The sequence below is a fragment of the Streptomyces coffeae genome (assembly GCF_016741875.1).
GTDB classification, from domain to species: Bacteria; Actinomycetota; Actinomycetes; order Streptomycetales; family Streptomycetaceae; genus Streptomyces; species Streptomyces coffeae.
Genome location: NZ_JAERRF010000001.1, coordinates 227469 through 458154, shown reverse-complemented (window position 1 = coordinate 458154; position 230686 = coordinate 227469). Strand labels below are relative to the sequence as shown.

Annotated in this window: 199 protein-coding genes, 1 tRNA gene, 4 pseudogenes and 2 riboswitches (2 of these 206 only partly in view); of the genes and pseudogenes, 79 read left to right on the top strand and 125 right to left on the bottom strand. The window is 71.5% G+C overall.

The features are described 5' to 3' along the window. The 3 genes from JK363_RS02035 to pdxR all read right to left on the bottom strand — a co-directional run. Positions 1–879, bottom strand: partial view of a glutathionylspermidine synthase family protein gene (locus JK363_RS02035; protein WP_201870737.1) — the 5' portion only. 306 nt of this gene lie to the left of the window's left edge; only the first 879 of its 1185 coding nucleotides appear in the window; its start codon is at positions 877–879; its stop codon lies off the left edge, out of view. Positions 880–882: 3 nt separating this feature from the next. Further along, a complete protein-coding gene (locus JK363_RS02030; protein ID WP_201870736.1) occupies positions 883–1215 on the bottom strand; it encodes a hypothetical protein in 333 nt (110 codons plus the stop codon). Between the two features lie 72 nt (positions 1216–1287). Beyond that, on the bottom strand, positions 1288–2697 hold the full coding sequence (pdxR, locus tag JK363_RS02025) for a MocR-like pyridoxine biosynthesis transcription factor PdxR (protein ID WP_201870735.1): 1410 nt from the start codon (positions 2695–2697) through the stop codon (positions 1288–1290). 81 nt (positions 2698–2778) lie between these two features. On the opposite strand from pdxR, the gene JK363_RS02020 reads away from it, so the two are divergent. Further along, a complete protein-coding gene (locus JK363_RS02020) occupies positions 2779–3501 on the top strand; it encodes an isocitrate lyase/PEP mutase family protein (protein ID WP_201870734.1) in 723 nt (240 codons plus the stop codon). Between the two features lie 97 nt (positions 3502–3598). On the opposite strand, the gene JK363_RS02015 is transcribed toward JK363_RS02020, so the two are convergent. From JK363_RS02015 to purN, 15 genes are all read right to left on the bottom strand, one after another. Beyond that, positions 3599–4555: an ABC transporter substrate-binding protein gene (locus tag JK363_RS02015; protein WP_201870935.1), complete on the bottom strand. Its 957-nt coding sequence runs from the start codon at positions 4553–4555 to the stop codon at positions 3599–3601. A gap of 74 nt (positions 4556–4629) precedes the next feature. Beyond that, positions 4630–6660, bottom strand: coding sequence for an ABC transporter permease subunit (locus JK363_RS02010; protein ID WP_201870733.1), 2031 nt, complete (start codon positions 6658–6660; stop codon positions 4630–4632). After that, positions 6657–7751, bottom strand: coding sequence for a quaternary amine ABC transporter ATP-binding protein (locus JK363_RS02005; protein ID WP_201870732.1), 1095 nt, complete (start codon positions 7749–7751; stop codon positions 6657–6659). The genes JK363_RS02010 and JK363_RS02005 overlap by 4 nt, the downstream gene beginning before the upstream one ends. Then, positions 7751–9325 (bottom strand): GMC family oxidoreductase, encoded by a 1575-nt coding sequence (locus JK363_RS02000; RefSeq protein WP_201870731.1) that lies wholly within the window; start codon positions 9323–9325, stop codon positions 7751–7753. Before JK363_RS02000 ends, JK363_RS02005 begins: the two co-directional genes overlap by 1 nt. 187 nt (positions 9326–9512) lie before the next feature. Further along, on the bottom strand, positions 9513–11015 hold the full coding sequence (locus JK363_RS01995; RefSeq protein WP_201870730.1) for an aldehyde dehydrogenase family protein: 1503 nt from the start codon (positions 11013–11015) through the stop codon (positions 9513–9515). Positions 11016–11152: 137 nt separating this feature from the next. Next, the gene (locus tag JK363_RS01990; protein WP_236075478.1) at positions 11153–12064 is read right to left on the bottom strand and encodes a serine/threonine kinase C-terminal domain-containing protein; all 912 of its coding nucleotides are present in this window, start codon (positions 12062–12064) and stop codon (positions 11153–11155) included. 159 nt (positions 12065–12223) lie between these two features. Further along, a complete protein-coding gene (locus JK363_RS01985) occupies positions 12224–13051 on the bottom strand; it encodes a serine/threonine kinase C-terminal domain-containing protein (protein WP_215910395.1) in 828 nt (275 codons plus the stop codon). A 1-nt stretch (position 13052) separates the two neighbouring features. Further along, positions 13053–13514 carry a hypothetical protein gene (locus JK363_RS01980; RefSeq protein WP_236075477.1) on the bottom strand — a complete coding sequence of 154 codons (462 nt, stop codon included), beginning with the start codon at positions 13512–13514 and terminating at the stop codon, positions 13053–13055. Next, positions 13501–15285 (bottom strand): AbeC-like domain-containing protein, encoded by a 1785-nt coding sequence (locus JK363_RS01975; RefSeq protein ID WP_201870729.1) that lies wholly within the window; start codon positions 15283–15285, stop codon positions 13501–13503. Before JK363_RS01975 ends, JK363_RS01980 begins: the two co-directional genes overlap by 14 nt. Before the next feature lie 152 nt (positions 15286–15437). After that, positions 15438–16427: a malate dehydrogenase gene (locus JK363_RS01970; RefSeq protein ID WP_201870728.1), complete on the bottom strand. Its 990-nt coding sequence runs from the start codon at positions 16425–16427 to the stop codon at positions 15438–15440. A 269-nt stretch (positions 16428–16696) separates the two neighbouring features. Further along, on the bottom strand, positions 16697–17773 hold the full coding sequence (locus tag JK363_RS01965; RefSeq protein ID WP_201870727.1) for a helix-turn-helix domain-containing protein: 1077 nt from the start codon (positions 17771–17773) through the stop codon (positions 16697–16699). A 432-nt stretch (positions 17774–18205) separates the two neighbouring features. After that, positions 18206–18649 (bottom strand): DUF3017 domain-containing protein, encoded by a 444-nt coding sequence (locus JK363_RS01960; protein WP_201870726.1) that lies wholly within the window; start codon positions 18647–18649, stop codon positions 18206–18208. Continuing rightward, positions 18639–19526, bottom strand: a complete 888-nt coding sequence (locus JK363_RS01955) for a bifunctional methylenetetrahydrofolate dehydrogenase/methenyltetrahydrofolate cyclohydrolase (protein ID WP_201870725.1) — start codon at positions 19524–19526, stop codon at positions 18639–18641. The genes JK363_RS01960 and JK363_RS01955 overlap by 11 nt, the downstream gene beginning before the upstream one ends. Positions 19527–19636: 110 nt before the next feature. Next, positions 19637–21199, bottom strand: coding sequence for a bifunctional phosphoribosylaminoimidazolecarboxamide formyltransferase/IMP cyclohydrolase (gene purH, locus JK363_RS01950; RefSeq protein ID WP_201870724.1), 1563 nt, complete (start codon positions 21197–21199; stop codon positions 19637–19639). After that, a complete protein-coding gene (gene purN / locus JK363_RS01945; RefSeq protein WP_201870723.1) occupies positions 21196–21876 on the bottom strand; it encodes a phosphoribosylglycinamide formyltransferase in 681 nt (226 codons plus the stop codon). The genes purH and purN overlap by 4 nt, the downstream gene beginning before the upstream one ends. A gap of 356 nt (positions 21877–22232) precedes the next feature. On the opposite strand from purN, the gene JK363_RS01940 reads away from it, so the two are divergent. Next, entirely contained in the window at positions 22233–23129 is an 897-nt protein-coding gene (locus JK363_RS01940; RefSeq protein WP_307821545.1) for a hypothetical protein, read from the top strand. Positions 23130–23192: 63 nt separating this feature from the next. Here JK363_RS01940 and JK363_RS01935 read toward each other — a convergent pair whose 3' ends face one another. The 8 genes from JK363_RS01935 to JK363_RS01900 all read right to left on the bottom strand — a co-directional run bounded on the left by JK363_RS01935 (position 23193) and on the right by JK363_RS01900 (position 35570). Further along, on the bottom strand, positions 23193–25253 hold the full coding sequence (locus JK363_RS01935) for a cell division protein PerM (protein ID WP_201870721.1): 2061 nt from the start codon (positions 25251–25253) through the stop codon (positions 23193–23195). A 235-nt stretch (positions 25254–25488) separates the two neighbouring features. After that, complete coding sequence (gene sucD, locus JK363_RS01930) at positions 25489–26373, bottom strand: succinate--CoA ligase subunit alpha (protein WP_201870720.1); 885 nt, start codon at positions 26371–26373, stop codon at positions 25489–25491. Positions 26374–26394: 21 nt separating this feature from the next. Continuing rightward, the gene (sucC, locus tag JK363_RS01925) at positions 26395–27567 is read right to left on the bottom strand and encodes an ADP-forming succinate--CoA ligase subunit beta (protein ID WP_201870719.1); all 1173 of its coding nucleotides are present in this window, start codon (positions 27565–27567) and stop codon (positions 26395–26397) included. Positions 27568–27995: 428 nt separating this feature from the next. Continuing rightward, positions 27996–29444, bottom strand: a complete 1449-nt coding sequence (locus tag JK363_RS01920; protein ID WP_201870718.1) for a hypothetical protein — start codon at positions 29442–29444, stop codon at positions 27996–27998. A gap of 99 nt (positions 29445–29543) precedes the next feature. Then, entirely contained in the window at positions 29544–30413 is an 870-nt protein-coding gene (locus tag JK363_RS01915) for a hypothetical protein (protein WP_201870717.1), read from the bottom strand. A 158-nt stretch (positions 30414–30571) separates the two neighbouring features. Then, complete coding sequence (locus JK363_RS01910) at positions 30572–31801, bottom strand: VWA domain-containing protein (RefSeq protein ID WP_201870716.1); 1230 nt, start codon at positions 31799–31801, stop codon at positions 30572–30574. Further along, positions 31798–34479: a DUF5682 family protein gene (locus JK363_RS01905; protein ID WP_201870715.1), complete on the bottom strand. Its 2682-nt coding sequence runs from the start codon at positions 34477–34479 to the stop codon at positions 31798–31800. Before JK363_RS01905 ends, JK363_RS01910 begins: the two co-directional genes overlap by 4 nt. Continuing rightward, on the bottom strand, positions 34476–35570 hold the full coding sequence (locus JK363_RS01900; protein ID WP_307821559.1) for an ATP-binding protein: 1095 nt from the start codon (positions 35568–35570) through the stop codon (positions 34476–34478). The genes JK363_RS01905 and JK363_RS01900 overlap by 4 nt, the downstream gene beginning before the upstream one ends. A 222-nt stretch (positions 35571–35792) precedes the next feature. Here JK363_RS01900 and JK363_RS01895 point away from each other — a divergent pair, with 222 nt between their 5' ends. Both JK363_RS01895 and JK363_RS01890 read left to right on the top strand, forming a co-directional pair. Continuing rightward, positions 35793–37232, top strand: coding sequence for an SWIM zinc finger family protein (locus JK363_RS01895; RefSeq protein ID WP_201870713.1), 1440 nt, complete (start codon positions 35793–35795; stop codon positions 37230–37232). Continuing rightward, positions 37229–38905, top strand: coding sequence for a DUF5691 domain-containing protein (locus JK363_RS01890; protein ID WP_215910394.1), 1677 nt, complete (start codon positions 37229–37231; stop codon positions 38903–38905). Before JK363_RS01895 ends, JK363_RS01890 begins: the two co-directional genes overlap by 4 nt. A 518-nt stretch (positions 38906–39423) precedes the next feature. On the opposite strand, the gene icmB is transcribed toward JK363_RS01890, so the two are convergent. Beyond that, positions 39424–39834, bottom strand: coding sequence for a coenzyme B12-dependent isobutyryl CoA mutase small subunit (icmB, locus tag JK363_RS01885; RefSeq protein WP_201870712.1), 411 nt, complete (start codon positions 39832–39834; stop codon positions 39424–39426). Positions 39835–40255: 421 nt separating this feature from the next. On the opposite strand from icmB, the gene JK363_RS01880 reads away from it, so the two are divergent. Both JK363_RS01880 and JK363_RS01875 read left to right on the top strand, forming a co-directional pair. Beyond that, a complete protein-coding gene (locus JK363_RS01880) occupies positions 40256–41041 on the top strand; it encodes an esterase/lipase family protein (RefSeq protein ID WP_201870711.1) in 786 nt (261 codons plus the stop codon). 240 nt (positions 41042–41281) lie between these two features. Next, complete coding sequence (locus JK363_RS01875) at positions 41282–42964, top strand: M23 family metallopeptidase (protein WP_201870710.1); 1683 nt, start codon at positions 41282–41284, stop codon at positions 42962–42964. A gap of 61 nt (positions 42965–43025) precedes the next feature. Here the strand turns inward: JK363_RS01875 and pcrA are convergent, their stop codons facing one another. Next, positions 43026–45527 carry a DNA helicase PcrA gene (gene pcrA / locus JK363_RS01870; RefSeq protein WP_201870709.1) on the bottom strand — a complete coding sequence of 834 codons (2502 nt, stop codon included), beginning with the start codon at positions 45525–45527 and terminating at the stop codon, positions 43026–43028. 157 nt (positions 45528–45684) lie between these two features. Then, positions 45685–45862, top strand: a riboswitch (cyclic di-AMP (ydaO/yuaA leader). 8 nt (positions 45863–45870) lie between these two features. Between pcrA and JK363_RS01865 the strand changes: the two genes are divergently transcribed. Continuing rightward, positions 45871–47052, top strand: coding sequence for a C40 family peptidase (locus tag JK363_RS01865; RefSeq protein ID WP_201870708.1), 1182 nt, complete (start codon positions 45871–45873; stop codon positions 47050–47052). A 288-nt stretch (positions 47053–47340) separates the two neighbouring features. Here JK363_RS01865 and JK363_RS01860 read toward each other — a convergent pair whose 3' ends face one another. Together JK363_RS01860 and JK363_RS01855 are read right to left on the bottom strand one after the other, a co-directional pair. Beyond that, on the bottom strand, positions 47341–47988 hold the full coding sequence (locus JK363_RS01860; protein ID WP_201870707.1) for a L,D-transpeptidase: 648 nt from the start codon (positions 47986–47988) through the stop codon (positions 47341–47343). 234 nt (positions 47989–48222) lie between these two features. Continuing rightward, positions 48223–48576, bottom strand: a complete 354-nt coding sequence (locus JK363_RS01855; RefSeq protein ID WP_201870706.1) for a hypothetical protein — start codon at positions 48574–48576, stop codon at positions 48223–48225. A 348-nt stretch (positions 48577–48924) separates the two neighbouring features. On the opposite strand from JK363_RS01855, the gene JK363_RS01850 reads away from it, so the two are divergent. Further along, positions 48925–49977, top strand: a complete 1053-nt coding sequence (locus JK363_RS01850; RefSeq protein WP_201870705.1) for a C40 family peptidase — start codon at positions 48925–48927, stop codon at positions 49975–49977. A gap of 37 nt (positions 49978–50014) precedes the next feature. On the opposite strand, the gene JK363_RS01845 is transcribed toward JK363_RS01850, so the two are convergent. Next, positions 50015–50209, bottom strand: coding sequence for a hypothetical protein (locus JK363_RS01845; RefSeq protein ID WP_201870704.1), 195 nt, complete (start codon positions 50207–50209; stop codon positions 50015–50017). Positions 50210–50236: 27 nt separating this feature from the next. Here JK363_RS01845 and JK363_RS01840 point away from each other — a divergent pair, with 27 nt between their 5' ends. Next, positions 50237–51205, top strand: coding sequence for a homoserine dehydrogenase (locus JK363_RS01840; RefSeq protein WP_236075475.1), 969 nt, complete (start codon positions 50237–50239; stop codon positions 51203–51205). Between the two features lie 126 nt (positions 51206–51331). Further along, on the top strand, positions 51332–52180 hold the full coding sequence (locus JK363_RS01835) for an SAM-dependent methyltransferase (RefSeq protein WP_201870702.1): 849 nt from the start codon (positions 51332–51334) through the stop codon (positions 52178–52180). Here JK363_RS01835 and JK363_RS01830 read toward each other — a convergent pair. Then, the gene (locus tag JK363_RS01830) at positions 52167–52400 is read right to left on the bottom strand and encodes a DUF397 domain-containing protein (RefSeq protein ID WP_201870926.1); all 234 of its coding nucleotides are present in this window, start codon (positions 52398–52400) and stop codon (positions 52167–52169) included. The genes JK363_RS01835 and JK363_RS01830 overlap by 14 nt on opposite strands. On the opposite strand from JK363_RS01830, the gene JK363_RS01825 reads away from it, so the two are divergent. Next, positions 52360–52560: an ATP-binding protein gene (locus JK363_RS01825; protein WP_236075474.1), complete on the top strand. Its 201-nt coding sequence runs from the start codon at positions 52360–52362 to the stop codon at positions 52558–52560. The two genes, JK363_RS01830 and JK363_RS01825, sit on opposite strands and share 41 nt — an antisense overlap. On the opposite strand, the gene JK363_RS01820 is transcribed toward JK363_RS01825, so the two are convergent. Beyond that, on the bottom strand, positions 52538–53188 hold the full coding sequence (locus JK363_RS01820; protein WP_201870701.1) for a TetR/AcrR family transcriptional regulator: 651 nt from the start codon (positions 53186–53188) through the stop codon (positions 52538–52540). The two genes, JK363_RS01825 and JK363_RS01820, sit on opposite strands and share 23 nt — an antisense overlap. 86 nt (positions 53189–53274) lie before the next feature. On the opposite strand from JK363_RS01820, the gene JK363_RS01815 reads away from it, so the two are divergent. Both JK363_RS01815 and JK363_RS01810 read left to right on the top strand, forming a co-directional pair. After that, a complete protein-coding gene (locus tag JK363_RS01815; protein ID WP_201870700.1) occupies positions 53275–54780 on the top strand; it encodes an FAD-dependent oxidoreductase in 1506 nt (501 codons plus the stop codon). A gap of 80 nt (positions 54781–54860) precedes the next feature. Next, complete coding sequence (locus JK363_RS01810) at positions 54861–55484, top strand: lipoprotein (RefSeq protein ID WP_201870699.1); 624 nt, start codon at positions 54861–54863, stop codon at positions 55482–55484. A 23-nt stretch (positions 55485–55507) separates the two neighbouring features. Here the strand turns inward: JK363_RS01810 and JK363_RS01805 are convergent, their stop codons facing one another. The 3 genes from JK363_RS01805 to JK363_RS01795 form a co-directional block, all read right to left on the bottom strand. Then, a complete protein-coding gene (locus JK363_RS01805; protein ID WP_201870698.1) occupies positions 55508–56254 on the bottom strand; it encodes a LuxR C-terminal-related transcriptional regulator in 747 nt (248 codons plus the stop codon). Next, positions 56251–57528, bottom strand: a complete 1278-nt coding sequence (locus JK363_RS01800; RefSeq protein ID WP_201870697.1) for an ATP-binding protein — start codon at positions 57526–57528, stop codon at positions 56251–56253. Before JK363_RS01800 ends, JK363_RS01805 begins: the two co-directional genes overlap by 4 nt. Before the next feature lie 80 nt (positions 57529–57608). Continuing rightward, entirely contained in the window at positions 57609–59501 is a 1893-nt protein-coding gene (locus tag JK363_RS01795) for a protein kinase domain-containing protein (protein ID WP_201870696.1), read from the bottom strand. A 106-nt stretch (positions 59502–59607) separates the two neighbouring features. Between JK363_RS01795 and JK363_RS01790 the strand changes: the two genes are divergently transcribed. Both JK363_RS01790 and JK363_RS01785 read left to right on the top strand, forming a co-directional pair. Beyond that, entirely contained in the window at positions 59608–60924 is a 1317-nt protein-coding gene (locus JK363_RS01790; RefSeq protein WP_236075473.1) for a PspC domain-containing protein, read from the top strand. After that, the gene (locus tag JK363_RS01785) at positions 60921–61142 is read left to right on the top strand and encodes a hypothetical protein (protein ID WP_201870694.1); all 222 of its coding nucleotides are present in this window, start codon (positions 60921–60923) and stop codon (positions 61140–61142) included. Before JK363_RS01790 ends, JK363_RS01785 begins: the two co-directional genes overlap by 4 nt. A 265-nt stretch (positions 61143–61407) precedes the next feature. On the opposite strand, the gene JK363_RS01780 is transcribed toward JK363_RS01785, so the two are convergent. The 5 genes from JK363_RS01780 to guaA all read right to left on the bottom strand — a co-directional run bounded on the left by JK363_RS01780 (position 61408) and on the right by guaA (position 66787). Beyond that, positions 61408–62013 (bottom strand): DoxX family protein, encoded by a 606-nt coding sequence (locus JK363_RS01780; RefSeq protein ID WP_201870924.1) that lies wholly within the window; start codon positions 62011–62013, stop codon positions 61408–61410. Positions 62014–62193: 180 nt separating this feature from the next. Further along, positions 62194–63480 (bottom strand): hypothetical protein, encoded by a 1287-nt coding sequence (locus JK363_RS01775; RefSeq protein WP_372444691.1) that lies wholly within the window; start codon positions 63478–63480, stop codon positions 62194–62196. 118 nt (positions 63481–63598) lie between these two features. Next, on the bottom strand, positions 63599–64390 hold the full coding sequence (locus JK363_RS01770; RefSeq protein ID WP_201870920.1) for a class II aldolase/adducin family protein: 792 nt from the start codon (positions 64388–64390) through the stop codon (positions 63599–63601). Between the two features lie 102 nt (positions 64391–64492). Continuing rightward, positions 64493–65083: a Uma2 family endonuclease gene (locus JK363_RS01765; RefSeq protein ID WP_236075472.1), complete on the bottom strand. Its 591-nt coding sequence runs from the start codon at positions 65081–65083 to the stop codon at positions 64493–64495. Between the two features lie 117 nt (positions 65084–65200). After that, positions 65201–66787: a glutamine-hydrolyzing GMP synthase gene (gene guaA, locus JK363_RS01760; RefSeq protein WP_201870692.1), complete on the bottom strand. Its 1587-nt coding sequence runs from the start codon at positions 66785–66787 to the stop codon at positions 65201–65203. Positions 66788–67116: 329 nt separating this feature from the next. Here guaA and JK363_RS01755 point away from each other — a divergent pair, with 329 nt between their 5' ends. Together JK363_RS01755 and JK363_RS01750 are read left to right on the top strand one after the other, a co-directional pair. Further along, on the top strand, positions 67117–67398 hold the full coding sequence (locus JK363_RS01755; RefSeq protein ID WP_201870691.1) for a chorismate mutase: 282 nt from the start codon (positions 67117–67119) through the stop codon (positions 67396–67398). Between the two features lie 774 nt (positions 67399–68172). Beyond that, positions 68173–69183, top strand: a complete 1011-nt coding sequence (locus JK363_RS01750; RefSeq protein ID WP_201870690.1) for an LAETG motif-containing sortase-dependent surface protein — start codon at positions 68173–68175, stop codon at positions 69181–69183. An 84-nt stretch (positions 69184–69267) separates the two neighbouring features. On the opposite strand, the gene JK363_RS01745 is transcribed toward JK363_RS01750, so the two are convergent. The 4 genes from JK363_RS01745 to JK363_RS01730 all read right to left on the bottom strand — a co-directional run bounded on the left by JK363_RS01745 (position 69268) and on the right by JK363_RS01730 (position 76487). Next, positions 69268–71130: a GMC oxidoreductase gene (locus JK363_RS01745; protein ID WP_201870689.1), complete on the bottom strand. Its 1863-nt coding sequence runs from the start codon at positions 71128–71130 to the stop codon at positions 69268–69270. A gap of 27 nt (positions 71131–71157) precedes the next feature. Further along, complete coding sequence (locus JK363_RS01740) at positions 71158–72795, bottom strand: succinic semialdehyde dehydrogenase (protein ID WP_201870688.1); 1638 nt, start codon at positions 72793–72795, stop codon at positions 71158–71160. A 121-nt stretch (positions 72796–72916) separates the two neighbouring features. Continuing rightward, complete coding sequence (locus JK363_RS01735; RefSeq protein WP_201870687.1) at positions 72917–74668, bottom strand: serine/threonine-protein kinase; 1752 nt, start codon at positions 74666–74668, stop codon at positions 72917–72919. A gap of 88 nt (positions 74669–74756) precedes the next feature. Continuing rightward, on the bottom strand, positions 74757–76487 hold the full coding sequence (locus JK363_RS01730) for a serine/threonine-protein kinase (protein WP_201870686.1): 1731 nt from the start codon (positions 76485–76487) through the stop codon (positions 74757–74759). Positions 76488–76598: 111 nt separating this feature from the next. On the opposite strand from JK363_RS01730, the gene JK363_RS01725 reads away from it, so the two are divergent. Beyond that, positions 76599–77777, top strand: coding sequence for a winged helix DNA-binding domain-containing protein (locus JK363_RS01725; RefSeq protein WP_201870685.1), 1179 nt, complete (start codon positions 76599–76601; stop codon positions 77775–77777). Between the two features lie 416 nt (positions 77778–78193). Here JK363_RS01725 and JK363_RS01720 read toward each other — a convergent pair whose 3' ends face one another. Together JK363_RS01720 and JK363_RS01715 are read right to left on the bottom strand one after the other, a co-directional pair. Then, positions 78194–79558 (bottom strand): M64 family metallopeptidase, encoded by a 1365-nt coding sequence (locus tag JK363_RS01720; RefSeq protein ID WP_201870684.1) that lies wholly within the window; start codon positions 79556–79558, stop codon positions 78194–78196. A 164-nt stretch (positions 79559–79722) separates the two neighbouring features. Further along, a complete protein-coding gene (locus tag JK363_RS01715) occupies positions 79723–81078 on the bottom strand; it encodes an alpha/beta fold hydrolase (protein WP_201870683.1) in 1356 nt (451 codons plus the stop codon). A 66-nt stretch (positions 81079–81144) separates the two neighbouring features. Here JK363_RS01715 and JK363_RS01710 point away from each other — a divergent pair, with 66 nt between their 5' ends. The 3 genes from JK363_RS01710 to JK363_RS01700 all read left to right on the top strand — a co-directional run bounded on the left by JK363_RS01710 (position 81145) and on the right by JK363_RS01700 (position 85074). Next, on the top strand, positions 81145–82572 hold the full coding sequence (locus JK363_RS01710; protein WP_307821542.1) for a helix-turn-helix domain-containing protein: 1428 nt from the start codon (positions 81145–81147) through the stop codon (positions 82570–82572). A gap of 607 nt (positions 82573–83179) precedes the next feature. After that, positions 83180–83848, top strand: coding sequence for a response regulator (locus JK363_RS01705; protein WP_201870918.1), 669 nt, complete (start codon positions 83180–83182; stop codon positions 83846–83848). A 44-nt stretch (positions 83849–83892) separates the two neighbouring features. After that, a complete protein-coding gene (locus JK363_RS01700) occupies positions 83893–85074 on the top strand; it encodes a sensor histidine kinase (RefSeq protein WP_236075508.1) in 1182 nt (393 codons plus the stop codon). A gap of 33 nt (positions 85075–85107) precedes the next feature. Here JK363_RS01700 and JK363_RS01695 read toward each other — a convergent pair whose 3' ends face one another. Next, the gene (locus JK363_RS01695) at positions 85108–85485 is read right to left on the bottom strand and encodes an STAS domain-containing protein (RefSeq protein ID WP_201870680.1); all 378 of its coding nucleotides are present in this window, start codon (positions 85483–85485) and stop codon (positions 85108–85110) included. A 313-nt stretch (positions 85486–85798) separates the two neighbouring features. On the opposite strand from JK363_RS01695, the gene JK363_RS01690 reads away from it, so the two are divergent. Together JK363_RS01690 and JK363_RS01685 are read left to right on the top strand one after the other, a co-directional pair. After that, positions 85799–86377 (top strand): sigma-70 family RNA polymerase sigma factor, encoded by a 579-nt coding sequence (locus JK363_RS01690; protein ID WP_201870679.1) that lies wholly within the window; start codon positions 85799–85801, stop codon positions 86375–86377. Continuing rightward, positions 86374–87966, top strand: coding sequence for a zf-HC2 domain-containing protein (locus JK363_RS01685; RefSeq protein WP_372444690.1), 1593 nt, complete (start codon positions 86374–86376; stop codon positions 87964–87966). Before JK363_RS01690 ends, JK363_RS01685 begins: the two co-directional genes overlap by 4 nt. A gap of 191 nt (positions 87967–88157) precedes the next feature. Here JK363_RS01685 and purU read toward each other — a convergent pair whose 3' ends face one another. Next, a complete protein-coding gene (gene purU, locus JK363_RS01680) occupies positions 88158–89054 on the bottom strand; it encodes a formyltetrahydrofolate deformylase (RefSeq protein WP_201870678.1) in 897 nt (298 codons plus the stop codon). Between the two features lie 32 nt (positions 89055–89086). After that, positions 89087–89587, bottom strand: a complete 501-nt coding sequence (locus tag JK363_RS01675; protein ID WP_201870677.1) for an SCO4402 family protein — start codon at positions 89585–89587, stop codon at positions 89087–89089. A 118-nt stretch (positions 89588–89705) separates the two neighbouring features. On the opposite strand from JK363_RS01675, the gene JK363_RS01670 reads away from it, so the two are divergent. Beyond that, a complete protein-coding gene (locus tag JK363_RS01670) occupies positions 89706–91010 on the top strand; it encodes an ABC transporter substrate-binding protein (protein WP_201870676.1) in 1305 nt (434 codons plus the stop codon). A gap of 60 nt (positions 91011–91070) precedes the next feature. Here the strand turns inward: JK363_RS01670 and JK363_RS01665 are convergent, their stop codons facing one another. Both JK363_RS01665 and JK363_RS01660 read right to left on the bottom strand, forming a co-directional pair. Further along, a complete protein-coding gene (locus JK363_RS01665; protein WP_307821540.1) occupies positions 91071–92798 on the bottom strand; it encodes a hypothetical protein in 1728 nt (575 codons plus the stop codon). A 292-nt stretch (positions 92799–93090) separates the two neighbouring features. Continuing rightward, positions 93091–94482 carry an NsdA family TPR-like regulatory protein gene (locus tag JK363_RS01660; RefSeq protein WP_201870675.1) on the bottom strand — a complete coding sequence of 464 codons (1392 nt, stop codon included), beginning with the start codon at positions 94480–94482 and terminating at the stop codon, positions 93091–93093. 390 nt (positions 94483–94872) lie between these two features. Here JK363_RS01660 and JK363_RS01655 point away from each other — a divergent pair, with 390 nt between their 5' ends. The 3 genes from JK363_RS01655 (at position 94873) to JK363_RS01645 (ending at position 98082) form a co-directional block, all read left to right on the top strand. Further along, a complete protein-coding gene (locus JK363_RS01655; RefSeq protein ID WP_201870674.1) occupies positions 94873–95529 on the top strand; it encodes a bifunctional DNA primase/polymerase in 657 nt (218 codons plus the stop codon). Positions 95530–95629: 100 nt separating this feature from the next. Continuing rightward, positions 95630–96433 (top strand): ABC transporter ATP-binding protein, encoded by an 804-nt coding sequence (locus JK363_RS01650; RefSeq protein WP_307821539.1) that lies wholly within the window; start codon positions 95630–95632, stop codon positions 96431–96433. Next, positions 96430–98082, top strand: coding sequence for a transporter (locus tag JK363_RS01645; protein ID WP_201870673.1), 1653 nt, complete (start codon positions 96430–96432; stop codon positions 98080–98082). The genes JK363_RS01650 and JK363_RS01645 overlap by 4 nt, the downstream gene beginning before the upstream one ends. Before the next feature lie 58 nt (positions 98083–98140). Here JK363_RS01645 and JK363_RS01640 read toward each other — a convergent pair whose 3' ends face one another. Both JK363_RS01640 and JK363_RS01635 read right to left on the bottom strand, forming a co-directional pair. Further along, positions 98141–98485 (bottom strand): SH3 domain-containing protein, encoded by a 345-nt coding sequence (locus JK363_RS01640; protein WP_201870672.1) that lies wholly within the window; start codon positions 98483–98485, stop codon positions 98141–98143. A gap of 141 nt (positions 98486–98626) precedes the next feature. After that, a complete protein-coding gene (locus JK363_RS01635; protein WP_201870671.1) occupies positions 98627–99814 on the bottom strand; it encodes a lactate 2-monooxygenase in 1188 nt (395 codons plus the stop codon). Between the two features lie 326 nt (positions 99815–100140). On the opposite strand from JK363_RS01635, the gene JK363_RS01630 reads away from it, so the two are divergent. Together JK363_RS01630 and JK363_RS01625 are read left to right on the top strand one after the other, a co-directional pair. After that, entirely contained in the window at positions 100141–100773 is a 633-nt protein-coding gene (locus JK363_RS01630; RefSeq protein ID WP_201870670.1) for a hypothetical protein, read from the top strand. Further along, the gene (locus JK363_RS01625) at positions 100770–101684 is read left to right on the top strand and encodes a hypothetical protein (RefSeq protein ID WP_201870669.1); all 915 of its coding nucleotides are present in this window, start codon (positions 100770–100772) and stop codon (positions 101682–101684) included. Before JK363_RS01630 ends, JK363_RS01625 begins: the two co-directional genes overlap by 4 nt. A gap of 33 nt (positions 101685–101717) precedes the next feature. Here JK363_RS01625 and JK363_RS01620 read toward each other — a convergent pair whose 3' ends face one another. Then, a complete protein-coding gene (locus tag JK363_RS01620) occupies positions 101718–102584 on the bottom strand; it encodes an alpha/beta fold hydrolase (protein ID WP_201870668.1) in 867 nt (288 codons plus the stop codon). 531 nt (positions 102585–103115) lie between these two features. Continuing rightward, positions 103116–103808 (bottom strand): iron-dependent transcriptional repressor DtxR, encoded by a 693-nt coding sequence (locus JK363_RS01615; RefSeq protein WP_176182365.1) that lies wholly within the window; start codon positions 103806–103808, stop codon positions 103116–103118. 160 nt (positions 103809–103968) lie between these two features. Here JK363_RS01615 and JK363_RS01610 point away from each other — a divergent pair, with 160 nt between their 5' ends. After that, entirely contained in the window at positions 103969–104724 is a 756-nt protein-coding gene (locus JK363_RS01610) for an SIS domain-containing protein (RefSeq protein WP_201870667.1), read from the top strand. A 273-nt stretch (positions 104725–104997) separates the two neighbouring features. On the opposite strand, the gene JK363_RS01605 is transcribed toward JK363_RS01610, so the two are convergent. After that, positions 104998–106464 carry a PAS domain-containing protein gene (locus tag JK363_RS01605; RefSeq protein WP_307821537.1) on the bottom strand — a complete coding sequence of 489 codons (1467 nt, stop codon included), beginning with the start codon at positions 106462–106464 and terminating at the stop codon, positions 104998–105000. A 670-nt stretch (positions 106465–107134) separates the two neighbouring features. Continuing rightward, a complete protein-coding gene (pdxH, locus tag JK363_RS01600) occupies positions 107135–107806 on the bottom strand; it encodes a pyridoxamine 5'-phosphate oxidase (protein WP_236075471.1) in 672 nt (223 codons plus the stop codon). 421 nt (positions 107807–108227) lie between these two features. Here pdxH and JK363_RS01595 point away from each other — a divergent pair, with 421 nt between their 5' ends. Further along, on the top strand, positions 108228–109328 hold the full coding sequence (locus JK363_RS01595; RefSeq protein WP_201870664.1) for a citrate synthase 2: 1101 nt from the start codon (positions 108228–108230) through the stop codon (positions 109326–109328). Here the strand turns inward: JK363_RS01595 and JK363_RS01590 are convergent. The 8 genes from JK363_RS01590 to JK363_RS01555 form a co-directional block, all read right to left on the bottom strand. Next, positions 109307–109957, bottom strand: coding sequence for a TetR/AcrR family transcriptional regulator (locus JK363_RS01590; protein ID WP_307821535.1), 651 nt, complete (start codon positions 109955–109957; stop codon positions 109307–109309). The genes JK363_RS01595 and JK363_RS01590 overlap by 22 nt on opposite strands. Continuing rightward, positions 109954–110787 carry an enoyl-CoA hydratase family protein gene (locus JK363_RS01585; protein WP_201870662.1) on the bottom strand — a complete coding sequence of 278 codons (834 nt, stop codon included), beginning with the start codon at positions 110785–110787 and terminating at the stop codon, positions 109954–109956. Before JK363_RS01585 ends, JK363_RS01590 begins: the two co-directional genes overlap by 4 nt. After that, complete coding sequence (locus JK363_RS01580) at positions 110784–112367, bottom strand: AMP-binding protein (RefSeq protein WP_201870661.1); 1584 nt, start codon at positions 112365–112367, stop codon at positions 110784–110786. The genes JK363_RS01585 and JK363_RS01580 overlap by 4 nt, the downstream gene beginning before the upstream one ends. A 76-nt stretch (positions 112368–112443) precedes the next feature. Continuing rightward, positions 112444–113589, bottom strand: coding sequence for an acyl-CoA dehydrogenase family protein (locus tag JK363_RS01575; protein WP_201870660.1), 1146 nt, complete (start codon positions 113587–113589; stop codon positions 112444–112446). Between the two features lie 188 nt (positions 113590–113777). Continuing rightward, positions 113778–115886 carry an acetyl/propionyl/methylcrotonyl-CoA carboxylase subunit alpha gene (locus JK363_RS01570; RefSeq protein ID WP_201870659.1) on the bottom strand — a complete coding sequence of 703 codons (2109 nt, stop codon included), beginning with the start codon at positions 115884–115886 and terminating at the stop codon, positions 113778–113780. A gap of 5 nt (positions 115887–115891) precedes the next feature. Beyond that, a complete protein-coding gene (locus tag JK363_RS01565) occupies positions 115892–117487 on the bottom strand; it encodes an acyl-CoA carboxylase subunit beta (RefSeq protein WP_201870658.1) in 1596 nt (531 codons plus the stop codon). Then, positions 117484–119181 (bottom strand): acyclic terpene utilization AtuA family protein, encoded by a 1698-nt coding sequence (locus tag JK363_RS01560; RefSeq protein WP_201870657.1) that lies wholly within the window; start codon positions 119179–119181, stop codon positions 117484–117486. Before JK363_RS01560 ends, JK363_RS01565 begins: the two co-directional genes overlap by 4 nt. Next, positions 119178–119972 carry a TIGR03084 family metal-binding protein gene (locus tag JK363_RS01555; RefSeq protein WP_201870656.1) on the bottom strand — a complete coding sequence of 265 codons (795 nt, stop codon included), beginning with the start codon at positions 119970–119972 and terminating at the stop codon, positions 119178–119180. Before JK363_RS01555 ends, JK363_RS01560 begins: the two co-directional genes overlap by 4 nt. 307 nt (positions 119973–120279) lie before the next feature. Between JK363_RS01555 and JK363_RS01550 the strand changes: the two genes are divergently transcribed. Continuing rightward, the gene (locus tag JK363_RS01550) at positions 120280–120966 is read left to right on the top strand and encodes a pentapeptide repeat-containing protein (RefSeq protein ID WP_201870655.1); all 687 of its coding nucleotides are present in this window, start codon (positions 120280–120282) and stop codon (positions 120964–120966) included. 140 nt (positions 120967–121106) lie between these two features. Here JK363_RS01550 and JK363_RS01545 read toward each other — a convergent pair whose 3' ends face one another. The 4 genes from JK363_RS01545 to JK363_RS01530 all read right to left on the bottom strand — a co-directional run bounded on the left by JK363_RS01545 (position 121107) and on the right by JK363_RS01530 (position 124190). Then, positions 121107–121673 carry a GNAT family N-acetyltransferase gene (locus JK363_RS01545; RefSeq protein WP_201870654.1) on the bottom strand — a complete coding sequence of 189 codons (567 nt, stop codon included), beginning with the start codon at positions 121671–121673 and terminating at the stop codon, positions 121107–121109. Beyond that, positions 121670–122083 carry a lasso peptide biosynthesis B2 protein gene (locus JK363_RS42060; RefSeq protein WP_236075505.1) on the bottom strand — a complete coding sequence of 138 codons (414 nt, stop codon included), beginning with the start codon at positions 122081–122083 and terminating at the stop codon, positions 121670–121672. The genes JK363_RS01545 and JK363_RS42060 overlap by 4 nt, the downstream gene beginning before the upstream one ends. 209 nt (positions 122084–122292) lie before the next feature. Then, on the bottom strand, positions 122293–123969 hold the full coding sequence (locus JK363_RS01535; RefSeq protein ID WP_201870652.1) for an albusnodin/ikarugamycin family macrolactam cyclase: 1677 nt from the start codon (positions 123967–123969) through the stop codon (positions 122293–122295). A gap of 74 nt (positions 123970–124043) precedes the next feature. Next, entirely contained in the window at positions 124044–124190 is a 147-nt protein-coding gene (locus JK363_RS01530) for an albusnodin family lasso peptide (protein ID WP_201870651.1), read from the bottom strand. Between the two features lie 491 nt (positions 124191–124681). Here JK363_RS01530 and JK363_RS01525 point away from each other — a divergent pair, with 491 nt between their 5' ends. Further along, a complete protein-coding gene (locus JK363_RS01525) occupies positions 124682–124936 on the top strand; it encodes a hypothetical protein (protein WP_201870650.1) in 255 nt (84 codons plus the stop codon). A gap of 334 nt (positions 124937–125270) precedes the next feature. Here JK363_RS01525 and JK363_RS01520 read toward each other — a convergent pair whose 3' ends face one another. The 3 genes from JK363_RS01520 to JK363_RS01510 all read right to left on the bottom strand — a co-directional run bounded on the left by JK363_RS01520 (position 125271) and on the right by JK363_RS01510 (position 129961). After that, a complete protein-coding gene (locus JK363_RS01520; protein WP_201870649.1) occupies positions 125271–125480 on the bottom strand; it encodes a hypothetical protein in 210 nt (69 codons plus the stop codon). Between the two features lie 228 nt (positions 125481–125708). Then, a complete protein-coding gene (locus JK363_RS01515) occupies positions 125709–126926 on the bottom strand; it encodes a helix-turn-helix domain-containing protein (protein WP_201870648.1) in 1218 nt (405 codons plus the stop codon). Between the two features lie 209 nt (positions 126927–127135). Further along, positions 127136–129961, bottom strand: a complete 2826-nt coding sequence (locus JK363_RS01510) for an FAD-binding and (Fe-S)-binding domain-containing protein (RefSeq protein ID WP_201870647.1) — start codon at positions 129959–129961, stop codon at positions 127136–127138. Positions 129962–130184: 223 nt separating this feature from the next. On the opposite strand from JK363_RS01510, the gene serC reads away from it, so the two are divergent. Then, positions 130185–131303 (top strand): phosphoserine transaminase, encoded by a 1119-nt coding sequence (gene serC, locus JK363_RS01505; RefSeq protein ID WP_201870646.1) that lies wholly within the window; start codon positions 130185–130187, stop codon positions 131301–131303. A 79-nt stretch (positions 131304–131382) separates the two neighbouring features. Here the strand turns inward: serC and JK363_RS01500 are convergent, their stop codons facing one another. Then, complete coding sequence (locus JK363_RS01500) at positions 131383–132381, bottom strand: SdiA-regulated/phytase-like domain-containing protein (RefSeq protein ID WP_201870645.1); 999 nt, start codon at positions 132379–132381, stop codon at positions 131383–131385. 285 nt (positions 132382–132666) lie between these two features. Between JK363_RS01500 and JK363_RS01495 the strand changes: the two genes are divergently transcribed. Together JK363_RS01495 and JK363_RS01490 are read left to right on the top strand one after the other, a co-directional pair. Next, the gene (locus JK363_RS01495) at positions 132667–133212 is read left to right on the top strand and encodes a hypothetical protein (protein WP_201870644.1); all 546 of its coding nucleotides are present in this window, start codon (positions 132667–132669) and stop codon (positions 133210–133212) included. Between the two features lie 213 nt (positions 133213–133425). After that, positions 133426–134421 (top strand): aldo/keto reductase, encoded by a 996-nt coding sequence (locus JK363_RS01490; RefSeq protein ID WP_201870643.1) that lies wholly within the window; start codon positions 133426–133428, stop codon positions 134419–134421. A 169-nt stretch (positions 134422–134590) separates the two neighbouring features. Here the strand turns inward: JK363_RS01490 and thpR are convergent, their stop codons facing one another. Genes thpR through JK363_RS01475 form a run of 3 tightly spaced genes read right to left on the bottom strand, consistent with a single transcriptional unit; the run spans position 134591 to position 137078 of the window. Then, complete coding sequence (thpR, locus tag JK363_RS01485) at positions 134591–135154, bottom strand: RNA 2',3'-cyclic phosphodiesterase (RefSeq protein WP_201870642.1); 564 nt, start codon at positions 135152–135154, stop codon at positions 134591–134593. Positions 135155–135212: 58 nt separating this feature from the next. Next, positions 135213–136586 carry an MFS transporter gene (locus JK363_RS01480; protein ID WP_201870641.1) on the bottom strand — a complete coding sequence of 458 codons (1374 nt, stop codon included), beginning with the start codon at positions 136584–136586 and terminating at the stop codon, positions 135213–135215. Between the two features lie 30 nt (positions 136587–136616). Beyond that, the gene (locus tag JK363_RS01475) at positions 136617–137078 is read right to left on the bottom strand and encodes a MarR family winged helix-turn-helix transcriptional regulator (RefSeq protein WP_201870640.1); all 462 of its coding nucleotides are present in this window, start codon (positions 137076–137078) and stop codon (positions 136617–136619) included. A gap of 133 nt (positions 137079–137211) precedes the next feature. Between JK363_RS01475 and JK363_RS01470 the strand changes: the two genes are divergently transcribed. Beyond that, positions 137212–137397 carry a ribbon-helix-helix protein, CopG family gene (locus tag JK363_RS01470; RefSeq protein WP_201870639.1) on the top strand — a complete coding sequence of 62 codons (186 nt, stop codon included), beginning with the start codon at positions 137212–137214 and terminating at the stop codon, positions 137395–137397. Between the two features lie 51 nt (positions 137398–137448). Here the strand turns inward: JK363_RS01470 and JK363_RS01465 are convergent, their stop codons facing one another. Further along, complete coding sequence (locus tag JK363_RS01465; protein ID WP_201870638.1) at positions 137449–138915, bottom strand: NCS2 family permease; 1467 nt, start codon at positions 138913–138915, stop codon at positions 137449–137451. Between the two features lie 191 nt (positions 138916–139106). Here JK363_RS01465 and JK363_RS01460 point away from each other — a divergent pair, with 191 nt between their 5' ends. From JK363_RS01460 to JK363_RS01450, 3 genes are all read left to right on the top strand, one after another. After that, positions 139107–139355 (top strand): DUF2530 domain-containing protein, encoded by a 249-nt coding sequence (locus JK363_RS01460; RefSeq protein WP_201870637.1) that lies wholly within the window; start codon positions 139107–139109, stop codon positions 139353–139355. A 74-nt stretch (positions 139356–139429) separates the two neighbouring features. Then, complete coding sequence (locus JK363_RS01455) at positions 139430–141835, top strand: HAD-IC family P-type ATPase (RefSeq protein ID WP_201870636.1); 2406 nt, start codon at positions 139430–139432, stop codon at positions 141833–141835. A gap of 344 nt (positions 141836–142179) precedes the next feature. After that, positions 142180–142998: an SAM-dependent methyltransferase gene (locus JK363_RS01450; RefSeq protein WP_201870635.1), complete on the top strand. Its 819-nt coding sequence runs from the start codon at positions 142180–142182 to the stop codon at positions 142996–142998. 105 nt (positions 142999–143103) lie between these two features. On the opposite strand, the gene JK363_RS01445 is transcribed toward JK363_RS01450, so the two are convergent. From JK363_RS01445 to JK363_RS01435, 3 genes are all read right to left on the bottom strand, one after another. Then, the gene (locus JK363_RS01445; RefSeq protein ID WP_201870634.1) at positions 143104–143433 is read right to left on the bottom strand and encodes a hypothetical protein; all 330 of its coding nucleotides are present in this window, start codon (positions 143431–143433) and stop codon (positions 143104–143106) included. Between the two features lie 210 nt (positions 143434–143643). After that, the gene (locus tag JK363_RS01440; RefSeq protein ID WP_201870906.1) at positions 143644–147000 is read right to left on the bottom strand and encodes a sacsin N-terminal ATP-binding-like domain-containing protein; all 3357 of its coding nucleotides are present in this window, start codon (positions 146998–147000) and stop codon (positions 143644–143646) included. 747 nt (positions 147001–147747) lie between these two features. Further along, positions 147748–148653 (bottom strand): DUF3027 domain-containing protein, encoded by a 906-nt coding sequence (locus JK363_RS01435; RefSeq protein ID WP_201870633.1) that lies wholly within the window; start codon positions 148651–148653, stop codon positions 147748–147750. Positions 148654–149074: 421 nt separating this feature from the next. On the opposite strand from JK363_RS01435, the gene JK363_RS01430 reads away from it, so the two are divergent. The 4 genes from JK363_RS01430 to JK363_RS01415 all read left to right on the top strand — a co-directional run bounded on the left by JK363_RS01430 (position 149075) and on the right by JK363_RS01415 (position 152939). Continuing rightward, positions 149075–150625, top strand: coding sequence for an MFS transporter (locus JK363_RS01430; RefSeq protein WP_201870904.1), 1551 nt, complete (start codon positions 149075–149077; stop codon positions 150623–150625). Between the two features lie 127 nt (positions 150626–150752). Next, the gene (locus JK363_RS01425) at positions 150753–151268 is read left to right on the top strand and encodes a hypothetical protein (protein WP_201870632.1); all 516 of its coding nucleotides are present in this window, start codon (positions 150753–150755) and stop codon (positions 151266–151268) included. A 16-nt stretch (positions 151269–151284) separates the two neighbouring features. Continuing rightward, positions 151285–152091, top strand: coding sequence for a futalosine hydrolase (locus tag JK363_RS01420; protein ID WP_201870631.1), 807 nt, complete (start codon positions 151285–151287; stop codon positions 152089–152091). Continuing rightward, positions 152088–152939 (top strand): 1,4-dihydroxy-6-naphtoate synthase, encoded by an 852-nt coding sequence (locus tag JK363_RS01415; protein WP_201870630.1) that lies wholly within the window; start codon positions 152088–152090, stop codon positions 152937–152939. Before JK363_RS01420 ends, JK363_RS01415 begins: the two co-directional genes overlap by 4 nt. Before the next feature lie 177 nt (positions 152940–153116). Here the strand turns inward: JK363_RS01415 and JK363_RS44115 are convergent, their stop codons facing one another. Continuing rightward, the gene (locus JK363_RS44115) at positions 153117–153500 is read right to left on the bottom strand and encodes a cold-shock protein (protein ID WP_201870629.1); all 384 of its coding nucleotides are present in this window, start codon (positions 153498–153500) and stop codon (positions 153117–153119) included. Positions 153501–153679: 179 nt separating this feature from the next. Between JK363_RS44115 and JK363_RS01405 the strand changes: the two genes are divergently transcribed. Beyond that, the gene (locus JK363_RS01405) at positions 153680–153964 is read left to right on the top strand and encodes a hypothetical protein (RefSeq protein ID WP_201870628.1); all 285 of its coding nucleotides are present in this window, start codon (positions 153680–153682) and stop codon (positions 153962–153964) included. Between the two features lie 7 nt (positions 153965–153971). Here JK363_RS01405 and JK363_RS01400 read toward each other — a convergent pair whose 3' ends face one another. Then, positions 153972–154604 carry an HAD family hydrolase gene (locus tag JK363_RS01400; RefSeq protein ID WP_201870627.1) on the bottom strand — a complete coding sequence of 211 codons (633 nt, stop codon included), beginning with the start codon at positions 154602–154604 and terminating at the stop codon, positions 153972–153974. An 81-nt stretch (positions 154605–154685) separates the two neighbouring features. Further along, on the bottom strand, positions 154686–155972 hold the full coding sequence (locus JK363_RS01395) for a hypothetical protein (protein ID WP_201870626.1): 1287 nt from the start codon (positions 155970–155972) through the stop codon (positions 154686–154688). Positions 155973–156087: 115 nt separating this feature from the next. Here JK363_RS01395 and JK363_RS01390 point away from each other — a divergent pair, with 115 nt between their 5' ends. Continuing rightward, complete coding sequence (locus tag JK363_RS01390) at positions 156088–158844, top strand: helicase C-terminal domain-containing protein (protein ID WP_201870625.1); 2757 nt, start codon at positions 156088–156090, stop codon at positions 158842–158844. 1 nt (position 158845) lies between these two features. On the opposite strand, the gene JK363_RS44110 is transcribed toward JK363_RS01390, so the two are convergent. Further along, positions 158846–159655 carry a VanZ family protein gene (locus JK363_RS44110; RefSeq protein WP_307821534.1) on the bottom strand — a complete coding sequence of 270 codons (810 nt, stop codon included), beginning with the start codon at positions 159653–159655 and terminating at the stop codon, positions 158846–158848. 238 nt (positions 159656–159893) lie between these two features. On the opposite strand from JK363_RS44110, the gene JK363_RS01380 reads away from it, so the two are divergent. Next, on the top strand, positions 159894–161543 hold the full coding sequence (locus JK363_RS01380; protein WP_201870624.1) for a DNA repair helicase XPB: 1650 nt from the start codon (positions 159894–159896) through the stop codon (positions 161541–161543). A gap of 54 nt (positions 161544–161597) precedes the next feature. Here the strand turns inward: JK363_RS01380 and JK363_RS01375 are convergent, their stop codons facing one another. Next, on the bottom strand, positions 161598–161789 hold the full coding sequence (locus JK363_RS01375) for a hypothetical protein (protein WP_201870623.1): 192 nt from the start codon (positions 161787–161789) through the stop codon (positions 161598–161600). 334 nt (positions 161790–162123) lie between these two features. On the opposite strand from JK363_RS01375, the gene JK363_RS01370 reads away from it, so the two are divergent. Continuing rightward, the gene (locus tag JK363_RS01370; RefSeq protein ID WP_201870622.1) at positions 162124–164247 is read left to right on the top strand and encodes a HelD family protein; all 2124 of its coding nucleotides are present in this window, start codon (positions 162124–162126) and stop codon (positions 164245–164247) included. A gap of 192 nt (positions 164248–164439) precedes the next feature. On the opposite strand, the gene JK363_RS01365 is transcribed toward JK363_RS01370, so the two are convergent. Further along, entirely contained in the window at positions 164440–165168 is a 729-nt protein-coding gene (locus tag JK363_RS01365) for a copper homeostasis protein CutC (RefSeq protein ID WP_201870621.1), read from the bottom strand. 56 nt (positions 165169–165224) lie between these two features. Here JK363_RS01365 and JK363_RS01360 point away from each other — a divergent pair, with 56 nt between their 5' ends. Next, on the top strand, positions 165225–165890 hold the full coding sequence (locus JK363_RS01360; RefSeq protein WP_201870620.1) for an HD domain-containing protein: 666 nt from the start codon (positions 165225–165227) through the stop codon (positions 165888–165890). Between the two features lie 131 nt (positions 165891–166021). Here JK363_RS01360 and JK363_RS01355 read toward each other — a convergent pair whose 3' ends face one another. Both JK363_RS01355 and JK363_RS01350 read right to left on the bottom strand, forming a co-directional pair. Further along, complete coding sequence (locus JK363_RS01355; protein ID WP_201870619.1) at positions 166022–166246, bottom strand: DUF397 domain-containing protein; 225 nt, start codon at positions 166244–166246, stop codon at positions 166022–166024. Next, positions 166243–167073, bottom strand: coding sequence for a helix-turn-helix domain-containing protein (locus tag JK363_RS01350; RefSeq protein WP_201870618.1), 831 nt, complete (start codon positions 167071–167073; stop codon positions 166243–166245). The genes JK363_RS01355 and JK363_RS01350 overlap by 4 nt, the downstream gene beginning before the upstream one ends. A gap of 226 nt (positions 167074–167299) precedes the next feature. On the opposite strand from JK363_RS01350, the gene JK363_RS01345 reads away from it, so the two are divergent. The 3 genes and pseudogenes from JK363_RS01345 (at position 167300) to JK363_RS01335 (ending at position 169262) form a co-directional block, all read left to right on the top strand. Next, complete coding sequence (locus JK363_RS01345) at positions 167300–167614, top strand: hypothetical protein (RefSeq protein WP_372444688.1); 315 nt, start codon at positions 167300–167302, stop codon at positions 167612–167614. Positions 167615–167745: 131 nt separating this feature from the next. After that, a pseudogene (locus JK363_RS01340) lies at positions 167746–167952 on the top strand (XRE family transcriptional regulator); the annotation flags it as partial. 89 nt (positions 167953–168041) lie between these two features. Continuing rightward, a complete protein-coding gene (locus JK363_RS01335) occupies positions 168042–169262 on the top strand; it encodes a Cmx/CmrA family chloramphenicol efflux MFS transporter (RefSeq protein ID WP_201870900.1) in 1221 nt (406 codons plus the stop codon). 151 nt (positions 169263–169413) lie between these two features. On the opposite strand, the gene JK363_RS01330 is transcribed toward JK363_RS01335, so the two are convergent. Both JK363_RS01330 and JK363_RS01325 read right to left on the bottom strand, forming a co-directional pair. Further along, positions 169414–169689: a DUF4031 domain-containing protein gene (locus JK363_RS01330; RefSeq protein WP_201870617.1), complete on the bottom strand. Its 276-nt coding sequence runs from the start codon at positions 169687–169689 to the stop codon at positions 169414–169416. After that, entirely contained in the window at positions 169689–170045 is a 357-nt protein-coding gene (locus JK363_RS01325) for a DUF8819 family protein (protein ID WP_201870616.1), read from the bottom strand. The genes JK363_RS01330 and JK363_RS01325 overlap by 1 nt, the downstream gene beginning before the upstream one ends. A 134-nt stretch (positions 170046–170179) precedes the next feature. Here JK363_RS01325 and JK363_RS01320 point away from each other — a divergent pair, with 134 nt between their 5' ends. Together JK363_RS01320 and murQ are read left to right on the top strand one after the other, a co-directional pair. Beyond that, complete coding sequence (locus JK363_RS01320; RefSeq protein WP_201870615.1) at positions 170180–171109, top strand: MurR/RpiR family transcriptional regulator; 930 nt, start codon at positions 170180–170182, stop codon at positions 171107–171109. A 40-nt stretch (positions 171110–171149) separates the two neighbouring features. Then, positions 171150–172106: an N-acetylmuramic acid 6-phosphate etherase gene (gene murQ, locus JK363_RS01315; protein ID WP_201870614.1), complete on the top strand. Its 957-nt coding sequence runs from the start codon at positions 171150–171152 to the stop codon at positions 172104–172106. Between the two features lie 264 nt (positions 172107–172370). On the opposite strand, the gene groL is transcribed toward murQ, so the two are convergent. The 4 genes from groL to thrC all read right to left on the bottom strand — a co-directional run bounded on the left by groL (position 172371) and on the right by thrC (position 176651). Next, a complete protein-coding gene (gene groL / locus JK363_RS01310) occupies positions 172371–173996 on the bottom strand; it encodes a chaperonin GroEL (protein ID WP_201870613.1) in 1626 nt (541 codons plus the stop codon). A 448-nt stretch (positions 173997–174444) separates the two neighbouring features. Then, entirely contained in the window at positions 174445–174651 is a 207-nt protein-coding gene (locus JK363_RS01305) for a cold-shock protein (protein ID WP_009716982.1), read from the bottom strand. A gap of 408 nt (positions 174652–175059) precedes the next feature. Beyond that, on the bottom strand, positions 175060–175338 hold the full coding sequence (locus JK363_RS01300; protein WP_201870612.1) for a MoaD/ThiS family protein: 279 nt from the start codon (positions 175336–175338) through the stop codon (positions 175060–175062). Beyond that, complete coding sequence (thrC, locus tag JK363_RS01295) at positions 175335–176651, bottom strand: threonine synthase (RefSeq protein ID WP_201870611.1); 1317 nt, start codon at positions 176649–176651, stop codon at positions 175335–175337. The genes JK363_RS01300 and thrC overlap by 4 nt, the downstream gene beginning before the upstream one ends. Positions 176652–176668: 17 nt before the next feature. Then, a riboswitch (SAM riboswitch) is annotated at positions 176669–176809 on the bottom strand. Between the two features lie 196 nt (positions 176810–177005). Here thrC and JK363_RS01290 point away from each other — a divergent pair. After that, positions 177006–177953, top strand: a complete 948-nt coding sequence (locus JK363_RS01290) for a glucosyl-3-phosphoglycerate synthase (protein WP_201870610.1) — start codon at positions 177006–177008, stop codon at positions 177951–177953. 262 nt (positions 177954–178215) lie between these two features. After that, complete coding sequence (locus tag JK363_RS01285; RefSeq protein WP_201870609.1) at positions 178216–179676, top strand: alpha,alpha-trehalose-phosphate synthase (UDP-forming); 1461 nt, start codon at positions 178216–178218, stop codon at positions 179674–179676. Positions 179677–179908: 232 nt separating this feature from the next. Here JK363_RS01285 and otsB read toward each other — a convergent pair whose 3' ends face one another. The 3 genes from otsB to JK363_RS01270 are packed head-to-tail and all read right to left on the bottom strand — an operon-like array spanning position 179909 to position 182382. Then, positions 179909–180754 (bottom strand): trehalose-phosphatase, encoded by an 846-nt coding sequence (gene otsB, locus JK363_RS01280; RefSeq protein WP_201870608.1) that lies wholly within the window; start codon positions 180752–180754, stop codon positions 179909–179911. Positions 180755–180784: 30 nt separating this feature from the next. Further along, entirely contained in the window at positions 180785–181105 is a 321-nt protein-coding gene (locus JK363_RS01275; protein ID WP_201870607.1) for a DUF3263 domain-containing protein, read from the bottom strand. After that, positions 181102–182382: an extracellular solute-binding protein gene (locus JK363_RS01270; protein ID WP_201870606.1), complete on the bottom strand. Its 1281-nt coding sequence runs from the start codon at positions 182380–182382 to the stop codon at positions 181102–181104. The genes JK363_RS01275 and JK363_RS01270 overlap by 4 nt, the downstream gene beginning before the upstream one ends. Before the next feature lie 352 nt (positions 182383–182734). Between JK363_RS01270 and JK363_RS01265 the strand changes: the two genes are divergently transcribed. The 3 genes from JK363_RS01265 to JK363_RS01255 all read left to right on the top strand — a co-directional run bounded on the left by JK363_RS01265 (position 182735) and on the right by JK363_RS01255 (position 186001). After that, positions 182735–183667: an ROK family protein gene (locus tag JK363_RS01265; protein ID WP_201870605.1), complete on the top strand. Its 933-nt coding sequence runs from the start codon at positions 182735–182737 to the stop codon at positions 183665–183667. Beyond that, complete coding sequence (gene nagA, locus JK363_RS01260; protein WP_201870604.1) at positions 183667–184851, top strand: N-acetylglucosamine-6-phosphate deacetylase; 1185 nt, start codon at positions 183667–183669, stop codon at positions 184849–184851. Before JK363_RS01265 ends, nagA begins: the two co-directional genes overlap by 1 nt. A 181-nt stretch (positions 184852–185032) precedes the next feature. Continuing rightward, positions 185033–186001: a 1-phosphofructokinase family hexose kinase gene (locus tag JK363_RS01255; RefSeq protein ID WP_201870603.1), complete on the top strand. Its 969-nt coding sequence runs from the start codon at positions 185033–185035 to the stop codon at positions 185999–186001. A gap of 36 nt (positions 186002–186037) precedes the next feature. On the opposite strand, the gene JK363_RS01250 is transcribed toward JK363_RS01255, so the two are convergent. Both JK363_RS01250 and cdgB read right to left on the bottom strand, forming a co-directional pair. Beyond that, entirely contained in the window at positions 186038–187030 is a 993-nt protein-coding gene (locus tag JK363_RS01250) for a carbohydrate-binding protein (protein WP_201870602.1), read from the bottom strand. 229 nt (positions 187031–187259) lie between these two features. Next, positions 187260–188927 carry a diguanylate cyclase CdgB gene (cdgB, locus tag JK363_RS01245; RefSeq protein ID WP_201870601.1) on the bottom strand — a complete coding sequence of 556 codons (1668 nt, stop codon included), beginning with the start codon at positions 188925–188927 and terminating at the stop codon, positions 187260–187262. Between the two features lie 334 nt (positions 188928–189261). On the opposite strand from cdgB, the gene JK363_RS01240 reads away from it, so the two are divergent. After that, complete coding sequence (locus JK363_RS01240; RefSeq protein WP_201870600.1) at positions 189262–189834, top strand: flavin reductase family protein; 573 nt, start codon at positions 189262–189264, stop codon at positions 189832–189834. Between the two features lie 374 nt (positions 189835–190208). Here the strand turns inward: JK363_RS01240 and arfB are convergent, their stop codons facing one another. Next, positions 190209–190637, bottom strand: coding sequence for an alternative ribosome rescue aminoacyl-tRNA hydrolase ArfB (arfB, locus tag JK363_RS01235; protein ID WP_201870599.1), 429 nt, complete (start codon positions 190635–190637; stop codon positions 190209–190211). Positions 190638–190856: 219 nt separating this feature from the next. Here arfB and JK363_RS01230 point away from each other — a divergent pair, with 219 nt between their 5' ends. Next, positions 190857–191432, top strand: a complete 576-nt coding sequence (locus JK363_RS01230) for a TerD family protein (protein ID WP_009716966.1) — start codon at positions 190857–190859, stop codon at positions 191430–191432. 197 nt (positions 191433–191629) lie between these two features. Here JK363_RS01230 and JK363_RS01225 read toward each other — a convergent pair whose 3' ends face one another. Both JK363_RS01225 and JK363_RS01220 read right to left on the bottom strand, forming a co-directional pair. After that, the gene (locus JK363_RS01225; protein ID WP_201870598.1) at positions 191630–192649 is read right to left on the bottom strand and encodes an AraC-like ligand-binding domain-containing protein; all 1020 of its coding nucleotides are present in this window, start codon (positions 192647–192649) and stop codon (positions 191630–191632) included. A 395-nt stretch (positions 192650–193044) separates the two neighbouring features. After that, positions 193045–194385 (bottom strand): NsdA family TPR-like regulatory protein, encoded by a 1341-nt coding sequence (locus JK363_RS01220; protein ID WP_201870597.1) that lies wholly within the window; start codon positions 194383–194385, stop codon positions 193045–193047. 165 nt (positions 194386–194550) lie between these two features. Between JK363_RS01220 and JK363_RS01215 the strand changes: the two genes are divergently transcribed. The 6 genes from JK363_RS01215 to JK363_RS01190 all read left to right on the top strand — a co-directional run bounded on the left by JK363_RS01215 (position 194551) and on the right by JK363_RS01190 (position 200792). Next, positions 194551–194826: a hypothetical protein gene (locus tag JK363_RS01215; RefSeq protein ID WP_201870596.1), complete on the top strand. Its 276-nt coding sequence runs from the start codon at positions 194551–194553 to the stop codon at positions 194824–194826. Positions 194827–195611: 785 nt separating this feature from the next. Next, entirely contained in the window at positions 195612–197249 is a 1638-nt protein-coding gene (locus JK363_RS01210; protein ID WP_201870595.1) for a M4 family metallopeptidase, read from the top strand. Positions 197250–197358: 109 nt separating this feature from the next. After that, positions 197359–198444 carry an S-(hydroxymethyl)mycothiol dehydrogenase gene (locus JK363_RS01205; protein WP_201870594.1) on the top strand — a complete coding sequence of 362 codons (1086 nt, stop codon included), beginning with the start codon at positions 197359–197361 and terminating at the stop codon, positions 198442–198444. Next, positions 198444–199082 carry an MBL fold metallo-hydrolase gene (locus JK363_RS01200; RefSeq protein ID WP_201870593.1) on the top strand — a complete coding sequence of 213 codons (639 nt, stop codon included), beginning with the start codon at positions 198444–198446 and terminating at the stop codon, positions 199080–199082. The genes JK363_RS01205 and JK363_RS01200 overlap by 1 nt, the downstream gene beginning before the upstream one ends. Positions 199083–199182: 100 nt before the next feature. After that, a complete protein-coding gene (locus JK363_RS01195) occupies positions 199183–199680 on the top strand; it encodes a hypothetical protein (RefSeq protein ID WP_201870592.1) in 498 nt (165 codons plus the stop codon). A gap of 107 nt (positions 199681–199787) precedes the next feature. Continuing rightward, on the top strand, positions 199788–200792 hold the full coding sequence (locus tag JK363_RS01190) for a zinc-binding dehydrogenase (RefSeq protein ID WP_201870591.1): 1005 nt from the start codon (positions 199788–199790) through the stop codon (positions 200790–200792). 81 nt (positions 200793–200873) lie between these two features. Here JK363_RS01190 and JK363_RS01185 read toward each other — a convergent pair whose 3' ends face one another. Next, positions 200874–201656 (bottom strand): IclR family transcriptional regulator, encoded by a 783-nt coding sequence (locus tag JK363_RS01185; protein ID WP_236075467.1) that lies wholly within the window; start codon positions 201654–201656, stop codon positions 200874–200876. An 11-nt stretch (positions 201657–201667) separates the two neighbouring features. Beyond that, positions 201668–202423: a thioesterase II family protein gene (locus tag JK363_RS01180; RefSeq protein WP_201870590.1), complete on the bottom strand. Its 756-nt coding sequence runs from the start codon at positions 202421–202423 to the stop codon at positions 201668–201670. A 531-nt stretch (positions 202424–202954) separates the two neighbouring features. Between JK363_RS01180 and JK363_RS01175 the strand changes: the two genes are divergently transcribed. Both JK363_RS01175 and JK363_RS44105 read left to right on the top strand, forming a co-directional pair. Further along, a complete protein-coding gene (locus JK363_RS01175; protein ID WP_201870589.1) occupies positions 202955–204112 on the top strand; it encodes a Cmx/CmrA family chloramphenicol efflux MFS transporter in 1158 nt (385 codons plus the stop codon). Between the two features lie 109 nt (positions 204113–204221). After that, on the top strand, positions 204222–205508 hold the full coding sequence (locus JK363_RS44105; protein WP_201870588.1) for a sensor histidine kinase: 1287 nt from the start codon (positions 204222–204224) through the stop codon (positions 205506–205508). On the opposite strand, the gene JK363_RS01165 is transcribed toward JK363_RS44105, so the two are convergent. After that, positions 205426–206031: a hypothetical protein gene (locus tag JK363_RS01165; protein ID WP_236075466.1), complete on the bottom strand. Its 606-nt coding sequence runs from the start codon at positions 206029–206031 to the stop codon at positions 205426–205428. The genes JK363_RS44105 and JK363_RS01165 overlap by 83 nt on opposite strands. Positions 206032–206217: 186 nt before the next feature. Between JK363_RS01165 and JK363_RS01160 the strand changes: the two genes are divergently transcribed. Then, the gene (locus JK363_RS01160; RefSeq protein WP_201870587.1) at positions 206218–206868 is read left to right on the top strand and encodes a response regulator; all 651 of its coding nucleotides are present in this window, start codon (positions 206218–206220) and stop codon (positions 206866–206868) included. 97 nt (positions 206869–206965) lie between these two features. On the opposite strand, the gene JK363_RS01155 is transcribed toward JK363_RS01160, so the two are convergent. The 3 genes from JK363_RS01155 to JK363_RS01145 form a co-directional block, all read right to left on the bottom strand. Beyond that, a complete protein-coding gene (locus JK363_RS01155) occupies positions 206966–207658 on the bottom strand; it encodes a DUF4142 domain-containing protein (protein WP_201870586.1) in 693 nt (230 codons plus the stop codon). Between the two features lie 213 nt (positions 207659–207871). After that, positions 207872–208384 (bottom strand): MarR family winged helix-turn-helix transcriptional regulator, encoded by a 513-nt coding sequence (locus tag JK363_RS01150; protein ID WP_201870585.1) that lies wholly within the window; start codon positions 208382–208384, stop codon positions 207872–207874. A 208-nt stretch (positions 208385–208592) separates the two neighbouring features. Next, positions 208593–208787, bottom strand: a complete 195-nt coding sequence (locus tag JK363_RS01145; RefSeq protein ID WP_201870584.1) for a hypothetical protein — start codon at positions 208785–208787, stop codon at positions 208593–208595. Between the two features lie 30 nt (positions 208788–208817). Here JK363_RS01145 and JK363_RS01140 point away from each other — a divergent pair, with 30 nt between their 5' ends. Both JK363_RS01140 and JK363_RS01135 read left to right on the top strand, forming a co-directional pair. Further along, positions 208818–209657, top strand: a complete 840-nt coding sequence (locus JK363_RS01140) for an alpha/beta fold hydrolase (RefSeq protein ID WP_201870583.1) — start codon at positions 208818–208820, stop codon at positions 209655–209657. Between the two features lie 58 nt (positions 209658–209715). Beyond that, positions 209716–210555 carry an aldo/keto reductase gene (locus JK363_RS01135; protein WP_201870582.1) on the top strand — a complete coding sequence of 280 codons (840 nt, stop codon included), beginning with the start codon at positions 209716–209718 and terminating at the stop codon, positions 210553–210555. A 119-nt stretch (positions 210556–210674) separates the two neighbouring features. Here JK363_RS01135 and JK363_RS01130 read toward each other — a convergent pair whose 3' ends face one another. From JK363_RS01130 to JK363_RS42045, 5 genes and pseudogenes are all read right to left on the bottom strand, one after another. Beyond that, the gene (locus JK363_RS01130; RefSeq protein ID WP_268980999.1) at positions 210675–211601 is read right to left on the bottom strand and encodes an erythromycin esterase family protein; all 927 of its coding nucleotides are present in this window, start codon (positions 211599–211601) and stop codon (positions 210675–210677) included. A 389-nt stretch (positions 211602–211990) separates the two neighbouring features. Next, a complete protein-coding gene (locus tag JK363_RS01125; protein ID WP_201870581.1) occupies positions 211991–212539 on the bottom strand; it encodes a GNAT family N-acetyltransferase in 549 nt (182 codons plus the stop codon). Positions 212540–212743: 204 nt separating this feature from the next. Further along, entirely contained in the window at positions 212744–213751 is a 1008-nt protein-coding gene (locus JK363_RS01120) for an AraC-like ligand-binding domain-containing protein (protein ID WP_201870580.1), read from the bottom strand. 570 nt (positions 213752–214321) lie between these two features. Continuing rightward, positions 214322–214471, bottom strand: a pseudogene (locus tag JK363_RS01115) (NUDIX domain-containing protein); the annotation flags it as partial. Between the two features lie 2 nt (positions 214472–214473). Continuing rightward, a pseudogene (locus JK363_RS42045) lies at positions 214474–214721 on the bottom strand (KH domain-containing protein); the annotation flags it as partial. A gap of 116 nt (positions 214722–214837) precedes the next feature. Between JK363_RS42045 and JK363_RS45150 the strand changes: the two are divergent. Then, positions 214838–214948: pseudogene (locus tag JK363_RS45150) on the top strand (integrase); the annotation flags it as partial. A gap of 76 nt (positions 214949–215024) precedes the next feature. Here the strand turns inward: JK363_RS45150 and JK363_RS01110 are convergent. Next, positions 215025–215097: transfer RNA gene (locus JK363_RS01110), tRNA-Thr, on the bottom strand. A gap of 174 nt (positions 215098–215271) precedes the next feature. On the opposite strand from JK363_RS01110, the gene JK363_RS01105 reads away from it, so the two are divergent. The 3 genes from JK363_RS01105 (at position 215272) to JK363_RS01095 (ending at position 217979) form a co-directional block, all read left to right on the top strand. After that, the gene (locus JK363_RS01105; RefSeq protein WP_201870579.1) at positions 215272–216408 is read left to right on the top strand and encodes an ABC transporter ATP-binding protein; all 1137 of its coding nucleotides are present in this window, start codon (positions 215272–215274) and stop codon (positions 216406–216408) included. A 288-nt stretch (positions 216409–216696) separates the two neighbouring features. Next, positions 216697–217116, top strand: a complete 420-nt coding sequence (locus JK363_RS01100; protein WP_201870894.1) for a hypothetical protein — start codon at positions 216697–216699, stop codon at positions 217114–217116. 59 nt (positions 217117–217175) lie between these two features. Beyond that, positions 217176–217979: a nucleotidyltransferase family protein gene (locus tag JK363_RS01095; RefSeq protein ID WP_201870578.1), complete on the top strand. Its 804-nt coding sequence runs from the start codon at positions 217176–217178 to the stop codon at positions 217977–217979. 111 nt (positions 217980–218090) lie between these two features. On the opposite strand, the gene JK363_RS01090 is transcribed toward JK363_RS01095, so the two are convergent. The 8 genes from JK363_RS01090 to JK363_RS01055 all read right to left on the bottom strand — a co-directional run bounded on the left by JK363_RS01090 (position 218091) and on the right by JK363_RS01055 (position 226257). Further along, on the bottom strand, positions 218091–218693 hold the full coding sequence (locus tag JK363_RS01090; RefSeq protein ID WP_201870577.1) for a TetR/AcrR family transcriptional regulator: 603 nt from the start codon (positions 218691–218693) through the stop codon (positions 218091–218093). Positions 218694–218836: 143 nt separating this feature from the next. Beyond that, positions 218837–220456, bottom strand: coding sequence for a DoxX family protein (locus JK363_RS01085; RefSeq protein WP_201870887.1), 1620 nt, complete (start codon positions 220454–220456; stop codon positions 218837–218839). 394 nt (positions 220457–220850) lie between these two features. Beyond that, positions 220851–221804 (bottom strand): 23S rRNA (guanosine(2251)-2'-O)-methyltransferase RlmB, encoded by a 954-nt coding sequence (rlmB, locus tag JK363_RS01080; protein ID WP_201870576.1) that lies wholly within the window; start codon positions 221802–221804, stop codon positions 220851–220853. A 151-nt stretch (positions 221805–221955) separates the two neighbouring features. Beyond that, positions 221956–223356 carry a cysteine--tRNA ligase gene (gene cysS / locus JK363_RS01075; RefSeq protein WP_201870575.1) on the bottom strand — a complete coding sequence of 467 codons (1401 nt, stop codon included), beginning with the start codon at positions 223354–223356 and terminating at the stop codon, positions 221956–221958. A gap of 172 nt (positions 223357–223528) precedes the next feature. Continuing rightward, positions 223529–223933: a PPOX class F420-dependent oxidoreductase gene (locus JK363_RS01070; protein ID WP_201870574.1), complete on the bottom strand. Its 405-nt coding sequence runs from the start codon at positions 223931–223933 to the stop codon at positions 223529–223531. Between the two features lie 154 nt (positions 223934–224087). Next, complete coding sequence (gene ispF / locus JK363_RS01065; protein WP_201870573.1) at positions 224088–224633, bottom strand: 2-C-methyl-D-erythritol 2,4-cyclodiphosphate synthase; 546 nt, start codon at positions 224631–224633, stop codon at positions 224088–224090. Beyond that, positions 224623–225408 carry a 2-C-methyl-D-erythritol 4-phosphate cytidylyltransferase gene (gene ispD / locus JK363_RS01060; RefSeq protein WP_201870572.1) on the bottom strand — a complete coding sequence of 262 codons (786 nt, stop codon included), beginning with the start codon at positions 225406–225408 and terminating at the stop codon, positions 224623–224625. Before ispD ends, ispF begins: the two co-directional genes overlap by 11 nt. Positions 225409–225774: 366 nt before the next feature. Then, positions 225775–226257, bottom strand: coding sequence for a CarD family transcriptional regulator (locus tag JK363_RS01055; protein WP_009716930.1), 483 nt, complete (start codon positions 226255–226257; stop codon positions 225775–225777). 534 nt (positions 226258–226791) lie between these two features. Here JK363_RS01055 and JK363_RS01050 point away from each other — a divergent pair. After that, positions 226792–227514 carry a DUF461 domain-containing protein gene (locus JK363_RS01050; protein WP_201870571.1) on the top strand — a complete coding sequence of 241 codons (723 nt, stop codon included), beginning with the start codon at positions 226792–226794 and terminating at the stop codon, positions 227512–227514. A 79-nt stretch (positions 227515–227593) separates the two neighbouring features. Here the strand turns inward: JK363_RS01050 and phoP are convergent, their stop codons facing one another. Then, positions 227594–228274, bottom strand: a complete 681-nt coding sequence (phoP, locus tag JK363_RS01045) for a two-component system response regulator PhoP (RefSeq protein ID WP_176182212.1) — start codon at positions 228272–228274, stop codon at positions 227594–227596. After that, positions 228271–229557 (bottom strand): two-component system sensor histidine kinase PhoR, encoded by a 1287-nt coding sequence (phoR, locus tag JK363_RS01040; protein ID WP_201870570.1) that lies wholly within the window; start codon positions 229555–229557, stop codon positions 228271–228273. Before phoR ends, phoP begins: the two co-directional genes overlap by 4 nt. Positions 229558–229882: 325 nt before the next feature. Between phoR and phoU the strand changes: the two genes are divergently transcribed. Next, positions 229883–230563, top strand: a complete 681-nt coding sequence (gene phoU / locus JK363_RS01035; RefSeq protein ID WP_201870569.1) for a phosphate signaling complex protein PhoU — start codon at positions 229883–229885, stop codon at positions 230561–230563. Positions 230564–230667: 104 nt separating this feature from the next. Next, on the top strand, positions 230668–230686 hold the 5' end (the start) of the coding sequence (locus tag JK363_RS01030; RefSeq protein WP_201870568.1) for a hypothetical protein. It continues 146 nt past the right edge of the window; only the first 19 of its 165 coding nucleotides appear in the window; the start codon lies at positions 230668–230670; its stop codon lies off the right edge, out of view.

Genomic DNA, 230686 nt, shown 5'->3' with positions numbered 1-230686 from the left:
ATGACCGGGGTAGAGCTCCCAGACCACCGCCAGCAGCGCCTTGTTGGACAGCAGCATCTTCCAGGCGGGTTCGATCCACAGGGTGGATCCGGTGCCTCCGCCGTTGTCGAGGGTGTCCAGTACATGCGGGCCGAAGCGGTCGGTGACCAGCCACTCCCAGGGGTAGAGCTTGAAACAGGCGCGGATGAAGCCGAGTTTGCGGTCCACGAAGCGCCCGGAGAGCCGCTGCCAGCCGATGTCCTCCATGGAGATCGCCTCGGTGGCCAGCCCCGCCTGTTCGGCCGTCTCGCGCAGGTAGGCCACCGTCATCAGATCCTCGCCCAGTTCGTCCCCGGCCGAGTGCGCGAAGTACAGGGGTGTGCCCGGCGGCAGCAGCGCGGCCTGTTTCCGCCAGGCGTCCACCAGCCGCTCATGCAGGGAGTTCCACTGGTCGGCGCCGGGGAACCGGTCCTCCATCCAGAACCACTGGGCGCTGGCCGCCTCCACCAGCGAGGTGGGGGTGTCGGCGTTGTACTCCAGCAGTTTCGGGCCCGAGGCACCGTCGTAGCGGAGGTCGAACCGGCCGTAGACGCTGGGCTGTTCGGCCCGGCGGTGCCAGGATTCGGCGATCAGCCCGGCCAGCCGGGGATCGTCGATGCCCAGTTCCTTGAAACGCTCCCGCTCCACGATGTGCTCGGCGGCCGCCAGACACATCCCGTGCAGTTCCTCCACCACCTCCTCCAGCGCCTCGACCTCGGGCAGCGAGAAGGAGTAGTAGGCGCTCTCGTCCCAGTAGGGGCGCAGCGAGCCGTCCGGGTAGCGGGTCAGCGGATAGATGACCCCCTGTTCCTCGACCGTGGACTGCCAGCCGGGGCGGGGGTCGATCGTATGGCGCTCCATGGATCAGCCGCCGCCCGAACCGGAGCAGCCGAAGCCGCCCCGGTCGGCGGCCTGGCTCTTGTCGAAGGTGCCGTAGTCGGCCCAGCGGCCGCTCACATCGGCGTCGTAGTACCAGTCGCCGTCCATGCTCTTCTTGCCGCGCTTCTTGGCGGTCGAGGAGCCCGAGCAGGCGCTGGAGTCCACCACCCGATAGCCCTTCAGCGCGTCGTAACTGTCGCGGTCCACACAGCGCTTGTCCGGCTCGGACCCACAGGACGTCAGGGCCGCCGCCAGCGCGCCCATGCTGCCCAGGATCACCGTGCTCGACCGCAGCCGACGTGGAATTCTGCGCTCCATCGATGTGCCTCCCCCGTGGTGTGGACCGCCCACCCTAAAGGGGGCGGTCGCACATCCGTCCGGCGGGGTCGCTCAGGGCAGGACGCGGCACAGTGCCTCGACCGCGCCGGAGAAGGCGTGGTCGGGCGGTGTCCCGTAGGCGAACACCACCGCGTCCCGCCGCTCCTGATCGGCGTCCGGATGCCGGTAGCGGGCCAGGCCGTGCAGGGCCAGCCCCTGCCAGGCCGCGCCCTGGACGACCGACCGCTCGGTGCCGGGCGGGAGTTCGAGCACCGCATGCAGCCCCGCCGCGATCCCGGTGACCTTCACCGCCGGGGCGCGTTCCGCCAGCGCCGCCACCAACTGGTCGCGGCGGCGCCGGTAGCGCAGCCGCATCCCGCGCACATGGCGGTCGTAGGCACCGGAGTCCATGAACTCCGCGAGCGTCAGCTGATCCAGCGCGCCCGACTGCCACTCCCCCGTCCCCTTCAGCGCCAGCAGCGCGTCCATGAGATGGTCCGGCACCACCATCCAGGCGATCCGCAGACCGGGGGCCAGGCTCTTGCTCGCCGTCCCCAGATAGACCACCCGCTCCGGGGCGAGCCCCTGGAGCGCCCCGACCGGCTGGCGGTCATAGCGGAACTCCCCGTCGTAGTCGTCCTCCAGCACCAGCCCACCGGTCCGCGAGGCCCAGTGCACCACCGCGGCCCGCCGGTCGGGGTCCAGCGAGACCCCGGTGGGGAACTGATGCGCCGGGGTCAGCAGCGCGGCCCGCACCCCGCCCAGCCGGTCCAGCTTTGCCACACCCGCACCACGGCCGTCCACCGGCAGTGGCACGGTGCCCAGTTGGGCCCGGCGCAGCACGTTCCAGTGGATGTCCAGCCCGTACGACTCGACGGCCACCTCCCGGTGTCCGGCCTGCCGCAGCACCCGGCCGAGCACCGCGAGCGCCTGGGGGAATCCCGCGCAGACAACCATCCGTTCAGGTGCGGCCCGCACCCCGCGGGCGCGCGCCAGATAGTCGGCCAGCACCCGGCGCAGCTCCGCCCGGCCGCCCGGCCGCCCATAGCCGAACGCCTCGTTGGGCGCGGCGGTCAGCGCACGCCGCGCGGCGGAGAGCCAGGCCGACCGGGGAAAGGAGGAGACATCGGGCGACCCGGGCGTCAGATCGTAAAGAGGCCGAGCGGCGGCCTCGGGCCTCCGCGGCGGCGCGGGCACCGGCGCTACCACCCGCCGGGCCACCCGGGTGCCCGAGCCCTGGCGGGCGGTGAGCCAGCCCTCGGCCACCAGCTCCCCATACGCGTCGGCCACCGTATTGCGGGCGATACCGAGGTCCACCGCGAGCGAGCGGGAGGAGGGCAGCCGGGTGCCGGGCGCGAGCCGTCCCTCACGTACGGCATCGCGCAGCGAGCGCATCAGCGCCGCCCGCACCCCCGTCCCGCCGCCCCGGGGCAGGTCCAGATGCAGATCCGCCCCCATCGCATTGGCCCAGGATTCCGCCATGGAAATGGACCATACCCGTGGGCTACCGGAGCTCTAGCGTGGAGCCCATGACGACGCACCGCAGCGGCCCCCGGTAAGGCCATGGAATTCCGCGCACTCCACCACCAGGCGACCACCGACGCGCCGCTGATCCTCCCGGGCCCGTGGGACGCCGGCTCGGCCCGCGTCTTCGCCGACGCGGGATTCCCCGCCCTGGCGACGCCGAGCGCGGGGGTTTCGGCGTCCCTGGGCTACGAGGACGGTCACACCCCACCGCAGGAGATGTTCGCCGCGGTGGCCCGTATCGTCCGCGCCGTGGACGTCCCGGTGTCGGCGGACATCGAGAGCGGCTACGGACTCGCCCCACCCGAACTGCTCGAACGCCTCCTGGAGACAGGCGCCGTCGGCTGCAACCTGGAGGACTCCGAGTCCGACCAGCTCATGGACCCGATCCACCAGGCGCACCGGCTGGCGGAGTTGAGGAACGCGGCAGGCCCGGAGCTGTTCATCAACGCCCGCGTCGACACCTTTGTGCACGGCGGAGGGGACCTCGACGACGCGATCGCCCGCGCCCGGCTCTATGTCGAGGCGGGCGCGGACGGCATCTACCCGATCATGGCGCCACCGGAACTGCTGCCGCGTCTGGCCGCCGCGGTCGATGTGCCGCTCAACGCGGGGGCGTTCCGTCCGGACGGCCCCTCCCCCCGGGAGCTCGGCCAACTCGGCGCGACCCGCATCACGTTCGGCCCCCGCCTCTTCCGGGAGACGATGGCCGCGGGGCGGGACCTCGTACAACGGCTGGGCCCCGCCGCGTCCTCCGGGTGAGTACAACGGCTGGGCCCCGCTGCGTCCTCCGGGTGAGGGGGACGCAACGGGGCCCGGCCGGGAGTGCCCCAGGGGGTGAGCCCGGTGCAGAGACCGCCTACGGCAGCCACTTCTTCCAGACGGGCTTGTTCTCCTCGACCCACTTCTTCGCGGCCGCGTCCGCGGACATCTTGTCCCCGGCGATCATTCCCGCGACCTCGTTCTGCTGCTCGGTGGTCCACTTGAAGTTCTTCAGGAACTTCGCTGCCTTGCCGCCGTTCTTGGCGAAGTCGGCGTTGAAGTACTTCTGGAGCGGAGTCTTCGGGTACGCGCAGGTGATCTTCTTCGGGTCCGCGTCACACCCCGTCTTGTACGCCGGCAGCTTCACCTCGACCATGTCCACCTGGTTGTTCAGCCACTGCGGCGTCCACCAGTAGGTGAGGAACGGCGTCTTGTTCTTCACGTTCTGCTTGATCTGGGTGATCTGCGAGGCCTCATTGCCCGCGTAGACCGTCTTCAGGTTCAGCTTCAGGTTCTTGATGATGGCGTCGTCATTGGTGACGTAGTCAGGCGAACCCTCGAGCAGCTGGCCCTTGCCGCCGCTCTCGGAAGTCTTGAAGTCCTTCGCGTACTTGTTGAGGTTCTTCCAGTCGGTGACATCGGGGTGCTTGTCCGCGAAGTACTTCGGCACATACCACCCGATGTGGCCGGTGACGCCGAGGTCGCCGCCCTTCACCACGGTCTTCTGGTCCTTGAGGTACTGCTTCTCCTGCTTGGGATGGCCCCAGTCCTCGAGGATGCCGTCGATGTCTCCCTTGCCCAGCGCATCCCAGGCAAGAACCTCGCCCATCTGCTTGGTGTGGACCTTGTAGCCGAGCTCCTTCTCCAGGATGTACTTGGCTACGGCAACGTTCGCCTCCGCGCCGACCCAGGAGGGAACCGTCAGCGTCACGGCCTTGTCGCCGCCGACTTCGTCCTTCTTGCCCGTGTCGGCCGCACCGCACGCGCTCAGCGCGACCAAGCCGACGGCTCCGGTGGTGGCGACGAGAGTTCTGCGAACCCGCTTGCTGTTCATCATGGCGAATATGTTCCTTTTCTTCGGGGGTGTGGCACGGGGGGTGACAGCATCGGCCGTCATGTCACGGGACCTCAGCTCTCCTTGCGGGTAGCGGCGGTGGGCTGCGTGACCCGGTCGAGTACCAGGCCGAGGCAGACGATGGCCGCACCAGCCACCAGACCCACTCCGAGTTCTCCGCGCGCGAGGCCGAAGACCACGTCGTATCCGAGAGCCCCACCGCCGACCAGACCACCGACGACGACCACGGCGAGGACCAGCACCACGCCCTGGTTGACGGCGACGAGCAGCGCGGGCCGGGCCAGTGGCAGCTGCACCTGGCGCAGTTGCTGGGCTCCGCTGGCTCCCATGGAGCGGGCGGCCTCGAGGGCCGCCGAGTCGACCTCCTTGATTCCCTGGGTGGTGATACGGACGACGGCAGGCAGCGCGTAGGCCACCGCCGCGGTGATCGCCGCGACGCGGCCGACGCCCATCAGCGCCACGACCGGGATGAGATAGACGAACTGCGGCAGTGTCTGCAGCACATCGAGCACCAGCCGCAGCCGGCGTTCCACCCATCCGACCCGGGCCGCGAGAATGCCGATCGCGAAGCCCAGCACGAGGGTCAGCGCGAGGCCCACGAGCACCTGCGACAGCGTGTCCAGCGTCTTCGGCCAGACGCCCAGCACGCCGACGGCCGACATGGCCAGGACGGCGGTGAGCGCGGTGCCCCAGGTGCCGACCAGCAGTGCGAGAACAGCGACCAGCAACAGCAACAGCCACCACGGGGCGTTCAGCAGCCCGTCACGGAGCGGGTTGAGCATCCACTCGGTGATGTGGTCGGCCCAGACCTTGGTGCCGCCCAGGACGGGCACGTCCTGGTAGAGGTTGTTGGTGATCCAGTCCTGGAACTTGTTGACAGGCGTGGAGATCTCGTACACCCAGGCTTCCGGCCACAGCGTCGCCCCGGCCAGCCGGCCGGCCACGGTCGCCACCACCGCGCCGGCCGTCACCAGCGCCCAGGCCCTCCAGCCGTGCAGCAGCCGCCGGGCCCCGGTCGCTTCGGCCGCCGAGGTCGCGCCGAACCGTTCACCCGCAACCCCGGTCGTACGGTCCAGCCAGACGGCGATCAGGACGATCGGCAGGCCCGCGGCGAGTGCCTTGCCGACATCCGTCGTCGACAGCGCGGTGAACACCTCCTCGCCCAGACCGCCCGCACCGACGATGGACGCGATGACCACCATCGACAGCGCCATCATGATCGTCTGGTTGAGCCCGAGGAGCATCTGCTGACGGGCCAGCGGCAGTTGAGCGGTCCGCAGCCGCTGCCAGAAGCTCGCCCCCAGCGAGGACGACGCCTCCAGTACGGCCGGGTCGGCGCCGCGCAGACCGAGCGCCGTGAGCCGGGTCATCGGCGGCGCGGCGTAGATGACCGTCGAGAACAGCGCGGCCGGTGTGCCGGTACCGAAGATCAGCACCATGGGCAGCAGGTAGGAGAAGGCCGGCATCACCTGCATGGTGTCGAGCACCGGCCGCAGCATCCGGTTGAAGCGCTCGGACAGACCGGCGGCGAGCCCGAGCAGCGCGCCGAGGAGAGCCGAAACGGCGACCGCCACCACCATCAGCGCGAGGGTGATCATGGTGGGGTCCCACATCCCGAGCAGCCCGCAGACGGCGAACGCTCCGAGCGTGATGCCCGCGACCTTCAGACCGGCCCGGCCGAGGCCCCCGGCCCGCCAGGCGAAGAGAACGGCGGTGGCGGTGACCCCGATCCAGCCCAGCGCGTCCAGCACGTTGTAGACCGAGTCGACCGCGTCCGTGGCCGCGTTGCTGAAGTACAGCAGGAAGTACAGGAACAGCGGGTGGGTGTCACGATTGTCGATGATCCACTGGTTCAAGGAGTCCAGCGGCCCCTTGACATCGTGACTGAGCGCAGTGGGCCAGGCACCGCTGCCCCACAGCCCCGCGGCGATGGGTATCAGCACCGCGGCGAGGACAGTGAGAGGCACGAGCTTGCGCCCGAGAGGGTGGGTCAGCAGCGCCTTGAGCCCTCCGGCCCGCTCGGGCGCGCCGTCCGGCGCTCTCTTCTCGAGGGACGTCTTGTCGGGGGCGGTGGTCACGCTCATGCCGGCACCACCCCGGCCTCCACCCCCGCGACCACGGCGAGCAGCCGCTGGTGGTCGACGACGCCGATGCACTGGCTGCCCTCGACCACCCGGACCGGGCCACCGCTGCGGGCGGCCACCTCGATCGCCTCGGCCACGGTGACACCGGGGGCCACGGAGGCACCGTCGGTGGCCTCGTCGCCCTCCGCGGGCCGCATCGCCTTGCGCACGGTGATGACCTGCTCACGCGGCACATCACGGACGAAGTCCCGTACGTAGTCGTCGGCCGGGGAGTCGACGATCTCCTCGGGGGTGCCGAGCTGGACGATCCCACCGTCGCGCATCAGCGCGATCCGGTCGCCGAGCCGCAGCGCCTCACTGAGGTCGTGGGTGATGAAGATCATCGTGCGGCCCTCCTCGCGGTGCAGCCGGATGACCTCTTCCTGCATATCGCGCCGGATGAGCGGGTCCAGCGCGCTGAACGGCTCGTCGAACAGCAGCACCTCGGGGTCGACCGCGAGGGCGCGGGCGAGTCCGACACGCTGCTGCTGACCGCCGGAGAGCTGGCCGGGGCGGCGCCGCTCCAGTCCGGTGAGGCCGACCTTCTCCACCACTTCGGCGGCCTTGGCGCGGCGCTCGGCCTTGCCCACGCCCTGGATCTCCAGACCGTAGGCGACGTTGTCCAGCACCGAGCGGTGCGGCAGCAGCCCGAAGTGCTGGAAGACCATGGCGGCCCGGTGGCGGCGCAGATTGCGCAGCCGGTTCTTGTCCATGCCGAGCACATCCTCGCCGTCGATGCTCAGCTCACCGGCGGTGGGCTCGATCAGCCGGGTCAGACAGCGCACCAGCGTGGACTTGCCGGAGCCGGACAGCCCCATGACCACGAAGACCTCGCCCGGCTGGACGTCGAAGGAGACATCGCGGACGGCGGCGGTACAGCCGGTGCGGGAACGCAGTTCCTCCGCCGAGAGCTCGGCCTCGGCGGAGCCGGGTATGCGGTCGGCCTTCGGTCCGAAGACCTTCCACAGGCCACGGACGGAGAACACGGGTGCCGTGCCGTTCTCGGACTTCTCAGGGGAATCGGGGGTCTTGGAGACCATAGTCGCGGACATCAGGCGTCACCTCCGGGAGCGGGTTGCGGGGCTCGGTCCCGGGATCGGTGTTGGTCCTGGGTGAGCAGTTCGGCGCACTTCTCGCCCACCATCAGAACGCCGATCATCGGGTTCACCGCGGGCATGGTGGGGAACACGGACGCGTCGGCGATGCGTACGCCGTCCAGTCCGCGAATCCTCAGGTCGGGGCCGACCACGGCGAGTTCGTCCGTGGTGGCGCCCATACGGCAGGTGCCCGCCGGGTGGTAGACGGTGTGCGCGACCTTACGGGCGTACTCGCTGATCTCCTCGTCCGAGGTGATCTCCGGCCCGGGGCACACTTCGCGCTTCAGCCAGCCCGCCAGCGGCTCGGCCTTGGCGATCTCACGGGCGATCCGGATGCCGTCGACCAGGGTGCGGCCGTCGTAGTCCTCCTCGTCCGTGAAGTAGCGGAAGTCCAGGGCGGGCTTCACCTCCGGGTCGGCGCTGGTGAGGTAGAGCCGACCGCGGCTGCGCGGCTTGGGGATGTTGGGAGTCATCGACACCCCGTGCTCGGGCTTCTCGTAGCCCAGCCGCTCGGGGTTGTCGGTGAACGGGATCTGGTAGAAGTGGAACATCAGGTCCGGGCCCCGGGATTCGGGGTCGCGCCGGATGAACAGACCCGCGTCGGAGTCCATCGCGGAGTTGTCCGGGATCGGGCCGTCCGTCTCCCACACGATCACCGACTCGGGGTGGTCGAGCAGGTTCTCACCGACGCCCGGAAGGTCGTGGACCACCGGGATGCCCAGCGCCTCCAGATCGGCCTTGGGGCCGATACCGGAGTGCATCAGCAGCCGCGGGGTGTCCACCGCGCCCGCGCAGACCAGCACCTCGCGCGCGGCCTCGACGAGGATCTCCGCGCCGTCCTTGGTGCGCACCCGCACCCCGGTGGCGCGGCCGGTCTCGTCCAGCTCCAGCCGGTACGCCCAGGTCTCCAGCATCAGATGGAGGTTGGGCCGGTCCAGGAAGGGGTGCAGATAGGCGACCGACGCCGATGAGCGCTTGTTGTTCTCGGGGTGGTAGGCGAGGTCGAAGAAGCCCACGCCCTCGTGGAACGGCTTCTTGTTGAAGCCCTCCACCCGCGGCACCCCGGCGGCGGCCTGGGCGGCCTCGACGAAGTCACGCGCGATGGCGTTCCGGTCCTTCTCGTCGACCGCCACGATGTTGTTGCGCAGCCGGTCGAAGTACGGGTCCATGGACGCGGCGTCCCAGCCCTCGGCACCGGCCTCGGCCCATTCGTCCCAGTCGCCGGGCAGCGGCTTGAAGGAGATCAGGGTGTTGTGCGAGGAGCATCCGCCGAGCACCCGCGCCCGGCTGTGCCGGATGTGGGAGTTGCCGCGCGGCTGCTCGGTGGTGGGGTAGTCGTAGTCCAGGTCGCCGCCGAGCAGACCGAGCCAGCGGCGCAGGGTGAGCACATCGGGGCGGTCGATGTCGGTGGGGCCGCCCTCGATGACGGCGACGCGGATGTCCGGGTCCTCCGTGAGCCGGGAGGCGATCACCGATCCCGCGGTGCCGCCGCCGATGACGACGTAGTCGTAAGCCTCAGGTACGGGCATGGTGGGGATTACTCCTCGCGGTCTTGCTCAGGGGCCCGCGACAGCGCGGGCCATGGGCTTGACGCCCCTTGGGGGTGGTGTTTCTCGTTATGGAACCGCCGGGCGCCCTCACCGGGCGCGGCCAGGTCCTGGCCCGGGTGGCGGGCCGGGCCCGGCGGTGCCCGGAAGGCGCGCCGGCGGTGGGGTGTCAGCCGCCGAACCAGCGCACCGGGCTGGGCCGCAAGTTCTCGTAGACATGCTTGGACTCCCGGTATTCGGCCAGCCCGGACGGGCCGAGCTCACGCCCGACCCCGGACTTGCCGAACCCACCCCATTCGGCCTGCGGGAGGTAGGGGTGGTAGTCGTTGATCCACACGGTGCCGTGCCGCAGCCGTGCGGCGACGCGGCGGGCCCGTGCGGTGTCGGCGGACCAGACGGCGCCGGCGAGTCCGTACTCCGTGTCATTGGCGAGTGTGACGGCCTCGTCCTCGGTCTGGAAAGACTCGACCGTCAAAATAGGCCCAAACGTTTCCTCGCGCACCACGCGCATCTCGCGATGGCACTGGTCGAGGATGGTCGGCAGATAGAAGTAGCCGGTGGCGGGACGGACCGAGGACGCCTCGGGCTGCTTGCCGCCGCAGCGCAGCAGCGCGCCCTCCTCCAGGGCGGAGGCGACATACGCCTCGGTCTTGTCCAGCTGCTGGGCGGAGACCAGGGGGCCGCATTCGACGCCCTCCTCGGTGCCGCGGCCCAGCTTGATCTTCTCCGCGCGGCGGGCCAGCTCGGCCACGAAGCGCTCCCGCACCGACTCCTCGATGATCAGCCGGGCACCGGCGGAGCAGACCTGGCCGCTGTGGATGAACGCGGCGTTCAGCGCCTGGTCGACGGCGGTGTCAAAGCCCTCGGCGGTGGAGCAGGCGTCGGCGAAGACCACATTGGGGTTCTTGCCACCGAGCTCGAGGGCGACCTTCTTCACCGTCGGCGCGGCGGCCTGGGCCACCTTGGTGCCGCTGACCAGACCACCGGTGAAGGACACCAGGTCCACATCCGGGTGCTCGGACATCCGGGCACCCACCGGGTCGCCCGCACCGGTCACCAGATTGGCCACTCCGCTCGGAAGCCCGGCCTCGACCAGCAGCTTCACCAGATGAACGGTGGACAGCGGGGTCACTTCGCTGGGCTTGATCACAAACGTGTTGCCCGCCGCCAGCGCGGGGGCGATCTTCCAGCTGGCCTGGAGCAGCGGATAGTTCCAGGGGGTGATCATCGCGCAGACGCCGACCGGCTCATGGACCACGACGCTGTGCACATCGGGGGTACCGGCGTCCACCACGCGTCCGGCGGACTCGCCCACGACCAGCTCGGCGAAGTAGCGGAAGGCGTTGGTCACGTCGTCGACGTCGACCCGGCCCTCCTCCAGGGTCTTACCGGTGTCCTGGCTCTCGATGAGCGCGATGGCCTCCCGGTCGCGCTGGAGCAGATCGGCCACGCGCCGCAGCAGCGCGGCTCGCTCGGCCACCGGGGTACCGGGCCAGGGGCCCTCGTCGAAGGCCCGCCGCGCGGCGGCGATGGCCGCGTCGGTGTCTTCGGCGCCACCCTCGGCGACCACGGCGAGGGTTTTGGCGTCCGCGGGGTCGAGGACCTCCCGCTGCGCGCCGGATGCGGCCGCCCGCCACACCCCGTCCACATGAATGGTCTCGACTGCCGACACGTCGTTCTGCCTTCCGGTTCTGCGATCTTTCCCACTGGTCACACCAGCAACTTGGACCCCTAACCCAAAGGCCCGAACGTATGCGCACTTCATCAGGGAAAGTGGCCGGGGTCACGTCACATGAGGTTGCGATCCGGTCACGGCGCAATGCAGGAGGCCGTGGGGCAGAAGGTGTCCAGGGCCGCCCGGTGGATCTCCTGCTCGCTCGCCCGGTCTCCGGAAGGGCCGATGACCAGCACCGCGTACATCGTGCCGCTGGGCGCGGCGAAGCGGCGGTCCATGATCCGGCGGTGGCCGTCGCTCGTGCTGTCGTAGGTGTACTCCAGCTGCACCGGGTCCATGGCCGCGGTGCCGAGCGGAGCCAGGGTGACCTGCTCATAGCCGCGGTGGCGGGAGGCCAGCCGCTCGGCCTCCCGCGCCGACTCGTACGGGGTGGCCTCGGGGCCGTGCAACTCAAAGATCTGGATCATGGTGCTGTCGTCGGGCGAGGTGTAGAAGACGCTGGGGCCCTCGACGGTGCGCAGCCAGCCGTCCGGGACGGCGAGGTGGAACCCGGCCGGGTCGCTCTGGGTGCTGTAGCCCGCGGGCGGATCACCGCCGGTCAGCGCCGGTGACGACGGGGTCCCGAACGGGGTGGCCGACGGGGACGGCAGCCCCGGCAGATCCGTCGGCACATCCGTGGGCGCCGAGCTGGGCCCATCGGTCTCGGGGCCGGGTGTGGGCAGGTCATCGGGCGAGGGCACATCCGGGGCCGACGTCGGCGAAGGGCTTTCATCCAGCCCCGGCAGCGGAGCGGCCCGGTATCGGGTGTCCCCGTCACCGCCAAAGGCCACCCAGCCGGAGAACGCGACCCCGACGGCCAGGAAGATCGCCACGGCCAGCGCCTGGAAGACCCGACGGGTCTCGGCACCCGGCGGCGGTGGTGGCGGTGGCGGTGCCCACTGCGGCGCACCGGCCGCGAGGGTGTCCTCCCACTGCCATGCGGCTTCCCGCCGCTGCCCCTCACCGTCCGGCCACTGCTGCCGGTCGCCCGGCCCCCCGTGCTCCATGAACGCCCCCCATAGCGGAACTCTTGTGCCGATAAGGCGAGTTAGCCGACATACGGAGAACCCAGTATGAGGGACACCGCCCCATCTGCCACCGTCTCGATACCGGATACTTCGCCGGATGCGCGGCGGTTCCCGCGCGCTGTGCTGTGCCGCGCTGCCCTAAGGCTCCGACCCCGCCGGGCAGTACGCGGTGGGACAGAAGGCGTCGAGCACGATCGTCTGCCGCTTCCGCTGCTCCGGCCAGTCCTCGGCCGGGCCCGCCACCAGCACCGCGTACTGCACTCCGTTCTCCCCGGAGAAGGCGCGGTCGAGAATGCGGCGCGGGCCGTACTTCTCGCTGCGGTAGCCGTATTCGAGCTCCGCGTCCGCCCCGTCACCGGGGCCGAGCCGCTCCAGCCGGTAGCGGTGGTAGCCGGGGGTCTTCTTCCGCAGCCCCGACTCCGCCTGCCGCAGCGCCTCGTACGGGGTGATCTCCGGCTCGGTCAGCGCGAAGACCTGGATCAGACTGCCGGCGTCGGACGACTCGTAGAACACGCCCGTATCGCGCTTGACGCGCTGCCAGCCCATCGGGACATCGAGGGTGAATCCCTCCGGATCCCTGGTGCGCACATATCCCGCCGGTGCTCCGCCGCCCGCGTCCGAGGAGACCGACGGCGATGCGGACGATGGCGATGCGGACGACGGTGCCGACGGCAGCGCGGATGACGGGGATGCCGACGGAGACGGCACACCGTCCGCCCCGGGCCATCCCGCGCTCGGCGTGGAATCACTCCGGGCCCGGTCGTCGCCGCCGTCCCCCTCCAGCAACTTCCAGACGCCGACGCCGATTCCACCGACCAGCAGCACGGCGAACACCGACAGCAGCACCACACCCTGATACGGCCAAGGAGGTCTGCGGCCCGGAGCCGGAGGCTCCGCACCCGCGCCCACCCAGCGCTGTGTCTCCTCATCCCAGCGGGGGCCATGCCCGCCGCCCGGCGTGGTCATCTCAGCCGCCCAGCAGCACGCCGACCGCCTGCCCCACGGCGACCCCCGACGCGAGCATGCCGATGCTGGCGCTGGCGTCCTGGAGCAGGGCGCGCATCCGGGCCAGCCGCCCGACCCCGGCCCGGCCGGTGCGCTGGATCTCGTCCTGAGCGCTGGCCAGTTCATTGGACAGCGCCTGGACCTCCGGACCGGGCACCACCCGCTCCAGGTCGGCGGCGAGCTGCCGGACCGCCTCCAGCAACTCCTCGTACGCCGGGTCGCACGACGCCTCGCCCCGCGGTGCGTTCACGATGTGGTGGTGGTCGCCGAAGCCGACCGCGCTGCCGCGCACACTGCCGATGCGGATGTCCCCGAACGTCCGCCCGCCGCCACCGGTGCCCGTGGCGCTGCCCGCCGTGCCACCGGTGCCCGTGGCCCCGCCGTCCGTCGCGCTGTGCTCGCCGTCCGTGTCAGCCGTCGTCATGGCCGCCTCCCGCTCCATTGCGTGGGGTGTTGCTGATCGTGTTGTGGTCGCCGAAGCCGAAGGCGCTGTTCTCGGCGGACTCGATGAAGATCCCGCCGCCGCTCACATTGATGACCTTCTGCTCGAACTCACCGGTCTCCCAACCGGCTTCGGCCAGCGCCTGCCGGACCCCGTTGGCGACCCGGTCCTCGACGCTCTTCAGATAACGGCTGACATCCATCTCCTGGAACAGCGAGGCGCCGGTGTCACTGCCCAGCTCACGCACCGACGCCCAGGGGCCGTCGGGGATCGCGGCGTCATAACCGCCCGCGTACATCCGCCAGAGGAAGGCGGCCGACTGGAAGAGCTGGATCAGCGCCCGGCCCGCCGCCGTGGGCGTACGCCCCAGCGCCCATAACGCCTTGCCCGGCAGCCCGCCCCGGCGGTGGGAGTCGGAGATCCGGTCGACCGCGCGGAAGGACGGGCGGATCGGACGCAGCACATGGGGCGCGAACTCCAGCATCAGCATGCCGCCTTGGGTGTGCACCCGCACGAAGACGGTGACCACGACCTCCTCGCGCCATGCGCCGACCCGGACCCGCAGGAAGTGGCGCCGGATCTCGCCGCCCTCCTCGACGGCCTCAGCCCGCTCCCGGGCGAAGTCCGCCTCGCCGTAAGGCACAGAGGACCGGTTGCGTAATCCGGTGACCTTGAGGAACACGCACTCGTCCAGCTCCAGACCGCGCAGCCGGTCGCGGACCCGGTCACCGTAGGCGCCGGGCGGCTGGGCGGGGAGCCGGGCGGCGCCCTCGGACACGCCCCCGGCGGACGGGGTGCGCAGCGCCTCCACCAGCGGCCGGATCCGCTCCAGGATCACGCGGTTGTCGAGCGGCAAGGCGGTGGCGCCCTCGCGCGGGCGGAGCTCCACGGCGAGGGTCCAGGTGGCATGGGCGGTGCCCGCGCCGAGGAAGGGGTGCTGATCGTGGTAGAGGATCACCGGGGCGTGCTGCTCCCGCCGGATCAGGGCGTGCACCCGCTGGAACCGGGTGCCCTCGAACCGCTCGGCCGGATCCGCGCCGGGGTCGGCGAAGGCGACCGGATCCAGCTCGGTGGCCAGCACCCGGGCCACATGCTCCCGGTGCAGGGCGACCGCACCGGCCATCGCGGCGGGGATCAGCAGCGCGAACCAGGCGGCGGTGGGATCCGCCCCGGCCGGCAGTACCGACGGCAGCCCGCCGGTCAGCACGCCCGGATCAGGATCGTCCGCGAGGGCCAGCTCGAGTGCGCCGGCCACATAGGAGATCAGCGTCAGCCATCCGGCCAGCCGCAGCACCGCGGCTGCCCGCCGCCGGTAGACCCCGACCCGGTCGGCCCCCGGATAGTCGGCGCGGAAGGGGCCGGACGCGCCGCCCCTGGCCCAGGAGGCCAGCAGCAGCAGTCCGCTGGACAGCAGAAAGGCGAAGAAGAAGCTTCGGGCGAGCAGGAAGTGCAGCAGCCATAACGCCGCCAGCAGCGCCGTCCAGCCCGCCTCCAGACGGCGGGCGCGCAGCGCATGGGCGAGCACCCGGGCCGCGTCGATCCCGAGGGACGGCGCCACGGAGCGCTCCTCGTGGACATACAGCTCGTCCACGACGGCATCCCGGAAGTCGTCGTCGAGATAGGTGCCCGCGCACAGCAGCCGGGTCGCCTCACCCCTGGTGTGGGGTGAGGGCGATAAGGGGACGGGGCGCGCGGGCTCCGGCCGCAAGCGCGGCTGACGTACGGCATGATCGGCGCGACTGTCCCTGGCCATGCTCTCCCCCCGAGGCCGGCGTCAACTCCTCTCACGGTAGGGGAGGATGAGCCGTCATCACAGGGAATGGCCGAAGGGTCACTCTCCGGAGTGAATACCGGAGTGTGACCCTTCGGATGGCTGCCCGACGGAGAACGGGCGGGGACCAGGCGTCAGATGAGGCCCAGACCGCGCACGGCCTCGCGCTCCTCCTCGAGCTCCTGGACCGAGGTGTCGATCCGGGTGCGCGAGAACTCGTTGATGTCCAGGCCCTGGACGATCTCGAACCTGCCGTCCTTCGCGGTGACCGGGAAGGACGAGATCAGGCCCTCCGGCACACCGTAGGAGCCGTCGGAGACCACACCGGCGGAGGTCCAGTCACCGGTGTCGGTGCCGTTCACCCAGGTGTGGACGTGGTCGATGGCCGCGTTGGCGGCGGAGGCGGCCGAGGACGCGCCGCGCGCCTCGATGATCGCCGCACCGCGCTTGGCGACGGTCGGGATGAAGGTGTCGGCCAGCCACTGCTCGTCGTTGACGACCTCGGCGGCGTTCTTGCCCGCGACCTCGGCGTGGAAGACGTCCGGGTACTGGGTGGCGGAGTGGTTGCCCCAGATCGTCAGCTTCTTGATCTCGGAGACCTGGACACCGGTCTTCTTCGCCAGCTGCGACAGGGCGCGGTTGTGGTCCAGGCGGGTCATCGCGGTGAAGCGCTCGGCCGGTACGTCCGGGGCGGCGGCCTGCGCGATGAGCGCGTTGGTGTTGGCCGGGTTGCCGACCACGAGGACCTTGATGTCGTCCGCGGCGTGGTCGTTGATGGCCTTGCCCTGCGGCTTGAAGATGCCGCCGTTGGCCTCGAGCAGGTCGCCCCGCTCCATGCCCTTGGTGCGCGGACGGGCACCGACGAGCAGCGCCACGTTGGCGCCCTCGAAGGCCACGTTCGGGTCGTCGGAGATGTCGATGCCGCGCAGCAGCGGGAAGGCGCAGTCGTCGAGCTCCATCGCGGTGCCCTCGGCGGCCTTCAGCCCCTGTGGGATCTCCAAGAGACGCAGCGCGACCGGCACATCCGGGCCGAGCAGCTGACCGGAGGCGATACGGAAGAGCAGCGCGTAGCCGATCTGGCCTGCCGCGCCGGTGACGGTGACATTGACGGGAGTGCGGGTCATGGCGGTCTCCTGCGCTGTGTTTTCTGTCAAGATCTCTTGGTGTCGAGATACCTGCGTCAGGCTATCCGACGCCGTCGCGGGCCCGGTCTCCCGGGCCACTGTGTCACTGCTCACCGCACACACACGCTTGGGCGGCCGCCTGCCAGAAGGGGGAGTGCAGGCGGCCGCCCATGGCCGCACCCGTGGGGGGTCCGCCTGCGTCTGCCCCGATTCCACGGGGTCATTCCCAACGAATCCAAAATCGTCCGGACGAGTTCCGAACGCCCCCGTCACCCGTTCGCGGTACGGTCCGTACAGCCGCGTGCTCCGCTGGTCAGCGTGGCGCAGGCGGTGGCCTGCGCAATGGTCTTCACCGAAACCATCCGGGTGTACGCCTCCCCGCCGGTGTTGACCTCACCGCTCCGGCTGACCGACGCTCCGCCGCCCCCACCCGGGGCGCTGACGCGTATCTGATCGCCGGGGGCTGCCCGGGTGATCCGGGCCCAGGCCGCGCCGCAGATCTCGCTGTAGCGGACCTCGACATAGGCGGTGCCCACGGTGAGGTTGGCGGAGGTGATCGCCTTCGCGCCACCGCAGCCCATGGCCTCCGGGTCCTTGCCGGTACAGCCCTTCCCCGCGCACTTCACCCCGCGGGGCAGGCTGGGCGCGGTGGTGGCCGGGGCGGTCTTCGGGGCCGCGACCGGCTTCCCGTCGTCGCCGTCGCCCGTGCCGACCAGGAACACGGCCCCGGCGACGAGCAGCAGCGAACCCACGGCGGCCCCGGCGAACAGCGCCATCCGCCGGCGCCCGCCCCGCCCTTCCTCGGAGGAGTCAGGGGCGGCAGGCACGCCGGGAGCCGAGGGGGCGGCGCCCGGGTACGGCGCCGTCGGCGGGGCGGTGGCCGCCGCGGTGGGCATCCGCGGCCGCTCCGGTCCGGGCGGGGCCGCTGCACGGTCGGCCTCGGCGGCCTCGGCGCCCTTGACGGCCTTCTCCGAGGGGTGGCCGTTCCTCTTCCCCTGCTCCGGAGCGAACTCCTCGATGGCCGCCCGCGCCTGGGCGACGCTGATGGCCTCCATCGTCACGTCGTGCCGGTTCTCCGACCGGCTCCAGGCCCGCTCCGCCAACTCCCACAGCGTGATGAGGTGATGGGCTCCGGCGCCGGTCGCCTCGGCCAGCGCCTCCACCGCGCGCTGCGGTGGCAGCAGACGCCCGTTGAGGTAGCGCTCCCATGAGCTCTTGCTGTAGCCGGTGCGGTCGGCGACGGCCACCACGCTCATCCCGCTGCGCTCGACGATCCTGCGCAGCTGACCGGTGAACTCCCGCACCTGCGGATCGAGTTCTTCCGGCAGCTCCCTCCAGCGAGGCATTGCCTCCCCCTGTTCCCCCCGTGTGGATCCGGTGAATCTCCTGTGCTGGTACCGCGATTGGCACCCCAAGGATCCGAACTCCCTCTCCACGGGATGCCGTGGCCCAGGATGTCAGTTCCCCCACCGGGGGCGCATTGCGGCTCTCGATATACGCCGAAAGCGCCCTCGCGCCCCAGCTCATCGTTGCGCAGCCGAGAACTCGTACCGGAATGGTCACTTCCGCGCCACAGGCCGCCCACGTCCATTGATCGCGCACAGCCGACGCACAACCCTGATGACCGGACGGTCCGTCCTTCTTCGGGGGAGAGGGCGGACCGTCGCCGGGTCGAGGAGACCCACCACAGACGACGGCGGCCCGTCCTCCCACGGGGGAGAGGACGGGCCGCCGTATCTCAGGGCCGCCGTACGCCCCGGCTGGGTCGTACGCCCTGGCTAGCGCACGGTGAAGTGCACCAGATCCTCCAGGAACGGAATCGTCACTTTGGGATTCGGCTGGGCCATCAGGGACAGCAGCACGATCGCCGCGCCCAGCAGCCCGTACGTCAGCATGTCGGTGAACCGCGACCGCACCGCGAGCATGCCGACCTCCGGCAGCGCCCACCGCAGCGCCGCGCCCGCCAGCAGCGAGAGCCCGATCACCACGGTGCCCGGCCGGAACGCGTCCAGGGCGACGATCAGCAGCCCCAGCCCCACACCGCCCATCACCGTGAGCAGCGGCCACTGGCGCACGGGTGCCGGAGCGCCGCCGGGAGCCGCCCGGCCACCGCCCTCCGGGCGCGCGGTGTCCCGGGTGATCAGCGGAAAGCGTCGCGATGTGCGGGCGGGCCGCCCGGTCTGCGGCTCCCCGGCCGCCGGTTCGCTCGCCTCAGCCGTCATGACCGGCACCGCCGCCGTCGGCCGCCTCCGCCGTGTGCTCGGCCGCCTCCACCACATTGACCAGCAGCTGGGCGCGGGTCATCGGACCGACCCCGCCGGGGTTCGGCGAGATCCAGGCCGCGACGTCGGCCACCCCGGGGTGCACATCCCCGGCGATCTTGCCGTGCTCGTCCCGGCTGACGCCCACGTCGAGCACCGCGGCGCCCTGCTTGACGTCCTCCGGCTTGATCAGGTGCCGCACCCCGGCCGCCGCCACGATGATGTCGGCCTGGCGCAGCACCGAGGGCAGATCACGGGTGCCGGTGTGGCACAGGGTGACCGTGGCGTTCTCGGAACGGCGGGTCAGCAGCAGCCCGATCGAGCGGCCGACGGTGATCCCGCGGCCGACGACCACCACATGCGCGCCCTTGATCTCCACACCGTGGTGGCGCAGCAGCTGGATGACGCCCTGCGGGGTGCACGGCAGCGGGCCGGACTCGTTCAGGACCAGCCGCCCGAGGTTCATCGGGTGCAGTCCGTCGGCGTCCTTGGCGGGGTCCATCAGCTCCAGCACGCGGTTGGTGTCGATGCCCTTGGGCAGCGGCAGCTGAACGATGTACCCGGTGCACTCCGGGTCCTCGTTGAGCTCCCGGACCACCGCCTCGATCTCCTCCTGGGTGGCGGTCTCCGGCAGATCGCGCCGGATGGAGGCGATGCCCACCTCGGCGCAGTCGCGGTGCTTGCCCGCCACGTACCACTTGCTGCCGGGGTCCTCGCCGACCAGCACCGTCCCGAGACCGGGGTGGATGCCCTGCGCCTTCAGCGCCTCCACACGCTTGACGAGGTCGGACTTGATCGCGGCTGCTGTTGCCTTGCCATCGAGAATCTGGGCGGTCATGTCTTTATCCTCCCGGATGCGGGGACGTCGGATCCAATCAGGTGCGGTCTGTATCGCGCAAAGGCCGCACCCCCGGGGCTCGGGAGTGCGGCCTTGCGAGGCTCACCCGCTCAGTGGAAGAAGTGGCGCGTACCGGTGAAGTACATGGTCACGCCCGCCTTCTGCGCGGCCTCCACGACCTGCTCGTCACGGACCGAGCCGCCCGGCTGCACCACGGCCCTGACCCCGGCGCGGGCCAGCACCTCGAAGCCGTCCGGGAAGGGGAAGAAGGCGTCGGAGGCGGCGTACGAACCGCTCGCCCGCTCCTCGCCCGCCCGCTCCACGGCCAGCTTCGCCGAGTCGACGCGGTTGACCTGGCCCATGCCGACGCCGACCGTGGCGCCGTCCTTGGCCAGCAGGATCGCGTTGGACTTCACCGCGCGGCAGGCGCGCCAGGCGAAGGACAGCTCGGCGAGGCCGTCGGCGTCCAGCGCCTCCCCGGTGGCCAGGGTCCAGTTCGCCGGGTCGTCGCCCTCGGCCTGGAACCGGTCCTTGGCCTGGACCAGCGCACCGCCCTCGACCGGGCGCTCCTCGACGGTCGCCTCGGGGGCGTCGGCGCAGCGCAGCACACGGATGTTCTTCTTGCGGGCGAGCACCTCGACCGCGCCGTCCTCGTAGTCCGGCGCCACGATGACCTCGGTGAAGATCTCGGCGACCTGCTCGGCCATGGCGACCGTCACCGGGCGGTTGACGGCGATGACCCCGCCGAAGGCCGACAGCGGGTCACAGGCGTGCGCCTTCCGGTGCGCCTCGGCGACATCGGCGCCGACCGCGATCCCGCAGGGGTTGGCGTGCTTGATGATCGCGACGCAGGGAGCGGCGTGGTCGTAGGCGGCGCGGCGGGCGGCCTCGGTGTCGACGTAGTTGTTGTACGACATCTCCTTGCCGTGCAGCTGCTCCGCGTGCGCCAGGCCCTTGCCCGAGCCGTCGGAGTAGAGCGCGGCGGCCTGGTGCGGGTTCTCGCCGTAGCGCAGCACCTGGGCGCGGGTGACGGTTGCGCCCAGGAACTCGGGGAAGCCGGAGTCGGCCGCGGCATAGTCCCGGGCGAACCAGTTGGCCACCGCCACGTCGTACGCCGCGGTGTGCTGGAACGCCTCGGCCGCCAGCCGCTTGCGCCCCTGAAGGTCGAAACCGCCGTCGGCGACGGCCTTCAGCACCTCGTCGTAACGCCCGGGGTTGACGACCACGGCCACGGACGGGTGATTCTTGGCGGCGGCGCGCACCATGGACGGCCCGCCGATGTCGATCTGCTCGACGCACTCGTCGGGCGAGGCGCCCGAGGCGACGGTCTCCCGGAACGGGTAGAGGTTGACGATCACCAGCTCGAACGGCTCGACGCCCAGCTCGGCCAGCTGGTCGCGGTGTGCCTCCAGCCGCTGGTCGGCGAGGATGCCCGCGTGGACCCGCGGATGCAGGGTCTTGACGCGGCCGTCGAGACACTCCGGGAAGCCGGTCAGCTCCTCGACCTTGGTGACCGGGACACCCGCGGCGGCGATCTTCGCGGCCGTCGAGCCGGTGGAGACGAGCTGGACACCCGCCGTGTGCAGCCCGCGGGCCAGCTCCTCGAGCCCCGTCTTGTCGTAGACGCTGACCAGCGCGCGGCGGATGGGCCGCTTCGTACCTTCGGCGGTCACGGGATCCTTACCTTTCGTCCCTCAATGCGGTAGCCGTGACGCGCCAGACGCCCCACGACCTCGACGAGCAGCGAACGCTCGACTTCCTTGATCCGCTCGTGCAGAGCGGACTCGTCGTCCTCGTCCCGGACCTCGACCACGCCCTGGGCGATGATCGGGCCGGTGTCGACGCCGTCGTCGACGAAGTGGACAGTGCAGCCGGTCACCCGCACACCGTGCGCGAGCGCGTCGCGCACACCGTGGGCACCGGGAAAGCTGGGCAGCAGCGCGGGGTGGGTGTTGACGCAGCGGCCGCCGAAGCGGGCGAGGAACTCGTCGCCCAGGATCTTCATGAATCCGGCCGAGACAACGAGGTCGGGCTCGTATCCCGCGGTCGCCTCGGCCAGCGCGGCATCCCACTCGGCCCGGCTGCCGTGGTCCTTGACCCGGCACACGAAGGTGGGGATTCCGGCGCGCTCGGCGCGCTCCAGCCCCTCGATACCCTCCCGGTCGGCGCCGACGGCCACCACCTCGGCGCCGTAGGAGTCCACGCCCTCCGCGGCGATGGCGTCGAGCAGCGCCTGGAGGTTGGTACCGGAGCCGGAGACGAGAACGACGAGGCGGGCGGGGCGCCCGGGGCGGGCGGAGGAAGGCGGGGAGGCCACGGCGGGGTTCTTTCTCGCGGGCGGTGCTGCCATTTGTATGGTCGTACAAGGCCGTGGACTCGAGAATTCCGGGGAACTCTACGAAGCCGCCGACCGTCAGCAACGATACCGGCACACCAAGCGGCCCCCGGGGGACGGGGGCGGGCACGGGAGGTAGCGTCGGGACTGCGAATCCAACTGAAGCCGTGGGAACGACCGTCGCGCCCACACCGCCGAGCCGCCCGGCACCAGCCGACCGCGGGCCCGGTGTGCAGGGCGACGACACAAGGGGAAGACACACTCCAGATGCCGGACCGACGCCGCCGCGCGGCTCATCGCCTCACTCCGACTCCCGCCTCGACCGGGGGGCGGCGATGAGGTATGCCCGCACGTCGCGTACGGCGCCGCTGATGCATGAGCAGCAGTCGCCGTCCTCCTCGCCCCCGCCGTCCTCCCCCGGCACGTCGGAGGGCGCTCCCGGGGCCTCCCCGGGCGGCTCCCCCGGAACCCCATCCGGCGGTCCGGGCGGCAGCAGGCCGGAGGACAATCCGTTCGCCCCGCCGCCGGCGGACAGGCCGGACCAGCCCTGGCAGCCGCGCCATCGCCCGGACGGCGACAGCGGCCCGAACGGCCCCGAGGGGCAGAACGGCCAGAGCGGACACAACGACCAGGGCGGCCAGGACGGCCAGAACGGTCAGAACGGCGGCCAGGACGGACAGCAGCAGCCCCCGGCGTGGGGCAGCCAGTGGAGCAGCCGCCAGCCCGGCCGCCAGAGCGGCGGCTTCGGCAACCTCCCCGGCGCCAACCGCCCCAGCGGCCCCACCGGCCAGAGCGGCCCGCGCTGGGACCCCACCGACCCGGCCCAGCGCCGCGCGCGGTACGCCCTGCTCTCGGGCATGTGGGGGTTCTTCTTCGCGCTGTTCAGCCTGCCGCAGATCGCGCTGCTGCTCGGTGCGCTGGCCCTGTACTGGGGCATCAGCGCGCTGCGGGCCAAGCCGCGGCTTCCGGCGCCGCCCCCGGCCCCCGCGCAGGCAGCGCTGAACGCACCACCTCCGCCGCCCGGGGCCACTCCGGCCCGGCTGCCGGCGCCCGGCTCCGCCGGGTCGAAGCCGCAGTCCACGGCGGCGATCAGCGGTCTGGTGACGGGCGCGCTCGCGCTCGCCATCGTGGCCGCGACCTTCAGCCTCCAGTTCGTCTACAAGGACTACTACACCTGTGTGGACGACGCCCTGACCCAGACCTCCCGCCATCAGTGCGAGCGGCTGCTGCCCGAGCAGCTGCGGCCGCTGCTCAGCACCGAGGACTGACCGCACACCACGGCCCGGCAGGCGCGCTGTCCGCCTGCCGGGCCGTGGTGTGTGTCCGGCGCCTTACGTGTCCCGGCCGCAGGGCGGCCTTCCGGGGGCGCTGTCCTCCGTGGGCATCACGGGGCGCGCGTCGCCGCTGGACGAGGGCTCCGCGCTCTCGCCCCCAGGGGTGCCGGACGCTCCCGACTCGGCCGGTGCGGTGGACGGCTCGGCCGCCACGGACGCGGTGAGCTTGCGCCAGGAGGTCAGCCGACGGCGCGGGTGCGGCGCCGTGCCGAGGGCGGGCTGCGCGGCCTCCGTGCCGCCGTCCCCACTGGTCACACCGGTCACACCGGTCACACCGGTCACAGTGGGAGCGCCGTTCGTACCGTTCAGGCCGACGCGGCCGCCGTCGCCGTTCGTCCCCCCGATCACACCGTTCACCGGCTCGGCCGTGACAGTGTCCTGGAGGGCGTACGCGCCCGTGGCCACGCCCGCGCCCCGGCGGCGCGCCCCGCGCTTCCGCTTCCCGCCCGCCGCGCGGTGCCTACGCGGCCGCAGCCACTGCCACCACGGCTCGGACATCGCCTTGCGCAGATCGATGTCGTCCATGGGCGACGGCAGCTTCGGCTGTGCCGCCGCCTTCGCCACCGCCTCCGCGTGCACGGCCTCCCGCTCGGCCTCCCGCTCGGCCTTCCGGGCGGCCCGCTCCGAGGCGCGCGCCTGCCGCTTCCGCGCACGCAACTCCGCGCTCGCCACCCGGGCCGCCTTCCACTCGTCCCAGGTCGAAGGCGTCGGGACGTACAGCCGGACCCAGCGCACCAGCACCGCTCCCGGCACCCCGATCAGCGCCGTCCAGCCGAGTGTGGCCCCGCCCGTACGCCACCAGTTGGGGCCCAGGTCGGAGAGGATGCCGATACCCAGCGGGCCGCCGGAGACGGCGGCCAGCAGTGCCATCGCGGCCGCGCAGCCCAGCGCGGCCAGCCCGGCCAGCACCGTGGTCTCGGTCAGGGTCCAGGAGGGGCGGTCACCGCGGCCCAGCCGCCGTGCCGCCGCGATCCCGATGAAGAGGGCCAGCGACAGTCCCGCGGCGATACCCGTCAGCCAGATCAGCGGCACTCCCGTCCCGGCGCCGGGCAGTGCGGCGGCCAGGGGGAAGTCCGGCAGCTTGGGGGTCGAGGTGACACCGAGCGGGGCGATCACACTGCCCCCGCCGACCGCAAATCCGGCGCCGACCCCGTACGCGGCGCCCCAGACGATCGCGTTCGGCAGCATCGCCAGGCTCACCAGCAGCACCGCGAACCGCCCCGACCACACATCGCTGAGCTGGAGAAACGCCAGCTGGACCGCGCCGGAGTGACTGAGCATCGAACCGGCGGTGAGCAGCGCCCCACAGCCCAGCAGCACCACCAGGGAACTCGCCCCGGCCCGGAGGGCGGCCATCAGCGGACGGCGTCGGCACCAGCTGCGGCCGCGCACCCACACCAGGACGCGTACGGCCGTCTCGGCACCCCGGATCCGGCGGAGCGGGCCCTTCAGCCGGGCCGGGATCCGCACCGGGAACCGCCCGTCGGCCACCCACACCCCGAGGGCCGCGACGGCTCCGACGACCACCGGCAGATGCAGCAGGGCGCTGACCGCGTTGACGTGCAGCGGTCCGGACGAGGCGTAGAGCACGGTCGCCACACCCACCAGCAGATAGCCGCCGGTCACCCATCCGAAGGCGGTGCGCGGATCCCCGGCGGACTCCTCGGGCACCCACTGCCCGTCGCCCTCGGTGCTCTCCTGCTGGTAGACGGCGTGCTGTGCGGCCCGGTAGAGCAGCCAGCACGGCAGCAGGCCGACCACCAGCGGAATCAGTCCGACGGGCATCGAGTGCCCGGAGAGCGATTCGGTGCGGACGAGTTCCGAGCCATGGCCGAGCAGCCACAGGTCGGCGGCGACGTGCAGGGCCCCGTCGGGGCTCCTCACCGGGGAGGGAGAGGTGATCCACAACAGGAGTACGGCGACGGAGAGCACGCCCAGGCCGAGCCCCGCGGCGACCACACCGCCGAGGAACCCTTCCCGGGCGGCGGCGGAGGGACGCTGGAGCGCGGCACGGCCGCGTGAGGACAACGTCGGGCTGCGATCGGTCGTCTGGGTCACGACGACCATGCTGCCAATAACAGCCGTTTCATCCCTACATCAAGCGATTAGTCGCCGTGTCGCGGTTAGTCCGTTTATGCGTCTTTTATTCGCTCAGGGCCGGATGGGTGACACCGGCCCGTGGCCGAGTCGGCGGAAGACCCCACCGAGGACGATGAAAAGGCGCGGGGCCCGCACCACCGATGAGTGATGCGGGCCCGCGCCCGTGAGCCGTGAAACCGGCGCTACGACGGCGTCAGCCGGCCAGCGCGGCGCGCGCGAGGCGGGCGGTCTCGGACGGCGTCTTGCCGACCTTCACGCCCGCGGCCTCCAGGGCCTCCTTCTTCGCCTGCGCGGTGCCGGAGGAACCGGACACGATCGCACCCGCGTGGCCCATGGTCTTGCCCTCGGGGGCGGTGAAACCCGCCACATAGCCGACGACCGGCTTGGTGACGTTGGCCTTGATGAAGTCCGCGGCCCGCTCCTCGGCGTCGCCGCCGATCTCACCGATCATCACGATCAGGTCGGTGTCGGGGTCGGCCTCGAAGGCGGCCAGGGCGTCGATGTGGGTGGTGCCGATGATCGGGTCACCGCCGATGCCGACACAGGACGAGAAGCCGATGTCCCGCAGCTCGTACATCATCTGGTAGGTCAGCGTGCCGGACTTCGACACCAGACCGATACGGCCGGGCTTGGTGATGTCGGACGGGATGATGCCCGCGTTCGACTGACCCGGCGTGATCAGACCCGGGCAGTTCGGGCCGATGATGCGGGTCTTGTTGCCCTTCTTGCCCGCGTAGGCCCAGAAGTTGGCCGAGTCGTGGACGGCGATGCCCTCGGTGATCACGACGGCGAGCGGGATCTCGGCGTCGATCGCCTCGTTGACCGCGTCCTTGGTGAACTTCTCCGGGACGAAGATGACCGTGACATCGGCGCCGGTGGCGTCGATGGCCTCCTTGACGGAGCCGAAGACCGGGACCTCGGTGCCGTCGAAGTCAACGGTGGTGCCGGCCTTGCGCGGGTTCACGCCGCCGACGATGTTGGTGCCCGAGGCAAGCATCCGACGGGTGTGCTTCTGGCCCTCGGACCCGGTCATCCCCTGGACGATGACCTTGCTTTCCTTGGTGAGGAAGATAGCCATGGTTTCTGGTGACCTCGTCCCTTACTTCGCAGCCAGCTCGGCGGCACGCTCAGCCGCGCCGTCCATGGTGTCCACCTGCTGCACCAGCGGGTGGTTGGCGTCGGTGAGGATCTTGCGACCCAGCTCCGCGTTGTTGCCGTCGAGGCGCACGACCAGCGGCTTGGTGACGTCCTCGCCCTTGGACTTCAGCAGCTCCAGGGCCTGGACGATGCCGTTGGCCACCGCGTCACAGGCGGTGATGCCACCAAAGACGTTGACGAAGACCGACTTGACGTCCGGGTCGCCGAGGATGATCTCGAGACCGTTGGCCATCACCTCGGCGGAGGCGCCACCACCGATGTCGAGGAAGTTGGCGGGCTTCACACCGCCATGGTCCTCACCGGCGTACGCGACCACGTCGAGGGTCGACATGACCAGACCCGCGCCGTTGCCGATGATGCCGACCTCGCCGTCGAGCTTGACGTAGTTGAGGCCCTTGGCCTTGGCCGCGGCCTCCAGCGGGTTGGCGGCGTCCTTGTCCTCGAGCGCCTCGTGCTCCGGCTGACGGAACTCGGCGTTGGCGTCCAGGGAGACCTTGCCGTCCAGCGCGATGATCTGGCCGTCGCCGGTCTTGACCAGCGGGTTCACCTCGACGAGCAGGGCGTCTTCCTTGATGAAGACGGTCCACAGCTTCTGGAGGACCTCCGTGACCTGGCCCGCGATCTCGGCCGGGAACTTCGCGGCGGCGACGATCTCGGCGGCCTTCTCGGCGGTCACACCCTCGATGGCGTCCACCGGGATCTTGGCGAGCGCCTCGGGGTTCTGCTCCGCGACGACCTCGATCTCCACGCCGCCCTCGACGGAGGCCATGGCGAGGAAGGTCCGGTTGGTGCGGTCCAGCAGGAAGGAGACGTAGTACTCCTCCTTGATGTCCGCGGTCTGGGCGAGCATCACCTTGTGGACCGTGTGGCCCTTGATGTCCATACCCAGGATCTGGGTCGCCTTCTCCACGGCGTCGGCCGGGTCGGAGGCCAGCTTGACGCCGCCGGCCTTACCGCGGCCGCCGGTCTTGACCTGCGCCTTGACGACCGCGCGGCCGCCCAGTCGCTCGGTCACCTCGCGCGCCGCCTCAGGCGTGTCGATGACTTCACCGGCCAGCACCGGTACACCGTGCTTGGCGAAGAGGTCCCTCGCCTGGTACTCGAACAGGTCCACGCGCGTCCGTCCCTTTTCCTGGATATCGCGGTCGTTGTCTGCGCGGGCGTGCCGCGGTGGCAGCGTGAGGACGCGATCTTTGACGAGGGCGGCACACGTGCGCCGGGTACGCGGCATGTCCGCATCGCAGGTTATCCCTGTGAACCGGATGACCCTAAATCGCAGGTCACACTCGAGCGGTGATTACGGTCACAGATCGCTGCCATGGGTATCTATTTCGATGGTGCCTCGCCCGACGGTGTTGTGTGGCCGTGGCGGCGGCGTTGCGCCGGCGTTGTTCCGGCGTTGTTCCGGCGTTGTTCCGGTGGAAACGCCGCGACCGGGCAGCCCCCTCCCCAAAGAGAGCCGCCCGGTCAGCGACAGTCCCCTCCCCAAAGAGGACTGCCGTCAGGTACAGCGATCCGTACGGCCGGAAGGCCGCGCGGGTGTCAGACGGCCGGCAGCTCGGCCGGAACCGCCGGGAGGTCCGCCGGGACCGTGGGCAGCTCGGCCGGAACGGTCGGCAGGCCAGCCGGAACCGTCGGGACGTCCGCCGGAAGCGTGGGCAGCTCGGCCGGAACGGTCGGCAGGCCAGCCGGAACCGCCGGGAGGTCCGCCGGAACCGTCGGGAGCTCGGCCGGAACGGTCGGCAGCTCGGCCGGGACCGTCGGCAGGCCAGCCGGAACCGTCGGCAGCTCAGCCGGGACCGTCGGCAGGCCAGCCGGAACCGTCGGGACGTCCGCCGGGACGGCGGGCAGAACCGGGAGCGCCGGGATGTTCGCGGCGTCGGTCAGGTCGGTCGGCACCGCCGGGAGCAGGCTCTTCGCGCCGTCCCTGGCGTTACCCGCCGTGACCTGGGCGTCGGCGACCGCGGAGGTGCCGAGGTCCTGGGCGAACGGCACCGTGCTGGTGGCCAGCTCCTGCGCGAACGGCACGGTGGTGACCACCACGCTCCGGGCCACCGGAACAGCACCGGCGGCGGTGTCCTGCGCGAACGGAACGACGTTGGACGCGGTGCCGAGCGCGTGGCCCTGGGCGCTGCCGGTCACGTAGCCCGCGTACGGGGTCGCGTGGTCCACCGCGTCACCGGCCAGCACACCGGCGTCACCGGCGGCGCGCTGCGCGACCGGGACGACCTTGACCACGGTGCGCTGCGCGGCGGGCGGCAGCACGTCGGAGGCGGCGCCGTCGACGGTCGGCCGGGCGGCGTCCACGGCGGCCTGCGCCTTGCCGGTCAGCTGCTCGGGACGGACACCCGCGCCGGAGAGGGCGCCCAGCAGCTCGTCGGCCGAGCCGGGGACGGCGGGCAGCTTCGGGGTGGCGGGGAGCTTGGCCGGGACGGCGCCGTCGACGGACGGCACGGAGCCCGCGGCGGGCAGCGCGGAGGTGTCGGGAACGGTCGGCAGCGAGCCGAGGGCCGGGATCTCCGGCGCCACGCCGGGAACCTCACCGGTGGGCAGGTCGACGTCGGTGGCCCGCTTGACCTTCTTCACGGCCTTGCCGGCCTTCTTGGCGACCTTGCCCGGGGTGGCGTGACCGGTCACACCGCCCACGGTCTTGGAGACGTCCGGCACGCGCGGCAGACCGTCGGTGGCGGGCACGCCGCCCTTGACGGTGTCGGTGACCGTCGAGGTCGCGCCGTCCACGGTCTTCTTCGCGGTGTCGGTGACCTCGGAGGTGTCGGTGAGGCCGCCGGTCGCGCCCTTGACGGTGTCGGTGACCTGGTCGGTCGAGGCGGTGTCCCGGGCGGTGTTGCTGACGCCGTCCACCGTGCTGGTGACGCTGTCGGAGGAGGGAACGGCGGGCAGCTCGTCGGCGCTGGCCGCGGCGGTGCCCAGGGCCCAGATGCCGGTGGCAGCGGCGGCGACGAGGATGGAACGACGGATGGTGTTGCGCATGGCGTGGAAGTCCTTCGAATTCACAAGGGGGTTGTCGGACGGGCAGACCTGACCCGCCCCCGCGCGGCAGGTCTTGTGCAGACGGGGGTGAGGTCTGCCCTAGCCGGGGAATTCGAGGACTTCGTTGAACCGCTCGCGCGTCGGCGCCGAGCTCTCCGCGCGGATCGCACCGGGCCGCAGCCCGAAGCGGTCCGCGTCGGACGGCGGCAGAGCGGCATGGGTGTCCCCGCCACGGGGAGTGCCGCTGTCGCCGGTGTACTGGGAGACGGTCCCGAAGGGGGACCGCGGAAGGGGCAGCGGCGCCGGGGCGCCACCGTCCTGGGCCGCAGCCGCGGCCGCCCGGACGACGGGACCGTGCCCGGCATCGTCGGCCGTGCCCGACGGGAAGGTGACGGCCGATGCCGCCAGGGGGCCCGCCGGGGCCGTGGTGTGCGCGGACGAGTGGGTGCGCGGGGCGGAATCACCCTGCGCGGCACGGTCCGTGCCCGGGCCGTGGCCCGGTGCGGAACCGCCGGAGCCCGCGCCGCCGGTGCTGCCGACACCGAGGTCGGGCAGGTCCACGGGCAGGCTGTCGCCGGTGTCGCGCACCAGGTCACCGACCGGGTCGGTGACCTGGTGCGCCTGGCGCTCGACCGGCTCCCGGACGCGTGCGGCCTCGGCGACCGCGTCCCCGGTGGCGTCGGCCGCCTCGGCGGCCTGGTCCCGGGTGTGCTTCCCGGCCCGCTCGGCGTGGTGCCGGGCGGTATCGGCCTTGGCCTCGGAGGGGTCGAGCAGCCCGGAGGCGCTGGAGCTCTTGGCCTGATGGACCGGCGCGACCGGCTGTGCCTGCTCGGCGGCGTGAGCGGTACCGCCGAAGAGGAACGCCAGGGCCAGGAAGCCCCCGAGGAAGAACGCCGCCATCAGCGCTCGCCGTGCGGCCACGGTGCGCGGCAGGCGCACAGCGGCAGGCAGGGCGAACACAGCGGACAAGAGCGGGCCTTCCCTGGGAGATGAGGACGCGTTGGCTGGAGCCTAGGAGCGCACAGCCACACAGACAGGACGAACGTGCCAACCAGACGGTCGGATTCACGTCCTGGGCGACGTGGATGATCCTTGCACGACCGACTGGGGGCGGCGCAAGCCCCTGGTCACTGATGCATCGCCATGTCCGGTATCGGCAGTTGGCGCCGCTCGATCGCCGCGGCCATCACCTCCGGGAAGAGATCGGGGGTGCAGGCGAAGGCGGGTGCGCCGAGCGCGGCGAGTGCCGCCGCGTGCTCGCGGTCGTAACTCGGAGCCCCCTCGTCGGACAGCGCGAGCAGTGTCAGGAACTGCACCCCGGACGCCTTCATCCCCGCGACCCGCCCCAGCATCTCGTCGCGGATACCGCCCTCGTAGAGATCGCTGATGAGCACGACCACGGTGTCGGCGGGCCGGGTGATCTGCGACTGGCAGTACGCCAGCGCCCGGTTGATGTCGGTGCCGCCGCCGAGCCGGGTGCCGAACAGGACGTCCACCGGGTCGTCGAGCTGCTCGGTGAGGTCCACGACGGAGGTGTCGAAGACGACCAGGCGGGTGGCGAGCGAGCGCATCGAGGCGAGCACGGCGCCGAAGACGGAGGCGTAGACGACGGAGGCGGCCATCGACCCGGACTGGTCGATACAGAGCACCACGTCCTTCTTCACCCCGCGCGCCGCGCGGCCGTGACCGATCAGCCGCTCGGGGACGACCGTGCGGTGCTCGGGGAGGTAATGGGCGAGGTTGGCCCGGATGGTGCGGTCCCAGTCGATGTCCCGGTGGCGCGGACGGCTGATCCGCGCGGAGCGGTCGAGGGCGCCGGTGAGCGTGGCGCGGGTGCGCGTCGCGAGCCGCTTCTCCAGATCCTCGACGACCTTGCGGACGACGGCCCGCGCGGTGTTCTTCGTGGTCTCCGGCATCGCCTTGTTGAGGGTGAGCAGGGTGCCCACGAGATGGACGTCCGCCTCCACCGCCTCCAGCATCTCGGGCTCCAGCAGCAGCGCCGAAAGACCGAGACGGTCGATGGCGTCGCGCTGCATGACCTGGACCACCGAGGTGGGGAAGTACCGGCGGATGTCGCCGAGCCAGCGCGCCACTTGGGGCGCGGAGCCGCCGAGCCCGGCGGAGCGCGGCCCGGCCGCGGCGGCCCCGCCGCCGCGCGCGGTGACGCCGGGGGAGCCGCCGGTGGGGCCGGGGCCATCGCCGCCCCGGGCCCCGTAGAGCGCTTCGAGGGTGCGGTCCATGGCGGCATCGGCCCCGCTGAGCGAACAGCCGGTGCCGTCGGCCCCCTGCCCGCCCAGCACCAGCCGCCACCGCCGCAGCCGCTCGTGGTGGTCGGTGGCAGGTGTGTGGGTGGTCATCCGGCTGCCTCCAGCGCGTGGTGGTCGTCAGGAGTGGGGGCGGGGGCGGAGCCCAGGCCCAGCAGGAGCCGCACCGTCGGCTCGGCGGCCGCCGCGCGGCCCGCGTCCAGCCCTGGCCCGAACCCTGGCGCCGCGGGGGCGGCTTGACCGCGCGGTCCGCCGCCGACGCTCTCGTCCGCCCCGGACGGGCCGCGGCGCACCAGCTCGCCGAGGGTGCGGCGGACGCCCGCGTCGTACGCGGAGAAGGTGCGCCGCAGCAGCGGCAGCACATCGGTGAAGGCGTCGGCGGGCACGCCCGTCAGCCAGCGGTCGACGAGGCCGAGCAGCCGCTCATCGTGGACCAGCAGCATTCCGCCGCCCGCCTCGCCGCCGAGGAACCCCTCGATCCAGGCGGCGGCTTCGGTCGGCGCGGTGCCGGACGAGAGGGCGAGCCCCATCAGCCGGGCCGCCTCGTCCTCCGCGAGCCGCCCGTCGTCCAGCAGCAACCGGGCGGCCCGCCCCCGGATCACCCCTGGGACACCGGGCCCCCCGTCCCGCCCGGCAACCCCCCGCAACACCCCGGCCCACCGCCCTCGCAGCCCAACGTCGCGGTCCGCGACGCCAAGCGCGCCCGCCCGCCCCTCGGCGGCGAGGGATTCCCGCTCCCGTACTTCTGCCGGTGCCGGGACCGACGCGCCCTGAGCCGCATCCGGTTCCGAGACCTCTCCCGGCCCCGAGCCGGACGCGGGCGGCGATGTCGGCTCGCCCGCCGGTCCCGCCGCCGCAATACCGCCCGCCGCCGAGGCCGGTGCCGGAGCGGACGCCGACGCCGGTGCGTCCACCGGTCCTGGCCCGGCCGCAACGGTCGGCGCCGACGTCCGCGACGTCTCCGTCAGGAGGCCGATCGCGCGATGGACGGCTTCCATATGGGCGCGCATCTCGGACGCGCCGTCGGGGTCGAGGCCGACGCAGGCGGGTGGCAGGCCGACGAGGATGCGCTCGGCGAGACCCGCGGCGACCTCGGTGAGGGCGGCGGTGTCGGTGGCGCGCACATCGCCGTAGCGCACCGACCGCACCAACGAGGGCAGTGCCTGGGCGAGATGGCCGACGTCGGTGTCGAGCGCCGCGCGGTCGGCGAGCGCGCGCATCACGACGGGCAGGGCGCCGGGGAGCGCGGCGAGCAGACAGCGCTCGGCCAGCTCGGTGACCTCGGCGAGCGTCGTCGCGCCGACGGCCCCCGACTCCGCCTTGGCGGTGGCCGCGGACAGCACGGTGGTGCCCCAGACACCCGCCTCCGCCACCCGCACCGCCAACTCCGGCTCCCAGCACAGCCGCCATGTCTCGCGGAAGGTGCCGGTGCTGCCGCGGGAGGCGGCCGGGGTGCCCCACTCGACGCCGAGCAGCCGCAGCCGGTGCAGCAGACGGCTGCGCGCGGCGTCGTTCTCCTTGCGCAGGTCCAGCTCCAGTTCGCGGTCCTGGGCCTCCGGCTTGAGGCGCAGCGAGCGCTGTGTCCGCGTCAGGTCGCGCTGAAGCGGTACGGCCGGTGCCGAGTCGGGCACCTCTCCGAGGACGTCCCCGACGATCAGCCGGTCCCGCACCAGCGCGAGCGGCACCTCCGAGCCCTCGCACATCACCGCCCGCACGGCGTCCATGGTCTCCGCGAGCCCCGGGAGCGGGCGGCCGCGCAGGGCCGCGAGGGTCTCGGCGAGCCGCACCGCCTCGATGACATGGGCCGACGAGACGGCCACGTCCTCGTCCCGGAACAGCCGGGCGACCTTCGTCAGCCATCGCTCCAACGGCCGGTCGGGGGCGTGGAAGAGATGGCTGTACCAGCCGGGGGAGGCGATCCCGGCGCCGTAGCCGCTGTGCCGGGCCAGCCGGCGGTGGGTCCACGGCACCCAGCTGATCTCGGCCTTGACCTTCGGCAGCCCCCTGAGGAGCGTACGGTCGGCGGTCACCGTGGACCGCCGGGCGAGCGCGGGCACATGCCAGGCCCCGCAGACCACCGCGACCTCGGCACCGAACTCCCGCCGCGCGTCCCTCAGCCGAAGCCGCATATGGGCCTCCCGCGCGGCGTCGTCCTCATGGCCGCCGTCGCCGTGCTCGGCCCGGAGCGCGGCCATGGCCTCGCCCACGGCGGCGAACGGCGCGGCGGAGGCGGTGGGCCCCGGGCCGGGACCGGGGCCCCGGTGCTCCACGACGTCCTCCCACCAGCGCTCCGGATCGTCGTACCCGGCCGCCCCGGCGAGGGCCGCGAGCGGGTCGAGACGTACCCGCGCGGCCTGTCCGGCCCCCTCGGACGGTTCATCCGGTCCCGCATCCGCCTCCGGCACCGGCCGCTCCTCGGCCGCCATGGCCAGGGTGTTCGCCGCCGGGAGGTCGATGAACCGGACGGGGACATCGCGGGCCAGCGCCCACTGGATCGCCGCCCATTCCGGCGAGAACCCGGCCAGCGGCCAGAAGCCCGCGCGCCCGGGGTCGTCCGCGGCGTGGGCGAGCAGGGCGACGGGCGGGCGCATGCCTTCGTCGGCGGCGAGCCGGACGATCGCGTCCGCCTCCGGGGGACCCTCGATGAGCACCGCACCGGGCTCGTACGCGTCGAGCGCCGCCCGGACCGCACGCGCCGAGCCGGGCCCGTGGTGCCGCACCCCGAGCAGCAGCGGCCACACCGCGTCCCCACCGGCACCGCTCGCCGTCACGCGCTCACCTCACGGCAGGCGCGGTAGAAGTCCTTCCAGCCGTCCCGCTCGCGGACGACCGCCTCCAGATACTCCTGCCAGATGACCCGGTCGGCCGCCGGGTCGCGGACGACCGCGCCCAGGATGCCCGCCGCCACATCACCGGCGCGCAGCACACCGTCACCGAAGTGGGCGGCGAGAGCGAGACCGTTGGTGACGACGGAGATGGCCTCGGCCGTGGACAGCGTGCCCGAGGGCGGCTTGACCTTCGTACGGCCGTCGGCCGTCACCCCCTGCCGCAGCTCACGGAAGACCGTGACCACCCGGCGGATCTCGTCGATGCCCTCCGGGACCTCGGGGAGGTCCAGCGAGCGGCCGATCTGGGCGACGCGCCGCGCCACGATGTCGACCTCGTCCTCCGGGGTCGCGGGCAGCGGCAGCACCACTGTGTTGAAGCGGCGGCGCAGGGCGCTGGACAGCTCATTGACCCCGCGGTCGCGGTCGTTGGCGGTGGCGATGAGGTTGAAGCCGCGGACCGCCTGGACCTCCTCCCCCAGCTCCGGGACCGGCAGCGTCTTCTCCGACAGGACGGTGATCAGCGTGTCCTGCACATCGGCCGGAATACGGGTCAGCTCCTCCACCCGCGCGGTCATGCCGTCCGCCATCGCCCGCATCACCGGGCTGGGCACCAGAGCGTCCCGGCTGGGGCCGTGGGCCAGCAGCTGGGCGTAGTTCCAGCCGTAGCGGATGGCCTCCTCGGGCGTGCCCGCGGTGCCCTGGACCAGCAGGGTGGAATCCCCGCTGACGGCCGCCGCCAGATGCTCCGAGACCCAGGTCTTGGCGGTGCCGGGCACACCGAGCAGGAGCAACGCGCGATCGGTGGCGAGCGTGGTGACGGCGACCTCGACGATACGGCGCGGGCCCACGTACTTGGGTGTGATCACGGTGCCGTCCGGCAGGGTGCCGCCGAGGAGATAGGTGGCCACCGCCCATGGGGACAGCCGCCAACGCGCCGGGCGGGGACGGTCGTCGGCGGCGGCAAGCGCGCTCAGCTCGTCCGCGAAGGTGTGCTCCGCATGCGGACGAAGGACCTCCGCGGCTCCCCCCGCCACCCTGTCGGACTCGGCGGATTGGGTTGATTCGGTGGATTCGGTGGATTCGGTCCCGGACACAGTGACGGTCACAGCTCCCCCACAGACTCGTTCCTCGCTCCGTCTCCGGACGCGTGTTCCGGACGCTGAATCCACCCTGCACCACCCCACTGACATTCCCTCGGGGCCCAACAAAGCCGCAGTTCACGGCAGTTGTCAGTGGGTGCTCGTACGGTCGTGGACATGAATCCGCAGGGGGAACGCTGGACGGCGGAGCAGGTGCTCGCGCTGGCTCCGGACGCCGCTTCGCGCACGGCGGGCGGCAAGCTGGCCGCGGCCGGTCCGTGGTCGGGTACGGGGGCGCGCGGCCCGGGCATATGGGGGGTGTGCGCGGGCAGTGGCAGCATGCCGTACCGGACGGTGGTGGATCTCGGCAGGCCGGGATACCGGTGCAGTTGTCCGAGCCGGAAGTTCCCGTGCAAGCACGCCCTGGGGCTGTTGCTGCTGTGGGCGTCGGGCGGCGGGGTGCCGGAGGGCGACGAGCCCCCGGAGTGGGCCGAGGGCTGGCTGAGCGAGCGGCGCGAGCGCGCGGCGGACCAGGCGGCGGGGCGGCGTGACGATGCCGGATCGGGGGCCGGCGGGGGCGCGGGCGCCGGGGATCAGCGGCCCGGCGGGAGCGCGGGCGGCACCGCCGACCCGGAAGCGGCCCGGCGCCGCGCCGAGCGGCGCGCCCAGCGCATCGCCGCGGGCGCCTCGGAGTTGGAGCGGCGCCTCGCCGATCTGCTGCGCGGCGGGCTCGCCGCCATCGACCGCGCGGAATACGGGGTGTGGGACGAGACGGCGGCGAGGATGGTCGACGCCCAGGCCCCGGGCCTGGAGGCGCGGGTGCGGGAGCTGGCCGCCATCCCGTCCTCCGGAGCGGGCTGGCCCGCGCGGCTGCTGGAGGAATGCGCGCTGGCCCACCTCCTCAACCAAGGCTTCCTCCATATCGACCAGCTCCCGGAGGAACTGGCCGCCACCACCCGCGCGCGGATCGGGGTCACCCTGCCGGTGGCCGAGCTGCTGGCCTGCGCCGAGCCGGTCCGGGACCGGTGGCTGGTCCTGGGCCGCCAGGACAGTTCCGACGGACGGCTGACCACCCGCCGCGTCTGGCTCCGCGGGGAACGCACGGGCCGGATGGCGCTGCTGCTGTCCTTCGACACGGGCGACCGGTCCCCGGAGCCCACCCTGCCCACGGGGCTGCTGCTGGACGCCGACCTGGTGTACTACCCGTCCACCCGCCCTCTCCGCGCGGCTCTCGCCGAGCGCCACCCCACACCGCCGAAAGCCGACAGCGAGCGGACGGTGCCGCCCGGCGGCGATGTGGCGGCGGCCCTCGCCGTGTACGGCGAGGCGTTGGGGCAGGATCCCTGGCTGGAGGGCTGGCCGGTGGTGCTGTCCGGGGTCACCCCGGTCCCGGGGGACGAGGGCTGGCAGCTGGCGGACCCGACGACCGGGCTCGCACTGCCCGTCGATCCGCGCTGCGCGGGACGCACCGACCTGTGGCAGCTGCTGGCGATCGCGGGCGGCCGCCCGATCACCGTCTTCGGGGAGTGCGGCCACCGCGGTTTCGCGCCGATCACCGCCTGGGACCCGGAGCCGGTCCCGCTCACCGCCACCCCAGCGCGAGGAGGCCGACGTTGACGACCCACACCACAACCCCAGCCGTGCCCTCCGACGCCTCCTGGGACGACCTCGTGGCCGCCGCGCTGCTCGGCACCGGGCGCCGGACGCCGCCCGTCACCCCGCTGCCGGGGCAGGACACCGCCGCCGCGCTGCTGGACGCCGCCGCGCTCAGCACCGTGCGGCGGCGGGCCGGGCTGCGGCCCGCAGCCGCGCGGCCCGTACCCACGCCCGCGCCGCCCGACCCCCGCCCGGCCCTGCCGTCGGCCGCCCGCGCCCGGCTTGCGATGCTGCTCGCCGACCGTTCGGCGGCCGGGCGCGGCAGCCCGCGTTCGGCGCCCGACCTCGCCGAACTGCTCCCGCAGTGGCTCACCCTGGCCAACCACCACGGCTACCGGGCGCCGGACGCACTGCTTCCGGCGCTGCTCGACGCGGCTCGGGCCCGTACCGATCTACGGCCCGAGGCACTGACCCTCGGCGGGCCGCGCGCGCTGTGGCTGGCCCGGCTCAACGCGGAGTGGAAGTTCGCGCTGCGCGGCGGGGTGGGCCGGGCCACAATGCCCCCGGAGGGGGCCGTCCCCGCTGTACCGCCCGCCGACCCCTCCCCCGCGGCGGGACCGGACACCGACGGCCGCTCCGACGGCCGGCGGCTGTGGGAGGAGGGGCTGTTCGCCGAGCGGGTGTCCTTGCTCTCGGCGGCCCGCCACCACGATCCGGCGGCCGGGCTCGCGCTGCTCAGCGGCACCTGGGCCACGGAGCGGGCCGAGGACCGGCTGATGTTCCTGGACTCGCTGCGTGACGATCTCTGCCCCTCCGACGAGCCGTTCCTCGAACAGGCCCTCTCCGACCGCAGCCGGAACGTCCGGGCGACCGCCGCTGAGCTGCTCTCCGCCCTGCCCGCCTCGGCGCTGGCCGCGCGCATGGCCGAGCGGGCCCGGGGCTGTGTGTCCCTGACCGCCACCGGACGGATCGCTGTCGAGGCCCCGGCCGCATGCGACAGCGGAATGCAGCGCGACGGCATCGTGCCCAAGCCGCCCTCGGGGCGCGGCGAGCGCTCCTGGTGGCTGGGCCAGCTGGTGGAGGCGACCCCGCTGGACCGCTGGACCGAGTGGTTCGGCGGGCTCGGCGCCGCGGAGATCGTGGCACTGCCGGTGGTGGACAGCTGGCAGGCGGATCTGCACGCCGCCTGGTGCCGGGCCGCCGTGCGGCAGCGCAGCGCGGAGTGGTCCCGCGCCCTGCTGGGCGCCCCGGCCCTGCCGCCCTCCTCGGGCGACGCCGCCCCCGCCGTCTGGCGCGACCCGGCGAAGCTGCTGTCCGCGCTGCCGCCGGGGGAACGAGCCGGATGGGTCGCCGAGTTCATCGCCTCCCACGGCCTGTCCGACGCGTTCCGGCTGCTCGGGGTCTGCGCGGTGCCCTGGGCCGAGCCGCTCGGCCGGGCCGTGGTGGACGCGCTCGACATCGCTCGGGACGCGGGCAGCTACCCATGGAGCTTCAGCGGGGTCATGGGCTTGGCCGAGCGCTGTCTGGACCCGGGCCAGGCGGACCGCCTGGAGGTGCTCACGGCGATACCCGACGAGGGTGAGGACGCGGCTCCGGGAGCGGGTGGCTACTGGTCGGAGGCGTTCCAGCGGCTGGTGGGCACGCTACGGCTGAGGGAAGCCATCCGCGCCGAACTCACCCCGCCCATGGGATGAACACGCCCGCGCGCCAGGTGCGTTACCGGGCCCGGAGGCCCGGCGGATGCGTACGCCCGCGGCGTCGCGGCCGCCCGTACGGCCCGGAGGCTCGATGCAAACGCCCGGGAAGCCGGTGGCCGCGCGGTGTGAACCGCCGTACGGAACGGCCGACCACGCGGGGGGCCCGCGGCCCGGCCGCACGGCGGCACACGGCGCGGTGAGCGACCGCCGGGCACCGGGGCCGCGGGCACCCGGGTCCTACGACGGTGTGGGGAGACGGCGCGGCGCCGAGCCATGCGGTTCCGCCGCGCGGCGAAGTGCCCGCGGCCGGACTCCGGGCCGCGGCACACACCGACAGGGCTGGAGGGAGAAACGGGGCGGCACCGAGCGGTGCGGCTCCACACGCAACGATGTGGCCCCGGGCGGCCGGACACGGGGCCGTTGGCTGATACACACGCCGTCACACGGCGCGCGGACCGCCGGGCCGCACAGCCGCGGCGGGGCCCCGGGGCGCGGCCCCGGGATGAGGCTCAGGCTCAGGCGGCCACCGGGCGGACGTTCTTCTGGACCCACTCCACGATGGACCCCGTCGTGGCGCCCGGCGTGAAGATCTCCGCGACGCCCTGCTCCTTCAGCGGGGCGATGTCGTCCTCGGGAATGATGCCGCCGCCGAAGACCTTGATGTCCTCCGCCTCGCGCTCCCGCAGCAGCTCCAACACCTTGGCGAAGAGTGTCATATGGGCACCGGAGAGGATCGAGAGCCCGATCGCGTCGGCGTCCTCCTGGATCGCGGTGTCGACGATCTGCTCGGGGGTCTGGTGGAGCCCGGTGTAGATGACCTCCATACCCGCGTCGCGCAGCGCCCGCGCGATCACCTTCGCCCCGCGGTCATGGCCGTCCAGCCCCGGCTTGGCCACCACCACACGGATCGGACCGGTCACACCCATCACAGCCTCCAAGACCTAGCATGCGTCCGCGATCTGGCGCGCGCTCCCAGGAACGCCGAACGCACCCATGTGAACGAACGTTATCTCCAGCATCCCCTACCCGGCAGTTTCGCGGCGCGCAGCGAGGGGGAAATCACACGTGGGACACGTTCACTGAAGGCCGTACCCGCATCCGCGATCGCATCAGCCGCAGAGACTTCGGACGCCGGGCCGGCCACACAAGGGGAGCCGCAGCGGGGACCGCCGCACCGCGCAGCGCCGCTCATCGCCATCGGCAGTTATGGGCATGGGCATGGCGCAGCACGGTGCGGCGGTGCGGTCATATCGCCATGACGTTCACCATGGCCATGACCTCACCCATGGCCATGCTCATGGCCACGTCCACGGCTGCCCGTGCGGGCACACCGGGAGGTCGGCCGCCATGGGCCTCAAATGTTTTCGAGCCATCGCCCTCGACCTGGCGATCCTCGCCGGACATCTGGTGCTCTACCCGACCGGCATCCTGCCGGAGCGACCGCCCGCCCCGCCGCCGCCCGACGCCGCCGCCCGGCTCCCCACCGAGGGCCGGGCCCGCCGCCCCGTCGTCCTGCTCCATGGCTTCATCGACAACCGCTCCGTCTTCGTCCTGCTGCGCCGCGCTCTGCACCGGCACGGCCGACAGCATGTCGAAGCCCTCAACTACTCGCCGCTCACCTGCGACCTGCGCACCGCCGCCGCGCTCCTCGCCCGCCATATCGAAGAGGTCTGCGCCCGCACCGGCCACAGCCGGGTCGATGTGATCGGCCACAGCCTGGGCGGACTGATCGCCCGCTACTACGTCCAGCGGCTCGGTGGCGATCTCCGCGTCCACTCCCTGGTGACGCTCGGTACCCCACACGCGGGAACGCGCGCGGCGCCCTTGTTGTCCGCACATCCGCTCGTGCGTCAGATGTGCCCGGACTCCGATGTGATAGCGGAGTTGCGGCAGCCTGTCCCCGAATGCCGTACCCGCATGATCTCTTTTTGGAGCGATGCGGATCAGTTGATGATCCCGGCGGAGACGGCCCGGATAGACCATCCGGATGTGATCTCCCGGAACATTCGCGTCAGAGGAATCGGACATCTCGCCCTACCAGTGCATTCCGCGGTCGCCGCCGGAGTCCTGGAGGCCCTGGACACCGCCGACGAGGCCCCGGCGGACGCACCGGACACCTTCTCGGTGGCCTGACCGCGGCCCGACCCAGGGCCCGACCGCGGCCCGACGGCGGGAGCGCAAGGGCCGCGCGGGGACGGAAATTGCCGAACATCAATCGAACGCCCAGCCAAGGAAGCACGTACAGTCCGCCGAAAGACGACCAAATGCCCTTTCCCATGATGCTCAAAACTTGCTGAAGATTGTCGCTGCCGCGTACCGCCGGGTACAGTCGCCGCTAATTCTCCTGCTGCCGAGGCGAAAGAGAAGTTGGTGGTGAACGACCGTCACCCGTCGGTGGGCTCCAACCCTGCCGACCCCGCTCCTGACGCCTCATATCCGTACTACGAGGCATACGGTCAGCAGCAGGACACAGCGCACGGCTACGCCGGGTACGACGGCTACTCCACCGGCAGCTTCGACCAGCTCGGCGCCGCCTACGGCGACGGGGACCCGCTCTTCGGCGCGCTCCCCGGAAGCAACAGCGCCTACGACGGCTATGCCGCCGGGCACAGCGGCCAGTACGACGCCTCGCAGTGGGACGCCACCGGTCGGCAGATGACCGGTACGTACGACATGGGCCACTCCGGCCACTTCGAGACCGGCGCCTACGACACCACCGCGATGTGGGCAGCCTCCGGCTATCAGCTGCCGACCGACATCCCGTCGCAGCCGACCGCGGAGACCGGTGGGCAGTGGGACATCAATGCCTGGGGCACCGACGCCACCGGTCATATCGAGATCCCCGCACAGTGGGACAACTCCGGCACGGCGTACGACACCACCGCGTTCGACGCCACCGCCCTACAGGACGCCACTGCCCTACAGGACGCCACCGCGCTCCACGACGCCACCGGCCTCCACGACGCCACCGCGCTCGACAACACCGGCTACGACACCGGCGCCTACGAGACCTTCGAGTCCTACGACTCCTTCGACGGCCCCGACATGACCTCGGGCGTCAACACCGGCCAGACCCAGTTCTGGGACACCACCGCCTTCGCCACCGTCGACGAGACACCGCAGGACACACACCACGACGGGGCCCACGACGCGCCCCACGACGACCACCCCGGCGTCCCCGAGGCCGAACCAGAACCCGAGGCGGCGGCCGAACACGAGTCCGCGCCCGATGCCGACGTGACGCTCCTGTCCCCGCCGTCGCCTTCGCGCACACCGCAGTCCGCGCGCCGTGGAAGCGGCGGCGGCAACGGCCGGGCCCGCCGGCGCACCGTGTCGGCCCGCCCCAAACGCTCCGCGCTCCTCACCGTCGCCGTCCCGTCCGTCTGCGCCCTCGGCGTCAGCGCGGTGGCCGCCGCCTCCGTCGGGATGAGCAACGACAAGAAGGACAGTTCGACCACCCAGGCCGCCCCCGCCGCGCCGCCCGTCAAGGCCGCCGCCGCCAACAGCAAGCTGGACACCCAGCTCGCCGAAGTCCGCGAAGGCGCCGATGACTTCCGGGACCGTGCCAGCCGCACCCAGGAGCGCATCGACCTCCAGGCGCGCCAGGCCGCCGAGAAGAAGCGGAAGGTCGCGGAGGCCGCGCGCAAGGAGGCACTGCGCCCCAAGTTCGCGCTCCCCGTCGCCGAGCACGGCCTGAGCGCCACCTACGGCCAGGCGGGCATCAACTGGATGTCCCTGCACACCGGTATCGACTTCCCGGTCAGCTACGGCACCCCCGTCATGGCCGCGACCGACGGCACCGTGCGGACCCAGTGGAACGACGCCTACGGCAACATGGTCATAGTGACCAGTCCGGACGGTACGGAGACCTGGTACTGCCATCTCAGCAGCGCCAAGATCCGCTCCGGGAGCGTCAAGGCGGGCGACACCATCGCCTTCTCCGGGAACTCGGGCAACTCCACCGGCCCGCATCTGCACTTCGAGGTGCACCCCGGGGGCGGGGAGGCCATCGACCCGCTGCCCTGGCTGCGCGGCCACGGCCTCAACCCGTCGTAACCCCGGACGCGCCCCCCAACGCCCCCGTCGTCACCCCAGCCCCCGAAGTCCGCCCCTCCAGCTACAGCTTCTCGACCGGCGCGTACCGCAGCAGCAGCCGCTTCGGCTTCTCGTCACCAAAGTCGATCGTGGCCTCCGCGTTGTCCCCGCTGCCCTTCACCGCCACGACGGTGCCGAGCCCGAAGCTGTCATGGGTGACCCGGTCGCCGATGGCCAGGGAGACCGCGGGCCGCTCCGTCGCCCGCCGGGTGGCAAAACCGCTCGCCCCCGCGCGCGACCGCGACGACCCACCACCCGAGAAACCGCCGCCCGAGAACCCGGAGCCGCCCGCGATGGCGCCCATGGACGCCGACGGGGTGGCCGGACCGGTCCGGCGCCACCGCACATACCGGTCCGGGATCTCCTCCAGGAAGCGGGAGGGCGGGTTGTACGCGGGCTGCCCCCACGCACTCCGCATCGTCGAGCGCGTCAGATACAGCCGCTCGCGCGCCCGTGTGATCCCCACATAGGCGAGCCGCCGCTCCTCCTCCAGCTCCTTGGTCTGGCCGAGCGCCCGCATATGCGGGAAGACGCCGTCCTCCAGACCGCTGAGGAAGACCACGGGGAACTCAAGGCCCTTGGCCGTGTGCAGCGTCATCAGCGTGATGACCCCGGTGCCCTCCACGTCCTCGTCCGGGATCTGGTCGGAGTCGGCGACCAGCGCGACCTGCTCCAGGAACTCGGCGAGCGTGCCGGGGTTCTCCTCGCCCCGGTCCTGCTCGAACTCCAGGGCCACGGTGGCCAGCTCCCGGAGGTTCTCGATCCGGGTCTCGTCCTGGGGGTCCGTGGACGCCTGGAGCTCGGCGAGATAGCCGGTGCGCTCGAGCACCGCCTCCAGCACCGTGGCCGGGCCCGCGCCCGACTCCACGATGGTGCGCAGCTCCTCCATCAGCGTGTTGAACCGCTTCACCGCGTTCGCCGAGCGGGCGGCCATGCCGTACGCCTCGTCGACCCGGCGCAGCGCCTGCGGGAAGGTGATCTTCTCGCGCAGCGCCAGCGCGTCGATCATCGCCTCGGCGCGCTCGCCGATACCGCGCTTGGGCACGTTCAGAATGCGGCGCAGCGGGACGTTGTCCTCGGGGTTGGCCAGCACCCGCAGATAGGCGAGGACGTCCCGGACCTCCTTGCGCTCGTAGAAGCGCACTCCGCCGACGACCTTGTACGGCAGCCCGACGCGGATGAAGATTTCCTCGAAGACACGGGACTGGGCGTTGGTGCGGTAGAAGACGGCGACATCCCCGGCCTTGGCGTCGCCCGCGTCCGTCAGCCGGTCGATCTCATCGGCGACGAACTGGGCCTCGTCGTGCTCGGTGTCGGCCACATAGCCGGTGATGGTGGCCCCGGCACCGGCCTCGGTCCACAGGTTCTTCGGGCGGCGGTTCTCATTGCGCTCGATGACCGCGTTGGCTGCGCTGAGGATGGTCTGCGTGGAGCGGTAGTTCTGCTCGAGCAGGATGGTCCGCGCGTCCGGATAGTCCTCCTCGAACTGGAGGATGTTGCGGATGGTGGCGCCGCGGAACGCGTAGATGGACTGGTCGGCGTCGCCCACCACGCACAGCTCGCCGGCCGCGGTCTCCTCGGTGTCCATGCCGACCAACTCGCGCACCAGGGTGTACTGCGCGTGGTTGGTGTCCTGGTACTCGTCGACCAGCACATGGCGGAACCGGCGGCGGTAGTGCTCGGCGACATCGGGGAACGCCTGGAGCAGATTGACCGTGGTCATGATGATGTCGTCAAAGTCCAGCGCGTTCGCCTCGCGCAGCCTCGACTGGTACATCGCATACGCCTCGGCGAGCGTCTTCTCGAAGCCGTCCGCGGCCTGCCCGGCGAAGGTCTCCTCGTCGATCAGCTCGTTCTTCAAGTTGGAGATCTTGGCGCTGAAGGACTTGGGCGGGAACCGCTTGGGGTCCAGGTCCAGATCCCGGCAGACCAGCGCCATCAGCCGCTTGGAATCAGCCGCGTCGTAGATCGAGAACGATGAGGTGAAGCCCAGCTTCTTGGACTCGCGACGCAGGATGCGCACACAGGCGCTGTGGAAGGTGGAGACCCACATGGCATTCGCCCGCGGTCCGACCAGCTCCTCCACCCGCTCCTTCATCTCGCCCGCGGCCTTGTTGGTGAAGGTGATGGCGAGGATCTGGCCGGGGTGCACTCCGCGCGCGCCGAGCAGATACGCGATGCGGTGGGTGAGCACACGGGTCTTGCCGGAGCCGGCGCCCGCGACGATCAGCAGCGGTGAGCCGGTGTGCTCCACGGCGGCCCGCTGCTGCTCGTTCAGCCCCTCGAGCAGGGCCGCCGGGTCCACGGCGGGCCGCGCCGCGCCGTCCCGGTAGTACGCCTCCCGGGCCACGCTCGGCACGGGCGCGTCGAAATCGCCGCTGAAGAGGTGGTGCGGTACGTCCTCACCACCGCCGGGACCGTGGTGCTCGGGGCTCTCGTGGCCCTCGTGGTCCTCGGGCGGTGGGGGCTCCTCGCCCGAGGGCCCGAGGTCCGCCAGGAAGCTGTCGTCAAAGAGGCTGCTCATCGCTCACCGAGTCTAGGCCGCGCCACTGACAGCCTACGTGCGAAAATCACGAAACGGTTTCGGGCAAAACGAACACCAGCCTTCACAGGAGCCCCACGAGTTGGCTACCGTCCTCCGTCAGGCAGTCCGGACACCTGTCGGCGACCAGCGTCGGCACGGACGGCCTCCGCCGAGTCCGGCCACGTCGCGAGGCAGCCGGAGCCGGGGACCCACACGTTCCACCGGGGTGAATCGGCCCGGCGACGGCACACCGTGCCGCCCCGACGGGCCGTAGGGCAGCCTTCCGTTCCGCCCGAACCCGACAGCTAACCCGGTAGGCGGTCCACGGAAGGAGTCGCCTCCCTTGGCGTCGCACCGCAAGCCGCGGACCCGAATACCGGCAGCGCTGAACGGTCAGAGCCGCCGGACCGCCGTCGGGGTCACCACGGCCGCCCTGGCCTCGGTCACCCTGCTCTCCCAGACGGCGAACGCCGCGCCCGGCGATCCCAAGCCCGCCACCCAGTCGATCGAAGAGGTCAAGAAGAAGGTCGACACCCTTTACCACCAGGCGGAGAGCGCCACCCAGAGCTACAACGCCGCCAAGGAGCGCACCGAGACCCAGCGCGCCAAGGTCGACAAGCTGCTGGACAGCGTCGCCAAGCGCACCGAGAAGCTCAACGAGGCCCGGCGCACGCTCGGCACATACGCCGCGGCCCAGTACCGAAGCGGCGGCATGGCCACGAGCACCGCCGCCATGCTCTTCTCCTCCGACCCGCGGGACGTCTTCGACCAGTCGCATCTGATGGACCGGCTCACCGGCCGCCAGAAAGAGGCCGTCGAGGAGTTCCAGACGGAGCGCACCAAGGCGGCCAAGGAGCGCGCCACCGCCACCAAGAGCCTCGCCTCGCTGACCTCGTCGCAGAAGACGCTCAAGACGAAGAAGCAGACCGTCCAGACCAAGTTGTCCGAGGCGCGGCGCCTGCTGTCGAACCTCACCGCCAAGGAGAAGGCGCGGCTGGCGGCGATCGAGAAGGCGAAGCAGGAGGAGGCTCGGCGCAAGGCGGCCGCGCTCGCCGAGAAGCAGCGGCAGGCGGAGGCCGAACGTCAGCGGCAGGCCGCGGCCGAGCGGCAGCGGCAGCAGGAGGCCAACGACAGCTCCGGCTCGTCCACGCCGTCCACCCCTGCCCCCTCCGACAGCACCAAGGCGGCGAAGGCCGTCGCCTTCGCCGAGGCACAGATCGGCAAGCCGTACGTCTGGGGCGCCACCGGCCCCAACTCCTTCGACTGCTCGGGGCTGACCCAGGCGGCCTGGAAGTCCGCCGGGGTGTCCCTGCCGCGCACCACCTGGGACCAGGTGAAGGTCGGGACGCGGGTGTCGACGTCCGAGCTCAAACCGGGCGATCTGGTCTTCTTCTACGACGACATCAGTCATGTCGGGATCTACATCGGCGACGGGATGATGATCCACGCGCCGAAGCCGGGTGACTCGGTGAAGAAGGCGCCGATCACCGAAATGCCGATCTACGGCAGCGTGCGCCCCGCCTGACGTCCGGGCCGCGCCCCGTCCAACGCACGGGGCGCGGAGCCCGGCCGCACGCGGGGGCACGCGGCGCCCGCTGATACGCACCCCCGCGCGCCCGGCGCGCGATCCATCGTGCCGGGCGCCGGCGTGGGGACGAACGCGGGGCGGCGCCCCGGCCGCGCCGTACGCCACCGTTCCGCCCCGTCGTGGGACGGGCGGACCCTGGGCACCATGCATGGCACGCGCCCCTGTCCCAGCGCGCAGCGGGGACAGGGGCGCGTGGCCGTACGCCGGGCGCGGGCCCGCAGGACCTTACGTGCCGGGCTTGCGGCCGTAGACGTAGACGTCGTCGCCGTTCTTCAGCAGGCTCCAGTACTTCTTGGCGTCGGCCTTACGCATGTTGACGCAACCATGGGAGCCGGGCGGGGACCACACACTGCCCGCGATCGAGTGGAACGCCTGACCGCCGTCGAAGAACTGGCTGTACGGCATGGCGACGTCGTAGATCGTCGACCAGTGATCGATGTCCCGCCAGTAGATCTTCTTCAGACCGGTCCGGGTCTCATAGCGGTCACGCCCCGTGCGCACCGGCACCGGTCCGTAGACCAGCCGGGAGCCGTCCTGGACCCAGCTCAGCTGGCGGGTGAGGTCAACACAGGCGATCCGTCCCCTGTTGGTGGGGCACCTCCCCGCCGCGTTGGGGTTGTGGCCCGCCGCCCGCTGCGCGTTCTTCAGGCTCATCACCCCCCAAGTGATGGGCCCGGCATAGCCGATGGTGGGGCTGATGCCGTTGTTGATCTGGAACTTCTGGATCGCCAGACAGTCGGTGCGCGACTGCCGTCCGTCCACCGGGCGGCCGAGGAACTTCTCGACCTGCTTCTGATACGGCCCGGTGCTCGTCGTGCACGACGGTGCGGCCTGAGCCGGGGTGGCGAGGGCGACCGCGAGCGGCATCACCATCCCCGCCAGACCCAGCGCGACTCCCGTACGCCGTATCCGCCTGGTCCCGAACCGCCTGAAAAACCCTGGGCCCTTGTCGCTCGTGAGCCCTCTGTGCGCCCCCACTACCCCCATTGCCCGCTCCCTCCGGCCGTCTTGTGTCCTTAAGACAGCTCGCGAGTGCAAAGGGTTGCGCACGAATTGATGTGCGGTATCAAGCCGTTATTGATCGAAGTGGGCGGGGGCCGGGGAAGATCAGGTCCACAGCACGGCGATGAAGATGTTCACGGTGGTGAGGGCACCGACCGCCCCGAACGCGGCCGACTCCACCTTCTCCTCGTCCCGCTTCACATAGACCAGGCACAGCACCACGATCAACAGCGCCAGCTTGACCCCGATCTTGATGTTGTTGACGGCGCCGCCGTCGGCCTGGTTGAGGCCGACCAGTGCCACTCCGGTCACCAGCATGGTCAGCGCCCCGTGCAGCATTCCGGGGGTCATCCGTGCGGTGCCCGCACTCATCTGCTTCATCTGGGAGAGAAATCCGCCCAGCAGCGCGGCTATACCGACGATGTGCAAACCGACAAAGGCGTTGATGAGGACGTCCATACGCACGGACATTAGCGCCGCGCATAGCACCACCTTTCACGTGGGTGGGCCCTGATCCCAGCTTCGGTCACGGCCGCCACGCAGTGCCACCCACCCCGCGCGCCCCGTGATCAGCCCATGGCACTGGAACGACGAAATACGTCCATTCCCGTGCATCGCCCCGCACCGCCCCCGTCTCCCGGCCTAGCTTCCTCCTCCAGATGGCAGTCCGCCTCCCGTCAACCGAGGGTCCCCGCCTCATGGGTGGGCTGCCATCTCCCCGTCCCCGACAGACCGGCACCACCCGCTCAGCCGGCACCACCCACTCAGCCAGGAACACCAGCACAGCCAGGAAGGTGTACCGCCGCCGTGGCGTCGCACAGGAAGTCGCGCAGCAAGCCCAAACGCTCGCTCGCCAGCAGCACCGCCCGGACGGCCGCGCTCCTCGCCCTCACCGGCGCCGCCTCCGCGACCGCCCTCGAGGGCACCGGGCACGCCGACCCCCACCTCACCACCGCTCAGGTGAAGGCCGAGGTCGACCGGTACCGACAGGAGGCCGAGGAGGCCACCGAGAAGTACAACGGCGCCCGGGAGAAGGCCGATACGGCCCGCCGCGCACTGGGGGAACTGCGCGACGAGGCCGCCCGCAGAACCGCCCGGCTGAACACCGCGCGCAACGCCCTCGGCGCGTACGCCACCGCCCAGTACCGGGCCGGTACCATCGCCCCCACCCTCCAGCTCGCGCTGTCCTCCTCCCCCGACGAATACCTCCAGCGGGCTTCGCTCGCGGAGCGCGCGGCCGGGCGCCAGGCCGCCGCCATCAACGGCATCACCCGCCAGCGGAAGGCGCTGCGCCAGGTGCGCACCGCGGCGGCCGACCGGCTGGCCGAGCTGCGCGCCTCACAGGAGGCGCTCTCCCGCCACAAACAGGCCGTCGAGAAGAAGCTCGCCGCCGCCGACCGGCTCCTGGACCGGCTGACCGCGGAGCAGCGCCGCCGCCTCCGGGCCCAGGCCCAGGAGCCCAGCCCCCAGGCCACCGACGCCGGCCACACAGCCCCGGCCCCCGCCGCCACCGGCCGGGCCGCCCGCGCCATCGCCTTCGCCTACGGGGCCCTCGGCAAGCCGTACGTCTGGGGCGCCACCGGCCCCCACGGCTACGACTGCTCCGGACTCACCCAGGCCGCCTGGAGCGCCGCCGGGGTCTCACTGCCACGCACCACCTACACCCAGATCAACGCGGGCCACCGGATCAGCCGCTCCCAACTGGCCCCCGGCGACCTCGTCTTCTTCTATTCGGGCATCAGCCACGTCGGGATCTACATCGGCAACGGCCGCATGATCCACGCCCCCCACCCCGGCGCCCCGGTCCGCGTTGCCCCCATCGACCAAATGCCCTTCGCGGGCGCAAGCCGCCCCGCGTAGCGCAGAGCCCACACCCCGGACTCACGGCCGCGACCCCTCAGCGTTGCGACCCCAGCTCACCTTGGACGCGCTCGCGCAGCTCCACCGCCCGCGCATCGCGGTAGCCGTCCAGGAGCCGCAGCGCATCGCGCCAGTGCCGCCGGGCCACGGCCGTGTCGTCGCCGCAACTCCCTGCAAGGGAACCGTGGATCCGCCTGGGCCCCGACCCGGCGTAGGGCCGAGGAAAAGTCACCCGGTGGAGACTGGGGCCATGTGCGCCATGTCCTCTGAAGCCGCGGTGGTGCTGTCGGGTTACGGCCCGGTGGGCCGGGCCTATGCCGACCGCCTCCTGAACGCGTCCGGCGACGTCCCGCTGCGGCTCGCCGCCGTCCGCACCAGCGCCGCCGAGCGCCCCGCGCCCCGGCTGGCGCCGGGCCCGCTGCCGCCGCTCGCCGAAACCCTGGAGCGTACGGGGGCGGTGGTGCTGGCGCAGGCGGTCCCGTCCTCTCCGGCGGTGCGTGAGCAGGCCGCCGCCGACGCGCTGCTCGCGCTGCGCCGCGGGGTCCATGTCGTCTCCGCCACCAAGAGCCATCTGCTCAGCCACTGGGCCGAGTTGGGCCGGGCGGCGGCCGAGGGCGGCGCCCTGATCCGTATCTCGGGCGCCACCGGTGCCGCGCTGCCCGCCGCGGACATGGCCAGGACCGGGGTACGCGGCCTCGGTTGCCGTACGCTCCGCGCCTGCCCCACCGGCACCGCCACGTTCGTCCTGGACCGCCTGGCCGCCGGGGACGCGTTCCCCGCCGCCGTCGCCGAGGCCCGGCGCCACGGGATCGCCGAGGCCGATCCGTCGGCCGACCTCTCCGGCGCGGACGCCGCCACCAAGGCCCGGCTGCTGGCAGCCCTGTTGTGGGGCTGGGACGCGGCGGCCGTCCGGACGGACCTCGGCGGCGCGGCGATCGACGACGGCACGGCGGAGGCGGCCCGCGCGGCCGCCGAGCGGGGCCACCGGCTGCGCGCGGTCGCGACCGCCTCGGCGGGGGAGCCGCTCCTGGTCCGGGTCCGGCTGGAGGAGACCGCCCCCGGCGACCCGCTCCACGCTCTCCGGGGCCCGGAGAAAGCCGTGGTCTACGGCTGTGAGGCGGGTGACATCACGGTGAGCGGCGGGGCCTCCAGCCCTCTGGGGGCGGCCCTCGCCATGGTCAAGGACACCCTCGACGTCGCCGTGCCGAAGGGCTTCGGCTTCGGCTGATCCACCTACGCGGCCGCCGCCGTTTGAAACGCGAGGACCCCGCCGCGACGGAAAGGCTCATACGATGGTCAACGACCGGACATTGTAAGTAGGTTGTTCAGAGGCTGATGATGGGGGCGAACGAAGATGTCGGGCACGAACTGGATGTCATCGAAGTCGGAGTTCGCCCAGCCCCCGGTCGATCTGCGGACGGACATTCCCCACTCCGCCCGCGTCTATGACTACCTCATCGGCGGCAAGACCAACTACGCCCCCGACCGCGCCGCGGGCGACGCCTCGGCGCTGGCCTACCCGAGCCTCCCGATCTCCATGAAGCAGACGCGGATCTTCATGCACCGGGTGACCCGTTACCTCGCCCGGGAACACGGCATCCGCCAGTTCCTGGACATCGGCACCGGTATCCCCACTCAGCCGAACCTCCACGAGGTCGCCCAAGAAGCGGCCCCCGAGGCGCGGGTGGTGTACGTGGACAACGACCCCATCGTGCTCACCCACGCCCGCCATCTCATGACCAGCACGTCGGAGGGCCGGACCGAATACATCGACGCGGACATCCGCAACGTCGACTCCATCCTCGGCGCCCAGCAACTCCACGAGGTCCTGGACCTCAAGCAGCCGGTCGCCCTGTCCCTCATCGCGATCATGCACTTCGTCCTCGACGAGGACGACCCCCAGGGGATCGTCCGCCGCCTGATGTCCGAGCTGGCCCCGGGCAGCTTCCTGGCCCTCACGATCTTCACCGGCGACTCCAACCCGGAGGGGGTCGCGGGGGTCGGCCGCGAGTACAACGAGCGCGGTATCCCCCTCCAGATCCGCGACAAGGCGGAAACGGAACGGTTCTTCGAGGGCCTGGACCTGATCGACCCCGGCATCACCCTCGTACACCACTGGCGCCCCGACGAGCGGGACGCCAGTGAGGGTGTACGTGACGCGGACGTCTCGATGTACGGCGGCGTCGCCCTCAAACGCGACTGAAGGCTATGAACTCGGCCCAGGCGGTGGGGGTGAGCGTCAGCTGAGGTCCGGACTCCTGCTTGGAGTCACGGACGTGGACGGTGTGGGGACAGGCGGCGACCTCTACGCAGGCGCCGCCTTGGGTGTCACTGTGACACGCCCGCGTCTCCCCAGGCCGGGAGCTCCGCGCACGCTGCGTAGTGGGTGACGAGAAGCTGCGGGTGGAGGTGTCGGACGCCAGCGAGGTGATGCCTCAGCCCCGACGGGCCCGCCCCGAGGACGAGTCGGGGCGCGGACTGGCACTGCTCACCGCGCTGGCGGACGGCTGGGACGCCGAGCCGCGCGCCTGTGGCATCGGCAAGACGGTGTGGTTCGAACTCAAGCTGCTGGAGGGGGCGTGAATACGGCCGCGAGGCCGTTCTCCAGCAGCGCGAAGGCGTGCTCGGCGTCGGCGACGGCGCCCGCGTAGCGCTCGTCGGCGGACTCGCCCTCGACCAGACGATCCCCGTTGTCCATGGACAGAGCCCACTGGACAGCGACGATCTGAACGGCGGCGATGCGCGCGGTGAGCTCGGGGGTGCCGGCGGTCTCCTGGAGGGCCTCGGCGAGGGCGTATTCGGAACCGATCCGGAACCGGCTCATCCGGGCGAACAGGGCGGGGGTCCCCCGGACCATCCGGAACAGCGCGCTGATCTCGGGGACGTCGTTGAGGCCGGTGATGGGGTCGCGGTGGCGCAGGCCGTCGAGGAAGTGCGCGCGGAGGGCGGCCAGCGGGGTGGTGTGCGGCGGGCGGCCGCGCACCACCCGGGCGGGCTCGGTCTCGTGGTCGGCCATGCGGTGCACCACGAGGTCTTCCTTGGCTGGGAAGTAGGCAAAGAGCGTGCGCTTGGAGACCTCGGCGGCCTCGGCGATCTGGGCCACGGAGACCTCGTTGAAGCCGCGCTTGAGGAAGAGGGCGATCGCGGCCTCGGAGATCGTCGTCCGCGTCCGTTGCTTCTTGCGCTCACGCAGTCCGGGCTGGTCGTTCACGGCGTCCACACTACCAGGCGACACTACACTTGGTAGATTTCTGCATCTGGTATACATTTACCCTCAGTGAAGCGAAGGGACATGTGATGGTGTCGGAGATCGAGACGGACGTCGTGATCGTGGGCGCGGGCCCGACCGGGCTGACGCTGGCGTACGAACTGGCGCTGGCGGGGGTCAGGACGGTGGTGCTGGAGCGCCTGGAGGAGCGCATCCGGCAGGTGAAGGGCGGGACGATCCAGCCGCGCACCGCGGAACTGCTGGAGCTGCGCGGGCTGTTGGAGCCGATGCTGCGGCGGACCATAAATCGGGACCCTGCGGGCGGGCACTTCGCGATGCTGCCGGTGGAACTGGACTGCACACCGTGGGACACCGCCCACCCGTACCCGATCGGGCTGCCGCAGTGGGAGATCGAAGAGGTGCTGGAGGAGCGGGCGACCGCGCGGGGCGCGGTGGTGCGGCGCGGCACCGAGGTGTCGGCGGTCGAGCAGGACGCCAACGGCGTGACGGTGAGGACAGCGGAGGGCGTGCGCATACGGGCGCGTTACGCGGTGGCGTGCGACGGCGCGCGCAGCACGGTGCGCAAGCGGCTGGGGCTGGACTTCCCGGGCCGCCCGGGAACGTATCTGGCCGTGCTGGCGGACATCCGGCTGTCGTCGGCCTCGTCGCTGGTGCCGCACGAGGCGGGGCACATCAGCACGCTCACCCGGCAGACGGACGACTACTGGGCGATGCTGGTCCCGCTGGGCGAGGGCCGTTACCGGCTCACCTTCGGGCACGAGGAGGCGGAGACCGACCGGGACACCCCCGTGAGCGCGGAGGAGATCAGCACGGCGCTGCGGGCGGTGTACGGGGAGGAGACGGTGCTCGGCGGGGTGGACAACTCCTCGCGGTTCACGGACGCCACCCGGCAGATCGAGAACTACCGCATGGGGCGGGTGCTGTTCGCGGGGGACGCGGCGCACATCCATCCGCCGCTGGGCGGGCAGGGGCTGAACCTCGGCGTCCAGGACGCGTTCAATCTGGGCTGGAAGCTGGCGGCGGTGGTACGGGGTGACGCGCCGGACGGGCTGCTGGACAGCTACCAGACCGAGCGGCATCCGGTAGCGGCCCGGGTGCTGCACCACACCTCGGCACAGCGGGTGCTGGCCAACCCGTTCGCGAGCCCGGATGTGTCCGCGCTGCGCGACATCATGACCGATCTGCTGCGGATGCCGGACACCAACCGCCACCTGGCGGGGCTGATGTCGGGGCTGGCACTGCGCTACGACCTGCCCGGCGCGCATCCGCTCACGGGCGCGCGGCTGCCGGACGCCGAACTGTCCGCCCCGGCCGGGCCCATACGTCTGTCGGGACTGTTCGAGGCGGGGCACGCGGTGCTGCTGGATCTGGCCGGGGTGGTTCCGGAGGAGATGCGGCTGCCGGAGCGGGTGGATCTGGTCCGGGCGCGTCCTGAGGGGGCGGGGCCGGAGGCGGGCGCCCTGCTCATCCGCCCGGACGGCTACGTCTGTTGGGCCGCCGACGACGTCGAGACCTGCCGTACGACCCTGCTGCCCGCCCTCTCCGCACACTTCGGCGAGCGCTTCGGCGAATAGAGCGAGCGCCTGGTGCAGGACATCGGATACGCTGCGGCGAATTTTCGAACGATCGTGCACACAGGTGGGGATATACCGAAATGCGGCATGGACGGCAGTTGGTGACGGGGGCGGTCGGCGCGATGGCTTTGATGGGGGCGCTGACCGGCTGCCTGTTCGGGGCGGACGGGGACGGCGGAGCCAAGGCCAAGGCCCCCGCTCCCCCCAAGCTGGGCGGCAAGCGCACCGCATGCGAACTGCCGGTGCGGTTCAGCCTGGAGAAGTCCTGGAAGGCCGAGGCGGTGGACGCGGCGGTCCAGGACCAGATCGGTCCGCTCGCGAAGCAGGGCCCGGTCACCCTCGTCTGCGAGATCGACGCCAAGCCCGCGGGACACATCGGCTTCCTGCGCGTCTACACCGGCACCAAGGGCGCCGCCGCCCCCGGCGGCGAACCCCGGGCCCTGATGCGTGCGTTCGTGGCTGCCGAGAACTTCGAGAGCAAGGTCGGCTTCCGCCAGACCAAGGCCGGTGACCTGCCCGCCACCGAGGCGAGCTACTCCGTCACCGACCCGTCCGCCGGAGAGACCAGACGCCAACGCGCCCTGGCCGTGATGACCAAGAGCGGCGGCGTGGTCATCCACCTCGGCGGACTCGACACCGACGAGCACAAGGCGATGCTGCCCGCCTTCCGCTTGGCGAAGAAGTCGCTGGAGACGACGGGCTGACGGCCCGCGGCCCGCCCGCCCCGTCAGACCAGACGGCGGGCCGTCGCCCAGCGGGTCAGCTCATGGCGGTTGGAGAGCTGGAGCTTGCGGAGGACCGCCGAGACATGGCTCTCGACCGTCTTCACCGAGATGAACAGCTGCTTGGCGATCTCCTTGTAGGCATAGCCGCGGGCGATCAGCCGCAGCACCTCGCGCTCGCGCTGGGTGAGACGGTCGAGGTCCTCGTCGACGGGCGGGGCGTCGCTGGAGGCGAAGGCGTCGAGAACGAAGCCGGCGAGGCGGGGTGAGAAGACCGCGTCGCCGTCGGAGACCCGGAAGATCGCGTCGACCAGGTCGGTGCCGGTGATGGTCTTGGTGACATAGCCGCGGGCGCCGCCGCGGATGACGCCGATGACGTCCTCGGCGGCGTCCGAGACGGACAGGGCGAGGAAGCGCACCGGACGGTCCGGGTCGGCCATCAGGGCGGCGCTGCGGCGCAGCACCTCGACGCCTCCGCCGCCGGGGAGGTGGACATCGAGCAGGACCACCTCGGGGCGGGTCGCGCCGATCACGGTGACGGCCTGGTCGACATCGGCGGCCTCGCCGACCACCTCGACGCCGGTGCGGGCGGTCTCGCCGATCTCGGCCTGGACGCCGGTGCGGAACATCCGGTGGTCGTCGACGAGCACCACACGGACGCGGCGGGCCGACGCGCTGTCGTCGGCGCCCGCGTCCGCGCCCGCCGCGCCGGTCGCGCCGCCGTTGTGGGTGCCGCCCGTCGCCTCGGTCATGTCGTCGCCCTCTCCATCTCCAACTCCACTTCCGTGCCCCCGTCGGGCGCGGACCTCAGCCTGGCCGTGCCGCCGTTGCGCTGCATCCGGCCGATGATCGACTCACGGACGCCCATCCGGTCCTCCGGCACCGCGTCCACGTCGAAGCCGGGGCCGCGGTCGCGCACGGAGATGAAGACCGTGGCCCCCTCGACCTCGGCGTAGACCTGGACGGCCCCACCCTCGCCACCGTACTTGGCGGCGTTGACCATCGCCTCGCGGGCGGCCTGGATCTGCGCGCCGAGCCGTTCGTCCAGCGGGCAGTCGCCGACGACCACGACCTCGATCGGAACGCCGTGGTAGTCCTCGACCTCGGCCGCCGTCTTCTTCACGGCCTCGGCCAGGGTGTCCGGCTCCTCGTCCTCGTCCTTGCCGGTGCCCTCGGGTTTGTAGAGCCAGGCGCGCAGCTCGCGCTCCTGGGCGCGGGCGAGCCGGGCCACTTCGCGGGAGTCCTCCGCGTTCCGCTGGATCAGGGTGAGGGTGTGCAGCACCGAGTCATGCACATGGGCGGCCACTTCGGCCCGCTCCTGGGCGCGGATGCGCATCAGCCGCTCCTCGGAGAGGTCCTGGGTCATCCGGATCACATAGGGGCCGGCGAGCAGCGCGATGCCGACGAGCACGGCCAGGGCCGCCTGGAGCACCGCCCCTATGTGCTTGGCCGATCCCTGGAGCACCACGATGCCGGTCACCCCGGCCCCGACCAGCAGCACCCCCGCCGCGGCCCGGGCCAGCGGCAGCACCCGCTTGCTGCGGCTCAGCTCGACCCACTGGGCCCGGCGGGCGTTGTCCGCCTGCCGCCAGAAGAGGGCGACGCCGGCGCCGATCAGCAGCAGCGGCCAGATGTAGGTGTTGGCACGGCCCAGCTGGAAGCCCTTGACGAAGATCCCCATCCCGATGAGGAGGGCGAGCAGCGCGAGGAACTGGCCCTTGTCGGGCCTGCGCGCCAGGATCCGGCCGCGGCCGTCGGGGCCCTGGGTGACCAGCGGGCGGGTGGTGGTCGTCTCCACGCCGCCGACGCCGAGCGGGACGATGAACCAGAACAGGGCGTAGACCAGGGCTCCGAAGCCCTCGGCCATGAACAGAGCAACGAAGACGATGCGCACCCAGGAGACCGGCAGCCCCATGTGCCCGGCGAGCCCGCGCGCCACACCGCCGAGCAGACGCCCCTCCGCGCTGCGGTACAGCTTGCGCGGTGGCGGCTCGGTGGGGGTGGTCGGGGGCACGGCGCCGGTCATGCCCCGATCGTCACACGGCCGGGGCGGGAGCGGTATCAGGGTCGCCCCTGATCATTCCCCGAGGCGGCACGCGGTCCGCGTCACTTGGCGACGAAGCCCTCACGGACCACGTCGAAGATCGGGCGGTACTTCGCCCACTCCGCGTCCGGTGCGCTCAGATAGATCGCGTACTGCTTGCCGCCCTCCTCGCCGAAGCCGAGGTCGATCGCGCGGAACAACCGTGCCTGGCCCTGGAAGGTGAACTCCCACACCGCCGCGGGCTCGTCCCGGAATTTCGTCTTCTGCAGGCGCATCCGGTGGTAGATCGGATAGTCCTGCTTGAACGCTCTCTCGAGCTCCTCGAAGTGTGAGACCTGGTCCTCGGGTGCGAGGTCCAGGACATCGATCTGGAGCCTGGCGAGTCGCCCGGGGGCCAGGTAACGGACCTCCTGGGTGCCGTCGACGGCGCTTTCGGAGCCGGTGTCCAGGGTCCACCCGTCCGGCACCGGCAAGGAGACACCGAGCTGCTTCTCCTTCACCAGGTGGTAGCCCTCGGGGGTCGGCGGCGGGGTGTAGGCGGGCTTCTTGGTGTGGCGGGGCTCCGAGGTGGCGCTGGCCTTGTCCCCCGAACCCTGGACGCCGGGCAACTCCTTGTCCAGGCCGAAGACGTAGACACCGGCCGCGACCGCCACGACGGACAGTGCGGAGCCCGCCGCGATCCACTGCGACCTGCGGCTCTTCTTCGGCAGGGGGGTGGAGCCGGAATCGCCGTGCGCCGGGCCGGAGTCCGGGTGTCCGGGCCCCGGGGGCGCGCCCGGCGCTTCCGGAGCGGGCGCGTGGGCGGCGACGGCGGAGGTGGACGGTGTGTGCGGCGCGTGCGACGTGGGCGGTGTGTGGGGCGTGGGCGGTGTGTGCGACGTGGGCGGTGTGTGGGGCGTGGGCGGTGTGTGGGGCGTGGGCGGTGTGTGGGGCGTGGGCGGTGTGTACGGCGTGGGCGGCGTATGAGGCACCGGAGGATGAGGTACCGGCGGCGTACCGGGCGTCGCGGTCACATGGGTGGTGGACCCCGACGGCGTCCCACCCGGCGCCGGGCCGAACCCCGGCAGCGGCAGCGCCGTCGTGTCCGCCTCCGAGGCCGGGACCCGCAGCGCCCGCTCGGTGTCCTCGGCCGACGGCCGATGCTCCGGGTCCTTCGCGAGCAGCGCCTCGATCAGCGGGGTCAGCGGCCCGGCCTGCTTCGGCGGTTCCAGCGGGTCGACGGCGATGGCGTAACCGGTCTCGATGGCGGTGGGCTTGCGGAACGGGGCCCTCCCCTCGACCGCCTGATAGAGCGTCGCCCCCAGTGCCCAGAGGTCCGACGCGGGACCCGGGGTGCGGCCGCGCACCCGCTCGGGGGCGATGTAGTCGATGGATCCCACGACCTCACCGGTCTTGGTGAGGGTGGAGGTGCCGGTGGCCATCGCAATGCCGAAGTCGGTGAGTACGACCCGGCCTTCGGGGCCGAGCAGGACGTTGCCGGGTTTGACGTCACGGTGCAGAACGCCCGCCGCGTGCGCGGCGCGCAGCGCGGCGATCATGCCGCGGCCGATGCGTGCGGCGTCGGCGGGGGATACCCTCCCGCCGTCCTTGAGCAGATCGGCGAGCGTGGTGGAGGGCACGTACTCCATCACGATGCACGGCAACCCCTCGTGGTCCACGACGTCATGGACCACCACCACATTGGGGTGGGTGATGCGGGCCGCGCTGCGCGCCTCGCGCCGGGTGCGCTCGTGCAGCGTCGTCAGTTCGTCGTCGGTCAGGTGCATCGAGACGTGCAGCTGCTTGACCGCGACCTGGCGGCCCAGCAGTTCGTCCTCGGACCGCCACACCGTGCCCATGCCACCGCGGCCGACTTTCTCGACCAGCCGGTAGCGACCGGCTATGAGCCGCCCTTCCTCCGACACCGCGTTCCCCTCCCGCTTACCCGGCCCGGCAGCCGCTACCGCGTCCCGCATATGTTCGATGGGCCACGATAGCCGCCGCGACCTCCGGGGCGATGTCAGGGAAGCCCCAGGGTTGTGCCGGATGTCGCCGAGCGGACTGTCTTGTCACCATGGCCGTATGACCGATGCACCCACCGTGGCGGACGAGGCCGATGGCATGCCTGGTTCCCGCGATCCGCACGCGCACCCGCCCTTGAGGCGCAGTCGTGACCACAAAGTGATCTCCGGGGTATGCGGCGGGCTCGGCCGGTTCTGCGATCTGGACCCGGTGATCTTCCGCGTGGTGCTGTCGGTGCTCGCCGTCGCGGGCGGTCTCGGCCTGATCGTGTACGGGTTCTGCTGGCTGCTGGTTCCGCTCCACGGCGAGGAGGAGAACGAGGGGCGCAAGCTGCTGTCCGGCCGGGTGGAGGGGCCGGGGCTGACGGCGGTGCTGGTCGCGCTGGTCGGCTGCGGGCTGTTCCTGTCGATGCTCAACGAGGGCAACGTGATGTATTTCGCCGTCATGCTGTCCATCGCCGCGTCGGGCGCGGCCTATTGGTCGCACCACCGGCGCCAGGCGGAGAGCGTGGGCGCGGTCGACCCGGCCACGGCGCAGGCGGTCGCGGACGCGCCCCCCGAGACCCAGGCGCCGCCCACCCGGGGTGGCCCGGGGCCCTCCTGGTGGCGGGATCCGATCGTCAAGGACGGCACCACCGGGCCGATGGGCGCTGCCTCGGGCTATTTGTGGGGGCCGGACGACGGTCCGGACAAGGGCGCCGCGTATGACCGTCGCAGGGCGGCGATGACCGAACGGGCACGCAGGGGGCACGAGACGATCTCGATCGGCGGCTGGACGTTCGTGGTCGCGGTCCTCGCCGGGGTGCTGGGCGCGAGGCTGATGTGGTCCGGCCATCCGCTCGGCACCAGCCTGGAGGTCGGATTCGCCTGTGCGCTGGGGGTCTTCGGGCTCGCGATGGTGATCAGCTCGCGGTACGGCAGGACCGGGCCCGGCACGGTGTTGCTCGCGTTGATCACCTGTGGACTGCTGGCGGGCGCGGCGGCGCTCCCCAAGTCCGTCACCCCGGACTGGTCGCGCACGACATGGGCGCCCACCTCGGCGGCCGCTGTGCGGGACAGCTACGAGATGGGCGGCGGCGTCGGTGAGCTGAAGCTGCACCGGCTGCCGCTGAAGGAGGGCCGCACGGTGACCACCAGGGCGGAGGTGGGCGCGGGCAAGCTGGCGGTCACGGTGCCGCGGGACGCCCGTGTGGAGCTCAGCATGCATGTCGGCCTCGGGGACATCCGGCTGCCGGGCGATGACAAGAAGGACATCGACATCGAGCCGAACCGGGACCGCAAGGTGACGCTGGACCCGGCTGGAGGCGGTGAGCCCCACGGCACGCTGAAGCTGACGCTGGAGATCGGCCTGGGGAATGTGGAGGTGACGCGGTCATGAGGAAGCATCCGTTCGAACCGGCCAAGCTGGTGGCCGGGCTGGTGATGCTCGGGGTGGGGCTCGCCTATGCGATGGACGCGGCCGGGAGGTGGGACGTACGGCCGCTGGTGCTGCTGCCGTTGGCGGGGGTCGGGCTCTGTCTGGCCGGGGTGGTGTCGGCCATGACGTACGCGATACGCAGGCCGGGGCAGCGGACGGCCGAGGGAGAGGTGCCCTGACCCGGCGCCTGGCCTGGCCACCCCTGGGGACCCGGCCGCCCCGGACCCGGCCGCCTCCCGGGGCACGCCTGTCTCCCGGCGGGCCCGTATCCACTGCTCAGGTACCCCGGGCCGCTCAGCGCTCCGCGGGAAGTGCCGCGAGGTGCCGTCATGCGTCCGCGGCTGCGTCGTGGCCGGCCGCGCCAGCGCGGCGGAGCCGCACATCGACACAGCCCCGCGCCCCTTCAGGGCGCACCCGAACCGCACCGGACGTCAGCGAGGCCGCTTAGGCGAAGAGCTGCGATCCGTGCCTGCGACGGCGCTTGGCGATCGCGACGTCCAGCGACAGATAGGGCGCACCGGCCAGCACCAGCGGCAGCCACGCCATCAGGTACATCAGGTCGTTGCCGTAGTAGTACGGCTCCGTCTGCCAGCTGACCGTCAGCCACAGGCTGAGCGAGATCATCGCCCCGCCGAACGCGGCCAGCCGGGACAGCAGACCGACCAGGGTGCCCAGTCCCACGGCCAGTTCGCCGTAGGCGATGGCATAGCCGAAGGCGGAGGGATCCTTGAGACCCTGGTCGATCAACCAGGGGATGGCCGCGGTGTCGTGGACCTGGCGCATCAGAGCACCAATCGAGCCGCTGCCGCTGTCGGCCAGGAAGGTTGAGTCGGTGATCTTGTCGATCCCGGCGTAGACGAAGGTGACGCCGAGGAAGAGCCGCAGGGGCAGCAGCGCGTAGTGGGCGGCGGTGGCCCGCACCCCTACGGGCTGCCCGCCCATACCGCCGACCCCGCCCATGTCGCCGACCCCGCCCATGTCGCCGACGCCGTTGACACTGCCCGCGCTGTCCGCGGGACCGCTTCCGATCGGACGCTTCGCATGGCTCATGACGACCGCCTCTTCCGTTGACATCTCAACAATTCCATACGAAGAGGAAGCGCAACATGACTCAGACAAGAACGGTTTTCGGACGGGGCCTGGTCCGGTCGGGGACGGCCGTCCGCCGAGGAATCCGATCAGCCCGGGACGTCGGTCAGTTGAGGATGTGGATCCAGTCGGGGACGTCGATCAGTCGAGGACGTCGATCGGATAGCGGTTGGTCTCGGCGCCCGCCGCCGTGACCACCTGCACCTCCACCCGGCCCGGCTCCACATCCACCGGCACCGGCACGGTCAGCGCGGTGTCCGTCGGGTTGCCGAAGCCACCGGCCACCGGCACCAGCGGCACATGGACGTGCACCGCCCCGATCCGGACCACCATCCGGGCCAGCCGGTCCGGGTCCTGGGCGCCCGGCGGTACGAAGCCGTTGCCGCGGATCTCGATGTCGTCGCCGGTGCGGATCGGGGCGTCGCGGTCGAAACCGCCCTCCTCGGGGCGGACCCGCACCACCGACAGCACCGTGGGCCGTCCGCCCTCCGTGTACTTCCCGGCCAGGTACATCAGGGTGGAGACGATCGCCAACAGGGCCGGTCCCCACGGCAGATCGGGCAGCTGCCACGGCTCGCGCGCCAGCCGGACGGCGGCGAAGGCGAGCGCGACGGTGTGGACGACCACGTACTGCGCGTCCGCGAAGCTGCCGCGGCCCGCGTCGTCGGTGAGCAGATCGGCGGCGCGCGGACGGACCGCGCGCACCTTCTGGAGCCGCTGCGCCCGCACCCGGGCGGCCACCACCAGCCGGGCCATCACCGCGGCGAGACAGCTCAGCCCGGTGACGGTGAGCAGCCCGGCGACGCGGCCGAGCGCGAGCCCGTCGGTCAGCCGGGGGCGGTCGCCGGGGTCGAGGGCGAGTTCGCCGCCGAGGACGAGCACCGAGAAGACGGCGAACCCGAGCCAGGCCGCGGCGACCGTACGGGAGGTGGAGAGCCGGTTGTCCTCGCCGACGAGCGGGGCGAGCGGGCCCCCGGCCGCGTGGTGCAGCCGGGCGGCGAACGTCAGCAGGACGGCCGTGACGACGGCGGCGGCGATCCCGGCGGTCCGCGCCACCGACCAGCCGGTGCCGAGCGCGGTGGCCAACTGCCCGATCAGCAGCGCCGCGACCGCGCCCCATACGACCAGCAGGGTCCGCCGCCACACCGCGTCCCGCCACGCCGTGCACTCGGCGCGGCCGCTGTCGACGACCGTACGGGCGGCCTGGGCGAGTTCGTCCGAGACCCACTGCCGGGAGGCCCCGGCGGAGTGCGCCAGCGCCGCCGGAAGGCCCTCTCCGGCCGCAAAACGCTCCCGCATGGCCACGAAGGCGGCCACCGCCCTGCGGTGGCCCTCACGGGCACCCTGAGGACATGCACAGCCGGTGTGGCCGGGCCCGTGCGGGTGCCCCTCCACCGTCGTGGCGTTCTCCGCCGTCTCCACCGCCACGAGGGTCGCTCCGTCGTTCGCTCGTACTGTTTCGGCACCGCCGTTCGGATTCCGGACCGGGCCGAGCGGCGCCAACTGATATGTGACGAGAGGGAATTGTGCCGTACCGCGGAGGGTGTCAGCTCAACAGGTCCGGCTCGGCGCGGGTGATCTGGAGATACAGAGGTTGATAGTTGATCCACGCCACAAGATCGTTTCCAAGCTGCTCACGGAGCCGCGCGGCGCTCTCGTCGTCGATGAGGACCGGCTTGCCCGCGGCCTTCGCCGCCAGCTGCGCCCGGCACGAACGCTCCATCGTGATGAACCACCACGCGGCCGCGTCGACCGAGTCGCCCACCGTCAGCAGACCGCGATTGCGCAGGATGAGGGCCTTGTGGCCGCCGAGCGCGGCCGCGATCCGGCGCCCCTCGTCGTCGTCCACGACCACCCCGGTGGGGGCGTCGTAGAGCGCGTGGTCCTCGAAGAAGGCGCAGACCTCCTGGTTGATCGGCTCCAGCAGCTCACCGAGCGAGGACAGCGCCCGGCTGTGCACCGAGCGGCTGTGCGCGACCGCGACGGCGTCCGGCCGAGCCCGATGCACGTGAGAGTGAACGACGAACGCCGCCTGGTTGACGTGATAGCGGCCCTCGACCACCTGGCCCGCCTGATTGACCAGGATCAGATCGCCGGCGGTGATGTGAGCGAACGGCATCCCGAAGGGGTTCACCCAGAAGCAGTCGGTCAACTCCGGGTCGCGGACGGTGATATGGCCCGACACCCCCTCCTCGTAGCCGTAGCGCCCGAACAGCCGCAGCGCCGCGGCGAGCCGCTCCTTGCGATGGCGCCGCTCGTCGTCGGGGGAGGTGTGCTGCGGCGGCAGGGTGATGTGCAGCTGGTCGGTGGGTATCGGCTCGGGCGTCGGCCGGGGCATCGGCATGGGGGTGTTCATGGGCGGCTCGCTCACTCCTCGCGCTCCTGGGGGTGCTCGCAGCGGAAGCTACCTCCGGGTATCGCGGGAGGCCAGAGCCGCGACCTACAGGTTGTCGATGTCGGCGAGGTCGATGTCGACGGTGAAGGGGACGGAGAGCTTCAGCCGGTCGTGATGGACACCGGTGGGACGGTAGGCGCGCGTCTCGGGATCGAGCTGGAAGACATGGACCACGGGACGTTCGCCCGCGTGTGCCCTCTCGACACGCCAGAAGTACGGGATCCCCGCGTTGGCGTACTTGTGAGGCTTGGTGTCGTGATCCCGGGCCTCGGACTCGGGAGACACGACCTCGACGGCGAGCATCACATCACTCACCTGGTAATAGGTCTGCTCACCGCTCCGCACGGCGTCGGCACGTACGACCGAGATATCCGGTTCCGGACCGTTGCGTTTGTCGATGACCACGGTCATCTCCCGCCGGACCCTGAACTCGGCGGGCACAGTCCTACGCAGCCCGCTGACCAGCAGGTCAATCATCACGCTGTGAAAATCCCGCTGCGGACTCACGAAAACCAGACTCCCGTCGATCAACTCGGTGTGCGGCGGGAGGTCGGGCAGCGTCAGCAGGTCGTCCACGGTGTAGCCATCCGGCGGCGGCACCGGCCACGAAGTGGTGGGCAGCGGCTCAGCGGTCATGGTTCCTCCCATGGACGGGATTCTCGGCCGTACGATCAGCGTACCCAGCACTTACGGCGACGCCGCCGCCCAAACGAATGAGCGACGGCGTCGGCGTTGACCACGGGGAGGGAGAGGTCACTCCCACTCGATGGTGCCGGGCGGCTTGCTGGTGATGTCCAGGACGACCCGGTTCACCTCGTCCACCTCGTTGGTGATGCGGGTGGAGATCCGCGACAGGACGTCGTACGGCAGCCGCGACCAGTCGGCCGTCATGGCGTCCTCGGAAGAGACCGGACGCAGCACGATGGGGTGGCCGTAGGTGCGGCCGTCGCCCTGGACGCCGACCGAGCGGACATCGGCGAGGAGGACGACCGGGCACTGCCAGATGTCGCGGTCCAGACCGGCGGCGGTCAGCTCCTCGCGGGCGATGGCGTCGGCCTCGCGCAGCAGGTCCAGGCGCTCCTTGGTGACCTCGCCGACGATGCGGATGCCGAGCCCGGGGCCCGGGAAGGGCTGGCGGTGGACGATCTCGTCCGGGAGGCCCAGCTCCTGGCCGACGTTGCGCACCTCGTCCTTGAACAGCCGGCGCAGCGGCTCGACGAGCTTGAACTCGAGGTCCTCGGGGAGGCCGCCCACATTGTGGTGGGACTTGATGTTGGCGGTGCCGGAGCCGCCGCCGGACTCCACCACATCGGGGTAGAGGGTGCCCTGCACCAGGAACTCCACGGCCTCGCCCGCGGCGCCCGCCTCGGCCACCAGCTCGGCCTGGGCCTGCTCGAAGACCCGGATGAACTCCCGGCCGATGATCTTCCGCTTCTCCTCGGGGTCGGAGACCCCGGCCAGCGCGGACAGGAACCGCTCCTCGGCCTCGACGACCTTCAGCTGGACGCCGGTGGCCGCCACGAAGTCCTTCTCGACCTGCTCGGACTCACCCTTGCGCATCAGACCGTGGTCGACGTACACGCAGGTCAGCTGGTCGCCGATGGCCTTCTGGACAAGGGCGGCGGCGACCGCGGAGTCCACCCCGCCGGACAGCCCGCAGATCGCGCGCTTGGCTCCGACCTGCTCACGGATGGCCGCGACGGACTCCTCGACCACATTGGAGGTGGTCCAGGTGGGCTCGAGACCGGCGCCCCGGTAGAGGAAGTGCTCCAGCACCTGCTGGCCGTGGGTGGAGTGCATCACCTCAGGGTGGTGCTGTACGCCGTAGAGCTTGCGCTCGTCGCATTCGAAGGCGGCGACCGGCACCACATCGGTGGAGGCGGTGACGGCGAAGCCCGCCGGGGCGGCCGAGCAGGCGTCGCCGTGCGACATCCACACGGACTGCTCCTCGGGGGTGCCCGCGAAGAGCGTGGAGCCGGGCTTGGTGACGGTCAGCGGCGTGCGGCCGTACTCCCGGGCGCCGGTGTTGTCGACCGTGCCGCCGAGCGCGACCGCCATCAGCTGGAAGCCGTAGCACATACCGAAGACCGGGATCCCGGCCTCGAAGAGCGCGCGGTCGACGCTGGGCGCGCCCTCGGCGTAGACCGACGACGGCCCGCCGGACAGGATGATCGCCTTCGGCTTCTTGGCGAGCATCTCCTCCACCGGCATGGTGGACGGGACGATCTCGCTGTAGACCCGGGCTTCGCGGACCCGGCGGGCGATGAGCTGGGCGTACTGCGCGCCGAAGTCGACGACCAGGACGGTGTCGGGGGCGGCAGCAGGGGACGCTGATGGCACTTCGGCGGCCTTCCGGCGGTGGTGATCGGGGTGGTACTCGGGGCGCTCCGGTCCGCACAGGGAACCCGCACAGGGGACTGTTCCGGCGCGTTGGACTTTCGATTCTAACGGGCTCATAATCGACGCCATGTCCACGCGCATGACCTTCGTCTTTACCTATGGCACCGGCCCGTCCGGCTGCCAAGGTCGTGCTGCTTGAACTGACAAGCGACTTCCCAGGCGCCCCGGGCCGGCCAAGGCCCGGGGCGCTGGTGTTTTCTCCTCCGGGCTCTTCCGCCGGACTCCGGGTCACGTCCCGACAGACACTCGAGAGACCAGGAGATACGGATATGAGCACGACAGCGAGCAGTACGGCCGGGGCAGCGGACGCCACCGAGGTGATCCGCACCGCCCGTGAACGGATCGACGCCCTCGACGGGCGGATCCTCGACCTCGTCCGGGAACGGATGGATGTCTCGGCGTCCATTCAGCGGGCCCGGATCGCATCGGGCGGGCGGCGGGTGCACCTCTCCCGTGAGATGGAGATCCTCGACCGCTACCGGGAGGGGCTCGGCAAGCCCGGCACCACCCTCGCCATGACGCTGCTGGAGCTGTGCCGTGGCCGGATCTGACGTTCCGCGCCATCACCCGTACGGCGCGTGACCGGCCCGCGAGCGGGCTCGTTGAGCCCGGTGCCGCGCCAGCCAGGAGCGGCCCGGAAAATCCACGCGTGGCTCAGATCCGCCGAAGCGATGAGACGCGCCCCCTGCGGTGATTCAGGCGGTGCGCGTCGTGGGACCTCGCTCCGGCGAGGTGACCGGTCGGCAGGGGACAGCAGCCCGGTCACCACCTCAAGGACGGTCGGTCCCGGGGACGCCTGGGACCGACCGTATCCGGTCGAAACGGTTGCGCCCGGTGCTCCGCATCCACCACGATGCAGGAAGGCGAAAAGCCCCGGGTCACCTCCCGCCATTGGTACAACCACGCGGGCGTACGCCCCTCCATACTCCCCCCATGAAGTCCGGCCCCGAAGCCAGCGGCGCAACCCCCCGGCGCCGCTTCTCAGCACCGGCGCTGCCCTGACGCCGGTGCTGACCGCCTAGGGCCCCGAGGCGCCCGCCCCGCTCGGGCGCCCCGGGGCCCTTCGCATGCGCTGCTCCCGGATCTCGTCAGCAGCTCCGAGTCGGCTCCGATCCCTTCGCGCCCGTTTCCCGGCTGCCTCTGACTGCCTTCTGACCGAGCCGCCGGATTCTGTGACCATTCTGTGAGCAAAAACGAAGGCAACCTTTCAGCCACCGAGCCGGTCATGTACGTGCAAACGCACGGCCATACCGCGCCCCCACCGCGACGGCCTTCCACCTGCGCACCGCCCACCAGCGGCGCGTACGGACCCAGAAGAGGTCTTCATGAAGATTCGCCGCGTTCTGGCGACCGCCGCAGCCACGGCCGCCATCGCCCCCGCCGCGCTGCTCGCGGCTCCGGCCGCCTTCGCCGAGGAATCGCCTTCTGCCTCGCCGTCCGCGTCGGAGACCGCCACTCCCCCGGCCACGCCGACCCCGGACCCGACGCAGACCACGCAGACGCCGACCGGCGAGCCCACGAGCCCCACCCCGACGGCCACCGAGAGCCAGACCACCACTCCCTCGGCCACGCCCACCGACACGGCCACCCCCACCGGCAAGCCGACGTCCCCCACCGACGAGCCGACCGAGCCCGGTGAGTGCACGGACAACGGGGACTACAACGAGGACCCCGACCTCAGCACCACCCTCGTCGGTCTGCCCTCGAAGGTCGTGGCGGGCAGTGGGTTCCACACCTTCACCTTCGAGGTCAAGAACGACTCCGACCGCACGTACAAGCGCGTGGACTTCGGCGTTGTCGCGGGCACCGTGCACCTCGACGACCTGGAGGGCACCGGCAAGTACCTCACCCTTCAGTACAAGGACCCGGACACCGGCGCGTGGCAGAACATCTCCACCGACGATAACGACCCGGGCGCCGGCTATGTCGGCTACACCGATGTGCGTCCGCACGAGACCCTCACCGTCGATCTCCGGCTGAGCGTGGCCAAGAGCGCGCCCGAGGGCTTCGGTTACGCGATCAGCATCGGTGTGTACGCGGACGACAAGGGCAACTGCGTCTACTCGACCGGTGAGTACTACGAGTTCGACGTGCTCAAGGCCGGTTCGAAGCCGGGCGAGGTGCCCCCGGCCGAGCCCAAGCCGCAGGGCGGCAAGAAGCCGCTGCCGCACAAGCCGGAGGGCAACACGGAGATCAACCCCAAGGGCAGCCTCGCCGAGACGGGTTCCTCCTCCGCACTGCCGACGATCGCCCTGATCGGCGGTGTGGCCATGGCCGCGGGCGGTGGCGCCGTGTTCGTGGTCCGTCGTCGTCGCAGCGGCGGCGCCGCCGCGTAACGGCCACCGGGCCGACGCGCAGGCAACAGCCGCAGCGAGGGGCCGCCCCCACCGTCGGGGGCGGCCCCTTCGCCGTCGCGGACGTCAGCTCCCGGGCGTGGCCGGGGGTACCACGGGCACCGGAAGCAGGGGCAGCTTCAGCGCCCCGAACGCGTCCGCCGGAACCGCCGGAGCGGTGGGCTCGACGGGCGACAGCCGCTGGTACGGCTCGCCCTGGGCGGGGCGCGGATCCGCCTCGCCCTTGTTCGGCCACAGCGACATGGCCCGCTCGGCCTGCGCCGTGATGGTCAGCGACGGGTTGACGCCGAGGTTCGCCGAGACCGCGGCGCCGTCGACGACATGGATGCCCGGGTGTCCGTACAGCCGGTGGTACGGGTCGATCACCCCGTGCTCGGCGTCCTCACCGATCGGGCAGCCGCCGAGGAAGTGCGCGGTCAGCGGGGTGCCCATCAGCTCCCCGACATTGCTGCCCGCGAAGCCGTTGATCGACTCGGCGAGATGGCGGGCCGCCTCCGCGCCCTCGGGGATGTAGTCCGGGTTGGGCTCACCGTGACCCTGCCGGGCGGTCAGCAGTCCCTTCCCGAGCCCCTTGGACTTGCGGTACGTGGTCAGCGAGTTGTCATGGGTCTGCATGACCAGGCCGATGATGGTCCGCTCGGACCAGCGCCGGTTGGACAGCGAACGCACCGCCATCGTGGGGTGCTTCAGATTGGCGCCGAGGAACTGGAGCCAGCGCGGCACCCGGCCGCCGTTGGGGATCTGGAGGATGGACATCAGGCCCATCGCGTTGGAGCCCTTGCCGTAGCGGACCGGCTCGATATGGGTGGTCTCGTTGGGGTGGATCGACGAGGTGATCGCCACCCCGCGGCTGAACTCGGCCTTCTTCTCCGCCGGATTCTTGGCGCGGTAGCGGCGGTCGGTGGTCTGGGCGCCCACCAGGGCCTCGGAGTTGGTGCGGGTGAGGAAACCGAGCCGTTCGGAGAGCCGGGGCAGCAGCCCCTTGTCCCGCATGGTGTGCAGCAGGGTCTGGGTGCCGTAGGTGCCCGCGGCGAGCACCACGTAACGGGCGCGCAGCGCGGTGGGCTTGCCCTTGCGCCGGTTGTCGGTGGGCACGGTGGTGACGCGGTGGCCGCCGTGCGGATCGTCGCTCACGGCCACGACCGTGGTCATGGGGTGGACGACCGCACCTGCCTTCTCGGCGAGATAGAGGTAGTTCTCGTTGAGGGTGTTCTTGGCGCCGTGGCGGCAGCCGGTCATGCACTCACCGCATTCGGTGCACGCCGTGCGCTCCGGGCCCGCGCCGCCGAAGTACGGATCGGCCACCGTCTCGCCCGGCGCGGCCTGCGCGGCGGCGGAGCCGTCGGCGTCCTGGCCGTCCCCGAAGAAGACGCCGACCGGGGCCATGTGGAAGCTGTCCGCCACGCCCATCTTCCCGGCCGCGGACTTCAGATGGACGTCGGACGGGGTGAGCGTCGGGTTGAGCCGCACCCCGAGCATCCGCCGCGCCTGGTCGTAGTAGGGCCGCAGTTCGTCCTGCCAGTCGGTGATATGCCCCCACTGCGGGTCCTCGAAGAACGGCGCGGGCGGTACGTACAGGGTGTTGGCGTAGTTGAGCGAACCGCCGCCGACCCCGGCGCCCGCGAGCACCATCACCTTGCCGAGCACATGGATGCGCTGGATGCCGAACAGTCCGAGGGCCGGGGCCCACAGATAGTTGCGGAGGTCCCAGGAGTTCTTGGGCAGGGTCTCGCGGGTGAAGCGGCGGCCCGCCTCCAGGACACCGACGCGGTATCCCTTCTCGGCCAGCCGGAGGGCCGACACCGAACCGCCGAAGCCCGAGCCGATGACGATGACGTCGTAGTCGTAACCGGCGTCGTCGGTGGCGTCGGTGGCGGAGCCGGTGCTGTCGCCGTGCTCCTGGTGGTGGGCGGACTTGTCCCCTGACAACGGGTACCTCCGGTCGATACGTGCTGGTCAGCGCAGGCGCAGTGCCTTCATCGCGCGCAGGCTGCGGGTCATGAAGGCCGCGTACTTCTCATCCGTCATCCCGAAGGACGGGCCCAGTGGCATCAGCCGCTGGTGAGCGACCGTCTGCGCCTCGGTGAACTTGAGGATGCCCTCCGAGCCGTGCCGGCGGCCGAGCCCGGAGTCGCCCATGCCGCCCATGGGGGCGTTGACACTGCCGTAGGCGGCGCCGTACGCCTCGTTGACGTTGACCGTACCGGCGCGCAGCCGGGCGGCGACGGCCCGGCCGCGCCCGCCGTCCTTGGTCCAGACGCTCGCGTTGAGCCCGTAGGGGGTGGCGTTGGCGCGCTCGACGACGTCGTCCTCGTCGGTGAAACGGTAGATCGAGACGACCGGGCCGAAGGTCTCCTCGGTGCACACGGCCATCGGCGGCTCCACACCGTCGAGGATCGTGGGCTCGTAGAAGTAGGGGCCGATATCGGGCCGGGGACGGCCGCCCGCGACGACCGTGGCGCCCTTGACGACCGCCTCTTCCACATGGCGGGTGACGGTGTCCAGCTGGCGGTCGGAGACGAGCGAGCCCATCTCGGCGCCGTAGCCGAGGGCCTTGCCCAGCCGCATCGCCTTGGTGCGGGCGGCGAACCGCTCCAGGAAGGCGTCCGCGATCGACTCGTGGACGTACAGCCGCTCGATGGAGATGCACAGCTGCCCGGCGGAGGCGAAGCAGGCGCGCACCGCGCCCTCGGCCGCCTTCTCGATGTCGGCGTCGCGCAGCACCAGCATGGCGTTCTTGCCGCCGAGTTCGAGGGAGCAGCCCACCAGACGCGCCGCGGCGGCCTGGGCCACCCCGCGGCCGGTGCGGGTGGAGCCGGTGAACGAGACGTAGTCGGCGTGCTCGACGACCGCGGGGCCGACCACCGGTCCCTCGCCGATCACGACCTGCCACACCCCGGCGGGCATTCCGGCCTCGAGCATCAGCTCCCGCGCCCACAGTGCGGTCAGCGAGGTCTCGGTGTCGGGCTTCATCACGACCGCGTTGCCGGAGACGAAGGCGGGTATCGCGTCGCCGACGGACAGCTCCAGCGGATAGTTCCAGGGCACGATCTGGCCCACGACCCCGCGCGGCTGGCGCAGTTCGGTGACCTTGGTCAGCGTGGGGACGACGCCCACGCGGGCCTTGGGCCGCAGATAGCTGGGGGCCTTGCGGCCGTAGTGGCGGGCGGCCAGCACCACGCCCTGGATCTCCTCATGGGCGTGCAGCCGGGTCTTGCCGGTCTCCAGCTGGATGAGGTCCAGGATCTCCGACTGCCGGTGCAGCAGCAGATCGTGGAAGCGGAGGAGGACGGCGGCGCGGCGGCGGACGGGCAGGGCCGCCCAGGCCCGCTGGGCCTCACGGGCCCGGGCGAAGGCGGTGGCGACGTCTTCCGGAGTGGACTCGGGCAGCTCGGCGGCGAGGACCTCGCCGGTGAACGGCGTGTGGTTGACGGTGCTGCCGCTGCCCACGACGCCCTTGGCGAGCCGGGCGACCAGCTCGGGGGTGACGACATCGGCTGCGGTGCGGGTGCCCGGGGCCGCGACCGGATTGCCGTCGGCGGGGGCGGTGCTGGTGCCGCTCTGTGCGCGTGCGCTGTCCTGCGTCTCCGTCATGCGGCAGAGAGTAGGCGGCCGCGGCCGGTTTGGGTACCCGTCGGTAACTCGCCTTCACCGGTCACACACAATCGCGCCAGCGATTGCTGGCGCGACGTGTGTTCACAAGGCGGCCGACGGCTCAGTCCGTGTCGAGCCGGAACTTCTTGTTGATCTTGAAGTTCTCGAGGATGTCCTTGTACATCTCGTCGCCGGTCTTACGGGCATCGCCCTCGGCGGGCATGGTCACCGTCAGCTGCCAGGCGATCTTGTTCGTGACGACGAAGACATGATCCCGGTCCATATACGGGATCCGGACGTCGTCACTGCTGGTGCCGGGCTCGAAGTAGGTGGTCTCGAAGTCCGCGGCGGGGTCGCCCTGCTGGCGGGTCGCCCTGGTCTTGGAGACCTTGGGCTCCTCCATCTCCGACAGAGCGCCGCTCTTGTTGAACGCGATGATCTGGGCGGCCACCTTGTCCGTCGTGGTGACCTTGCGCTGTGTGTCGCTCGCCAACGCCCTCAGCCTGATCGTGTAGACACCGCTGGGGTCCTTGAACCGGACCTCGGGAGCGGCCGCGGTGTCGTCGTCCTGCACCCGCTTGTAGTTCTCCGGCACCGCCAGGGACGCCCCGACCACATCGCGCTCCTCGCGCACGGTCCAGCCGGACGGCAGCGGGCTCTCGCTCGCGAACGGCTTCGCGAGCACCAGCACCAGGGTGGCGGCCACCACCAGCACCAGCGCGCCCAGACCCAGCTGGGCCTTGCGGTTCTTGTGCAGGATGGGCGGGACGAAGCGGCTGCCGGAGGGCTCCGGTACCGCGGACGGCGCCGCGCCGAATCCCGCGCCGACGGCCATCGTCGGAACGCCGCTCGCGGCCATCGTGGGCGCACCGGCCGCGGAGACGGTCGGCGTGTGCCGCGGCGGACGGGCCGCGGTCTCGAGCGCCTGCCGGATCTCCTGGGCGGACGGACGTGCCGAGGTGTCCTTGCGCAGCATCCGCATGATGATGTCGCCCAGCGGGCCCACGGCACGCGCGGGCGTCTGCGGTTCGGCCTGCAACACGGCCTGGAGGGTGGACGGGGAGTGGCTGCGGCGGAACGGGGACATACCCTCGACCGCCGTGTACAGCACCACACCCAGCGACCACAGGTCCGACTCGGGACCGGGCCGCTGACCCAGCACCCGCTCGGGCGCGATGAATTCGGGCGAGCCGACAAAACCACCGGTCTCCGTGAGCCCCTGCTCGCCCTCGATCTGGGCGATACCGAAGTCGGTGAGCACCACCCGGTCGTCCCGGCCGAGCAGCACATTGTCCGGTTTGACGTCGCGGTGCAGCACCCCGGCGTCATGGGCGGCGGACAGCGCGCCGAGCACGGCGAGACCGATCCGGGCCGCCTCGCGCGGATCGAGCGTGCCCTCGGCCAGCCGGTCGCCCAGCGACTGCCCGCTCACCAGCTCCATCACGATCCAGGGCCGCCCCTCCTCGACCACGACATCGTGGACGGTGACGACGGAGGGGTGGTCGATCCGGGCGGCGGCGCGCGCCTCGCGCTCCATCCGCCGATAGACCGTCTGCCGCTCGCTGTCCGGGAGATGGTCCGGGACCCGCGGCTCCTTGACCGCCACCTCGCGATCCATGACCTGGTCCTGAGCACGCCAGACGGTGCCCATCCCGCCGTGGCCGAGCCGGGAGACCAGCCGGTAGCGCTCGCCGACGACCCGCCCGACGTCCGGGTCCGAGGACCGGGCGGCGGGCGGCCGCTGCGCCGCGAGCTGGGTCGGCTCATAGGGGCTCACCGGCGGCTGCGCTCCCTGGGGAGGCGCCTCCGGGGCGTCCGGCGGCCGCAGAGCGTAGCTGGTGGGCTCGTTCGCCCATCCCCCGTCGTTCGTCATGGCTCAATCTTTACCGGTCCGGCGGCGGAATCCGCCACCGGCCCCCGGGTCCTGCGGAACGCTCGTGACAAAGCCGTTGCGGCGGGGCTCAGTTCGCTGTACCGGAACGGGTGAATGTGCGGACAGCGGTATCGAAATGCCGCTTTCCCACGCCTTTTTGCGCCACCGGGGCAGAAAGCCAGAGATCGACCATGTCGCTGTTCTCGTCCCAGCTCAGATCGAACGTCTGCCGCGAGCCGCCGTCGTCCGCGGAACCGTTCCAGATGAACGCCCAGAGGGCGGCGGGCCGTCCTCGATGGGTGGTCTCGATGACCTGGCCGCTGCGGTAGCCCGGGTAGTCCGAAGGCCCCTTGGCGTCCGCCTGCCGGCTCAGCCCCAGCGGTCCCTTGGGGTCCTGCTGCTGGATCTGCACACCGATCCGGAACTCCTTGCCCGGGGAGTAGTAGTAGATCCGGTCGCGCTCGACGGAGCGGCTGTATCCCTCGGGTACGGCGAGCGAGAAGCCGAGCGGATCCTTCACCCGCTCATAGCCCTCGGGGATGGCATCGGACGGGGGTGCGCTGGGCTCCGGGGTGCGCGAGGGGCGCGAGTTCTTCCCGCCGTCATTGCGGCCGTTGTCGGTGTTGTGGCCGTTGTCGCTGGTGTGGCTCGAAGTGCCGCTCGCCCGCTTGTCGTCGCCGCCGTTGTTCAGCAGCGCCACCGCGCCCGCGCCCGCCCCGGCCAGCGCAAGGACGGCGGCGACCGCCACAACGGCCTTGCGGCCGCCGGGGAACCGGCCCCCGCGGCCAGACGTTCCGGCCTTTCCGGACTCTCCCGACTCTTCAGGCTTTCCAGGCTTTCCGGCTGTTCCGGACGCTGCCCCGGTGGCCGCGCCGACCGGTACGGCCCCGGAATCCGGCCCCGGGACGGGGCCCGGTGCGGTTTCCGGTACCAGCGCCCGGCCCGGCCGGGGCTCGGTCCGCGGCAGCGGCATCTCCGGGGTGTCCGCCGACCCCACGTACGCCCGCAGCAGCCGCGCGGTCTCCTCCGTACTCAGCCGCTGCTCCGGCTCCCGCCGCAACAGCCCCTCGACGACCGGCTTCAGCCCTCCGGCCGCCTCGGGTACCGCGATCTCGTCGAAGACCACGGCGTGCAGCACCCCGGCCAGGGAGTCGCGGTGGAACGGGGACTGGCCGCTCACCAGCGTGCACAGCAGCACCCCGAGCGACCACAGATCCGACTCCGGTCCGGTCCGCCGCCCCGACATCCGCTCCGGCGCGGTGTATTCGGGCGACCCGACGAACGAACCGGTCTCGGTGATCGTCGTGGCCCCCGAGACCTGCGCGATCCCGAAGTCCGTCAGCACCACCCGCCCGGTGCCCGACTCCATCAGCACATTGGCGGGCTTGAGGTCCCGGTGCAGCACCCCGCGGGCGTGCGCCGCGCGCAGCGCGTCCAGCAGCGCCAGCACGATCCCGCCCGCCTCGCGCGGGCCGACCGGGCCCTGCGCGGCCAGCCGGTCGGCGAGCGAGACCCCGTCGACCAGCTCCATGACGATCCAGGCGCGCTCGTCCTCCTCGACCACATCGTGCAGGACGATCACATTGGGGTGCTTGATCTGGGCGACCGTACGGGCCTCGCGCAGCGTGCGCTCACCGAGCAGCTGGGCGTCCAGGGCCGACAGCCCCTCGTCGCCCACATGCAGTTCCTTGACCGCGACGTCCCGGACCAGCAGTTGGTCCACCGCCCGCCATACCGTGCCCATGCCGCCGCGCCCGAGTCGCGACACCAGTTCGTACCGGCCCGCGATCAGGTAACCCTCGCCCCCGAAGTTGCGCATGGCCTCATCTTGCCTCACGTCCGAAGCCGATCTTCGGGCGCGGCCACGGCCGCCGTACCCGGCCGCCATACCTGACAGAAGATGTCCGGTACGCGCTCTACCGTCGGCCCTATGACCGATGCGCACCCCTCCCGCCGTATCTCCGACGAACAGCGCCGCGCCCGGGTCGGGCGGCGCCATCTGCTGGCGCCGTCCACGCGCGCGGCCACCGTCGAGGAGGTGACGGACGCGGTGGTGGCCCTGCACGCCACCGACCCGGCCACCGTCTATCTGTCGGCGTGCGCGCGGCTGCGCGAACCCCGGCCGGAGGCGGTGGACCGGGCGTTCTACGAGGATCTGTCGCTGGTGCGGCTGCTCTGTATGCGCCGCACGATGTTCGCGGTGACGGCCGGTCTTGCCCCCGCGGTGTACGCGGGCGCCGGGCGGGCCATCGCGGTCCGCGAGCGCGCCACACTGGTCAAGCATCTGCGGGAGCGTGCGACGGGCTGGGACGAGGGGCGGCTGGCCACGGTCGAGAAGGAGGTCCTGGCGGCGCTCGCGATACGGGGCGAGGCCACCACCTCCGAGCTGTCCCAGGACGTGCCCGCGCTGCGCGAGACGATGCTGATGTCGCCGGGGAAGCCGTACGAGGCGAAGCAGAGCGTCGGCAGCCGGCTGCTGCGGCTGCTGGCCGCCGACGGGCGGGTGCGCCGCTGCCGTCCGCGCGCCACCTGGAACAGCAGCCTCTTCCCGTGGGCCCCGGCGGCGGCGCTGCCCGAGCTGCCGGTGCGCGAGGCGAAGGCGGAGATCGCGGGGCGCTGGCTGCGGTCCTTCGGACCCGCGACCGAGGCCGATCTGAAGTGGTGGACGGGATGGACGGTGACCGACACCCGGCGGGCGCTGGCCGACATCCGGGCGGTGGCCGTGGAGTTGGCGGAGGGGCCGGGGTTCGTGGCGGAGGGGGACGAGGAGCCGGTGGCGGAGTGCGAGCCGTGGGCCGCGCTGCTGCCGAGCCTGGATCCGACCGCCATGGGCTGGCGGATGCGCGACTGGTACCTCGACCCGGAGCAGGTGCCCGCGCTCTTCGACGGCACCGGCAACATCGGCCCCACGGTGTGGTGGAACGGCCGGATCGTCGGCGCCTGGACCCAGCGCGGCGATGGCGAGGTGGTGTGGCGGCTCTTCGCCGATGTGGGCCGGGAGGGGCGGACCGCGCTGGAGACGGAGGCGGCGCGGCTGAGCGGCTGGCTCGGCGCAACGCGGATCACCACCCGCTTCCCCACAAAGCTGGAGCGTGAGTTGACCCGCTGAGCGCTCCGCGGGACGTGCCGTGAGGTGCCGTCGTGCGTCCGCGGCTGTGTCGTGGCCGGTCGCGCCCACGCGGCGGAGCCGCACACGACACAGCCCCGCGCCCCTTCGGGGCGCCACCGGACCTCGTGACGCTGTCCTGTGGTGGCCGGAGGGCGGCGCCTTGTCGGATGATCGACGCGCCGCCGGAACACACGACCGGCCGCCCACCCCGGCGGGCGATTGAGCCCGGTCGCGGCGTGAGGAAATCTAGAAGCTGCCGATGTCACCGGGGCGGACCGCGGCCGCCCCGCATCGACGCAGACAGAAGGCCGGCCGGACACCGGACCGGGGGCGCGTGAAGCCGCCCCGCGGCGGGGGTCCACGGGGCGGCGGTCCGGATGGGCGCGCAGGCGGCGCGCCACGAGGCGTACGGGTCGCTAGTGGGCGACCTTCCAGGTACGCGAGTCGGTCAGCAGCTTCCGCAGCGCCGGGTCCCGCACCGCACGGGTGGTGTCGGTCGCCCTGGCCTTCACGCGGTGGGCCTTGCCGTCGGAGCGGACACCGAGGGACGCCGGGGTCACGGACGTCTTCCCACGTGCGGAGCGCACCTCGTCACCGTCCACGTACCACTTCAGGGACGCCTTCTTCGGGATGTGCACCGTCAGCGTGGCCTTGGCCCGGACCGGCTTGTCGGTGGGTGTCGGGCTGCTGACCACGCTCGCGTGACGGTAGAAGCCCGCGATCATCGCCTCACGGCCGGGCAGGCTGAACTCCCGGCCCAGGGTGCGCATGATGGAGTTCTCGGTGGGGCGGTTGATGCCCTTGGGGTAGTAACGCCCGCCCTCGTACGCGCCGACCGCGCCACCGTCCGGCGAGGTCTGGCCCAGCCAGCGGTACCACTTCTTCTGCTGGCCGGCCATCTGGTCCGCGCTCAGTGTGGAGGCGTTGGACTCCTCGGGCTCCGCGCCGGTGTAGGTGCCGTTGTCGGGATAGACGTACTCGTCGGCCAGCTTGCCGAGCGAGTGGCCGGTCTCGTGGACGGCGACCTGGTCGGAGTCGGCGTGGTCGGAGGAGGCGGTGGCGATGCCGTCATAGCCCACCTGCGAGGTGACGGTGTAGCCCGCGCCGCCGTACTTGGCGGAGTTGGAGAGCACGACCACCAGATCGGCCTGCGGGGCCTTGGCCGCGTAGGACTCGACCTTGTCGGTGTTGACGCACAGCAGACGCTCGAGGTCGTCGCACCAGAAGTACGAGCCGAGGGCGGTGTCCTTGACGACGTCCTTGCCGGGGTCGCCGGAGACACCGGACTGGTTGGAGACGGCGTCCACGGACCACACGTTGAACAGGTCCCCGTACGAGGCGTACGGCTCGACCGCGGAGATCTCCTTCCACTTGGCGCGCAGATCGGCGTGGAAGTCCTCCTGCTGGGAGGCGGTGTAGCCGTCGCCGATGAAGACGACGTCCACCTTGTCGTCGACCGGCCCCTTGTCGATGACCGAGCCGACGTCCCCGTCGTCCGCCTTCTCGGCGGCGGACAGCGAACGGGCGGCGCGGGTCAGGCGCTTGGGGGTCGCGGCCGGGACCTCGGTGTGCCGGGGGTGGGCGCCGGGACGGCTGAAGTACTCGACCTCATGGGTGCGCGGTGCGGGGTCGGCGGCCGGGGCGTCGGCAGAGTGCGGAGCGGAGGTGTCCGCTCCGCCCGTGGTCGCCGTCGCGGTGGCGGTGAGCGCCGCGGCCAGGGCGATACCCCCGGCGGTCGCCGCGATACGGCGAGGGACGCGTCGGCGTATGTGTCGTCGCACAGTGGCTCCCGAAATCCCGTAAGCGTCCGATTAAGCACGGTTAATTAGCGGCTCAACCTACGGGGCGCGAGGGGAGGGGGCAACACGAACGCGACAAGTACCAGGGAAATCTGACATGGCGTCCGCCACACTCCCGTCGGCCTCGATGAGCCCGCCCGGCCGCGTCACACCGCCTCGTCGCGGGCCAGCCGCAGCAGCCGGTCCAGCACCCGGCGGCCCCCGGTCCGCACCCCGTCGTGCTCGAACTCGTCCGTCACCCAGGTCCGCAGCCCCCCGATGGCGCGGGCGGTGGCGAGGGCGTGCGCGGTGTCCACGTACAGGTCGTCGTGGTAGACGGCGGCGGCCACCGGCACGGTGTTACGGGCCAGCCGCTCCGCGTCGTACAGCGGGCCCCAGCCGGTGCGCTCGGCCAGGAGTTCGGCGGTACGGCGCAGCGGGCGCAGCGCCGCGTGGGTGTCCAGCATCCAGGGGTGGACGGTCTCGGCGGTGAAGAGCACCGGTTCGTCGCCCGCGGCCGCGGCCTCCGCGTCGAACCCGGGGAACTCGGTGCGGATCCGGTGCGCGGACCAGTCGGTGGCGCGGCCGTCCTGGGCGTAGATGGACTCGTGCAGCAGCGCGTAGAGCGGGCTGGCGGCGCGGGAGAGCACAGCGGCCACCCGCTCGCGGAACGCGTCGGCGAGCCGGGGCCCGTCGGGGGTCGGCGCGAACGGGTCCTCCAGCAGGTGGTGGAGCTGATGGGAGCCGTCGCCACCGCCGAGCAGTATGCCGAGCTGCTGGAAGGCGGCCGGGGTGAGCCGGGTGCCGTCCGGCAGCACCTCCTCGTGGACGGCCAGATGCCGGACCACGGCACGGACGGTCGCCGCGTCGCCCGGGTAACGCGCGTAGTGCGCCAGGGACGTGCGCTCCATACGCGGATACGCGGCGCGGTAGACCGTGTCGGCGTCGGCGTCGAGCGACGGCAGCCCGCCGGTGATCAGAACGGTGTCCAGCGCCTCGGGGGCGTGGGAGAGGTAACTGACCGCGCAGAAGCCACCGTAGCTCTGCCCGAGCACGGTCCAGGGGCGGCCTCCGGTGAGCCGCCGGCGTATCAGCTCGCAGTCGCGCACGATCGCGTCGGCGCGGAAGTGGGCGAGGTAGTCGGCCTGTCGCCCGGGAGCGCCGCGCAGCGGCAGGGTCTGCCGGGTGGCGGGGGTGGAGCGGCCGGTGCCGCGCTGGTCGAGCAGGAGCACGCGGTACTCGTCCAGCGCCCGGTCCAGCCAGCCGGCGCGGCCGACCGGGCGAGGTGCGCCGAAACCCGGTCCGCCCTCGAGGTAGAGCAGCCAGGGGAGCCGGTCCCGTCCGGCGCCCGCGCGGTCCGCGGCGACGACCTCGCGTCCGTAAAGGCTGATCCGCTCGCCCTCGGGGGCCGTATGGTCGAGCGGTACCTCGAAGTGGTGGTCGGTGAGGAGCAGTCCCGGCTGACGGACGGTTGTTGTCTCGCATCCCGGACTGGCGGGAGCTGTTTTCCTCGCCTCAAGCATCTTTTAATCCTCACGTAAATGGACTTAGCTCGGCGATTAAGCTACATCCGGGGAGAAGAGGGCACCGTGGCCGAAAGAAGCGCCGGGGACGGGCGGGCGGCGGACGCGACCGGGGACATCGGCCGCCGGGTGCTGCGGCTGCGCACCGAGCGCGGGTTCACCCAGCGCCAGCTCGCCGAGCCCGCCTACACCGCCGCCTATGTCTCCACCCTCGAAACCGGCAAGGTCCGCCCGTCCGAGGCCGCCCTGCGCCATCTCGCCGGACGGCTCGGCGTCAGCTACGAGGAGCTGACCACCGGGCGCTCCCCGCGGGACGCCACCCGGCTGCGGGCCGGACTGACCGACGCCCGGCGGGCGCTGGCCACCGGCTCCGCCGAGGACGCGGCCGCCCTCTTCCATGAGCTGCACGCCGAGGCGGAGCTGCTCGGCTTCGCCGAGGAGCGGGCGTCGGCGCTGCTGGGTCTGGGCGACTGCGCCCTGGAGACCGGTGAACTGACCACCGCCCGGGATCACTTCGAGGCGGTGGAACAGCTGCTGGCCGAGGAGCCGCTGCCCCGGCGGGTGCCGGCGATCCGCGGCCGGGCCGTGGCCCATCTGCTGGCGGGCGAACTGCGCTACTCCTGCTATCTGCTGGAGAGCGCCATCGACGAGCTGAACGCCTCCGGGCTGCACGATCCGAACGCGCTGCTGCTGCTCTACACCGCGGCCATCGGCCCGTACATGGACATGGGGGCGCATGCCCGTGCGGTGCGCGCCGCCGAACTGGCGCTCGCGCTGGCCCCCAACGTGGACGATCCCGGCCTGGTGGCGCGGATGCACCGCGGGGTGGCCCGCACCCTGATCGCCGAGGGCCGCACCGCGGAGGCCGACGCCTCGCTCGCCAAGGCCCAGGAGCTGTACGAACAGCTGCGGATCCACACCGACCTGGCGCACTGCCACTGGATGCGCGGCTATGTGCACGCCCAGGACGGCAATCTGGAGCGGGCGGAGCACGAGCTGCGCACGGCGCGCGACATGCTGGCGTCCAAGCGGGCGGCGCTGTTCACCGTGCAGGTGGAGGTGGAGCTGGCGGACGTACTGCGCCGCCGGGGCCGCGCCGCCGAGGCGGAGGCCCTGCTGCTGCCGCTGCTGGCTCGTTCCGCCGACGCGGAAGGGCAGGCTCCGGCCCGGACGGACGGGACCGGGCCCACCGCCGGGCTCACCGCCGAGCGCGGCGCGGTGCACGCGGGCGGCGCCCACCGGCTGCTGGGGCTGATAGCCGACGAGCGGGGCGACGCGGACACGGCCGAGGAGCACTACTGTGCGGCGCTGTCGCTGCTGGAACGCACGGGCGCGGCCGGGGACCTGGCCGATCTGTGCCGGCTGCTGGGCGATCTGCTGCGGCGCGAGGGGCGGTTGGAGGCCGCGATGGACGCGTACCGCACGGGACTGGGCCACCGGGCGGCACCGGGCACCACCACACTGGGCCCGGCTCCGGCCGAACCGCCGGTGTGACAGGTGCGTCCTGTGCGACAGGAGCGTCAGAAAGACCGAAAGCCGGAGGCAACAGCCGGAGGAACAGCACGATGCACGGCGGCCACGCAGAACAGGGAAGCGCACCGAAGCGTGCGCGCGGACCAGCGCGTCACCGGGGTGATGCGCCCGCCGTCCGTGGTTTCCGACCCCGGCGATGCCGGGCGGAGGCCGGTCCCTCCCCCCGCGGGGGGCCGGTCAGCGCTGGGTCTGCGCACACGGCGCGGCGGGCGGTCAAAGGGTGGACAGGCCGCCGCGTGTGGGGGTCGCGGCGGCCTGGGCGCGGCAGCGCCCCGCTGACTGGCCCTTGCCGGGACCGGTCAGGTCCGCGGCAGTCACTACGCGCCGAGAGGCCCGACGGCGCGGTGACAGGGCCGGGGTCTGGGTCGACCCCGCGGGGTGGTGCAGCATGTGCTCAAGTCTGCCCGGTGCGCGGCCGGACCGGCATCCACCGCTGGTCTTCTGTCACCCCCGCCAGCCGGAGGGGGTGCCTCCCCCCATTGGGCGGAGTGAAACGCTCCATTTTCCATCGGTCATACGGCAGGCTGTCCGGGCAATGGGCATGACAGCTGAGGAGAGTGAGCGGCCGGTGATCCGTGTTGCTGTAGTGGATGACGAGGCGCTCGTGCGCTCCGGCCTGCGGCTGATCCTGGGCACGGCCCCGGACATCGAGGTGGTCGCCGACTGTTCCGGCGCCGGAGCGGTCCAGACCGTGCTGCGCAGCGAGGCCGACGTCGTCCTCCTCGACATCCGGATGCCGGACGCCGACGGGCTGACCGTACTGAGACAGTTGCGGGCCGCACCCCGCTCCCCCGCCGTCGCCATGCTGACGACCTTCGACGTCCAGGAGTACCTCGCCGCCGCGCTGCGCGCCGGAGCGGCGGGCTTCCTCCTGAAGGACACCGATCCGGAACAACTCGTCCGTGCCGTACGGACCCTCGCCCAGGGCGGCAGCGTCCTGGACCCCGGTGTCACCCGGGCCGTGATCGGCGGCTTCCTCGCCGCCGAGGCCGAAGTGACCGCCTCCGAGGCCGTCGAGGCCCTCACCCCGCGCGAACGCGAAGTGCTCGCCCTCCTCGGCGAGGGCCTTGCCAACCCGCAGATCGCCGAGCGGATGGGGCTGGCCGCCAGCACCGTCAAGGACCATGTCCGGGCGGTGCTCGGCAAGCTCGGTGGTCTCAACCGTGTCCAGGCGGCCATCGTCGCCGACCGCGCCGGACTCATCGCCGGCCGCCCCCCGATAGGCGGGACCCGATGACAGTCTCCTCCGTTCGTCCCTCCCCCAGCCCGCTCTTCGAGGACATGCGGACCCCGGCCAACCCGCCGCGGCGGCGGCTGCCGTCCTGGGCCACCCGCTGGGGCTCGCTGCTGATCCCGCTCGTCCTGGCGGTGGCCGACGCGCTGCTCGTCAACGGCGTCACCTTCGACCTGGAGTTGAACGTCTCGCTGGTGGCCGCGGCCGCCCTGCTGCTGCGCCGCCGCTTCCCCGCGCTGGTCTTCCTCACCACGCTGCCGGGGATCCTCATCGGCTACATCTGGTTCGCGCCGATGATCGCGCTCTACACGGTGGCCCGGCGCCGCCCGGACCGCAGACTGCTGGGCGTCCTGGCGCTGCTGCTGGCCGCCGCGCACTTCATACCGTGGCCGGTCTCCGACTTCGAGCCCACCGCCTACCGGGACAACACCCTCGTCCTGATCGACGCCTGTGTGACCTCGGTCGGCCCGATCGCGCTGGGGCTGCTGGTGCGCACCCGCAGCGAACTCGCCGCCCGGATCGACGACCTCACCCGCAGCCGCCGCCACGCGGACGAGCTGATCGCCGAGCAGGTGCTGAGCACCGAACGGGCGCGGCTGGCACGTGAGATGCACGACGTCGTGGCCCATCAGGTCAGTCTCATCAGCCTCCAGGCCGGAGCGGTGCAGATCAGCGCCGAGGACGCCAAGGCGCGCGAGGGCGCGCGGACGATCCGCGAACTGTCCGTGCGCACCCTGGACGAACTGCGCCATATGGTCGGGATTCTGCGTGCGGCCGGAGGCGATCTGGAGGACCTCACCCCGCAGCCCCGGCTGGCCGATCTGCCCCGGCTGATCGAACTGAGCGCGCTGGACGTCGCCTACGAGGCGGACCCCGCCGGGGAGTCGGACGACGAGGAGGGCCGTACCGCCGAGGCGGTGGAGCGCGCCGCCTTCCGCATCGTGCAGGAGTCGCTGACCAACGTCCGCAAACACGCGCCGGGGGCGCGGGTGACGGTACGGGTCAGGGATCTGGAGGAGTCACGGGAGTTGCGCGTCGAGGTGCGCAACGGGCCGCCGGACGCGTCCGCCGCGTCGCCGGGACTGCCCGGCGGTGGACACGGGCTGGTCGGATTGCGGGAGCGGGCCCAGCTGCTGGGCGGCACGCTGAAGGCGGAGCCGACGGACGACGGGGGCTTTGTGGTGCGGGCGGACTTCCCGAAATGCCCGCCGCGGGCCGGGTGTTCGTGACGGCGTGAGAGCCGGGTGGTGGACGGGCGGGGCTCAGGCCGACAGGGGGCCGACCGCGTCCTCGTCGTCCTCGTCCGGCTCGGTCGCCGCGTCCAGGTCCGGGTGGACGTCGAACAGCCGCCGCACCCCGAGCGCCGCCAGCACCCGGTGAACATGGGAACCGTGCGCGGCCCCCTGGGGCGGCAGGATCAGCCGCAGCCGGCCGGAACAGGACCGCATCAACCGACGCGCCGCGATGAGCACACCGACACCGCTGGAGTCGCAGAACCGGACCTCCGAGAGGTCCAGCACCAGCCAGTGGCGGCCCTCGGCAACCGCGTCGTGGACGTGCTGCCGGACCGCGGGCGACGTCACCAGGTCCATCTCTCCGGAGACCTGGAGTACGACCCACTCCCCCCGACGGTCCTCCATCACCTTCAACGTCACGCGCCCGAAGCCCTTCGCTCGCCGCTAACCGGAATTTTCTGTTCCCGGGCGGCTGCCCGCCCACCGCCGCATGAAACTTCCCCCTGGCACACGCCGTAGGGAATGACCCTATGCCCCGGCGAAGCGTTTCGTCTCGCCAATCCTGCGCAAAGTGAGGGGGTCAATACCATGTGCAGCCTGCTCGTGCCGCACTTTGCCGCATGGACGCGTGTTGTGTCAGCCCCCGGCACTACATTCGATATGAAGGTTGGGCACAGTGTCCGGAGAGCCGGCCGGACGACGCAGGGATGGGGGCCGTATGCCGAACGACGCACCGCCCCGCTGGGACCGCAGGATGCAGCAGCGACTCGCACGCGGCGAAGCGGCCGCACTCGGTGAGCTGTACGACCGATTCGCCTCGCTTGTCCATCATCTCGCCCATCGCGTCCTGGAGGACGAGGAGGCGGCCGACCGCGTCACCCGCGAAGTCTTCGGCTACATCTGGGAGAACCCGGACGCCTATGACCCCAAGAAGGGTTCGATGCGCTCCTGGGCCGCCACCCTCGCCCACCGCCAGGCGGTGCAGCGGCTGCGCACAGCCCAGGCCGCCGCGGCCGAGGAGGGCGACGTGACCACCGAGGACATCGAGGAGCGGATCCGCGAGGCGTCCGTGGGCGCCCGCGCGGACTACATCGTCACCTCGATGCCCGCCCCGCTGCGTGCCGCCCTGGAGCTGGCCTACTTCGACCGCCGTGACTACCGCCAGGCCGCGGCCGCCCTCGGGGTGACCGAGGACGAGGCGAGACGCCGGCTGCGGCTGGGCCTCCAACTCCTCTCCACGGCCTATGTCCAGCCCCCGCGCGCCGTTCCGCCGCCCGGTTACGGACGGGCGCTGTGAGCGGGTCCAGCGGTCCGGAACCGTACGACGAGGACGCGTTCGGTGACGACGCTTTCGGTGACGACGCGTTCGGCGATCAACGCGGCGCGGGTCGTCACGGCAGGGGCCGCCCCTCTGAGGCCCGTTCCGGCGACGAGAGTGACGAAGGTCACGCCGAGGGATCGGGGGACGGACGAGACGGACCCGGCAGAGGCGATGAAACCGGCATTCCTCCTGAACCCACCGGACCACCCCGGATACCGCCGCCCCGCCCGGCCGCCGAGGACTGCGGCCACTGGCCGGGTGCCCTGGACGCCGGGATCCCCGCGCCGCGACGGCCCGGTGCCGGGCCCGTGGATCCCCCGGCCGCCGTCCCCGGACCTCCGCCCGCCGCGCCCGGACCCGAGCCGACGCCGGAGCCCGCGGCCGAATCCGCACCGGAGCCCGCGGCCGAACCGGCACCGGAGCCCCCGCCGCGGCCCGCCGCGGTGCCGCGGCCGCCCTCACACGATCTGCTCCGCTCGCTGCTGGGCGCCTGGGCGCTGACCGCCTGCTCCCCGGAGGAGACCGCAGCCGTCGAGGACCACCTCAACGAGTGCAACTCCTGCGCCGAGGAGGCGTTGCGGCTGCGCGAGGCCGTCGGGCTGCTGCACTCCGAGCACAGCCTCGACCTCGACCCCCTGCTGCGCTCCCGGGTGCTCGCGGGCTGTCTGGGCCGCCGCCCGGCCCGGATCCCGGTGCCCGGCTGGGCCGCCGCGTACGACGCCGAGGCCGCCCGGCTGGACGCGCTGCTGCGTGACATGGGCGAGGCCGAGTGGCGGGCGCCGGTGCGGCTCAAGTGGTTCGACGGACAGCGGCTCACCGGGCGGGACACCACCGTCGGCGGGGTGATCGGCCATCTCATGGTGGTGGACGGCCTGATCGCCGCCTCCCTCGGCCTCCCCGACCCGCTCGGCGCCCCCGCGCCCGGCTCCCCGTCGGCGCGCACCGAGGCGTACTGGCGGACCGGGCCCGGAGCCGTCCACGGCGCCGAGCCGCCGGGGTCGGTGCGGGAGTTGTGGCGCGAGCAGGGCCACGCCCTGGTCCGTACGGTGTCGTTCGCCGGGCGCGGGGTGTCCGATCTCGACGTGCCCTACGGCGACTTCACGCTGCCCCTGTGCGACGCCTTCCTGGACCGCGCCTTCGCGTGCTGGGTGCACGCCGGGGACATCGCCGAGGCCGTCGACTACCCGTATGAACCCCCGGCCTCCGCCCATCTCAAGGCCATGATCGACCTGTGCGCCCGGCTGCTTCCGGGCACCCTGGCCGAGCGCCGCCGCGCCGGGCTCGCGGCCCCGCCCCGGCAGCTGGTGGCGGCGGGCTCCCCGGGCCGTACGCTCCATCTGGAGGTCGAGGGCATCGGCGGCGGCGACTGGTACATCCCGCTGGACTCCCCGGCCGCGCTGGCGTCGCCGGAGGAGGAGGTGGCGCATATCGCCCTGGACGGCGAGGCGTTCTACCAGCTGGCCGCGGGCCATGTGCCGCCCGCCGAGGCCGCCGCGGGACAGTCCGGCGACATCGAGGCCATCAGGGACGTGCTCTACGCGACCGCCTCGCTGTCCCGCCTCTGAGCGCGATCCGCCGAGCAGGCCTAAGCGGCTGAAGTCCGGTGCGGTTCGGGTGCGCCCCGAAGGGGCGCGGGGCTGTGTCGATGTGCGGCTCCGCCGCGGCTGTGTCGATGTGCGGCTCCGCCGCGTGGGCGACCAGCCGCGACGCAGCCGCAGACACAGGACGGCACCTCGTGGCACTTCCCGCGGAGCGCTCAGTCGAAGACGACCGTACGGTGGCCGTTCAGCAGCACCCGCCGCTCGCTGTGCCACTTCACGGCACGCGCCAGCGCCTGGCACTCCACGTCCCGGCCGACCGCCACCAGCTGGTCCGGGGTCAGCTCATGGCCCACCCGCTCGACCTCCTGCTCGATGATCGGGCCCTCGTCCAGATCGGCGGTCACATAGTGCGCGGTGGCACCGATCAGCTTCACCCCGCGCGCATGCGCCTGGTGATACGGCTTGGCGCCCTTGAAGCTCGGCAGGAAGGAGTGGTGGATGTTGATGATCCGGCCCGAGAGCTGCTTGCACAGATCGTCCGAGAGCACCTGCATATAGCGGGCCAGCACCACCAGCTCCACTCGCTCGGTGCGCACCAGCTCCAGCAGCTCGGCCTCCGCCTGCGCCTTGGTGTCCTTCGTCACCGGGATGTGGTGGAACGGGACCCCGTAGGAGCCCACCAGCTCCTCGAAGTCGGTGTGGTTGGAGACCACCGCGGCGATCTCCACCGGCAGCGCCCCGATCCGCGACCGGAACAGCAGGTCGTTCAGACAGTGCCCGAACTTGCTGACCATGAGCAGGATGCGCATCTTCTGGTCCGCGCGGTGGATCTGCCAGTCCATCCGGAACGACTCGCCGACCGCCGCGAAGCTGGCGCGCAGATCCTCCACCCGCACCGGCGGGTCCGCGTTGAAGTGCACCCGCATGAAGAAGAGCCCGGTGTCGCGGTCCCCGAACTGCTGGCTGTCCTCGATGTTGCAGCCGGTCATGAAGAGGTAGCTGGACACGGCGTGCACGATGCCCCGCTTGTCCGGGCAGGACAGCGTCAGGACGTACTGATCGGGACTGCCGGACCGGTCGGCCCGGTCGGTGGCGGAATGCGACTCGCTCATGACTCCATAGCGTCGCACACCTGTGAAGATCCTCAGACCGCTTGCGTCATGATCGCCAGCACTTCGAGCGTCCGCGGTGGCTGGTCCGGATCCTCGCCGTCGTTGGTGGCGAGCCGCACATGGGCCTCCCGGGCCGCCCGGACCGCCTCCGGCCACCCGTGGTGGTCGAGATAGGCCGAGACCGGCGCGTCGGCACCCACCTGGTGCATGATCCTCAGCACCCGCAGCACGGCGACATCGACGAGCGCCGCCTCCTGCGAGTCACGGAAGATCGTCCCGACGTACTTCTCGGCGGACCAGTTGTCCAGCCAGGTGTCCTCGACCAGCCGGTAGACGGCGTCGGTGACATCCCCATATCCATCCTGGCCGGCCAGCCAGCACTCCCGCTGGAAGACCGGATCGGCGAGCATGTGCAGCGCCGAGCGCACATTGCTGCGCCAGCGCCACCACGGCATGTCGTTGACAGGCATGCCGCCCATGGTGCTCGAGCGACGGCCTCGACGGGAAGACTTCTCCGAACCTTGCACAGCCATCGATCGTACGTTCTTCACAACCACGGTCGAGCCGCCCCCCGGCTGTTCATCCTCCGGCCACCCCGCATTGGGTCGCCATAGCGGTGAAGTTCCGCGCGCAAGGACATTCTCGGTCGGTATGACCGTTCGGCGACGCCTGTCCTCCCGACCCTTCAAAGCCGCGGTCGCGGCACTGTGTATGGCGGTCGGCGCACCGCTGCTCGCCGGGTGCGGCACCCTGGCGGAGGGGGCTGAGGGCGATCCCATCACCGTGATGACCTGGGCGCCGGAAGACACCAAAGCGACCAATATGCCGGGTATGCCCGCCATGGCGCAGGCATTCGCCCGCTGGGTCAACGACTCCGGCGGGATCAACGGCCGCAAGCTGAAGGTCGTCACCTGCAATGAGCGCAATGACGCGATCCAGGCCGCCCGCTGCGCCCAGCGGGCCAAGGAGGAGGACGCGGTCGCGGTCGTCGGCTCGTACAGCCAGCACGGCCGCTCGTTCATCTCCCCGCTGGAGGTCGCGGGCATCCCGTACATAGGCGGCTACGGGCTCACCCAGGAGGAGTTCGAGAGCCCGTACTCCTATCCCGTCAACGGCGGCCAGGCGGCGCTGCTGGTGGGCAACGGACGCCAGCTCGCCTCCGTCTGCAAGCGGGTCTCCCTCGTCCGCCCGGACACCATCGCGGGCGATGAACTGCCCGAGCTGCTCGACACCGGTCTCCGGGCCGGAAAGCGCCGGCCCGCGCACGACGTCCGAGCCCCCGAGGACGCGGGCGACTACACCCGGCAGGCCCGAAGCGCCCTGGAGGGCGCGGGCGCCACGAGTTCGCCGGGCGCCCTCGCCCAGGGCGAGCTGGACGACGCCTGTGTCACCGCGGCGCTGGGCAACCGCACCGGCACCTTCTTCGACTCCTTCCGCCGGGTGCAGGAGGACCATGCGAAGGTCCGTATCGCCTCCGTCCTGGGCAGTGTGCGGCAGTCCCTCGTCGACAGCACCGGCGGCAGCAGCAGCGCCCTGGAGGGCACCTACGCCACCGGCTGGTACCCGGCCGCGGACGACCGGCGCTGGGCCACGATGAACAAGGTGATCAGCAAGTACGCCTTCGACGACAACCGCATCGACCCCGCCGACCCCGGCACCCAGACCACCTGGATCGCCTACACGGTGCTGCGCTCGGCGCTGGAGTCGCTGGACAACCACAAGATCACCGCCAGTACGGTGCGCAAGGCCCTGGACCACGGCCACGCGGTCGACACCGGCGGGCTGACGCCGACGCTGCGCTGGGGCTACGCCGACATGCTGAACGTGCCCAACTACCCGCGGATCGTGAACCCGGACGTCACCTACCAGGTGGTGCGCGACGGACGGCTGGTCGCCGTGCGCAAGGGCTTCGTCAACGTGGGCAGGACGATGGAGCGTTACCACCCCGCGGGCTGAAACGCCGCACGCACACACAGCGCACGGGGGCGGGGCCGGTCGGCCCCGCCCCCGCCCGTCTCACAGCTGGGTGGCGTCGTGCTTGGTGAGCCCGTACTTCGAGGCGATCGGGTTCCACAGCCCGGCCGCCTTCTTCTTGGCCGCGGTCGCCTGGCCGCTGGCCCTCTCGGCCGCCCCCACATGCGGGGAGTTACGGGCCCTGCCCTTGTGGCAGCCCTTCTTGCCCGCGACCTGATCGGCCCAGGCCGCGTACTGGTTGTCGGCCGCGGCCGAGGACTTCCACGCCTTGGTGAGGGACGCGGTCAGCTGCTCATGGTTCGGCAGCTTGTCCACCGAGAGCTTGCCCAGCCGGGTCACCAGGTTGTTGCGCTGCCCCGCCGCCGTGCGCAGATCCGAGGCAGCCGTGGACAGGTTCTTGCAGGACCTGATGTTGCCGACGGCCGCGATCACCGACGCCCGGCTGTTGTTGCTGTCGGCGAGCAGCAGATCCAGCGCCTTCGCCTGCGGCTGCGCGGGGTCGGCGGCCTTGCTCGGCCCGTCGTCCCCGGTGCCCGGTCCGGCGCTGTTGAGGGTGGAGTTCTTGTCCTTCTCCTCGTCGTCACCGCCCGCGCTGAGCGCGGCCCCGGCGGCGAGCCCGGCGATACCGCAGCCCGCCACGACGATGCCGATGAGCACCGCGGGCGACAGACGGCGACGACCGCCGCCGCCGCGGCGGCGGCCACCGCCCGGCTCCCCGCCGGAGGGCGGGACAACCGGGCCGTGGGCGTCGAACTGCGGGAGTTGCTGGGTCTCATCGGGCGCGTCCAGACCGGCACCGCCGTCGGAGCGGAACAGACCGTCGAACTCGGCGGGCGGCGGCCGGTCCCCCGGGCGGCCCGGCCGGATGGCGAAGGGGGCACCGGGGCGCGGCGGCTCGCCCGCCGGAACGGGCCCCGGGAGCACCTGGGTCTCCTCGGCGGCGTTCACCGGCGCCTGCGGGGGCATCGGCTGCGCCGCCCGCCCGCCGCGGTGCGCGCCCCGGCCGGGGCGTACCGCGCGAAGCTGGGTGGTGGACTCGGCGGGTGATTCGGCCTTGGGCGTCTCGGGCGGCAGCGGTGCGCTGGCGGCCGCCTTGGGAAGCATGGTCGTCGGGGTGTCCTGGGGCGGCTGTACCTGCCCCGGACCACCGGGTCCCTGACCGGGACCGCCGGGTATCGGGCCGAGCCCGCCGGGTATCGGGCCGAGCCCGCCGGGTATCGGGCCCGGGGCGCCGGGCGCCTGGCCGGAACCGGGAACGGGCGGCAGATACTGGGTCGCCTCGGCGTCGGCTGCTGCGGGCTGGGGCGGCAGCAGCTGCGTCTCGTCGGCGGCGTCCGGGAACGGCTGCGCGGGTCTCTCCGGCGGCAGCTGTCCCTGGGACGGGGGCTGCCCCTGGGAGGGCAGCTGTGCCGGGGAGGGCGGCGCGGCCCAGCCCTGCTGCTGTCCGTACGGCTGCCCCTGCGGCGGCAGCGGCGCGGGCTGGCCATAGGAGCCGCCCTCCGGCGACTGACCGTGGGAACCGCCCCCCGGCGGCAGCGGGTCCGCCGCCCACGGCTCGCCGGGCGACGCGCTCTGCCCACTCTGCGCGCTCTGCGGCCCCCAGGGCTGACCCCATGCCTGGCCGCCCGCCGGGGCCGCCTGGTGCTGCTGATCCGAGGGCCGCTGGTCGCCCTGGGCAGGCAGCACGACGCCCTCGCGCACGGGTTGCGTGGGCTGGGCGGGCGGGGCCGCAGGCACGTGCGGCTCGTTCCCCTGTCCGCTCTGCGTCACCGGGACTCCTTGGCTGTGCGGAACTTACGCAATCGTCGGGTCACGCTACCGGTTCGCCGATGCGTCCGGAGCCCGCCGGAGCGCGCGGAGAGGGAGAGACTGGTCACCGCGAATCCGGTCACACCGCTGTGACCAGGGACGATGCCCGGCGCCTTGGCGCGGTGGCAACCAACGGCCACCGCCGGGCGCCGGGCGGGATGCGCCCCGCGGCACGGCGGCGAATGTCACAAACCACCAATTAACGCCGACCTGTGCAGGGCTCATGCATGCCGCGCGGCCACCGCCGCGGGGGTCAGGCGGCCTGCACCTCCAGCCGCGCCCCGAACTCGCGCACCACCGGTTCGTCCCGGTACGGCTCCAATCGCTGCTGGAAGTCGTCCAGATACTCGCTGCCGCGGCTGGACCGCAGCGCCCCCAGCAGATCCACCGCCTGGGTGCCGATCTGGCACGCCTGCTCCACCTCGCGCTCCTGTACGTGCGCCGTGGCCAGCAGCAGCAGCCCGATCGCCCGCCGCCGCACCCGCCCCTCCGGATGGCCCTCCAGGGCCTCTTCGGCACGCCGCCGGGCCGACTCGGCCTGGCCGAGGTCGCGATGGCAGTGGGCCAGCTCATCGGACAGATAGGCGCGGTCGAAGTGCTGGATCCACACCGGGTCGTCACCGGACGCGCCACCGCTGCCGTCGGCCCGCTCCATGGCGTCCAGCGCCCGCCCGCCCGCAGCCTGGCTGGAACGGGCGTCGCCCAGCAGGGCATGGCCACGGGCCTCGGCGGCCAGGAACATCGCCTCGGCGCGCGGCGGCACCTGGCCGCGCGAACCTTCCTGCGCGGCCTTCGCCAACTGGGCGATCTCCCGCGGATTTCCCAGCTGGGCGGCGAGATGGCTCATGCTGGCGGCGAGCACATAGCCGCCGTAGCCACGGTCCCCGGCGGCCTGGGCCAGCCGCAGCGCCTGGATGTAGTAGCGCTGGGCGAGTCCGGACTGGCCGGTGTCCACCGCCATGTATCCGGCCAGCTCCGTCAACCGGGAGACCGCTCCGAAGAGTTCCCGGCCGACCGTCTCCCGATAGGAACCGGCGAGCAGCCCGGAGACCACACTGTTCAGATAGTGGACAACAACGGGGCGGACATGTCCGCTGCCGTAGCGGTGGTCCAGTTCCACGAGCGCGTCGGTCGTGGCGCGCACCGCCGCCACGTCGGAACGGCCCACCCGGGCCCCGGCCGTGCGCGCCACCTGGACATCGGCACCGGTGATCAGCCAGTCGCGGCTGGGCTCGACCAGCGCGGAGGCGGCGACCGTGGACCCGCTCAGGAAGTCGCGGCGACCGACATCGCTCCGCCACAGCTCACAGACCTGCTCTATGGCGCCGACGACGGTGGGCGAGAACTGGAGCCCGACCCCCGACGCCAGGTTCTTGCCGTTGGCCATCCCGATCTCGTCGATCGTGACCGTACGGCCCAGTTTGCGGCCGAGCGCCTCGGCGATGATCCCCGGGGCGCGCCCCCGGGGCTGCTGGCCGCGCAGCCAGCGGGCGACCGAGGTCTTGTCGTAGCGCAGATCGAGACCGTGCTCGGCGCCGCACATATTGACCCTGCGCGCCAAGCCGGCGTTGGAGCACGCGGCTTCCTGGATGAGCGCTTGCAGCCGTTCGTTCGGCTGTCGCGCCACAAGCGGCCTAGCGGCCATGGCTTACCCCCTGTGACTGCTGTGCGTTCTCGGCTCTTGCCGTCCCTTTTGATCAATGCCCCGCGGATATCGCGGATATACGGCGAATGCCGGTGAATACGAACCTTGCCCGCATTGACCCCATCGACCGCATCGTTCGCGTACGGCACCGACACGAGACCGGGGCAGCCCCCCGGACGACGCGGCACGGCGGCCGGAAACTCGTACGCCCGTCACGCATGGTGGCTACCCGCTCACAGAGCCGCCACCTCATACGCGCCCCCGGTCGTGCACCCATGCGCCCCGCATGACGTCGGCGCGCACCCCCGGCCCCCGGCCGCCCCCGCCCGGTCGGGTGCCCGGCCGTAACCCTTGTTGACGGCGGAAGTTGTCCTGTGCGTGGAAGAGACCATGGACGTGACAGGAACATCACAGATCCCCCGGCAGCGCGGCGAGCGGCTGGTCGACACCGCGGTGCGCTATGCCGAGGAGCGGCACTGGGACGTGCTCGCCGGCGCCTGGCTGGAGCCGGTGGCCGGGGTGGAGCGCTGTTCCTGCGCGGCCGCCGACTGCCCGTCCCCCGGGGCCCATCCGCTCGGCCGGGACTGGGTGAACCAGGCGACCGGCAGCCCGGTCGTGGTCCGCCGGATGTGGGCCACGAACCCGCACGCGTCGATCCTGCTGCCCACCGGCCGCACCTTCGACGCCCTCGACGTCCCCGAGTCGGCGGGCTGTCTGGCGCTGGCGCGGATGGAGCGGCGGAACGTCGAGCTGGGACCGGTCACCTCCACCGCCACCCGCCGGATGCTCTTCTTCGTCCTCCCCGGCGGCGCCGCCAAGTCCCCCGAACTGGTGCGCAATCTGGGCTGGCCGCCGGACGCCATCGATCTGGTGGCCCGCGGCGAGGGTGACTACGTGGTCGCGCCCCCGACCCGGGTCGGCCGCCACGGACCGGTCCAGTGGGCCCGCCGCCCCACCGCCGCCAACCGCTGGCTCCCCGACGCCGAGGAGCTGGTCAGCGCGCTCGCCTACGCCTGCGGACGGGACGGCCGGCGGGAGAGCGGCTGACGGACCGGATCCCTCCGGACCTCCCCCGCGTAGGGTGTTCGCCCACGGGGCACGACCGGCCCCGCACAACACATGACGTGGGAAGAACGGGGTGGATCCGGTGCCGGAGGACACAACTCGGCCGCGCCAGGAGGGCGTCGCCGCGGTACGGGTGAGCGGGCTGTGGAAGCGCTACGGCGAGCAGATCGCGGTCCACGGCATCGATCTGGAGCTGCCCGCGGGCCAGTTCATCGGCCTCGTCGGCCCCAACGGGGCGGGCAAGACCACCACCCTCTCGATGATCACCGGGCTGCTGCGGCCCGACTCCGGCACCGTCGAGGTCGCCGGACATGACGTCTGGCGCGACCCGGCCGAAGTCAAGGCGCGGATCGGGGTACTGCCCGAGGGGCTGCGGCTCTTCGAGCGGCTGTCCGGCCGCGAACTGCTGGCCTACACCGGGCGGCTGCGCGGTCTGCCCGGGGCCGAGGTCGACAAGCGCGCCGCCCAGCTGCTGGACGTCCTGGACCTGGCGGGCGCCCAGAACAAGCTGGTGATCGACTACTCGACCGGTATGCGGAAGAAGATCGGCCTGGCCGCCGCACTCCTCCACAATCCTGAAGTCCTCTTCCTCGACGAGCCCTTCGAAGGCGTCGACCCGGTCTCCGCGCAGACCATTCGCGGCGTGCTGGAGCGCTACACCCACTCCGGTGCCACCGTTGTCTTCTCCAGCCATGTGATGGAACTGGTGGAGTCGCTGTGCGACTGGGTCGCGGTGATGGCGACCGGACGGATCCGGGCGCACGGACCGCTGGCCGAGGTGCGCGGCGACGCCCCCTCCCTCCAGAACGCCTTCCTGGAGCTGGTCGGCGCCCAGCGGCACGGCGCGGGCCATGACCTCGACTGGCTCGGCGGCGGTGCCCGATGACGGTCACCGATCCGCTGGGCACCACCGCCCCGGCGCCCCCGGCCGCCCCGACCGGATCGCTCACCCCGGTCTTTGTCACCCTGAAGCTGTCGCTGCTGCGCAACGGGCTGCGGCAGTCCGCGGGCCGCCGCGCGGCGTACATCACCTCGATCGTCTTCACGCTGCTCTTCGCCGCGCTGCAACTGCTCGGTCTGGTGCTGCTGCGCGGCCATGACCACGCCGCCGCGCTGGTCACCGTGGGCAGCGCGGTGCTCGCCCTGGGCTGGGCGGTGGTACCGCTGTTCTTCCCCGGCGGTGACGAAACCCTGGACCCGACCCGGCTGGTGATGCTGCCGCTGCGGCCGCGCCCGCTGATCGTCGCGCTGCTGCTGTCCTCCCTCATCGGCATCGGCCCGCTGTTCACCCTGACCCTGGCGGCGGGTTCGGCCGTGGCGCTCGCGCACGGGGCGGCCGCCGTCGTGGCGGGCGTCGTGGCCGTGGCGTTGAACCTGCTGGTGTGCGTGGCGCTGGCACGGGCCGTCGCCACGGCCAACATCCGGCTGCTGACCAGCCGCAAGGGCCGCGATCTGGCGCTGCTGAGCGGGCTGTTCGTGGCCGTCGGCCTCCAGTTCGTGAACGTCGGCTGGCAGCAGCTCTCCGGCAAGAACGGTCTTTCGGTGCTGGAGCCCGCCGCCGATGTGCTGCGCTGGGTGCCGCCCGCCGCGGCGGTCGACGCCGTCCAGGGCGTGAGCGAGGGCGCGTACGCCACCGCCGCCGCCCAGTTCGCCCTGACCGCGGGCGCGCTGGCGCTGCTGCTGTGGTGGTGGCAGCGGAGTCTGACTCATCTGATGACCGCGCCGGACGCCTCCACGCTCCAGGCGGACGCCCCCGGGCGGGAGTCGGGGCGGCGGGACGCGGGCGGTCCGCTGGGGCGGCTGCTGCCCGCGGGCCGCACCGGCGTCGTGCTGCACCAGACCCTCCGCTACGCCGTGCGGAACCCCAAGACCAAGGCCAGTTGGGCGACCTCGCTGGCGATCGGGCTGCTGCTACCCGTCATCACCTCGCTCCAGGGCGCCGGGTCCGTCTACACCGCCCTCTGGGCCCCCGGGCTGCTGGGCATGCAGATGTACAACCAGTTCGGCCAGGACTCCTCGGCGTTCTGGATGGTCTCGCAGACGATCTCCTCGCGCCGGGACGCCTATCTGGAACTGCGCGGACGGGCGATGGCGATCGGCCTGGTCGCCCTGCCGTACACCACCCTCGCGATGATCGTCGCCGCCGCGTTCATGCACCGGTGGGACGCCGCGCCCGAGACGCTGGGGATGGGCCTGGGGCTGCTCGGCGCGCTGGTGGCGACCGGCGCCCTGACCTCGGCGCAGTTCCCGTACTCCATCCCCCAGGACAGCGGCTACAAGAACGTCGCGCCCGGACAGACGGGGATCGCGTGGATCAGCATCTTCGGCGGGATGATCGCGGGCGCGGTACTCAGCGCACCGGTGCTGGGCATGACGATCTGGTTGCACCTCAGCGGCGGGCATGAACTCCTGTGGCTGGTACTGCCGGTGGGCGCGGTCTACGGCGTGTTGATCGCGGAGGCCGGGCTGCGGCTGGCCGCGCCGCGCACGCTGGCCCGGCTGCCGGAGATCCTGACGGCGGTGAGCAAGGGCTGAGGCGGTGCCGTCGGCACCGCCTCAACTGGTGAAACGTCACTGCCGGTCGGGACCGGGACTAGTCGAGGTACTTGCTGTAGACCCAGCCACTGGTCCCGGCCCGGATTCCCGAGGTGGTCCGCTTCAAGATCTTTCCGTAGGACCAGCTCTTCTCGAAGACCCGGGTGCGGCAGTAGTACCGGAATGAATCCCCTCGGTAAAGCGTCCCTATCGCACGGTAACGCTGACCGGGGCCGGTACGGAATCGAGCACCGCTGGTGTCGACCTTCAAATTGACATTCGGTGAATTGAACCGGCAGGCGGACGGCCCGACCGCCGACGCCGTGGGCGCCAGCGCCACCGAACCCCCCAGCATCAGCACCGCCGAGAGCACGACCAAAGAGGCTTTACGCTTGATCTTCACGCAATCTCCCCCCGTGATCAGTTAATTCATCGCGCTTCCACGAGCGTAGCACCAGCCAATCCCGCTCCACCGCACCGGAAAAAGCGGGCGATTCCGGAGAAGTTGAATTCCGGAAGAGGGGCGGATGAATATGAGGGAATGTCAGGCGAGGGCGTCACGGGTCAGCCGGGCGGCATCCGTATGGCCGGACAGCGCCATCGTCAGCTCGAACTCCCCCAGTACGCACCGGATGACATGCTCCACTCCCGCTTGTCCGTCCAGCCCCAGCCCGTATGCGTAGGGCCGCCCCAGCAGCACCGCGCGGGCGCCGAGCGCCAGCGCCTTGAACACGTCGTCCCCGGTGCGGATCCCGCTGTCGAAGAGCACCGCCAGCCGGTCGCCCACCGCGTCCACCACGCCCGGGAGCGCCTCGGCGGCCCCGATCGACCCCGCCACCTGACGGCCGCCGTGGTTGGAGACGACCACCCCGTCCATCCCCGCGGCCTCCGCGCGGCGGGCGTCATCGGGGTGCAGGATCCCCTTGAGCACGATCGGCCCGTCCCAGTGCTCCCGCAGGAACGCCAGATCCTCCCAGGTCTTCCCCGGATCGCCGAACATCCGCACAAAGTGCAGCACCGCCGCGTCCAGGTCTTCGTGCACCGGTTTGGCCAGCCCGGCCTGGAAGGCGGGATCGGTGAAGTAGTTGGCGGTCCCGACACCCCGCAGGAACGGCAGATACGCCTGGTCGAGATCGCGCGGCCGCCACGCCAGCAACGGAGTGTCCAGGGTCACCAGCAGCGCGGTGAACCCCGATGACCTCGCCCGGTCCAGAAAGCTCTTGGTGACCTCGCGGTCCTTGCCCCAGTAGAGCTGGAACCACCGCTCCCCGTCCCCCATCGCCTCGGCCACCTGCTCCATCGGCGTACTGGACGCCGAGGACAGCACAAACGGCACCCCCTGCGCGGCCGCCGCGCGGGCCGCGGCGGCCTCCGCGTCCGGGTGCATGATCGACAGCACCCCGATGGGCGCGAGGGCGAGCGGCGCGGCCAGCCGCGTACCCAGCAGCTCCACCGACAGATCCCGCCGACTGGTGTCCCGGAGCATCCGCGGCACGATCCGATACCGGTCCAGCGCCGCCCGGTTGGCCCGCTCGGTGGAGCCGCTGCCCGCGCTGCCCGCCACATAGCCGACCGGCCCGGGACCCAACCGCGCGGCGGCCATCTCCGCCAGCCGGGACGGATCGGCGGGCAGCCGGGGCACGGCGCCGGTCATCCCCTTGAGATAGATCTCGTACTGGAACGCAGCCCAGTCCTTGCCCGGTTCCGGCTCCGTGCTTCCGCCGCCGATCATCCGTGGTCCTCCCGCGTCCGGTTCCCTGCCCGATGTCCTGACGCCATGGCTTCCCCGAACGCCTCGTTGGACACCGGAGCCGCCGCTTCGCCGCCGGCGTCACAGCAGGCCCGATACGCACACAGGGCATGACGAATAACCTCGGACCAACTTCCCAAGCCATCGGGAAATCCACCCGGTTCGGACACCGTCGACCTTAACGATCAGCGAAATGGCCGAGGAGCAGGCTGTCATGGACACCCCCTAGGATCTCCCTACGCGATCGCGCCACGGGAGATCCGAAAAGGGGGCGTGATGGCGACAGTTACTCGTATGGGGAGATCGACTTGCCGTTCAACAAGGTGACTTTGCTGCGCATCGGTGCGCCCGTGGCCGTCCTGGCGCTGGCGCTGACCGGCTGTGGATCTCATGGCAAAAAGGGCAGCTCGTCCAAGTCCAAGAAGCACAAGTCCAGCTCCTCGAACTTCAGCAGCGGGCACAAGAGCGGTGCCAAGAAGAGCCGTTCGGCCGCGAGCAAGCTGCTCAAGCCAGGTCAGTCGGCCTCGCGGGCGTTCCGGGAGGACACCGGCGTGAAGCCGTTCTACCGGATCGCCGCGCAGAAGGTCGACATCGGCACCAATGCCGACGCCAAGGCGCTGGTCTCGGACCCTGCGGACGCCAAGGGCAAGGTGCCCGCAGTGGTGTACGTGACCTACACCCATGTCACCGGTGATGTCGTCCCGGAATTCCCGAGGGTCGGCGACTACGCCGATGTGCTCGCCAACGGGCAGCGGGGGACGAAGGTCATCGGCAACGTCAAGGAGCCGAAGGGCTGCGCGGACTCGGACGACGTCAAGAACTGGAAGGACGACCAGAGCTACACCTTCTGCAACACCTTCCTCGTGCCCGAGCACCCGAAGTCCATCAGGGTGACCTGGACCGAAATCGGCGGCGACCCGTTCACCTGGAAGTTCTCATGACGGAGCAGCCGCGGGGGCTGCTGCCGATCACCCGGAGCGGTCTTGTCTCCGACGCCCGGCTGGAACGCGCGGTGCGGCGGATCGGCGCCCGGCACCGGATGGACTACTTCGACGACGACGCCGTCCGCGCCATGTTCACCGAGCACAAGCGGCTGCTTGCCCGCACCGGCCGGGGCAGGGGCGTGATCGGCATCCTCGCCCTGCTCGTGGGGTTCTGCTGGCCGCTCTTCGTACAGCAGTCGCCCACCTATGTGGTGGCGTCGGACCCGTACTCGGGGCGGTCGGCCAAGGACGCGATCTCGCTGGGCGCGGCGGTGCTGCTGGTGGTGGTCGGCGTCTGTCTGGTGGTCTCCACCTACCGCGCCCATATGCGGCAGCTGCGCCACCCCCGGCTGACCGGCTACCGCCAGGTGCTGGCCGCCGCCACGGCCTACGGCGTACCGGTGGCGCGGGTGCCGGACTGGCTGATCGGCAAGGACCGGAACGGCGGCCGGGCGAGGGCCCCGCTGCCCCGCTACGAAACCGGCCCCACCCCGGGAACTCCGGCGCCCGCACAGCCGACGGACGGGCAGCGGGTACCCGAAAAGCCAGGCGCGGTCGCCGAGTACGAGCGCATCGCGGACCAGGGCGGCTGGCATGACGAGACCGGCTGGCTGCTGCTCTTCGCGGGCGGTGGCGGCCTGCTGTGGGCGGCCACCGAACTCGACTCCCTCCTGCCCGGTGTGCTGGCTCTCGGCGTCTGCACGGCGCTGGCGGTCTGGGTCTGGACGATCGGCGCCGCGCAGGGCAGGCACAAGGACGCGCTGCGCGACCAGGCCCGCTCCTATGTCCAGGCGCTGATGGCGGCCCAGGCGGCGGGCTCGGTGATCCCTGAGCTCTCGCCAGAGCTCCAGGCGCTCATCGACGACTGAACCCGGCGGGAGCGCCCCGTGCGCTCCCGCCCCTCAGACCGGAAGCGCCGCGGCCAGGAAGGGCTCCACCACCCGGCGCCAGCCGTCCGGTTGGTCGTAGTGGACCAGATGGCCCGCGTCCACCACCTCCGCATACTGCCCGCGGGGCAGCACCCGCACCATCTCCTGGGCCTCGGCCCGGCCCAGCTCGCCGTCCAGCCCCCGCACCACCAGCGTGGGGCACTCCACCAGCGCCAGATCTTCCCAATGGGCGTCATGGACCCAGGTCTCACGGGCCCTCAGCATCTGCCGCCGGGAGAAGACCGGCCGCCAGCCGTCCGACCGCTCGGCCATGACCTCGGCGAAGAACTCGCCCCGCGATGGACTCGGCCGCTCCAGCACCGGATCGTCCTCGCCGAACCACTTCCGCACATCGGCCAGCGTCGCGAACGGCACCGGCCATGACCTGAACCACTCCGTCCACTCCCGCTGCGACGCCGCGCCCAGCGCCGAGGCCCGCATATCGCAGATGACCAGGGCCCGGACCAGATCGGGGCGATGCGCCGCGAACTGCCAGGCCGTCAGGGCGCCCATCGCATGGCCGACAAGGGTGACCGGCGCCAGACCGAGCTGCTCGACGGCGGCCACCGCGTCCTCCACATAGGCGCCGCGGTCGAACGGCCCCTCTGGGGGCTTCTCACTGCGGCCGTGGCCGCGCTGATCCAGGGCGACGGGCCGATGCCGGGTGGAGAGCCAGCGGGCGGTCTCCGCCCAATGAGCGGCGCGGCCCATCAGCCCATGGAGGAGCAGTACTCCCGGCCCGCACGCTCCCGCCCGGCCACAAGCCTTCGGCGGATCGGTGAACTCCCAGGCAGCGAGCCGGACGCCGCCGGCCCCGCTTACGTTGATGCGGCGCACCATGTGTTCTGGCACCTCCATCCCTCTCTCGAGCAAGCCCACAGTATCGAACCCCTATTCGAATGTGAGGGTGTCGCCGCCCAACACCCCTCGTTCGAGTGACCATGCTCAAGGATTGGTCGTCTCCGCCGAGGGGAGACAGCTAGCGGGAGGCGGACTGCTCGGGGAAGGGAGTCCGCGGGGGACGACCCTGGGAGCTCGGGGCTCCGGGTCACCACGGCCCCGGGTCGCACCGGCCGCGTTCGCGCGGTCCGCGCGGCCCGGGGCCCAGCGGGGGGACATGGGGAAGCGGGGCCCCGGCACCTCTCGGCGCCGGGGCCCTCGCCCAGGAACACCCGCCCGGCCCCACTGCCCGTCGGGTCCATTGGAGCCCCCTCCCCTGACCCCAGAAACGCCTCGGCGCGCGAGCATGCACGCATATGCGTCAGCGTCGCACGCGGCGGCGCGGCCCGCTCGGGGTTCCCTCAACTCCGGTGTCGGGAATATCCGTCGCCGCAGGTGGCGGCGGACGAACTCAGAAAAGGGGCAAAAGTGTCAGCGCTTGGCCACGAAGACGTGGGAGGCGATCTCCGCCTCCAGCTCCGCCGCCTCACCGCTACTGCCGACCAGCACACCACCCGGCGACTCGGTGACACTCACCACCGAACCCGGCTGCACCCCGGCCCGCCGCAGCGTGTACATCAGCTGGGCGTCCGTCTGAATGGGCTCGCCGATCCGGCGCACCACCACCGTCTTGCCCTCGGTGCCGGGCTCCAGCTCGCGCAGGCTCACCATGCTGTCGTCCAGGAACGGATCGGCCTCGGCCTTCTCGCCCAGCTCCTCCAGGCCCGGGATCGGATTGCCGTACGGCGACTCGGTCGGATGGCGCAGCAGCTCCAGCACCCGCCGCTCCACCGCCTCGCTCATCACATGCTCCCAGCGGCACGCCTCGGCGTGGACCTGCTCCCACTCCAGCCCGATCACATCCACGAGCAGGCACTCCGCGAGCCGGTGCTTACGCATCACCCGGGTGGCCAGCCGACGACCCTCGTCGGTGAGCTCCAGATGACGGTCACCCGCGACCGTCACCAGACCGTCGCGCTCCATCCGCGCCACCGTCTGGCTGACCGTGGGGCCGCTCTGATCGAGCCGCTCGGCGATCCGGGCGCGCATGGGGACCACGCCCTCCTCCTCGAGCTCGAGGATGGTGCGGAGATACATCTCCGTGGTGTCGATGAGTCCGGACATGCGTGCCCCTAGATGTGTCGTGCGGTGGCCCTGACCCAATTCTGACGCATCCCACCGACAACGGGGCCGAGTCGACCCCTTCCATCCCGACGGAGGGGACTGCTATTGACAGCGTCATGATCCAAACACACACCGGAACAACACCGAAGGGCACCCGCCTATGAGCGACTCCGAAGCGGCCGGACGCTTCTTCGACGCCGCCATCGGCCTGCTGCGACGCGTACAGAACGAGGAATCCGAACAGATCACCGCCGCGGGCCGGCTGATCGCGGACACCGTCATCGAAGGCGGCCGCCTCTTCACCTTCGGCGCCGGACACTCCTCGCTCCCCGCCCAGGACGTCGTCTACCGCGCGGGCGGCCTGGCGCTGATGAATCTGCTCCCGGCCCCCGGCCTGGTCGGCGTGGACGTCATGCCCGCGACCCTCGGCAGCGCGCTGGAGCGGATCGAGGGGCTGGCCTCCACCGTCCTGGAGCAGAGCCCGCTCCGCGCCGGGGACCTGCTGATCGTCGTTTCGCTCTCGGGCCGCAACGTCCTGCCCGTCGAACTGGCGAGAACCGCCCGCGCACAGGGAATCACCGTGATCGGGGTGACCTCGCTCGCCTACGCGACCGGCACGGCCCCCCGCAATCCCTCGGGCGACTTCCTGAAGGACCACTGCGACCTGGTCCTCGACAACAAGATCTCGATCGGCGACGCCGAACTGACGGCCGAAGGAGTCGGTGCCCCCTTCGCCCCCGCCTCCACGGTGGTGACGAGCGCCCTGATGCAGGCGGTGATCGCGACAGCGGTCGAGGAACTGGCGAAGAGCGGCAAGGAACCGCCGATGCTCAGAACAGGCAACGTGGACGGCGGCCACGAGTGGAACAAGCACGTGATGACCGACTACGCGGACCGCATCTTCTACCACCGCTGAACGGGCAGCCGCCGACGAAACACAGATGGCAGGAACCCCCCCCCCACCGGGGGGCAGCCGCCGACGAAACGGGAGGGGACGGCGTCGCAGGGGTGGGGGGCCTGGACACTCGGGGTCCCCCATGCCGAAGGCCAGGGGCGTATTTGTGGCGCCAATTCCCGGCCCACCCAGCTTCTCCGGGCACCGGCGCCTAAATAGACGGTCCAGGCCCCACCCCGGAGGCCCCGGCCCCGCACCCGCCAGCGCACCCCGGGCGCACCCGCACCCACACCATCAGCAGCCGCCCGCCCGACCGGCGAGGTCCACCGCCGCCGCCACCCGCGCCGCCACATCTTCCGCGTACACCGCATCCGTACGGTCGAACGCCCGACGCGTCGGCCCGCGCAGAAACGTGGCCACCCCCAGCGTGCGGCCCCGGCTGCGCAGCACCGCGCAGAGCCCGTGCACAGTCCCGTCCGGCCATTTGCGGGCCGCCGTCCACTGCGCCAGCGCCACCTCGTCCGTCCGGGACGCACTGGTCCGTACCGCGCCGCACCGCTCCACCGCCTGGAGCGCCGGATGCCCCTCCGGGTACGCCACCGGGATCCCGCCCGGAACCGTCGGCGGACACAGCCCCGGGCTGTCGCACGGCGTCGCGACAACCCGCACCAGCCGAACGCCGTCACCTTCCAAGGGCATCCGGACCAGATCGACCAGCGCATGGTCCGCGAACCCCGCCAGCGCGAAGTCCAGGTGGACCGTGGCCGCCTCCATCGGGTCCTCGCACTCGGCCGCGGCCCGCGCCGCCCGGTGCAACTGGCTGCTCCGGAAGCGCATCCGGGCGCTCTCCTGCTCGTGCGCCTTCACGTCCGTCACGTCCTGGAAGATCCAGGCCACCCCGAGCGGCACCGGTTCCTCGGTGAGCGGCGAAGCCAGCCGCATGAAGCCGCTGCGCCAGCAGCGCCGCAGCGAGGCGGCCCCGGGAGCCCCGGGGCCGACCGCCCGCACCACGGCCTCGCCCTCCTCGAGGTCCTCGTAGCGGATGGCGTCCGCCATCTCCAGGTCCTCGTCCGCCTCGCGCAGCGTCACCCACAGCTCGGTGGGCGCGGGCGGGGCGCCCTCGGCCAGGACGTGCTGGAGGGCGCTCTCGACCTCCTCCACGCCCTGGTCGAGAAGATCCCCCAGCGGACGGCCGAGCACGGCCTTGCGCCCGGTGCGCAGGGCGCGCGCCGCGTTGCCGTTCACCACGGCCACCCGCAGATCGGCGTCGACGAGGACCACATTCCACGAGGCGTCCTCGAGCAGCGCCTCGCTCAGCGCGATCGACCGTTCCAGATCGATCTGCGAGTGAACCTCGCTGAAGGCGCAGTACACCCCGCTGGGACGGCCGTCCTCGCCGGACACCGGCGAGGACTGGGTGCGCACCAGAACCCGGCCGCCGTCCTTCGTCACCAGTGCGAATTCATGGACCTGGCGGGCTCCGGTGTCCAGCACCGCCATCAGCCGCCGCTGGACCTCGTCCGCGTCCGCCTCACGGGCCGCCCACCCCGCGAGCCCCTTGCGGCCGACGGCCTCGGCCGCCGTCCAGCCGAGGACGCGCTCGGCCTCGCGGTTCCAGTGCGTCACGATGCCGTCGGCGTCGAACGCGCACAGCGCCGCGTCCATGCCGTCGAGCAGCGCGGCGAGCAGATCGGAGTCGTCCCGGGCCTCCCGGTCGGGCCGGTCGGGGGCGGGCCCAGGGGCCGCGGACTGCGCGGGCACGGACCGCGCGGAACGCGCGGAACGGGCTGGACGCGCAGGTTCGGATCGTGGTGAAGCGGTCACCGGACACCCCCTGCTGGACGTGGCTGGCTGTGGTGGTGCACGTCGGGATATTGAACTCGAACGTGACGCGCGCCACACCACATTCCACCAAATCGTTGCCTCCCAGAAATTCGCTTGTGTGTGGCACGGGAGGGTTTTTAGGGTGTGGAGTACACGAGAAGGGAGGTGGTTCGGCAGATGTATGAAATCCGGACGCGTGAGGTGGCTGCGGGCTAGCGGTCCGTCGTCGCGCTCTGCGCATCGCCGGACTGGCGCACGAATCATGTGCGCAGCCGGCCCAATCCCAAGCAGTCACCCGACCCGCGGGTTGCCGGTACGTCCGACCGGCCTTCTGGTGCCATACGGCACGAGGAGACGACCCGCGGGTCGTCTGCGTCTGCGCTCCGCGAGACGTGCCGCGAGGTGCCGTCATGCGTCTGCGGCCACGTCGTGGCTGGTCGCGCAGTTCCCCGCGCCCCTACGGGGCACCCCGCCGCGTATCCGCTCCGCAGGACACGCCGCGAGGTACCGGCCCTGCGGCTGCGCCCTCGCCGGCGGCTACGTCGTGGCTGATCGCGCCCACGCGGCGGAGCCGCACATCGACACAGCCCCGCGCCCCTGGAGCCCCTCAGGGGCTCAGCCGTTCCACCTTCCACTGCTCGCCCTCGGCCGACGGCACCCACACATACCGCAGCCGGTCGTGCAGCCGGTTCTCGCGCCCCTGCCAGAACTCCACCGTCTCCGGCACCACCCGGAAGCCGCCCCACTCCGGCGGCACCGGCACCTGCTCACCCGGCGGATAGCGGTCCGCCAGCTCCGCGTAGGAGCGGTCCAGCTCGGCGCGGGAGCCGACCACCGAGGACTGGGCGCTGGCCCACGCCCCCAGCTGTGAACCGTGCGGGCGGGTCCGGAAGTAGGCCGCCGTCTCGTCCCGCCCGGTGCGCTGGGCGGTGCCCAGGACGATCACCTGCCGGGCGATCGGATGCCAGGGGAAGAGCAGCGAGACCTGCGGGTTCTCGGTCAACTCCCGGCCCTTGCGCGAGCCGTAGTTGGTGTAGAAGACGAAGCCGCGCTCGTCGAAGCTCTTCATCAGCACCGTGCGGGAACTGGGACGGCCGGTCGCGTCCGCGGTGGCGACGACCATCGCGTTGGGCTCGAAGAGCCCGCTTGCCACGGCCTGCTCGAACCAGCGGGTGAACTGCTCGTACGGATCGCCCGCGAGATCGGCCTCGGCGAGGCCCTCCGCGCGGTAGTGCTCGCGCATGGCGGCCGGGTCGTACATACGGGCAGACGCAGACATACGGGCAGACGCAGCGGCAGCGGACGCGGCGGAAACTGACGGCTCCGGGTCAACGTGAGGCACCCGCATATCTTGCAACATCACCGGTCCGCCGCAGGGGGTACCCCGAAAGAGCGAGGACTTCCCCACCATCGCGAGCCCATCGCGAGCACTCTCCCCCATCGCGGGGACCGGTAACCCTCTCTCCGGGGGACGGCGGGTGTGCCGCTTCTCACGCTTCCCCATGGGTAGCGTAGCCATCAGACTGTGGCTGACCATGCGCCTGTCAGAGTCTGGTGCCACACCATCTTCAGGCACGGCTGGGTGACCACCAGCCGCACGGGGCACACCACCGGATAGCCGGTACGGACCGCGAGCCGCGTCGACGCGGCCGTGGAACCGTCCCGGCGCCGGCGCCGACCACATCACGAGGAGCCGCCTGATGTCCGATTTCGTACCCGGACTCGAGGGAGTCGTCGCGTTCGAGACGGAGATCGCCGAACCCGACAAGGAGGGCGGCGCGCTCCGTTACCGAGGCGTCGACATCGAGGACCTCGTGGGCCATGTGTCCTTCGGCAACGTCTGGGGTCTGCTGGTCGACGGCGCGTTCAACCCCGGCCTGCCCGCCGCGGAGCCCTTCCCCATCCCCGTGCACTCCGGGGACGTCCGGGTCGACGTGCAGTCCGCGCTGGCCATGCTCGCGCCGGTCTGGGGTCTGAAACCGCTGCTGGACATCGACGAGGAGCAGGCCCGCGAGGACCTCGCGCGCGCCGCCGTGATGGCCCTGTCGTACGTGGCGCAGTCGGCCCGCGGCCAGGGGCGGCCGATGGTGCCGCAGCGCGAGATCGACAAGGCGGAGACCATCGTCGAGCGGTTCATGCGGCGCTGGCGCGGTGAGCCCGACCCCAAGCACGTCGCCGCCGTCGACGCCTACTGGACCTCCGCGGCCGAGCACGGCATGAACGCCTCCACCTTCGCCGCCCGGGTCATCGCCTCCACCGGCGCCGATGTCGCCGCCGCGCTCTCCGGCGCGGTCGGCGCCATGTCCGGCCCGCTGCACGGCGGCGCGCCCTCCCGGGTGCTGGGCATGATCGAGGAGATCGAGCGCACCGGGGACGCCGGGGCGTACGTCCGCCAGGCCCTGGACCGGGGCGAGCGGCTGATGGGCTTCGGCCACCGCGTCTACCGCGCCGAGGACCCGCGGGCGCGGGTGCTGCGGCGCACCGCCAAGGAGCTGGGCGCACCGCGGTTCGAGGTCGCCGAGGCCCTGGAGCGGGCCGCCCTGGACGAGCTGCACAATCGCCGCCCGGACCGGGTGCTCGCCACCAACGTGGAGTTCTGGGCGGCCATCGTGCTGGACTTCGCCGAGGTCCCGGCGCACATGTTCACGTCGATGTTCACCTGCGCCCGCACCGCCGGGTGGAGCGCGCACATCCTGGAGCAGAAGCGGACCGGACGGCTGGTCCGGCCCTCCGCCCGCTACACCGGACCGGGCTCCCGCAGCCCGCACGACATCGAGGGCTACGGGGACATCTCGCGGTAGGGCCCGTCTTCCAAGGGGCCGCTCAGCACCCCGTCCAGGATGTCCGCCCACTGGGCGACGACCCGCTCCCGGCGCGCGCCGTCGTCTCTGAGCAGATTGGCCAGGCCCAGACCGCGGGCCATGTCCAGCAGCCCTTGCACGGTCTCCCGCACCCCTGGCACGGACTCGTCGGCGCCCAGCAACTCCACCGCCATCCGGTGCGTCTCCCGGCCGATCCGCGCCTCCAGCGCGGTCACCCGGGTGCCGAGCTGCTCCTCGTTGGCGGCCGCCACCCACAGCTGGAGGGCGGCCCGGAACAGCGGGCCGGTGTAGAGGCCGACGATCGCCCGCACCACCGCCCGGTTACGGCCCTCCCCCCGCGGAGTGGGGAGGGCCCGCAGCTCGGCCGAGCGCTCCTCGGCGACATGCTCCACGGCGGCCGTGAACAGGTCCTCCCGGGTCGGGAAGTGGTGCTGGGCCGCGCCGCGGGAGACCCCGGCCCGCTCGGCCACCACCGACACCGTGGACCCGGCCCAGCCGTACTCGGCGAGACAGGCCACCGCGGCTTCCAGCAGCCGCTGCCGGGTGGCGCGGCTGCGGTCCTGCTTGGGGTCGCGCAGCACGGTACGGGGGCCGGTAGCCCGCGTCACCGCCCGGCCTCCGCCGCCGCGGCGCCCGCCGCCCCGGCCGCGCCCGCCCCGGCCTCGTCCGCCGTGCCCGGCACCCACGCCGGATCCCGGCGCTCCAGGAACGCCGTCATCCCCTCCCGCGCCTCCGCCGAGCCGAACAGCCGCGCCGACAGCTCCGCCAGCGACTCGGCATCCCGGTCGAACGTCCGCAGCACCTCCGCCGTCACCAGCCGCTTGGACTCCGCGAGCCCCTGCGGGGAGCCCCGGCGCAGGCCCTCCAGCACCGGCGCGAGCAGCGCGTCCGGGTCGCCGGCCGGGTCCGCCAGCGTCACCAGCCCGATCCGGGCCGCCTCGGCCGCGTCGAACTTCTCCCCGGTCAGGTAGTAGCGGGACGCCGCGCGGGCGTCCACCCGGGGCAGCAGCGGCAGCGAGATCACCGCCGGGGCCAGGCCCAGCCGCGCCTCCGTGAAGGCGAAGCTGGACCCCGCGCCCGCCGCCGAGATGTCGCACGCCCCCAGCAGCCCCAGACCCCCGGCCCGCACATGCCCCGCGACCCGGGCCACCACCGGCTTGGGCAGCTCCACGATCGACCGCAGCAGCGCCACCAGGCCGAGCGTGCCGGTGGTGGCCGGCGGCTCCTTCAGATCCGCGCCCGCGCAGAACGTATTGCCAGTGTGGGTGAGCAGCACGGCCCGGGTGTCCCCGTCCCGTCCGGCCGCCGCCAGCGCCTCGTGCAACTCGGCCACCAGCCGGGCCGAGAGCGCGTTGCGGTTGTGCGGGGAGTCGAGGGTCAGCGTGGTGATGCCGCGGGCGTCGGTACGCCGTACCAGCGGCGGAGGCGCGTCGGTCATGTCGCGGTCGAACTCCTTTCCCTGGCGCGCAGCTCGCGCCTGAGGATCTTGCCGGTGGCGGAGCGCGGCACGGTGTCCGTGAACTCCACGCTGCGCACCTTCTTGTACGGGGCCACCTGTTCGGCAACGTAACGGATGAGGTCGTCGCCCGAGACGCGGGCTCCGGGCACCCGCACCACATACGCCTTGGGCAGCTCATTGCCCGCATCGTCGGCCACCCCGATGACGGCCGCGTCGGCGACGTCGTCGTGGGTGAGCAGCACAGCCTCCAGATCGGCGGGCGCGACCTGGTAACCCTTGTACTTGATCAGTTCCTTGACCCGGTCCACCACATACAGCCAGCCGTCGGCATCCACATGTCCGACGTCCCCGGTGCGCAGCCAGCCCTCCGCGTCGATCATCGCGTGGGTCTCCTCGGGCCTGCCCAGATAGCCCTTCATCGCCTGTGGGCCCTGGATGAGGATCTCCCCGTCCACCCCCACCGCCACATCCCGTCCCGACTCCGGGTCCACGATGCGCATCCGGGTGCTCGGCAGCAGCCTGCCCACCGTCCCCGGCGGTACGTTCTCCGCGCCCCGGGGCACCAGATGCGAACCCGGGGACAGCTCCGTCATCCCGAACGCCTGGAGCAGCGGCGGCACCCCCAGCCGCTCGGCGCACGCCTGCGCCAGCCGCGCGTCCAGCGGCGCCGCCGCGCTCAGCACGAACCGCACCGACGACAGATCGTGGCCCTCCACCGCCGGATGCTTCGCCAGCGCCAGCACGATCGGCGGCGCCACGTACACCGCCTGCGCCCGGTGCTTCTCGATCGCCGTGAGGAACTGCTCCAGATCGAACCGCGGCAGCACGATCACCGTGCTGCCGTTGCGCAGCGGCGCGTTCATCAGCGCCGTCAGTCCATAGCTGTGGAAGAACGGCATCACCGCCAGCACCCGTTCGTCCGGCAGCGTCGGCACCATCTTCTCCACCTGCGCCAGATTGGTCGCCACGTTCCGGTGGGTCAGCATCACCCCCTTCGGGGTGCCCGTCGTCCCCGACGAGTACGGCAGCACCGCCACGTCCTCCACCGGGTCGATCTCCACCACCGGCTCCGGCGCGGTGCACGCGAGCATCTCCCGCAGCGAACGGTGCCCGCTCGCCTCGTCGCACACAAAGATCTCGCGCACCCCACCGGCCCGCTCCGCGGCCTGGCGGGCCACTCCGAGCAGCGGCGACACGGTGATGATCCACCGTGCCTCCGCGTCCCTCAGCTGCTTGGCGAAATCCTCCGCCGTCGCCAGCGTATGCACCGTGGTGACGGCCGCGCCGGTGCGCGTCACGCCGTAGAACGCCGCCGGGTACATGATCGAGTTGGGGCTGTGCAACGCCACCATCTCGCCCTTGCCCACTCCGGTCTCGGCCAGCGCGGCGGCGATCCTCCGTGAGGAGTGATCGAGCGCGGCATAGCTCATGCTCGCCCCCGTCACCCCGTCCACCAGCGCGGTCCGCTCACCGAACTCATCCGCCGCACGGGCCAGCACGGCCTCGTGAATGGGCAGATCGACGGGCGGGAGATCGGGATAGTCGCTGTGCAGCACCATGGCGTTCCCCTCGAATCCGATTACCTTCCCGTGGGTCCTGCCCAACTCTCGTCCCTGCTGCGCGTGTTGTACGTCATCAGTACGACTTCGGCAGTCCCAGCGTCTGGTGCGAGACGAAGTTGAGGATCATCTCCCGGCTCACCGGAGCGATCCTCGCCACCCGCGCCGCCGTGATCAGCCGCGCCAGCCCGTACTCCGTGCTCAGCCCGTTGCCGCCCAGCGTGTGCACCGACTGGTCCACCGCCTTCACCGCGGCCTCGGCGGCCGCGTACTTCGCCATGTTCGCCGCCTCCCCCGCGCCCGCGTCGTCACCGCTGTCGTACAGATACGCCGCCTTCGCCGTCATCAGCCGCGCGAGCTCCAGCTCGATATGGGCCTGCGCCAGCGGATGCGCGATGGCCTGATGCGCGCCGATCGGCTCCTTCCACACCTGACGGGTACGGGCGTAGTCCACCGCCTTCGCCAGCGCGAAGCGGCCCATCCCCAGCGCGAACGCCGCCGTCATGATCCGCTCCGGGTTCAGCCCCGCGAACAGCTGGAGCAGCCCCGCGTCCTCGTCCCCCACCAGCGCGTCCGCGGGCAGCCGTACGTCATCCAGCACCAGCTCGAACTGCCGCTCGTCCGCGGCCAGTTCCATCGGGATGTGGTGGTACTCGAAACCGGGGGTCTCACGAGGGACGATGAACAAACACGGCTTGAGCTTGCCGGTCCGCGCGTCCTCGGTCCGGCCCACGATGAGGGTGGCGTCGGCGGTGTCCACTCCCGTGATGAACACCTTGCGGCCGGTGAGCACCCAGTCGTCGCCGTCGCGGCGGGCGGTGGTGGTGATCCGGTGCGAGTTCGACCCCGCGTCGGGCTCGGTGATCCCGAACGCCATCCGTACGCTGCCGTCGGCCAGCCCGGGCAGCCAGCGGCGCTTCTGCTCCTCGGTGCCGAAGCGGGCGATGACCGTGCCGCAGATGGCGGGCGAGACGACGAGCAGGAGCAACGGGCAGCCCGCCGCACCCAACTCCTCGAGCACGATGGACAGTTCGGCTATGCCGCCGCCTCCGCCGCCGTACTCCTCGGGGAGGTTGACCCCGAGATACCCCAGCTTTCCGGCCTCCTTCCACAGCTCGTCGATGTCGCCGCTGTGGCTCTGGCCGAGGGCGGCGACGGCGGCGCGGAGATCGGCGCGTTCGGGGGTGTCGGTGGGGGTGTGGTGGGCCGTGTTGGTGGTCATGTGCGGCTCCTCGTGGTTGCTGCCGTGTGGTTGCGGTGCGTTGTCACGGGGCGGGGCCTTGGGTCTCCGGTGCGGCGCCCTGGACCGGATATTTACGGCGCCGGTGCCCGGAGAAGTCGGGTGGGCCGGAAATTGGCGCCACAAATATCCGAAAGTGTCCAGGACACCACCCCTGCGACCCCGTCCCCTCACGTGCGCTCGTCCTCCGCCACCACCGCGAGCAGGGCGCCGACCTCGACCTGACGGCCGGTGGCCACATGCAGCGCGGTGAGTACTCCGGCGGCGGGTGCGGTGATGCGGTGCTCCATCTTCATGGCCTCCAGCCACAGCAGCGGCTGTCCGGCCTCGACCCGATCACCCACGGCCACCTCGGCGACCCGGACCACCGTGCCCGGCATGGGCGCCAGCAGTGAACCCGGTTCGGTACGGGCAGTGGGGTCGGGGAAGCGGGGCAGGGCGGTGAAGGCGAAAGATCCGAGGGGCGAGTCGACATGGACGCGGTCGCCGTAGACCGCAACGTCGAACGTCCGCCGGATGCCGTCGACTTCGAGGACCACCCGGTGCGGATCGGCCCGTACGATCCGGAGGTCCGGGAAGTGGTCGGCCACAAGACCGTCACGGGTGAGCCGGTAGCGGACCTCGTGCTCGGTGCCGTCCGGCTCGCCGCGGTAGGTCTTGATCTGCGGCTGGGAGGGGACGTTGCGCCATCCGCCCAGTCGCCCGGCGATGGATGCGGGCCGGTCGGCCGCATCGGCTACTGCCGCCACCAAGGCAGCGAGCGGGGCCGCCGCGTCATCCGCTTCGGTGAGCTCGTCGAGATGGCGCTCCAGGAAACCGGTATCCATCCGCTCCGCGATGAACTCCGGGTGGCGTAGCGCCCGTACGAGCATCTCGCGGTTGGTCACCGGACCATGGATGCAGGCACGCTCGAGCTCGTGCGCCAAGCGCCGCAGCGCCTCCGCACGGGTGGGCGCCCAGGCGATGACCTTGGCCAGCATCGGGTCGTAGTGGACGCCGATCTCGTCGCCGTCCACGATCCCGGAGTCGATACGCAGTCCCGGCGGAGAGCCGCCGTCGAGACGGGAGGGGCCGGGGTCGCAGGGGTGGTGTCCTGGACGCTGTCGTGTATTTGTGGCGCCTATCTGGGGTTCACCAGACTTCTCGGAGGGCCGGCGCCAAAAATATACGGTCCAGGGCGCCGCCCCGGAGGCCCCGGAACCGGACCCGCCCCCGAACCCCGGCGCACCCCCCACCAAGCCGAACCGATGCATCGCACCCGTCTGCGGCTGCCACCCCCGCCCCGGGTCCTCCGCGTACAGCCGGGCCTCCACCGCGTGCCCCCGCGCCTCCGGCGGCGCCTCGCCCAGCCGTTCGCCCTCCGCGACGCGCAGTTGCAGCGCCACCAGGTCCAGGCCGTACACCTCCTCCGTCACCGGGTGCTCCACCTGGAGCCGGGTGTTCATCTCCAGGAAGTACGCGCGCTCCCCCGAGACCAGGAACTCCACCGTGCCCGCGCCCTCGTACCCGATGCTGCGCGCCGCGTTCGCCGCCGACTCGTGCAATACGGTGCGCAGCGCGTCGCTCAGGCCCGGCGCCGGGGCCTCCTCGATGACCTTCTGGTGGCGGCGCTGGAGGGAGCAGTCGCGGGTGCCGAGGGTCCACACCGTGCCGTGGGTGTCGGCGAGGATCTGAACCTCGACATGGCGGGCGCCTTCCATATAGGGCTCGAGGAAGACCTCGCCGTCCCCGAAGGCAGAAGCCGCCTCCGCCCGCGCGGAGTCGAGTTCGGCGGCGAGCGCGTCGAGGTCGCGCACCACCCGCATACCGCGTCCGCCGCCGCCCGCCGCCGCCTTGACCAGCAGGGGGAGGTCCGCGGCGGTGACCCGGTCGGGGTCGGCGGGGGCGAGGAGGGGGACGCCGGCCTCGTGCATCAGCTGTTTGGCGCGGGTCTTGGAGGCCATGGCCTCCATCGCGGCGGGCGGTGGCCCGACCCAGACCAGTCCGGCGTCCGCCACCGCGCGGGCGAAGTCGGCGCGTTCGGAGAGGAAGCCGTAACCGGGGTGGACGGCGTCGGCACCGGCGGCGAGGGCGGCTTTGACGATGAGGTCGCCGCGCAGATACGTGTCGGCGGGGGCGTCGCCCGGCAGCCGTACGGCGGCGTCGGCCTCGTGGACATGGGGGGCGGTGGCGTCGGCGTCGGAGTGCACGGCGACGGTGGCGATGCCGAGTTCTCGGCAGGTGCGGAAGATACGGCGGGCGATTTCGCCGCGGTTGGCGACCAGGAGAGAGCGGATCATTTTCCTCACATCCGGAAGACGCCGAAGCCGCGTGCGCCTTCGACCGGTGCGGTGTGGATGGCGGACAGACAGAGGCCGAGCACGGTGCGGGTGTCACGGGGGTCGATGACGCCGTCGTCGTAGAGCCGCCCGGAGAGGAACATGGGCAGGGACTCGGACTCGATCTGCTGCTCGACCATGGCGCGCAGCCCGGCGTCGGCCTCTTCGTCGTAGGGCTGGCCCTTGGCGGCGGCGGACTGGCGGGCGACGATGGACAGGACGCCCGCGAGCTGCTGCGGCCCCATGACGGCGGATTTGGCGCTGGGCCAGGCGAAGAGGAAGCGGGGGTCGTAGGCGCGGCCGCACATGCCGTAGTGGCCGGCGCCGTAGGAGGCGCCGATGAGGACGGACAGGTGGGGGACGCGGGAGTTGGAGACCGCGTTGATCATCATGGCGCCGTGTTTGATGATCCCGCCCTGCTCGTATTCGCGGCCGACCATGTAGCCGGTGGTGTTGTGCAGAAAGAGCAGGGGGATGTCGCGCTGGTTGGCGAGCTGGATGAACTGGGCGGCCTTCTGCGACTCCTCGCTGAACAGCACACCCTGGGCGTTGGCGAGGATGCCGAGGGGATAGCCGTGGAGGGTGGCCCAGCCGGTGGCGAGGCTGGTGCCGTAGCGGGGCTTGAACTCGTCGAAGTCGGAGCCGTCGACGATGCGGGCGATGACCTCGCGGGGATCGAAGGGGATCTTGAGGTCGCCGGGGACGATGCCGAGGAGTTCCTCGGGGTCGTACCTGGGCGGTTCGGCGGGGCCCGGGTCGGGGTGGGCCTTGCGCCAGTTGAGGCGGGCGACGACGCGGCGGGCCTGGCGCAGCGCGTCGGGCTCGTCGATGGCGAAGTAGTCGGCCAGTCCTGAGGTGCGGGCGTGCATCTCGGCGCCGCCGAGGGACTCGTCGTCGCTCTCCTCGCCGGTGGCCATCTTGACCAGGGGCGGACCGCCGAGGAACACCTTGGAGCGCTCCTTGACCATGATGACGTGGTCGGACATGCCGGGGATGTACGCCCCTCCGGCGGTGGAGTTGCCGAAGACCACGGAGACGGTGGGGATTCCGGCGGCGGAGAGCCGGGTGAGGTCCCGGAAGAGGGCACCGCCGGGGATGAAGATCTCCTTCTGGCTGGGGAGATCGGCGCCGCCGGACTCGACGAGGCTGACGACGGGCAGCCGGTTGATGTGGGCGATCTCGTGGGCGCGCAGGGACTTCTTGAGGGTCCAGGGGTTGCTGGCGCCGCCGCGCACGGTGGGGTCGTTGGCGCTGATCACGCACTCCACACCGGAGATCACGCCGATGCCGGTCACGAGGGAGGCGCCGACGGGGTAGTCGCTGCCCCAGGCGGCGAGCGGGGAGAGTTCGAGGAAGGGGGTGTCGGGGTCGAGGAGCATTTCGATGCGCTCGCGGGCGAGGAGTTTGCCGCGCTTGCGGTGGCGGGCGAGGTATTTCTCGCCGCCTCCGGCGAGCGCCTTGGCGTGCTCGACGTCGAGTTCACCGAGTTTGGCGAGCATCGCCTCGCGGTGGGCCGTGTAGTCGGCGCCGCCGGGGTCGAGCGCGGACGCGAGCACGGTCACAGAAGTACCTCCGGTATGTCCAGGTGGCGTGAGCGCAGCCATTCGCCGACGGCTTTGGCCTGCGGGTCGAAACGGGCCTGGGCGGCGACGCCTTCGCCGAGCAGACCGTCCACGGTGAAGTTCAGGGCGTGGAGGTGGGGCAGGGCGTGGCGGGTGACGGGCAACTCGGCCGTCTCCGGGAGCAGGGTGCGCAGCCGGTCGGCGGTGAGGGTGTGGGCCAGCCAGGGCCAGGCGTCCTCGGTGCGGGCCCAGACGCCGATATTGGCGCTGCCGCCCTTGTCGCCGCTGCGGGCCCCGGCGACGAGGCCGAGAGGGGCGCGCCGGGTGGGGCCCGGCGGGAGCGGGGGCGGCAGGGGTGGTTCGTCGACGGGTGCGAGGAGTTGGCTGCCGGGGGCCGGGGGGATGGTGGTGCGGGTGCCGTCGGGGAGGACGGCGGTGTGGGTCACGGCGTCGGCGGGGATCGCGGCCGCCTCGAACACGCCGTAGGGGGAGGCTTTCCCGGGCGGTGCGGTGACATGGAAGCCCGGGTAACTGGCGAGGGCCAGTTCGACGGCGGCCGAGCTGACCGCGCGGCCGACGGTGTCGGGGTCCTGGTCGCGGACGACGAGCCGCAGCAGGGCGCCGGCCTCTTCCTGTACGGCGGCGTCCGGGTGGTCGGTACGGGCCAGGGTCCAGCGCACTTCGGCGGGGCGGCGGCGGGCGAGGGCGGCTTCCATCTGGCTCTGTACAAGCGCGGCCTTGGCCTCGATGTCGAGGCCGGTGAGGACGAACACCATCTCGTTGCGGTGACCGCCGAGCCGGGTCAGCCCGGCCTTGAGGGTCGGGGGCGGCGCCTCGCCGCGTACACCGTGGACCCGCACCCGGTCGGGGCCGTCCGGGCTGAGCCGGACGGAGTCGAGGCGGGCGGTGACATCGGGGCCGGGGTAGCGGGCGCCCGCGGTCTCGTAGAGGAGCTGAGCGGTGACGGTGCCGGTGGTGACGGCGCCACCGGTGCCGGGGTGTTTGGTGATCACGCAGGAGCCGTCGGCGGCGATCTCGGCGAGCGGGAAGCCGGGGCGGCGGATGTCGTGGTCGGTGAAGAAGGCGTAGTTGCCGCCGGTCGCCTGGGTGCCGCACTCCAGGATGTGCCCGGCGACCACGGCTCCGGCCAGCGCGTCCCAGTCGTCGGCGGCCCAGCCGAAGTGGGCGGCGGCGGGCCCGGTGACGAGGGCGGCGTCGGTGACGCGTCCGGTGACCACCACCTCCGCGCCGCCCTGGAGGCAGGCGGCGATCCCGGCGCCGCCGAGATAGGCGTTGGCGGTGAGCACGCCGGGGCCCCACTCGCGGGTGGTGAGCAGATCGTCGCCCTCGACATGGCCGACGCGGACGGCGATGCCCAGCTTGTCGGCGAGGGCGCGGATGTCGTCGGCGAGTCCGGCCGGATTGAGTCCGCCCGCGTTGGTGACCAGCCGTACGCCGCGCTGGACGGCGAGGCCGAGGGTGTTCTCCAACTGCCGCAGGAAGGTGGTGGCATAGCCGCGGCCGGGGTCCTTCATCCGGTCGCGGCCGAGGATGAGCATGGTCAGCTCGGCGAGGTAGTCGCCGGTGAGGACGTCCAGCGGGCCGCCGGTGAGCATCTCGTGGACGGCGTCGAAGCGGTCGCCGTAGAAGCCGGAGGCGTTGCCGATGCGGAGCGGGGCGGGTGCGGCGGTCATGCGGCATCCCCGCCCGGGAGGCGGCCCTTTCCGGGCGGGCCGGCGAACGCCTGGGCGATGTCCAGCCAGCGGTCGGCGTCCGGGCCGTGCGCGGTGACGGCCACATCGGCGCGGTGGGCGCGCTGGGTGACCAGCAGACAGAAGCCGAGGGCGTCCCCGGTCACCCGCTGGGCCGCGTCCTCGGGACCGAAGGTCCACACCTCGCCGTCGGGGGCGGTGAGTTCGACCCGGAACTCCTCGGCGGGCGGCTCCATACCGCGCGCCGCGTACGCGTAGCCGCGCGCCCGCACCCCGATCCGGGCCACATGCCGCAGCCGGGCGGTGGGGACGCGCGTCATGCCGAGGGCGTCGGCGATGTCCTGCCCGTGGGCCCAGGTCTCCATCAGCCGTCCGGTGGCCATCGACTTCACGCTCATCGGCGGCCCGTACCAGGGCAGCCGGGCGCCCGGCGGTGCCTCGGCGAGCGTCCGGCACAGCCACTCGCGCCCTTCCCGCCAGCGCCGCAGCAGTTCCGCGGGCGGCAGCGCGGCCCCCTGCTCGGCGCCCTCGTCCACGAACCCGTCCGGTGCCGCCCGTGCCTTGCGCACCTCCGCAGCGAAGCCCTCCGGGTCGAGCGCGGCCTGTGCGGCACGTTCGTCGGTCCAGGCGAGATGGGCGATCTGGTGGGCAACAGTCCAGCCGGGCGCGGGGGTCGGGGTCCGCCAGCCCGGATCGTCGAGCCCGGCCACCAGGCCGTCCACCTCGTCCCCCTCGGCGCGCAGTTCGCCGAGCAGGGCTTCCGTATCGGACACGCGTGGCTCCCGTCGTCGGGGGGTGTCATGCGGGCGTTGTGGGTGAGCGTGGCAGCACCCCGAGAAACAATCAAGCATGCTTGCATGATTTTCGGCCGGATGACGACGGGGCGGGCGCGGTCGGTCATGACGCGCGCGTCAGCGGAGCGGCAGCACCATCGCGATGAGTTCTGGGAGTTGATCACGAGTCTCATCCAGGATGCGCATGCCACACCAACGAGCCCCAGAACGGGAAGCAACACCTTAATTCTGTGCAAGCCCCTTAGACTGAGCCACCTCGCAGGTACCCCGAGAATGGATTAACCGGATGGCTCAGATCGCCCGGCAGGGCGCGAGGAACGCGCGAGTCAAGAACCCCACGGCACCCAAGTTGTCGGCAAATCCGCGATTGGCAGAGATGCCCCGCGACAACTTCGAACACGATGCAGTCATCAGGGGGGTGCGGTACGACGGGACCAGCTTCGTCGGCCTCTCGGTCGAAGCCCTCGAAGCCGAGGGATGCAGCTTCCAGAGCGTGCGCTTCACCGGCACTGACCTGCGGCAAACACAGTTCAGCGACTCGCGGTTCGAGACCTGCGACTTCGCCCAACTGGTCACGCAGGACGTCTCGCTCATCCGCTGTCACGTCACTGGCAGCCGCATCACCGGGGCCTCATGGACGTCCGGAACATTCCGCGACGTGCGCATCGAAGGGAGCCAAAGCAGCCCGGCAATGTACCGGCACATGAAGCTCTACAGCGTCGTATTCAGCGATTGCAAATTGATCGGAGCCGATTTTCAGGCAGCCGAATTGCACAACGTGCGATTCGAAAACTGCGACCTCAGTGGAGCGCAGTTCGCAAACGCCAAAATGGGCGTCGTCCGCTTCGAGAATTGCACCCTCATCGACGTAGGCGGCGGTGCCAGCCTCAAAGGGGCGACGGTGCAAGGCCCAGGGTCGGTGGAGCTGGCCCTGAGCCTTGCCCGCGAAGCGGGAATCCTGTTCGAGCCGTAGACCGTCAGGCAGCGACCGGCAGGTAGCCCGCATACTCCGGACTGGAGGTCGCGCGGGCTACCGCCTCGAAGTCGATGCTCTCGTCGAATGTGCACGGCTGGTCGAGCAACGGGTACTGCCGGGGCGGGAAGCGTGCCCCCTCAGCCGTCGGCCTTCGCGGTGACTGCGGACGGACCGGGGAACTCGTCAGGCAGTGCGTCCATCAGAAGCTCGTCGACCGGGCGCCCCAGCCAGTAACCGGACTGGCGCAGCCGCCCGGACTTCCGGAATCCGGCCTTCTCGTAGGCGGCGATGCCAGCTTGGTTGGGCTCCAGTACCTTCAGCCACACCATGCGCAGGGCGCCCAGGTGGAACGCCCAGTCGAGGGTGAGGCGCGTGGCTTCGGCCGCGTATCCCTTCCCTCGCGCGTCCGGGGCGAGGACGATGACGAACTCGGCGGTGCGTACGAAGGTGTTGATCTGCAAGACGGTCATGCCCACGGCAGTCATGTCGTCCAGCCGCACCACTTCGAACTGTTGGTAGCGGTCGTTTCCGCGCTGCCGCTCCCATCCGGCGGCACGGACCTCCCACGCCTGGGCCCACTGGTTGCCGTACCCCAGGATCGTGCGGGCGTCATTCTCCCATTTGTGATACTCGGGCAGCATGTCGTGACGGGGCATGCCGAGGCCGAGCTTTTCGCCGGTCAAGAGGATGTGCGGGTCACTCACGGGACTTCTCCGTTCCGGCCCTCGATGGCGGGGCCGGGTCCGTCTGGCGTGTAGGTGGGGTTGTAGAGCGCTGTGTCCGCGGGTTCTTCGACTGGTACCCCTCTCGGGTCAGCTATCCATGCGTGCAGCCGTACGGGGTCCGTGGCAACGCCATGCCGCCACTCGGCGCGCCGTCCGACAGCGGCGAGGAGCACGGCGGCGGCGGTCGACTGTTCCAGACACGCCCAACGCCCCGGGATCACTCGCGAGGCCCAGCGCACGGCACGCACAGCGTATCGAGCCTGACGGCGCGTAGCGGGCGGAAGTGACCGGCCACAGCAGGCGAGCCGCACCAGGCGGGAAAACCGCCTCCCACGGTGGCCGAACACCTTTGCGGCTGAGGTGAGAAGCACGGCGGGGACCGCGCCCATGCGCCACCACAGAGGTACGGGCGTCCGTCCGGGGAGGACGGCGGGCACTTCGATGGTTCCCCATGACGGGGCTGCGTCATCGAGCCGTACGACGGCGGCGCCCATGGCCGCAGCCTCCGCAGAAGCAGGGTGTAGCTCGGTTCGTCCGGTGTCGTAGTCGATGAGTACGCAGGCGTGAGCAGTGAGCGCCGCCACCGTGCGCGCACCGCTCACCGTGCACCCGCCTGAGCCTGTGTGGTCCATTCGATGACGGGTGCGTTCTCGACGGCCTCTAGCCACGCTTCGGCTCCGAGCGTGGGCAGCAGGGATGCCCATATGGTCTCGGCCCCGAGCGCGGCGGCGTGGACCGTCGCGCGCAGAGGTGCCGGGTCGATGAGTCCCAGAGCGGCGAGCCGCCCGCCGGCGAGGTCGAGCACGCGCCGCAGGTTGATCCGTAGACCGCGGTGGAAGTCGCCGGCGAACACGCCTTTTGTGGCGCGGCGGCGGTGCTCCTCGGGAAGTAGGTCACCGCAAGCGTCGACGAGCAGCGGCTTGTACCGGCGAGCCGAGAACCGTTCCCAGGCGGGAGCGGACACCACCGCGTCGAGGACAGCGCCGTCAAAATACGGGTTGTGCAGCTCGATGCCGAGAGAGTCGGCGAGTTGGACATCCGCATACGCTGCTCGCGTCACGTTCCGGATGGCGGCGGTAAGCACCGCGTTGGCACCTCCATCAGCCCTGAACGGGGCGGGCACGGGCGCAACAAGCCACGCGGGCCGGACAAGCCACGGACGGGCGATGCGATGCGTGTCACCGCGCAGCGCCGCCCAGACCAGCGGGCCAGCGCTGAGTCTGCGCAGACGCGCCCAGTCCTGCGCGTCCCGGATCACCCGCAGCAGCCGCCCCCGGCGGGCGAGGTCAACCAGGTGCGTCGGCGAGGGCAAGAACAGGTTGTCGCCGCCGTCGCCGGTCAGATGGCCTACCGCGCCTTCAGCGGCCACCGCGCGAAGTTGTGCTGAGAACATCGCCCAGACAGCGGCCGACGGCGCGGGCTGGTCGGTGGCGGGCAACGGCTCGTCGACGGGCGTGAACGGAAGGTGGCGCGCTTCGAGCGGGAACAGAGTCTTGGTCACGCCCGGAATCGTGAGGGCCCGCGCATAGTGCAGGTCTCCGCCCTCGCCGACGCCCGACGGGTAGGCCGTCATGCCGATAATCGGCCCGTACCGCGCGGCGAGCACGGTGAGCGTGGTCGAGTCCATCCCCGCCAGGTCCGTTGACGACGGCACCCCGGCGACGCGCACCCGGACGCCCTCGTCCAGCGCTCGGCGAACAGTCTGCCGCGCCTCGTCGAGCCGACGCTTGCCCGGTGACCACCACGGCGACAGCGAAACCGTCCCGCTGGCGCTCAGGGCCAACCGGTGCCCAGCCGGAACAGGGGTGACTCCGGCCCATGCGCTCCGGTCGGGCGCCGGTGCCTGCTTGTCCAGCAGATACGAGGCGAGCCAATCGGTATCCACGCTCCGCCCTGTCAGGCTGGATAAGGCAAGCGAGCTCGACCCCCACATCACGCCACCGGGGGCGTTCACCGTGTAGACGGGACACGCGCCAGCCGCATCGGTGACCACCTCAACGGCTCCCCGTTCGTCCGTGCGCACCACGGTGTACGAGCCGGCCCACGCACCCGCCACCGTCGCCAGGTCGGAAACAGCGAGCGCGCGGGCAAGCTCCGTCTCATCAGCGGAGCACGGGCCCAACACGGCAAGCCGCTTGTTGCCGTCGTCTGCTGTGCGTACATGACGCGATGACCAGTTGCCCACCGCCCATAACGCGGGCTTGCTCCAGATCACGCGGGCGCCCACCGGCACAACCGGCAAGCCGCCCGGCGCGCCCCCTCCAAACCACCGCATCGGAACCCCTTCACCTCCTCACTTTGCGGGGAAACTTGAGCGGCGGCCCCCGCTCGGAGGCCGCCGCCCGTTCGTCAGTCGTACGGGTCTTGCTTCGACTCGACGCTTGAGTTGTCGCTGCCACGCGTCAGGGTGGCCGCGTCGCCGAGGACGATCACCGCAGGCTGTTCGCTGTCTTCCGTGCGCACCGCCGGGGCTATTTCGCCGACATCACGTGTCATGTGCGTATCCCTCCTCTCTATCGCATCGATGGAGCGGAACAACCGCCTTTGCACGGTCGGGTATCGACCTCCCGCGCGCAAGGTGGCAGACGCGCCCCGTCCGTTCGCGCCAGAGCGCGTTGAGCGCGCACAGACGGGACGGGGTGTCCCTCACCGCAGTGCGGCACCCTCGTGAGCCCGCCGCCCAGGAATCGGCGCGCCGCCGGGCGGGCGGGGCGGGAGCTTGAGCGCGTCCGCGCTTCTCGCGTGCCCCCGCCGGGAGACTCACCCGACACTCCGCCATGAGCAGACGGAGATGCCGGGATCTTGAGCCCACCTCGGCCGCTCGACCTGTCCAGGGTTGGGGGGACCGAGGCGAGGGTTCCAGCGGCTATGCGCTGAGGCGCTCGCCCCGTACGAGCAATGCCAGTTCGTTCCAGCGCCTGATTGCCCCCGGTACTTCGCGGATGCGACGCATCGGCTAAGGCCGCCGTGTAGTCATCCCGCTTGCCGTGCATGACCCACTTGCACGCTTCCAACTCCTGCGTGGCGATTTCCTCGCCCTCGTGGAGGCCGCCGCCGTCGTCGGGTCGGCTACGCCGCTGGCGCGGGCCGGGGTCAATGAAAGTGATCAGGTCGCGCACTGCTTTCGCGAGCCGCACGAAGTCTGGGTCCGCGATCCGGAGCGAGAGCTCGACATGCTTGAGCGCGAGGATCACGTCCTCCTGAGTATCGGCCGCCAGCCGGGCGCGTACCCGCGGAACTAGGACGGCAGCGTGCAGACGGAGCCGCGTGGCGGTCTTTGAGTCGTCCATTCCGGAGTCCAGCACATCCACAACGGTCTGGCGGGGCCTACTCCAGTCGGTCTCCAGCCAGCTCACGGCGCCTTCCTCTCGTCGCATCGACAAGCCGCCTGCGGGGCACTGCGGGCCACTGCTGCGGTCTCAAGGCCGCTGTCCGGCATGCTGACCGGACTGGCCGGGGCAGGCGCACCACGATCCGTCCAAGAACCGCCGACGATCGCGGCCGGGGCAGCGAGAGCAACCACCGCTAAGCCAGCGAACGACCGCCACATCCGGTCCGGCTTCACGTGCTTGCTACTCATCGGCACTTGGTCTCGACCGCGGCCTTCCTCGCGGCGATGGCCCTCTCAAGCTGGAGCGCGTACAGCTCGACCTGCCCGGGGTCCACGGTGAGGAGGCTGGGCTCGGTGGTGCCGTCACGATGGTGCACGGTAACGGCGAACGCCGCGTGGCCGACGCGGTGGTCGTACGACACGTCTTTTTGGTCCAACGTGACGTGGCTGATCATGACTGTCTCCATCCTGTCGTCAATCGGAGTGCGGGCTCGTCCTCCCGTGGATCAGGCACAGGACGGGCCCGCTAGCCGCCACAGCCATCCAGCAGGGAGGTTGCGGATCGCGAGCCGGAAGGGTTGCGGCGACTGACAGTCACAGAATGCTCACCGAAGAAAGAGGAAGTACCCCAGACTGGGGTACTTCCTGACTGTTGCTCAGCTTGACTGGCGCTTGCCGCCCCGTCAGGCCACGGCTTGGCCCATCCAAGCGGCGAGCGTTCGTACGTCTTCGCCAACACGGCGGTATTGCTGGGCGAGGACCCGTACCGCTTCGCGGGCCATGGGGTGATAGCGGGTCTGTTGAGGCGCCACCTGGCGGGCATCCTGCAATGCTGTGAGGGCTTTGTCCCGGGCGCCGACGGCAAGGAACGCGCGGGCGGCGTCGATATGGTGATGTCCCCGCCGGGTGCGTGGTAGCGATGGGGGCAGACGCAAAGCGCTTGCTCTCTTCGCTGCCTCTTCGGGGTTCTTGAGTTCGACTTGCGCGGCGATGTCGTGTACGGCGACGTTCGCCGGGCCGAACGTGAGGTGGTAGTGCACCCGGTCCGTCTTGTCGGGAATCCGCTTGGCGAGCTGGGCAGCCTCGACGAGGTGGTGTTCGGTCGCCTGCTCATCTCGGCCGCGGGACGCGAGCGTCGCCTCACGGAGGCGCAAGCTACCCAGCAGCGTCACCGCCGCCGGTGAGGATGTCCCGACCCCTTCGGTCAGTTGGTCGCGAGCGTGGGCCAGGAGTCGCAGCCCGGCCCCGTACTCACGGGCGGCTTGGAAGCCGCCGGCACGTGACCATTGGGCAAGCGCAAGCGTCAGCGGGTCGCCGGAAAATTCTGCTGCCCAGCGCTGCCGGTCATCAAGCTGGCCGGCGAGGTCTGCATAGCCGAGGCGGTAGGCGAGGCAGTGGGCCATGTAGTAGGAGGAGGCCAACATCTTCGCGGCCTGCCGTTTTCTATCGCCTTCCAGCAGATGCACCGCGGCCGTCAGCTCCTCCAACAGCTCTGGCAGGACTAGGCCGAGACGGGTGTAACGGGCTGCGGCACGGTGCCGGGTTGCCTCCTCGAGGTTGCCGGCAATCTCTCTCAGAGGGCGCGGCGTGGTCCGCCATTCCGGAGGTAGATCGAATGCACGTACCACGGTCCGGATGGCGGCGATGGGGGCGTGTGCCTTCTCGTCGGATCGTTGCTGTCCTCGGTAGGGCTGGCCGGTCAGCTCTTCCACGCTCACCGCCAGTGTTCGCGCCGCGGTGGCCAGAAAGCCGTGTGTGGGCAGGCGCTCGCCTCGCTCGACTTTGCGGATGTTCCCTAGGGAGAGGTGGGAGTGCTCGGCGAACTCACGCTGGGTGTAGCCCGCGAGGTTTCGGTAAGAGGCGATCCTCGCCCCAATGCTCTCTTCAGCATGATTGGGCATACTGGACTCCGTTTCGACTTCACCACTCGAAACGGTACTCCGCAGGCTTGGGCCTGGGGTACGCGTCGGCCCCACCGGGAGCTCCCCAGGTGGGGCCGTCTACCTCGTCCACGTCGCACAGCCCACCATGGCCGCCATGCGGAGAACAGCGAAAGCGCCCCGCCCACGGTAGTGGTGGCGGGGCGGGGCCGTCGTGACGGGCTCGGGCGTCAGGGCAGGTGCTCGGCGAGCACCTCGGCGAGGTGGCGGGCCGGGCGGCCGGCCAGTTGGTCGAGCTGGGTGCGGCAGGAGTAGCCGTCCGCCAGGACCTCGGCGGTGTCCCCGGCGGCCCGCACCGACGGCAGCAGCTGCTCCTCGGCACAGGTCACCGAGATGTCGTAATGCCCCGCCTCGAAGCCGAAGTTGCCCGCCAGACCGCAGCAGCCGCCGCTCAACTCACCGGTCAGCCCGGCGCGTTCGCGCAGTCTCCGCTCGGCGGCGTCGCCGAGGACGGCGTGCTGGTGGCAGTGGGTCTGGCCGACGACCGGACGGTCGACCACAGGGGGACGCCAGTCGGGGGCGTGGTCCTCCAGGGCCTGGGCGAAGGTGGTGACGGAGTCGGCGAGCCGGGCGGCGCGCGGATCGGAGCCGAGGAGTTCGGGCAGATCGGTGCGGAGCGCGGCGGTGCAGCTCGGTTCCAGGCCGACCACCGGGAGCCCGGCGTCCAGGGCGGGAGCCATGACGTCCAGGGTGCGGCGCATCACCGCGCGGGCGCGGTCGAGCTGACCGGTGGAGACCCAGGTCAGCCCGCAGCACACCGGTTTGGGCGGCACCACCACCCGCAGCCCGGCCGCCTCCAGTACGGCGACCGAGGCCCGGCCGACCGACGGGGAGAGATGGTTGGTGAAGGTGTCCGGCCACAGCACCACGGTGCGGCCGGTGTCCGGGCGGCGGCCCGCCGCCGCCCGCACGCGATCGCGCCACCAGCGGGTGAAGGGCTCGCGTGCCAGCTCGGGGATGTCGCGCTCCGGTGCGATGCCGCCCGCACGCTTGGCCAGGGCGGCCAGGGGGCCCACGCCCGCCAGGGCGTTGAGCACCGGTGCCGCCCGCAGGACGGCACCGGCCCGCAGCCACACCGGCAGCCAGCCCATCGAGTAGTGCGCGGCGGGCCGCACCCGCCCCTCGTAGTGGTGGTGCAGGAACTCCGCCTTGTAGGTGGCCATGTCGACCCCGACCGGGCAGTCACTGCGGCAGCCCTTGCAGGACAGACACAGGTCGAGCGCGTCGTGCACCTCCTGGGAGCGCCAGCCGTCGCGCACCACCTCGCCCGCGAGCATCTCGTGCAGCAGCCGGGCACGGCCCCGGGTGGAGTGCTGCTCCTCCCCCGTCGCCCGGTACGAGGGGCACATCACGCCCGCGCCGGACACCGACTCGTTGCGGCATTTGGCGACGCCGACGCAGCGCCGCACCGCGGCCGAGAAGTCGCCGCCGTCGTGCGGATAGCCGAACGCGACGTCGACCGGGCGGCGCGGCAGGGAGTCGAAGCGCAGATCCTCGTCGAGGCGCTGGGGGCGGGCGAGGACGCCGGGGTTGAGCCCGCCCTCCGGGTCCCACAGGTCCTTGAAGCGGGAGAAGAGGCCGACCATCTCCTCGCCGTACATCCGCGGCAGCAGCTCGGCCCGCGCCAGCCCGTCGCCGTGCTCGCCGGAGAGCGAACCGCCGTGGGTGACGACGAGGTCGGCGAGGTCGGTGGAGAAGTCGCGGAAGACCCGCACCCCGGCCTCGCTCATCAGGTCGAAGTCGATCCGGACGTGGATACAGCCGTCGCCGAAGTGCCCGTACGGGGTGCCGCGCAGCCCGTACTGCCCGAGCAGCGCCCGGAAGTCGCGCAGATACGCGCCCAGCCGGGCGGGCGGCACCGCACAGTCCTCCCAGCCCGGCCATGCCTCGCTGCCGTCGGGCATCCGGGTGGCGGTCCCGGAGGCGTCCTCGCGCACCCGCCACAGCGCGCGCTGCCCGGCCGGGTCGGCCACGACGGTGTGGTCGGTGGTGGCGGTCCCTGCGGCGCGGGCGATCTCCTCGGCGCGGGCGTACGCCTCCTCCCGCGTTCCGCCGCCGACCTCCACGAACAGCCAGGCGCCGCCCTTGGGCAGCCCGGACGCCCCGGCCACCAGGTCGGCGGCCATGCCCTCGACGGTCAGCGGCCCGTACGGCAGCAGGGTGTGCGCGGCCTCGGCGGCGGCGCTCTCGTCGGGGTAGCCGAGCACGGCCAGCGCGCGGGCGCCGGGCGCCTCGACCAGCCGGACGGTGGCCTCGGTCAGTACCCCGAGGGTGCCCTCGCTGCCGGTGAGGGCACGGGCCACATCGGCGTGCTTCTCGGGCAGCAGCTCATCGAGGGCGTAGCCGGAGATCCGGCGGGGCAGCTCGGGGAAACCGGTGCGCAACAGCGCCAGGTTCTCTCCGGCCAGCGACCGCATCCCGTCGCGCAGCCGGGCGGGCAGTCCGTCCAGGCCCTGGGCGGCGCGCAGCCGCTCGCCGCCGTAGGTCAGCACGTCCAGGGCGTGGACGTTGTCGGCGGTGGTGCCCCAGGCCACCGAGTGGGAGCCGCAGGAGTTGTTGCCGATCATGCCGCCGAGGGTGCAGCGGCTGTGGGTGGAGGGGTCGGGGCCGAAGGTCAGTCCGTGGGCGGAGGCGGCTCCGCGCAGATCGTCGAGGATCACCCCGGGCTGGACGACGGCGGTCCGCGCCTCCGGATCCAGCGCGAGAATGCCCCGCATATGGCGGGTGAAGTCCAGGACGATGCCGAGCCCGGTCGCCTGTCCGGCGATCGAGGTGCCGGCGCCGCGGGCGACCACCGGCACTCCGCGCTCCCGGCAGGCGGCCAGCACCGCCGCCACATCGTCCGCGTCCCGGGGCGCGACCACACCGGCGGGCACCCGCCGGTAGTTCGACGCGTCCATGGTCATCAGTGCCCGGCTCGCCGTGTCGAAGGAGACATCCCCGTTGACGGCTCGCCGCAAAGCACGCTCCAGTTCGCCTGCCTCGTGATCAGCCATGCCCCCATGGTCCATGCCGAGGGCCCCGAAGAGAATGTCCAATTCCGATCGGATGCGGGTTCGTTCGGGGAGCGCTGCCACGGCCCGGTTGCCTCGGCGTCAACGGAATGCGGACGGGTGCGTCAACAGGGTGCACACAGCGACGTCAACAAGGCGTGGACAGATCGTCTCATTCACCGGACGGCGGGCGGGAGCGCGGGGGCCGACGGACTAGGCTGCGGTCGTGGCTGAGATCCGGATTCCCGCTGACATCAAGCCCGCCGACGGTCGCTTCGGCTCGGGCCCCTCCAAGGTACGCACCGAGGCGCTCAGTGCCCTGGCCGCCACCGGCACCTCCCTGCTGGGCACCTCCCACCGCCAGCCCCCGGTCAAGAACCTGGTCGGCAAGGTGCGCGACGGGGTGCGCGAGCTGTTCCGGATCCCCGAGGGGTACGAGGTCATCCTCGGCAACGGCGGCTCCACCGCGTTCTGGGACATCGCGACGCACGGTCTGATCGACTCCCGCTCCCAGCACCTGTCCTTCGGCGAGTTCTCCTCGAAGTTCGCCAAGGCCGCGAAGCTGGCGCCGTGGCTGGACGAGCCCACCGTGATCTCCTCCGACCCCGGCACCCACCCGGAGGCCGAGGCCGAGGCCGGGGTGGATGTCTACGCCTTCACCCACAACGAGACCTCGACCGGTGTCGCCATGCCGATCCGGCGGGTGGCCGGTGCCGACGAGGGATCGCTGGTGCTGGTCGACGCGACCTCGGGGGCGGGCGGTCTGCCGGTGGACATCGCCGAGACCGACGTCTACTACTTCGCCCCGCAGAAGTCCTTCGCCGCCGACGGCGGGCTGTGGATCGGGATCTTCTCGCCCGCCGCGCTGGAGCGCGCCGCCCGGATCCACGGGTCGGGCCGCCATGTGCCGGAGTTCTTCTCGCTGCCGACCGCGATCGACAACTCGCTGAAGAACCAGACGTACAACACCCCGGCGCTGGCCACGCTCTTCCTGCTCAACGACCAGCTGGAGTGGATGAACGGCCAGGGCGGTCTGGACTGGGCGGTGCGGCGCACCGCGACCTCCTCGCGGACGCTGTACGGCTGGGCCGAGGGATCCAAGTTCGCCACCCCGTTCGTGACCGACCCGGCCAAGCGCTCGCAGGTCGTCGGCACGATCGACTTCAACGACGACATCGACGCCGCCGCGGTCGCCAAGGCGCTGCGGGCCAACGGCATCGTGGACACCGAGCCGTACCGCAAGCTGGGCCGCAACCAGCTGCGGGTGGCGATGTTCCCGGCGGTGGACCCGGCCGATGTCGAAGCGCTGACCGCCTGCGTGGACTACGTCATCGAGCAGCTCTGACGCGTAGGCCCCCGGTTCGCCGCGGGGAGGGGTCCGTGGCCGCTGCGGCGGCCCCGGACCCCTTTTCACGTCACGCCCCTCAGCGGCGGCGGAACAGCCTGCGCACCCCGAGGAACAGCACCATCGCCCCGCCGAAGGTGAGCACGGCCTTCGTCAGCGTGCCGTTCTTGTCGTCCTCGCCGCGCCCGGCATGGGAGCCGCCCTTGCCGCCGTTCTTCTTCTGCTCCTTGGCGGTCGCGTCGGGCAGCAGCTCCCCGTCGAGCGGCTCGGCGCTCACCCGGGAGTACTGACCCTCGGTGCCGTACATCAGGGTGCCGCCGTCCGTGCTGAAGGTGACGGACTCGCCCTGCCGCTGGAGCGGCAGCCCCGGCTCCTCCTTCAGCTCCTTGGGCTTTCCGTTCCGCCAGCGGTATTCGGCGGCCGTGAAGTAGCCGCGGAGCACCAGCCTGCTGCCGTCGGGGGCGAAGGCCCCGTCGGTGACCTCCATGTCGACGGGTGCGATCCGGCGGAAGACGTTCGTGCCCGAGGGCGTGAGGGTGTCCGGCCCCTCGTACAGCCCGCCGTCCTCCTCACTCTTGCTGGCGATGTAGACCTTGCCGGTCTTCGGATGGACCATCATCGCCTCGGCGTTCCGCGGCCCGCCCTGGTACTCGACGGTGAACTGGGTGGCCTTCACGGTCATATCGCGCAGCTTCTTCGGCTCGGGGAAGCGGTAGATCCACACATGGGACCACTGGCCGCCGAGGTTGTCGCCGATGTCGCCGACGTAGACATTGCCGTCCGGCCCGACCGAAACGGCCTCGACGTCCCGCGGTTTGCCCACTCCGCGCATCGCGATCCGCGCGACCGTCTTCCCCGTCCTGCTGTCCACGGCGTAGACGTACGGGCCGTCCGAGCTGTCGTTGTGCGTCCAGTAGACGCCGGGGTGGGCACGGCTCGCGGCGAGGCCGCTGGACTCGGCGATCCGGGGGTCCTTGATCTGGAAGGACGACGGTGACGAGTCGTCGGCCGCGGCAGGAGGGGCGGCGGACAGGGCCAGCAGCACGGCGGCACCGAGGAGAGACGGAAGCGGACGCATGGGCTCAAGCCTGCCATCCCGCCGGGGCACGCCGGTCGGGAACCGGTCCGGCAGCCGCCGGAGGCACCCGCCGCCCCGGTCCGCCAGAAGGAACCGGACGCATAACGCCACCCGTTACGGGAAGACAACGACCGGAATTCATCTGGGAAACTCAAAGGAATTCCTGAACCGCAGATAATTTGATCTGATCCCGGGATCATTTCAGCGGAAAATTTATCGGTCATTGACGGCATAGCGGGCGGGCCCATTGCATTCAAGAATGGGCCCGCTCTACGGTCTCTGGCCATGAGCAATTACAGCCAGTCCCCCTATGGGCAAACCGCGCCCGCATATCCGGGTGCTCCGCAGAACGACGGTGCGGCCCCGGCGGCACCGTCCAAGAAGTTCGCGATCCTCGGGGCCGTCGGATCCGCCGTCGCGCTGGTCGGGTCCATGGTGAACTGGATCGTCTCCGGCGAGTCCGGCACGGACGGCGGCGTCAAGGGGATGGACGGCGATGGTGTCATCACGCTGATCATCGCCCTGGTCGCGGCGGTGCTCTTCCTCGTCACCCTGGCCCGCGCCAAGGCACCGGTCTACCTCGGCGGCGGACTTCTGGGCGTGGCCGCGGCGATCGTCGCCGCCATCAACATGGCCGACCCGGCCCGTCTGCTCGCCCAGAAGCTGGAGGACAAGGGCATGCCCGCCGAGGCCGCCGAGAAGGCCGCCGAACAGGGTGTGGATCAGCTCGACATCAGCGCCGGCCCCGGAATCTACATGGTTCTGATCGGCGGTCTGCTGGCCCTCGCCATGGGCATCGTCGGATTCATGAAGGCCCGCAAGAGCAGCTGATTCACATTTCTTTCACGCTTCCGCCGCACCAGCTCGATCCGGCGGAATCCGCAGACCCGCATTTTGACCGCACGGGGGGTCAAAACGCGGGTCCTCGGGTTTTCCGGGACGAAAATTCCGGCGGCGTGCTTTCCGACGTGTGCCCGGGGACGTCCCCTCGCCCCCGCAGCTGCCCCCTTGATTGGAGCGCACTCCAAGGGCTTGGCTGACTCCATGAAGTACACGCAGCTCGGACGCACAGGTCTCAAGGTCAGCCGACTGGTCCTCGGCACCATGAACTTCGGCCCGCAGACCGACGAGGCGCACAGCCACGCGATCATGGATGCCGCGCACGAGGCGGGGATCAACTTCTTCGACACCGCCAATGTCTACGGCTGGGGCGAGAACAAGGGCCGCACCGAGGAGATCATCGGCAACTGGTTCGCCCAGGGCGGCGGGCGGCGCGAGAAGACCGTCCTCGCCACCAAGGTGTACGCGAACATGGGCACCGGAGACGAGGTCTGGCCCAACGACGACAAGCTCTCGGCCCTCAACATCCGCCGGGCCGTGGACGCCAGCCTCAAGCGGCTGCGCACCGACCACATCGACCTGTACCAGTTCCACCACGTGGACCGCTCCACGCCCTGGGACGAGATCTGGCAGGCGATCGACGTCCTGGTCCAGCAGGGCAAGATCCTCTACGTGGGCTCCTCCAACCACGCGGGCTGGCATCTCGCCAAGGCCAACGAGACGGCGCGGCGGCGTGGTTCCTACGGGCTGGTCAGTGAGCAGTGCCTGTACAACCTCGCCGAGCGGCGCGCCGAGATGGAGGTCATCCCGGCCGCACGGGACTACGGCCTCGGGGTGATCCCCTGGTCGCCGCTGCACGGCGGGCTGCTCGGCGGCGCGATCCGCAAGGAGCGGGAGGGCGGCGGCGGGCGTACCGCGTCAGGGCGCAGCGCCGACGCGTTGAGCAACACCTCGGTGCGCGAGCAGGTGCAGGCGTACGAGGATCTGCTCGACAAGCACGGTCTGGAGCCCGGTGAGACGGCGCTTGCGTGGCTGCTCACCCGGCCCGGGGTGACCGGCCCGATCGTCGGCCCGCGCACCACCGAGCAGTTGGCGTCGGCGGTCCGGGCGTCCGAGCTGACGCTCGGCGAGGAGCTGCTGCGTTCGCTGGACGAGATCTTCCCGGGTCCCGGCCCGTCGCCGGAGGCGTTCGCCTGGTAGCGGCCCGGTGAACGCAGCGGCCCGGTGACCGGAGCGCGGCCGCGCGACGCGACGGGGTCAGCCCCCGAGCGCGGCCGCGACGGCGACGACGAGGAGCATCAGCACCAGCGCGCCGCTCATGATCATGTTTCTGGTCTTCGGGTCCACACCCCGAGATTAGCCGGGCCGCTCAGCGGCCGAGCGGCCAGGCCGCCACCACCTCGTAACGGGGCTGGCGCCCGGCGACTCCGGGGGTCGGCGGATGGCTGCGGACCAGGCTCAGTTCACGCACCGGCCACACCCGGCCCGCGAAGCCGGCCAGCTCGGCGACGTAGGGCGCGAGGCTGGTGGTGCCGCGGTTGCGGGCGATCGTCAGATGCGGGTGGTACGGCCGGTGCCGGTCCATCGGCACCCCGGCCCGGCGGGCCCCTGCCGCGGCGGAGTCGGCGAGCCCCTTCAGGGCCGCGCTGTCACCGTCCACCCCGACCCACACCACCCGGTCCGAGAACCGGCCGCCCCCCGCGAGCCGCAGCTCATGGGGCTCATGGCGGTGGGCGGCGCGGGCCAGCCGGGTGTGCAGCTCGGGCAGCAGCCCCTCGTCCACCTCGCCGAAGAAGGCGAGGGTGAAGTGCCAGCCCGCCCGCTCGGTCCAGCGCAGCGCGTCGGCGCCCGGCAGTGCGCGCAACGCGTCCACCCGGGCGGCCAGCTCGGCGAGGGCCTCCTCGGGCGGCAGCACGGCGGCGAAGAGTCTCATCCGCCCAGTCTCGCGCAGTCGGCGCCGGGGCGGACCGCGCGCGGCAACCGAATAGGGCCTACGCCGCCGGGGCCAGCCGCTCTTCCTCGCTCCGCGGGACGAAGACCACACGGGGGTGTCCCCGGCGCAGATCCAGCTTCATCCGCAGGCCCCCGACCCGGACCAGGATCAGGCCCACGGCGACCGCGGCGGCGGCCGAGACCAGCCCGCCCGCGGCAAAGCCCACCCGGGCGCCGAAGGTGTCGGTCAGCCAGCCGACCAAGGGGCCGCCGATCGGGGTGCCGCCGACGAAGACCATCATGAACAGGCTCATCACCCGGCCCCGCATCGCGGGATCGGTCGCCAGCTGGACGCTGGAGTTCGCCGTGACATTGAAGGTCAGGCTGAAGATGCCGATCGGCACCATGAGCGCGGCGAAGAGCCAGAAGACCGGGGTCACCGCCGCGGCCACTTCCAGCACGCCGAACATCAGCGCTGCCATGATCAGCAGCCGCCGCCGGGCCACTACCCGGCGGGCCGCCAGCAGCGCACCGGTGACCGAGCCGATCGCGATCAGCGAGTTGAGCAGGCCGTATGTCCCGGGGCCCGCATGGAAGACATCGTCGGCGAAGGCGCTCAGCCAGATCGGGAAGTTGAAGCCGAAGGTGCCGATGAAGCCGACGAGCACGATCGGCCAGATCAGATCGGGCTGACCGGCGACATAGCGCAGCCCCTCACGCAGCTGCCCCTTGCCGCGCGGGGTCCGCTGATGCGTGTGCAGCTCGCCGGTGCGCATCATCAGCAGGCCGATCAGCGGGGCGCCGAAGGAGAGGCCGTTGATCAGGAACGCCCAGCCGCTGCCGACAGCGGTGATCAGCACACCGGCGATGGCCGGGCCGACCAGCCGGGCGGACTGGAAGTTCGCGGAGTTCAGGCTGACCGCGTTGCGCAGGTCCCGCGGGCCGACCATCTCGTTGACGAAGACCTGGCGGGTCGGGTTGTCCACGACGGTGACCATGCCGAGCAGGAACGCGATCAGATAGACATGCCAGACCTGGACATGGCCGCTGAGGGTGAGCGCGGCGAGCGCCAGACCGCACAGCCCCAGCGCGGTCTGGGTGATCAGCAGCAGCCTGCGGCGCGGGTAGCGGTCGGCGATGACCCCGCCGTACAGGCCGAAGAGCAGCATCGGCAGGAACTGGAGCGCGGTGGTGATGCCGACCGCGGTGGAGGAGCCGGTGAGGCTCAGCACCAGCCAGTCCTGGGCGATACGGGACATCCAGGTGCCGGTGTTGGATATGACGGCGCCGGTGGCGAAGAGGCGGTAGTTGCGAACCTTCAGCGAGCGGAAGGTACCGCCCTTGGCACGCCCTGCCGCGGGGGCGCCGGGGGTGCGGGAGTCGGAGTGGGGATGCGGTGCGGGTGCGGAGTGTGCTCCGGGTCCCGTACTCAAGTGGCTTCGCCTCCTGATGGTTCGGGGTTCTTACAAATGCGCGAGCTTCTCCAGCACGGGCGCGGCGGCGCGCAGGGCGTCCCACTCCTCGTCGGACAGCTGTCCGACCAGCTCGGCCAGCCAGGCATTGCGCTTGCGCCGGCTCTCTTCGAGCATGGCCTCCGCCCGCTCGGTCTGCGAGACGACCTTCTGCCGCCGGTCCTCCGGATGCGGCTCCAGCCTGACCAGTCCCTTGGCCTCCAGCAGGGCCACGATGCGGGTCATCGACGGCGGCTGGACATGCTCCTTGCGGGCCAGCTCACCGGGGGTGGCGCTACCGCACTGGGCGAGGGTGCCCAGGACCGACATCTCGGTGGGGCTGAGCGACTCGTCCACCCGCTGGTGCTTGAGCCGCCGGGACAGACGCATCACCCCGGACCGCAGGGCGTTCACAGCGGTCGCGTCGTCTGGTGGTGTCTCCGCCGAGGGCTGGAGACGGGACGGATCCGGCATGGTCTTTAGCATAACTCATTACCTCACCTAAGGAAAACCTGGATGAAGCCTTTCATCTCGCCGTCACCCAAAAGAGTGAGACAACTCCGAAAAGTGACGCACGGTGGGCCACGGGGCGGCGACCCTTGGCCGTATGGGATCGAAGGTGCTCAGCCTGCGGATGGACGGTGAGCTGCTGGACCGGATCCGGCAGCATGCCGCGAAACGCGGAATGAGCGTCCAGGACTATGTCATCCGGACGCTCATTCGCGAGGACTTCGACGAGCGTTTCACGACGTCCGTCGACGAGACGGAGCGCTTCTACGGCCAGGTCGGCTGACCCGGCCGCGCCCCCGGCGGACGCCGGGGGCGCGCGCTCCGGACAGGGTGATCAGGCCGCCCCGAGCGCCTGCTCGATCGGGTGGAGCAGGAAGTAGACCAGGAAGCACAGCCCGACCACGCCCAGCAGCCACGGGATCTCCCGGGTGCGCCGGGTGGCGATCCGCAGCAGCAGGAAGGCCAGCACACCGATGCCGATCCCATTGGTGATGCTGTAGGTGAACGGCATCGAGATCATGGTCAGGAAGGCCGGGATCGCGATGGTGAAGTCGCTCCAGTCGATCTCCTTGACGTTGGCCGCCATGATCAGGAAGCCGACGACCACCAGCGCGGGGGTCGCGGCCTGCGACGGAACCACCTGGGCCAGCGGGGTGAAGACCAGCGCGAGCAGGAAGAGCCCGCCGGTCACGATGTTGGCGAGCCCGGTCCGCGCACCCTCCCCGACACCCGCCGTGGACTCCACGAAGCAGGTGTTGGCCGAGGCCGAGCCGAAGCCGCCGCCCGCGACCGCAATGCCGTCCACCATCAGGATCCGGCCCATGCCCGGCAGCTGACCGCGCTCATCGGTGAGCTCGGCCTCCTCGCCGACGCCGATGATCGTGCCCATCGCGTCGAAGAAGCCGGACAGCAGCACGGTGAAGACGAAGAGACAGCCGGTGAGGATCCCGACCTCATGGAAGCCGCCGAACAGGCTGACATCACCGATCAGCCCGAAGTCCGGGGTGCCCACCACCTGCTCCGGGACATCGGGGACGGTCAGCCCCCACATGCCGTCCGGGATGTCGACGGCCGCGTTGATCACGATCGCGGCCACCGTCATGGCCACGATGCCGATCAGGATCGCCCCGCGCGTCTTGCGGACGACCAGCACAAAGGTGAGCGCCAGCCCCACCACGAAGATCAGCACCGGCCAGCCCTGGAGCTTGCCCTCGATCCCGAGCCCCATCGGCACGCTGGTCTTGGCCTTGTCCGGGTTACGGGTGACGAAGCCCGCGTCGACCAGGCCGATCAGGGCGATGAACAGCCCGATGCCGATCGCGATGGCCCGGCGCAGTCCGCCGGGGATCGCGTCCATCACCCGCTGCCGCAGCCCGGAGGCCACCAGGATCATCAGCACCAGGCCCGCCAGGACCACCATGCCCATCGCGTCCGGCCAGCTCATCTTGGGGGCGAGCTGGAGCGAGACCACCGCGTTGATACCGAGGCCCGCGGCGAGCGCGATGGGGACGTTGCCGATGATCCCCATGAGCAGCGTGGTCAGCCCCGCCATCAGCGCGGTGGCGGTGACCAGTTGGCCGTGGTCGAGGTGCTGATGGAACTTGTCCTCACCGGTCTGGAGGATGATCGGGTTCAGCACGACGATGTAGGCCATCGCAAAGAACGTGGCCAGACCGCCGCGGAGCTCCCGGGAGACCGAGGAACCGCGCTCGCTGATCTTGAAGAACTTGTCGATGCCGTTGGTGGGCGGTGCCGGGGTCTGCCGCTGGGCATCGGCAGGCGCGGGGGCCGAGGGGGACATGCAGGACCTCAGTGGTGCGTGAACATCAACGATGGGTCCTTTGGATGATCGAACAAGAAAAGCCGACTCAGACCCGGAACGGTTCAGTATGAATCTATAAACAGCCGAACACCAAACGTCTGCTCCGAACAGCCCGGATGCGGCGCTATCCGGCCCGGAACGGCGTCCTGCCCGGCGCTTAAGCTGTGCCCATGACGAAGTGGACCCCCAAGCACGAGGCGCCGCCGCCCCTGGAGGGCAACGTTGTGGCGACCATCACCGGCGGCACCATCGTGTGGTTCGTCCTCTTCCTCGTCCAGCTCCCCTTCTACGGCTGGTACGCCGACCACGGCCATCTGTGGTGGCTGGGGACCTGTCTGGCCGGGGGCGGCCTCGGGCTGCTCGGCATCTGGTACGTACGGGCCCGGGAGGCCGCGATCCGCCGCTCCCGGAACGGCTGACGAGCTGCCGGCCGGCGGCCGGTGTGCGACGCCCTGACAGGTGAGCGGCCCATCGCGCACGTACCGTCGAAGGCATGCCGGACCGGGCCGCCCCGGGACTGACCGCCGCCGAGGTCGCCGAGCGCGTCGCGCGCGGTGAGGTCAATGACGTCCCGGTGCGCTCCTCCCGCTCGTTCACCGAGATCGTCCGCGCCAATGTCTTCACCCGCTTCAACGCGATCATCGGCGTACTGTTCCTGATCATCCTGGTGGTCGGTCCGCTCCAGGACGGGTTGTTCGGCTTTGTGATCGTGGCCAACACCCTCATCGGGATCGTCCAGGAGCTACGGGCCAAGAAGACCCTCGACTCCCTCGCCGTGATCGGCGAGGCCCGGCCCACCGTCCGCCGGGACGGGGTGGCCACCGAGATCCCCACCGGCCGGATCGTCCTCGGCGACCTCATCGAGCTGGGCCCCGGCGACAAGTGCGTCGTGGACGGCGAGGTCACCGAGGCCGAGGGTCTGGAGATCGACGAATCGCTGCTCACCGGGGAGGCCGACCCGGTGCTCAAACAGCCCGGCGACACCGTGATGTCCGGCAGCTTCGTGGTCGCGGGCGGCGGCGCCTTCACCGCCACCCGGGTCGGCCGCGCGGCCTACGCCGCCCAGCTCGCCGAGGAGGCGTCCCGCTTCACCCTCGTCGCCTCCGAGCTGCGCAGCGGTATCAGCCGGATCCTGAAGTATGTGACCTGGATGATGGTCCCGGCCGCGGTCGGCCTGGTGATCAGCCAGTTCGTGGTGAAGGGGAACGACTGGCGGGAAGCGGTGCGGCGGATGGTCGCCGGAATCGTGCCGATGGTCCCCGAGGGCCTGGTGCTGCTCACCTCCGTCGCCTTCGCGATCGGGGTGATCCGGTTGGGCCGCCGGCAGTGCCTGGTGCAGGAGCTGCCCGCGATCGAGGGGCTGGCCAGGGTGGACGTGGTCTGCCTGGACAAGACCGGCACCCTCACCGAGGGCGGGATGGACGTCCGTGAGCTGCGGCTGCTCGACGGCCACGACATGACGTACGTGGGGCAGGTGCTCGGCGCGCTCGGCGCCAGTGACCCGCGTCCCAACGCCAGCCTCCAGGCGATCATCGACGCCTATCCGCGCCCGGATAGAGCCGAGGGCGACGGCTGGCGCTCCCGGGACGTGCTGCCGTTCTCCTCGGCCCGCAAGTACAGCGGCGCCACCCTCGACTCCCCCGGCGGCGAACGCACCACCTGGCTGCTCGGCGCACCGGAAGTGCTGCTGGCCGAGGGCGATCCGGCCCTGGCCCAGATCGACGAGCTGAACGCGCGCGGGCTGCGGGTGCTGCTGCTGGCCCGTACCGAGACCTGCGCGGAGAGCGGCGCGGACGCCCTGAGCGGCGATCCCCTGGGCCCCCGGGCGGTCACCGCGGTCGCCCTCGTCGTCCTGGAGCAGCGGCTGCGGCCGGACGCGGCCGACACCCTGCGCTACTTCGCCGAGCAGAACGTCGCCGCGAAGGTCATCTCCGGTGACAACGCGGTCTCCGTCGGCGCCGTCGCCTCCGAGCTCGGCCTCCCCGGCGCCGCGCGCGCCCTCGACTCGCGGCGGCTGCCCGCCGAACGGACCGGGATGGCGACGGCACTGGAGGGCGGCACGGTCTTCGGACGGGTCACCCCGCGGCAGAAGCGGGACATGGTGGGCGCGCTCCAGTCGCACGGCCACACCGTCGCCATGACCGGTGACGGCGTCAACGACGTGCTGGCGCTCAAGGACGCGGACATCGGTGTCTCGATGGGCTCGGGCAGCGAGGCCACCCGCGCGGTCGCCCAGATCGTGCTGCTCGACAACAGCTTCGCGACCCTGCCGTCGGTGGTGGCCGAGGGCCGCCGGGTGATCGGCAACATCGAGCGGGTGGCCCGGCTCTTCCTGGTGAAGACCGTCTATTCGGTGCTGCTCGCGGTGCTGGTGGTGTGTTTCCGGGTGGAGTACCCGTTTCTGCCCCGCCATCTGACGCTGCTGTCCACACTCACCATCGGTGTCCCCGCGTTCTTCCTGGCGCTGGCCCCCAACAAGGAGCGCGCCCGGCCGCACTTCGTCCGCAGAGTGATGCGGTACGCCGTCCCGGCCGGGGTGATCGCGGGCGCGGCCACCTTCGCCGCGTATCTGCTGGCCCGTCACTACTACACGGGCCGGGGCGCGCTCCAGGCCGAGACCAGCGCGGCGACGCTGACGCTGTTCCTCATCGCGCTGTGGGTGCTGGCCATCGTGGCCCGCCCGTACACCTGGTGGCGGATCGGGCTGGTGCTGGCGATGGGCGTGGGCTTTCTGATCGTGCTGGCCACGCCGTGGCTCCAGCACTTCTTCGCGCTGCGCCTGGTGGGGACGGTGATGCCATGGGCGGCGGTGGGCATCGCCGCCGCGGCCTCGGCGGCGCTGGAGTGGGTGTGGCGCCGGATCGCCGCCGACGGTGACGGTGGCGATCCGGCGTCCTGAACCACGCCCGGACCACCGCACCTCCACCCGCTCCCCGACCTCACCGTCTTCACGGTGGTGTGGCCGGTGCCCGCGGGGGCGTTGTCGATGAAGTCGACCCACGGGTCCACGGTGAACCGGGCCGTGCAGGTGGAGGTGTTGGCGTCGGTGGCCGAGGTGACGGGCGCATTGATTCCCCCACAGAAATGCCAGGGCTCCGCCCGCGATGTCGCGGTCGGAGCCGGAACTGACACAACTGTACGATCTTCACCGGGCGTTCACCATGTCGCGGATTCTTCACGAGGTGGACCTCACTCGGAAACCCGCCCGCGACGCTTCCCCAACTCACCAGTAATGTGGGGGATATGACCGGTCACCGCTTTCGCGCAGACGAAATCGACACCAGCAAGCCGCACTCGGCGCGCATGTACGACTACTTCCTGGGCGGCAAGACGCACTACGCGGTCGACACCCAGGCCGCCGAGCAGGTCGAGGCCGTCTGGCCGGACGTCAAGCCGTGGACCCGCGCCAACCGATCCTTCATGCACCGCGCCACCCGCTGGCTCGCCGCCGAGGCCGGTATCCGGCAGTTCCTGGACATCGGCACCGGTATCCCGACCGAGCCCAACCTCCACCAGGTCGCCCAGGGTGTGGCGGCGGAGGCCCGGGTGGTCTACGCGGACAACGACCCGATCGTGCTGGCCTACGCCCAGGCCCTGCTGCTCTCCACGCCCGAGGGCCGCACCGCGTACATGCACGCCGACATCACCGAGCCCGAGGCGATACTCGCCGCGGAGGAGCTGCACTCCACGCTCGACCTGACCCAGCCGGTCGCCCTGTCGCTCAACGCGGTCATGCACTTCATCGCCAACGAACAGCAGCCGTACGACATCGTGCGGCGGCTGGTCGAGCCGCTGGCGCCGGGCAGCTATCTCGTGCTCTCGCACGGCGCGCTCGACGCCCGCCCCGGGGTCTCGGACGCGGTCACCAACCTCTACCGCAGCAGCGGCATCCATGTGCAGGGCCGCACCCACGAGGAGGTCCTGCCGTTCTTCGACGGCCTCGAGCTGGTGGAACCGGGTGTGGTGATGCCGCACCGCTGGAAGCCGGAGAGCGAACGGGCCCGGGCCGAGGCGGAGACCCTGGACCTGTGGATCTACGCGGGCGTGGCCCGCAAGCCCTGACGACGGCGCCGAAGCGCCGTGGTGCCGGGAAAGGCGAACGGCCCCGCCGCTGTCCCGGAGGGTTGGGACGCGGCGGGGCCGTTCGCGGTGTCACCGGTCAGGCCGTCAGCACTTCTTGATCTCGCCCGAGGACTCGAAGTGTCCCGAGTACGTCCACAGTGCCCCGCCGATGTCCTGGACCGAGTACCACACCCCGCCAGAGGTCTTGAGGGCGCACCAGACCCGGGCGGTCTCACCTCGCTTGAACGAGCCCGCCCTCCGCGACCTGGAGCTGGCCTCCGTGTAGACCGGGGCTTCCTCGAAAGCCTTCAGCTCGACATAGCGGCCCGACCTGGAGGCCGAACCGCGGTCATCCGCGTGGGCCACCGGCGACACCATCGCCGTCAGCGCGACCGCCGCTCCGACAAGCGCCGTCCCCCGTGCCAGCTTGCTCATGGGCACACTCCCTGTACGTCCGAACTGTCATCGGTCCGGACCCGGGGTCCCCGCACGGCCGGGTGTTCCCCCGGGCGCCGTGCCCCCGCGTCCTCCCGTCAGTCTGCCGGTGCGGGGGCCGGAGGGCGTTAGCGCTCGATCCACAGTGGTTGCCCCTGCGTCGACTCGTGGCCGCCGCACCGGGGCCGCCCGGTCGCCTGGGCCGGGGCCCTAGTCGAACCAGCGCGCCCGGGCCAGCTCCTCCGTACGCGTCAGATCCTCCAGCAGGGCCGCCACCTCGAAGCGGCGCGACCACTGGCCCGCGGCCCAGGCCAGCCCGGCCGCGACCCCCTCGACCGTCGAGGCGTGCAGTGTGCCGTCCACATACCGCCAGTCGAGCTCGATCCCGCTCTCCGTGTCGCCCGCGACGAGCAGTTCCTCGTGCTCGACGTACGACAGCGGGGCGTCCGGGAGGAGTTCGCGCACCGCCTCCGGGACCGCGTGCGGATCGCCGTGGGAGACCACCGGCGCCGGATAGACCTCGGTCAGCCGCCGCACCTGGAACAGCTCCGCCAGGTCCGCCGCCCGCGCGGGGCTCACCGGCAGCAGCGCCCGGCCGTCCGCCTCGGCCTGCGGCATGAGGTCCGGCGCATCCGCGACCAGGGCCTCGCCCGCGTCCACCACCCGCGGGCGGCCGTCCACCACGGCCCGCAGCTCGTCCGGCAGGGTCACCTGCTCAGGGTCGAGGTCGGCCAACTGCCCGTAGAGCGCGCGCAGCTGGGCCGCGGTCACCTCGAGCTCGGGGTCGGCCAGCCGGGCCAGCAACTCGGCCGCGCCGCCCGGCTCGTCCAGCAGGGCCGCCACCGAGGTCCGCACCCCGAGCGCCCGCAGCACCTGCTCGTCCTCGAACCCGGCCGCGTCCACCGCCTCGTAGAGCCCGGCCAGCAGCGGATCGCCGCCCGCCGCGCGCAGTCCGGCGGGGCGGCGGCCGTCCAGCACCGGGTGGCCGCGCAGCCACCACGCGGTGTACGAACGCACGCTCTCCGTGGTGCCGTCCGGCAGCAGCACCCGCACCGGCGCGGTCAGCGCGTCGCGCAGCGGCGGCTCGGCGAGCATGGCCAGCGCCTGCGGCCAGGCGTCGTCGTCCACGAGGTCCAGGTCCCGTACGGCCACGATCTCGGTCGCCACCGGGGGCACCGGGGTCTCCGGCAGCCGGTCCAGCGCGTCCTCGCACCACACGTCCACCGCGTCCAGCACACCGACATCGTCCGGCTCGGTGAAGTCTCCCTCGCGGGGCTCCAGCTCATCCGGGTCCAGCACCACGTCGGTGGCCCGGGCGAGGGTGAAGTTCGCCAGCACTCCGACCGCGGCCAGCGGCTGTTCACCCCAGCGCTCGGCCAGCTCGGCGTCGCAGGCGGCGAGTTCGCCCTCCCGCATCACCCGCTCGAAGGCGCTCCCGGGCAGGACCAGTTCCCCGGCGGGGGCCGGCTCCCCGTCCTCGTCCGGCAGCGCCAGCGCGGCCAGCCACGGTTCGTCGCCGGGCGCCAGCCGGGCCTGCTGGACGAGGCCGAGGACGGTGTCGGCCAGGGTGTCGGCGTCCAGCGCCGCGCCCAGCCCCTCGCCGTCCTCTGCGAACGGGTCGTAGTCGTCCTCCGCCTCCAGCGAATGCGCCACGGCGGCGCGCACCTGGGGGGTGGTCAGCACGGCGCGCGGGGTGGCCGGGGTCGCGCCCAGCTTCTCCAGCAGCGGATGCGCGGCGTCCGGATGGGCGACCTTCAGGCCCAGCCGGGCCAGGGTGCGATGGGTCTCGGCGACGCCCCCGCCCTCGCCGATGTCGGTCTCCCCGGGCAGCGGGAGCAGCACCTGCCGGGGCCCGATCGTCGTCCGGCCGTCGGCCAGCGGCACCGGCAGCCCGCTGAGCCGGTCCGGGTCGGTTCCGGACAGCGCGTCGTACAGCCGCCGCCACCAGGACGGGTCGCGTTCCACCCCCGCCAGCCGGTCGATCACCTCGCCCAGCGGCACCCGCGCCACGCCGAGCACCCGCAGCTCCGACCGCCGCTCGAGACCTGCGGGCAGCAGCGTGGGGAACAGCTCGGCCAGCACCTCGACGGTCGCGGTGCCCGCGCCCTCGACGAGCTCGGCGTCGCGGGGCCGTAGCGCGTACGGCTCGCCCTCCAGGGCACCGGGCGCGAGGACGTCGTCGTCCCAGCCGCCGAGATCAGGGGCGGCCGGTCCCGGGGTGCCGGTGGCCGCACCCACCGCGGGCCCGCCCTCCGCCGCGTCCGGGCCGAGCGCGTCCGGCGAGCCCAGCCAGCCCGCCACCGGCTCCCGGCCGCTCTCGCCCGCCGCGGGCGCCGCCGCACTGGGCAGGAACGGCACCCGCGGCAGCCGCTCCAGCACCCGCTGCCGCAGCTCACCGTCCAGCTCGCCCCGGCCGAGCTGCCCCGGGACCAGGCCGATCGTGCCGACCCCCACCGGATGCCAGTCGCGCAGCAGCGCCGCGTACGCCTCGGCCACGCGGTCCAGCAGGAAGTCCGTGAGCGGGCCGGGCGCGGTGTGGCGGCGGGTGGGCTCCAGCGGGAAGGAGGCGATCAGCAGCGCGGGCAGCCCCAGCGGCTCGTCCGTGGGCGTCGGCGCGTGCACGACCGGGGCCGTGGCGGGCCGCACCGGCGCGCCCTCGGCGTCCACCGGAACCGCCCAGGTCACCGACCACACCGGGCGCAGCCGCTCCTCCACCGGGCGGTCGGCGAGCAGCGCCGCGTCCAGCCGTCCGCCCGCGCTCTCGGTGCGCCAGCGCGTCGTACCGCGCTCACCGCTGTCCTCGATGACCGTGTACGGACCCTCGGCGCGGCGCCGCAGCGTCCGTACGCCCTCGGGGGTCTCGACCACGACCTCCGCCAGGCCCGGCAGGGTCAGCAGCAGTGCGTCGTCGACCGCGGTGAGCAGCCGCTCGGCCACATCCAGGGCGGCGCCGTCGCGCAGCGGCAGCACCACGACGGTGTCATAGCCGTCCGGCGCGGTGCCCTCGGCGGGCAGCGGCAGCCGCAGCAGCGGGACGTGCCCGTCCCGGCGGCGCAGCTCGTCCGCCAGACCGGGCGCGGCCTCGGCGGTGCGCAGGGTCAGCTCCCGAGCCTCGGCCAGCGACCAGCGGACCCCGCCGCTCCGGCCGACGACCGCGGGCTCGTCGCTCACCGCGAGCACCGCCGCGAACCCGACGCCGAACCGGCCCACGGCGCTCTCCGGCTCGTCCCGCTTGGCGGAGGCGCGCAGCGTGGACAGCGACTCGACGCCGGCGGCGTCCAGCGAGGCGCCGGTGTTGGCGGCGGCCAGCACGGCCGGCTGGCCGTCGGTGGCCGGGTGCAGGGTGAGCCGGAGCCGTCCGGGCACCCCGGCGCGGGCGGCGGCGTCCGCCGCGTTCTGGGCCAGCTCGACGACCAGCCGGTCGCGGTGGCCGCCGAGCGCGAGGTCCTCCTCGGCGTTGGCGTCCTCCCGGAAGCGGGCGGGCGAGGCGGCCCAGGCGTCCAGCACGCCGCGCCGCAGCCGCGCGGTCCCGAACGGGTCCGCGTCCTCGGTCGCGCCTCGCACCATCGCCGTGCTGCTCACGTCTCGCCTCCGGAGTTCCTGATCCGTGCCCTGCGGTCCTGCTTACGGGTGCCCGCTGCCGGGTTCCCCACGAGACGCGATTCTCCACCGCCCCCGTCGGATCGCCCACGTGCCGCCCCTCCGCGGGGTCCCGCCCGCACGGGGACGTCCACATCCGGACGCCCCTGGTGATGAGGGACCCTAACGGCGAACGTACTCCCCCCGCGATCCACCCCACCGCCCCGGTCCCCACCGCGCCCGCCGCCGACGGCGGCGGGTGGGGTGACTGCCGGACTACCCGGGGCAGCCGCCCACAGGTCCCGTGTCCGGGCCCGACGGGCTGGTGACACACACGGTCTCCACCCGACCGACGCCGACGGCGGCGGGCGGGGTTGACGGGCCGCCCGGGGCAGCCGCCCATGGCCCCGTGGCGAGGCCCGGGGGCTGGTGGGACCGCTCGGCCCCACCCGATCGACGCCGACGGCGGCAGGCCGGCTACCCGGGGCAGCCGCCCACGGGCCCCGTGGCGGCCCGACGGGCTGATGACGCGCGGCGACGAGAGCCCCGTCGGCCGCCCGCGGGCGGGGCGCCGCACCCCACCCGCGGCGCAAGGCGGCACCGGACCGCGACCGAGGGCGGATAGCCGACGGTCATCGCACGGTTGAAGGCCATGACGCCCTCGTCCGGGGGCGGACCCGTGCCAGCCGACGCCGTCCACCGGGGCCGGGGCCCAGGACCGCCGCCCGCGGAGGGCTAGGAGTGGCCCAGTTCCTCCGCCGGGGAGTCCGGCTCGACCGAGCCGCCGGTGCGGTCGGGGTGGAGGGGCAGCGGTTCGACGACCGTTTCGTCGAGGACGGGCTCGGCCGGGCGGGGCGGCTTCGGCATGACGGCGGCCTCGGAGTGGGCGCCGCAGCCGTACGCCAGGGAGACCACACGGCCGTCCGCCGGACTGAACTCATTGGCGCACACGCCGAACGCCTGCCGTAGCGAGCCCGCGATCGGCACCAGGAAGCCGCAGCTCGCGCAGGTGCCGGGGGCCGCCTGTGCCATGGGGGTCCGGGCGCCGAACGCGTCGTCCCAGCGGTCGGCGGCGACATGGAGGCCGTACCGGGACAGCACCCGGGCGCGGCGCATACCCAGCTCCTCGGCGACGGACGCGATCGAGCCTGTCGCGGGCGGTGCCCCCTGGGCGGCGGGCGCCCCGGGTGTCACATCGGCCTCCTCCACCGCGGCGAGCTGCTCCATCTCCTCGGAGACCATGGAGTTGGGCGGCGGGACGTCCTCGCCCGAGAACCCCGCCTCCAGCCGCAGATCCTCGGCCTCGGTGGGGAGCAGATCCCCCGGCCCCATGTCGCCGGGGCGCAGCCGCTCGCTCCATGGCACCCATTCGGGCGCGAGTAGCGCGTCCGGGCCGGGCACCAGCACCGTTTCGTCCAGGGTGACGACCTTCGCCCGCGAGGCGCGGGTGACGGTGACCGCCCAGCGCCAGCCGCGGTAGCCGGGCTCGGGGCATTCGAAGAGATGGGTGACGACGCGGTCTCCCTCCGCGACGGCTCCCACATGCTCGCCGACCGTTCCGGGCCGGGCCGCGTCCGCGGCTGCCTCGCGGGCGAGTTCGACCGCCTCGGCGCACAGACGGTCGGGGGTACGGCTTCGCATCGCAGCACTCACAGGATCGGTTCTCTCTTCCACGCCGTCGCAGCCGTCTGACGAGTGCGCCAGCCGACGGCCGGACGGCGGGACTGCGGACGGAGCGGACCGTAGGACCGCGTCGACGTCCGCGCCCGTTCCGGCCTCGGGCGCACCTTGTACGTTCCATTCTGCGGGATGGCAACTCAGTACGTGGCCAGGAACGACCGTCGGTGGCGCGCTACGCACGCTACCTTGTCCGGCCGGGCCACCCCCACCCCCGTCCCGCCCCGATCCTCCGTCATCCGCCCCATCCGAACCGCGTTTGCGCTGGACAGAGGGCGGTTACCGAGGGACGACGAAGGCGTGGGACCGAACCGAACCGATCCGGAAAGCCGTCCAAGGTCTCACGTCCCGGCCGCGTTGGCTGCACCATGGTCAGGTGGCAGGCATGCGGTTCCACGGCAGCGGTCCGATCCAACGGTCGGGCCGCTGGATCGCCCGCGCGCTGCACCTCCCCTTCACCGCGACCGGCCGCGGTATCCGCCGGGCCACCCATGCGCACGGGGCCGGTGAGTCCGGGCTCGGCAAGCTGATCGAGCTGCACGCGGTGAACTCGGCGGGCGACATGTTGATCACCGTCGCGCTTGCCTCCACAATCTTCTTCACGGTCCCGACCGACGAGGCACGCGGCCGGGTCGCGCTGTATCTGGCCATCACCCTGGCCCCGTTCGCCCTTCTGGCCCCCGTCATCGGCCCGCTGCTGGACCGCATTCCGCACGGCCGCCGCGCGGCGATGGCGGGCGCGATGCTCACCCGCGCGCTGCTGGCGCTGGCGATGGCGGGCGCGGTGGCGGGCGGCGGTCTGGAGCTGTATCCGGCGGCGCTGGGTGTGCTGGTGGCGTCCAAGGCGTACGGCGTGGTGCGGTCCGCGATCGTGCCACGGCTGCTGCCGCCCCGCTTCTCGCTGGTCAAGGCGAACTCCCGGGTGACCCTCGCCGGGCTGCTGGCGACCGGTGTCGCCGCGCCCCTGGGGGCCGGGCTGCATCAGCTGGGGCCGAGCTGGCCGCTGTACGGGGCGTTCGCGATCTTCATGGCGGGCACGTTCCTGTCCTTCACGCTGCCGCACAAGGTGGACTCGTCCCTGGGCGAGGCGAGGGCGCAGCTCACCTCGGGCGCGCATCATCTGCATCTGCCGGCCTCGGTGCACCGGCCCCGTCCCCGGCCCACGGCTCCTCCCCGGCCCACGGCTCCTTCGGGCGCGCGGTTCGGACGCGGGTTCGGCGGACGGTCCGGGGCGGCGCCCGGCGGGCGGTTCGGCGGTGCGTTCAGTTGGCTCTCCGGCGGGCCCTTCGGCGGACGCTCCGCTCGGCTCGGCAGTCCGCCGGGCGGCCGGGAGCGACGGCCGGGACTGCGCACCGTCGGCCCGTCCGTCCTGCACGCCCTCCAGGCGTGCGCCTCGCTCAAGGCGTTGTCCGGCTTCCTCACCCTCTTCCTCGCCTTCCTGCTGCGCGATCAGCCGGTGGGCGGGCTCAGCCCCGAACTGTCCCTCGGCCTGGTCGCGGTCGCGGCGGGCGGCGGCAACGCCCTGGGTACGGCGATCGGCGCCTGGCTGCGGGCCCGCGGCCCGGAGCGGATCATCGCGGTGGTGCTGACCTCGGCCGTCGGGGTGATCGTCGTGGCGGCCGCGCTGTACGGCGCGGTGACGGTCGCCGCCGTCGCCGCCACGGCGGGCATCTCCCAGGCGCTGGGCAAGCTGTCGCTGGACGCGCTCATCCAGCGCGACGTACCGGAGGAGGTCCGCACCTCCGCCTTCTCCCGTTCGGAGACCACACTCCAGATCGCATGGGTCGTCGGCGGGGCCGTGGGCATCGCGCTGCCGCTCAATGGGGAGCTGGGGATGGCGGTCGCCGCGGTGCTGGTGGCCCTGGGCGCCGCCGCGAGCGTACGGGGGCTGCTGTCCGCCGCCCGGCAGGGCGCGCCGCGCCCCCGGGTGGCCTGACGGGCGGGCCGGCGCGGGGCACGAGCCGGGGCGGGACGGACGCGGAACGGCGGCCGGAGGCGACGGCGAAACACGTCGGAAGGAACCCCCGCGCGGCGTGATCGGAATGGACCGATAGCCTGCCCGCATGACCGCTGCGTTGTTTTCCAGGGGCAAGGGCCGCCGCGCCGCCACCGCCGCCTGTGCTGTTGCCCTCGGGCTCATCGCCCTCTCCGCCTGCGACAAGCCGACTCCGCTCGCGACGGTGACGGTCGGCTCGACCACCGTGACGGCGGAGGCGGCCCACGGCTGCTACAACGAGAGCGAGCAGCTCAGCAAGTCGGCGCTGGAGAAGTGCCTGGCCAAGGCGCCGGAGAAGACGATCAAGGTGACCACCGGCGAGAAGGTGCGCATCGGCGTGGACCCGAAGATCGCCGAGTCCGGCTGGGCCGTGGTCGCCGGCACCCCGGTCATGAACGAGCCGAGCAAGGAGACCTACCGCAGCTTCGACAGCGAGACCCTCCTGTCGCAGCAGAACCCCCAGACCGGGCAGCCGTCCCCGGTGGACAAGGTCACCCTCACCGTCGTCCAGGTGGACGAGGAGGGCAAGGGCAGCAAGCGGCCCAAGGGTCTGTGGCGCTTCAAGCTCGAGCGGGACTCCTGACGGACGACCGGCGCCGATGCGAGCGCTGATCGTCACGGCCGTCGCCGCGGAGCGGGACGCCGTGGTACGGGGCCTCGGACGCGCGGCCGCCGAGGCCGTCGCACCCACCGAAGTCGCCCTGCCCGGCGGCGTGCTGCACCGGCTGGAGTGGTCCGGCGCACCGGCCCTCACCGTCGACGTCACGGCCGCCGGGGTCGGCCCGGCAGCCGCGGCGGCGGGCAGCGCCACCGCCCTGACCGCCGCCGCGCTCGCGCACGCCCCCTACGACCTCGCCGTCTCGGCCGGTATCGGCGGCGGATTCACCGGCCCGGCCGGTGCCCAGGCCGCTCCCCGCGCCCCGCTCGGCTCGGTCGTGATCGCCGATGCCGTGGTCGCCGCCGACCTCGGCGCCGAGACCGCCGACGGCTTCGCCGCCGTCACCGACCTCGGCTTCGGCACCGTCGAACATCTGCCGCCCGCCGCCCTCGTCGCCGCCGCCGCCGAAGCCGTGCACGCGGTCCGCGGCACCGTGCTCACCGTGTCGACCGTGACCGGCAGCGCCGAGCGGACCGCGGAGCTGCTGCGGCGTCATCCGCGGGCCGCCGCCGAGGCGATGGAGGGATTCGGGGTGGCGGAGGCCGCCGCCGCGCAGTCCGTGCCCGTCCTGGAGGTACGGGCCATCTCCAACGCCGTCGGCCCTCGCGACCGGGCCGCCTGGCGGATCGGCGAGGCGCTCGAGGCTCTGGCCGTCGCCTTCGGGAACCTCGTCCCCGTCCTCAGAACCTGGACCCTGGAACCGGGCGCCGGCCCGGACTTCGTCGACCGGGAAGGAATCCGGCAGTGACCGAGCGCCTGAAGATCGCGTACTCCCCGTGCCCGAACGACACCTTCGTCTTCGACGCCTGGGCACACGGTCGCATTCCCGGGGCCCCGCCGCTGGACGTCACCTTCGCCGACATCGACATCACCAACGGGATGGCCGAGCGCGGGGAGTTCGACGTACTGAAGGTGTCGTACGCCGTGCTGCCCTGGGTGCTGGACGAGTACACGCTGCTGCCGTGCGGCGGGGCGCTGGGCCGTGGCTGCGGACCGCTGGTGCTGACCCGGGAGCCCGGCCGGGCGCCGGACCTGGCGGGGAAGACGGTGGCGGTGCCCAGCGAACGTTCGACGGCGTATCTGCTGTTCCGGCTGTGGGCGGCGGCCGAAGTGCCGGAGGGCGTGGGGCAGATCCAGGTGCTGCCGTTCCACGAGATCATGCCCGCGGTGCGGGACGGCGCGGTGGACGCCGGACTTGTCATCCACGAGGCCCGGTTCACCTATCAGAACTACGGTCTGCACTGCCTCGCCGACATGGGCGAGCACTGGGAGTTGACCACCGGGCTGCCGATCCCGCTCGGCGCGATCATCGCCAAGCGCTCACTGGGCGCGGAGCGGCTGCGCGCCATCGCCGATGCCGCCCGCACCTCGGTGCTGATGGCCTGGGACGATCCGCGGGCGTCCCGCCCGTATGTGCTGGCGCACGCCCAGGAGATGGACCCGACCGTCGCCGACCAGCACATCGGGCTGTATGTGAACGAGTTCACCGCCGGGCTGGGCGAGGACGGCTACGCCGCGGTGCGCGGGCTGCTGACCCGCGCGGCGGCCGAGGGGCTGGTACCGCCCCTCGGCCCCGATGCGCTGGCGTTCGTCTGACGTCCCCACGACGTCCGTCCCCACGACGTCCGTCTCCATGACGTCGCTCCGCCGCCTCTCCGGCGCCTCTTTGTCCGGAACTCGTCGCTGAACGTGTCTGATTCGTTACACCCCGGGGTGACCTCGGGAGGGTTCCGGGGTGGCTCGGGGCAGTCCCCGGATGCGTGACCTCCGGGCTCAGACGTCGAGCTGATCGGCCACCGCGCGCAGCATGCCCGCGATCTTGTGGCCGTGTGCCTTGTCGGGATAGCGGCCGCGCTCCAGCTGCTGGGTCACGTTCTCCAGCAGGGTGGTGAGGTCCTGGACGATGGACGCGAGCTCGTCCGGCTTGCGCCGCTGTGCCGCCGCCACCGAGGGGGCCGGGTCGAGGATCGTCACCGAAAGTGCCTGATCACCGCGGTTTCCCGCCACCACGCCGAATTCCACGCGCTGCCCCGGCTTGAGTGCGTCCACGCCTTCCGGGAGCACTGACGAGTGCACGAAGACGTCACCGCCGTCATCGCGGGAGAGAAAGCCGAAGCCCTTCTCACTGTTGAACCACTTGACCTTGCCGGTAGGCACGTCTGTCCTCGTCCTCGTCGCTCGTCGGAAAACACGGAAAAACAGCTCTGGATAGCACTACAGCGGGTCGTAGGACCCGCCACCACCAAGGCTAATGGTCCCGAGCCTGGTGACAAGACGTACCCGGATGGTTCCGGGTGGTTCGTATGGGCGCTCAGGCACCGATCTACCCTGGTGCGGTGAGCAATGAAACCCCGCACCAAGGAACCTCCCCCGGCCACACCGAAGACGGGCCCGGCGACCGTCTGGTACGCATCGGCGTGATCGTGTTCGCCGTCGGCGCCATCGCCACTCTCGCCACCGTCGCACCCATGTTCCTGGGTGCGGATCCGCTGCCGACGGCCGCGTACCTCATCTCCATGCTGATGGGCGTCGGCTTCGCACTCGCCGCGGCCGGAGTGCTGCGGTCGATCACGGCGCAGCGGCGGGAGGCCACCCGCACCCCGGACGGCCGCGAAGCCTGACCGGGGGTCAGCTCCCGGTGGACTCCCCGTCGAGGTGGCACTCCAGCCACGCCGGGAACGCCGTCAGGTCCTCGAGCACCACATCGGCCCCGGCCTGACGCAACTCCTCCGCACCGCACGGCCCGGTGGGCACCGCCACCGACAGCGCGTCCGCGACGCGCGCGCCCCGTATGTCACCGGTGTGATCGCCGACGTAGACCGTCGCCCCGTACTCGCGCAGCGCCTCCGCCTTGGCCTCGGCCCACAGCCAGCCGACAACCGCGTCCGGCACGATGCCCAGATGGCTCAGGTGCAGCTTGGCGTTGGGCTCGTGCTTGGCGGTGACCACCACGCTCCGGCCCCCGGCCCGCCGCACCGCCTCGATCGCCTCGCGGGCGCCGGGCAGCGCGGGCGTGGGCCCGATCGCGTACTCCGGGTACAGCCCGCGGTAGAGATCGCTGATCTCCGGGATCCGCTCGTCGGGGAACCAGTGTGCGAGCTCCTGCTCCAGCGGCGGCCCCAGCCGGGTGATGGCCAACTCGGCGTCCACGAAGGTGCCGGTGCGGGCGGAGAGCTCTTCGAACGCCGCCTTGATACCCGGCCGGGAGTCGATGAGCGTCATGTCGAGGTCGAAGCCGACCGTCACCGTGTGCGAAGCCATGCCCCTCATTGTGCCGTTCGCCCATGGGCGCGCTTCCTCCGCCCCTGGGCGCGTTTTCGCGAGGCTGCCCCGCCGCGGGGGTCAGCCCCGGCGCCGCGCCCGCCACACCAGGAACAGCACCGTGGCGACGGCCGCGGCCCGGACGACCACCGGCCAGGTGTCCGCGAGCGCGTCCTTCATCCCGTCCTTCGGGATCGGGTCACCCCACTTGCCCTTGCTGCGCCCCCAGAGCCAGGCCATACCACCGGCCGCGACCAGGCCGGGCATGGCCAGCACCGCCCACTTCGCCTCGGCGCGGGAATGCCGTCCGGTCGTGTACGCCAGGACCCAGCCGAAGCCCAGCAGCAGGATGTTGCCCAGCACGGCGCCCGCGACCAGCAGCCCGATCGAGAGCAGCAGCAGGGGGCCGAGCCCCGCCAGCCACCCGGCCCCGGCCGCCGCGCCACCCCCGTCGTCCGCCGCCGCGGCCTTGCCGCGCCCGAACAGGGCACGCCGCACCATCCCCCGGCGGCGCGCCGGGGCGCCGCCGGAGTCCGCTTCGGCTTCCGCTTCCTCCTCGGCCGCGGCCCGCTCGGCGGCGTCCTTCTCGTACCGCTGCTGCCGTTCCCGTCGCTCCTGCTCGGCCAAGGTGCCGCCGAGCAGTTCGGGGATCTCGATCCCGCCGACGAACCCCTCCACGGCGCCGTACTGCGCGTCGTGCTGCTCGGGCTGGGCGAACGGGCCCGGCTCCACATGCCACCAGTCGGGGTTGGACTCGCGCGGGCCGAGCTCGTCCTCGCCCGCGAGGTGCGGCGGTGACGCGGCGGCCGAGCGCGGGGCCGGGATACCGGGGGTGTCGGGGGTGACGGGCGTGTGCTTGATCAGGGAGGTGCCGTCGCCCGCCCCGCCGTCCCGGCCGCCGCCGCTCCCCTCACGCGGCGTGGGCACCTTGCCGGTCAGCCCGGTGCGTTCGGCGAGTCCGGCCAGCCTTTCCCGGGCCGCCCGGGCCGCGCCCGCCGCGCCGCGCGGGGGCTCGGGGACGGCCGGGCCCGACGCGCCCGACGGGGCCGGTGCGGAGGTTCCGGAGGAGGTACCGCTCGGCGTTCCGGTTGACGCCCCCGCGCCCGCGCCCGCGCCCGCGCCCGCGCCGGGGTCGGGGGTCCGGCCGCCCGCGGCGGCCACCACGTCGGCGGGCGAGCCCAGCTTGGCGAGGATCCGCTTCACCCCGGCCGTGCTGTCCGTACCGCCGGTGGCCCGCCGGTGGTCGATATCGGCGCGGAGCCCGGAGACCAGCCGCATCCGGTCGCCCGACGACAACCCCTGCTGCTGGGCCAGGTCCCCGACGCGGCTCAGATAGTCGTAGACGAGCTTTTCGCTCTCGATCCCCACCAAGACCCCTGAGAATGCGCACGGTCGGCGTACCAAGACGGCTTCGACCGTACCGTGCGGGAGCGGTTCCCCGCCGCACCACCGGCGCCCGCCACCCCCGGGTACTGTGGATCGAATGACCAGCTCGCGGAATCGGGAGGCGCGCGTGGCGGCAGACACCGGCCCGGCGGACAGCGGCCGCGGCGCGCCGCGCACCCTCGCCGAGGAGTTGCGCACCCGCCCCGACGACGCCCTCGCCACGTTGCTGCGCGCCCGCCCCGACCTGCTGTCCCCGGTCCCCAACGACCTCACCCAGCTCGCCACCCGCGCCGGGACCCGCGCCTCGGTCGTACGGGCGGTGGAGCGGCTGGACCGGTTCGCGCTCCAGACCGCCGAGGCGCTGGCGGTGGCGCCCGACCCGTGCCCGTACGAGACGCTGCGCGACCTGATGACGGGGACGGGCGAGGAGTCGGGCCCGCCGGTCGAGGCGCCCCTGCCCGCCGCGTCGCGCGCGCATATCGCCGCCGAGCTGCCGCGCGCCGTGGCCACCCTGCGCGGCCAGGCTCTCGTCTGGGGCGGCGACGACCGGCTGCGGCTGGTCCGCACCGCCCGTGAGCTGCTGGCCCCCTCCGCCACCGCACCGTCTCCGACCGGGCTCGGCCCCACCGTCCACGAGGCCGCGTCCGGGATGTCGCCGGGCCGCCTCCAGGAGCTGCTGGCCGCGGCCGGACTGCCGCCCACCCATGACCCGGTGACGGCCCTGGCCGCCCTGGCCGGGCTGTTCGCCGACCGCGCGCGGATGGCGGCGCTGCTGGCCCAGGCGCCCGAGGGTGCCCATGCCGTGCTGGCCAAGCTGGTCTGGGGTCCGCCGTACGGCGAGGTGTCCGTGGCCTCGCCGACCCCGCCCGTCGCCTGGCTGCTGGACCGCGGGCTGCTGCTGCCGTCCGGGCCGCGCAATGTGGTGCTGCCCCGCGAGGTCGCCCTCCGTCTGCGCGGCGGCCGGGCGCACCGCGCCCCCGAACCGCTGCCCCCGCCGCTGCCGCCCGCCGCCGAACACCGCCCAGAGGCTGTGGACAGCACCGCCGCGGGCCAGGCGTTCACCGCGCCGGCCACCGTCGAGGAGCTGATGGGCCAGTGGGAGAGCGCCCCGCCGCAGGTGCTGCGCGCGGGCGGGCTGAGCGTGCGCGACCTCAAGCGGACCGCCGCCGTCCTCGATGTGACCGAGCAGATCGCCGCCTTCTGGATCGAGCTGGCGTACGCGGCCGGACTGCTGGCCTCCGACGGCGAGACCGACGAGCGCTTCGCACCCACCCCCGCCTACGACGAATGGCTGCGGCTGGCCCCCGAGGAGCGGTGGGCCGGGCTCGTCTCCGCCTGGCTCACCGCGACCCGTACGGCGGGCCTGGTCGGCGGCCGTGACGCCAAGGGCCGTACGCTCGCCGCGCTCGGGCCGGACCTGGACCGCTCACCGGCCCCCGAGGTGCGCCGCCGGCTGCTCACGCTGCTCGCGACGCTCCCGGCCGGGGCCTCGGCGGACATCGACGGGCTGCTGGCGCGGCTGCGTTGGGAGCGGCCGCCGCACCGGAGCGCCGCGCCCGCTGTCCCGGCACCCTCGGGTCCCGCGGGCGCCTCGGGCTCCTCGTCGGCGTCCGGCGCTGGTTCGGTTTCCGGTTCCGGTCCGAGTTCCGTTTCCGGTTACGGTTCCGGTTCCGGTTCCGGTTCCGGTTCCGGTGACGATCTGCGGTCGCGGCTGGCCCGCTGGACCCTCGCCGAGGCCGAACTCCTCGGCATCACCGGCCGCGCCGCCCTCTCCTCCCACGGCCGCGCACTCCTCGGCCTGCCCCCGGAGGGCCCTTCACCGAAGGGAACGGAGACCACGGCCGAGCAGCCGACCACCCCCGCCGAGACGGCCACCGCGACCGCGAAAGCCGCCCGCATGCTCGCCCCGCTGCTCCCCGAACCCCTGGACCACGTCCTCCTCCAGGCCGATCTGACCGCCGTCGCCCCCGGCCCCTTGCAGCGACCGCTCGCCGCGATGCTGGGCGTGCTGGCCGAAGTCGAGTCCAAGGGCGGCGCCACGGTCTACCGCTTCACCCCCGCCTCCGTACGCCGTGCGCTCGACGCCGGCCGTACCGCCGACGATCTGCACACCTTCCTCGCCGCGCACTCCCGCACCCCGGTACCCCAGCCGCTGGCGTATCTGATCGACGACGTGGCCCGTAAACACGGCCATCTGCGGATCGGCGCCGCCTCCGCGTATCTGCGCTGCGACGACGACGCGCTGCTCGCCGAGATCCTCGCCGACCGCCGCTCCGCCGCGCTGCGGCTGCGCCGTCTCGCCCCCACCGTGCTGGCCTCCCAGGCCCCGCCGGACGCGCTGCTCGACGGACTGCGCGCCATGGGGTACGCACCGGCGGCCGAATCCGCCGAGGGCGATGTGCTGATCACCCGCGCCGAGGCCCGCCGCACCCCGCCCCGTACCGCGCCCACACCGGTGCCGGACGGCCCGCCGAGGCCCGACACCACCCTCCTCGGTGCCGCCGTACGCGCCATCCGCGCCGGGGACCTCGCCGCCACCGCGCCCCACAAGCCGGTACCGGCGGCAGCGGGCGCGGCCACCGACGGGGCCGGGGCCGCCACCGGCGCGTCCGGCCGACTGCCGCGCACCACCTCGGCCGACACCCTCGCCACCATGCAGGCCGCGGCCCTCACCGGCTCCGCCGTCTGGATCGGCTACGTCAACGCGGACGGCGCGGCCAGCCAGCGGGTCATCGCCCCGGTCCGGGTCGAGGGCGGCTTCGTCACCGCGTACGACCACACCGCCGACGAGGTCCGCACCTACCCGCTGCACCGCATCACGGGCGTCGCCGAACTGGCCGACGAGGCCGGATAGCTCACGCCGCGGACGAGGACGAGGGCTTGGTCCAGCGGTGCCACCAGTGGTGGCGCCGGGGGTGCAGCGCGCGGCCGAGCAGCCGTCCGATCAGGACGTAGCCCAGCAGGGCACCACTCGTATTGAGGATCACGTCGTCGACGTCAAAGGCACGGCCCTCGACGATCAGTCCCTGGGCCGTCTCGACCATCACCATCACCAGCCCGGTCACCAGCACCACCCGCACCGCGCCCCGCGCCCTCGGCATCAGCATCGGCAGCAGCACCCCGAAGGGCGCGCCGAGCAGCACATTGCCGCCGATCTGCTTGACCGTGTCCTGAAAGGCGGGCTGGTCGAGGTACGCGCGCAGCGAGGCACCCGGACGCAGATTGGTGTGGACGAGGTCGGAGGAGCCCGGTGAGGGCACGAGCGTGGCCCTGGCGAGCGCCACCGCGAAACCGACCATGCAGACGAACGCCAGCAGCAGCACCAGCACGCGTGCGGCTTGTGCCCACAGCGAATCGCGCTGGAGCGGCGGTCGCGTAGGCGTCGGCTCCGGCTTTGCCTCCGTCTTCGCGGACACCGCCCGCGTGGTCTTGGCCGCCGTCGCCGCCTTGGCCGCTGTCTTCTTGGCCGGTGTCTTCGTCGCCGCCGCCTTCTTGGCCACCACCTTCTTGGTGGTCGTCTTCTTGGCGGTCGTCCTCTTAGCCGTGTCCGTCGTCGTCTTCTTCGCCGCCGCCGTCGCAGCCTTCGTGTTCTTCGTCGTCGCGTTCTTCGGAGTCTGCTTCGGGGTCTGCTTCGGGGTCTTCTTCGCACCGGTCGTCTTTGCCACGCCGGTCGTCCGGATCTCCCACCCGGCGATTGTGACCACAGGGACCAACCTCCCACCGCTGTTCTCTGTCCCCGCTTGCCCTTGGCGGTGGGGAGTATCCCTGTGGCTCTGCGCGACCCCTTCGCTACATCCCCCCGCCGTTTCCGCCCGATGAGGGACACTGGTTCTTTGGCCACCCGGCCGCCCTCGCCCCGGCCCGCCCGGCGGACACCAGTGACACTCGGAAGGATCCAGGCGCGTGAACGGACCCCTCATCGTCCAAAGCGACAAGACGCTCCTGCTCGAGGTGGACCACGAGCAGGCAGACGCCTGCCGCCGCGCCATCGCGCCCTTCGCCGAGCTGGAGCGCGCGCCCGAGCACATCCACACCTACCGGGTGACCCCGCTCGGGCTGTGGAACGCCCGAGCCGCCGGGCACGACGCCGAGCAGGTCGTCGACGCCCTCGTCGAGTACTCCCGCTACCCCGTACCGCACGCCCTGCTGGTCGACGTCGCCGAGACGATGGCCCGCTACGGCCGGCTGCGGCTGCTGAAGCACCCCACCCACGGTCTGGTCCTGGAGACCAGCGACCGCCCGGTGCTGGAGGAGATCCTGCGGTCCAAGCGGATCCAGCCGCTGGTCGGCGCGCGGATCGACCCGGACACGGTGGTCGTCCACCCCTCCGAGCGCGGCCAGATCAAGCAGACGCTGCTGAAGCTGGGCTGGCCCGCCGAGGACCTGGCCGGATACGTCGACGGCGAGGCCCACCCCATCGAGCTGCACGAGGACGGCTGGGCGCTGCGGCCGTACCAGAAGCAGGCCGTCGAGGGGTTCTGGCACGGCGGCTCCGGTGTGGTCGTCCTCCCCTGTGGCGCCGGAAAGACGCTGGTCGGGGCGGGTGCGATGGCCACCGCCAAATCGACCACGCTGATCCTGGTCACCAACACCGTCTCGGCCCGCCAGTGGAAGCACGAGCTGGTGCGCCGCACCTCGCTCACCGAGGACGAGGTCGGTGAGTACAGCGGTACGAAGAAGGAGATCCGCCCGGTCACCATCGCCACGTACCAGGTGCTGACCACCAAGCGGAAGGGCATCTATCCGCACCTGGAGCTGTTCGACTCCCGCGACTGGGGCCTGATCGTCTACGACGAGGTGCATCTGCTGCCCGCCCCCGTCTTCAAGTTCACCGCCGACCTCCAGGCGCGGCGGCGGCTCGGTCTGACGGCCACACTCGTCCGCGAGGACGGCCGTGAGTCCGATGTCTTCTCCCTCATCGGGCCCAAGCGCTTCGACGCGCCCTGGAAGGAGATCGAGGCCCAGGGCTATATCGCGCCCGCCGACTGCGTCGAGGTCCGCGTCAATCTGACGGAGACCGAGCGGCTGGCGTACGCCACAGCCGAGCCCGAGGAGAAGTACCGCTACTGCGCCACGACCGACTCCAAGCGCAGGATCACCGAGGCGCTGGTGGCCCGGCACCGGGGGCAGCAGACGCTGGTGATCGGTCAGTACATCGACCAGCTCGACGAGTTGGGCGAGCATCTGGACGCGCCGGTCATCAAGGGCGAGACGACCAACGCCCAGCGCGAGAAGCTCTTCGACGCCTTCCGGCAGGGTGAACTGTCGGTGCTCGTGGTCTCGAAGGTCGCCAACTTCTCGATCGATCTTCCCGAGGCCACGGTCGCCATCCAGGTGTCCGGCACCTTCGGCTCCCGCCAGGAGGAGGCCCAGCGGTTGGGCCGGGTGCTGCGTCCGAAGGCGGACGGCCATCCGGCGGTCTTCTACTCGGTGGTCGCGCGGGACACGATCGACCAGGACTTCGCCGCGCACCGTCAGCGGTTCCTGGCCGAGCAGGGGTACGCGTACCGGATCGTGGACGCGAACGAGCTGCTGGCGGACGAAGGCACGTAGGGGCGCACGCTGTTGGCTGGCGCGCTGTTGGGGACGCGCGCTGTTGGGCGGTGCTCAGTGTCTGGGTATCGTCACGCCCCGCGCGTCGTCCGCGTACGAGCCGAGCACGGCGACGCTGAACGCCGTGGTCGCGAAGATCCGTACCGCGCGGAGGGCTTGGCCCACCAGGTGGCGGGGGTGGGTGGCGGCGGCCGCGGGGCCGTCCTGGACAGTGCTTGCGGTGGTGCTGATGGCTGCGGTGGTCATGGTTTCAAGCATGCTGCGCCGGAGGCACCACGGCATCGACCTGCCGGTGTAATCGGCACGTACCGACGTACGACCCCAGGGCCATGCAGCCCCCTACGGGGGGAGGAGTCCAACCCTGAGGCGGACCCCTGCCACGGGATGACCTGCGGGTGCACGAAGCGGTGGCCGGCGCGTCAAAAAACCGTTCGCGACCGCGATCCGCCCTGGCTACAATCGCGCGTCTGCCGCCTCCCGATCATGGGGAGAGCCGCCGCCCGGTCGGAAACTGGTCGGCATCTCGAGCTCGTCGCACCTTTCTTCACTCGCTTTGCTGGACCCCGCCGGAGGCTACGCCGTGCCCTCGCACGCCCCTGACCCGACCGACCCGTCCGATCTGGCCGACCCGTCGGACCCGTCCGACCCGCTCGCCCGGGAACGCTCCCACCTCGCCGCGTCCCGCGCGGCCCTGCGCGCCATGCGCGCCGACGTCGAGGCCCTCGACCTCCGCGACGTCACCGCCAACTGGGTCAACTCCGAAGCGCTGCAACACCAGGTCGAGGAGCGCATCAAGGCGCTCGCCGACCTCGCCGACACAGCGCTCTTCTTCGGCCGTCTGAACTATCTCCACGCCCCAGGCGCGGAGGCGGTGGAGGGGACGGAGGAGGAGCGGCTCGCCGCGGGAGGCGGCTCATCGGACACGTTCTACATCGGGCGGCGGCATGTGCACGACGCCGACGGCGACCCCATGGTCATCGACTGGCGCGCCCCCGTCTCCCAGCCCTTCTACCAGGCGTCGAAGAAGGCGCCGATGGACATCGCACTGCGCCGCCGCTTCGGCTACACCGGTGGCGAGTTGACCGCCTACGAGGACGAGCACCTCAGCGACCCGGCCGAGGCCGAGCACTCCAGCAGCCTGCTCCAGGCCGAGATCGAGCGCCCGCGCGTCGGGCCGATGCGGGACATCGTCGCGACGATCCAGCCCGAGCAGGACGAAATCGTCCGCGCCGGAATCGGTGGCACCGTCTGCGTCCAGGGGGCGCCGGGCACCGGGAAGACGGCGGTGGGCCTGCACCGGGTGGCGTATCTGCTCTACGCGCACCGTGAGCGACTGGCCCGCTCCGGCACCCTTGTCATCGGCCCGAACCGCTCCTTCCTCCACTACATCGAGCAAGTCCTCCCGGCGCTTGGTGAGTTGCAGGTCGCCCAGGCGACCGTGGATGACCTGGTCGCGCATGTGGAGGTGCGCGGCACCGACACCGCCGAAGCGGCCCGCCTCAAGGGGGACGCCCGGATGGCGGAGGTGCTGCGCCGCGCGCTGCGGTCGCATGTGACCACCCCGGCCGAGCCCTGTGTGGTGGTGCGCGGCTCCCGCCGCTGGCGAGTGCCCGCGTACGAACTGGAGGAGATCGTCGAGGAGTTGCTCGCCCGCAATATCCGCTACGGCGCGGCCCGTGACGCCCTGCCGCAGCGGATCGCCCACGCGGTGCTGGTCCGCATGGAACAGGGGGGCGAGGCGCCCGACGACCGGGTCCAGGACGCGGTGGCCCGCAACACGGCGGTCAAGGCGACGGTGAAGGCGATCTGGCCCGCCGTCCACCCGGCGAAGCTGGTCCTGCGGCTACTCTCCGACGCCGACTTCCTGGCCGAGCACGCGGACGGGATCCTCGACGCCGATGAGCAGAAGGCCGTGCTGTGGGCCAAGCCCGCCCGCGGTGTGAAGTCGGCGAAGTGGTGCGCGGCGGATACGGTGTTGATCGACGAGGCGGCCGATCTCATCGAACGCACCCACTCCCTCGGCCATGTGGTCCTGGACGAGGCGCAGGACCTGTCCCCCATGCAGTACCGCGCGGTCGGCCGCCGCTGCACCACCGGCTCGGCCACGATCCTCGGCGACCTTGCCCAGGGCACCACCCCCTGGGCGACGGCCAGTTGGCAGGAGGCCCTGACCCATCTGGGCAAGGCGGGGGCCGCGGTGGAGGAGCTGACCCAGGGCTTCCGGGTGCCGCGCGAGGTCATCGCGTACGCCTCCCGCCTGCTGCCGGACATCGCCCCCGGCCTGACCGAGGCCACCTCCATCCGCGAGGCGGCGGGCGACTTCGCCGTGCGGCAGGTGGACCCGGCAGGGCTCGACGACGCGGTCGTGGCGGCCTGCCGGGAGGCGCTGACGCACGAGGGCTCGATCGGTCTGGTCGCCGCGGATGCCCGGATCCCGGTGCTGGCGGAGCGGCTTGCCGCGGCGGGGCTGACGTATCTCGCACCGGGCGAGGAGACCAGCGCGGAGGCCCGGCTCACCCTGGTCCCGGCGACGCTGGCGAAGGGCCTGGAGTACGACTACGTGGTACTGGACGAACCGGCGGCGGTCGTTGACGGTGAACCGGACGAACGGACCGGGCTGCGGCGGCTGTACGTGGCACTGACGCGGGCGGTGTCGGGGCTGACGGTGGTGCATGGGGCGGGGTTGCCGGAGCGGTTGCGGTAGGGGTGGGTGCGGAGCGGTTTGGGTGCGGGTGCGGGGCCGGGGCCTCCGGGGCGGGGCCTGGACCGTCTATTTACGGCGCCGGTGCCCGGAGAAGTCTGCTGAACCCCAGATTGGCGCCACAAATAGCACGAGAGCGTCCAGGCCCCCACCCCTGCCGACCCCGCCCCCTCCTCGCCGTCGCCGTCTGCCCGTTCAACCCACCGGAACGGGAACGTCCAGCGCGCTGCGCCACTGGCTGACGGCGGCGGCGTCCACGGGACCGTCCCATCCGTCGGGGCGGGCGGCACTGCCGATGTGGAAAGCGTCGATCCGCGCGGTGCGGAGGGCGGGCAGATGGCCGAGGTGCAGTCCGCCACCGGCCATGATGTGCGGCTCGTAGCCGGGCAGACCGGTACGGGCTGCCTCGACGAGGAGCGTGGGCAGCCCGTCGTCGATGCCGAGGGCCGACCCGGCGGTGAGGTAGGTGTCCAGACCGGGGAGGTCGGCGAGCTGCTTGCGGAGCGCGTCGCGGTCGGCGGCACGGTCGATGGCGCGGTGGAAGGTCCAACGGCTCTCGTCGACGCCGGGCCCGGCACCGATGACGTCGGCGAGAGCGCGGACGGCGGCGAGATCAACGTCGCCGGTCTCGGTCAGGAACCCGAGAACGAACTCATCGGCCCCCTCGGAGCGGAGGGCGGCGGCGCTCCCGCAGAGGGCGTCGAGGGCGGCGGCGTCCCCGGCGGCGAAGCCGTCGGAGGCGCGGAGCATCACCCGCACCGGAATGTCCACGGCCGACCGCACGGCGGCGAAGGTCTCACGGGAAGGGGTGAGCCCATCGGCGGCCATGTCGGTGACCAGCTCGAGGCGGTCCGCCCCACCGGCCTGTGCGGCGATCGCGTCCGCAGGGTGGAGCGCGATCACCTCGAGAATTGGTCTAGACATGCTCTTCAGCTTGCCACACCCCACCCGGGACGAAACCGGTACCCCACAATTGGCTCATGTCCGCCCCTGCGCGCCACCCCGCCCATGACACCCTGCTCGCCCGCTGGACGACCCTGCTCACCAGCGCCCGCGAGGTCACCGAGCCCGCTGCGGCCCCGTACGGCGAAGACCTGCTCGCCCGCTGGGCCGAACCCCAGCGCCGCTACCACACGACGGACCACCTGATCGCGGTGCTGGACCGGATCGACGAGCTGCTGGCCCAAGTCGCGGCCCCCGACCCCGACGCGATCCGCCTCGCGGCCTGGTTCCACGACGCGGTCTATCTGCCCGAGCGCTCGACGAACGAGGACCGCAGCGCGCGAGTGGCCGAGCGGGCGCTTCCGGAAGCGGGCGTCTCCGAGGCCCGTACCGAGGAGGTGGCCCGTTTGGTCCGCCTCACCACCGACCACGATCCGGCCACCGGCGACACCAACGCCGAAGTCCTCTGCGACGCCGATCTGGCCGTGCTGGCGGGCTCCCCCGAGGAGTACGGCGCCTACGCTGCCGCGGTGCGGGAGGAGTACGGCTTCGTCCCCGACGACACCTTCCGCGAGGGCCGGGCCAATGTGCTGCGCCATCTGCTGGGCCTGCCCCGGCTGTTCCGTACCACGGTCGCCCACGACCGCTGGGAGGAGACGGCCCGGCGCAACATGGCGACGGAGCTGGAGCTGTTGGAGGCGTAGGTTTGCCCCCTCCCCGCTCTAGCCTCCGTCGCCATGCGACACCGGACCACCTTTCACAAAGTGGCCCTGTTCGCCACACGAATCGGCATGACGCGCGAAGCCGAGGGCTGGTTCGGGTAAGAGCAGCAGGGTCAGGCGACAGGGAACTCGCCGCGTATGACGGCGGAGACGAACGACGACCAGCCCTGTGCCGAGAGGATCAGCGCTGGGCCGTGCGGGGACTTGGAGTCGCGGACCGGGACGGTGCCGTGGGTCTGGGCGAAGGTGCGGGAGAACTCGACGCATTGGCCGCCGTTGGCGTCGCTGTACGAGGACTTGCTCCACTCGGCAGCGGTGAGATCCAAGTCAGCACTCATGCGCGGTACTCCTTCGCCAGGGTCTTGATCAGGGTCAGTGATCGATCCGGGGACAGCGCATGCGCCCTGAGCAGATCATAGTCATCCAGGGCTGAGGCGACCGTCCGAGGAGAGTCGTGCATTCTCCCTCCTACCCGGGTCTCCGTGTACAGCACCGTGGGCGAGTCCGGGAAGCGCAGCAAGGTGAAGGGCTTCGTGGAAGCGGCTGGAGCACCTGCGGAGAACGGCAGGACTTGAAGCGTGATGTGGAGTGACGCGGCAGCCGTCAACAGGTACTCAAGTTGCCCGCTCATGACGTCGGCACCGCCAACCACTGTTCGCAGGCAGGCCTCGTTCAGGATGACCCACAGGAGCGGCGGAGTCTCCATCTCGAACACGTCACGCCGACTCAGACGCGCTGCGACCTTGCCCTCGATCACCTCGGCTTCTTCCTGCGAGAAGTACGCGCGGAAGATGGCCCCTGCGTAGTCCTTCGTCTGAAGGATGCCGATCACGAGGTTCGCCGAGTAGTCCAGTACCCGCGACGCCTTGCGCTCCAGGTTGAGATACGGGGTGAACCACGAGGGGTGATCGCCCTCGTCAATCCTCCGGAGCATATCCGCGAACAACTGCCCCGTGCCGAAAGCGGTGTCGCAGCCCTTGGCGAACTTCTCACTCGGTCTGGGCAGAAGCTTCCCGGCTTCCACTCGGCTGACGTACGCCTCCGAGTAGCCGGCGGCCTGGCCCAGGCGCTTCTGCGTGAGCTTGCGGGCGAGACGCACCTGCTTGACGTCACGACCGAAGCGCTGGAGCGGATTTAAGTGAGCGGGTGGGGTCGTCTCGTCCAACGCTGTGACCTCTCGCTATGTGATCACGGCCAGCGTCGCAGCAGGTCGCAGACTTGCACGCTGTCGTTCAAGGCGTCTCATTCTATTGGCCGTCGCGTTGCCCTGGTCACCAATTGACTACACACGGTGCCCATTCGGGGTCTCCGGGGAACAGCTGAGTGGAGCTGATGTCATGAACGGCCTACGCCTTCTGCCATGGTCCAGCCCAGAGGGCAAGCCCTGCTACTTGTCGACTGACGACGACAACAGCCGGTTGAGCCTGAAGGCAGACGAGATCGAGGCACTTCAGCTCGACATGGGCGCCCAACTGCTCGGGCACGCCAGGGCGCTGCTCGACGATGAGAGGGTAGGCGTCGGAGAACTTCGCTTCCTGGCCCGCCGACTGGTCGAGGCGCTGACGGACGCATTACGGGTCGCCGAGAGCAGGGGTGGACGGCTCCTTGCGCCCGTCGAAAACGACACCGATGAGTTGGACAACGACCACCGCCGGGACGTTGGCTCCGCGCCTGAGATCCCTGCTGACGTCGTGGCCCCTCAGTGACAACCCGGGTAGCGGACCGGCCGACGGCACTCCGGAGCCTCAGCGGGTGGCGGCTGGCCATTGAGTGCGTAGCACAGGGCGGTGTGCAGGTGTTCAGCCGAGACAGGCGTCAAGCGGAGTTCGGCGGTGCCGACGCGGTGAATCACATCTCGCTGTCCGTCTTCCGCTTCGATGACCAGTCGCTCGTGACCCCGCACCTGGCTCGGCTCGTCGGGCATGACTCACCGCTGATGCATCTCCGGCGGAAGGCGGACGGCGGGATGTTCTCGCGGTTCGCGGAGCACGCCGAAGAGTTGTGGTCCGGTGGCGTACCCGTCCCGGCGGAGCGGACACGGTAGCTGCCGGGAAACCCGCTCGGGGATGGAATGCCCGAGCCCCAGGCCGTGTTGTGCCCGGCATGTCCTCGCACGTCAGCGCTCGCGCCCCCATGCCCGTCGCCGTCTACGTCCTCGGGCTGTCCGTCTTCGCGCTCGGGACGTCCGAGTTCATGCTGTCCGGGCTGCTGCAACCCGTGGCGCGGGACATGGGGGTGTCGATTCCGACGGCTGGGCTGCTGGTGTCCGCGTTCGCGGTCGGGATGGTGGTGGGGGCGCCGGTGCTGGCGGCGGCCACGTTGCGGTTGCCTCGGCGGACCACGCTGATCGCGTTGCTCGCCGCCTTCGGGCTCGGCCAGGTGGCGGGGGCGGTGGCGCCGTCGTACGGGGTGCTGTTCACGTCGCGGGTGGTGAGCGCGCTGGCGTGTGCCGGGTTCTGGGCGGTGGGCGCGGCGGTCGCGGTGTCGCTGGTGCCGGTGAACGCGCGGGCGCGGGCGATGGCGGTGATGGTCGGGGGCCTGAGCATCGCGAACATCGCGGGGGTGCCCGCGGGGGCTCTCCTCGGGCAGCACGCCGGGTGGCGCGCCGCGTTCTGGGCGGTGGCCGGGCTGTCGGCGCTGGGTCTGGTGGGCGTGGTCGCGCTGGTGCCCCGTACGGAGGTGCCGACCGGTGAGGACACCCCCCGGCTGCGGAACGAGCTGCGGATCTACCGCGACCGGCAGGTCTGGCTCGCGCTGATCAGCACCGCGCTCAACGGCGGCGCCGTCTTCTGCCTGTTCTCGTACCTCGCACCGCTGCTGACGGAGGTGGCCGGGCTCGCGGAGAGCTGGGTGCCGACGGTGCTGGCGCTGTTCGGGGTGGGGGCGCTGATCGGTACGGCGCTCGGCGGGCGGATCGCGGACGCCCATCTGTTCGGCACGATGTACGTCGGCATAGCGGCCTCGGCCGCCGTCCTGGCCGTGCTGGCGCTCACCGCGCGGTACCCCGTCGCGGCCGTGACCCTCGCGCTGCTGCTGGGGTTCACCGCCTTCTTCACCGCGCCCGCGCTCAACGCCCGGATGTTCAACGTGGCAAACGCCGCCCCGACGCTGGCGGGCGCGACCACGACCGCCGCCTTCAACATCGGCAACACGGTCGGCCCGTGGCTGGGCGGACTCGTGATCAGCGCGGGCTGGGGCTATCCGGCGGTGGCCTGGACCGGTGCGGTGATGGCCACCCTCGCCATCGGGACGACCGCACTCGCCTCCCGGATCCACCAGGCGGAGAGCGGCTCCCGGGTCGTCATGGGGGCGACCGCGGCGCGGGACGCGGAGTCCGCGCGCGCCACGCACTGATACGCGGCGCCGTTCCCGCCAACGAGAGTCCGCTCACCGGCGAGGTGCCCCTGCCGGCAAGGTCCTCACCACGGGTGCGTCCTCTCACCACAGGCGCGCCCCCATCCCCGACGCCCCCCGTCGTGACGGGGGCCCGCCGCGGGGGCGTCCCTTACGCCCCCGCCGCGCGCCGCCGCTTCGGGCGGCGCAGACCCGCCGCCGTCAGCCGTCGCAGCAGCTCCTTGCTGCCGACCTCCTCGGCCCCGGCCCGGACCGCCGCCTCGTAGAGCTCGCTCGGGATGTCGTAGTGGTCCCGTTCGAAACCGCGGCGGGGCGCGCCGATCCGGGACGCGAACGCGTGGAGCTCGTCGTACGAGACATCGCTGACCAGGTGCGACCACATCCGGCCATGGCCCGGCCAGGACGGCGGGTCGATCAGTACGGCCATCAGAGGGTGGTTCCGAGCGAACCCACGCGCGCCACCGCGACCGCCGTCTTGCCGCACACCCAGTGTGGATCCGGGCCCAACTCCGGCTCCACGTCGAGGGCGTGGAGATCGCCGCCCTCGGTGCAGACGGGGCACAGCGGCCAGCGGCCGTAGCGCTCCAGCAGGGCGTCCTGGACGTCCTGGGCGACCAGTCCGGCCACATACGCGGCACCCTCCGGCCACTGCTCGACCCACCACCGCCGGTGCGCGATCGCATCCTCGACCAGCGAGACGATGTCCGCCTGGGCGACATTTCCCGCTGCGAGATCGGCCAGGACGAGCGCACGCGCCGCGTGCAGTGCGTGTTCGAGCTTCATGGGTCCCATTGTCACCTTTGCTTCATTCTGGTGCCTTCCCATCACCCTCCGTAGACACTCCGCCGGTGGGGCGCGGGGCGCCGGCAGGGTGTCGAAGGGTTGACGGACACCAGGAGCGGAAATACTTTTCAGATGTGAGCAGTAAGCTGAAGGAAACTTTCACCCCGTCCGAGGCCCCCGCTCCCGCACCGGCCGCCCTCGCGGCGAAGGTCCGTACGCTGGCTCCCTCCATGACCCGATCCATGCAGCGCGTCGCGGAGACCGTGGCCGGTGATCCGGCCGGTTGCGCCGCGCTCACCGTCACCGCGCTCGCCGAGCGGACGGGTACCAGCGAAGCCACCGTCGTACGCACCTCCCGGCTGCTCGGCTACCCCGGATACCGCGATCTGCGCCTCGCCCTCGCCGCGCTGGCCGCGCAGCAGGCGGCCGGACGGGCCCCGGCCGTCACGGCGGACATCGCGGTCGACGACCCGATCCCCGATGTGATCACCAAGCTGGCGCAGGAGGAGCAGCAGTGTCTGGCGGACACCGCCGCCGCACTGGACACCAGCCAGCTGGAGGCGGCCGTCTCGGCGCTCGCCACCGCCCGCCGGATCGATGTCTACGGTGTGGGCGCTTCCAGCCTGGTCGGCCAGGACCTGGTCCAGAAACTCCTGCGCATCGGGCTGATAGCCCATGCCCACGCCGATCCGCATCTCGCGGTCACCAACGCCGTGCAGCTCCACTCGGGCGACGTGGCCATCGCGATCACCCACTCGGGCCGCACCACGGACGTCATCGAACCGCTGCGGGTCGCCTTCGAACGCGGGGCGACCACCGTCGCGATCACCGGACGGCCGGACGGCGAGGTGGCGAGTTACGCGGACTTCGTCCTCACCACCTCCACCGCCCGCGAGAGCGAGCTGCGCCCGGCGGCCATGGCCAGCCGGACCAGTCAGCTGCTGGTGGTGGACTGCCTGTTCATCGGGGTCGCACAGCGTACGTACGAGTCCGCGGCGCCCGCGCTGTCCGCCTCGTACGAGGCGCTCGCCCACCGGCACGACCCGCGCCCCGGCCACCGCTGACCACCGCTGACCACAGCCCGCACGGAAAGAGCCGCTTCGCATGACTTCCGCCGCCGACCAGAGCCAGGGCCAGGGCCCGGCACAGCTCCGGGCCCAGCTGGACACCCTCACCACCGAGGCGTTCCGTCCCGAACTCGCCGAGATCGACCGGCTCAAGACGCTGGAGATCGCCCGGATCATGAACGGGGAGGACGCCGCCGTCCCCACCGCCGTCGCCGCCCAGCTCCCCAAGATCGCCGCCGCCATCGACGACATCGCGGCCCGGATGTCCCGCGGTGGCCGGTTGCTGTACGCGGGCGCGGGCACCGCGGGGCGGCTCGGGGTGCTCGACGCGAGTGAATGCCCGCCCACCTTCAACACCCCGCCGGGGCAGGTCCTCGGTGTGCTCGCGGGCGGGCCGGAGGCCATGGTGACCTCCGCCGAGGGAGCGGAGGACAGCAAGGAGCTGGCCGCCGGGGACCTCGACCGGCTCGGGGTGGGCGAGGCCGACACGGTCGTCGGCATCTCGGCCTCCGGCCGCACCCCGTACGCCGTCGGCGCGGTCGAGCACGCCCGCGCCAAGGGCGCGCTCACCGTCGGGCTGTCCTGCAACGCGGGCTCGGCGCTCGCCGCGGCGGCCGACCACGGCATCGAGATCGTGGTGGGGCCGGAGCTGGTCACCGGCTCGACCCGGCTGAAGTCGGGCACCGCCCAGAAGCTGGTGCTCAACATGATCTCGACGATCACCATGATCCGGCTGGGCAAGACCTTCGGGAATCTGATGGTCGATGTGCGCGCTTCCAACGAGAAGCTGCGCGCACGCTCGCGCCGGATCGTCTCGCTGGCCACCGGCGCCCCGGACGAACGCATCGAGAGCGCGCTCGCGGCCACGGACGGCGAGACCAAGAACGCCATCCTCACCATCCTGGGTGAGGTGGACGCGCCGACCGCCGAGAAGCTGCTCGGCGAGGCGGGCGGCCATCTGCGCGCGGCTCTGGAGGCAGCCCGGGCGCGCTGAGTGCTCCGCGGGAAGTGCCGCGAGGTGCCGTCATTCGTCCGCGGCGGCGTCGTGGCCGGCCACGCCCATGCGGCGGAGCCGCACATCGACACAGCCCCGCGCCCCCTCGGGGCGCACCCGAAGCGCACCGGACGTCAGCGAGTCCGCTTCGGCCTTGCCCGTCGGGCCAGGCCAACGGACCGGAGAAACGCCGTCGGGGCGGCACCCCTGGGAGAGGGTGCCGCCCCGACGTACTCAGGACGGTTCGACCGACGAAGACGTCGATCAGAAGTCCATGTCACCGCCCGGCATACCGCCCGGAGCGCCCGCCGCGGCGGCCTTCTCCGGCTTGTCGGCGATGACGGCCTCGGTGGTCAGGAACAGCGCGGCGATCGACGCGGCGTTCTGAAGCGCGGAGCGCGTGACCTTGGCCGGGTCGATGATGCCCTCGGCGATGAGGTCCACGTACTCGCCGGTGGCCGCGTTGAGACCGTGGCCCGGGGTCAGGTTGCGCACCTTCTCCACCACGACGCCGCCCTCGAGACCGGCGTTGACCGCGATCTGCTTCAGCGGGGCCTCGAGCGCCAGGCGGACGGCCTGGGCACCGGTGGCCTCGTCGCCCTCGAGCTCCAGCTTCTCGAAGACCGACACGGTCTGGAGCAGGGCCACGCCACCACCGGCGACGATGCCCTCCTCGACGGCGGCCTTGGCGTTGCGCACCGCGTCCTCGATGCGGTGCTTGCGCTCCTTGAGCTCGACCTCGGTCGCGGCACCGGCCTTGATGACGGCCACGCCGCCGGCCAGCTTCGCCAGGCGCTCCTGGAGCTTCTCGCGGTCGTAGTCCGAGTCCGAGGACTCGATCTCGGCGCGGATCTGGTTGACGCGGCCCTGCACCTGCTCGGTGTCGCCGGCGCCGTCCACGATCGTGGTCTCGTCCTTGGTGACCGTGATCTTGCGGGCGCGGCCGAGCAGGTCGATGCCCGCGTTCTCCAGCTTGAGGCCGACCTCCTCGGAGATGACGGTGCCACCGGTGAGGATGGCGATGTCACCGAGCATGGCCTTGCGGCGGTCACCGAAGCCCGGGGCCTTGACGGCGACGGACTTGAAGGTGCCACGGATCTTGTTGACGACCAGGGTCGCCAGGGCCTCGCCCTCGATGTCCTCGGCGATGATCAGCAGCGGCTTGCCGGACTGCATGACCTTCTCGAGCAGCGGGAGGAGGTCCTTCACGCTGCTGATCTTCGAGTTGACGATCAGGATGTACGGGTCGTCGAGCGACGCCTCCATACGCTCCATGTCCGTCGCGAAGTACGGGGAGATGTAGCCCTTGTCGAAGCGCATGCCCTCGGTGAGCTCGAGCTCGAGCCCGAAGGTCTGCGACTCCTCGACGGTGATGACGCCTTCCTTGCCGACCTTGTCCATCGCCTCGGCGATGAGCTCACCGATCTGGGTGTCTGCGGCGGAGATGGAGGCGGTGGAGGCGATCTGCTCCTTGGTCTCCACGTCCTTGGCCTGCTCGAGCAGCTGGGCGGAGACGGCCTCGACGGCCTTCTCGATGCCGCGCTTGAGGGCCATCGGGTTGGCGCCCGCGGCGACGTTGCGGAGGCCCTCCTTGACCAGCGCCTGGGCGAGGACGGTCGCGGTCGTCGTGCCGTCACCGGCGACGTCGTCCGTCTTCTTCGCGACCTCCTTGACCAGCTCGGCGCCGATCTTCTCGTACGCGTCCTCGAGCTCGATCTCCTTGGCGATGGATACACCATCGTTGGTGATCGTGGGGGCGCCCCACTTCTTCTCGAGGACGACGTTACGGCCCTTGGGGCCGAGGGTGACCTTGACGGCGTCGGCGAGCTGGTTCATCCCGCGCTCGAGGCCGCGCCGCGCCTCCTCGTCGAACGCGATGATCTTGGCCATGTGAAGTGGTCCTCCCAAGACTTAGGGGGTACCTCCCAGGCCGTTAGGCCGTGGGGGCGGATTGCTCCGGACCGCGCTGGCGCCCGCGACGGACGGCCTGCCTGCCGTGCGGTTCCTTGCCCCGTACAGCATTGGCGGGCCTCACCGACCCGGTCCTTCTGTCACTCTCACTCGGAGAGTGCTAACGCAATGATTAGCACTCGCCCCATGAGAGTGCAAGCGCCCGAAGGGCATCCATGGGGGGTGGTGGTCGGGTGACGGGTGGGCGCAAGCACCCGTAGGGCGTCGATGAGGGGTGGTGGTCGGGTGACGGGTGGGCGCAAGCGCCCGAAGGGCATCCATGGGGGGTGGTGGTCGGGTGACGGGCGGGCGCCAACGCCAGAGGGCCCGCACCCCCGTCGGGGTGCGGGCCCTCTGACACTTCAGTCAGCTGCGTCGCGTCGGCGCGTCAGCCAACGGCCACGCGGACCATGTCGGCCTGCGGGCCCTTCTGACCCTGCGAGATCTCGAACTCCACCCGCTGGCCTTCCTCGAGGGTGCGGTAGCCGTCCATCTGGATCGCGCTGTAGTGGACGAACACGTCCGCACCACCGTCGACCGCGATGAAGCCGTACCCCTTCTCCGCGTTGAACCACTTGACGGTGCCCTGAGCCATTCCTAACTCCCCTATTGCTGGCCCTTTTTGCGCAGGACCGCACTCCGCGGACCCGGGTCAGACCTCACCCCCCGGTCAGGAGGGTGTGCGCCGGAACGCGTCGACCGCCGCTGAATGTATCCGTCCCAACGCCCTGTGCAACAGGTCAATCGGACGAGAATTCTGGGCGCGGCCGATGGGCCAAAAGTGAAGGATTCTCACGAAGGGGGGACAACTCGGGCCGGACATAGGGCACCAACCCGACAAATCATGCTCACATTTCGCGCACAACTTGACGGGTTCCGTATGCGGTTCCAGCCTTCGGCCAGTTCGGAATCAGGCCAACTGTATCGCGATTCCACACACGGAATCACCCCGTCCGCTTTTCTCCGGACGGGGTGATTCCGATAGTGAAAAGGTGATCAGGGGTCAGCAGCCGCCCGCGACCGCCGGGATGATCGAGACCCCGGCGCCGTCCGGAGTGGCCGTGGCCAGGCCGTCCGCGAAACGCACATCGTCGTCGTTGACGTAGACGTTCACGAAGCGGCGCAGCTTGCCGGTGTCGTCCAGGACCCGCGCGGAGATGCCCTGGTGGTTCTTCTCCAGGTCCGCCAGAACCTCGGCGAGGGTCGCGCCCTCGGCGCTCACCTCGGCCTGACCGCCGGTGTAGGTGCGGAGGATGGTCGGAATTCGGACATTGACGCTCATACGAGTCCAGCCTCTCGGAACGAGTCAAGGGTGGGGCGGATGGTGGCGGAGGGGCCCGTGGTGGGGGCTACCGCGTCGAGGGTCTTGAGGCCGTCGCCGGTGTTGAGGACGACGGTCGTCAGGGCCGGGTCGAGGAGCCCGTCCTCGATCAGCTTCTTGGTCACGCCGACGGTGACCCCGCCCGCGGTCTCCGCGAAGATCCCCTCGGTGCGGGCCAGCAGCTTGATGGCGTCGACGACCTGCTCGTCGGTGACATCCTCCACGGCCCCGCCGGTGCGGCGCGCGATGTCCAGGACATACGGGCCGTCCGCCGGGTTGCCGATGGCCAGCGACTTGGCGATGGTGTTCGGCTTCTGCGGACGCACCACGTCATGACCGGCCTTGAAGGCGGCGGAGACCGGGGAGCAGCCCTCGGCCTGGGCGCCGAAGATCTTGTAGGGCCGGTCCTCGACCAGGCCGAGCTGGATCAGCTCCTTGAGCCCCTTGTCGATCTTGGTGAGCTGGGAGCCCGAGGCGATCGGGATGACGATCTGGTCCGGGAGCCGCCAGCCGAGCTGCTCGCAGATCTCGTAGGCCAGGGTCTTGGAGCCCTCGCCGTAGTACGGCCGCAGATTGACGTTGACGAAGCCCCAGCCCTCGCCCGCCGGATCGCCGATCAGCTCGCTGCAAAAGCGGTTGACGTCGTCGTAGGTGCCCTCGATACCGACCAGGTCACCGCCGTAGACGGCGGCCATGACGACCTTGCCCGCCTCCAGGTCGTGCGGGATGAAGACGCAGGAGCGGAAGCCCGCGCGGGCGGCCGCGGCGCCGACCGCGCCCGCGAGGTTGCCGGTGGAGGAGCAGGACAGGGTGGTGAAGCCGAAGGTGCGGGCGGCCTGGACGGCGATGGCGACGACCCGGTCCTTGAAGGAGTGGGTCGGGTTGCCGGAGTCGTCCTTGATGTGCAGCTCACCGGTGACACCGAGTTCACGGGCGAGGTTGTCGGCCTTGACCAGCTTGGTGAACCCTGGATTCAGGCTGGGTGTGTCCGCCACGTCCGCCGGGACGGGAAGGAGCGGGGCATAGCGCCAGATGTTGTTCGGACCGGCCTCGATCCGCCGGCGCAGGCCCTCCGGGTCGCCGGTCGGCAGTTCATACGCGATTTCGAGGGGGCCGAAGCACGCCGTACACGCGAAGATCGGGCCGAGGTCGAAGCGCTCACCGCATTCGCGACAGGACAGCGCGACGGCGGGGCCGAAGGAGGGCGTGGGCGACGTGGACGCCGGGGAAGCGGCGGGGGAAGTGGTTGAGCTTTCGACGGATTGCACAGCCATGGAGGCGAGGCCCTTTCTCCTCATCTTCCTCGGGACGCATTTCGCCACGAGCCGGAATTGGCACCTTCCCTAGCTGGGAGCCTCGCTACGAGAACGAGACCAGCTGGAGGGTTGCCGGGGCTTCAACGGGCCGTTCCCTCTGCCCCTCTGGATGAGCGGTATGGCACCGGGCTCGGGCCCGGGCGTTTGTCCGCGCGATGGGCGCCATACAGCCGGGTCGACCCCGACATATGACGGTCATGCGCGTTGTTCAAGACTGTAACCGAAGGCCCGGAGGGTTGAGACAGCCGTCCGAAGCGCGAGATGGATCACAGCGGGGATCACAAGTGATCACAGCAGCAGGGAGACAGACAGGTGCTGGATGAGGTGGAGCGCTGGCTGGACCGCCGCTCCTGGTCGGCCGACGACCGTCCGCTGGACCGCCTGCTGGCCGCCAAGCATGCCACGGGCAGCGCGGTGAGCGTGGTGCTGCCCGCGCTGAACGAGGAGTCGACGGTCGGGGAGATCGCCGCGGTGATCCGCCGTGAGCTGATGGACGGGGCGGCGCCGCTCGTCGACGAGCTGGTCGTGCTGGACTCCGGCTCCACCGACCGCACCGCGGAGGTCGCCGCGGCGGCCGGTGCGACGGTGATCCACCGCGACTCGCTGCTGCCGCGGCTGCCCGCACTGCCGGGCAAGGGCGAGGTGCTGTGGCGTTCCCTGCTGGCCACCAGCGGCGAGATCGTCTGCTTCATCGACGCCGATCTGCGGGAGTTCGAAGCGCGCTTCGTCTCCGGGATCGTCGGTCCGCTGCTGACCGACCCGGAGGTGCAGTTGGTCAAGGGGATGTACGACCGGCCGCTGGGCGACGCGGCCGGACAGGGCGGCCGGGTCACCGAGCTGGTCGCGCGTCCGCTGCTGAATCTGCACTGGCCGCTGCTGGCCGGATTCGTACAGCCGCTGGGCGGGGAGTACGCGGCGCGGCGCTCGCTGCTGGAGCGGCTGCCGTTCCCCGTGGGGTACGGGGTGGAGCTGGGGCTGCTGGTGGACTCGCTGCACACGGTCGGCCTCGACGCGCTGGCCCAGGTGGACATCGGGGTGCGCAAACACCGCCACCAGGACGGGCAGGCGCTGGGCCGGATGGCCGCGGCCATCTACCGCACGGCGCAGCTGCGGCTGGCCCGCGGCCATCTGGTGCGGCCTCGGCTGACCCAGTTCGACCGGGGCGAGAACGGCTTCGAGCCGCGTACCTCGGCCGTGGACACCGAGGAGCGGCCGCCGATGATCGAGATCCCGGAGTACGCGGAGCGGCGGGCGGCCTAAGCGCTCCGCGGGAGGTGCCGCGAGGTGGGGTCGTTGGTCCGCGGCTGCGTCGTGGCTGGTCGCGCCCACGCGGCGGAGCCGCACATCGACACAGCCCCGCGCCCCTTCGGGGCGCAACCGAAGCGCACCGGACTTCAGCGAGGTCGCTGAGAACCGGGCCGCCCCACGGGCCGCGTACGCCCTGCCGGACGCCGCGTACGCCCAACGGGCCGAGAAACCGCACGCACGTTTGCGCGGTGTGCCCGATGGCTAGGCTCGCGACATGGCTGCCCCGCGCACTGCCCAGATCCTCGTCGCCTCCAACCGCGGCCCGGTCTCGTACGCGCTGGGTGAGGACGGCTCGATCTCCGCCAAGCGCGGCGGCGGCGGGCTGGTCTCCGGCCTCAGCGCGATCGGCCCGGACGCCGGTGCGGTGTGGGTGTGCTCGGCGCTCGGCGACGGCGACCGGGAGGCGGCCCGGCGCGCCGGGAGCGGTCATCTGGACGCCGCCGACACCGGCGGGCAGCAGGTGCGGATGCTGGACATCGCGCCGGATGTATTCGCCGCCGCGTACAACGGCGTGGCCAACTCGGTGCTGTGGTTCGTCCACCATCTGCTCTACCAGACCCCGGTGGAGCCGGTCTTCGACGCGGAGTCCGCCGCCCAGTGGGCGGCCTTCGAGACATACAACACGGCCTTCGCGGACGCGCTCGCCCAGGAGGCGGCCGAGGGCGCGGTGGTGCTGGTGCAGGACTACCACCTGGCCCTGGTGCCGGGGCTGTTGCGGGATCGCCGCCCCGATCTGCGGATCGGCCACTTCTCGCACACCCCGTGGGCCCCGCCGGACTACTACCGGCTGCTGCCGGACGATGTGGCGGAGGCGGTGCTGCGCGGCATCCTCGGCGGTGACCGCGCGGCGTTCCTCACCGAGCGCTGGGCCACGGCCTTCGCCGACTGCTGTGCGGCGGTGCTGGGTGCCGAGATCGTCCGGGACGGCGGCGGCACGGCCACGGCGGTGCGGTTCGAGGGGCGGGAGACCCGGCTCGGGGTGCACGGCCTGGGCGCGGACGCGGAGTTCCTGCGTGAGCGATCACGCGCGGCGGATGTGGACGAACGGCTCTCCACGCTGCGGGCGCAGATCGGCCCCGGCCGGAAGACGATCGTCCGGGTGGACCGCACCGAGCTGTCCAAGAACATCGTGCGGGGGCTGCTGGCCTACCGGCGGCTGCTGGAGATCCACCCCGAGTGGCGCGAGCGCGTGGTCCATGTGGCGTTCGCCTACCCCTCGCGCCAGGACCTCGCCGTCTACCGCGACTACACGGCCCGGGTGCAGGCCGTGGCGGATGAGATCAACGCGGAGTTCGGCACGGAGGGCTGGCAGCCGGTCGCCCTCCATGTGAAGGACGACTTCGCCCGCTCCCTCGCCGCCTACCGGCTGGCCGACGTGGCGCTGGTCAACCCCATCCGGGACGGGATGAACCTGGTCGCCAAGGAGGTGCCGGTCGTTTCCGAGCGGGGATGCGCGCTGGTGCTGTCCCGCGAGGCGGGGGCCTACGCGGAGTTGGGCGAGGACGCGCTGGTGGTGAACCCGTACGACGTGGAGGGCACGGCGGCGGCGCTGCACGAGGCTCTGCGCATGGACGACGCCGAGCGCGCCGACCGCACCGGACGCCTCGCCGCGGCGGCCACGGCGCTGCCCCCGCAGCAGTGGTTCCTGGCCCAGCTGCGGGCGCTGGAGGCGTAGCGGCCACCCGGCCCGGCCGATCCGCGCCCGGGAGCTCGACCGGCCGCCAGGCGGCCACCGCCTCCGTGACCTCGCCGGGGGCGGTCCCGAGCGGGATCCGGGCCGGGCGCCCGGGGCACGGCCGGAACGAGGCGGGCCGTGGGACGGCCCCGAGCATGGCTGGGCGGACCGGCCTCTCGGGAGGCCATGCGCACCCGCCTGCCGGGCGCGGCGGCAGCGCCCCGAGGGGCGGCTACCCCCGGCGCGCGGCCGTCGCCAGCGCGTCCAGCAGGGACACCACGCCCGCCGGGCCGTCGACCACCAGGTCGGCGCGGTCCGCCAGTTCGGTCACCTCCGTGCTGCCGCTGCACACCAGGACGCCGCGGAGGCCCTCGTCCCGCAGCCGCTCCACAGCGGCGAAGGCGGCCAGGTCGCCGAGGTCGTCGCCCGCGTAGAGGACGGTGTCGGCGCCGGTGGCACGGATGTGGTCGGTGAGGGCGACGCCCTTGTCCATACCGGGCGGGCGCAGCTCCAGCACCAGGCGGCCCGGTTCGACGATCAGCCCGTGGCGTTCGGCCAGCGCGTACAGCGGGGCACGCAGCCTTTCGAAGGCGGCGTGGGGGTCCTCGGCGCGGCGGGTGTGGACGGCGACGGCGCGGCCCTTGTCCTCGGTCCACAGGCCCCGCCCGCCGCCGTGGGCGTCGAGCACGGCGGGGAGTTCGGCCTTGACGGCGGCGACGCCCGGCGGCGGCGCGGGGGCCCTGAGCTCGCCGTCCGCCGCCTCCCAGCGCTCGGCCCCGTAGGCACCGAGCACCACCAGACCGGCCAGCTCCTCGACCCCGGCGAAGCCGCCGTAGTCCACCGCGACCCGGGCCGGACGGCCGGTGATCACGGCGACGGAGCGCAGCAGCGGGGCGAGGCGGGCGAGCGCGGGGACCGCGCCGGGATGGGCGCGGGCCTGGTCGGGGTCGGGGACGATCTCGGCGAGGGTGCCGTCGAAGTCGAGCCCGACGACGGCGCTGCCGGGCCGCTCGAGGAGGGCGGCGAGGCCCTCGCGCCCGGCGGCCGTGGTCGGTTCGGGAAGGGGGTGGCTGCCCATGCCGGTGACCCTACCCAGCCGGGCGCCCGGTCAGCGGCGCATCCGCCGCTCGTCCCGCACACGGCGCAGGCGGTTGACGGTGACGGGGTCGTGCTCCAGCGCCCGGGGATCGTCCAGCAGCGCGTTCAGCAACTGGTAGTAGCGGGTCGGGGAGATGCCGAGTCGCTCGCGTATCGCGCGCTCCTTGGCGCCGGGGGCCGACCAGCCGCGCCGCTCCAGGGCGAGCACGTCCCGGTCCCGGTCCGACAGCCCGCCCGGCTCGGCGCCCGGCTCCGGCTCCGGCTCCGGCTCGGCCTCCGGCTCCGGCTCCGGCTCCGGCTCCGGCGCGGCGTCTCCCGTCACCTCCGTCATGCCCCCGAGTTCTCCATCGCGTCGGCCGCGCGCTGGATCTCGCCCAGCACGCTCGCCGGGTCGCCGCCCTTGGCCACCGTCGAACCGATCTTCTCCTTGATCAGCTTGCTGACGGTCGCCCAGGAGGTCTTGTCCGACGGGTAGAACTCGGCGCTCTCCAGCTCGCCCAGGAAGCGCCACAGCGACTTGTACTCCCGGTCGCGGAGCATCGTCTCCTGGACGGCGGTGGTCACGGGCAGCAGATCGTACTGGGTGGCGAAGTCGAGCACGTTTTCGTCGCTGTAGACGAAGTCGAGGAAGCTGCCGATCTCTTCACGGTGGCCGTGGGTGTTGAAGGCCATCAGCCAGTCGGCGACGCCCATCGTCGAGCGGGACTTGCCCTTGCGGCCGGGCAGCGCCGCGGTGCCGTAGCTGATGCCGTGGCCGGACGCCTGCTGCATCAGGGTGGGGTGTCCGTTGAGCATGCCGACCTCGCCGCGGGTGAAGGCGTCGAAGACGTCCTGCCGGTCGGTACGGGCCGGGGAGCGGGGGCCGGTGAGGCCCTTGCCGACCAGCTCGTCCCGCAGCCATTCGAGGGTCTCGATGTTCTGGGCCGAGTCGATGGTGTAGCTGCTGTTGCCGTCGGTGTAGCCGCCCCCGCCGCCGAGCATCCACATCATGGTCTCGGCCTGGGTCTCCTCGGGGCCGAGGGGCAGGCCGTACGGGATGCGCACCCCGATCCCCTTGAGGGCCTCGGCAGCGTCCTTCAGCTCGGCCCAGGTGCTGGGCGCGTCGGATATCCCGGCCTGGTCGAAGAGCTTCTTGTTGTAGAAGAGCAGCCGGGCGCTGGCGACGAAGGGCAGCCCGTACTGCACCCGGTTGACCTCGCCCGCGTGGGCGATCGAGGTGATGAACCCGGCCTGGGTGGGGATGGAGAGCATCTGGTCGGCGCGGTAGAGCTTGCCGTCGGCCGCGTAGTCGGCGTACGCGCCGATCTGGGCGATGTCGGGGGCGTCACCGGCCTTGACCATCTCGGCGACGCGCTTGTCGACCTCGGTCCAGCTGTAGACCTTGACGTCGATCTTGACGTTGCTGTGCTTGCTCTCGTAGGCGCGGGCCATCTTCTCCCATGCCTTCTGGGAGCTGTTGGCGGCGCTGTCGCCGTAGTCGGCGGCGACCACCTTGAGGGTGACCTCACCCCCCGAGCCGCTGCCGCCGCCGCAACCGGTCAGCACCGGCGCCGTGGTCGCCACCGCGACTCCAGCCGTCGTCAGACCCAAGAACCGTCGCCGCTGCACCGCTGCTTCCCACCCTGTTTGGCTTGATTCATCCCCGGGGTTGATCCCCCGGGGTCCCCCGGGGTTCGCCCCCACGGTCGAGCGAGTCTGCCTTGCAAACCTCCACAAGGTCTACACCATGGGCATATCGCTTCGGTATCGGGGCTCCGCCTTCCCAGCTCAGGTCGGTCCATGCGGATAAGTGGAATGTGTCACGCCGCCACAACTTCCTTGCGGGGCCCGGAATCAAGGGGCCTGGAGTCAAGAGGGAGAACGCGCCGAGGGCGGGAGGACCGGACCCGGGGTCCCTCTTCCGGGGAGAAGCGGCGAGTGGACTAGACCTCTCACGGTGGATCGCGGGAGACTGTTTCCCGTGAAACACATCATCGCCCTGGATGTGGGCGGCACCGGCATGAAAGCCGCCCTGGTCGGGGCGGACAACACACTCCTGCACGAGGCCAGGCGGCCCACCGGACGGGAGCGCGGCCCCGAGGCCGTCGTCACCGCGATCCTGGACTTCGCCGCCGAGCTGCGCGCGGTGGGCGAGGAGCGCTTCGGCGGACCGCCCGCGGCGGCGGGCGTCGGCGTACCCGGGGTGCTCGACGAGGCGCGCGGGGTGGCCGTCTTCGCCGCCAACCTCGGCTGGCGGGACGTCCCCCTGCGCGCGCTGCTCTCGGAGCGGCTGGGCGGGATCCCGGTCGCGCTGGCCCATGACGTCCGGATGGGCGGGCTGGCCGAGGGGCGGATAGGAGCGGGTGAGGGCGCCGACCGGTTCCTCTTCGTGTCGGTCGGCACCGGGATCGCGGGCGCCATCGGTATCGAGGGCCGGATCGACCCGGGGGCGCACGGCTCCTCGGCGGAGATCGGCCATGTGGTCGTACGGCCCGGCGGCCCGGTGTGCGGCTGCGGCGGGCGGGGCTGTCTGGAGACGCTCGCCTCGGCGTCCGCGGTCGGCCGCGCCTGGGCGGCCGCCAGCGGCGACCCCACCGCCGACGCCGCCGACTGCGCCGAGGCCGTGACCTCCGGGGACCCGCGGGCCGAGGCGGTGTGGAGGGAGATGACCGGGGCGCTGGCCGACGGTCTGGTGATCGCCCACACCCTGCTCGACACCGGGATGCTGATCATCGGCGGCGGACTCGCCGAGGCCGGGGAGACCCTGTTCGGCCCGCTGCGCGACGAGGTCGAGAAGCGCCTCACCTTCCAGCAGCTTCCCCCCATCGTCCCCGCGGCCCTCGGGGACACCGCCGGATGCCTGGGCGCGGGCCTGCTCGCCTGGGATCTACTCGCCACGGAGGTTTCCGCCTGATGGTGCAGCGAACGGTTCTCACGGGCGCCCGGGTCGCGCTGCCGTCCGGGGTGGTCGAGAACGGACGGGTGACGGTCGAGGGCACCCGTATCGCCGCCACGGACACGGGGCCGGACGCGGGGCCGCACACGGGCGCCGCGCGGGCCACGACGCGCGATCTGAGCGGCTGCTGGATCGTCCCCGGCTTCGTCGACATCCATGTGCACGGCGGCGGTGGCGCGTCCTTCTCCGCGGGCACCGCCGAGGAGGCCCTCACCGCCGTACACACCCACCGGCGCCACGGCACCACGACCATGCTCGCCTCCACCGTCACCGGCGACCTGGACGACCTCGCCCGGCAGGCGTCGGTCCTCTCCGAACTGGTCCAGCAGGGCGAGCTGGCCGGGATCCACTTCGAGGGGCCGTTCATCTCCCCGCACCGCTGCGGCGCCCACCAGCCCTCGCTGCTGCGCGCCCCCGATCCGGCGGACGTCCGCAAGCTGATCGACGCGGCCCGCGGCACCGCGCGGATGATGACCCTCGCGCCCGAACTGCCCGGCGGGCTGGAGTCCGTACGGCTGCTCGCCGACAGCGGCGTCATCGCGGCTGTCGGCCACACCGACTCCACCTACGAGGCGACGCGCGGGGCGGTCGAGGCGGGCGCCACCGTGGCCACCCACCTGTTCAACGCGATGCCGTCGCTGCTGCACCGCGAACCCGGCCCGGTCGCCGCGCTGCTGGAGGACGAGCGGGTCGCCATCGAGCTGATCAACGACGGCACCCATCTCCACCCGGCGGTGCTCCAGCTCGCCTTCCGCCGCGCGGGCGCCGATCGCGTCGCGTTCATCACCGACGCGATGGGCGCGGCGGGCATGAGCGACGGACGCTATCCGCTCGGCCCGATGGAGGTCGAGGTCAGGGACGGGGTGGCGCGGATCAGCGACGGGCCGACGGCCGGATCGATCGCGGGCTCGACCCTCACCCTGGACCATGCCTTCCGGCGGGCGGTGACCGTCGACGGGCTGAGCGTCGACGAGGCGGTGCGGGCGCTGTCCTCCACCCCCGCGAAGGTGCTGGGCGTGGCCGGCCGGGTGGGCTCGCTGGAGCCCGGGAAGGACGCGGACCTCGTGGTCGTCGACGCGGACTTCCGGCTCCGGGGTGTGATGTGCCGCGGCAGCTGGGTGGTCGATCCCGAAGTGAACTGATATACCCCGGTGTTGAGCCACCCCGCCACCACCGGGGGGTGGGCCGTGCGCCACGGCTTTGGCATGATCGCTGGACGGCGGGTAACACCTGCCGCACAGGACGGGCACCGCCCGCCGCACAGCCGCACGCTTCAGCAAAGGAATCTCCGTCCGGCGGGGGGACGGGAGAGGGGATGCCAGGGTGATCCTGACGGTCACACTCAACACCGCCCTCGACATCACCTACCGGGTGCCGCAGTTGCGTCCGCACACCACCCACCGCGTCACCGACGTCGCCGAACGGCCCGGCGGCAAGGGGCTCAACGTGGCCCGGGTGCTGGCCGCGCTCGGCCATGACACCGTCGTCACGGGCTTCGCCGGCGGGGTCACCGGCACCGTGCTGCGCGACCGCCTCGCCGCGCTCACCGGGTCCGGCGCCGGCCCCGGGGCCACGGCGCCCCGCGGCCGGATCACCGACGCCCTGGTGCCCATCGCCGGTACCACCCGGCGCACCATCGGCGTGGTCGACGGCTCGACGGGTGACACCACCCAGCTCAACGAGCCCGGTCCGATCGTGACCACCCCCGAGTGGTCCGAGTTCCTCACCGGATACACCCGGCTGCTGCGCGAGGCGGCGGCCGTCGCGCTGTGCGGCAGTCTGCCGCCCGGCGTCCCCGTGGGCACCTACGCCCAGCTCATCCGGGAGGCGCACGCGGCCGGAGTGCCCACCCTGCTGGACACCAGCGGGGAGCCGCTGCGCCGCGGTATCGCCGCCCGCCCGCATGTGGTCAAGCCCAACGCCACGGAGCTGGCGGGGCTCACCGGCAGCACCGATCCGCTGCGCGCCGCCCGGGACACCCGGCGGCGCGGGGCGCGGGCGGTGGCCGCCTCGCTCGGCGCGGACGGGATGCTCGTGGTCACCTCGCAGGGCACGTGGCGGGCCCGTCCGCCGCGGCGGCTGGCGGGGAACCCGACCGGGGCCGGGGACTCGGCGGTGGCGGGGCTGCTGTCCGGTCTGGTGGAGGAGGTTCCGTGGCCGGACCGGCTGGCCCGCGCGGTGGCCCTGTCGGCGGCGGCCGTACGGGCCCCGGCGGCGGGTGAGTTCGACCGTGCGGTCTACGACGAGCTGCTGGGGCGGATCGAGGTGACGGAGCACCCGGCGGCGGCGTGACCGGCCGGGTGCCCGACGCGCGCGTCGGTCAGGGCGTCAGTCACCCGGCTTCTTGTTGGTCAGCCACATCTGGTCGAGGTTGGCGTTGCACTGGTCGCCCGCCTCGCAGGACACCGTGATGGTGTTGGTGCCCGCGTTCAGCTCGACCAGGGACCAGCTGTTCGTCCAGCCCTTCTCCCAGTCGCCCTTCGGGCCATGGGCGAAGTTGTCCATGTTGACCGGGCGGGACTGCTTCTTGCCGTTGATCGTCAGCGACATGCTCTGCTTCTCGCCGGGCACGCCGTAGCCCACGTACAGCCGGTAGGTCTTGCCCTTCTTGACGTCCACGCTCCAGCTCGCGGACGCGCCGGGGGTGTTGAGACCGGCGACGTACTGGCCGCCCGCGGCCTTGGCGCCCTTGATGTCGCCCGCGACCGCCGCGCCGCCCGCCAGCTTCATCTTCGCGCCGTCCTCGGTGGGCAGCGTCACGTCCGGCTTCGCGGTGGGGCCGGAGCTCTGGCGGGGCTTCTCGCTCTGCTCGGCGGTCGGCTCGTTGCTCGGCCCGGCCTGGTCGCCCTTGTCGCTGTCGTCCCCATTGGTGATCATCGCGATGCCGATGCCGACGACGACCACCGCGACCACCGCGATCGCGCCGATCAGCAGCCCCCGGTTGTTGGGGCCACGACCGCCGCCACGGCCGCCGCTCGGGGCCGGGGCGGGCTGCTGCCGGGGCGCACCGCCGGGCAGGGTCTCGGGGGCGGCGTAGTGGGCGTTCTGGCGGCCGTAGCCGCCCTGCTGGCCGTAGCCCTGCTGGCCGTAGCCCTGCTGCTGCCCGGGTGCCTGCCCACCATAGGTGCGCTCACCCACCGCGCGGACCTGGTTGTACGAGGTCCGGGGGACGCCGGGCTGAGCCGGACCCGGATAGCCGTAGCCACCGGTACGGGCACCCGGCTGAGCCGACTGGCCGGACTGCTCGCCCTCGGAGCGGTACAGATAGGCGAACGGGTCGTCGTTCTCCGGTGTGTCCGAGCCGTTGTTGCCGGCCGTCATCCCTCGTCACTCCCCTGTGCATTGGCCATCGGCGTCACGATGCGTTGCGCCACGACTGCTCATACCAGGGCCGACAGGGCCTCGGCAGGTGGTGCGCTGTCCGGATGGCCAATATTCATGATCGGTTCACTGTCGGCGGCAGGGCCGCATCGGCGCAGCCTACCGTGACAGGGACGTATGGAAGCGCCGCCCGGGTTCCACCAGGATGCGGCCAGAGTGGCACCCGGGGCTACCCGGCCCGTCTGCGCTCCTTGGATCGGGACCGCTTCTCCACATACATCCGCTGGTCAGCGGATTGCAATACTTCCTCGGCCGTCATTCCGCAACCCGCCCAGCTGATACCGAAGCTGGCCCCGACCCGGACCGCCCGGCCGTCCACCCGGATCGGCGGGATGATCGCGTTCCGCAGCCGGACGGCGAGGTCCTGGGCGTCGGCGCGGCCGAGTCCGTCGGCGAGGACCACGAATTCGTCACCGCCGAGCCGGGCGACGGTGTCCCCGTCCCGGACGCCGTTGGTCAGCCGGCGGGCGACCTCGATCAGGACGGCGTCGCCCGCGTGGTGCCCGAACCGGTCGTTGATGGACTTGAAGCCGTCGAGGTCGCAGAAGAGCACCGCGAGCCCCTTGTGGCCGTCGTCGATGTCGCTGTCCTCGTCGGGCGGAACGGTGTGCACATGACTGTCGAACGGGCCGCTGCCCGGAGCGGGCGGGCTGCCGAAGCTCTCGAACTCGTCGACGAAGCCGTAGCGATGGCCGCCCGTGTCGGTCTGGGCGGCGACCGCGGCGGTCTCCACCACCCCGCCCGGCAGCGGCGGGGTGCCGCACAGTCTGCTGCCGAGGCGGGCGCGCAGCTCGGCGCTGTTGGGCAGACCGGTCAGCGAGTCATGGCTGGCGCGGTGGGCGAGCTGGAGCTCATGGCGCTTGCGCTCCTCGATGTCCTCGACGTGAGTGAGCAGGAACCGCGGGCCGTCGGCGGCGTCGGCGACCACCGAATTGCGCAGCGAGACCCAGACGTAGGAGCCGTCGCGCCGGATGAGGCGCAGCTCGGAGCGGCCGCCCTCGGCGGAGGTGCGCAGCAGGGTGCCGATGTCCTCGGGGTGGACGAGGTCGGAGAAGGAGCAGCGGCGCATCGCGGAGGAGTGGCGGCCCAGCAGCCGGCACAGGGCGTCGTTGATGCGCAGCAGCCGGCCGTGCTGGTCGCCGCCCATCTCGGCGATGGCCATCCCGCTGGGCGCGTACTCGAAGGCCTGCCGAAAGCTCTCCTCACTGGCGCGCAGTGCCTGCTGATCGCGCTCCAGCCGGAGCAGGGCGCGCTGCATATTGGCGCGCAGCCGGGCGTTGCCGATCGCGATCGCGGCGTGGAAGGCGTACATCTGGAGCGCTTCGCGGCCCCAGGCGCCGGGGCGGCGGCCGTTGCTCGGGCGGTCCACCGATACCACGCCGATGAGCTCGCCACCGGAGGCGCCCGCCGCGTACAGCGGGGCGAACAGCCGGTCCATCGGATGCCATTCGTCGGCGAAGCGGGGGGCGGGGCCGGGGGTGTGCCACTGGGGGACGTCGTCGTCGTCGAGCACCCAGCCCTCGGTGTACGGGATGAAGCGCAGATCGCCCCAGCGGTCGCCCATGGACAGCCTGCGGTCCCAGGAGGCGCGGGAGCCGACCCGCCCGGCCATCAGCGCCTCGGCCCCGGCGCTGCCGCCGACGGCGGCGACCACGAGATCGCCGTCCGGCTGGACCAGATTGACGGCCGAGAGCTCATAGCCGAGCCCGGTGATAACACCGTCCGCGACCGTTTGCAGAGTGTCGGCGAGGCTGCGCGCGGTATTCAGATCGGCGACCACCTGATGCAGCTGCCGCAGGGTCGCAAGGCGGATATAGGGCTCCGACTCGGTCTCCATCGCTCGCACTCCCCCGAGACCTCGACAGCAACTCCTGGCTTCTTGTCGTCCGATTGCCACGGCCACTGAATCACAGCGAGCTGCCCACTCGGTACACAGGGTCAACAATTACTGGCTGCTGTGACTCATGTCACAGAACGTATTCAACCCTTGGAGAGAGGGGATGGGAGCGCTCTCATCTTTGCGGTGCGCAAATTCCGGAATGACAATGCCTGGTCATCCCCGGCGTTCCCTGGTAACCGGGGCGACGCCCGACGTAGAACCGAAGACCTAAGCCCGTTTTGGGTCTTGAGCCCGATGCGCGGAAGAAGCGCGTGACGTTAGCGTTCGGGACGTGTTTCCGACGACGCCTTCCGCTCCCGCTTCCACCCCCGCCGAGCCCTCCGTCCCCCATCCTGGTGGGGTGAGTGAGGACGATTTCCGCGCCGCGCTGTCGCGCCTCGCCGCGGGTGTGGTGCTGGTGACCGCACACGACCCGGAGGAGGGTCCGCGCGGCGAGGACGTCGGCATGACGGCCACCGCGTTCATGTCGGTGTCACTCGATCCGCCGCTGGCGATGGTGAGCGTGCGCAACGGCTCCCGGATGGATGAGCTGCTGGAGCGGCAGCCGCTGTGGGCGGTGTCGGTCCTGGCGGAAAGCCAGCGTCATATCGCGGGACGATTCGCGATGAAGGGGCGCATCAGCGACAGACTGCTCTTCGAGGACATCACGGTCGTACGGGGCGCGGAGAGCGGGGCGCCGCTCGTCTCCGACGCGCTGGCCACGCTGGAGTGCCGCACCGAGCAGCGGGTGACAGCCGGGGACCACACGCTGGTGGTGGGCCGGGTGCTGTCGGCGTCGACGCCGTCGGGGGCGGAGGGCGGCCCGCTGATGTACTTCCGGGGCCGCTACCGGACGATGGGCTGAGCGGGTGCGGCTGTATGCCGGTGGCGGCTGCGGCTGCGCGCCCGTCGCCGCTCGGTGCGGGTCCCGACTCGGCGCCGGCGGCGGTTGGGCGCTCGTCACGGCTCGGCCTGGGGCGCGGCTCCGGCCGGGTGCCGTTCGGTGCGGTGTGCCGCGAGTGCCGGTCACCGCGCGGTGGCGAGGCGCGCGGCTCAGTGCCTGGTACCGCTCGGTGCGGGCGCCGCTGAAAAACGACCTCGATGAAGTCCGGTGCGGTTCGGGCGCGCCCCGAAGGGGCGCGGGGCAGTGTCGATGTGCGGCTCCGCCACGTGGGCGCGACCAGCCACGAGGCAGCCGCAGACGAACGACGGCACCTCCCGGCACTTCCCGCGGAGCGCTCAGTGCCAGTCGCGGCCGGAGCGGCCACGCTTGGTATCACCGCGCTGCTTCTTCTCCCGCAGACGGCGCTCGTTGATACCGCGCGGAATACGCGTAGGACGGCGCGGCCTCGGTGGCGGCGCGGTGGCCTCCGCGAGCAGCGAGGCAAGCCGCACGGCGGCCGTCTCGCGATTGCGCCACTGGGAGCGGTGCTCGGACGCCCTTACCGTCACCACCCCGTCGACCAGCCGCCCCGCCAGCCGCTCCAGCGCGCGCTGCTTCCACACCGGCGGCAGCGCGGTGGTGCGGGCGAGGTCGAAGCGCAGCTCGACCTGGCTGTCGCTGGTGTTGACGTGCTGTCCGCCGGGCCCGGAGGACCGCGAGAAACGCCACATCAGCTCGGCCTCCGGCAGGGAGACCGAGCCACGGATGACATAGGGCGCGGACATGCCCCCATGGTCCCGTGCCCACCGGGGCTCCGTCACCTCGTTTTGTCCCGGCACCTCGTTTTGTCCCGGCCCGCGCGGGTTCGGCATCAGGATTTGGCAAAGAAAGTAAAGGGAGCTGGAACCCGACACCGCCCCGATGGCGTTGTGGAGGGTGACGGTAGCTTCGTCCGGTACGAAGCCCGACGCTCGGATCCATCGAGACCACGAAAGGGACTCCCCATGGCTGTAAGCCTGTCCAAGGGCGGCAACGTCTCGCTCACCAAGGAGGCACCGGGCCTGACCGCCGTCACGGTCGGCCTCGGCTGGGACGTCCGCACCACCACGGGCACCGACTTCGACCTGGACGCCAGCGCCATCGCGGTGAACACGAACGGCAAGGTCTACTCCGACCAGCACTTCGTGTTCTTCAACAACAAGGCCACTCCGGACCAGACCATCGTCCACACCGGTGACAACGTCACCGGCCAGGGCGAGGGCGACGACGAGCAGATCAACGTCAACCTGGCGGGTCTGCCGGCCGACATCGAGAAGATCGTCTTCCCGGTCTCGATCTACGACGCCGAGTCCCGCAGCCAGAACTTCGGCCAGGTGCGCAACGCGTTCATCCGCATCGTCAACCAGGCGGGCGGCACCGAGATCGCGCGTTACGACCTCAGCGAGGACGCCGCCACCGAGACCGCCATGGTCTTCGGCGAGCTTTACCGGAACGGCGCGGAGTGGAAGTTCCGCGCCGTCGGTCAGGGCTACGCCTCCGGCCTGGTCGGCATCGCCCAGGACTTCGGCGTCAACGTCTGAGGTTCCGCCGGAACCGCCGGTGCATAACGGCACATAACACCGAGGGCCGGATACCGTGGCAGCGGTATCCGGCCCTCGGTGTGAGCGGCCCACCGTGAGGAGAACCCCCGTGTCTCCTTGCGGTCGCCGTCGGCCGTCGGCCTCGGCGTCCAGTATTCCGGGGCGGCCGCCGGACGTCGTTCGCACAGCGTCCACTGTTATTGGCATGGAGTGGACAACGACACCGCCAACGAGGCCTGAGCGGGGCTGAGGAGGGCTCGCTGCCGGTAGTCCCGGGGCGGCATGCCGTAGGCGTTGCGGAACGCGCGGGTGAAATCGGCGGCGCGGGTGAAGCCCCAGCGGGTGGCGATGGCGTGGATGGTGTTGGAGCCCAGCGCCGGATCCGCGAGATCGCGGCGGGCCCGCTCCAGCCGCTGCTCGCGGATCCAGGCCGCGACGGTCTCGTGCTCGCCCTGGAACAGCCGGTGCAGATAGCTGATCGAAATGTTGTGCGCGGCGGCGATCGTGGTCGGGGTCAATCCCGGATCGTGCAGATTGTTTTGCACATGGGCGCGAATGCGCAGCACCAGACTCCGGGTGCGCGTTTCCGGCGGAAGGGCACGGTCCGCCTCCAATGTGTGCGCGAAGAGCGAGGACAGCAGATCGACCAGGACCGTGCCCAGACGGGGGCCGTCGGACGGCAGATAACAGCTGGTGTCCGACACCAGTTGGGTGAGGAACTGTATGAGCAGGGCGCCGAACCCTTCCCGTCCGGACATTCCACGGGCGAACAGCCGGTCCATGCTGTTCTGCGGCAGATGTAGCAGCCGCTTGGGGATTTCGATCCCGATCCCCGAGAAAAGATCAGCCCCATTCGTGCAGTTGACCTCAACATCCCGTGAGCTGTCGTAGACCTGTATCTGATAAGCGCCGAGCACGGCCCGCTCATTGCCCCAGCTGATGCGGTTGGTGCCGTGCAGCGGGATCCCGATGTGGTACTGCTCGGGGTCGGACTGGCGAATGAGCTTGGGGGTCCGGCGATAGCGGAGGGACTGGTGGGTCGTGGGCCACACATGAAGCGCGCCGAGCTCCAGCACGCGCTGATGCGCCTGGTAGTCCGCCGCGTATGCGCTGTACAGATCCAGCGGCGCATGGGTCCGCCCGATGCGCTCGCACCAGTAGTCGAACCGGTCCGCCCCCGGCAGATCCTCCGTCCGGAACACGGTCTCGTTCAGCATCCTGTTGTCTTCTCCCCTCCTGACCTGCCGCGACGCCCTGGTCACACGCCGCACGGCAGGCTGCCACCCGCCTAGTCAACATCCACTCGAGTCCATCACAAGGCGCGGACATGACACCGACCCGGCCGGAGTCAGGCCCTGTTGTCAGTGGTGGGTGCTGGACTCTCCCCATGGACGCTGAACAGCTGCTGACGAGGGTGGCCGCCCTCATATGGCCGGACGTCGGCGATCTGACGTGCGAAGAACCCGGACATACAGCAGGAGACCTGGATCGCCGACGGCCCCGACCCCGACCGGTGGCCCGTCTACGCCACGTACGCCGAACCGAGGGGGGAAGCGGTTTCACAACGCTCCCGGCGGGCCTCTGTGAACCGCCGTGGGCGGAAGACGCGTCCCTACGCCCCGAGGGAAGCGGGCGCCACCGTCCGAGCGCGCTCGTGCAGTTCCCGCGCTGCTCGATTCTTGAGGTGCGGACGGATCAGTCCCACCATCGCCCGCATGCGGTCATCCGCTCGGCCCGACTGGACCAGCGGGTAGTCGTCCAGCGCCTGGTGCCACGTCGCGCAGGCCGCCTCCAGATGCCCCACCTTCATCTGACGCTCGGCGAGCACAGCCCGCTCCCGGACCCGAGTGCGGCGATAGACGCTGTAGCGCAGGACGTCCGACTGCATCATGGCCACGATGGACCCGTGGATATCGCCGAGCTCATAGCGCACCTGACTGATGTGGTAATTCAGGGAGGACGGGTCATAGGAGCCGAACGCCTTCTCCCTGGACTCCGCCTTGTCCATGGCCGACTCCGCTTCCCGAAGACGCAGGAGCGCCGTACCGCGGTCACCGATCTGCGCTGCGGCATGGGCCTGTTGACCCGCCAGGAACGCCCGCATCCTGGGACCGGCATTGGGCGACGCCGATGCGGCCGCGTCCGCCAGGCGCATGGCCTCGCGGCCGTGGCCGAGGTCAACCGCCTGAACGCTCATACCGCGTAACGTCGTGCAGTAGGTCAGATGGTCTTCCGAAGCACCGGCCAGCTCCAACGCCTTGACGTAATACCGCTGCGCCAAGCCGTGCAGGCCCTCGTCAACAGCCATGTAGCCCGTCAGATAGCAGAGGTCGGATGCGGCCGACATCATCGCTTTGCGCACGGTCTCGGGGGCGCCCGCCGTCAGATAGGGCGCGACGGTGTTCACGAGGAATGCCGCCGCCATGGGGCGGGTGTGACGTCCGCCGAACTGGTCGTCCACTTCGGAAATGCGCTCGGTCATGGCCGTGACCATCTCCACCTCGGCCATTCCGGCCCGCTGGATCTGCCCCTTCCCGGCGACTTCCATCCGGCCTACGACATCGGGCCAGTGAGGCACGGTCAACGCGACGGAGAAAAGGCTCGCGCCGAGGACGCTGCGGCGTGAGGGGTCCATGTCCACCCTCCCCAAGTCGACCAACGCCTCCACCGTACTCGGGCGCGCGTTCGACTCGTCAGCGGTCACGGGGAATCCCGCTTCGGCCTGCGTGACCGGGCGGCCCAGCTTCCGGGCGAACGCTTCCAGGATCAGCGGCCGGGTGGCCTCCCTGGGCATATGGCCACGAAGCCACTGATGAGCGGAGGGTTCCCGGTACTTCTGCGGCGTACCGCGCTCGGTGCCGATGCGGTTGATCTCCTGGATCCACTGCCGCAATGTCCATCCGGTCGCCCGGAACAACCTCTCCAGGCCCGCGTTGGGCTCCCGCTGGCTCACTCGCCTCAACTCCTCGGCAAGGCAGGGCGCTTAAAGCTCTTAAAAGCTGCCGCGCACATCACCGTACCGCGATGTGTAGCGGTTCGGTTGCATAGAGCGAGAAGGGACCCCCGCGGCCGTGGCACCGGCCCGGGGGCATGGTCAACGCTGAACAGGAGCGTCAACATGCGCGAGCGTATCGCCCGATTCATGGTGTGGTGGCGGGGGACATTACGACCCGTCACCCTCAGCCACCTCACGATGCCGGAACCATCGCAGTCCGCGCCGGTGCGCGTCCCCGCCCCGGCGCGCGTACCGGCCGCTGTCCGCCGCGCGGACCCGCCCACGCTGCCTCTGCCACGTCTACCGGTCAGGGAACGCTTCCCCATCGTGTGGGACACGGACCCGGTGCCGCTGTACATCCTCCAGCACGAGCGGCGGCAGACGCTGGGGGTGCGGTGAACACCGCGCGGCCCGAACCGGGCCAGGAGGTCTACGACAGCGCCACGGGACGGGTGGGCGTTCTCCAAGCCGTCTGTGACGTCAAGGAACTCATCTTCGACCCCCGGATGCCGGGCCCGCTCATCGCGTTCCTCCGCCCCGTGAAGGGCGGGCAGGAATGGACGGCTGACCCCAAGGACGTCACGTTCCCCGAGAGAGCACAACCGAGTCCCGACTCCGGCGACGCATGCCATGCACCATGCCGAATCAGGGAGCAACCACAGCAATGACAGCGGTCGGCCCTCGGTCTGTGCCGGGGGCCGACTCACGCCTGGAGAAGACCGGAATCCATGAGAGCGGCCGCGAGAGGTCGACCTCTACCCGACTCCGACGCCGCGTCAAGGAAATAACCTACGGGGCCAAACGAATTGGCCATCCCGTGACCCTGTCCTGGCCCGGTGGGTTACCCCGGACCGACCAGCAAGGGCGGCCGGAAGCCGTCGGCCCGGGGTGGGGGATGTGTGGCTGATCGGGCGATAAGTGCCCATATCCCAGGCGCTGTTCAGCGCCAGAAGCTGACCGATTTCGCCTGCGCACCCACACCTGCGAGTCAAATTCTTGTTACGGACCTGTCAGAACCGGTCATTCGGTGACAGTCTCTGCTCGACCTCGCCACGCACATCGGCTGACACGTGGCAAGGCGCGTACCTCACGCACCACTCCTGCTGTACCGGGCGGTCCACCCACGGCCGTCCGCACCCCCTACGCAGGGCCGCGACCCGGCGGCCCCCAAGCAAGGAGACCGAGTGAGACCCAACGCTTCCTCCCCCCGCAGACGGACCGTCCGCGCGGCGGCGTTCATCGCCTCCGCCGCCATGGTGGTCATCGGTGTCCAGACCGGCCAGGCCAGTGCCCAGCCGGACCGCGGCCGTGAGGCGGGCGCGTCCGCGCTGCCGTTGAGCGCCGCGCAGCGGACCACCGCGATCAAGGCGGCACAGGCCGACGCCTCCGCGCAGGCCGAGAGCCTCGGGCTCGGGGCGAAGGAGAAGCTCCTCGTCCGCGATGTCATCAAGGACGCGGACGGGACCGTCCACACCCGCTACGAGCGCACCTACGCGGGGCTGCCCGTGCTCGGCGGGGATCTGGTCGTCCACGAGAAGAAGAGCGGCGCGCGCTCCGTCAGCAAGGCGACCGGCGCCCGGATCTCGGTGCGCAGCACGACCGCGGGGATATCGGCGGCCGACGCCGCGAAGAGTGCACTGAAGACCGCGGCGAAGGTCACGGCCAACGCCGAAGTGAGCGACCCCCGGCGGAACCGGTCGCCGCGCAAGGTGATCTGGGCGGCCACCGGCGAGCCCGTGCTGGCCTGGGAGACCGTGGTCACCGGGACCCAGCACGACGGCACCCCCAGCGAGCTGCACATCATCACCGACGCCACCACCGGCAAGCGGCTGTTCCAGGACGAGGCCGTGGAGACCGGCACCGGAACCAGCCAGTACAGCGGCACGGTGCCGCTGGGCACCACCCGCGGCGGCTCCGGCTACAGCCTGACCGACGGCACCCGCGGCAACCACAAGACGTACGACCTGAAGCAGGGCACCTCGGGCACCGGCACCCTGTTCACCGACGCCGATGACCGCTGGGGCGGCGGACGGCAGACCGCCGGGGTGGACGCCCACTACGGCGCCGGGCAGACCTGGGACTTCTACAAGAAGGTGCTGGGCCGCAACGGCATCCGCAACGACGGCGTCGGCTCGTACTCCCGTGTCCACTACGGGAACAACTACGTCAACGCCTTCTGGTCGGACTCCTGCTTCTGCATGACCTACGGCGACGGCTCGGGCAACGCCCACCCGCTCACCTCGCTCGACGTGGCCGGTCATGAGATGACCCACGGCGTCACCGCGGCCACCGCCAAGCTCAACTACAGCGGTGAGTCCGGCGGTCTCAACGAGGCCACCTCCGACATCCTCGCGACCGCGGTGGAGTTCTACTCGGCCAACTCCGCCGACCCCGGTGACTACCTCATCGGCGAGAAGATCGACATCAACGGTGACGGCACCCCGCTGCGCTACCAGGACAAGCCCAGCAAGGACGGTGCCTCCAAGGACTACTGGTCCTCCTCGCTCGGCGGGATCGACGTCCACTACTCCTCCGGGCCCGCCAACCACTTCTTCTACCTGCTGTCCGAGGGCAGCGGCGCGAAGGTGATCAACGGCGTGAGCTACAACAGCCCGACCTACGACGGCTCGAGGATCACCGGCATCGGCCGGGACAAGGCGGTCCGGATCTGGTACCGGGCGCTGACCACATATCTGACCTCCACCTCGAAGTACGCCCAGGCCCGCACCGCCACCCTCAACGCGGCGCGCGACCTCTACGGCTCGACCTCCACCGAGTACAAGACGGTCGCGGCGGCCTGGACCGCCATCAACGTGCGATGACCGGGCGGTAGGGCAGGACAAAGCCGTATGAAGCAGACAACGGACCGCGCCGGAAAACCGGTGCGGTCCGTTCCTGTTGTCGCCGCTGATCGGCACTTACGCTGCTGTCATGACTCAACAGGTACGCGGCGTGGTCGCCCCCGGAAAAGGCGAAGAGGTCAGGATCGAGACGATCGTGATCCCCGACCCCGGCCCCGGCGAGGCGGTGGTGCGGGTGCAGGCATGCGGTGTCTGCCATACCGATCTGCACTACCGGGAGGGCGGTATCAACGACGACTTCCCCTTCCTGCTCGGCCATGAGGCGGCCGGGATCGTGGAGTCCGTCGGTGACGGCGTCACCGAGGTGGCGCCCGGCGACTTCGTGATCCTCAACTGGCGTGCGGTCTGCGGCCAGTGCCGCGCCTGCCGCCGCGGCCGCCCCTGGTACTGCTTCAACACCCACAACGCGTCCCAGCCCATGACGCTCACCGACGGCACCGCGCTGACACCCGCGCTCGGCATCGGCGCGTTCGCCGAAAAGACGCTGGTGGCCGCCGGACAGTGCACCAAGGTCGACCCGGAGGCGTCGGCGGCCGCGGCCGGGCTGCTCGGCTGCGGGGTGATGGCCGGAATCGGCGCCGCGATCAACACCGGCGCGGTCGGGCGCGGCGACTCGGTCGCCGTCATCGGCTGCGGCGGAGTCGGCGCCGCGGCGGTCACCGGAGCCCGGCTGGCCGCCGCCGAGAAGATCATCGCGGTGGATGTGGACGACCGGAAGCTGGAGTGGGCGCGCGGGCTCGGCGCCACCCACACCTTCAATGCCACACAGGGCGACGTCGTGGAGAAGATCCGCGAACTGACCGACGGCAACGGCGCCGATGTGGTGATCGAGGCGGTCGGCCGCCCCGAGACCTACCGGCAGGCGTTCTACGCCCGTGATCTGGCCGGCACCGTGGTGCTGGTCGGCGTCCCCACCCCGGAGATGAAGCTGGAGCTTCCGCTGCTGGACGTGTTCGGCCGCGGTGGCGCGCTCAAGTCCTCCTGGTACGGCGACTGTCTGCCGTCCCGCGACTTCCCCATGCTGATCGACCTTTACCAGCAGGGCCGACTCGATCTGGACGCCTTCGTCAGCGAGACCATCGGCCTGGACGACATCGAGGAGGCGTTCGCCAAGATGCACCGCGGTGACGTGCTCCGTTCGGTGGTGATGCTCTGATGACCCCGCCGCCCGTACGCATCGACCACCTCGTGACCTCCGGCACCTTCTCGCTGGACGGCGGCACCTGGGAGGTGGACAACAACGTCTGGCTCGTCGGCGACGACCACGAGGTCTATGTCATCGACGCCGCGCATGACGCGGACGCCATCATCGAGGCCATCGGCGGCCGCAGGCTGCTCGGCATCATCTGCACCCACGGCCACGATGACCACATCGACGCCGCCCCGGCCGTCGCCGACCGCACCGGCGCGCCGATCCTGCTGCACCCGGAGGACGAGGTGCTGTGGCGGATGCGCCATCCGGACCGGGCGCCGGACAAGCCACTGGCCGACGGCGATGTGCTCACCGTCGGCGGCACCCAGCTGCGGGTGCTGCACACCCCCGGCCACTCCCCCGGTGCGGTGTGTCTGCACGCCCCCGCGCTGACCACGGTCTTCTCCGGGGACACGCTCTTCCAGGGCGGACCCGGCGCGACCGGGCGCTCGTACTCGTCCTTCCCGACGATCATCGAGTCGATCCGGGAACGGCTGCTGGCCCTGCCACCGCAGACCGTCGTCCGCACCGGGCACGGCGATACGACGACCATCGGCGACGAGGCCCCGCACCTCGACGAGTGGATCGCCCGCGGGCACTGAGACCAGCGGGCACTGAGATCAGGGCGGACAGGGCGCCGGGGCCGGGACCCCGGCGCCCTGTGCGTCCGGTGCCGCCCCGGCCCATGACACCATCGACCGCGTGATCGACCTGGGCTACTCCCTCTCCCGCCGCTTCCCGGACCCACCGCAGACGGACTACCGGAGCGCGGACCAGCACACACTGCGGCACGATCTGTTCTGCGGTGATGTGTATCTCGCCGACACCCGCGCCGACCGTGAACTGTCCACCGCCTGGGGCTGGGTGCCGGTGCTCGACTTCGCCTGGGCGCTGTGCGACATCGTGGAACGGCTCGACCGGGACCCGCGCGGCAGCCGCTCCGCGACCCCCGTCCACGCGGAGCTGGACTTCACCGAGTCCACCGACCGGCTGCTCTTCGAGCGGCGCTTCGGCTGGGTGGACATCACCGCCGACTGGATTCCGGCCGGTGAGCCCCCGCTGACCTTCGGCCACGCGGCGCTGCGCCGCGAGGCGCGCGACTTCCTGCACGATCTGATCGCCGATCTCGTCGATATGCACGAGGGTCTGGGCGACAACCCCGTGGTGTGGGACCTCCAGTCCCGTTTCCCCCGCATCTGACCCCGCCGTCTTCGGAACGGCCTTGACTTCAACCATTGTTGAAGTTGGAGGCTCATCGGGCAGGGGGCACCGATCACCCGGTGCGCCACCAGCCTTGGGAGAGCGCCATGCACGCCGTACGACTGCACGCCTTCGGCCCCGCCGAGAACCTCGTCCTGGAGGAGACCGAGGACCCGGTGCCCGGCCCCGGCCAAGTGCGGATCGCGGTCGCCGCGGCCGGAGTCCACCTCCTGGACACCGCGCTGCGCGCGGGGATGACCAGCGCGGTCCACGCCGCCCCCGAACTGCCCACCATCCCCGGCCGGGAGGTCGCGGGCACGGTGGACGCGCTCGGCGCGGGCACCGACCCGACGTGGCTGGGCAAGCGGGCCGTCGCGCATCTGGGCATGGTCCCCGGCGGCTATGCCGAACGGGCCGTGGTCGCCGCCGAGAGGCTGCACGAACTGCCGGAGGGGCTGGACGAGGCACAGGCCGTCGCCATGATCGGTACCGGCCGGACCACGATGGGCATCGTGCAGTTCGCGGAGCTGACGGCGGACGATGTGGTGATCGTGACCTCGGCGGCGGGCGGGATCGGCCAGCTGCTGGTCCAGTACGCGCAGAACGCGGGCGCCACCGTCATCGGACTCGCGGGCGGCGCGGCCAAGGTGGCACGCGTCCGTGAACTGGGCGCCCCCATCGCCGAGGACTACAACGACCCGGCCTGGCCCGAGCGGGTCCGCGCCGCACTGGCCGGACGCGCGGCCACCGTGTTGTTCGACGGCGTGGGCGGTGACGCGGCGCGGGCCGGGGTGGAGCTGCTCGGCCGCGGAGGGCGCCATCTGGTCTTCGGCTGGTCCTCGACCGGGCTGCGCGGGGGCGGCCCGCTGGAGCTGGAGGAGAAGGAGCTCACCGAGCGCGGGATCACCTCAACTCCCGTGCTGGGCCCGCCGATGCTGGAGCGGGCCGGTGGCCCGGACCCGATGCGCACCCTGGAGGAGCGGTCACTCGCGGAGGCGGCGGCCGGGCGGATGATCCCGGCGGTGCAGCGTTTTCCGCTGGCGGAGGCGGCCGCCGCGCACCGGGCGCTGGAGAACCGCGCCACGATGGGAAAGGTCGTTCTGATCCCCTGAACCGGCCGAAGGGCAAGGGAAATGACCGGCCGACCGAGCACATTCCAGCCGCAAGGCTGCACTCATCCAGGCTTGGGCCTGTCAGCATCCTGACAGTTCGCTGAGCCCGACCGCCGCGTCGATCGTGTCGCATCCGTACTCCCGCCCGGGGTGCCGGGTGAGCCTGCCGACCGGCCCGGAGAGCGAGACCGCGGCGATCACCCGGCCGCCGGGGCCGCGGACGGGTGCGGAGACGGTGGCCATGGCGGTCTCCCAGCCGCCGAAGCTCTGGGCCCAGCCGCGACGGCGGACCCCGGAGAGCATGGCCGCGCTGAACCGGGCGCCGCGCAGCGCCTCGTACAGCAGCTCGGGCTCCTCCCAGGCAAGGAGCACCTGGGCGACGGCCCCGGACTTCAGCGGGAAGGCACTGCCGACCGGCACGGTGTCGATCCCGGTGCCGTGCGCCTCCGCGGCGGCCACGCACACCCGCAGCTGACCGCGGCGGCGGTAGAGCCGGGCACTGGCGCCGGTGCGGTCGCGCAGGGCGGTGAGCACCGGTTCGGCGGCGAGCGACAGCCGGTCGGCCCGCGCCTCGACGACCATGTCGCCCAGGCGCGGGCCGAGCGCGAACCGACCGTCGCGGTCCCGGGCGACCAGCCGCAGCCGCTCCAGGGCGAGGGCCAGCCGGTACACGGTGGGCCGCTTGAGGCCGGTGGCGGAGACCAGGGTGGCCAGGGTCGCCGGACCGCTCTCCAACACCCCCAGCAGCAGCGACGCCTTGTCGAGTACGCCGACGCCGCTCTCCAGCCGGGGCGGGCTGGGCTCCGGACCGGCCGCCCGCCGCGCCGCCGGGTCCGCTGTTGTTGTCATCGTCAAGGTGGCCATGGCAAGTGTCCTCAGCCGAGGTGGGCGGCCAGCGCGCGGAAGACGGCCTCCCGCTGCTCGGCCAGGTAGAAGTGGTCTCCGGGCAGCACCGTGAGGTCGAACCCGGCGGGGGCCACCGCGGCCCAGGCCCGCAGATCGGCCGCGGTGACATGGGGGTCGCGGTCGCCGACGAGGCCGACGACCGGGCAGCTCACGGGGATGGGGGTGCGCGGCCCGTAGGTGCCCACGGCCGTGAAGTCGGCGCGGAGCGCGGGCAGGACGAGCTCGCGCAGCTCGACGTCCTCCAGCACCGCGGGCTCGGTGCCGCCGATCCGGCGGACCTCCTCCAGCAGGGCGCGGTCGCCGCGGAGGTGGGTGTCCCCGGGGGTGACCCGGTGGGGTGCCTTGCGGGCCGAGACAACGAGGGCGTCGAGGCGGATACCGTGCCTGCTCTCCAGCCGCAGCGCCACCTCGTAGCCGACCGAGGAACCCATGCTGTGGCCGAAGAGGGTCAGCGGGACGTCCGCGAACGGCAGCAGCGCGGCGCTGGCTTCGTCCGCGAGCCGCTCGATGCTGTCGATGGCCGGTTCTGCCAGCCGCTCCTGGCGGCCGGGGTAACGGGTGGTGAGAAGCTCCACCCCGGGCAGCACACCGTCGGTGGCCGCCCGTCCCCAGCGGTGGAAGAAGCCCGCCGAACCGCCGGCGTGGGGCAGACAGACCAACCGTCTGCGGACCGCCCCCTCCGGCGCGTATCTGCGGAACCACCTGCTGTCGACACCGACGGCCATCGTCTGCTCGCCTCCCCGTGCGAGGAATCCGTGATGCACCCTACGGACCGGGCAACCCGGATTCCTCTGGTCTTGTCTAGCGGTGTGACTCGGTGTCCGGCAACGCGTCTTCATGAAGCTGCCAGCGGGGTTGTGGAAATCAAGAATGCCGTTCATCTTCGGCTGCCCGGGGATCGCGCGGCCGACCGCCGAATCGGCGCAGACCACGGCGTGTTCACGGTGCCACCGGTAATCCGGTTGAGGGCAGGTGCGGCCGGAGCTACCGTGCCGGGTGTGATGAGCCCTGAGTCGGACAGAACGGAGCCGCCGGTCACCCGGCGGCGGGTCGTGCTCTGACCGACAACCGACCTTTCTCTTCCGTCGGTTTCGCCCCCGGTGACCGGACAACAACCTCCGTGTGTCCGGCCCTTTCCGGCTGCTCTTCCACCTTCTTCCGGTGACACAGGTCGCCCTGGTGCCGCCCTCTGGTGACGCAGCCGATGCCCGGCGCGCGGACGCTCTTGCCCGCTTACGCCTCACTGGAGCCGACCCTTGCCTGTGTTCCTCCATGTCCTCGGCCTCGCCGTCTTCGCCCAGGGGACATCCGAGTTCATGCTGTCCGGTCTCGTACCGGGCATCGCCCGTGATCTGTCCGTGTCGGTGGGCGCCGCCGCGAGTCTGACCTCCGCCTATGCCATCGGGATGATCGTCGGTGCGCCGGTGATGGCCGCGTGGAGCGCACGTCTGCCACACCGCCGCGCACTGGCGGGCTTCCTGGCCGCGTTTGTTGTCGTGCATGTCATCGGCGCGGTGACGACGGACTTCACGGTGCTGTTCGCCACCCGCGTTGTCGCCGCGATCGTCAACGCCGGTTTCCTGGCGGTCGCGATGTCCGCCGCCACCGCCCTCGTCCCCCCGGCGCTCCACACCCGCGCCACCGCCGTGCTGCTCTCCGGGGTCACCCTGTCCTGCGTCGCCGGGGTACCCGCGGGTGCGCTGCTCGGTGACCGCTCCGGCTGGCGTGCCGTCTTCTGGGCGGTCGCCGCCCTCTGTCTGCCCGCGCTGGCGCTGGTGTTCCGGCAGGCTCCCGCCGACGCCGCCGCCCCTCACCACGATGCGTCGATCCGCCGGGAGGTACGGGTGGTGAGGTCACGCCCGGTGCGGCAGGCGCTGGTGCTCGCCGCCACGGTCAACGGCGCCACGTTCGCCACCTTCGCGTATCTCGCCGTCATCGCCACCGACATCACCCATCTTCCCGAGGGCGCGGTGCCCGGTCTGCTCGCCGCGTTCGGTGCGGGCGCATTCCTCGGTGTCACCACCGCGGGCCGCACCGGCAGCGGCGAACTCCGCACCGGACTGTTCCTCGCCCTGTGCGCGCTGCCCGTCGGCTGGACACTGCTCGCGCTGGCGGGCCCGTACCCCGTGCCGCTCATCGTCATGACGGTGATCCAGGGCGGGTTGTCGTTCGGCATCGGATCAGCGCTGGTCGCCCGCGTCATGCGGGTCGCGTCCGACGCGCCGGCCCTGAGCGGAGCGTTCGCCACGGCCGCGCTCAATGTGGGCGCGTTCGCGGGCCCGTTGGCGGCGGAGGCGGCGGCCGGGGCCCTGGGCGACTACCGGGGGGCGGTGTGGGTCAGCGCGGCCCTGGCCGCGACGGCCACCGCCGCTCTCGCGGTGTCCCGTACGCGGACCCGAGCCAACCGGCGCTGAGCGCCCGGCGGCGGATCGCCGTCGCGCGCGACCCATTACTCTGCGGGCACACCCTGAGCCGCTTCCGGACGGGCCGTCCGGCCGCGGCCGGGGGCTCACGGGGAGAACGGTGACAGAGGTCATGTCCATGGGCGGGGACAGCGGATCCGGAAACCGGCACGGCTCCTGGCACACCGCCGCCAGGGTCGTATGCGGGGGTGCGGCGGGGCCGGCCGGGGTGGGTGGTGTGGCGGTCGGCGCCGTGACCGGGTGGGTGGCGGCCGTGTCGATGGGGGTGGCGGTCGGGGTCACGCTGGTGACGGTCGGGTGGTGGCCCCGCACCCGGGCGCGGCTCGGGGTGGCGGCCACGGTGGTGTCCATGGTCTCCGCGGTGGCGACCGTGCTCTCGGGGGACGCCGGGGAGGACTCGCCGGTCGGGGTGCTGATGCTGGTGGAGTTCGCGGCGGTCACGGCGCTGGTGTTCATGGTGGCCCGGTTCGCGCCCGCGCCGCAGGCGGTGCCGCTGGTGCTGCTGCTGTCGGCCGCCGGGTCCACGGTGATCCTGCGGGTGGGAGCGTACGCATCGTTCCTGGAGGCGTTCGGACAGTGCGCGTTCATGGGGCTCGGGGCCATCGGCGCGACACTGGCCGGCGGGTACGTGCGGATGCTGGACACCCGGCGGCTGAACTCGGTGCGGGCCGCGCGCCGCGGCCAGCGGCTGGAACTCGCCCGGGATCTCCATGACTTCGTCGCCCATGACGTCTCCGGCATCGTGGTACTGGCCCAGGCCGCCCGGCTGGTGGGTGCCGGGCAGCCGGAACGGCTGATGCCGCTGCTGCGGCAGATCGAGGCCGCCGGACAGCAGGCGCTGCGCTCGATGGACCGTACGGTGCGCATGCTCGACGACACCGATACCGGCACCGACACCGACACCGGGGGCGGGGGCGGCGGGGCGGAGGACCGGCCACGGGCGTACGGGCTGGAGGACCTCACCGATGTGGTGGAGCGGTTCCGCTCCTCGGGGCGGGCCGAGGTACGGCTCGAACTGGCACTGACCGCCGAGGCCATCGCCCGCGTACCCCGCGAAGTGGCGAGCACCGCGCACCGGATGGTGGTGGAGGCGCTCACCAACGTCCGCCGTCATGCCCCCACGGCCGCCACCGTACGGATCCGGGTGGCGCCGGAGCGCCCCGGCGACGCGCTGGCCGTCAGTGTGGTCAACGGCGCCGAGGCCGTCGGCTCGGGCTCCGGCGGCCGTCTCGGCGAGGACGGCCGCCGGAGCGGGACCGGGCTGCTGATGCTGACCGAGCGGGTCGAGGCGCTCGGCGGCACGCTCAGCGCGGGCCCGGTCGCGGGGGGCGGCTGGCGGACGGCCGCCGTTCTGCCGCTCGCCGACGCCGGTAGTACGCCACGGTGACCACGCCCAGCAGCGGCCCCCAGGCCAGCAGGGGCGCGTAACAGGCGGTCTGGAGCCAGTACAACGGCCCGTAGGGATCACTGATGTCCGCCAGGTTCTCCGGGGCGTTCCAGATGAACGCGCCGATGACGGTGATGCAGGTGACGGCCAAGGCTCCGAGGGACGCCGGAATCACCGCGCACAGCACGGGAATCCGCCTGCCGCCCAGGAACGGGACCCAGCGCGGCACCACTTCGCCCCATGGCTGGACCAGCCCCAGCGTGAGCAGCCCGAGCCCCTCCGCGAACAGGCTGAGCGCGATGACGTACACCGTCATCGAGCCCGGGAAGTGGCTCTCGTGCAGATCCGAGGTGGGGGCGAAGCCCAACGGCACACCGAACCCCATCGCGCACCGCCACAGTCCGGTGGGCAGCAGGGTGAACGGCACGGCGTGCGCCGCCCAGCGGGCCGGCCGCGAGGGGCGGGGGGACGGCGCGGTGTGGGGTGGCCGGGGTGCCAGGTCCCGTTCGGTGCTCATCGTCATGGTGTCTTCTCCGTCGATCAGCCGGTGCGCTGCCAGCGTGACGGAGCGGGGCAGGTCGCCACATCCACCGATCGGCAGGCCGTAACGGGTCCGGAGCCGGTACGGAATGTGCCGTTCGGCAGAGGCGCGAACCAGCCCCGGAGGCGGATTCCCCGCCCTCGACGTTCCAGGGCTACGGTGAGCGCTGTGACCACCCGCATCCTGCTGGCCGACGACCAGGACAGCGTCCGGATCGGCTTCCGGCTGATCCTCGACTCACAGCCGGACATGGAGGTCGTGGGCGAGGCCCGGGACGGCCTGGAGGCGGTCGAACTCGCCCGTAAGCTGCGCCCGGACGTGGTGCTCGCCGATATCCGGATGCCCCGGATGAACGGGCTCGAGGTCACCCGGCTGCTCACCGGGCCCGATGGTGAGGACCCGGTCAAGGTGATCGTGGTGACCACCTTCGACCTCGACGAATACGTACACACCGCGCTGCGCAACGGCGCCTGCGGCTTCCTCCTCAAGCGCTCCGGGCCCACCTTGCTGGTGGAGGGGGTACGGGCGGCGATGGCCGGGGACGCCTTGATCAGCCCTTCGGTGACGGTCCGTCTGCTGCGTCAGCTCCAGGAGCCGGAGAAGCCACGGGCCAAGCGGCCGGTCACGGCGCTGACCGAGCGCGAGGTGGAGATCGCCAAGCTGGTCGCCCAGGGGATGACCAATGCCGAGATCGCGGCGGAGCTGTTCATCTCGGCCGGCACGGTCAAGACGCATATTGCCCATACACAGCGGAAGCTGGACGTCCGTAACCGCGTCGGGATCGCCGCGTGGGTCTGGGACAGCGACCGACTCGGTTGACCCCCTGCCGTAGCGCCGTGTGCGTCCCGCCATCCACACCCTGTGGACAACGCAGCCCGGCCCGGCCCTCCGGGGACGAACCGGGCGCGTGCGGCGACTACTTGGACTTGGGAACGGTGGACGCCACATCGTCCAGCACGGCATCGGTCACCAGACCGGTGTCCTCCAGGACCTCCATGTGGTCGTTGACGGTGTTGTTGGCCTGGGTGGCCAGCCGCCGGATCAGGGCGTTCTTGGTGGTGGCACGGACCTCGCCGATGGTGATGAAGATCTTGCCGTGCGAGGCGCGCAGCAGGTCCACGAAGGTCTGGTCGAACTCGCGCCCCTTGGCCGCCTTCAACTGGTCCACCCAGCCCTGCTGCTCGGCGCTGGCCTCATCGGGGAGCGGGACGTTGAGGGCCTTGGCGTCCTCGCGCGTGAGCTGGTCCAGCTTGCTGTGGCCGTCGAGCAGATGCATTCCGGCCCGTTTGATCGCCTCGCTGGAAGCTTGGCTCTGCGCCATCCGCCCGGCCGGTATCTCCCACAGCCCGGCCTGCCGGACCTTGACCAGGAACGTCTTGTCCAACTCGGTGAGCCCCCCGCCCCCATCGCCCGCCGCACCGCCGTTGCCCGCAGCCGGCAGGTTCCCCGCCACCGAATGCGCTTCCGAGTCATCACCACGCGACATCCAGATGGACACCCCGGCGACAATCGCCACCAGAGCGACCACGGCGGCGAGCACGCGGTTGACGGGAAAGGCGGCGCCGTGGTTTCGCGCGTTCCGGGCGTTCCGGGCGTGAGATTTCATCATGCCTCCTGGGGGGCACAACGGTCCGTCACTGAGGAGCCGTGGCCGTGTGCGGAGATCGGCTGGACGACTGGGGTACGCACCACCCGGATCTTTGCACTCAGCAAAAGTCCATCTTCGTCACGTGCGCTCAAAGCAAGCCCGACGGCGATCAACTTCCCTTACAATTCCGCGCCGGAGGGGGCATCTTCGAGGCGGCCCGCCCCGTGCACCCACTCACCACCCCGCGACGCGCCGCCGCGCACCTCGCTCGCCCGCATGCCCGCCCGACGGCTCACCACCGGCTTCCGTGAACGCCCGCAACGCCTCGATGAGACCGCGCCGCTGCCCCACGGACATGGCCTCCACGATCCCCGTGAGCTCCCCCTTGCGCCGCTGGGTGACCTCCTCCACCGTCCGCCGCCCGGTCTCCGTCAACGCGATCACACTCGCCCGGCGGTCCACCTCCGAGGCCCCGCGGGCCACCATCCCCGCCGCCACCAGCCGGTCGATCATCCGCATCGCCGTGGACGGCTGCACCCCCAACTCCTCGGCCAGCCGCGACAGGCTGAGCTGCCCGCTGTTCTCCAGCACCACCAGCATCCGGAACTGCGGCAGCGTGAGTGTCTCCTCCACCGCCGCCAACGACCGCGCCGAGACCGCGACCAGCAGCCGGGAGGCGACCAGCAAGGCGTTCACCATCGCCTCGACATCGGACTCGGGAACGGGCAGGGGCGAGCTCGTCGGCATGCGCCCTTTCTACCCCGGAGTCCCCGGAAATGTGGTGGCTCGCCGAAGCGGACCGTGCCACCCTGCGCCCATGACGCTGACGACGCCTACGCCCCGCGCACCGAACCAGCCCGGGAGCCATGCCGCGTAAGAACAGACCGACGCTGCCGACTGGTGAGTGGTGGCTGGTGGTTGGTGGTTGGTGGGAGCAGCGCGTCTGATACCTCGCTCAGATCGGCCGATAGGCGGACGGCTCCGTGTCCGGTGGCAGCCCCCGGCTCATGGTGATGTAGACCGGTCCGTACGGTGTGGCCGTCTGCAACGCCTCCCACTGGTCGAGCTCCTCCGAGCAGTACCGCTTCAACAGCGCGCGCAGCATGGCGAATTCCTCGTCCGACAGCGGTCCCTCCCCGATCGATTCCATACCCGCACCCTCCCCTGAAAGGTCACGCCCATGCCTGCGTTCTTTGCACCCGATGGCACCGAACTCGCCTATGACGTGGTCGGAGACGGACCGCCGCTGATCGTCATCCCCGGCGGCCCGCTACAGGACCCCGTCTACCTGGGCGACCTCGGCGGTCTCTCCGCCCACCACCGGCTGATCACACTGCACCTCCGCGGTACGGGCCGTTCTGCCACCCCGGAGGACTCCACCACCTACCGCTGCGACCGCCTCGTTCCCGACGTGGAAGCCCTCCGCGTCCACCTCGGCCTCGACCGCGCCGACCTGCTCGCCCACTCCGGCGGCACCAACCTGGCCGTCCGCTACGCGGAACACCACCCGGACCGCATCCGCAAACTGGCCCTGATCACGCCCAGCCCCATGGCGCTGGGCATCACGATCTCCTCCGATCTCCGCCGCGAAACGGCCCTCCTCCGCCAGGACGAACCCTGGTTCCCCACGGCGTTCGCCGCCCTGGAAGCGATGGTCTCCGGCACTGCCACCCCCGACTCCTGGCAGGCCATCGCCCCCTTCCGCTACGGCCACTGGGACGCCACCGCCCAGGCCCACCAGGCCGCGGAGAACACCCAGCGCAACAACGAGGCCGCCGCCGTCTACGCCTCCGAAGGCGCCTTCACCCCTGACACCACCCGCACCGCCCTCAGCGACTTCCACCAGCCGGTGCTGCTCCTCGCCGGAGAGTTCGACCTGAACTCCCCTCCCTCATCCGTAGCCGCCCTCGCCGAACTCCTCCCCACCCCTCACCTCACCACCCAACCCGCCACGGCCCACTTCCCCTGGCTGGACGACCCGGTCCACTTCGTGTCGACCACGACGGCATTCCTGGCCTGACGCCCTCACCGCATATCCAGTGAGCGTTACCCCTCAATCCAGGGGGAGGAGACAGCACATGACATCGACTGCGTTTCACATCGGCGGGGATCTGAAAGTACGGCGGCTCGGGTTCGGAGCCATGCACCTGCCGACGGAGCCCGGCCCGGCGCGTAAGACCTCTGTCGCGGTCGCCCGGCGGGCCGTGGAGCTGGGCATCACTCTGATCGACACCGCGTATCTCTATGGCGGGGGAGCCAACGAGGAACTCCTGGCCGAGGCCCTGCACCCCTATCCGGATGGGCTGCACATCACCACCAAGGTCGGTGTTGCCCGGTCGGGCCCGTCGGGCGAGTGGAAGCTCGACGGGCGGCCGGCTGTTCTGCGCGATCAGGTCGAGCAGGCCCTGCGCCGACTGCGCGTCGAGCGGATCGAACTGCTTCAGCTGCACCGCATCGATCCGGAGACGCCGCTCGCCGACCAGGTCGGAACGCTGCGCGAGCTGCGGACCGAGGGGAAGATCGGCCGGATCGGACTGTCCGAGGTCACCGTCGACGAACTCAACCAGGCACGGGAGATCGTCCAGATCGCGAGCGTGCAGAACCGCTACAACCTGCTCGCCCGCGAGCACGAGCCCGTACTCGCGGCCTGTGAAGCGGCAGGCATCGCGTTCCTGCCATGGCGCCCTGTCGCGTGGGGGGAGTCCGGGGCGAGGTCCGAGGTCGCCGCCGTGGCCGCCGCTGTCGACGCCACCCCCACGCAGGTTGCGCTCGCCTGGCTCCTCGGCCACTCGCCGGTCATCCTCCCGATCCCGGGCACTGCCCGGATCGACCACCTGGAGGAGAACCTCGCCGCGGAAGGTCTCCACCTGCCCCAGGCCCACCGCGATCGCCTCGACCGGCTGTCCGAGGCGGGATAGGGCCCTGTCCCGGCTGATGGGGCAAGGGGACGGTCACGTGCGGTTCAGGCCGCTCTCCTCGCCCCGCGGTGCGCTGCGGCTGGGCCGGGCGCGGGTGCGGGTGCGGGTGCGGGTGCGGTTCAGAGTTTGTCGGCCGCGCGGACCTGGTGGAGGTGGATGAGGACGTCGTAGGCCCGGCCGAGGGCGAGGGTGGGCAGGGGGTCGGGGGTGAAGGTTGAGCCGGCGTCGTAGACCGGCCGGGCGCGGTCGAGCCAGGCGCGGGCCGCGGCGGGTGCGGTCCGCAGGTCGAGGTAGAAGTCCCGGTACCTGACCCGGTCCAGGGTGTGCTCGTTCATGCCGGGGCGCGCCGCCGGGACGGTGACCGGCTTCCAGTCCCCTTCGAGGGAAGCCTTGGTGAGGAAGGAGCCGCCGGCGAAGCTGAAGCCGATCGCGGCGTAGTCGCGGCCCAGGCGGTCGCGCAGCACGGCGCCCTGGGTCCGCGGGTACATATCCGGATGGGTGGAGAGGTAGCCGATGTGGCCGTTGTGGGCCGACAGCAGCATCTTGTGGCCGGTGTGGTGCCGCCACCACAGCACGTTGTCGGCCATGGCCTGGTCACGCAGGCGCTCGGCGGCAGTGACCGAGGCCGGGTCGGCGAGGTCGATGGCGGCGAAGGAGAAGGTCTGCGCGATGTTCCGGGCGTGCTGCACCGTCCACGCGTAGTCCTTGCCGCCGGCCTCCTGGTGCTCGGCGACCAGTTCGAGTGCTCCCTGGGCGAGTGCGGCGTTCTCCTTGCGTTCCGCGACCGGCTTGCGCAGGTAGGCGAAGATGTCGTCGAAGGGGCGGAGTCCGGCGTACAACTCGGTGAGCCGGGGCAGTGCCTCCGGCCGGGTTTTGCTGACGGACGACAGCACGCGCTCGAAAATGTGGTCGCCGAGCTTCGGCGCCCCGAGGTCGTCCCCCATGAAGTGGACCCGGTGGTCGGGGTGGCGGCGGTTGTGCTTGCGCATCCAGCCGATCAGGCTGACGAACTCCTCGCGCTCCCAGGGGGATCCGGCCAGTGTCATCAAGTTCGGAAGCGGAAGGCGTCTCAGGCCAACCAACGGACGCAGTAGGCTGCCACAGCAGGTACGGCAGTGTCGGGGCTCCCCTCCCTGGCCCGGCTCGAACGGGCTGGTCCCCTCCACAACGGGTCGGCGCTGTGGGGAAGAGTTCACACCGACCGACGCAAGGCCGCTTGCAGCGTACTGCTCGACTGACGTTCCGACATCACCCATTGACATCAACGGTGGCGGACATCGGCGGCACACGATGCACTGCGGCCGCCGCCCGCCCGCCAGTTGGGCCCCCGATACGTGTGGAGCGTGGCGGATGCTTGCACAGCGGCGGGAGGTGGCGGGCCACGGGTGCGTATCAAGCCAGGCCGGCACGCGCCCGTTCGATGTCCGCTGCCGCGCTAGCGTCCGTCCCATTCCTCGCGGAGCACTCCATAGACGATGGAGTCCCGCCACGCGCCACGGACGTGGACGTGGCCGCGGATTCGGCCCTCTTCCGTCATGCCTGCCGCCAGAAGTGTCTTCTCCGATGCGATGTTGAGGGGAGCGCGAGCGGCCCACACACGATGGAGATCCAGGTCGGTGAAGGCGAGGGCGAGGAGCAGCCGGACGGTCTCTCTGCCGTAACCCAAACCCCAGGTATCGGGGCGCAGTGCGAATCCGATGGTCGCGGCGCGTTGTTGGTGTGGGTCAAGCGCGAGGCGGGCAAATCCGATCAGCTCGGCGGCGTCACGGCGGACGACGGCAAGCGCGTATTCCTGGCGCGGGGTCGCCGACGCCGAAGCCACCGAGCGCGCGACGATGCCGCCGACCTCGTCGCGCGAGCGTGGTGTAAAGCTGAGGTGTTCGGTCGCTTTCGGACTGCCGTAGATCGCAAGGACCGCGTTCACGTCATCACCGGTGAACTCGCGAAGCGAGAGGCGAGCGTCGTCACGGAGGACCGGAAACATGGCGCGACTCTACTCTCGATGTTCAGCTCGACAGGGCACGTGCGGGGCGGCTGCTGAACGCCGCGATCTCCTCACGCAGTTCTGGGTCCGGAATCGGGGGACCGGATTGGCTGGCCAGTTTCACCTGCGTCGTTGCCCTGGCTCGCGGCTGGCCGACCTCCCTCTCCGCGCATCAACAGCTTCGGGAAAAGCCTCGCCCCGGGACTAAGGCCGATTGCCGGCTTCCGCGGTCGCATCCGGGGGGTGCAGGGCTTGGCGCCGGTAGTCCCTGGGCGGCATGCCATAGGTGGCGCGAAAGGCGCGCGTGAAGTCGGCTGCGCGGGGGAACCCCCAGCGGGCGGCGATGGCATGGATGGCGGTGGGGCTCATCACGGGGTCGGCGAGATCGCGGCGGGCGCGTTCCAGCCGCTGATGGCGGATCCAGGCCGCGACCGTCTCGTGCTCAGCCTTGAAGAGACGATGCAGGTAACTGAGAGAGATGTTGTGCGCGGCGGCGATGGCGTGTGGGGTCAACTGGTGGTCGTGCAGGTTCCGCTGGACGTGGGCCCGGATGCGCAGCGTCAGGGTCCGGGTGCGGGTTTCCGGCGGAAGGGAGGGTTCGGTGTCCATGGCGTGGGCGAACACCGCAGAGAGCAGATCGGTCACGACCGTCCCCAAACGGGGGCCATCGGATGGCTGGTAGGGGCTGGAGTCCGCCGCGAGCTGGGTGAGGAACTGCACGAGGAGGGCACCGACCCCTTCCCGGCCGGGCAGTCCCTGGGCGACCAGCCGGTCCAATTTCTTCCGCGGCAGGTGCAGCATCATCTTGGGGATCTCGAGCCCGATTCCCGAGAACAGTTCAGAATCATTGGCGCACATGACGTCGCAGGCACGTGAGGTGTCGAAGAGCTGTATCTCGTGAGGGCCGTAAACAGCTCGCTGATCGGCCCAAGTTATTCGACTGGTTCCGTGCAGAGGAATCCCGATGTGATACTGCTCGGGATCGGACTGACGGATGAGCTTGGGGGTTCTGTGGAAGCTAAGGGCTTGGTGACGCGTAGACCACACATGGACTGCACCGAGACTCAGCACGCGTTGACGCGCCCGGAAATCCTCCGCGTATTCACTGTGGAGGTCCAGCGGCGCATGGGTTTGCGCTACACACTCACGCCAGAATTCGAACCGGTCCGCAGCAGCCAGGTCCTCCGTCCCAAAATTCGTCTCGATCAACATCCCACTTCCCCCGTTTCATGACGGTCTACAATCCGTTGCTGGTCGGCGATTTCCCGGCGATGCTTGATTAACGCATCGGCGGTGGTGTCGCCGCTGGAGGTGCTCACTGATTCTGGCATTGACTGCGCCGTTCCCCTTAAACACAGGCGGTCGAGGGTCTGGAGGAGGTTGGAAAATTTTCCGCTCCCGTGGGTGTCATGGGTTGTGTGAGCAACATTGACAGGCATCCCCCTCTCTCAGAATGTGCACCCTTGGTGAGAAGCGCTCGCCAAATTGTGCCAGTCCGTGCGACTGGTACGCCGCGTGCGCCCGTAGCCTGCCTCCTTCTGGCTACAGCTACGTCAAGAAGGTCACCCACAGCCACGGTGACATCAACGGCATCGGATGGAGGCGCACACGAGCGTCCTTGTCCGGCCACAGCGACCGCAGACCGCGCTACCAAGATCGACCTTGGTCGAACTCCTTGAAGCGGGTGTCACCGACTGGGTCTGCCCCCGCAGCCCTGGCCGCAGGGTTGGTCCCTCCTCCATCACGTGGTGCGGCGCTCCACGGTGTTCAACCCAGACAGGGGCCGCCGCCCGGGAGAGCCCAGAGGTCGTTGTCCCGGCGGCGCTGGAGGAGAATGCGGCCCTCCTCGTCGGTGACGACAGCGGATGCGGCGACCACCAAGCTGTTCGGCTCAGGTGCGTCCGGGTCGTCGCAGTACTCGGTCCGTGCCATGGTCAGTCTTCCCCTACCGGTGTCGCTGTCGCCCACACCGCGTCGAAGCCGGCCGTGTAGGTGTCGTGCATGCCGCCTACCCCGCTTCGCCGCAGATGCCACACCGGGGCGGCGAAGGCGTCATGAGCGCGAGTCGGCACCGGGATTCGATCCCGTGGCCGAACTTCTCTTCCTCACCCCGCAACCGGACGTTCTCGCTGTCGGCGTCACCGATCGCGATGCGGACCGCGCAGCCTTCGGCAGCCCGTTCCCGTTAAGGGTGCGGAGCTGTTCCCGGACAGCCAGGAGTGCTTCGGTGAGGCTCCCGGCGGCCTCCGCGCTCGTCGGGCCTCCCGCCTCCGTCCGAGCGGACCGTGACTCCTTGACCTCGGCGACTCGCAGATCGCGGTCACGATGAACGTCTACACGCACGTGCACGACGACAGTCGGCGTGAGGCGATGGGCCACATGGATCGGCTGCTCAAGCACCGTAAATAGGGGACTGCCGTCACCCTCTGCCGTCAACGCCCCCACGATCCAAGATCGCGGGGGCGTTTGGCCTGCTCAGACACAGAGCCGACTGTCGGGTTCGAACCGACGACCTTCGCTTTACAAGAGCGGTGCTCTACCAGCTGAGCTAAGTCGGCGTCCCCAGCAGTGTACCCATCCCGCAGGGGTGATCCGTTCGAAAATTCTCACGCTTCGGCTAGAGACAGATCACGCCTCCTCGGGATAGCGTCACGCCAACCCACGTCAGTGGACCAATCCACCTTTACTCGGATCGTCCGGCACGTTCCTGCCGGTGAAGGGATCAGATCGCCATGGCTACGGTCACGTACGACAAGGCCACCCGGGTGTACCCGGGGACCGACAAGCCCGCCGTCGACCAGCTCGACATCGCCATCGAGGACGGTGAATTCCTCGTCCTCGTCGGACCGTCCGGCTGTGGGAAGTCCACCTCGCTGCGGATGCTCGCCGGGCTCGAGGACGTCAACGGGGGCGCGATCCGGATCGGTGACCGGGATGTCACCCACCTGCCGCCGAAGGACCGGGACATCGCCATGGTGTTCCAGAACTACGCGCTGTACCCGCACATGACCGTCGCGCAGAACATGGGCTTCGCGCTCAAGATCGCGGGCGTCAACAAGACCGAGATCCGGCAGAAGGTCGAGGGCGCGGCCAAGATCCTCGATCTCACCGAGTACCTGGAGCGCAAGCCCAAGGCGCTCTCCGGTGGTCAGCGGCAGCGTGTGGCGATGGGCCGCGCGATCGTGCGGGAGCCGCAGGTGTTCCTCATGGACGAGCCGCTGTCCAACCTGGACGCCAAGCTGCGTGTGCAGACCCGTACGCAGATCGCGAGTCTCCAGCGGCGCCTGGGGATCACCACCGTCTACGTCACCCACGACCAGGTCGAGGCCATGACGATGGGCGACCGGGTGGCCGTGCTGAAGGACGGGCTGCTCCAGCAGGTCGACTCGCCGCGCAACATGTACGACCGCCCCGTGAATCTCTTCGTCGCGGGCTTCATCGGCTCCCCCGCCATGAACCTGATCGAGGTGCCGATCACCGACGGTGGTGTGAAGTTCGGCAACAGCGTGGTCCCGGTCAGCCGTGAGGCGCTCAGTGCAGCGGCCGACAAGGGCGACCGTACGGTCACCGTGGGTGTCCGGCCCGAGCACTTCGATGTGGTCGAGCAGAACGGCGCCGCCGCCAAGACGCTGACCAAGGAGTCCGAGGACGCCCCGGCCGGGCTCGCCGTCACCGTCAACGTCGTCGAGGAGCTCGGCGCCGACGGGTACGTCTACGGCACCGTCGAGGTCGGCGGCGAGGTCAGGGACCTGGTCGTGCGCGTCAACGGTCGCCAGGTGCCGGAGAAGGGCGCCCAGCTGCACGTGGTGCCGCGGCCGGGTGAGATCCACGTCTTCTCGACCTCGACCGGGGAGCGGCTCAGCGACTGAGCCCGCCCCTGAGGGAGTTCACGGCGCCGTTCGTCCGCTCGCGCGGGCGGGCGGCGCCTTTGGTTGTACGGGAAGCGTGCGGCACCGCCTCATTGGCTCGTCGCGTTGTCGATAAATTCCCCGACAATTGCGGCATTTTGGACAGCGACGTCAACGCATCAGCCCCCAAGAGTGGCATTCCATCACCCACCTCAGTGACTGAATGTCGCCAAATCGTCGCTCCTCGCTACGATCACCGCGTACCGCAGTCCCGATCGACCCGCGAGGAACACCCCCGTGAAGACCCCCGTGAACTCCGCAGCCCGCCGCATCGGCAGAACTCTCGCCCTCGTCCTCCCCGTCGTCCTCGTCCTCTCCGGGACGCTCGCGGTCACCCGCGTCCCGTGGGCCTCGCCGAGTGCCGAGTCGCAGATCCTCACCGCCTCCGCCGGCAGGGCCTCCACCCAGGCCGCCCATCGCGCCCCGCATGAGCTGCTGCGCGACCGGCTGCTCACCGAGCTCCAGCAGAAGGACCCGGCGGTGGCCCTCACCCACCTCCAGGTGGCGACGAACGAGCGGCCCTCCCTCGCCAAGCACTGCGCCTCCATCGCCCGTGCGCTCGGCCGCGCCGCGGTGGCCAAGTACGGCGGCACCGCCCGTGCCCAGGCGTACGCCCGCCCTGTGTGCGACACCTCGTTCGCCTCCGGGATCACCCAGGCGTACCGCTGACCGCGCCCCCTCATCCCGCTCCGCCTGCGGCGGTCCCGGCACCGCATATGGTGCGGTCCATGACCGATGACGACGACCGCAGGCTCGGGCATCACCCACCGGCCGCGCGCCCCACCCAAGCCGTCGTCCTGGCCGGAGGCCAGGGCTCGCGGCTGCGCCCGTACACCGACGACCGCCCCAAGCCGATGGTCGAGATCCCGGGCACCGGGACCCCGATCATCGGCCACCAGCTCGCCTGGCTGGCCGCCGAGGGCGTCACCGACGCCGTCGTCTCCTGCGGCCACCTCGCCGCCGTCCTCCAGGACTGGCTGGAGTCGGCGGATCTGCCGCTGCGGGTGACGACCGTCGTCGAGAAGGAGCCGCTGGGCCGCGGCGGTGGTCTGAAGTTCGCCGCCGCTTCGCTCCCCCACCCCGACCGGCCCTGGTACGCCACCAACGGCGATATCTGGACCCGGTTCTCGCTCCGCGACATGGCGGACTTCCACCATGAGCGCGCCGCGGTCGCCACCCTCGCGCTGGCGCGCCCACGCATTCCGTGGGGCGTGGTCGAGACGGACGAGTTCGGCCACGTCCTCGACTTCATCGAGGCGCCGCCGTCCCCCTATCTCATCAACGCGGGTGTGTACGTCTTCTCCGCCGAGTTCACGTCACTGCTGCCGAACCGCGGCGACCACGAGCGCACCACCTTCCCCCGCCTCGCGCGCGAACGCCGCCTGGCGGGCTTTCCGCTCCCCCACGGGGCGTACTGGCGGGCGATCGACACCGCCAAGGACCTCACCGAGGCCGCGAAGGAACTGGCCGCGGGCCCGGCCCCGCACGGCCACGGCCCCCTGAGCTCCTCCCCGCCCGTTCCCCACACCTGAGGTCGGTGGTGCGCGGCCCGGCCGCGAGCGGTGTGCGGCTGGGCGGGCGCAGGGGCCCAGCCGCACCGCACACGTCAACGTCCTTGGCGGGCACGGCCGCTGACCGACCGGCTACGGGATCTCGCCCTGCGGCAACGCGCCGTTGCGCTCCAGTGTGGTGAGCCACTGGGCGACCACCGTGTCGATGAACTCTTCGGTGACCTGGCCGCGGTCGAGCAAGAGCCGGGCAAGGACCGGCCCGTAGAGCAGGGTGTACTCGGACTCACTGAGCTGAACGCCGGAGGGCTCCAGGAGCCCGTTGAGAGCGGCCCGGCGGTCCTGGCCGATGCGTACGAGGGCTTGGGCGCTGTCGGGGTCGTGATCGGCCTGGGCGGCGACGGCCAGCACCGCGGAGCGGGTGGCCGGGTCGCTGATGCCGTCGCGCAGGCTCGTCAGCCAGGCGGTGGCCACGGTGCGCACATCGCTGCCCCGCTCGGGATAGCCGACGTCGGGGCCTTCCAGGATCAGGTCGAAGAGAAGCGCGGCCCGGTTGGGCCAGTGGCGGTAGAGGGTCTGGCGGGTGACGTCGGCCCGCTCGGCCAGCAGTGCGTAGGTGAGCCCGGTCGGGCCGACCTCGGGCAGCAATGCGCGTGCGACGGTCAGGACACGGTTGCGGGTGCGCTGAACGCGCGGGTTGTCCGGGGTCGGCCGGCGACGGTGGAGGGGCGGCTGCATGGCTCCACCCTATCCAGAAATCATACGTGCAGTGTGATTTGAGCCACACCATGCATCACACCCTGCGAGCGCCGCATCGGAAAGGCCATCACCAGCACACGGGCCCCGCACCTAAGGTGCGGGGCCCCTGCGCAATGCGGACGTCAGCCGAGGAGGCCGCCCAGGGCGGCTTCATCGTCGTCGCTCTCGCCGTAACCGCTGTCTCCGTTGTCCTCCTCCGCCGGGGCGCCTTCCGGCTCGCCGCCGGTCACGCCGCCTCCGGCGCCGCCGCCGAGGGACGGCGGGCTCATCGTCGTCCTCGGGGCGACGGGAGCGCGGCGCGGGGACTGCGGGGTGGTGCGGAGACCGGGCTCCGACTGGCTCGGGCTGCCCGAGCCGTCCATCGGCCCGGTGGAGCTCGGCTCTCCCGGGACCGACGGCGACGACGAGGCGGACGGGCTCGGGCTCGTCCGCAGACGCTCGCTCGGGGACGGAGCGCCGCTGGTGCCCACCGGGCCGCGCGTTCCACCGCGCGGGCTCTCCATGGACTTCCTCGGCAGCGGCGAACCCGGCACGCGGTTCGTCGGCACATCCCTCGGCTCCGGCGCCCGCACCATCTCCGAGGACCGTACGGCGCCGCCCAGCGTCGAGCCGACCAGCAGGGCCAGCCCGGCCACGACCATCGCCATCACGGTGCCCCGGCGCAGCACCCGGCGCCGCAGGTCCCACAGCGCGGCGCGCGGGCCCAGCCGCCGCCAGGCCTCGCCCGCGAGGCGGGCATCGGCCGAGTACACCGGGGCGCCCGCGATGATCAGCGGGCTCCAGGCGGCGAGGTAGATGATGTCGGGGGCGTCGTAGACGGGGACCGTACGCCAGCTCACGGTCAGGATCAGCGCGGCGGAGAGCAGCGCGCCGAAGGCCGCCGCCAGCCGCTGCCACAGCCCCAGGACGGTGAGCACCCCCACCACGATCTGGAGGAACGCGACCGTCAGCCCGGCCCCCACCGGATGCTCGAGCGCGAGGTCGCGCAGCGGTTCGGCGATCGGCCAGGGGTGCAGCGACCGCAGCCAGGTGACCATCGAGCCGCGCTCGCCACCGTCGAAGTAGACGGGGTCGGAGAGTTTGCCCATCCCCGCGTAGATGGAGATGAAGCCGAGGAAGATGCGGAGCGGGAGGAGGACGATGCCCAGGTTCATCCGCCGCCCGGGGTAGTAGGCGTGGCGTACGGACTCGGAATGGCGGCGCTGGCGCGGAACGGCGGTCTGCCGGGTCGCGCCCGGCTCCTCGTAACGGGCCCGGTCCTGAACCGAGCTCCGGTCCCGGTCCCGGCCCGGGTCCCGGTCGGCGAACTCCCCCGCTCGCGGGGGGCGTTGTCCGGTCCCGCCCCCGGCTCCGGGCCGCGGCACCGTCTCCGTACGCGGGCTGCGCGGCCCGATGACGGTGGGCGGGCCCTCGTCGAGCGTGATCCGCGGCAGCACCTGGGTGGCACCCACATCGTCGGCGCCCTCGGCCAGCCCGGAGCGGGACCGGCCCTCGCCGACGCCGTCGGTCATGCTCTCCTCGGAGTACCGCACGGCCTGGAGGAGCCGGGTCGCCGCCGTGTCACCGCCGGGCCGGGTGCGACCACTCCACACCACGGGCGGGCGGCGCCGGGCCGGGGCCGGGATGCGGGCGAACCGGGCCGTGTCCGCCAGCGCGCTGCTCACCACCGGGGCGCTGAGCTGCACCCGGAAGCTCGGGGCGTTGACGGCGACCTGCGCCGGATCGCATGGCACCTTGGCCATGGTCAGCTGCGGCTCGTCGTCGAATCCCGTCGCGCGTCCCGCCAAGGGCGTGCGGGCTTTTCTGGTCTCCACACTCAACTAACCGAGTGACTGGCGGGAAAGACACTGGCTGTGACCGTCTTGTGCTGTCCGAGGCCCGTCAAGTCAAGATCGTCGAGCGGGAGGCGCACCGGGCGCCGCCCCGGCACACCGCGCCCCTACGCCCCCGGGACACCACGTCGCTACGCCCCGGGCGCGCATGCGCCGCCAAGCGCTCCGCGGGACGTGCCGCGAGGTGGGGTCGTTGGTCCGCGGCTGCGTCGTGGCCGGTCGCGCCCACGCGGCGGAGCCGCACATCGACACAGCCCCGCGCCCCTTCGGGGCGCAACCGAGCACCGGACTTCAGCGAGGCCGCTCAGCCGCGCCGACGCGCCGCCTCGTACAGCACCACGCCCGCCGCGACGCCCGCGTTCAGGGACTCCGCGCCGCCCGGCATCGGGATCCGGACGCGCAGGTCACAGGTCTCGCCGACCAGCCGCGACAGTCCCTTGCCCTCGCTGCCGACGACCACCACGACCGGGCCGTCCAGCACCTCCAGGTCCTGGAGTTCGACCTCGCCGTCGGCGGCCAGGCCGATCACCGTGAGCCCGGCCTTCTGGTAGGACTCCAGCGCGCGGGTGAGGTTGGTCGCGCGGGCGACCGGGGTGCGGGCGGCGGTGCCCGCGGAGGTCTTCCAGGCGCCGGCGGTCATCCCGGCCGCGCGTCGCTCCGGCACCACCACACCGTGGCCGCCGAAGGCGGACACCGAACGCACCACCGCGCCCAGGTTCCGCGGGTCGGTGACGCCGTCGAGGGCGACGATCAGCGGGTCCTCGCCCTCGTCGAAGGCGGCGGCGCTCAGGTCCTCGGGGTGGGCGTACTCGTACGGCGGGACCTGGAGCACCAGGCCCTGGTGGTTGAGCCCGTTGGTCATCCGGTCCAGCTCGGGGCGCGGGGCCTCCATCAGGTGGATACCGCCGCGGTCGGCGGCCAGCTTCAGGGCCTCGCGCACCCGGTCGTCGCTGTCGATGAACTGCTGGACGTACAGCGTGCTCGCCGGAACGCCCTCGCGCAGCGCCTCGACCACCGGGTTACGGCCCACCACCAGCTCGTTGGTGCCCTTACCGGCGCCCCGGCGCGGGGTGGGGCGCCCCGTGGCCTTGCGGGCGCGCGCGTTGGCGATGCGCTGTTTGGCATGGCCCTTGCGCATCTCGGCGGGCGGGGTGGGGCCCTTGCCCTCCAGTGCCCGGCGCCGCTTGCCGCCGCTGCCGACCGTCGCGCCCTTCTTGTTCGCGGTGCGTCGGTTCCTGCGCTGGCTGTTGCCCGCCATGAATGTCACCTATCTCTTCACTGCTCAGCGCTGCGCGGCAAGCGGGAAAACGTATGTACGGTCATCAGTGTGCCGCCCGGCGGGCCGGGCGACACAAAGACGGAGGTCAGAGGGGATCAGAGGGAAGTCGAGGGGAGGCCGGAGCGGCCCCTCAGCGGCTGCCCAGCTCCCACCGCGGCCCCGACGGGGTGTCCTCGATCACCAGACCCGACTGCTGGAGCTGATCGCGGATCGCGTCGGCCGTCGCGTAGTCCTTGCGGGCCCGCGCGGCCTGCCGCTGCTCCAGGACCAGCCGGACGAGCGAGTCGACCACACCGTGCAGATCCTCGCCGCGGTCCGAGCCGCCCGCCCACTGCTCGTCGAGCGGGTCCAGGCCCAGCACGCCGAGCATGGCCCGCACCTCGGCCAGCCGCGCCACCGCCGACTCCTTGTCGTCGGCGGTCAGGGCGGAGTTGCCCTGCCGGACGGCGGTGTGGACGATCGCGAGCGCCTGCGGCACCCCGAGGTCGTCATCCATCGCCTCGGCGAACGCGGGCGGCACCTCGGCCGCGGGAGCGACCGCCTTCCCCGCCTTTTCGGTCACCCGCTGGACGAAGCCCTCGATCCGGGCGAACGCGGACTCCGCCTCGCGCAGGGCCTCCTCGCTGTACTCGATCATGGACCGGTAGTGCGGGGTGCCCAGGTAGTAGCGGAGCACGATGGGGCGCCAGCGCTTGACCATGTCGGCGACCAGCACCGAGTTGTCGAGCGACTTGCTCATCTTCTCGCCGCTCATGGTCACCCACGCGTTGTGCGCCCAGTACGCGGCGAAGTCATCGCCGAACGCCTTGGCCTGCGCGATCTCGTTCTCATGGTGCGGGAAGATCAGATCGATACCGCCGCCGTGGATGTCGAAGGCCCGGCCGAGGTACTTGTGCGCCATCGCCGAGCACTCCAGGTGCCAGCCAGGACGGCCGCGGCCCCAGGGGGTCTCCCAGCTGGGCTCCCCGGGCTTGGCCGCCTTCCACATGGCGAAGTCGCGGTGGTCGCGCTTACCGGTCTCGCCCTCGCCGGACGGCTGGCGCAGCCCGTCCAGCTCCTGGTTGGAGAGCCGGAGGTACTCCGGGAACGAGCGCACGTCGAAATAGACATTGCCCTCGGCGACATAGGCGTGACCCCGGTCGATCAGGGTCCGCATCATCTCGATCATCTCGGGCACATGGCCCGTGGCCCGCGGCTCATACGTGGCGGGCAGGCAGCCGAGGACGTCGTACGCACTGTTGAAGGCGCGCTCGTTCTCGTAGCCGATCGCCCACCACGGGCGGTTCTGCTCGACCGACTTGGCGATGATCTTGTCGTCGATGTCCGTGACATTGCGGATGAAGGTTACGTCGTAGCCGCGGTGCAGAAACCAGCGGCGCATGATGTCGAAGTTCAGGTTGGACCGGACGTGTCCGATGTGCGGAGCGGCCTGCACGGTCGCGCCACACAGGTAGATCGAGACGCAGCCCGGCGTGAGCGGGGTGAAGTCACGGATCTGCCGGGCGCTGGTGTCGTACAGGCGAATAGTCACGCATCAAGGGTAGTGGGAAGCCGGGAGTGCCCTGCGACCGATCCACCCCAGGGACACACAAGCGTGACACTCGGGACGCTCCGGCAGATCTCCCGGCCTCTCCCGGCCTCTCCCGGCCATTCCCGATGAGCCCCCGGGGCCGCCATCCCGGCCACCCCGCGGGGCCCTTCGCTCAGAGGGTGCCGAGGACCTTCTTGGGCGTGATCCGCACCACGATCCGCTGGTTGTCCTGCGCGGCTGCCGGGTTGAACTCGGCGTACTTCTTGCCCGCGTACTTCAGCGACAGCTCGTCGATCAGCTCGTCGCCACCCTCGGTGGTGTACGAGGCGGCGCCGCGGATCTCGGCGTACGTGTACGGGGAGTCGGCGGGCTGGACCAGGACCGACACCCGCGGATCCCGGTCGATGTTCCGCTGCTTCTGCCGCCCCATCGTGGTCGAGAACAGCAGCTCGTCCCCGTCACGCTTCACCCACACCGGTGACATCTGAGGGCTGCCGTCGGGCTGGAGGGTGCCGACGATGATGAAGACGGGGCTGTCGAGGAGACGCTTGAGGTTCTCGGAGAGTGCGGTGGCCACGGCGGATCCTTCCCTCACGACGGGTCATTCCCGGGGACATTCACGGTGGGCTGGGCTCTGGCTGAGCGGACTGCGGGGACTGCGGGGACTGCGGGGACTGCGGGGACGAAATGCGGGTCGCGGGTACCCGATTCCGTACCTACCCAACGCACCGTCAAAGCTCAGCACCCTCGCGGGGAACAGGGCCCGTACGGACCACGAGCGCCGTGGCGACCGCAGCGAGCCCCTCGGCCCGCCCGGTCAGCCCGAGGCCGTCCGTCGTGGTGCCGGACACCGATACGGGCGCGCCGACCGCGGCCGACAGCGCCTTGACCGCCTCCTCACGGCGCTTGCCGATCTTGGGACGGACGCCGATCACCTGGATCGCCACATTGCCGATCTCGAACCCCGCGGCCCGTACGATCCGGGCCGCCTCGGCGAGCAGGGTGACCCCGGCGGCGCCGGACCACTCGGGGCGGTCGGTGCCGAAATGGGCTCCGAGGTCGCCGAGGCCGGCGGCGGAGAAGAGCGCGTCACAGGCGGCGTGGGCGGCCACATCGCCGTCGGAGTGCCCGGCCAGGCCGTATCCGCCGTACTCCTCGCTGTCCCACAGCAGACCCGCGCACCACAGCTCACGGCCCTGCTCGAAGGCGTGCACATCGGTGCCGATACCCACCAGGGGCAGACCCGCCGGGGACGGTGGGGATGATTCAGAAGCCATCGTTGGCCCTCCTGCGCGCGAGAACCGCCTCCGCCAGCACCAGGTCCAGCGGCCGGGTCACCTTGAACGCCTCCTCGTGGCCGGGCACCACCACGACCTCGACACCGAGCCGCTCGACCATGCCCGCGTCGTCCGTCGCTCCGTCGCCCTCCAGAGCGATCTTCGCGTGGGCCTCCACCAGCGTGGCGCGGTCGAAGCCCTGCGGGGTCTGGACGGCGCGCAGCCGGGCGCGCTCGGGGGTGCCGACGACCGGTTCGGGCTCACCGGCCCGCTCACCGGTGCGCGGCTCGACCTGCTTGACGGTGTCGGCCAGCGGCAGCGCGGGGACGACGGCGGGCGCCCCGTCCCGTACGGCGGTGATGACCGCGTCCACCGTGTCCACGGGGACCAGCGGCCGCGCGGCGTCGTGGACCAGCACGGTGGAGATGTCCTCGGGTACGACGGCCAGGCCCAGCCGCACCGACTCCTGACGGGTCTCCCCGCCGGGGACGACCACCACATCGGCGCTGCGGCCGGTCAGTGGATAGGCGTCCAGCAGCCGCTGGACCTCGTCGGCGCCGTCCGGCGGGGCGACCACGACCACAAGAGAGACGGAGCGGGATCCGGCCATCGCCCGGACGGCGTGAACCAGCATCGGCATACCGTTCAGCGGGCGCAGCGCCTTGGGGGCGCCGGGACCGAGCCGCACGCCACGGCCCGCGGCCGGGATCACAGCGGCGGTACGGGCGGGGCGCTCGGGCGCGCCGGAGTCGCCGGGACTGGTGGTTACGGACATTGAGTTGGCGTTCAGGTTTGCTTCCTCGACCGAAATGGGTATGGCCACAGCGTGCCGGGCGCGATGCCCCGACCAGCCCCTTCCGTGACAACTGGTCGAGCCAGTGCCCAGGGCCCGGCACACCTTTGCACCATCTGCACCGCGATCCATCTGCACCGCGACACAAACACGTCGCGTCACAACCACACATCGCGTCACAAGCACATACCGACACCGGCATATACCGACCCCGGCACACGCTGGCCCGGCACACAGTGCAACGGACCGGGACCCCAGGGTCCCGGTATGCGCACATGCCGCAGCGCCCGGCGACAGACGGCTTAGGACATCAAGTCTGAGTCACTCGGGCACCGCGGCATTGATGTGTCAGGACGCGAGAACCTCGTCAAGCAGGGCCTCGGCCTTGTCCTCATTGGTGCTCTCGGCGAGAGCCAGCTCGCTCACCAGAATCTGGCGGGCCTTGGCGAGCATGCGCTTCTCACCGGCGGAGAGTCCGCGCTCACGCTCTCGGCGCCACAGGTCGCGCACAACCTCGGCGACCTTGATCACGTCGCCGGAGGCGAGCTTCTCGAGATTTGCCTTGTAGCGACGGGACCAGTTCGTCGGCTCTTCCGCATAGGGTGCGCGCAGCACCTCGAAGACCCGGTCCAGCCCGTCCTGGCCGACCACATCACGCACACCGACGAACTCCGCATTGTCCGCCGGCACACGAACCGTCAGGTCACCCTGAGCGACCTTCAGCACCAAGTAGGTCTTGTCCACGCCTTTGATCTGGCGAGTTTCGATGGCCTCGATCAGCGCGGCCCCGTGATGGGGATAGACCACGGTGTCGCCAACCTTGAACGTCATGTGACAGGTACCCCTTCCGTGGCTATCCAGGGTAACACGGGAACGCCTTCTTCTGAATGGCGTTTTCGCAGGTCAGGGCATATCTCGGGGCTTGACAACAGCGACCGGAACGTGCTGGGAGAGGTCAGCGGAACCGGGTATTCGCAGGTGGGAGCCGCTGTACGGGCGGGCCGAAAGCCATGGGTTACCCGCCCCGAGAAGGCACCACGAGCGACCGTACGTCCCGTTTTGCCGGAGTCCAGTCGATGGACTTCCGCTACTCCGTTCGGGCCAGGAGGTGTCAGATCCGGCCTCGATTCACGAATTGATCACGAGAGGACCAGATCACTCCCGTGATCAATTCCGGGACATCCACGGATTCCTTACCGATAATCTCCGGGCCGGATCAACGAACCGATATTCAGGACGGCTCCAGAAGGGCCCGCGGACCCGCCCCGCGCCCAGGAGGCGGGTCGGGTGCGGGGCCAAGAGGGTGGATCGGTAACCTAAGCCCGCTGATCCAACTTTTACCTCGTCCTAGGAGATGCCGCCGCCGTGAGCAGCAGCCTTCGACGCGGCGCCCTCGCCGCCGCCGCCATCGTGGTCTCGGTCGCCCCGCTCTCCGCCTGCGCGGCCGGGAACGACGCGCAGACGCAGGAGATCAAGCCCGACAACGCCGCGACGTCCGTCGGCACCATCAAGATCCAGAACGTCAATCTGGTGACCCAGCCGGACCTCAAGGCCAAGGGCCCGGCCGTCGTCACCGGCAAGATCTTCAACGTCGGCACGCGGAACGAGACCCTCAAGGACATCACCCTTCCGGGCACCGGCGCGCGCGTGAAGCTCGCCCCGGCGGAGAAGGGCTCCGGTCCGATCGTGGTCCCGGCCGGTGGCTCGGTGATCCTCGGCGGCAAGGGCAACCCCTCCGCGGTCATCGCCAAGGGGCGGGAGGCCGCCCGGGACGGTGACGCCCAGCGCGTCGTCTTCGACTTCAACCGCACCGGCGACGTCCCGATCACCGCGTTCGTCGTCCCGGCGCAGCACTACTTCGAGGGCTGGGGCCCGTCCGAGGTGCCCACCGCCACGCCGGGCAAGCCGTCCGGCACGCCGACGGCCACACCGTCCGACGCGGCGAGCCATGGCACCAAGCCCGGGGACAAGCCGTCCGGTTCGGCCTCCACCAAGCCCGGTGGCACCACCAAGCCCGGTGGCACCGACCAGACCGGCCAGCCCGGCAACGGCATCGCCTCCGGCGAGCCGACGTCGAACGCCCACTGATCTCACGGAGAGGGCCCCGGAAGCAGTCGCTTCCGGGGCCCTCTCCGCACACCTCGGCCCGCCTGGGCCGCGCTCCGGCCTACGGCTCGAACTTGTAGCCCAGACCGCGCACGGTGACCAGGTACCGCGGGGTGCCCGGGTCCGGCTCGATCTTGGCGCGCAGCCGCTTCACATGGACGTCCAGCGTCTTGGTGTCGCCCACGTAGTCCGCGCCCCAGACGCGGTCGATCAGCTGCATCCGGGTCAGCACCCGGCCGGCGTTCCGCAGCAGCATCTCCAGCAGGTCGAACTCCTTCAGCGGGAGGTCCACCTTGCCGCCGTCGACCGTGACCACATGCCGGTCCACATCCATCCGGACCGGTCCGGCCTCCAGGGCCGCGGGGGTGACCTCCTCGGGCTCGCCACGGCGGCGCAGCACGGCTCTGATCCGGGCCACCAGCTCGCGGGAGGAGAAAGGCTTGGTCACATAGTCGTCCGCGCCTATTTCGAGCCCGACGACCTTGTCGATCTCGCTGTCCTTGGCGGTGACCATGATCACCGGAACATTGGAGCGGCCGCGCAGCTGCCGGCACACCTCCGTACCGGGCAGCCCCGGCAGCATCAGGTCGAGCAGCACCAGATCGGCGCCGTTCCGCTCGAACTCATCGAGCCCCTCGGGGCCCGTAGCCGCGATCGCGACCTCGAATCCTTCCTTGCGGAGCATGTACGACAACGCGTCGCTGAACGATTCCTCGTCCTCGACGACCAGAACTCGGGTCACGGAAGGACCTCCGGGGCTGAAAGTGGTTCATTGGAGAAGGTCTCGTACGGCCGGTCCTGGTCCGCATCCTCACCATCGAGGTCGGCCCCGGTCTCGTACGACTCGCTCGACGAGCGGTCCCGGTCCCGCGCCGCACCGGCTTCCGGGAGTCTCAGGGTGAAGGTGGAGCCCTGTCCCTCGGCGCTCCACACCGTGACCTCCCCGCCGTGCGAGGCGGCCACGTGCTTGACGATGGCGAGGCCGAGGCCGGTCCCGCCGGTCTGCCGTGAGCGGGCGGGGTCGACGCGGTAGAAGCGTTCGAAGATCCGCTCACGGTCCTTTTCGGAGATGCCGATGCCCTGGTCGGTGACGGCGATCTCGATCAGATCGCCCCCGGTCGCGGGGATACGGCGGGCGGCGATGCCGACGCGGGTCCGGGCCGGGCTGTAGTTCACCGCGTTCTCGACGAGGTTGCCGAGCGCGGCGGCCAGCTGGCCGCGGTTGCCCCAGACATGCAGTTCGGCGGTGCCGCCGGTGGCCATGGTGATGTGCTTGGTGCCCGCCTGATGGCGGCAGCGGTCGATGGCCTCGGCGACCAGTTCGTCGACCCGGACCGGCTCGGCGTCCTCCAGCGGGTCGTCGTTCTGCACCCGGGAGAGATCGATCAGCTCCTGGACCAGGCTGGTCAGCCGGGTCGCCTCGACCTGCATCCGCCCGGCGAAGCGGGTGACCGCCTCAGGGTCGTCGGACGCGTCCATCACGGCCTCGGACAGCAGCGACAGTGCGCCGGTCGGGGTCTTGAGCTCATGGCTGACGTTCGCCACGAAGTCGCGCCGGACCGCCTCGATCCGGCGGGCCTCGGTGAGGTCCTCCACCAGCAGCAGCACCAGCCGGGAGCCGAGCGGGGCCACTCTGGCCGATACGGCGAGGGCGTCGCCGCCCCGGCCGCCGCCGCGCCGCGCCAGATCCAGCTCGATCTGGCGGATCTCGCCGTCCCGCCGGGTCTCGCGGGCCATCGCCAGCATCGGCTCGACCGCCAGTTTGCCGCCGCGCACCAGGCCCAGCGCATACGCGGCCGAGCTGGCCTTCACCACGGCGTCCGCCTCGTCGAGGACGACCGCGGACGACCGCAGGACCGAGAGGACGGTGTCCACACCGGGTGGCAGCACGGCATCGGTGTGCAGCGAGGAGCGCGTAGGCTTCGCCTGTTCGCGCTCGCTCCAGCGGAACGCCAGCATGGCGATCACACCGGTGCAGAGCCCGGCGAGCGCCGCCACTGCGGCGATCGCCGCGTTCACGTTCATGCATCCAGGTTATGCGGGGCACCGGACCCCACTACAGCCCCGCAGCGATCCCCTCGAACAGACGTTGCCGAGAGTTCACCGAGGGGTCGGCGCCGGTTCACTCCGGACCGTCCGCCGAGGGGGTCGGGCACGGTGACGCGAGGGGCATGTTGCCGAGAGTTCACCGAGGGGTCCGGTGTGGTTCACCTCCGATGCCGGAGCAGGACGCGTTTCGGCCGGAACGTGGGAGTGTGGGGGCGCGGGCGCGAGTCCACGCCGGCCGGTCGGAGATCGATCAGATCTCCACGGAGATCCGTCAGCGAGAGTCAGTGAGAGAAGGTCAGTGATGCGGGACGCGTACCACGAGGAGCTGGATTCGATCGGGGAGGGCCTGGTCGACATGGCCCGGCTGGTCGGTTCGGCCATCGGCCGTGCCACCACCGCCATTCTGGACGCGGATCTCAAGCTCGCCGAGAGCGTCATCGCCGCCGACGAGAAGGTCGACGATCTCCAGCGCGAACTCGAGAGCCGTGCGATAGCCCTGCTGGCCCGGCAGCAGCCGGTCGCCACCGATCTGCGGATCGTCGTCACCAGCCTGCGGATGAGCGCCGACCTCGAGCGCTCCGGGGACCTCGCCCAGCACGTCGCCAAGCTCGCCCGGCTGCGCTTCCCGAACACCGCCGTCCCCCGGGATCTGCACGCCACCATCCTGGAGATGGGCCAGCTCGCCCAGCGGCTGATGGCCAAGTCGGGCGAGGTCATCATCACCAAGGACGTCGACCTCGCGCTCCAGCTGGAGCAGGACGACGACGCGATGGACATGCTCCACCGCACCCTCTTCCAGCACCTGATGGACGACCGCTGGAAGCACGGCATCGAGACCGCCGTCGATGTGACTCTGCTGGGCCGCTACTACGAGCGGTTCGCCGACCACGCGGTCTCGGTCGCCAAGCGCGTCGTCTACCTGGTCACCGGTGAGCACGCGGACGAGCTCGCCCAGCAGCAGGACACCGTCGAAGGGGCGTGACACCGTCCCGTCTGCATGCCTCCGCGCGCCGTCCGTGCGCCCCTGCGCACGGACGGCGGATCGGCACCATGAGCAGCAGGTGACCCTTCTCGAGGAGGCGACACATGGCGGACCTCGCCAAGC

What these genes read in the sequence shown, in the direction of transcription:
- JK363_RS02030 (WP_201870736.1), bottom strand. Translation starts at nt 1,215, where the DNA reads ATGGAGCGCAGAATTCCACGTCGGCTGCGGTCGAGCACGGTGATCCTG.
- pdxR (WP_201870735.1), bottom strand. Translation starts at nt 2,697, where the DNA reads ATGGCGGAATCCTGGGCCAATGCGATGGGGGCGGATCTGCATCTGGAC.
- JK363_RS02020 (WP_201870734.1), top strand. Translation starts at nt 2,779, where the DNA reads ATGGAATTCCGCGCACTCCACCACCAGGCGACCACCGACGCGCCGCTG.
- JK363_RS02015 (WP_201870935.1), bottom strand. Translation starts at nt 4,555, where the DNA reads ATGAACAGCAAGCGGGTTCGCAGAACTCTCGTCGCCACCACCGGAGCC.
- JK363_RS02010 (WP_201870733.1), bottom strand. Translation starts at nt 6,660, where the DNA reads ATGAGCGTGACCACCGCCCCCGACAAGACGTCCCTCGAGAAGAGAGCG.
- JK363_RS02005 (WP_201870732.1), bottom strand. Translation starts at nt 7,751, where the DNA reads ATGTCCGCGACTATGGTCTCCAAGACCCCCGATTCCCCTGAGAAGTCC.
- JK363_RS02000 (WP_201870731.1), bottom strand. Translation starts at nt 9,325, where the DNA reads ATGCCCGTACCTGAGGCTTACGACTACGTCGTCATCGGCGGCGGCACC.
- JK363_RS01990 (WP_236075478.1), bottom strand. Translation starts at nt 12,064, where the DNA reads ATGGAGCACGGGGGGCCGGGCGACCGGCAGCAGTGGCCGGACGGTGAG.
- JK363_RS01985 (WP_215910395.1), bottom strand. Translation starts at nt 13,051, where the DNA reads ATGACCACGCCGGGCGGCGGGCATGGCCCCCGCTGGGATGAGGAGACA.
- JK363_RS01980 (WP_236075477.1), bottom strand. Translation starts at nt 13,514, where the DNA reads ATGACGACGGCTGACACGGACGGCGAGCACAGCGCGACGGACGGCGGG.
- JK363_RS01975 (WP_201870729.1), bottom strand. Translation starts at nt 15,285, where the DNA reads ATGGCCAGGGACAGTCGCGCCGATCATGCCGTACGTCAGCCGCGCTTG.
- JK363_RS01970 (WP_201870728.1), bottom strand. Translation starts at nt 16,427, where the DNA reads ATGACCCGCACTCCCGTCAATGTCACCGTCACCGGCGCGGCAGGCCAG.
- JK363_RS01965 (WP_201870727.1), bottom strand. Translation starts at nt 17,773, where the DNA reads ATGCCTCGCTGGAGGGAGCTGCCGGAAGAACTCGATCCGCAGGTGCGG.
- JK363_RS01960 (WP_201870726.1), bottom strand. Translation starts at nt 18,649, where the DNA reads ATGACGGCTGAGGCGAGCGAACCGGCGGCCGGGGAGCCGCAGACCGGG.
- JK363_RS01955 (WP_201870725.1), bottom strand. Translation starts at nt 19,526, where the DNA reads ATGACCGCCCAGATTCTCGATGGCAAGGCAACAGCAGCCGCGATCAAG.
- purN (WP_201870723.1), bottom strand. Translation starts at nt 21,876, where the DNA reads ATGGCAGCACCGCCCGCGAGAAAGAACCCCGCCGTGGCCTCCCCGCCT.
- JK363_RS01940 (WP_307821545.1), top strand. Translation starts at nt 22,233, where the DNA reads ATGCATGAGCAGCAGTCGCCGTCCTCCTCGCCCCCGCCGTCCTCCCCC.
- sucD (WP_201870720.1), bottom strand. Translation starts at nt 26,373, where the DNA reads ATGGCTATCTTCCTCACCAAGGAAAGCAAGGTCATCGTCCAGGGGATG.
- JK363_RS01920 (WP_201870718.1), bottom strand. Translation starts at nt 29,444, where the DNA reads ATGCGCAACACCATCCGTCGTTCCATCCTCGTCGCCGCCGCTGCCACC.
- JK363_RS01910 (WP_201870716.1), bottom strand. Translation starts at nt 31,801, where the DNA reads ATGACCACCCACACACCTGCCACCGACCACCACGAGCGGCTGCGGCGG.
- JK363_RS01895 (WP_201870713.1), top strand. Translation starts at nt 35,793, where the DNA reads ATGAATCCGCAGGGGGAACGCTGGACGGCGGAGCAGGTGCTCGCGCTG.
- icmB (WP_201870712.1), bottom strand. Translation starts at nt 39,834, where the DNA reads ATGGGTGTGACCGGTCCGATCCGTGTGGTGGTGGCCAAGCCGGGGCTG.
- JK363_RS01880 (WP_201870711.1), top strand. Translation starts at nt 40,256, where the DNA reads ATGGGCCTCAAATGTTTTCGAGCCATCGCCCTCGACCTGGCGATCCTC.
- pcrA (WP_201870709.1), bottom strand. Translation starts at nt 45,527, where the DNA reads ATGAGCAGCCTCTTTGACGACAGCTTCCTGGCGGACCTCGGGCCCTCG.
- JK363_RS01860 (WP_201870707.1), bottom strand. Translation starts at nt 47,988, where the DNA reads ATGGTGATGCCGCTCGCGGTCGCCCTCGCCACCCCGGCTCAGGCCGCA.
- JK363_RS01855 (WP_201870706.1), bottom strand. Translation starts at nt 48,576, where the DNA reads ATGGACGTCCTCATCAACGCCTTTGTCGGTTTGCACATCGTCGGTATA.
- JK363_RS01840 (WP_236075475.1), top strand. Translation starts at nt 50,237, where the DNA reads ATGTCCTCTGAAGCCGCGGTGGTGCTGTCGGGTTACGGCCCGGTGGGC.
- JK363_RS01835 (WP_201870702.1), top strand. Translation starts at nt 51,332, where the DNA reads ATGTCGGGCACGAACTGGATGTCATCGAAGTCGGAGTTCGCCCAGCCC.
- JK363_RS01815 (WP_201870700.1), top strand. Translation starts at nt 53,275, where the DNA reads ATGGTGTCGGAGATCGAGACGGACGTCGTGATCGTGGGCGCGGGCCCG.
- JK363_RS01810 (WP_201870699.1), top strand. Translation starts at nt 54,861, where the DNA reads ATGCGGCATGGACGGCAGTTGGTGACGGGGGCGGTCGGCGCGATGGCT.
- JK363_RS01805 (WP_201870698.1), bottom strand. Translation starts at nt 56,254, where the DNA reads ATGACCGAGGCGACGGGCGGCACCCACAACGGCGGCGCGACCGGCGCG.
- JK363_RS01800 (WP_201870697.1), bottom strand. Translation starts at nt 57,528, where the DNA reads ATGACCGGCGCCGTGCCCCCGACCACCCCCACCGAGCCGCCACCGCGC.
- JK363_RS01795 (WP_201870696.1), bottom strand. Translation starts at nt 59,501, where the DNA reads ATGCGGGACGCGGTAGCGGCTGCCGGGCCGGGTAAGCGGGAGGGGAAC.
- JK363_RS01790 (WP_236075473.1), top strand. Translation starts at nt 59,608, where the DNA reads ATGACCGATGCACCCACCGTGGCGGACGAGGCCGATGGCATGCCTGGT.
- JK363_RS01785 (WP_201870694.1), top strand. Translation starts at nt 60,921, where the DNA reads ATGAGGAAGCATCCGTTCGAACCGGCCAAGCTGGTGGCCGGGCTGGTG.
- JK363_RS01780 (WP_201870924.1), bottom strand. Translation starts at nt 62,013, where the DNA reads ATGAGCCATGCGAAGCGTCCGATCGGAAGCGGTCCCGCGGACAGCGCG.
- JK363_RS01770 (WP_201870920.1), bottom strand. Translation starts at nt 64,390, where the DNA reads ATGCCCCGGCCGACGCCCGAGCCGATACCCACCGACCAGCTGCACATC.
- JK363_RS01765 (WP_236075472.1), bottom strand. Translation starts at nt 65,083, where the DNA reads ATGACCGCTGAGCCGCTGCCCACCACTTCGTGGCCGGTGCCGCCGCCG.
- JK363_RS01755 (WP_201870691.1), top strand. Translation starts at nt 67,117, where the DNA reads ATGAGCACGACAGCGAGCAGTACGGCCGGGGCAGCGGACGCCACCGAG.
- JK363_RS01750 (WP_201870690.1), top strand. Translation starts at nt 68,173, where the DNA reads ATGAAGATTCGCCGCGTTCTGGCGACCGCCGCAGCCACGGCCGCCATC.
- JK363_RS01740 (WP_201870688.1), bottom strand. Translation starts at nt 72,795, where the DNA reads ATGACGGAGACGCAGGACAGCGCACGCGCACAGAGCGGCACCAGCACC.
- JK363_RS01735 (WP_201870687.1), bottom strand. Translation starts at nt 74,668, where the DNA reads ATGACGAACGACGGGGGATGGGCGAACGAGCCCACCAGCTACGCTCTG.
- JK363_RS01730 (WP_201870686.1), bottom strand. Translation starts at nt 76,487, where the DNA reads ATGCGCAACTTCGGGGGCGAGGGTTACCTGATCGCGGGCCGGTACGAA.
- JK363_RS01725 (WP_201870685.1), top strand. Translation starts at nt 76,599, where the DNA reads ATGACCGATGCGCACCCCTCCCGCCGTATCTCCGACGAACAGCGCCGC.
- JK363_RS01715 (WP_201870683.1), bottom strand. Translation starts at nt 81,078, where the DNA reads ATGCTTGAGGCGAGGAAAACAGCTCCCGCCAGTCCGGGATGCGAGACA.
- JK363_RS01700 (WP_236075508.1), top strand. Translation starts at nt 83,893, where the DNA reads ATGCGGACCCCGGCCAACCCGCCGCGGCGGCGGCTGCCGTCCTGGGCC.
- JK363_RS01695 (WP_201870680.1), bottom strand. Translation starts at nt 85,485, where the DNA reads ATGGAGGACCGTCGGGGGGAGTGGGTCGTACTCCAGGTCTCCGGAGAG.
- JK363_RS01690 (WP_201870679.1), top strand. Translation starts at nt 85,799, where the DNA reads ATGCCGAACGACGCACCGCCCCGCTGGGACCGCAGGATGCAGCAGCGA.
- purU (WP_201870678.1), bottom strand. Translation starts at nt 89,054, where the DNA reads ATGAGCGAGTCGCATTCCGCCACCGACCGGGCCGACCGGTCCGGCAGT.
- JK363_RS01675 (WP_201870677.1), bottom strand. Translation starts at nt 89,587, where the DNA reads ATGGCTGTGCAAGGTTCGGAGAAGTCTTCCCGTCGAGGCCGTCGCTCG.
- JK363_RS01670 (WP_201870676.1), top strand. Translation starts at nt 89,706, where the DNA reads ATGACCGTTCGGCGACGCCTGTCCTCCCGACCCTTCAAAGCCGCGGTC.
- JK363_RS01660 (WP_201870675.1), bottom strand. Translation starts at nt 94,482, where the DNA reads ATGGCCGCTAGGCCGCTTGTGGCGCGACAGCCGAACGAACGGCTGCAA.
- JK363_RS01655 (WP_201870674.1), top strand. Translation starts at nt 94,873, where the DNA reads ATGGACGTGACAGGAACATCACAGATCCCCCGGCAGCGCGGCGAGCGG.
- JK363_RS01645 (WP_201870673.1), top strand. Translation starts at nt 96,430, where the DNA reads ATGACGGTCACCGATCCGCTGGGCACCACCGCCCCGGCGCCCCCGGCC.
- JK363_RS01635 (WP_201870671.1), bottom strand. Translation starts at nt 99,814, where the DNA reads ATGATCGGCGGCGGAAGCACGGAGCCGGAACCGGGCAAGGACTGGGCT.
- JK363_RS01625 (WP_201870669.1), top strand. Translation starts at nt 100,770, where the DNA reads ATGACGGAGCAGCCGCGGGGGCTGCTGCCGATCACCCGGAGCGGTCTT.
- JK363_RS01620 (WP_201870668.1), bottom strand. Translation starts at nt 102,584, where the DNA reads ATGGTGCGCCGCATCAACGTAAGCGGGGCCGGCGGCGTCCGGCTCGCT.
- JK363_RS01615 (WP_176182365.1), bottom strand. Translation starts at nt 103,808, where the DNA reads ATGTCCGGACTCATCGACACCACGGAGATGTATCTCCGCACCATCCTC.
- JK363_RS01610 (WP_201870667.1), top strand. Translation starts at nt 103,969, where the DNA reads ATGAGCGACTCCGAAGCGGCCGGACGCTTCTTCGACGCCGCCATCGGC.
- pdxH (WP_236075471.1), bottom strand. Translation starts at nt 107,806, where the DNA reads ATGTCTGCGTCTGCCCGTATGTACGACCCGGCCGCCATGCGCGAGCAC.
- JK363_RS01595 (WP_201870664.1), top strand. Translation starts at nt 108,228, where the DNA reads ATGTCCGATTTCGTACCCGGACTCGAGGGAGTCGTCGCGTTCGAGACG.
- JK363_RS01585 (WP_201870662.1), bottom strand. Translation starts at nt 110,787, where the DNA reads ATGACCGACGCGCCTCCGCCGCTGGTACGGCGTACCGACGCCCGCGGC.
- JK363_RS01580 (WP_201870661.1), bottom strand. Translation starts at nt 112,367, where the DNA reads ATGGTGCTGCACAGCGACTATCCCGATCTCCCGCCCGTCGATCTGCCC.
- JK363_RS01575 (WP_201870660.1), bottom strand. Translation starts at nt 113,589, where the DNA reads ATGACCACCAACACGGCCCACCACACCCCCACCGACACCCCCGAACGC.
- JK363_RS01570 (WP_201870659.1), bottom strand. Translation starts at nt 115,886, where the DNA reads ATGATCCGCTCTCTCCTGGTCGCCAACCGCGGCGAAATCGCCCGCCGT.
- JK363_RS01560 (WP_201870657.1), bottom strand. Translation starts at nt 119,181, where the DNA reads ATGACCGCCGCACCCGCCCCGCTCCGCATCGGCAACGCCTCCGGCTTC.
- JK363_RS01550 (WP_201870655.1), top strand. Translation starts at nt 120,280, where the DNA reads ATGGCTCAGATCGCCCGGCAGGGCGCGAGGAACGCGCGAGTCAAGAAC.
- JK363_RS42060 (WP_236075505.1), bottom strand. Translation starts at nt 122,083, where the DNA reads ATGGGCGCGGTCCCCGCCGTGCTTCTCACCTCAGCCGCAAAGGTGTTC.
- JK363_RS01535 (WP_201870652.1), bottom strand. Translation starts at nt 123,969, where the DNA reads ATGCGGTGGTTTGGAGGGGGCGCGCCGGGCGGCTTGCCGGTTGTGCCG.
- JK363_RS01530 (WP_201870651.1), bottom strand. Translation starts at nt 124,190, where the DNA reads ATGACACGTGATGTCGGCGAAATAGCCCCGGCGGTGCGCACGGAAGAC.
- JK363_RS01520 (WP_201870649.1), bottom strand. Translation starts at nt 125,480, where the DNA reads ATGATCAGCCACGTCACGTTGGACCAAAAAGACGTGTCGTACGACCAC.
- JK363_RS01515 (WP_201870648.1), bottom strand. Translation starts at nt 126,926, where the DNA reads ATGCCCAATCATGCTGAAGAGAGCATTGGGGCGAGGATCGCCTCTTAC.
- JK363_RS01510 (WP_201870647.1), bottom strand. Translation starts at nt 129,961, where the DNA reads ATGGCTGATCACGAGGCAGGCGAACTGGAGCGTGCTTTGCGGCGAGCC.
- JK363_RS01500 (WP_201870645.1), bottom strand. Translation starts at nt 132,381, where the DNA reads ATGCGTCCGCTTCCGTCTCTCCTCGGTGCCGCCGTGCTGCTGGCCCTG.
- JK363_RS01495 (WP_201870644.1), top strand. Translation starts at nt 132,667, where the DNA reads ATGAGCAATTACAGCCAGTCCCCCTATGGGCAAACCGCGCCCGCATAT.
- JK363_RS01490 (WP_201870643.1), top strand. Translation starts at nt 133,426, where the DNA reads ATGAAGTACACGCAGCTCGGACGCACAGGTCTCAAGGTCAGCCGACTG.
- thpR (WP_201870642.1), bottom strand. Translation starts at nt 135,154, where the DNA reads ATGAGACTCTTCGCCGCCGTGCTGCCGCCCGAGGAGGCCCTCGCCGAG.
- JK363_RS01475 (WP_201870640.1), bottom strand. Translation starts at nt 137,078, where the DNA reads ATGCCGGATCCGTCCCGTCTCCAGCCCTCGGCGGAGACACCACCAGAC.
- JK363_RS01470 (WP_201870639.1), top strand. Translation starts at nt 137,212, where the DNA reads ATGGGATCGAAGGTGCTCAGCCTGCGGATGGACGGTGAGCTGCTGGAC.
- JK363_RS01465 (WP_201870638.1), bottom strand. Translation starts at nt 138,915, where the DNA reads ATGTCCCCCTCGGCCCCCGCGCCTGCCGATGCCCAGCGGCAGACCCCG.
- JK363_RS01460 (WP_201870637.1), top strand. Translation starts at nt 139,107, where the DNA reads ATGACGAAGTGGACCCCCAAGCACGAGGCGCCGCCGCCCCTGGAGGGC.
- JK363_RS01455 (WP_201870636.1), top strand. Translation starts at nt 139,430, where the DNA reads ATGCCGGACCGGGCCGCCCCGGGACTGACCGCCGCCGAGGTCGCCGAG.
- JK363_RS01450 (WP_201870635.1), top strand. Translation starts at nt 142,180, where the DNA reads ATGACCGGTCACCGCTTTCGCGCAGACGAAATCGACACCAGCAAGCCG.
- JK363_RS01445 (WP_201870634.1), bottom strand. Translation starts at nt 143,433, where the DNA reads ATGAGCAAGCTGGCACGGGGGACGGCGCTTGTCGGAGCGGCGGTCGCG.
- JK363_RS01440 (WP_201870906.1), bottom strand. Translation starts at nt 147,000, where the DNA reads ATGGTGCGAGGCGCGACCGAGGACGCGGACCCGTTCGGGACCGCGCGG.
- JK363_RS01435 (WP_201870633.1), bottom strand. Translation starts at nt 148,653, where the DNA reads ATGCGAAGCCGTACCCCCGACCGTCTGTGCGCCGAGGCGGTCGAACTC.
- JK363_RS01430 (WP_201870904.1), top strand. Translation starts at nt 149,075, where the DNA reads ATGCGGTTCCACGGCAGCGGTCCGATCCAACGGTCGGGCCGCTGGATC.
- JK363_RS01425 (WP_201870632.1), top strand. Translation starts at nt 150,753, where the DNA reads ATGACCGCTGCGTTGTTTTCCAGGGGCAAGGGCCGCCGCGCCGCCACC.
- JK363_RS01420 (WP_201870631.1), top strand. Translation starts at nt 151,285, where the DNA reads ATGCGAGCGCTGATCGTCACGGCCGTCGCCGCGGAGCGGGACGCCGTG.
- JK363_RS01400 (WP_201870627.1), bottom strand. Translation starts at nt 154,604, where the DNA reads ATGGCTTCGCACACGGTGACGGTCGGCTTCGACCTCGACATGACGCTC.
- JK363_RS01390 (WP_201870625.1), top strand. Translation starts at nt 156,088, where the DNA reads ATGACCAGCTCGCGGAATCGGGAGGCGCGCGTGGCGGCAGACACCGGC.
- JK363_RS01375 (WP_201870623.1), bottom strand. Translation starts at nt 161,789, where the DNA reads ATGACCACCGCAGCCATCAGCACCACCGCAAGCACTGTCCAGGACGGC.
- JK363_RS01365 (WP_201870621.1), bottom strand. Translation starts at nt 165,168, where the DNA reads ATGTCTAGACCAATTCTCGAGGTGATCGCGCTCCACCCTGCGGACGCG.
- JK363_RS01360 (WP_201870620.1), top strand. Translation starts at nt 165,225, where the DNA reads ATGTCCGCCCCTGCGCGCCACCCCGCCCATGACACCCTGCTCGCCCGC.
- JK363_RS01355 (WP_201870619.1), bottom strand. Translation starts at nt 166,246, where the DNA reads ATGAGTGCTGACTTGGATCTCACCGCTGCCGAGTGGAGCAAGTCCTCG.
- JK363_RS01335 (WP_201870900.1), top strand. Translation starts at nt 168,042, where the DNA reads ATGCCCGTCGCCGTCTACGTCCTCGGGCTGTCCGTCTTCGCGCTCGGG.
- JK363_RS01330 (WP_201870617.1), bottom strand. Translation starts at nt 169,689, where the DNA reads ATGGCCGTACTGATCGACCCGCCGTCCTGGCCGGGCCATGGCCGGATG.
- JK363_RS01325 (WP_201870616.1), bottom strand. Translation starts at nt 170,045, where the DNA reads ATGAAGCTCGAACACGCACTGCACGCGGCGCGTGCGCTCGTCCTGGCC.
- murQ (WP_201870614.1), top strand. Translation starts at nt 171,150, where the DNA reads ATGACTTCCGCCGCCGACCAGAGCCAGGGCCAGGGCCCGGCACAGCTC.
- groL (WP_201870613.1), bottom strand. Translation starts at nt 173,996, where the DNA reads ATGGCCAAGATCATCGCGTTCGACGAGGAGGCGCGGCGCGGCCTCGAG.
- JK363_RS01305 (WP_009716982.1), bottom strand. Translation starts at nt 174,651, where the DNA reads ATGGCTCAGGGCACCGTCAAGTGGTTCAACGCGGAGAAGGGGTACGGC.
- JK363_RS01300 (WP_201870612.1), bottom strand. Translation starts at nt 175,338, where the DNA reads ATGAGCGTCAATGTCCGAATTCCGACCATCCTCCGCACCTACACCGGC.
- thrC (WP_201870611.1), bottom strand. Translation starts at nt 176,651, where the DNA reads ATGGCTGTGCAATCCGTCGAAAGCTCAACCACTTCCCCCGCCGCTTCC.
- JK363_RS01285 (WP_201870609.1), top strand. Translation starts at nt 178,216, where the DNA reads ATGGCTGCCCCGCGCACTGCCCAGATCCTCGTCGCCTCCAACCGCGGC.
- otsB (WP_201870608.1), bottom strand. Translation starts at nt 180,754, where the DNA reads ATGGGCAGCCACCCCCTTCCCGAACCGACCACGGCCGCCGGGCGCGAG.
- JK363_RS01275 (WP_201870607.1), bottom strand. Translation starts at nt 181,105, where the DNA reads ATGACGGAGGTGACGGGAGACGCCGCGCCGGAGCCGGAGCCGGAGCCG.
- nagA (WP_201870604.1), top strand. Translation starts at nt 183,667, where the DNA reads ATGGTGCAGCGAACGGTTCTCACGGGCGCCCGGGTCGCGCTGCCGTCC.
- JK363_RS01250 (WP_201870602.1), bottom strand. Translation starts at nt 187,030, where the DNA reads ATGACGGCCGGCAACAACGGCTCGGACACACCGGAGAACGACGACCCG.
- cdgB (WP_201870601.1), bottom strand. Translation starts at nt 188,927, where the DNA reads ATGGAGACCGAGTCGGAGCCCTATATCCGCCTTGCGACCCTGCGGCAG.
- arfB (WP_201870599.1), bottom strand. Translation starts at nt 190,637, where the DNA reads ATGTCCGCGCCCTATGTCATCCGTGGCTCGGTCTCCCTGCCGGAGGCC.
- JK363_RS01230 (WP_009716966.1), top strand. Translation starts at nt 190,857, where the DNA reads ATGGCTGTAAGCCTGTCCAAGGGCGGCAACGTCTCGCTCACCAAGGAG.
- JK363_RS01225 (WP_201870598.1), bottom strand. Translation starts at nt 192,649, where the DNA reads ATGCTGAACGAGACCGTGTTCCGGACGGAGGATCTGCCGGGGGCGGAC.
- JK363_RS01215 (WP_201870596.1), top strand. Translation starts at nt 194,551, where the DNA reads ATGCGCGAGCGTATCGCCCGATTCATGGTGTGGTGGCGGGGGACATTA.
- JK363_RS01205 (WP_201870594.1), top strand. Translation starts at nt 197,359, where the DNA reads ATGACTCAACAGGTACGCGGCGTGGTCGCCCCCGGAAAAGGCGAAGAG.
- JK363_RS01200 (WP_201870593.1), top strand. Translation starts at nt 198,444, where the DNA reads ATGACCCCGCCGCCCGTACGCATCGACCACCTCGTGACCTCCGGCACC.
- JK363_RS01190 (WP_201870591.1), top strand. Translation starts at nt 199,788, where the DNA reads ATGCACGCCGTACGACTGCACGCCTTCGGCCCCGCCGAGAACCTCGTC.
- JK363_RS01185 (WP_236075467.1), bottom strand. Translation starts at nt 201,656, where the DNA reads ATGGCCACCTTGACGATGACAACAACAGCGGACCCGGCGGCGCGGCGG.
- JK363_RS01180 (WP_201870590.1), bottom strand. Translation starts at nt 202,423, where the DNA reads ATGGCCGTCGGTGTCGACAGCAGGTGGTTCCGCAGATACGCGCCGGAG.
- JK363_RS01165 (WP_236075466.1), bottom strand. Translation starts at nt 206,031, where the DNA reads ATGACGATGAGCACCGAACGGGACCTGGCACCCCGGCCACCCCACACC.
- JK363_RS01155 (WP_201870586.1), bottom strand. Translation starts at nt 207,658, where the DNA reads ATGATGAAATCTCACGCCCGGAACGCCCGGAACGCGCGAAACCACGGC.
- JK363_RS01150 (WP_201870585.1), bottom strand. Translation starts at nt 208,384, where the DNA reads ATGCCGACGAGCTCGCCCCTGCCCGTTCCCGAGTCCGATGTCGAGGCG.
- JK363_RS01145 (WP_201870584.1), bottom strand. Translation starts at nt 208,787, where the DNA reads ATGGAATCGATCGGGGAGGGACCGCTGTCGGACGAGGAATTCGCCATG.
- JK363_RS01140 (WP_201870583.1), top strand. Translation starts at nt 208,818, where the DNA reads ATGCCTGCGTTCTTTGCACCCGATGGCACCGAACTCGCCTATGACGTG.
- JK363_RS01135 (WP_201870582.1), top strand. Translation starts at nt 209,716, where the DNA reads ATGACATCGACTGCGTTTCACATCGGCGGGGATCTGAAAGTACGGCGG.
- JK363_RS01130 (WP_268980999.1), bottom strand. Translation starts at nt 211,601, where the DNA reads ATGACACTGGCCGGATCCCCCTGGGAGCGCGAGGAGTTCGTCAGCCTG.
- JK363_RS01125 (WP_201870581.1), bottom strand. Translation starts at nt 212,539, where the DNA reads ATGTTTCCGGTCCTCCGTGACGACGCTCGCCTCTCGCTTCGCGAGTTC.
- JK363_RS01120 (WP_201870580.1), bottom strand. Translation starts at nt 213,751, where the DNA reads ATGTTGATCGAGACGAATTTTGGGACGGAGGACCTGGCTGCTGCGGAC.
- JK363_RS01105 (WP_201870579.1), top strand. Translation starts at nt 215,272, where the DNA reads ATGGCTACGGTCACGTACGACAAGGCCACCCGGGTGTACCCGGGGACC.
- JK363_RS01095 (WP_201870578.1), top strand. Translation starts at nt 217,176, where the DNA reads ATGACCGATGACGACGACCGCAGGCTCGGGCATCACCCACCGGCCGCG.
- JK363_RS01090 (WP_201870577.1), bottom strand. Translation starts at nt 218,693, where the DNA reads ATGCAGCCGCCCCTCCACCGTCGCCGGCCGACCCCGGACAACCCGCGC.
- JK363_RS01085 (WP_201870887.1), bottom strand. Translation starts at nt 220,456, where the DNA reads ATGGCCAAGGTGCCATGCGATCCGGCGCAGGTCGCCGTCAACGCCCCG.
- rlmB (WP_201870576.1), bottom strand. Translation starts at nt 221,804, where the DNA reads ATGGCGGGCAACAGCCAGCGCAGGAACCGACGCACCGCGAACAAGAAG.
- ispF (WP_201870573.1), bottom strand. Translation starts at nt 224,633, where the DNA reads ATGGCTTCTGAATCATCCCCACCGTCCCCGGCGGGTCTGCCCCTGGTG.
- ispD (WP_201870572.1), bottom strand. Translation starts at nt 225,408, where the DNA reads ATGTCCGTAACCACCAGTCCCGGCGACTCCGGCGCGCCCGAGCGCCCC.
- JK363_RS01055 (WP_009716930.1), bottom strand. Translation starts at nt 226,257, where the DNA reads ATGACGTTCAAGGTTGGCGACACCGTGGTCTATCCCCATCACGGGGCC.
- phoR (WP_201870570.1), bottom strand. Translation starts at nt 229,557, where the DNA reads ATGAACGTGAACGCGGCGATCGCCGCAGTGGCGGCGCTCGCCGGGCTC.
- phoU (WP_201870569.1), top strand. Translation starts at nt 229,883, where the DNA reads ATGCGGGACGCGTACCACGAGGAGCTGGATTCGATCGGGGAGGGCCTG.